Source organism: Streptomyces sp. CNB091 (genome assembly GCF_000377965.1).
The window spans coordinates 228,298-416,004 of record NZ_KB898993.1; the positions used below are offsets into that span (position 1 = coordinate 228,298).

The following is a 187,707-nucleotide window of genomic DNA, read 5'->3' on the forward strand; positions in this document are numbered from 1 at the left end:
ACTGCAGGATGCCGCCGTTGCGGTAGTAGTCCGCCTCGCCGGGGGTGTCGATGCGCACGACACCGTCGAACTCCACACCGGTGTCGGTGGTGACCTTGACCGTGCGCGGGGTGGTGCCGTTGTTCAGCTCGGTGACGCCGGTGAAGGAGAAGGTCTCCTCGCCGGTGAGGCCGAGGGTCTCGGCGGTCTGGCCCTCGGGGAACTGGAGCGGGAGGACGCCCATGCCGATGAGGTTCGAGCGGTGGATGCGCTCGTAGGACTCGGCGATGACCGCCTTGACGCCGAGGAGCGCGGTGCCCTTGGCAGCCCAGTCGCGGGACGAGCCGGAGCCGTACTCCTTGCCCGCGAGGATCGCGAGGGGGGTGCCGGCGGCCTGGTAGTTCTGCGAGGCGTCGTAGATGAACGACACCGGGCCGTCGCCCTGGGTGAAGTCGCGGGTGTAGCCGCCCTCGGTGCCCGGCGCGATCTGGTTGCGCAGGCGGATGTTGGCGAACGTGCCGCGGATCATGACCTCGTGGTTACCGCGGCGCGAGCCGTAGGAGTTGAAGTCACGACGCTCGATGCCGTGCTCGGTGAGGTACTTGCCGGCCGGGGTGTCGGCCTTGATGGCGCCGGCCGGGGAGATGTGGTCGGTGGTGACCGAGTCGCCGAGCTTGGCGAGCACCCGGGCGCCGGTGATGTCCTCGACCGGGGTCGTCTCCATCGTCATGCCCTCGAAGTACGGGGGCTTGCGCACGTAGGTGGACTCGGAGTCCCACTCGAAGGTGTTGCCGGTCGGGATCGACAGCGCCTGCCACTGGGCGTCGCCCGCGAAGACGTCCTGGTAGGACTTGTTGAACATGTCCTCGCCGATGGCGTTCGCCACGACGTCGTTGACCTCGGCCTCGGAGGGCCAGATGTCGGTCAGGTAGACCGGCTTGCCGTCCTGGTCGACGCCGAGGGCGTCCTTGGTGATGTCGACCTTCATCGACCCGGCGATGGCGTACGCGACGACCAGCGGCGGGGACGCCAGGTAGTTCATCTTGACGTCGGGGTTGATCCGGCCCTCGAAGTTACGGTTGCCGGAGAGCACCGAGGTGACCGCGAGGTCGTTCTCGTTGACCGCCTTGGAGACCTCGTCCGGCAGCGGGCCGGAGTTGCCGATGCAGGTGGTGCAGCCGTAGCCGACGAGGTTGAAGCCGACCTTGTCGAGGTACGGGGTCAGACCCGCCTTGTCGAAGTAGTCGGTGACGACCTTCGACCCCGGGGCGAGGGTGGTCTTGACCCACGGCTTGCGGGTCAGGCCCTTCTCGACCGCCTTCTTCGCCACGAGCGCGGCGGCGACCATGACGTAGGGGTTCGAGGTGTTGGTGCAGGAGGTGATCGCGGCGACGGTGACGGCGCCGTGGTCGATCTCGTACGTCGAGCCGTCGGGGGCCGTGACGGTGACCGGCTTCGACGGAACGCCGTTCGGGGTGGTGGACGGGGCGTCGGAGGCCGGGAAGGACTCCTTGCTCGCCTCCATCTCGTCGGCGACGTAGTTGCGGACGTCGCGGGCGAACTGCTCCTTGGCGTTCGCGAGGACGATGCGGTCCTGCGGGCGCTTCGGGCCGGCGATGGAGGGGACGACCGTGGAGAGGTCGAGCTCCAGCTTCTCGGAGAAGTCCGGCTCGGCGGCCGGGTCCAGCCAGAGGCCCTGCTCCTTGGCGTACGCCTCGACGAGGGCGACCTGCTGCTCGTCGCGGCCGGTCAGACGGAGGTACTTCAGCGTCTCGTCGTCGATCGGGAAGATCGCGGCGGTGGAGCCGAACTCCGGCGACATGTTGCCGATGGTGGCGCGGTTGGCGAGCGAGGTGGCGGCGACGCCCTCACCGTAGAACTCGACGAACTTGCCGACGACGCCGTGCTTGCGGAGCATCTCGGTGATGGTCAGCACGAGGTCGGTGGCGGTGGTGCCGGCCGGGAGCTCGCCGGTCAGCTTGAAGCCGACGACGCGCGGGATGAGCATGGAGACCGGCTGGCCGAGCATCGCGGCCTCGGCCTCGATGCCGCCGACGCCCCAGCCCAGCACGCCGAGGCCGTTGACCATGGTGGTGTGCGAGTCGGTGCCGACGAGGGTGTCGGGGTACGCCTGGCCGTTGCGGACCATGACGGTGCGGGCCAGGTGCTCGATGTTCACCTGGTGGACGATGCCGGTGCCCGGGGGAACGACCTTGAACTCGTCGAAGGCGGTCTGGCCCCAGCGCAGGAACTGGTAGCGCTCCTTGTTGCGGCCGTACTCCAGCTCGACGTTCTGGCCGAAGGCTTCCTTGGTGCCGAACTTGTCGGCGATGACGGAGTGGTCGATGACCAGCTCGGCCGGGGCCAGCGGGTTGATCTTCGCCGGGTCCCCGCCGAGCTCCTTGACGGCCTCACGCATGGTGGCGAGGTCCACGACACACGGCACGCCGGTGAAGTCCTGCATGATCACGCGGGCCGGCGTGAACTGGATCTCCTGGCTGGGCTGTGCCTGGGAGTCCCAGCCACCGATGGCCCGGATGTGATCGGCGGTGATGTTCGCGCCGTCCTCGGTACGGAGCAGGTTCTCCAGCAGGACCTTCAGGCTGTACGGGAGGCGCGCGGAGCCCTCTACCTTGTCCAGCTTGAAGATCTCGTACGACTCGTCGCCCACGCGCAGCGTGCTGCGGGCGTCGAAGCTGTTCGCCGACACGACAGTCTCCTTCTTCAATGTGCGCGTATCTCCGCGCCGCGCCTCATTGGCAGTCGGCGCCGCGTTTTGCCGTCTACTGCTCCGACCATCCGCTAAGGTAAGGGTTAGTTAGGTAACCCTTACCGGGCGGCGGCTTCGGTGCGCCCCGGCAGATATCTCGATGTCGAGATAACTCTAGTACATAGCCGCCGCTCGGTCATGCCCAGGTGCCCCCACCGCACCGCCGGACGCCTTCACCGATGCCGTACGCCGCTTCGCGCGGCAGCTCACCGCGACCGGCTGAGCGCCTCGCCCACACCGCGCCCGTGCGGCAGGACAGGGCGCCCGGACCACGCCTGTACGCAGAACGGGGTACTCAGACCACGGCCGTACGCAGAACGCGGTCGAGTGCCGCCCGGCCGGCGGGCCCCCAGGTCGGCTTGCCTCCGGGAAGCCCCCGGTCCCCGTTCCGGCCCATGAGCATGAGGACCAGGCTTTTCATGGCGGCCAGCCCGCGAGCGCGCCGGATCATCGCCTCGTCCGCACGCCCGTACGCGTCGAAGAACCGTGCGGCGGCGCCCGCGGGGAGGACGACCCACGCGGCCGCGAGGTCCCACGCCGGGTCGCCGGCGAACAGGTCACCGAAGTCGATCACGCCCGAGAGCGTCCCGTCCGACACGACGACGTTCGCGGGGTGGAGATCACCGTGCACCCATATCGGCGGCCCCTCCCACCCCGGGGCCGCGACGGCTTCGTCCCAGACGGCCCGGACCTCGTCGGCGATGCCGTCGGGGACGACGGCGTGGAAGAAGTGGTCGAATCCCTCCGTGTGCGCACGGGGATGACCACCGCGGTCCGAACCGGCCGGCGCGTCGACGGGCGCCTCCACGTGAAGGGCCCGGAGGAAGTCCGCCAGAGCACCGGCTGCATGGTCGCCGCGGCTGATCGAGGTGCGGTCCAGCGGCTCACCGGGGACCCACGTCATGACGGTCCAGGGTTTCGGAAAGCGTGCGGACGGTTCGCCCGCCCGCACGGAGTTCGGGACAGGCAGCGGCAGGCGCGGAGCCAGGACCGGCAGCCACCGGCGCTCCTTGAGCTGAAGGTCCGGGGCGCGTTCCGTACGCGGCATGCGGACGGCCAGCTCGTCCCCGAGGCGCCACTGCTGGTTGTCCCATCCGCCCTCGACCTCGCGGACAGCCAGCCGCGCGAGGTCCGGATGCTGCTCCTGGAGCAGGCCGCGGACCAGGTCCGCCGTGATCTCGATCTCGAAGTCGGTCATGCGGAGCCACGGTAGTGCGGCGGGCCCGCCGGACGGGCCGGGCCCCGCGCACAGAGCCTGGGGTTGTCAGTCGAGACAGAACTCGTTGCCCTCGATGTCCTGCATGTTGAGGCAGGACTCGTTCTCCTCGTCGGCGAGCAGCAGCTCTCCGCGCACCGCACCGAGCGGGATCAGCCGCGCGCACTCGGCCTCCAGCGCGGCGAGGCGCTCCTCACCCACGAGCCCGGTGCCGACCCGCACGTCGAGATGCACCCGGTTCTTGACCACCTTGCCTTCGGGAACGCGCTGGAAGTACAGCCGAGGGCCCACACCCGAGGGGTCCTGGCAGGCGAAGCCCGCGTCCCGCTTCTCGGGCGGCAGCGAGAGGTCGTAATCGCCCCACGTGGCGAACCCCTCCGGCGGCGGCGGAACGACGTACCCCAGCACCTCGCACCAGAAATAGGCGACGCGCGAGGGCGACGCGCAGTCGAAGGTGATCTGTACCTGCCTGATCGGAGCCATCGGGCCACCCTAACGGCGCGCCGTTCGCCGAGCCTCCGGTTTTCGTCGCCGCGGGAGTCGCGGGACGAGCTCACCACCGGCGGGTCGCCGAGCCGCTGACGCCCTTCGCCCAGGTGCTGAGCCCAAGTGGGCGGCGCGGGGCCCGCGTTCGAATCGGGAGAATAATGAGGAAGCGGGACGCGGAACACGCTGAAAGGATGGCGTACTCCAGAGCCGACCCCAGCACCAGGAGACGCACCCATCGTGACCCGCACCAGCGCCGTTTCACTGATCCGTTCCCGTTCCCTCTCCGACGTGGCCGAGTACGCCTATGCGGCCACCGCGCCCGCCGAGGCCCGGCTGATCTTCCTCGCCGGTTCGTGTCCGCTCGACGAGCACGGCGTGACCGTGGCCGTGGGCGACTACGCGGGCCAGGCGGCGAAGGCCGTGGAGAACCTGCGGACGGCGCTCGCCGACGCGGGCGCTTCGATCGAGGACGTCATCAGCACGCGGGTCCTCGTGGCGTCGGCCCGGCAGGAGGATCTCGTGGCCGCCTGGGAGGTGGTCCGGGACTCCTTCGGCGACCACGACGTGCCCAGCACCCTGATGGGCGTCACCGTGCTCGGCTACGCGGACCAGCTCGTCGAGATCGAAGCCGTGGCCGCCGTCCTCGACGCCCCGACGCCCGACGGCCCGGCCGGCCCCCCATCGGCGTAACGACGGTGTGAACCGCCGCGTCCCCGCACGCCGAGGCGGGGGCGCGGCGGGGCGCTGGGACGGGCGCGGCCACGCAGCTCGTACGGACGCGTCGGCCGCGCCCTTCACTCCGGCGCGGGCCACCATGGGAGGAGGCCGCCCACGCGGACCCGGTACACACCCGTCACTCGAACGGCACACCCCCACAGCAGCCTCATCTCATATCTGAGATAACCTGCCGTCATGTCAGACGACTACCTCGTACGCATCGGCAAGCTCATCCGTGACGCCCGTCAGCACCGGGGCTGGACACAGACCCAGCTGGCCGAGGCGCTCGCCACCAGCCAGAGCGCCGTCAACCGCATCGAGCGCGGCAACCAGAACATCAGCCTTGAGATGATCGCCCGCATCGGTGAAGCCCTCGACAGCGAGATCGTGTCGCTCGGGTACGCCGGGCCCATGCATCTGCGGGTCGTCGGCGGCCGCCGGCTCTCCGGGGCCATCGACGTCAAGACCAGCAAGAACGCCTGCGTCGCGCTGCTGTGCGCCTCGCTGCTCAACAAGGGGCGCACGGTCCTGCGCCGGGTGGCCCGGATCGAGGAGGTGTTCCGGCTCCTGGAGGTGCTCAACTCCATCGGGGTGCGCACCCGCTGGGTCAACGACGGCGTGGACCTGGAGATCGTGCCGCCGGCGCAGCTGGACCTGGAGGCGATCGACGCCGACGCCGCGCGCCGCACCCGCTCGATCATCATGTTCCTGGGCCCGCTGCTGCACCGGACGGAGCAGTTCACCCTGCCGTACGCGGGCGGCTGCGACCTCGGCACCCGGACCATCGAGCCGCACATGATCGCGCTGCGCCGGTTCGGCCTGGAGATCGCCGCCACGGAGGGCCTGTACCACGCGCAGGTCGACCGGTCCGTCTCCCCGGACCGGCCCATCGTGCTGACCGAGCGCGGCGACACCGTGACCGAGAACGCCCTGCTGGCGGCCGCCCGCCACGACGGCACGACCGTCATCCGCAACGCCTCCTCCAACTACATGGTCCAGGACCTGTGCTTCTTCCTGGAGGCGCTGGGCGTACGGGTCGACGGCGTCGGCACGACGACGCTCACCGTCCACGGGGTCCCGCAGATCGACGTGGACGTGGACTACTCCCCCTCCGAGGACCCGGTCGAGGCGATGAGCCTGCTGGCCGCCGCGGTGGTGACCGAGTCCGAACTCACCATCCGCCGGGTGCCGATCGAGTTCCTGGAGATCGAACTCGCGGTCCTGGAGGAGATGGGCGTCGACTGCGACCGCACCCCGGAGTACGCCGCCGACAACGCGCGCACCCGCCTGGTGGACCTGACGGTCCGGCCCTCCAAGCTGGAGGCCCCGATCGACAAGATCCACCCGATGCCGTTCCCCGGCCTCAACATCGACAACGTCCCGTTCTTCGCGGCGATCGCCGCCGCCGCGCACGGCCAGACCCTGATCCACGACTGGGTCTACGACAACCGCGCGATCTACCTCACCGACCTCAACCGCCTCGGCGGCCGCCTCCAACTCCTCGACCCCCACCGGGTCCTGGTCGAGGGCCCGACCCGCTGGCGCGCCGCCGAGATGATGTGCCCGCCCGCCCTGCGGCCCGCCGTGGTGGTGCTGCTGGCGATGATGGCGGCGGAGGGCACCTCCGTACTCCGCAACGTCTATGTGATCAACCGCGGTTACGAGGAACTGGCTGAGCGGCTCAACTCGGTGGGCGCGCAGATCGAGATCTTCCGGGACATCTGACGGGTGGGGTGTTGTGCCCCTTGGGGGCAAGGGGCACAACACCCCAATGTGCCAGCTGACCTGCGGATATCTACCTTCACCACCCTCCGCCGATCTCTGTTGTCTTTCCGCACCTTGTGCAATGCATGCGCAAGATGATCTTGAATAAATAGCGGTACGCCAGAAATGCCTGTGTACCCGTCAGTCTTTACGGAGGATCGCCGCCGAAGCGACCTCGCAACATCTGATGTCGTTCGTGTCACGCCGACCACGTCTGGTCGACCATCGGCACCACATCAACGGCCCGGCAAGCCGCTGCAAGACTGCGGGCTCAGGCCGAGGTCCTTTTCGGCGAGACGCAGACGCCGCCTCCCGCCGTCCTGCAGCACTTCGTGGAGGTGGTCGCCTCACGGTTGGCAAGCACGGGATCGTAGAGCGCTATCCAGGACAGCTCGGACGCCGTGATCACACCAGACACGGCAAGACCGCCTCTTTCGCCCACCTCGACTTCTTCGGCGCCCGCCGGCCCCTTGAAGCCGTCTGCTGGAGGCAGGACTTCATCAGCAGCAGGCTCATCGCCGAGCGCGTCTACCGGCAACCCGCGCAACCCCGCCCTCAGCGACCACTGGCCAGGACGGCCGCATCAATATCGACGCCCTACGTCACACCGCTCAGGACCGCCGTAGGCCCCTGACCGCCCTCGGCACCACCGGAGCAATCCCGACAGACCTCGATCCCGCTGAGGACCCTGGGCGACGCCTCATCTGCATTACTTACAACAGCTGGCGCTTACCATCGTTTCGCTGATTCGTCAACCCTGCCAGTCGTCCGAAATCCCTCTCGCACGCCAGGTCGACAACCCTACGCAGAGGTGCCATCTGTTGCCTCATTTTTACTAACCTCGGCAATGGGGCGCAACCTCTCCCCCTCCGAGAGGTACAGAAGTTCGACCCTCCACTCAATTTAGTGAATCGATGACATAAGCATGGCGACCCCCTGCTTATCGATGCCAGCATCCTTCTTGTTCCTAACGCACCTACGCGGGGCGAATGTTGGCCGACGGGTCGACGCGCGGCCGCTCCTTCCCGAAGGGTCCAAGCCGTGCCTCCATCTCCAGATGACGCCAATCCTTTCGATGAATCTGCCGAGAAGATCCGGCGCAAGGAGCGGGAGCTGGCCGAAACCGAGGCTAGGTTGGCGCGCCGTGAGCGGATGGCGGACCGGCTACTTATCCTGCGGATCGTCTTCGTCCTGGTCACACTGGTGACCGGAAATCCGGTCTACCGGTGGGCAGACAGGGGCATCGAATGGGTTAGCGAACATCTCCGGGAATCCGAATGATGTGAGGTAGGCATGAGCGAGGGCACCGTCAATGGGCCGTTTCCGATTCCGGTTTCCCGGGAGGATCAAGAGGCTTGGATCGAGGCCGTGCTGGCGACCGAGGGGGTCAATCTACCCCGTGGCGCGCTGGAGAACATCGTCCCCTTCATCGTTGATCCCGATCAAAGTCTGAGCGAGCCCGATGCGCACGGCGTACGTACGCTCAGGGCGAGCGCCGTCCGACGCATCTGTACTGACGCTGGGGACATGGTCATTGCCGTTGTCCGAATGCACGGTGTCGGTGGTGTGTTGTGGGGGCATAACGAGCGGATCAACTCGATCTGGCGCTCCGTCGCGGACCCGACGGTCGACCGAGGCACCGAGCGCACCCTGGCCTCGGTCCGGCCGTGGATGAGCGTCGACGACGATGGACACGAGACCTGTTTCGCGGCGCTGGAAAGCGTCATGACGAACCGACAGACATTGATCATGAACGCTGAGGACGCGGCGGACGAGCTGAAGAGGCGGGACCGCGTCCGCCCATACGATCTTGAGGAAGACCTCGTCCTCAACGGGCAACAGGACCCTGGAATGTACGTTGCCCAGCAAGTGAGGATTGAGGAGAACCCGGAAAGGGACTCCGACGGCAATCTCCGTTACCCGGACGCCTATTGGGGTTGGATGGCAGTTCGAGGAAATAATCGAACTCAGAAACGACAGTCGATCTTTCGTTTGACCTCCAGTGAAGTGCTGTCCGGCGTTCCGGCAGAGAAGCTGGAGCGAGGGGGGGACGAGATCATCTGCGACCCTCGTGACTGGCTCCCTGAATTCTCTGCCGTACTCAACAGGGAGTTCGCGGAGGCGGACGACGGTGAACTGGACCCCACAAGCGGCTCACGGGCGCGACGTGCCGCCGCCATCGCTGCGGTAGATGCTCATCTGGTGATCGGAACCCCCACTCCGGAGCGGCTCTACCGCATCGTGCAGATGAACAACCGGCGCGATCACGTCCACCCGCCGCTGGAGTTCGACGCCCTCGACCGCTCACGCGCGCTGGGGCGGAGCGTTCTCGGGATGTACGTGGCACAACGAGTCATGGACGAGAAAACAGCGGAGGTCCTTTCCGGGCTCGCGCCGATCCGTGAACTCCCCGATGCATCGGCGGACATGGCGGTCTCGGAGTTGCGTGACCTGCGCTCCATGCGGCTGTTGCAGGAACTGTTTCCGGTGGATCCGCACAAGCGTCACCTACTGCGGCGCGCGCTCAGCGAGAACCCACCGTCCCAGCTCAAGTCAGGGGAAATCAACCAGCGGGCGCGTACATGGTCCGCGCTGACCTCCGAGAGCTACCCGGCACCATGGAACCCGCGCGTCGGCCAGGTCTTCTCCACGCGGGCCCGGGAAGGCATCGCCCTTTCCGGGCGCAGACTGCCTGACTTGCTCGCCACCGCGGACACCGATGACGACGCCTTCGACGAACTGGTGTCCTATCGGGCGGCGCACTGGCTTGCCTCCTTCTGCATCATCGAAGCAGATCGGGGATCGCTCGACGGCCAGGAAGTAATCGGCGACGCGGGAGAACGGGTTCGCCGATCCCGCAGGACCGTCATGAACTGCCTGCAGGCTCTTCGGTACGAGAAGAGCCGGATGATGGCGGTTGGCGTACTGAAGTCGCTGGCCGCAGCCATGGACGCCGGGGACCGGCGGCCTTGGCGCGTTAGCGGCTCCGGCAAGGAGATGCCGGGACGGGAGATGACACCGCTCTGGTTCGACAGCGTATTCCCGAAGGACACAGGGACCCGGCCCCGCAAGACCGTGGCATCCGCACCAACGTTGGCAACGACAGTGGCAGTACCTGCCCCCCTTCCTTCGCCTACGCTGCCTGCGCCCTCATCCATGACACCAACGTTCTCACTCGTGACATCAACGCCCGCACGTTCTCCCGCGCCGACGCTCACCGCCGCAGTCCCGGTCCAGTCCACGATGCCGGCCACCAATGAGCCCGACGAGGGCGGCAGTTCAGCCCCCTCCCCCGAGGAACCTCTCACCATCGAGGCTCTGATGGTCCGGGTAGAGGAACAGATCCGTGGCCTCCATGCGGCCTCCGCCGAGATCGGGGAACTCCTCGGACGCCTCGCGGAACAGAGCCGCGCGGCGTCCGTCGACCATCCCATCAGCCGACAGCGGGCCGATGCGACCGTGCGCCTGCTCAACCAAACTCTGTCCAAGCTGCGTAAACTGCCGGAACTCATGGAGGAGATGACGGAGCCCTTCTGACGCGGTTCCTCCCGTAGGACCCAGCGGGCTTGATGCCTCCGCTTGCCCGCTGGGTGCGGACCAGAACCGCGCCTGACGCCCGGCGGTCGCAGCCAACACTGCAGCAATGTCAACCGTCCCAAGAACGTCGATGTCGATGCGCTCTGGGTAGTCGTCGGGCGGCCATAGGCCTCCCGGCATGGAAGCTTCCGCGTGTGGGCGCCGCGGGCACGGGCGAGGTCAGCACCGCCAGTGCCAGCGGTTGCCGGGACTGCAACACGTTCGGTGTAACTCCCGAGCACGGAAGATGCATCGATGACCAGCGACAACGTGACGGAGGGCGAGCCCGGCGCCTACCGTTCCAGCCTCACCCCGCCCCCCGGCCACGGCCCCGCCACGCCTGATCCCGCCCGAGGAGCTGAACACTCCGTGGTACGCCTCAACCAGACCAGCGACCCACGTACATCCGTCGTCCTGTCGGCCGGCGCGGACTGGCGTACGCGCGCCGTCGGGCAGCGCCGGGCCCAGCGGGGCCGAGTTCCCGATGCCCTGGCGGCCGGCGGCGAGGCTCAAGGTATTGCAGCAGGGCCTCGGGGTGATTCGTACGGCGATCAACACCAAGCACTGGGCGCAGGCGCGTCACGGGCTCAGCCGGGCCCGGGCTCTCGTCAACGCCCTGCCCGCCGACGACGCCTGACGCGCACCGCCTCACGTCGCACATCCCCGAGAGAGGACCATCCATGGAACCACGCGGATACCGCATGGTGGTGTCGACCGCAGCGGACTACGTGGACACCTGCGCGATAGCCGAGCGGGAGTTGGTCGAATGGCTCAAGTCCAAGCGGTACGACCCGTCCGGGCTCGACGACGGACGGACCGAGCTCGCCGCCCACGCGACCCTCGACCGCGACTCCGATTCGGGCAGGAACGGCGCGCACAGCCGGTGGCGCATGCGCGAGACGCGCTCCGCCACCTCGGGCACCTGGCAGTCGACGCTCGTCGTGCGCTCCGGGCTTCCTCAGGACAAGGGCCGCACCTGGGTACAGGTCGACATCGAGCACCAGCCCGCCCGGGCCGACGAGTTCCCCACCCGCGCCAACACCCCAGGCATCGCCCGGTCCCTCCTGGACGCGCTGGAAGCCCGTGACGGTCAGGCCGACGTCACCACCGCACCGGCCTTCATCGAGGCCGACGAGGTCGACGATCTGGTCGAAGAGCTCTGCGACGCCAACCGCCGACTGCCGGTGGTCATCGCCACCGTGCCGTACTGCAAGAACCCGGACGACTGGTCGCGCTCGGTCGTCGAACCGCTGTTCCGCAATCTCCATGGACTGGCGGTGCTGTACGTCCTCACACCGGCGGCGCAGACGGCCTTCAACGCCGTGCTGGAGTTCCACCCCGTGTTCGGCGGGGGCGTCCGCACCTACCTGCCGGGCCTCGAGCCGGCCTGGAAGCCGGACTCCCAGCGGCATCCCGTGATGTCCCGCCGGACGATCGACGCCGACGTCCGCCGGGCTGCCTCCGCCCTCGCGGTCCTCCCCCAACGGCTGTCCTCGCGCCATCTGCTGCCCCCCGCCCTGCTGAGCGTCTCGCTCCAGCGGATGCGCCTTCGGCCGAGCCCGGCCGGCGCGGACAGCGCCCAGCTCCGGAGGGAGAACACCGCCTTGGTCTCACTCCTGGGCGAGGCGGAACAGGCGGAGGCAGCCCGCGTCAGTGAGATCAACGATCTGTACGTGGAGCTCGACAACGCGGAGCGGGGAAGCGACGAGCTGCGAGGGGAGAACGAGGAGCTGTACGACAAGTTCCAGGAATCCCAGCGACTCATCCGCTTCCTGCGCGAACGTCTGGAAGAGGCCGGAGAGTTCGCGGCGGCCTACGGCCCGGTCGACACCGCGCCCCGCGTCTATCCGGAGACCTTCCCCGATCTGCTCGACCGGCTGGAAGAGCTTCCCTTCATCGCCTTCACGGGCAACGCCAAGACCACCCGGGGGCTCGACAGCCAGTCCGTGGACAACTGGCTTTCCGTGGCCTGGGACGGGCTCCTGGCACTCAACCACTTCGCCGAGGCCTCGGCCGACGGCAGAGCCGCCGGTGACTTCCTGAGCTGGTGCAAGTCCGAGGCGTCCGGCGACTCCCCGTTCCCGACGGCCAAGGTGGCCATGCGGGAGTCCGACCACGTCGCCAACAACGGCAGACTGCGCAGCGAGCGCATGCTTCCCGTGCCCAGAACGGTCGACCCGAACGGCAAGGTCTTCATGCAGGCCCACGTGAGGATCGGCGGAGGCAACACCGTCGCCCCGCGCCTCCACTTCTACGAGGACGGGCCCCGGTCGGGGAAGGTGTACGTCGGCTACCTGGGCCCACACCTGCGCAACACGCTCACCTGAGGCAGGGACAGTGCGCTGCCGCAGGTACAGCGCCAACAGCGGCCCACCGGTCGGTCAGTCCCCGCGACGAACCGCACGAAGAGTGCCCACTCCGCGCGTCCCACCTCGAAGTCCGGACGGGCCAAGTCCTTCGAGTCCCGTACGTGAACGGCCTGTTTCGGGGATGCTCATCCGCCGCCCCTTTCCTCGTGCCGCGTCCGCGTCGGTCATCGCGTCGCCCGTTGCCACGACTCAGCGTGACGGATCACCTGCCGCACCGCCTACTCCCGTGCCCGAATACTGACTCCGCGTACGGGGCCTCGGTGCTCGCCCACGGTCGGGCCCGGGCTTCACGCTGGTCGCTTGAACCGACCCGTTCCCCAACTGGACCCGTCCGCGTGCGGCTTCAGCCAGCTCCTGTCGTCCACGCGCCGCGGGGCCCGGCTCGCCCGGCTGCTCACCGTCTCGGCGCTGTGCCCCTGGGACGCTCCGCCGGATCTCACGGAGCGTGCCGGGCTGGTCCTGGCGGAGCTGGCCGCCAACGCGGTGGTCCACGGATACGTGCGGGGCCGCGCCTTCCGGCTCGCCTCGACTTCGACCCGGTGGCCTGCGTGCTCCGCACGGAGGTCACCGACGCCCGAGGTGACCGGCTCCCCCTTCCTGCCCCCGCCCTCGGCCCCGGGCGAGGGCGGAGCGCCGTCAGGTCCGCTCCCCACCTCCGGGTACGGGCTCGCGCTCGTCGCCGCGCTCGCCGAGAGCTGGGAGACGGTCCCGTATCCGCCCAGCGGCAAGACCGTCCGGGCCGTGCTGACCTCTTCGGCCCGGAGACACCGTCCGGACCGGCCGAAAGCGTCACCTCAAGGCGACTTCGCGCCAAGATCAATGACCTCATATCAGTCACGTTGACGCCGCCAACACACCTCCGTACGGTGGCCTTCGGTACATGGGGGATCAAGGGGGCGGCAGCGCGTGCTGATGGAGGAGACCGGTGGAGCCGACCGGGCCATCACGGCGGACTCCCTGCTGGATGCCGCCGAGCAGGCGTTCCGGCGCGCCGAGTTCGATGTCGTACGACCGCTTCTGCAGCGGCTCCGCACCGAGTTCGGCGCACCTGACGCCTACCCGGCCTCCGTGCGGTACGACGCTCTCCTCGGCGCGCTGGCCGGACGGGCGGGCAACTGGCCCGAAGCGGTCCGGCGGTGTCCGAACGACCCCGAGGGGGCGGAGACCGGAGTCGTTCACTCGCTCGCCGTCAGCGCACTCCGTGAGCTGGCGCGCGAGGGGCGGCACACCGATACCGGTGTCGCGGCCATCGTGATCGTGCTGTGGGCGTACCTCCTGGACGAGGAGGACATGGGTGGCTTCCACGCGTTGCTCACCGAACGGCGGGGCGCACCCGTGGCCGACGGGCTGTGGGAGCAGGGCAGCGCCCAACTGCGCGGGCGCGTCGCCGACCTGTTGCACGCCTTGGACGTACGGGCCGGGCGGGACACCCTCTCCGCCTGGCGCACGGCCTGGGAGGCCGAGTGCGAGGGTGGTGCGGTCTTCTTCGCCGGCATCCCCACGGACGCCGGACCGCCTGCCCTGATCGCTCTTCAAGAAGCCGCCTGGTATCTCGTCGACCACCGCCGGGGCGCGGACTTGTTGGCCGCCTATGAAGCCCGCCACCCTGAGGCCGACGGGTGGCCGGCCGATCTGCCCGGCCATGACGCGCTCACCGCACCGCTGGCCCGGGCCATCGCGCACCGGGGCCGGGAGCGGGCGCTGGCCCGCGACTGGGGCGAGGCGCTCGCCGACCTCGACGCGGCAGTGTGGCTCGGGCACACGCTCGTGGCAGACGAGCGGGCGGCCGTCCGCGACGCGGGGAAGAACATCGGGCGGAGCCGGACCGGGCACGGCGACTCCCCGGTTGCACGGATCGCCGGGCTCGAACAGGCCCATGCTCTGCTGCCCCGGGACGCCACGCTGGCTGCCGAGCTCACCGCCGAACTCGTGGCGGAGGGCCAAAGGAGAGCCCTCTCCGACCCCGCCCGAAGCCGGAGCCGCTTCGTGCGTGCCCTGGAGGTGACAGCCGGGGACCCGGACGCCCGCGCAGGCCTCGACCGTCACCTGAGAGCGGACTTGGTCAAGGTCCTCGACGGTACGTACACGGGGGGCGAGCTGTCCGTCGATGAGGTCCTGGACCTGCTCGCGCGGGAACCGGACTGCGCGGAGGCTCGGTCGTGGCTGGGCGACCACTACCGGGACCAGGCGGTGGCCGCCGCCGCTCGCGGGTGCACGGACGAGGCGCTGAGCGCCGTACGCGAGAGCCTCCGGTACGGCGAGCCGCCCTGGTCGCACGGCGGGCCGGGGGTGGACGGGCTGCTCTCGGATCTTCTGGTCTCCGCGGCCCGGCGCTCCGACTCCGGCACCCGCGCCGACCTGGAACGCCGCGTCGAGCTGCTGCACACGGCCTCGGAGGTCACGCCCCGGCCCCCGGACCGCTGCGGCGAGGAACTGGAAGCGGCGCTCGTCCACCTCGCCGAGCACCTGGAGGCCACGGGCACCCCGACCGACGTCATCGAGCTGTTCCTCCTGGACCGAATGCGAACCGGGATCAGCGCCCGCTTCGACCAGATCGTGGAAGCCGCCTATCTGAACCGTGCCCGCGCCCGCGAACGGGCGGGCGATCCCGGCGGGGCGCTGCGCGATCACGCCTGCGCTGAGCAGGTCGGCGCGGAGCTGCCTGCCCAGGGCTTCCTCTTCGGCCCCGGCCCCGGCCCCGTTCCCGGCAGACCCCGCCGGGCCCCCGATGAACAGGACTTCCTCTTTTGACCACCGGCACGCCCTCCCCGAAGGCCACGGACAGCATCCTGCCCGCACTCCCCTGGTTCGGTCCCACCCTCCATGAGCTGGTGCCAGGCACGCCGCCTGGAAGCACACCCCTGGTCCTGCGCAAACAGGCCGGCCGCGCTGTGACCTCTGCGGGCCGACAGGACCCGGTGCGGCGTGAACTGATCCGCCGGGCCGATCGGAACTCCCACACCCCCGTGGCAGCGCTCGTCGCCGAGATGCTCACTCCACCCCTGCCCCGTCGCCACACCGAGGAGCGCCCGTGACCGGCCCCGGGCCCACCGCCCCCGCCGACGGCCCGCCGTCCGAGCTCGACAAGCTGCGGCGCAGGGTCGCCGCCCTGTCCGCCAAGCGCGACGAGGCCGAGGCCCGGCTGCACACCCTGCTGGGCTCGCTGCTGCCGCTGGACGACCTGCTGGCCGACACCCGACGGCGGGCCGACGCCCTGCACACGGCACGGACCGCCCGCGAGACGGCGTCGGCCGCCCTGGCGCTGGGGGAACAGGTCGAGGCGGCCCATCTGATGCTGCGCGGCGAGTTCGCGCGCAACGACGTCAGCCCGATGGACGTCGTGGGCAGGCCGGCCGACCCCGCCGAGATGCGGGTCATCGGCACGGAACCGCATCCGACCCGGCCGGACGGAACCGTGCTTCACGAGAGGGTCACCGGCTTTCGGCTCGGCTCCGCCACCCTGCGGCCCGCGCAGGTGGTCGTCTCGGTGCCGGGGCCCGCACCGGACCCCGAACCCACGCCCGTACCGGAACGGGCTTCCGTATCCCCGGTCGGAGGCGGTCGGTCCCAGCCCCGGCGTACCACGCGGTCCCAGCGGCGCCTGCCCCGCAAGCCGTCGGCCCGGCACCGCCGCTCCCGCCGCGGCTGACCCGTAAGCCGTACGCCCTCCCGCCTCCGCCCTCCGCCTGTGCCTCACACGACGATCAGGAAGCACCCAGCATGCACCGGACACTCGGCGTCGACCTCGGCACCACCAACTCCGTCACGGCCTGGATGCGTGACGGAGTGCCGGTCGTCCTGCCCAACCGCGACGGAGGCCGGTCCACTCCGTCGGCCGTCGGGATCGACGCCACCGGCGCTCTCCTCGTCGGGCAGGAGGCCCTCAACTGGCGTTCGGGCGACCCCCGTGCCGTGATCACGGAGGTCAAGCGGCTGATCGGGCGTCGCTGGGACGATGAGCTCGTCAAGCAGGCGCTGGCGTCGCGGCCCCAGGACGCCCCGCCCGTCCGGGAGGGCTCCGACGGTTCGGTGGAGATCCGGCTCGGCGCGCACTACCTCTCCCCCGTCCAGGTCTCCGCGATTCTGCTCCGCCGGCTGAGGAAAGACGCCGAGGACGCGGCTGGAGTGGCGTTCCGGCGCGCGGTGATCACCGTGCCCGCGTACTTCGCCGAGCCGCAGTTCGACGCGGTGCGCGAAGCGGGGCGGCTCGCCGGATTCCACGTGTCGCGGATCGTGCAGGAACCGACCGCAGCCGCACACGCCTTCGGTGTCCGGCCGGGCGAGAACGGCCTCAAGGACTACGCCACCGTGCTCGTCTTCGACCTGGGCGGCGGAACCTTCGACGTGTCGCTCCTGATGCTCGCCCCCGGCTACTTCTCGGTGGCCAGGCTGAGCGGGGACAACCTCCTCGGGGGCGCCGACTTCGACGCGCTGCTCGACGGTCACCTGCGGGATCAGTTGGACGCACGCGATCACGACGGCGAAGGCGACTCCTTCCGTATCCGTAACGCGGCCGAGCGTGCGAAGGTCGAACTGTCCGCGCAGGACGTCTCCGACGTGGTCCTCTCCCCGCTCGGACGCCAGGGCGGCTCCTGGTCCGGAGCGGTGCATCGCGCCGACTTCGAGAAGCTTCTCGCCGGACACCTGGCACGGATGCGGGAGACCGTCGAGACGATGCTGAAGGAGTACAGCGCGACCTCCGAGGACGTCCAACGCGTGCTCCTGGTCGGCGGTTCCACATACATTCCCGCCGTCCGACGCGGCCTCCAGGAGCAGTTCGGCGAGGAGAAGGTGTCGGACGCGGTCGACCCCATGACGGCCGTCGCCCACGGCGCGGCGGTGGAGGCCGGACTCCTCGACACCCTCGACTGCCCGTCTGAGAGCTGTGGCGCCGAGAGCATCCCCGTGGGCTCCGAAGCGTGCCCGGACTGCGCCACCACCCTGCTCGGCCCGGACACGGTCGACTGCCCGGGCTGTCACGTCCCCGCCCCCGAACTCACCTCCGCCTGCCCGGTGTGCGCCACGGACCTGTCCGGGCTGCGCGCGGCCGCCCCGACCGCCGCCCTCGCCGAATGCCGGGAATGCGGGCGGGACGACAATCCGGCCACCGCGGCCGTCTGCCTCGACTGCGACGCCCAGCTCGACACGGGCGGGCTGAAGTGCCCCGGCTGCTCCATGGTCAACGCCCCCGGCCTCAGCGCCTGCTCGTTCTGCGACGGCGACTTCGGCACCGCCCTCCCCCAGCAGATCACGGCCCAGGACATCGGCATCCAACTGGCCGATCGCACCTTGGAGGTCCTCTTCCCCGGAGGCACCCCGTACCCGACGCCCTGGCAGCGGATCGACCACCTCATGATCCGTGGCGGCGCCCACGGCAGCTCCGTGTCGTTCACCCTCTGGGAAGGGCCTCATGTGAGGTCCGCCGAGCGCAACGAGTTCTGCGGGAGCTACCTCGACGAGAACCCGGACGGTCTCCGCGGCGATGTGGCGCTCACCCTGGAAGTGCGGATCGACGCCGACCGGACCATCGGCCTGCGGTACCGCATCGGCTCCGGTGACGTGCGCAGCGCCCGCCTCCAGCGCCATACGGTCTTCGCCGTCGGCCGGCAGGCCGCCGCGCTCCGGAACGACTACGCCGAGTTCCTGAGGAGCTGGGAGCATGAGCTCACCCACGCCGAACGCGACGCGCTCGGCGAGATCGCGGCCGACCTCGCGGCCCTCGGTCGAGGCGAAGGCGTGGGCCGTTCCATCGACGGGCTGCTGGATTCCGCCCGCGGGACCCTGGAGCTGTGCCGGCGGGCTCGCAGCGCCGAAGTCGGCGCCAGGATCTTCTCCGAGGGCGGCCGCGGACTGCTGCCGCCGCCGATCCTGAAGGATCTGCGACGTGGGGCCGAGGCCGTCAGGGACGCACGTGAGGCGATGGACACCGAGGCGATGCTGTCGAGCACGGAAGAGGTGGACGACCTCCTGACGGGGATCGACCCGGCGGTCCGTACCGCGCTGTACACCATCCGCCTCGCCGAACAGGGCGCCTATCCCGCCACTCTGCGCAAGGAGGTCATCGAGGCCCGGGACGGCCTGCGCGGTGCCGTGGGACGCGGCGACCAGGCCGCGCAGGACGCGCGGCTCGTGCTGCTCGGGCGGCTGGGCACGCAGGGCCGGGGGCAGATGGTGGCAGGAGCCGACCCTGGAGCCGAGGCGCTCGTCCTGCCATCCCTGCGGTGAGGCGACGGCCCGGGAACGGTGCCGGTGGCCGGCCCTCAGGCCGTTATGACGCGTACGCCCAACTGCTCCAGGTGGCGGGGCGGCCGATGGCCCCGCCAGCCCAGGACCGCCTCCTCCCGGGCACGGGTGATCATGACGTAGTAGGTCATGCGGAGGGCTGCGGCCGTGGGGGCGCCGGCCGCGTCGGACTCGGCGTCGGAGATGAAGACAGCGTCGGAGTCCAGGCCCTTGACGCTCTCCCGGTGGACCAGGACGACACCGGAGCGGACGAGGTCGAGGTCCCGGTAGCGACCGGCGGCCGCCGCCGAGCTGTACAACTGCGGCTCCTGGGCGAGCCCGGCCCGCTCCAGACGTCTCGTGAGGTCGGGCCCCGGTGCGCGCGGAGGCGACGATCACGCCGATCCGGTGCCCGGCCGCCGGTCCGCGGACAGTCGCATCCTGCTGACCACGTACACGAACTCGCTCGCGGCCGGACTGCGCGACATGCTCGGTCTGCTCCTCGACCAGGACGAGAAGGCGCTCGCGCGCGTGGACGTGACGACGGTCGATGCCTTCACGCACGGCATCCGCCGGGCGGCGTCGGCGACCGCGCCCAGGCCTATCGGGGACCGGGATCAGCGACAGCTGTGGGAGAAGACGGTCAGGCAGCTCGGTCTCCCGTTCACCGCGCGGTTCCTGGATCGGTGTCTGCGCGCTCTTCAACCTCTCCCTGGACACGGCGGAGGAGACCCGGGAAACGGACCCGCTCCACCACGAGACCGATCTGCTCCGGGAACGCTGTCTGCTCTCCGTCGCCCGCACGCGCGCTCGCGAGGCCCTGTCCGTCACGTGGAGCTCGGAGCCGAGCCCCTTACTACCCCCGTCCTCCCCCGTCCCCCTGTCCCGCCTGACCGGCCCCGGAACGGGCCCGGCCGAACACGGGGCTGCCTCGCGCGACGACTCAGTCCTCGGGCACCAGTCCGCCGCCGGCCAGACCGTCCCGTGCGAGATCGGCGAGCTGTCTGCTCAGCTCGCCGATCTCACGCGCGTCCTGCTCGAACGCGGACAGGGAGCGGAAGGCGGAGCCGTAGCGGCGCTGCTCTTCGATGCCCATTCTGGGGAGACGCGCGCCCCGCGTGTCGAGGCGATGGGTCCCGCCGGCGCTCGTGGACCGACGGGTGTTCGCGGAGCTGCGCAGAAACCCCCGCAGGTAGTCCGTGTCGAGCTGGTCACTCGCCGAGACGGGCTCCGAGTCCTCGTAGCCGACCAGCCCGGCCCGGGCGAGATCGGCGATGCTCGTGGTCGCGCCGTCCAGCGATCCCGGCTCACCGCCCCCGGCCAACTCGGGCAGAAGCGCGAGCAGTCGGGTGACTCGTTTCTCCACTTCCTTGCGCAGGGTCGCGTACTCCTCGGGGAAGTCGCGGTGACGGGGCCGCAGATGCATGCCGGGGGTGAGGTCGACGGTGTCGTCGAGAAGTTCGATCAACGGCACTTCCGCGACCTGATCCGGGCCGGGGCCCAGGCCGCCGTCCGGGCCGTTGCCCGTCAGGTCGACCATGCGCACGGACTGACGGGCGTCCCCGTCTCCCTTGCCGAGGGGACGTCTGAGGCACCAGATGTGCACAGGCAGGGAGTGCGCGGTCGCCACTCCCGGTGGCAGGGCGACCACTTGACGCAGAATGCCGCGGCGTACGAGCTCCGCCCGCATGCGACGCCCCGCCTTGCGGTAGGCCACCGAGGCCGGCATGACCATCAGGACGTGGCCGCCCGGCGCGGTATGCGCGTAAGCGTGTTGCAGCCACGCCAGCTCGCCCTCGGCCTTGGACGGCGTGCCCAGCTCCCAGCGGGCGTCGAGCAGCATCTCCTCCCGCCCCCACTCGGTGACGCCGGCCGGCGGGTCGCAGACCACGAGGTCGGCCCTGAGGTCGGGCCACGCGTCGGCGCGCAGGGAATCCCCTTCCACGACGGTGACCCGGCCGGACTCCAGGAGATCGGCACGGAGCTGTGCGAAACGAGCGCTGTCGGCGTCCGATTCCTGACCGCAGCAGCGCGCGTCCGTCCCCGGGGCGACCGCCATGAACAGCAGCCCGATGCCGCAGGCGGGGTCGAAGACCGTCGCGTCCGCGGGGAGTTCGGGGGCGAAGTGGCGCACGGCCCGCACGATGCGTTCAGGGGTCACCTGGTCCGACCCCGCCCGCCGCGCCGAGTCCACGAACCGCTCGGTCAGGCCGTTGACCAGGTCGACCGGCGCCTCACTCCTGGCCAGGCGCCGCACGCGGTCCATCACCTCGTTCGGCAGGCCGGGTGAGGGATTCCCGGCCAGGGCCGCGGCCACCTCCGCCAAGCCCGCGACCAGCTGTTCTCCATAGACGGCCCGCAGCGCCTGCCACAGCTCGACCTCGGGCGAGATCTCCTGGCCCTTGCGCTGCCTGTCCAGCCAGGCCTGAACCTCGACGAGCGAGAAGAGCGGGCTGTTGGCGGCACCTCCCCCCGGCGCGGGGAAGTCGTCATAGCGCCGTCGCCAATTGGAGACTGCCGCCCGGGTGACACCGACCAACCGAGCGATCTCGGCTCCGGTGACCAGGGCGCCGACCGATGCAGCGGCGTTCTCTGTGATCTCCCCAGCGTACACGGGCGCCATTATCACGCAGGAATGAATGTCGTTGACACTGCGCACAGGCATATGTCGGCATTCAGCGATGCACAGACCACCTTGGCCGCGTTCGCGCAGGCACAGTCAAGAACCTTTGTTTTGTGCTTACTTGAGGGCGAAGTCCGAACATCTGCGTGCGCCCGGTGCGCAGAATTTTCGCTGATTCACCCATCCGGCGGCGTGTACTACGGCATAGGATCATGCCGCGCGCCCCGGGGCCTCTCCTGCCCCACCGGCACGCCTCCCCCCCACCGTCATCGTTCCCCTCAGCAGCACGCCCTCACCGACACCCCACCATTCGTCAACAGGTACAGGTATCCGCGTGTCACCGATACTCCAGCCCGGTTCCGGCGACGGAGCCGCGCAGTGAAAATCAATCGTCGCCTCGTACTCCTCGTCACCGCACCGCTCACCGTGGCCGTCGCCTTCTCGGTCCTGGCGCTCGCCCCCGCGACCAACCAGGCGCTCCAGGCCGACCGGCTGGCCTCGATGGTCGAAGTCGCGGACGCAGCAAGCGAGTTGACCAACCGATTACAGCGTGAGCGGGCGGCGGCCACCGCCCTGATCTCCGAACAGGGAGACGCGGAGGCATTCCGGTTACGTACGAACGCGACCGACGAGAGCATCGCCGGATTCCGCAGCCGGACCAAGGGGCTCTCCGCGGTACCCGGCAGCGCGCGGGGCGCCCTGGACCGTATCGAGCGCTTCGTCGAGGAGATGCCCGGCCTCCGCGCACAGGTGCGCTCGGGAAGCAGCACCGTCTCCGCCCTCGCCTTCGGCTATCGGATCGTGATCGCCGACCTCAACAGCTACCGCGACGGCATCGCGCAGGCGGACGGCGTGGACGCCGACATCGCGGACCGGATCCGCGCCGCCGCCGCCCTGTCCGAGGCCGCGGAGCACACGGCCCAGCAGCAGGTCACCGTCGCGAGGGCGCAGGCCGCGGGCGGCTTCACCATCGCCTCGCAGCGGACCTTCGACGCCGGCCGGATGGGTTACACCGAGTCGACCGGCGCCATGTTCGACCTCGGGCCGGGCGAGTGGCGGACCTGGCTGGAGCGCACCCTCTCCGGGGCGAAGGCCCTGGAGGCCCGACGCCTTGAGGACGAGATCGGGCGGACGGGCGCCGGCAAGGACATCACGGTCACCCCGAAGGAATGGCAGAAGGCGGCCAACGACCGCCAGGCGCTGCTGCGTTCGGTGGAGAAGCGGGTCGACGCGGCCGTCCTCGCCCAGGTCCTGGACGTACGCACCACTCTCATCTGGACGGCCGGCGCGGAGGTCGCGCTGGTGGTGCTGACCCTGGTCGGTGTGGTCGTCGTCGCGGTCCGCCTGGGCCGCGTCATGATCCGGAGGCTGCGCGACCTGCGCAACGCCGCGCACGAGGTCGCCCACTCCGGGCTGCCCGCGGTGATGAGCGAGCTGTCCCAGCCCGGCGCACTGCGCGGCGCGACGCCCGAGGAGGTGGCCCGGCGGACCGGTGACCCCGTCAGCACCACGGGCGAGGACGAGATCGGCGAGGTCGGTGAGGCGTTCAACGCCGTCCACCACGAGGCCGTCCGCCTTGCCGCCCAACAGGCGCATGTTCATGAGCAGTTGGCGGAGACGCTGGTCGGTGTCGCACGCCGGGGAGCACGGTTGACCGCCGTCATGGTGTCCGAGCTGGACACCGTGCAGCGCGACGAGGCCGACCCCGTACGGATGAAGGCCCTCTTCGCTCTCGACCACCTCGCCGTCCGCATGGAGCGCAACACCAACAACCTTCTGGTACTGGGTGGTTACGGAAACGCCCGGGTGCGCTCCGCCGATGTGGGCTGCTCCACCGTCATCGTGGCCGCCGCCCAGCAGATCGAGCGGTTCGACCGCGTCTCCCTCGGCGTGATCGAGTCGGGGATCGGGATCACCGCCCGCGCCGTGCACGACGTGGCGCACATCCTGGCGGAGCTCCTCGACAACGCGACCCGCTACTCGCCCCCGGACAAGCAGGTCGGGGTCGCCGTCTGGCGGCTGTGGGACCGGGCCATCGTGCAGATCGTCGACGAGGGCGTGGGCATCCCGGCGGAACGCCGCGCGGTCCACAACACCGCGCTGCTCGAACCTCAGGCGGGCATCGGCGACGTACGGTCCATGGGGCTGCATGTGGTGGCACGGCTCGCCGCGCGCCACGGCATCGTCGTGGAACTGCGCGACTCCTCGGGCCCCGGCACCATCGCCGAGGTCACGCTGCCCGCGAAGGTGTTGGCACTGGACCTGAAGGAAGACCGGGCTCCGACGCCGGGCCCGCTCGGCAGCGATGTCGGCTACGAGGCGCCCCGGCCGATCACACCGCCGGGGCCGGGGGGCCACCGGCAGCCGGCCACCGCGCATGCGCGCCCCGGCCACGACAGCACTCCGGTCGGGGCGGGCGTCGGCGCCGCCGGGGCCGGCGCCCCGGCAGGCGGCGAGCGGAAGACCCCGTCCGGCCACGACGGGCCCCCCGGCTCCATCCGTGAGCGGGACCACGGCACCACGCCCGCGCCGCACCCCGTGCACGACGAGCCGGTGTCGCGCGTCGCCGGCGTCAGCTCCTCGGGGCTGCCCCTGCGGCAACCCAGAGCGCCTCAGCAGTGGCCCGCCGCGGGGAAGCGGACGGGTGCCGAACAGCGCCCCGGGGCCGGCGCGCCGCGGCCGGCGCCCCGCCGCCGGGACTCCCGACAGGTCTCCGACGTGCTGGCGGCGTACGCCCAGGGCATCAACCGGAGCACGAACCACCGGGGGCGTTCCGCCCCGGACGACACCACCGAACGGACCGAGAAATGACCACCTCCTCCGACCTGAGCTGGATCCTGAGCGATTTCGCCGGGCGCCTCCCGGAAGTCACCCAGGCGGTAGCCGTGTCCGTGGACGGACTCGCGCTGGCGTACACCGGTGTGGAACGCGACGACGCCGAGCGGCTGGCCGCCATCGCGTCCGGTGTCGTCAACCTGCTTTCCGCGGCTGCCCAGTTGACCAACACCGACCCCGTGGAGCACAGCCTGACCGCGATGGAGGGCGGCTACATGTTCTCGATGGCCGTCTCCAGCGGTGCCTCGCTCCTCGTCACCACGACCAGGGACGCGGACATCGGCGAGGTCAGCTACATGATGTCCGAACTGATCAACCAGGTCGGCGACTCGCTCTCTCCCCAGCTCCGCGATCCGAGCCTCCCGCCCCTCCGCTGACCGCCGGTACGGGCGTCTCCACCCCCGTACCGCGTACTGCGCGCCGGTCCGGACTCCCACCGGTGGCGGCCATCCGCCGCACCCGTCCTGACCGGCACGCACGAAACCCCTGCCCCCGAGACTGTGATGTGAGCCCCATGTTCCCCTTCGCCCTTTCCCGCCCCCTCCGCCGCAGATTCCGGCCGGCCGGCGCTGCCGCCCTCGCCCTCGGCCTGGCGGCCGTCACCGGTTGCAGCGCCGACAGCGGCGCCGACGACGACACCGTGAAGATCGGCCTGGTGGCCTCCCTGTCGGGCACCTACGAGCCGGTCGGCACGGAGCTGCGGGACGGCTTCAAGCTGTATCTGGAGACCCATGGCAACAAGCTGGGCGGCCGAAAGGTCGAGCTGATCGTGGCGGACGAGGGCGACGGCCCGCCGACCGCCGTGCCGGCGGCCACCAAGCTCGTCAAGAAGGACAGGGTCGACGTGCTGACGGGCCTCGTCGGCGGCGGTTCGGTCAACGCGGTGCTGCCGCTGATCCAGCAGGCCAAGATCCCCTTCCTGGGATCGAACGCCCGGCCTCCGGTCAAGGACATCGAGTACGTCTGGACGACCAGCTTCCTGTCCGACGAGCCGGGCCGGGCCATCGCCCCGTACATCAAGGACAAGGTCGACGGGCCGGTCTACGCGATCGGCCCCGACTACCAGGGCGGTCACGACGAACTGCGCGGTTTCACCGATGAGTTCAAGCGGATCAAGGGGAAGCTCGCCAACCCGGACGGCAAGACCACCTGGACGCCGTTCCCGAAGACGACCAACTTCATGCCGTACTTCGCGGAGATCGCCAAGACGGACGCCGAGGCGGTGTACTGCTTCTACGCCGGCAAGGCCGCGATCGACTTCGCCAAGCAGTACGCCCAGTCGGACATCGCCGATCTGCCGCTGTACACGGCCTTCGTGACCGAGGGCAGCGTGCTCCAGGCGCAGGGCGCGGCGGCGAAGGACATCTACTCGGTCCTGAACTACGCGGCCGACCTCGACAACGAGGCGAACCGCACGTTCGCCGCCGACTGGACGGCGGAGCACGACACGCAGCCCACCACCTACGCGATGGCGTCGTACGACGCGGCCGCCGTACTGGACAAGGCGATCGCCGACGCGGCGAAGGACGGCGACGTCACGTCGAGGACCATCAACAAGGCCATCGCGGGTCTGGGCCAGATCGACAGCCCGCGCGGCGCCTGGGAGTTCGGCGACAAGGCCCACTCGCCGGTGCAGACGTGGTACCTGCGCCAGGTGCGGCCGGACGGGGCCCAGTTGGCCAACGTCATGGTCCAGGACCTGGCGACGCTCGGCAGCTGACGTGGATCTCCTCGATGCCCACCTCATACCGGCGGTGGACGGGGTGGCCTTCGGGCTGCTGCTGTTCGTGGTCGCCGCCGGCCTGAGTCTCGCCTTCGGCACGGCGGGTGTGCTGAATCTGTCGCACGGCACGCTGTACGCGATCGGCGCCTACACGGGGGCCGAGCTGAGCGACGGGACCTGGGGCGGTCTCGCCCTCGGCCTGGCCGCCGGAACCGCGGCGGCGTGCGTCGCCGGGGCGGGGCTGTCCGCCGCGACGGCTCCGCTCGCCCGGCGTGGGCATCTCGCGCAGGCGCTGCTGACGTTCGGGCTCGCCCTGATCGGCGGTGATCTGCTCATCCAGCTCTTCGGTGCGGACGAACTTCCCGTACGCGTGCCCGAGGCGCTCGACTCCTCGGTGACGCTGCTGGGGCACCGCTACCCCGCCTACCGGCTCTGCTTCATCGTGATGGCGGTGCTGCTCGCGGCGTTCGGAACCTGGGTGCTGACCCGGACCCGGATGGGTGCGGCGGTACGGGCCGCCGCCGACGATCCGCAGATGCTCGCGGCCACCGGACGCAACCCCCGGGCGGTGCACACCGGCGTCCTCGCGGCGGCCGGCGCGCTGGCCGGGGCGGCGGGCGTGCTCGGGGCGCCGATCATCGGCCCCGGCCCCGGTACGTCCGAGAACGTGCTGATGCTCTCCCTCGTGGTGGTCGTGCTCGGCGGGCTGCGCTCGCTGTGGGCGACCTTCTTCGCGGCGATCGCGGTGGGCGAGGTGCAGACGCTGGGCGTCTCGCTGGCACCCGATCTGGCGCCGTATCTGCTCTTCGCCGCGATGGCGGCGGTGCTGGTGCTGCGCTCCCGCTTCGCGGAACCGACCGCGGGGCACGGCCCCGAGGACCCCGGACCGGACCCGGTCGCCCGGCTCCGGAACCACCTCGCCGGGCGTCTGCGACGACGACCGCGCGGGACACCGAGGACACCCGGTACGCCAGGTACGCCAGGTACGCCAAGTCCGCCAGGGGCAGCAGGGGCGTCGGGAGCAGGCCGGACCGCGGAGGTGGCCGGGGCGGTCCGGGCCGGCGCGGCGCCCCGCGAGCACGCGAGCCGGGTGCCGGTCCGGATCGGCCGGCTGCCGGGCGGGGCCGCATGGCGCCAGGCGGCTCCGCTGCTCGTCCTGCTCGTGGTGCTGATCTCCCTGCCGGCCCTGCTCGACGCGTACAGCATCTCGCTGGCGGGTTCCGCCCTGGCCCTGGGGCTGCTCGCGGTCAGTGTCACCATCCTGACCGGCTACGCGGGACTGCCCACCCTCGGGCAGACCGCGCCGTTCGCCGTGGGGGCGTACGCCACCGCGAACCTCGCGGAAGCGGGGTGGACGGTGGGGCCCGTGCAGCTCGTCCTCTCGGCGCTCGCCGCCGCCGTCTTCGCCGCGGCGGTGGGGCCGGCGGTGATCCGGGCCCGCGGCACGACCGTCCTGATGATCACGCTCGCCATCGGCGAGCTGACCGGCGCGGTCGTCAACCAGCTCAAGTCCGTGACCGGCGGCGCCGACGGGCTCGTCGGCTTCCCGGCCACCCGGGCGCTGTGGGGCGGGGAGGAGATGCTGGAGGAGAGCCAGCTGTACAACTACGCGCTCGTCGTCGCCGTCGTCGCCGTCTCCGTCACCCTGCTCGTCCTGCGCTCCCCGGCGGGGAAGCTGCTGACCGGCACCCGGGGTGCCGAGGCGCGGATGCGCGCCTCCGGGCACCCCGTGGGGCGCTACCTGTTGGTGGCCCACATCTGCGCGGGCGCGCTGGCCGGGGTGGGCGGTTCCCTGATGGTGACAGTCCAGCAGTATCTCGCCCCCGCCGACGTCGGGTTCGAGATCGCGGCGTTCGCTCTGCTGGCGGTGGTCATCGGCGGTACGACGTCCGTGATCGGCGCCCTGCTGGGCGCCGGGCTCATCGTCGCCACCCGGGACTGGGTCGCCGGTTCCTGGCCCGGCCACGGGCCGCTGCTGCTCGGCGTGCTCTTCGTCGCCACCGTGTACCTGTTGCCGCGCGGCCTCGCGGGGCTGCGCGGTGGGTCCGGCGGCGGGAGCGGGCCGCCGTCCGAGGCTCCCGTGACCGGGGGCCGGCCCCCGTCGCCGCCCGCCCCCCACCCCGCCGGGAAGGTCTCCCCATGACACCAGCACCGACCGCGGCAGCGCCGGAACCCTCCGTACTGGACCTCACCCGGCTCACCCGCCGGTACGGCACCCTCACCGCCGTCGACGACGTCAGCCTGCGGCTCCCGGCGGGCGCCCGGCACGCCGTCATCGGTCCCAACGGCGCCGGCAAGACCACTCTGCTCAATCTCATCGCGGGCACGGACCGGCCCGACCACGGCACGATCGCCCTGGACGGCGCCGACATCACCCGGACGCCGACCGCCAGGCGCAGCCGTCTCGGCATCGCCCGAAGCTTCCAACAGCCTTCGGTGATCGGTGAGTTGTCGGTGCTGGACAACATCGTCCTGGCCGGTTGGCCGCACCACCCGAAGCGCCGTGGGGCCTGGCGCAGCCCGTCCCGCTACCGGCTGCACACCGAGTCCGCTGCCCGAGGTCTGGAGACCGTCGGTCTCGCGGACCTCGCCCACCGGCCGGCGTCCACGCTCTCGCACGGGCAGCGCCGCATGCTCGACCTCGCCGCCGCGCTGGCCGGTGCCCCCCGGCTGCTGCTCCTGGACGAGCCGGCGGCCGGACTGACCGACGACGACATCGGCCGGCTGCTCGCCATCCTGGACGGTCTGCCTCCGGACGTCGCGGTCATCCTGGTCGAGCACCACGTCGAGGTGGTCGCCCAGGTCGCGTCCACCGTCACGGTGCTGGCCGCCGGGAAGCTGCTCGTCACCGGCCCGACCCAGGAGGTTCTGGCGCATCCCGAGGTCCGCGACGCGTACCACGGCACCGGCTCGACGGCGGGCCCGGCCGCCGCACCGGCGAGAGGATGACCGACGCCCGATGCTCGAACTCACCGGCCTGACCGCGGGCTACCACGGCGGCACCGTCCTGCACGGGCTCGACCTGTCGGTCCCCGCCGGCACCGTCCACGCCGTCGTCGGCCACAACGGCGCTGGCAAGACCACCCTCGTCCACACCGTCGCCGGACTGATGCGCCCCAGCGCCGGAACCGTACGCCTCGACGGCCGCGAGGTGACCGGGCAGCCCGCGCACCGGATCGCCCGTGCCGGGATCGGGCTCGTACCGCAGGGCCGCCGGGTGTTCGCCGGGCTCACCGTCGACGAGCACCTGCGGCTGTCGTACCGTCCCCCGCGCCGGGGTGACACGGAGCGGCCCAGCGTGTGGACCCCCGCGCGCGTTACGGAGCTGTTGCCCCGGCTGGGCGAGCGCCGGGGCAACCGGGGTGCGGAGCTGTCCGGCGGCGAGCAGCAGATGCTGGCGCTGGCCCGCGCCCTGCTCGGTTCGCCGCGGCTGCTGCTCCTCGACGAGCCGACCGAGGGGCTCGCCCCGGTGCTCGTCCGGCAGGTCCACGACTTGGTGGCCACGCTGGCGGCCGAGGGCATCGCCGTCCTGCTGGTCTCCCCCAGCCCCTCCCAGGCCGTCGCGTCCGCCGGGGCGCTCACGGTCCTCACCTCGGGGCGGACGACGCTGCGCATGGACGGCGCGGACGCCCGCGCCGACGGCACCGCGCTGCACGCGGCGCTGGAGCTGGCGCCGACGGCGGTCTGATACGCGAGCGGGAAAGAGGCGCGGCGCGGCACAGGGCCGCGCCAGCCGCGCCCCCTTCCCGCCCCCTTTCCCGCGCCCGGGAGGCCTACCCGGCCTTCAGGCGGTGGCCGCCGAAGCCGCTGCGCCGGTCGGAGCCTTGGTTCTGGTCCTGCCACCACGTGTCGAACGCGGTCCGGTCCATGGCGGACCAGTCGGGTGTCCGCTCGACCTGCGCGGCGCCCATCCGGCGGGCGAGCGCGACCATGGCCGACCCGATGGGCCCGCGCCCGGCGTCGTAGCTCTCCAGGATCTCCTTCCAGCTGCGCCCGGCCGTCCAGGCGGCCTCCAGGGCGGTGGCGTCCTGGAGCGCCTTCACGCTGCCGCCGCCGATGTGCGGCCGGGCGACGCTGGCGGCGTCACCGACGAGCACCATCCGTCCCGAGGTGTAGTGCCGCGTCTCCAGGTCGTAGATGGGCTGGATGAAGGTGGTCTCGGCGGGGGTGCGGAGCACCCTGGCCGCCCAGTACGGCGGGAAGTTGTCCGCGACCAGGGCTCTCAGGTGCGCGGTGAGCTCGGAGTCGAGCCGCCCCGGCGGGAGGGAGGTGGGGGCCCGCAGGCCGGGGTGGAGGCCGTCGGCCTCGGGGGGCGCGGTGTAGAGCACCCAGTTGAGCCGGTGTCCGCCGACGCCGTCCGGGATGCGGTAGATCACGCAGTGCCCGCCGGGGAAGACGATGTTGTGCGCGTCGTGGCCGTCCGACGGGAGGCCGGCGACGTCGGGAGACGTGCCGCGCCATCCGATGTATCCGGCGTACGTGGCGTCCGCGCCGGGGAACATGGCCCCGCGGACGACGGAGCGGTATCCGTCCGCCCCGATCACCACGTCGAAGTGCTCCCGGTGGCCGTCCGCGAGGCGCAGCGTCACCCCGTCGGCGTCCGGCTCGACCCCGGTGACCACCGCGCCGGGCCGGTAGGAGACCCCCTCGGGCACCCGGCGGCGCAGTTCGCTCCACAGGGAGCCCCAGTTGTAGGCACGGAAGGGGAACGGCTGCTCGCCGACGACCCGGCCGTGCTCGGCGTCGCCGTCCCGCACGCTCCACACCCGCCGGCTCAGCGGTGCCCAGGGCATCTCCGGGGCGACGTATCCGGCCTCCCTCAACTCCTCGTAGCGGTCGCTGTGGAGGGCGATTCCCACCCCTCGGTCACGGAGCCGGGCATCGGCGCGTTCCAGGACGGTGATCCGCTCAGCTCCGCCGCGCGAGGCGGCCAGGGCCGCGGCACACCCCGCTATGCTGCCGCCGACCACGGCGACGCTGCCTCCACGCACGTCTGGCACTCCACTCACTCGACGTTCCGGCCTTCCGGTCCTGCCCACCCGACCTACCCCACGCGGTGCCCGTTCAGCGCTTCCGGAAGGCCGCGTCCAGGTTGGGGACCTCGACGGAGGCGTGCAGGGTCACGCCGTCGGCCGGCTCGACCCGCGCGGCGATCAGATCCAGTACGGCGTTCGCGAGGCGGATCTTGGTCTCGTCGGTGCGGCCGTGGAGCAGGCGTATCTCGATGTGCAGGACGGCGTGGCCCTCGGTCCGGTCGCCGACGACGAAGTCGTCGACGCGGCGGAAGCGGGTCTTGCAGGCCTCCGGGCGGGCGTCGACGGTGGCGACGACGATCGGGTGCAGGGCGAGCGCGAAGGCCTGTCGGTCGAAGGCCGCAGCGAGCGTGCCGGAGTAGTCGACGGTGATCTGCGGCATGGGGGCAACTCCTCGGAGAACAGCGGGGGATGGGGGCGTCGGCTCGTACGGAGGGAACGGTAGCCGAACACGGCCCCGGTCCACGGTGCGGCTGCGGGCCGGCACTTCCGGGACCAGGCCCCAGGGTGATCCGCGCGGCCGCGGGGCAAGGGGGTGACCGGCGGCAAGTGCGCCGATCCGGTCGAGGAAGGCTGAGCAGGAGCCCCGCCCCCCTCGAACGTTATTCGCACACTTGCTCGAATCGCGTTACGCTCTCCCCATGGCCGTACACCTGCAAAGCTCGCTTTTCGACCAGGGGGCCGAGGTCGAAACCGGCCCCCTGAGCAGACTGCGGCGCACCGACCTGGGGCACGGAGCCTGGATCGACGTGCTGCCGCAGTGGCTCCGGGGCGCGGACACCCTGTTCGAGACACTGGTCCGCGAGGTCGACTGGCGCGCCGAGCAGCGCGTCATGTACGAGCGCGTGGTGGCGGTCCCCCGGCTGCTGGCCTTCTTCGGCCGCCGCGACCCCCTTCCGCACCCGGCCCTGGAAGCCGCCCGCACCGGGCTGGGCGAGCACTACGCGGCCGAGCTGGGCGAACCGTTCACCACGGCGGGGCTGTGCTTCTACCGGGACGGGCGGGACGGGGTGGCCTGGCACGGGGACACCATCGGCCGGGGGAGCACCGAGGACACGATGGTCGCGATCCTCTCGCTGGGAGCCCCCCGGCACCTCGCGCTGCGGCCTCGCCACCCGGGCCCCGCCCCCGTCCGCAGGACGCTCGGGCACGGCGACCTGATCGTCATGGGCGGCAGCTGCCAGCGCACGTGGGAGCACGCGATCCCCAAGACCGCGCGGGCCGTCGGACCGCGCATCAGTGTGCAGTTCCGGCCCGACGGGGTGCGCTGAGCCCGGCGAGCACGGCGGGGGGCACACGCCCCGACCGGGAAGGACCGCTGGACCGAGCAGGCCCTGCCGCCGGCCGGAACCGCACGGAACCGGCCGACCGGAATCACCCGTGGGCACCACCATGCCGCACCGCCCATGAACCGCCATCCGTGAACAGCACCCGCGGGCAGCAGAGTTGTTGACAACCCAACAGACATCGACTTAGGTATGCCTTACCTAAGTCGACTGGGTGTCCGTGGTTCTGGTTACCGATGCCGAGAAAGGTGCTCATCGCATGAGTGCTGTTCCCTCCACCCGTACCGTCGCCCGCACGGGCCTCGCCGCGTTCGCCGCCGCCGCGCTGGCCCTGACCTTCGCCTCCCCCGCCGCCGCCGCGACCGGTACCCGTACGGTCACCGACGGGGGCGCCACCTACAACCTGTCGCTCTCCGGACCGGACACCGCGGCCGCCGCGGGCGCCAACATCACCGTCACCGGCAGCGGTTACAACGCCGGTCAGGGCGTCTACGTGAGCCTGTGCGTGGTGAACGGCGCCCAGGGCGCCAACAAGCCCTCCCCGTGTCTCGGCGGCCAGGACCAGTCCGGCACCACCGGCGCCTCGCACTGGGTGTCCGGCCTGGGCGGCGGCCTGCCCAACACCTCACCGTTCGGCGCGGGCGGCACCTTCAGCGTCCGGATACACGTCAAGGCCGACCTCGGCGGCGGGAACGTCTGCGGCGACACCGTCGAGTGCGCCATCGTGACCCGCGCCGACCACACCGACACCAACGACCGCAAGTACGACGTCCACGCGCCGGTCAGCTTCGTGTAACGCCGACCGGCCGCGAGCAGTACCGCACAGATCCGTGCAGTCCAGCACTGCTCAACTCCCTTGGGCAGCTCAGCCATTCGCCCGGTTCCGGCCGCTCGTGCCGGGACCGGGCTCCCCCGCGTCGTGACGAGGAATGACATGACATCCACTCCGGGCACCGCTCCCGGCACCCCGCCGAGCGGTCGCCGCAGACTCGGACGCCGGGCGGGTACGGCGGCCGTCGCCGCCCTGCTGCTCGCGGCGGTCCCCACGGCCGCGGCCGTCAGCGCCGACTCCGGCACCCCGAAGACGGCCACCGGCCCCCAGGGGCAGAAGCTGACCGTCTCGGCCACCACCGGCCTCGACCCGGCCGGCGAGGAGATCCGGGTCACCGGCGAGGGGTACGGCCTCCGATCCGGCATCTACGTCGCCCTGTGCAAGGACAACGGCGACGACCGGGTGCCCTCCCCCTGCCTGGGCGGCGCGGACATGAGCGGCGGCTCGAAGACCTCGCAGTGGATCGTGCCCCCGGGCGACCCCTACGAGGGCGACCTCGCCCGCGCTTTCGGGCCCGGCGGAACCTTCGACGTGGAGATCGAGATCTCGGCGAAGGGCGACGGCCTCGACTGCGCCGCGGTGGCCTGCTCCCTCGTCACCCGGGCCGACCACCGCGCCGGCGGCGACCGGTCGCAGGACGTCCGCGTACCCGTCGCCTTCGCGGGCCAGGAGCCGGGCGAACCGGGCGAGGGCGTCGACGTGCCCGCGGGGACCGTCTCCTACAAGGCCGCCGCCGACTTCACCTCGGCCGGCAAGCCGCTGGACCTGCTGCTGCACCCCGACTCGGAGAAGCTGTACGTCGGCGCGGACAACCTGCCCGACACCGCGGACGTCGACGAGCGCGGGCTGCATGTGCTGAACCCCGAGGACGGCAAGGCCGAGAGCTGGATCAGCCAGGCCCCCGGACCCACCGGGGAGGTGCGCGCCTCGGCGGCCGCCCGCATCGCGGGACCGCTGCCGGGCGACGGCGTCGTCTACAACTACCCGCTGCGGGGCGTCGGGAGCGCCAAGGCCGGTGACGAGAAGGCCTCGGGCGTCTGGCTCACCGGGTCCACCATCACCGACATCGCCCCGGGTACGACCCCGGCCACGGTGCTGGTCGCCCAGGGCGCGAAGCTCTCCGAGATCGACCGGGCCACCGGAACGGCGACCCGGAGCCTCACCCTCCCCGGCGGCACGCAGTTCGCCGCCGACCCCGCCAGGGGCACGCTCTGGTTCAGCGACTTCGCGGCCGGGCAGCTGCACCGGGTGGACCTCGCGTCGTTCGCGGTCACCGCGTCCTTCGAACTGCCCGGAGCCCAGGGCATGGCCGGATTCACCGAGACGGACCCGGCCACCGGCGCGGTGTGGGTCGGCGTCAACCGGTCCGTGCTGGTCCTCGACGCCGCGGGCAAGCCGCTCAAGACGCTCGTCGGCGAGGACCTGGCCCGCGACGCCGCCTTCGACGCGGTGACGGGCCGGGCCTACGTCGTCTGGCAGGACGGCGGGGACCTCTCCGATCCGGCCAATGACAACAACGGCACGTTGACCGTGTACGACACCGGTGACTTCGCCGTCGCCGCGAAGGACCTGACACTGCCCGGCAACCACTCCCAGTCCGGCGCGGCCTCGCTCGCCGTCGAACCGGGCGGGGCCACCGTCTTCGTGACGAGCCCCGCCGAGGGAAAGATCACCAAGCTGGTCCGGCAGGTCTCGCCGCTGGTGACCCGCGCGCCCGCCGACCTGGCGGCCGAGGACGGCGAGGAAGTCACCCTCGACGCGGCGGCGGAGGGCTCCCCTGAGCCCGCGGTCCGCTGGCAGGTCAGCGCCGACGGCGCGCAGACCTGGAGGGACGTCGAGGGCGCGACCGGGCCGGCCCTCACGTTCACCGCGAGAACGGCGCAGGACGGCTACCGCTACCGCGCCGAGTTCCGCAACGACGTCGGCACCACCCGCACCTCGGCCGCGACGCTCACCGTCACCGCGGCAGCCACCGGTGGCGGGGAGACGGGCGGCGGCGACGGCACGACCGGCGGCGGCAGCACCGGAGGTGACGGTACGACAGGTTCCGGTGCGGCAGACGGCGAGGGCGGTACGCGGTCGGGCGGCGGCTCCACCACCGGGGGCTCCGGCTCCACCGGTACGGCCGACGGCGCCGGCGCGTCCGGTGACTCCGGCGCGTCCGGCGGCACCGGCTCCACGGTCGGCGGCGGCACCGGGGCCGCCACCACGTCCGGCGGCGGCAGCCTGGCCGCCACCGGAATCACGGTGATGTCGGCAACACTCGTGGCAGCGGCACTCGTCGGCACCGGGCTGCTGATCCACCGGCGCACCAGGAGGCGCGCGGACGGCGCGTCCTGACCCCGTAGCAGCGCACCCCACCCCGCGGGGCGGGCGGGCCGATCCGCGAACCCTCTGGCCCGGCACACCGCCGGCCAGGGGGTTCACGCGTTCCCGCCGCGGCGCTCCGGGGCCGGGGGCCCACGGGCCGCGCCCCGGGCACCGCCCGGCACAAGCGCTTGCCGGTCGGCCTCTCCCTCAACATCCTTACCCACAAGGCGACATCGGATGGTTCCGGCCGATCGGCGGCCTCTGGAACGAGCCGTCTGAACTTCACGAGAACTCCAGCGAAATGGCACGTGTGTGGATATCGTGCACCGAGCGAGGGCGCATCCGTCAGTCCATGGGATCGGCGGATGCGCCCCGTTTGTGGGGGTGTGACTGTGACTGGGGGGTTCATGGGGCATGTCGAGATACCTGATACCGACCTGACCGGGCCGGTGGGGCTCCGGGGCGCACCGCGCCCCCGCACCGCCGCGTCCCGGAACCGCACGGCGGCCCTGGAACAACTGTGGAGGGCCCCGACAGCACAGCGCGACCCGGCCGGCCGGGCGCCGGCCCGGCGGAAGCCGGCCCCCGGCCCGGCCCTCGCCGCGCTGACCGACCTGCTGGGCCTGACCGGTCCGGCCTGGCTGCTGCTGCGCGCCGGCGACCAGCCCCGCCCGGTGGCGGCCGCCGTGGTGGCGGGGCTGCTCTGGGCCGGGCTGCGCTGCGTCCGGGGGCGGTACACGGACCGGCCGGGGACCGGGCCCGGCGACGCGCTCGGCCCGGTCGGGGACTGGCTCGTGCTCATCGGCCTGCTGGCCGTCCTGCACACCGCGGCGGGGAGCCCGGTGGACCCGGCCACGGCCGTCGTGGCCGTGACACCGGGGCTGCTCATCGCCACGGCGGTGGCGGGGCTGCGCCGGTGGCAGCGCTCCGGACGACGGGGTAACCGGGTCCGCAGGGTGCTGCTGGTCGGCGAGGCCTCGGGCGTGGGCCGGGCGGCCGAGCTGCTCAACTCCGGTACGGACCACGGCTATCGACTGGTAGCCGCGATACCCGTGGGCACCGCCCGGCTGGAGCTGGACGGGGTGCAGGTGCCGGGGCGCCTCGCGTCCTGCCCGGCCGACGACGACGTGTCGACGGTGCTCGGCGGGGTCTACGCCCACGCGGCGGACCTGGTGCTGGTGGCTCCCGGGCCCCAGCTGACCGGGGACCGGCTGCGCCGGCTCGGCTGGGGGCTGCACGACGGGGGCGTCGCCCTGTCCGTGGTCTCGGAGCTGACCGGGGTGGCGGCCGAGCGGGTGCGTCCCGCCACCGCGGCCGGGCTCACCCTGCTGCACATCGCGCCGCCGCTGCGCGGGGGGCCGCAGGCGGTGCTGAAGGACGTGCTGGACCGCACGGGGGCCCTGTTCGGACTGCTGGCCCTGACGCCCCTGCTCCTGGCGGTGGCGCTCAGCGTCCGGCTGTCCTCGCGGGGGCCCGTCTTCCACCGGCAGGTCCGGCAGGGGCAGCACAACCGGCCGTTCACCATGTGGAAGTTCCGCACGATGGTGGCGGACGCGGAGGACCTCAAGGCGCGGCTGGCCGCGGCCAACGAGGCGGACGGCCCGCTGTTCAAGATGCGCGGCGACCCGCGGGTGACACCGGTCGGGCGGCTGCTGCGGCGGACGTCGATCGATGAACTCCCGCAGCTGGTCAACGTGTTGCTGGGCCAGATGTCGCTGGTGGGCCCGAGGCCGCCGCTGCCGGAGGAGGCCTCGCGCTACGACGAGCGGGAGCACCGCCGGCTCGCCGTGAAACCGGGTCTCACGGGGCTGTGGCAGGTGAGCGGCCGGTCCGATCTGACCTGGCAGGAGACCGTCGCGCTCGATCTCTGGTACGTCGACAACTGGTCGGTCGCCGCCGACATGGGACTCCTCGCCCGCACCGTGCGCGCCGTCACCGACGGCCGCGGGGCCTACTGAGGGCGGGGGCGTGCGGATGCGAGGAACACAGCCGGTTCGCCGCCGCGGGACACCGTTCGGCGGCGGCGAACGGTCACTGTGCGGGCTGGAGTTGGCCGAGCCACCAGGCGTACGTGCGGGCGATGCCGTCGCGCAGCGGGATCCGCGGCGTGAAGCCGAGGGAGGAGAGGCGGGTGACGTCGAGCAGCTTGCGGGGCGTTCCGTCGGGCTTCGACGTGTCCCAGCCGATGCTGCCCCGGTATCCCGTCACCTCCCGGACCGTCTCCGCGAGTTCGCGGATGGTGAGGTCGTCGCCGCAGCCGATGTTGACGGGTTCGTCGCCGTCGTAGGCCTCCAGCAGGGTGACGCAGGCGGCGGCGAGGTCGTCGACATGGAGGAACTCACGGCGCGGGGAGCCGGAGCCCCACAGGGTCACCTCGGGTACCCCGTCCCGCCGCGCCTCGTGGAAGCGGCGGATCAGCGCGGGCAGCACGTGCGAGGTCTCCAGGTCGAAGTTGTCGCCGGGCCCGTAGAGATTGGTGGGCATGGCGCTGACGTAGGAGGCGCCGTACTGCCGCCGGTACGACTGGATCTGGACGATTCCGGCGATCTTGGCGAGGGCGTACGCCTCGTTGGTGGGCTCCAGCTCGCCGGTGAGCAGTGCGTCCTCCCGGATCGGCTGGGGCGCGAGCCGGGGGTAGATGCAGGACGAGCCGAGGAAGAGCAGCCGCTCGACCCCGGCCGCGTGCGCACCGGCGATCACGCTGAGCTGGATGCGCAGGTTGTCCTCCAGGAACTGCACGGGATACGTGCTGTTGGCCATGATCCCGCCGACCTTGGCGGCGGCCAGCACCACGGCGTCCGGGCGCACCTCCTTCAGATACGCCCCGGTCCGCGCGGCGTCACGCAGGTCGAGGAGGTCGCGGCCGCGGGTGAGCACCTCGTGGCCGTCGTCGGCGAGGCGGCGGGCCACCGCCGAGCCGACCAGGCCGCGGTGTCCCGCGACGAATATGCGGGAGCCGGGCCGCAGTAGGGAGCGGTCGGATTCCTGGGAAGGGACGGGAAGTTCGGTCGTCATGGCTCGGATTGTGCCAGCAGAAAGGGACTGCGGTGACACTTCGCCGCAGAACGCCCCAATTCAGATATGTCGGTGAACGTCGCCGCCGAGGCGATCAGCAGAGAAGGGGGAATCGTGGCGAAGACCGCGCTCATCACCGGAGTGACCGGCCAGGACGGTTCGTATCTGGCCGAGTTGTTGCTCGACAAGGGGTACACGGTGCACGGCCTCATACGCCGCTCCTCCAGCTTCAACACCGAGCGGATCGACCACATCTACCAGGGGCCCGAGGAGCCGGAGCGCTCCTTCGTCCTGCACCACGCGGACCTGTCCGACGGGGTGGCCCTGGTGAACCTGTTGCGCGACATCCAGCCCGACGAGGTCTACAACCTGGGCGCGCAGTCGCATGTGCGGGTGTCCTTCGACGCCCCGCTGTACACCGGTGACGTCACGGGCCTCGGCACCATCCGGCTCCTGGAGGCGGTACGGGCCAGCGGCATCGAGACCCGGGTCTACCAGGCCTCGTCCTCCGAGATGTTCGGCGCCAGCCCGCCCCCGCAGAACGAGGACACCTCGTTCCACCCGCGCAGCCCGTACAGCGTGGCGAAGGTCTACGCCTACTGGGCCACGGTCAACTACCGCGAGGCGTACGGCATGTTCGCGGTGAACGGGATCCTCTTCAACCATGAGTCGCCGCGCCGGGGCGAGACCTTCGTGACCCGGAAGATCACCCGGGGCGTCGCCCGGATCAAGGCCGGTCTCCAGGACCGGCTGCACCTGGGCAATCTGGACGCGGTCCGGGACTGGGGGTACGCGCCGGAGTACGTGGACGCCATGTGGCGGATGCTCCAGTGCGACACCCCGGACGACTACGTGGTCGCCACCGGCGAGGGCGTCAGCGTCCGGCAGTTCGTGGAGTTCGCCTTCGAGCACGCCGGGCTGGACTGGCACGAGCACGTGCGGTACGACCCGAAGTACGAACGCCCCAGCGAAGTCGACGCGTTGATCGGAGACGCGTCGAAGGCCGAGCGGCTGCTGGGCTGGAAGCCCGAGGTGAGGTCGCGCGAGCTGGCCCGCATCATGGTCGACGCCGACATCCGCCGACTGGACGACCAGCTGAGCGGCGCCGCCGTCCGGGTGGACAGGTGAACGGGCCGGGCGGCACGTTCCCGCGCGTACGCCCGGCGGACCCGTCCGGCCCCACGGCCGCCTCCACCGACGACGGCCGCGCGATGCCGTTCACCGGCGCTCGGACCGCCTCGTCGGTCGCCCCCAACTCCCGGCCGGCGCCAGCCGCGCCCGCGCTCGGGAAGATCACCGGCACGACCGCCGTCTCCACCGACCCGTCGGTGGAGCTCACCGCGCCGGCACCGGGCGGAGCCCTCGGCTCCGCCTACTCACTCGCCCGACCGGCGGCGGGACGGACAGTCCCGCGCTTCCGGTCGGGCGAGGCAGGATCCGCGGCCTCCAGGCCGCAGCTCGAATCTCACCTTCGGAGCTGAATGATGAACGGAAGTACGGGGCAGAGAACCGGAGGACGCGGCCGTGTACGGGCCGCTTCCGCCGCTCTCGGCCTGCTGGCCGGAGCCCTGACCGCGACCGCGGCCGGGACCTCTCCGGCGGCGGCGCTGACACCACCGGTCGCCATCACCGCGGACGACCTCACCACCTGGCAGACCAACGGCATCGTCTGGTCGATGGCCGCCGGAGACGGCGTCGTCTACGCGGGCGGCACCTTCTCGACCCTGCGGCCCCCCACCGCCGCCCCCGGAACGGACGAACAGCCCGCGGTGAACTTCGCCGCGTTCGACGCGGCGACCGGGGCGCCCACCGGCTGCTCGCTGTCCTTCACCATCTCCTCGGGGACCGCGACCGTCCGGGCCCTGGCGCTGTCCCCGGACGGCGGGACCCTGTACGCGGGCGGCCAGTTCGGGGCGGTGAACGGCGTCGGGGTGAGCAACATCGCGGCGATCGACACCGAGAGCTGCACGGTCAGCAACACCTTCAAGATCGGAGTCTCGGCGACCGTGCGGGGGCTCGCCGTCACCGACGACACGGTCTATCTGGCCGGCGACTTCACCACGGTCGGCGGGCAGACCAGGAACCACTTCGCCGCCGTCACGACCGGAGCCTCGCTGCTGCCCTTCACGGCCAACGCCGACGAGGTCGCCCGGGCGATCGAGGTGACCCCGGACGGGCAACACGTGCTGCTCGGCGGGGACTTCTTCCGGATCAACGGAACGAACACCCACGCCCTGGCCGTGGTCGACGCGACCACCGGTCAACTCACCAAGTCTTACCCGGGATTCATCCACGACAACTCCACCGTCCAGGACATCACCACCGACGCCTCCGGCTTCTACACCGCCAACGAGGGCACCGGCGGCGGAGTGTTCGACGGCCGGATCGCACTGGATCTCGACGACTTCGACCAGCGCTGGCGGGACACCTGCCTCGGCGCGACCCAGGCGGTGCTGGTCCACTCGGGCGTGCTGTACAGCGGCAGCCACGCCCACGACTGCGCCAGCATGGGGTCCTTCCCCGACCAGCCGCGCAAACACCTGCTGGCCCAGTCGGTCGACGACCCCGAGCTGCTCCCCTGGTTCCCGGACACCAACGACGGCATCGGCGAGCCGGTCGGGCCGCGCGTGATGAGCCAGGCGAGCAGCGGAGGCCGCCACTACCTCTGGGTGGGCGGCGAGTTCACCACGGTCAACGGCGACCGGCAGCAGGGTCTGACCCGGTTCGCGGACGGCCCCGACACGGGCGCGCCCTGGGTGCCCAACGTCAGCCTGTCCACGCTGACCCCGGGGCGGATCGACGTGAACTGGCAGACCAGCTTCGACACCGACGACGGTGAACTGACCTACCGGATCTACAAGGACGGCTCGAACACCCCGGTCCACACGACGACCGGATACTCGGTCTTCTGGGACCGGCCCCAGCTGACCTGGACGGACACCGACGTCGCGCCGGGCGCGACCCACTCGTACCGGATCACCGCGAGCGACGGCATCAACACCAGCGCGAAGTCCCCGGCGCAGTCCGCGACCGTGGAGGACGCGACGGAGGCCTATCCGGCCCGGGTCAGGTCCGACGGGGCGGGCCTCTACTGGCGCTACGACGAGGGCACGTCCACCTTCGCCCACGACAGCAGCGGGAATCTGAACAACGGCTTCCTGCGCAACGGCCCCGCCTACCGGCAGACCCCGGCGGCGGTCGCCGGGCCCTCGACGGCGATCGGCTTCAACGGCACCGACGAATACGCGTACAGCAACCGGCTGCACGCCGCGCCGGGCCGGTTCTCGGTGGAGACCTGGATCAGAACCACCACCACCCGGGGCGGCAAGATCATCGGCTTCGGGAACAAGACGCAGCAGAACAGCACCCGTCAGGACAAGAACGTCTACATGCGCGACGACGGGCGGCTCGTGTTCGGCGTCCAGAGCAGTGGGGCACGGACCGTCACCACCCCGGCCGCCTACAACGACGGCCAGTGGCACCACGTCGTCGCCACCCAGGGCCCCTTCGGGCAGGGCATGGCGCTGTACGTCGACGGGCAGCTGCGCGCGTCGAACATCCTGGTCTCCGGCAACGACGGCAACCCCGGCTACTGGCGGGTCGGCGGGGACAACCTGTCCGGCTGGCCGAGCCGCCCGACGAGCAACTTCTTCGCCGGGCAGATCGACGAGACCGCCGTCTACCCGACCACGCTGAGCGCTTCGCAGGTCAGCGCGCACTACGCCCTGAGGAATGGCTGATCCGATGAGGAACCCGTTCCTGGCCGGCGCCGTCGTCGTCATGACGACGGCGACGCTGGCCGCCTGCGGTTCGTCCGCCGGCGGGAACGGTCCGGAGGCCGCGGGCGCCCAGCGCCCCGCGGCCTCCGGGCCCGCCGCCCCCGGCCCGTCCGCCGGCACGCCCACCCCACCCGCCACGCCCACCGCCGGGGAGCCCGAGGCCCCGGAGGCCGTCGGCCCGTCCGCTCCCGCCACGGGCCCGAAGACACCGGCCGACGAGATCACCCCGGCCACCGGGACGTTCACGAAGAAGCAGAAGGAGTATCTGGCGGACCGGGTGCCCCAGGGCATGGACCCTGCCGCCGTGCTCCAGACCGGCCAGGAGGCGTGCGACAAGCTCCGCTATCTGGTCAAGGCCGACCGGGACACCGCCGTCGGCGCCGTCGCGACGGGCGAGATCCCGGACGCGGCGGACGCGGTCGCCGGGCTCTGCCCCCAGCACCAGGACCTGGTGGACGAGGCCGCGTACGCCTACCCGGACGGCACGCACACCGGGAAGAAGCTCCGGCCCGGCGTCTACCGGTCGGCCTCCCCCACCACGGGCTGCTCCTGGCAGATCGCCGGGGCCGGCGGCAAGGAGCTGTCCTCGGGCACGTCCGACACCGGCGTCTCCCGCACGATCACGATCCCGAAGTCCGCCCGCACGTTCACCTCCACAGGCTGCTACGCCTGGCTGCCCGAAGGAGCCGAGGGATGACCGCAGGAAAGCCGAAGCTGCCGATAGCCGTGGCGATCCCCACGAAGAACGAGGGCCTGAACATCGCGGAGGCGGTGAGATCGGTGCTCGGCCACTTCGAGGCGGTCGTGGTGGTGGACTCCCACAGCACCGACGACACCGTCAAGATCGCCGAGGAGTGCGGGGCCGAGGTGATGACGTACACCTGGGACGGGGGCCACCCGCGGAAGAAGCAGTGGTGCCTGGAGAACGTCCGCACCGACCTGGACTGGATCCTGCTCCTGGACGGCGACGAGCGGCTCAGCCCCGGGCTGCTGGCCGAGCTGCGGGCGACCTTCCGGGACCCGGCGGCCCCGAAGCCGGCCGCGTACGACATCCCGCTCGGCTACTGGTTCTCGGGAAAGCGGCTGCGGCACGGATACACCATCCGCAAGCGGTCGTTGACCGACCGGACCCGCTCCCACTACCCGGAGGTCGGGGACCTCGACGCCCCGGGCATCGGTGAGGTGGAGGGCCACTACCAGCCGGTCGCGGCGACGGTGGGGACGCTCACCCACCCGATCGAGCACCAGGACCTCGATCCGGTGACCGCCTGGTTCGAGCGGCACAACCGCTACTCGGACTGGGAGGCATGGCTGGAGCAGCACCCCGAGGTGAAGGAGCAGGTGCGCCAGGTCAAGTCGCGCCAGGGGCAGTTGTTCCACAAGGCGCCGTTCAAGCCCGTGGTGTCCTTCGCCTACATGTATCTCTACAAGCGGGGTTTCCTGGACGGCCGGGCGGGTCTCGACTTCGCGCTGGCGATGAGCTTCTACCGCTGGCAGATCGCCCTCAAGTCGAGGGAGACGCCGACGCGTTGACAAGATCGGCGCTCACCACCCCCGCCTCCGGCGGACCACGTCTTCGTAGGTCCGCCGGAGGGTGGCGGTGACGGCCTCGATGGTGAACCGCTCGTTCACCAGCTCCCAGGCGGCCTTGCCCGCCTGCTCGGCGGCCTCCGGCTCCAGCAGCTCCAGGATCGCGTCGGCGACCTTGCGGGCGTTGGCCGCGTCCTCGCCGACCCGGCTGTCGATGACCCGGCCCGACCCCGCCCCGGCCACATCGGGGGCCTGCCCGCAGGTGCGGGTGATGACGACCGGGGTGCCGACCGACATCGCCTCCAGCACCGAGACCGGGAACGGCTCCTCGATCGCCGGCAGCACATACACATCGGCCTCGCGGTCGGCTGCCAGGACCTGATCGTGCTCCAACGGGCCAACGTGGTCAAGGGAGTCGGCCACACCCAGCTTCCGGGCGAGGGCGAGGGTGCCGGCCAGCGCGCCGGTGTCCGGCCCGGCCAGCACGAACCGGGCGTCCGGGTGGCGGGCGAGGACGTGCGGCATCGCGGCGACGAAGTCCTCGGGCCGCTTGCGCTCCTGGATCCGGGCGAGGAAGAGCACGGTGGGCGGGCGGCCGGGGGCGCGGGCGGGCTTGCGCTCCTGCGGGCGCACCCCGTTGACCAGCCGGACGGTGCGGGTGAGCGGGACGGGGGCGGCGACGGCGTTCACGTCGACCCGCTCCATCTCGGTGAGGTGCAGGACGGCGTCGGCGTCGCGCAGCACCTTGCGGACCCCGAGCAGGTCGGTGAGCTGGGCGACCTTCTTCTCGGTGGGGTCGATCATGCCGTGGGTCTGGACGACCAGGGGCGTCCGGGTCGCGAGCGCGAGGAGCGCCGCGGGCAGGGTCACCAGGTCCCGCATCAGATGGACGTGCACGAGGTCCGCGCCGCGCATCATGCGGCGCGCGGTGTTCAGCAGCGCCGCGGAGGTGATGCCGCTGACCTCGAACATCGGGAGCAGGTGCCGCGCCTGGAAGAGGTGGACCGGAACTCCCTCCACGTGGCGGGGCAGTTCACCGTCGGGGAAGCCGTCGCCGAGGGCCATGACACGGGCGTCGTCCCCGGCCGCCCGCTGGACCCTGGACAGGTTGAACGCCACCCGGGTCGGACCGCCGAAGGCGTGGTCCGGAGTGTGGAGCGTGACAACATGCAGGATTTTCACCGGAGTTCCCCTCGATCACGGCCACTTGTTCACAGAGTAGCCATCGGTCTTCCTCAAGTGGGCGGATTCGTTAGAGTGTCCAGCGGTTCACTGATCCCTGGGGGGCGCATGACGTCGGTGCACACGTCGGCGCGGGGGGAGGTGGACCGCGCGGCCGCTCGTCCGGCGCGGCCGGGAGCTCCGGGCGGCCCCCCGGAGCCGCCCGAGCGGCCGATCGCCTGGTCGATGCTGTCGCGGGCGCTGTCCGTGCCGCTCATCCTGGGGCTGGTCTGCTTCCTGCCCGCGGTGATCGCCGCCCAGCCCGGCACCGGGGTCCGGGACACGGCGTACTGGCTCCAGCTGGTGCTGACCTGCTATGCGGGGGCCCGGCTGGCGACGATGATCCTCTCGACCCGGCGGCGGCTGCTCCAGGGCGTCTTCTGGATGTTCGTGTACATCGCGATGGGCGTGGCGCCGTTCGCCCAGGTGGTGATCGGGCAGACGCCGACGCCGATGGTGGGGCCGCGCCAGGACCTGGTGACCGCGATCGCGATGATCCTGGTGGGGTGTGCGGCCTACGACCTGGGGGCGCTGCTGGCCTCACGGCGTCCACTGCGCCGCCGTACCCCCTCCGCACGGGACTCGGGCGGAGGGCCGGCCCGGGCGCATCCGGTGCGGCTGCGGCTCCTCGTGCTGCTGGCCTTCGCGGCGAGCGCGTTCTACGTGCTGAAGCTGGGCGGGCCCGCGGTCTTCTTCTCCAGCCGGCAGGAGATCAACGAGACCGTCGCGGCGAGCGGGGTGGTGACGGAGGGGTCCAATGTGGGCTCGGCGTTCATCAAGGGCTTCGGCCAGGTCCCGGCGCTGCTGGCGCTGCTGTTCTACACCCGTCGGCTGGCGACGTCCCGGCGCGCCCGGCGCACCCCGTCGACGGTGCTGGTGTGGGTGGCGCTGGCGGCGTTGAACCTCGTGGTGAACAACCCGGTCTCCAACGCCCGTTACTGGTTCTTGACGGTGCTGATGGCGTTCGTGTTCACCGCGTTCCCGAGCAGTGCGGCGTTCTACCGCACGGTGCTGACGACGGGGGTGGTGGGGGCGCTGGTGGTGTTCCCGTACGCGGACAAGTTCCGGTACGAGGAGGGGGGCGAGCGGCCCGTGCAGTCGGCCTCGGTCTTCGATCCGCTGGTGACCAAGGACTACGACCAGATGGTGATGTTCGCCAACACCATCTCGTGGGTGGACACCCGGGGGCACACCTACGGCCGCCAGCTGACGGGCTCGGCGCTGTTCTTCGTGCCGCGTGCGGTGTGGAGCGGGAAGCCGGAGGACACCGGGGTCCGGGTCGGGCAGTGGATGGGGCTGCGGATGACCAACCTCTCGGCGCCGCTGTGGACCGAGTTCTGGGTCGATCTCGGCCCGGCCGGGATGGTCGGCGGGATGGCGCTGATCGGCTACGCGTCGGCCCGTACCGACCGCAGGTACGCGCTCGCGGTCACCCGGGCGGGGCCGGGGCCCGGAAGCGTGCTGGCGATCGCGGCCCCGCTGATCGCCGGGTACACCTTCATCCTGCTGCGCGGGCCGCTGTTGCAGGCGGTGGGGAAGCTGGCCATCGCGGCGCTGTGCCTGATGCTGATCACCACGTTCAGGGAGCAGCGGGCAGCGCGTCGGCGCTGACGGGCCCCTGGGGCGCGGGCCCCCGGCGGCGGAGCCGGGCCACTCTGGTCCAGGTCGCGGCGGCCTTGCAGAGCGAGCCCAGGGCGAGCCCCCAGGCGGCGCCCGGGACGCCCCCGATGACGTAACCGCCCGCCAGGAGCGCCACGGCGGTGAGCGAGAAGACGACCTGGATGGAGAGCGTGGTGCGCGGGTCGAGCATGCGCAGGGCGAGCAGCCCGCAGGTGCCGACGGCCATCGCCGCGTACTGGCTGCCGGTCGCCGGGAGCAGGGCGGCGGCCGTGGGCCAGGTGTCGCCGAGCAGTTCGCGTCCGGCGCGCGCGGGCAGCAGGGCGAGCACGGTGGTCCAGAGCGCGGCGGTCGCCGCGAGGACGGCGGCGAGGGCGGCGGTGGCCCGGACCCGCCGGCGTTCGTCGCCGATGCGGCCGAGCAGCGGGGGGCCGAAGGAGGTGGCCGAGGTATAGAGCACGTTGAGCGGTCCGAACAGGGTGGTCGCCCCGCGCAGCGCACCGACGAGGAGCGGGTTGCCGACCGCGCCGAGGCCGAGGACCGACAGCTGACCGGTCGCGTTGCCGACGCCGAACTCGACGGTGAAGCGCTGTCCGAGATGGCCACGCCGCAGCATCGGGCGCAGTCGGGTCCGGGCCCCGGCGGTGGCCCGGTGGAGGAGGGCGGCGGACAGGAGCAGCGCGGGCAGTGCGGAGAGGCCCCAGGCGGCGATCAGGCGGGCCGGGGACGCCCCGTACTCCTGCGCGGCGAGCGCCCCGAGCACGCAGGCGAGCCGCAACAGGTCGGCGGTCAGGGCGAGATGGGGGCGCTGGAGGGTGGCGAAGGCGTACCGTCCCGCGTCCTGTCCCAGCACCACGGGCAGCACGAGGCCGAGCGTCATCAGCGCGCGGGCGGTGTCGCCGGGGACGAGGACGCAGACCGCCGCGAGCAGCGTGCCGAGGGCGGCCGAGGCGAGGACGGTGAAGGCGAGCGCGGACCGGCAGGCGCCCCGGGTCTCCTCCCCCGCGCCGCGCTTGAGGACCAGCGGCTGCCCGGTGTACGCGCCCGCGACGCCGAGGAGCACCGTGAAGACCAGGTAGACCGCGGAGAAGCGGGCGAAGTCGGCGACGGTGGAGAGCCGGGCGGCGGCGAGGAGCACCAGGATGTTGGTGAGCGCCGCCACACCTTGGTCCGCGACCGAGCAGAGGACGGCGGTACGGGCTCTCACCTGCGCGCGGCCGGCTGGGTGAAGGCGCGCAGGCCGAGGGTCTCGGTGGGATCGCCGGTGGTCTCGGGAGCGTCCGGCCCGGCGGTGGGGGCGGGGCCGCCGCCACCGCCCCGGCGTCGGGACGGCTTCGCCCGTCGCTCCGCGCGCCGCAGCCGCCTGTGGCCGGGGTGGAGCAGCGCGCCGAGGACGGCGCCGCCGGAGGCGCCGATGATCTCGCGGATGCGTTCGAGGTCGCTGCGGTGCACCTCGCGCGGGTCGCAGACGACCATGACGCCCGCCACCCGGTCGACCAGGGCGACCGCGTCCGCGTAGGACAGGACGGGCGGGGCGAGGACGATGACGACGTTGCCGGCCCGGTCCGCCTCGGCGACGATGCGGCCGACGGTTGGGGAGGTCAGGGCGCGCGGGACGTTGTCGACGGTGGTCCCGGGGATCAGGGCGAAGGCCCCGGAGCCGGGCACGTCCACGTTGGTGCGGCCGCCGGCGGGCCAGCCGCCGCCCTCCTCGGCGGCCCAGCGCGGCGGGCGCACCTCGTGGGAGCCGGAGCCGAGGTCGCGGGCGAGCGATGGGGTGCGCAGGTCGGCCTCGACGAGCAGGACGTCGCGGCCCATCTCCGCGAAGGCGGCGGCCAGGTTGGCGGCCGCGGCGGCCGCCGCCGTGTTGTCGCCGCGGGGTGCGGTGACCAGCAGACGGCGGCTCTCGGCGAACGACGGGTCGTAGGCGAGCCGGAAGGCGACGGCGCGGTACTCCTCGGCCAGCCGGGAGGTGCCGCGCCCGATGGCGAGCAGGCTGCCCGCGGCGGCGCGTTCCCGGGGCAGGGTGCCGAGCAGGGGCGCGCCGAGCGAGCGGACCAGTTCCCGGGGGGAGCGTACGGCGGGGTCGAAGACGAGGCGCACCCAGGAGAGCAGCAGTCCCAGGGCGAGGCCGACGACGCCGCCGAGCCCGAGGAGCAGGGGCAGTCCGGGGCCGGTGGGCGACGTGGGGGCGACGGGCTTCTTGTTGAGGTAGCCGGGGGTGGTGTCCAGGGCCTTCAGTTCGGAGATCTTCCGGCTCAGCTCGGAGATGGAGACGATGATGTTGGCGCGGGCGCTGCTGACGTCGTCCTCCGCGCCCGTTCCTGTCTGGTCCTCCAGCAGGTCGCGCTTCTCCTCCAGCGGGCGAAGCTGGGCCCGGTAGCCGTCGGACATGTTCTGGATGCTCTCCAGGGTGCGCGCCTTGCGGTGGGCCAGGTAGGCCCCGGCGAGGGCTTCGGCGCGGGCGCGGGCCTGCTCGGGGGTGGCGGCCGTGTAGGAGAAGCGGAGGGTGAGGGTGTTGGGCGGGTTGGTGACCTGGAGCCCGGTGAGCAGCTTGCGGGCGGTGACGTCGTCGCCCGCCTTGAGGAGGGTCCCGGCGGCGAGGGTGCCCACCGTGTCGCTGACGGCGGTCTGGCGCTCGGAGCCGATGTTGATGCCCTTGTCCGCGGTGGATCCGGCGGCGAAGGGGTCGGAGATCGCGGAGCGGACGAGCACCTCGCCGGTGGCGGTGTAGGTGTCCTCGCCGCCGAGGGCGAGATAGCCGCCGCCGAGCAGGCCGACGACGACTCCGGTGGCCAGCAGGGAGCGGTAGCGCAGGAGTTGGCGGAACTGGTCGCGCAGGAGCGCCGGCTCGTCCTGGTCGTCCGGGGCGCGGTGGTGCGGGGTCATCGGCGGGGGCTCCCTTGTGCGTCCGGCAGGGCCTCGGCGAGCAGGTCGTCGAAGCGGGCGAGGCCCGCCTCCCGGCTCAGGTGGCGGGCGACGTAGTGCGGGCCCCCGGCCCCGAGGGCGTCGGCGGCGGCCGGGTCGGCGACCAGCTTCCGCACCGCTTCGAGCAGGGCGGCCGGGTCCTCGGGGGCGACGAGGACTCCGGCGCCCGAGCGGCGGACCTCGTCGGCGGTGCCGCCCTCGTCGGCGACGGAGGCGATCACGGGGCGTCCGGAGGTGAAGTAGGAGGTGAGTTTGGAGGGGACGCTCATATCGAGGACCGAGGCGCGCTGGGTGACCGCGAGGACGTCGGCGGCGGCGAGGACGTCGGTGAACTCCTCGGCCGCCGCGGGCTCCAGGAAGTCCACGTTGGCCAGTCCCTGGGCGCGGGCGCGCAGGGCGTCGCGCTGGTTGCCGTCGCCCATCAGGACGACGCGGACGTCGGGGGCGAGGCGGGCGGTGTCCACCAGGACGTCCAGCCCCTGCTTGAGCCCCATGTTGCCGGAGTGCAGGAGGACCGGGGCGCCCTCGGGCCAGCCGAGCCGGGCGCGGGTCGCGGCCCGGTCGGCGGTGGGGCCCTGCACATGGGTCCAGTTGGGGACGAGGCGGATACGGCCGGGGTCGACGCCGAGAGCGGTGACGCCGGGGACGAAGCTCTCGTGGATGACGCCGACGAGGGCGGCCCCGCGCAGTGCGTACCGCTCGGCGGCCGCGGCGACGGTGGCGGCCCTGCCGCCGCCCCGGATGCCGCTCTGCGCGGCGGCGGCGCCCATCAGGTCCTGGACGACGGGCAGGTGGGGGACGCGGTGGCGACGGGCGAGGCGGGCTCCGATGACGCCGCCCGCGAGGCTGGGCATCTGCGAGATCACGGCGTCGGGGCGTCCGGGCGGCGGGGCGAACAGCCCGGTCGCGAGGACGCTCGCCTCGAACGCGGCGCGGCGCAGCGCGGTCTGACGGGACGGCACATAGTGCCGGCGCCGGTGCACGCCGACGCCGCCGCGTATCTCCACCGTCCTCCAGACGCCCCGGTATGCCTCCTCCAGCCGCCAGGAGGGGTAGTGGGGCATACCGGTGAGGGCCCGGACCCGGGCCCCGGACGCGGCCCAGTGTTCGGCCAGTTGGGTGGCGTACGGGCCTATGCCCGTGAGCTCCGGCGCGTAGTTGGTCGAAACCACCAGAAGTCGGCGGCCTCGGATCGGACTGGACCTTGACGCTTCGGACATCGGACGATCGCCTTCCCCCCCACGACAGCCGCTGCCCCCACCGGGGAACAGCCCCTGCCGAGCTTATCCGTTCACGGCTTGCACAAGTGTTCTTCACAGTAAGGTCGTTGGAACATCACCGGATCATGTTCACCGTGGGGGGAGAGATACGGATGGTGCAGCACAGGGTGGGTTACGCACCCGGGGTGTACGACCTGTTCCACGTCGGGCACCTCAACATCTTGCGGCATGCCCGCAGTCAGTGCGACTACCTGGTCGCGGGGGTCGTTTCGGACGAGATGGCCGCCCTCGCCAAGGGCCACACGCCGGTGATCCCGCTCCGCGAACGACTGGAGATCGTCCGCAGCGTGCGCTTCGTGGACGCCGCGTTCGTGGAGACCGTGCCGGACAAGGTCGAGACCTGGCAGCAGGTCCGGTTCGACGTGATCTTCAAGGGGGACGACTGGCGGGGCACGGACAAGGGGGAGAAGCTGGAGTGCGACTTCGCCGAAGTGGGCGTGGAGGTCGTCTACTTCCCGTACACCGTGCACACGTCCAGCACCCAGCTGCGCCGGGCGCTGGACGTGCTCGTCAACCGGCCCGGAGCGCTTTCAGCTCCCTGAACCACTTGGCGAGGAAGGCCGCCAGGAACACCGCCTGCACCAGCGCGAGCACGGCGTACCCGGCGCGGAAGGCCCCGGGTGCGCCGAGCAGCAGGAACACCAGGCAGAACACCCCGTAGTCGGCGGGCAGCAGCGCCACGGCCCGCACCCGTGAGACGGGCGCCGCCGCGTCCGGCGCCGCCCAGGACGGACCCCGGGCACTCACCGCCGCCTTGCCGAGCTGTTCGCGCAGCAGTCCCGCGCAGAAGGTCACCACCGCCGCCAGCTGGAAACCCAGCGGGAGCAACAGCCATGCCTCACTGGGCAGTTCGCCGAAGCGGTAGAAGGAGATCAGGACCGCGGCGTGGACGAGCAGCAGCTTCCCGCAGTCCACGACGTGGTCCAGCCACTCCCCGTCGGGCCCTCCCCGGCCGGTGAGCCGGGCGAGCTGCCCGTCGGCGGAGTCGAAGGCGAAGCCGACCGCGAGGCCCGCCCAGACCAGGGCGCCGAGCGCCCAGGACGGCTCGACGAGCGCGACCGACGCCACCGCTCCGTACGTGAAGAGCGCGCTGGTCAGGGTGACGTGATTGGGCGTCATCCCCATGCGATACGCCCCGGCCGCGAGCACCCGCCCGGCGGGCCGGTTCACGTACCGCGAATAGAGCGAGACGCCCTTGGCGCTCTTCTGTGCGCCGCGCAGTTCGCGCAGCACTGTGCCCGTGCTTCCCATACGCCCCCCAGCGTCCGGCATTGCCCGCATCATGGCATGCGGACACCGGCCCGTGGGCGCTTTGGCGGGGACAGGACGGTGTGGGGATCAGACGCGTTCCAGCGGGCGGTGCGGCCCGGCGGGGAGTTCGGCGGCGACCGTGTCTCCGGGACGGACCACACCGCCGCGGCGGACCACGCTCATGACACCCGCCTTGCGCACCACCGCGCCCGTCGCGTCCCGGCCGACGACCTGCTTCAGCAGCCCTTCCCGGAAGGCCTCGATCTGGAGGCAGGGGTTGCGCAGGCCGGTGACCTCGACGACCGCGTCGTCGCCGATCCTCAAGCGCGTGCCGGTGGGGAGGGCGAGCAGGTCGATGCCTCGGGTGGTGATGTTCTCGCCCAGCTCTCCGGGGGCCACGGTGAATCCCGCGTCGGCCAGCTGCGTGAACAGTTCCTCCTGGATCAGGTGGACCTGCCGCAGATTGGGCTGGGTGGGGTCCTGCGCGACCCGGGACCGGTGCTTGACCGTCTCGCCCGCGTGGGCGTCGCCCTCGACGCCGAGTCCGGCGAGCAGCGTCACGCTGTCCCGGCTCTCCTTGCTGAACGTGTGCCCGCCACTGGTGCTGACCGTCGTGACCGTTCCGTACGCCATGGTTCCCCGTCCCCGCTCGTCCTGCGCGCTGCGCGATCTCCTTCGACCCTACGCCCGGCGGCGGAGCCGCACACAAAGCCCCCTTGCCTCCGGGGTGATCGACCGTGCCCGGCCCCCGGGGCCAAGGTGGGGTCACCGCCCCGGAGCGCCGGGGCGACCCGAGGAGAGGGCACGGATCGGTTCGGTGAGCGGATTCCTGGACCGGGTACCAGGAGCGTGAAGCCCGACGCGCGCTCACTTGCCGTCGGTGAGCTGCTCGTCGAGTTCGTCGAAGAGCAGGTCGCCGTGTTCGATCTGCCCGGTGCGGTACGCGGAACGGGCCACCAGGTGCGAGGCGACCGGGCCGGTGAGCATCTGGAAGAAGGCGATGAGGCCGAGGGTGGCGAGTTCCATGCCGCCGCGCAGCCGCAGCGCGACCCCGGCCAGGACCAGGATCATGCCGAGGGTCTGCGGCTTGGTCGCCGCGTGGCTGCGGGAGAGGACGTCCGGGAGCCGGATCATGCCGATCGCCCCGAGCAGACAGATCGCGGCGCCGACGAGGAGCAGTGCGGCGCCGGCCGTGTCGGCGATCTGGTGCCAGAGATTCATCCCGGGCCCTCCTCGGTGTCGTCGGGACGCGGGGAACGGGGCGCCTCGCGGGGCCGGTCGCGTACGGCGATGAAGCGGGCGATGCCCACCGAGCCGGTGAACCCGAGGAACGCCAGCACCAGCATGATCGGGAAGTAGAACGGGTCCCGGGCGAACGCCGACTTGGCGGCGAGGCCGGCGATGATCAGGGCGGCGCACACGTCCAGGGAGATGGCCCGGTCCAGCATGGAGGGGCCCCGCCAGACCCGGGCCAGCAGCAGGGCCCCGGCGAGCAGGATCAGGACGACGGCGGCGGTCAGCAGGACGCGGTCGACCTGCTCGGGCGCGGTCATGGTGCGGGTCTCCCTGCGGCGAGCTGGGGCGGTGGCGGGGGTTCGGCGACCCGGGCGATCTCGTCGGGGGTGCCGAAGGCCCGTACGGTCAGTTCCTCGATCCGCCACACCTGGCGCCGGGCGGCTTCGAGCTCCTCGGGCCGGTCGGCGTCCAGGACGTGCAGGAAGAGGGTGGCGGTGGCCCGGCGCACCTCGATGATGGAGCCGCCGGGGACGTTGGAGACGGCGACGGCGGTGGCCGCGAGCATCAGGTCGCTGCGGCAGCGCAGGGGCACCCCGATCACGGCGGCCCGGTGCGGCAGGCCGGAGAAGATCTGCCGGGTGACCTTCACCCCCGATGTGTACATGTCGTAGAGGAGGTAGCCGACCAGGCGCAGGATGCCCCAGAGGTGGAGCCGCAGTCCGAGGTCGACCCGGGGCAGCGGGAAGGCGAGGCAGACGGCGACCGAGACGACCAGGCCGGTGATGACGTTGGCCCAGGTGAGGGTGGACCAGAGCAGCACCCAGATGACGGTGAGCCAGGCGATCAGCGGCAGGTCCAGCACGCGTCGGCGGGAGCCGAGTTCGCAGCTCAGCGGTGGCAGATCGGCGTTGCGGAACGAGAGGCGCAGGATGCGTTTCACCGGCCCAGCACCTCCTGGACGTAAGGGGTCCGCTGGAGGATCTCGGCGGCCGTGCGGTCGGTGAAGGCGGTGAGCGGGTCGGCGAACACCGTGAAGGCGAGGCCGATCGCGATGGTCGCCGCGGTGGCCGCGATCATCGGGCGGGGCAGCCGGCTGGTGGTGATGACGGCCCGTGCGTGCAGGGTCGCGGCGACGGCCTGCCCCGCCGGGCGGCGGGCCGGGGCGATGCCCTCGTCACCGGTGCCGCGGATCCGGTCGGGGCCCGCGTCCGCGTCGTCGTCGCTGTCGTCGCCGGACTCCAGGACCGTGCCGGCGGCGGCCTGGCCGGGCGGGGCGGCCCGCCAGAAGGCCAGGTTCCAGACCTTGGCGACCACGTACAGCGTCAGCAGGCTGGTGGCCGCCGAGCCCGCGACCAGCAGCCAGGCCCAGCCGCCGCCGTCGGCGACGCCGGCGCGCATCAGCCCGAGCTTGCCGATGAAGCCGGACAGCGGGGGGATTCCGGCGAGGTTCATCGCGGGGACGAAGAACAGCACCGCGAGCATCGGCGCGGCCCTGGCCAGCCCGCCGAGCCGGGTCAGCTCCGTGGTGCCGCCCCGGCGTTCGATGAGACCGGCGACGAGGAACAGGGTCGTCTGGACGGTGATGTGGTGGGCGACGTACACGATGGCCCCGCCGTACGCCTCGCGGGTGGCGAGGCCGATCCCGAAGACCATGTAGCCGATGTGGCTGATCAGGGTGAAGGAGAGCAGCCGCTTCAGGTCGGTCTGGGCGACCGCGCCGAGGATGCCGATGACCATCGAGGCCAGCGCGACGGCCATCAGGAGGTCGCCGAGACGGTTGCCGGGGAAGAGCAGGGTCTCGGTGCGGAGCATGCAGTAGACGCCGACCTTGGTGAGCAGTCCGGCGAAGACGGCGGTCACGGGGGCCGGGGCCGTGGGGTAGGAGTCGGGAAGCCAGGCGGCGAGCGGGAAGACGGCCGCCTTGATCGCGAAGACGGTCAGCAGCAGCGCCTGGATCAGCGTCTGCACGCCGATGGGGAGGTCGGCCAGCCGTCCCGCGAGCTGGCCGAAGTTGGCGGTGCCGGTGGCCGCGTACGTCATGGCGATGGCGGTGAGGAAGAGCATCGAGGAGAACAGCGAGATAATCACGTAGGTGGAGCCCGCCCGCATCCGGGGTCCGGTGCCGCCGAGGGTGAGCAGGACGAAGCTGGCGACCAGCATGATCTCGAAACCGACGTAGAGGTTGACGAGGTCACCGGCGAGGAAGGTGCACGAGACCCCGGCGACGAGGATCAGGTAGGCGGGGTGGAAGACGGCGAGCGGGGTCTCCTTGTCCCGGTCGGTCATGCCCTGGCCGAGGGAGTAGACGAGCACGCAGAGCGTGATGGCCGAGGAGACCGTGAGCATCAGGCCGGACAGCCGGTCGGCGACCAGGGTGATGCCGAGCGGCGGGGCGAAGTCGCCGAGGTGGACGGAGAGCGGGCCCTGCCGGTCGGCGGCGATCATGAGGATCACCGAGAGCGCGAGCACGGCGGTCAGCACGGCGACGCTGATGAAGCGCTGGAAGCGCCCCAGGCGGGTGCCGAAGGCGAGGCTGAGGCCGGTGGCGCACAGCGGCAGCAGCACGGGCAGCGGGACGAGCGCGTTCATCCGTCGGCTCCTCGGTCGCGGGGGTAGCGGTCGTCCGCCTTGGCGTCGCCGTCGCGTGCGTAGTCCTCCGGGTCCGCGCCCAGCACGTCGTTCCACAGGTTGCCGGAGGCGTCGCGGCCCCGGGCCTGGCGGGCGCGGTCGGCGCGGAGCCGGTCGCGGAGCCGGCGGCGCTCCTCCCGATAGCGTTCGCGCTCCTCGGCCGTGGGTTCGGCCCCCGACCGGAACTGTTCGCGCAACTGGGCGCGTTCGCCGAGCACTTCGGCGCGCAGCACGACGCGGCGGTCCTCCAGGTCGTCGTGGACCTCGTCGGTGCCGGTGATCTGGTGGCTGCGGTAGGCCATGGCCAGCAGGAAGGCGGTGGTGGCCAGGGTGATGACGATGGCGGTCAGCGCGATGGCCTGGGGCAGCGGGTCGGTGACCCGGCTCAGGGACACCCCGTAGAGCAGGGGCGCGGCGCCGGCCCGGCCGGTGGAGGAGAGGACCAGCAGGTTGATGCCGTTGCCGAGGATGACGGCGCCTAGCAGGATGCGGGTCAGCGGGCGGGTGAGCATGAGGATGCCGCCGACGGCGCAGAGCACGACGGCGGTGGCGAGGAGCGAGGCGCTGACGATCATCGGGGGGTCCCTCCCGCCTCGGGGCCGCCTTCGGGGGCGAGGACGCCCGCCGCCCGTTCGATCTGCCGGTCGATCTTGGCGCCGAGGGCCCGCACGATGTCCAGGACGACGCCGAGGACCAGCAGGTAGACGCCGAAGTCGAAGAGGACCGAGGTGCTCAGGTGGTAGTCGCCGAAGACCGGCAGGTGTCCGTAGTACGTGAAGGCGTGCAGGACGGTGCCCTCGGCGAGTCCGAGGAGGCCCACGCCGGTGGAGATGAAGAGGCCGAGTCCGGTGAAGAGTCCCGGTTGCAGGGGGGCGGCCTCGGCGAGTTCGAAGCGGCCGCCGGCCAGGTAGCGGGTGATCAGGGCGAGTCCGGCGACGAGCCCGGCGACGAACCCGCCGCCGGGCAGGGACTCGGCGCAGAACAGCAGATAGACCGAGAGCACGAGGATCGGGTGGAACAGCAGCCGGGCCACCACTTCGAAGACGATCGAGCGGTGCTCGGGCGCGAGGGTGGCGCCGGCGGCCAGCCAGCCGCGTTCGGGGGCCGCGTCGTCGCCCTGCGGCAGTCGGGAGGAGTGGTGCGCCGACAGGGACCAGGCGGTACGGCCCCGCAACTCCTCCTGGACCATGGTGCCCTCGCTGCGGCGGTGCAGGTAGATGAGGCTGGTGACGCCGATCGCAGCGGCGGCGAGCACGGCGGACTCCCCCATCGTGTCCCAGGCGCGCAGGTCGACGAGGATGGTGGCCACGACGTCCTTGAGCCCGTGGTCGGCGACCTCCCGGACCATGGCGGCGCCGGCCGGTTCGGCGGTGCGCGCGGCGGCGGCGACCCACATGCCGACGCCGACGGTGGCTGCCGCCGCGAGGGCCGTCGGGATGCGGGCGGCCCGCCGCCAGGTGCTGACGGTCTCGTGGAAGTGGACGGGCATCCGGCGCAGCACCAGCACGAAGACGATCATCGAGACGGTCTCGACGCAGAACTGGGTGAGCGCCAGGTCGGGTGCTCCCTGGACGACGAAGAGCAGGGCGGTGCCGTATCCGGTGAGGCCGGCCAGGACGACGGCCTTCATGCGCCGGCGCACCGTCAGACAGAGCAGGGCGGCGGCGCAGGTCAGGGCGGCGACCGCGCCCTGGAGCGGGTTGTCCCAGAGCCGGGGGCGTACGGCCCCGTTCCAGGGGGTGTCGACCATGAGGACGGTGAGCTGCCCGGCGAGCATGACGAGGAGGGTGGTGGCGAGGTACACGGAGAGGGAGCCGCGCTGGATGAAGCCGGTGACCTGGAGGGCGAGACGTTCCTGCCCGAGCAGCAGATGGCCGAAGACGCTGTCGGCGGTGGGCCAGGCGATCCGGCGGGAGAGCCGGGTGACGTGGGCGCGGCCGAGGAAGAGCACGGCGCCGGCGGCCCAGGCGAGGGCCGACAGGAGCAGCGCGCTGCCGAACCCGTGCCAGAGGACGAGGTGGTACGGCTTCCCCTCGGCCGGGAACGTGTCGGCGTACGCGCCCAGCAGCCGGTCGGTCCAGCCGACACCGGGGCCGAGGACGAGGCCGAGGGCGGCGAGCAGGGCGGGCGGGGCGAGGAAGGCCCACCCGACGCGGTGGACGGGGGTGTCGGGGACGCCGGGCTTGCGGGCGAACGCGCCCCAGACGAACCGCAGGCTGTACGCGGTGGTCAGCGCGGAGCCCGCGACGACGACGGCCAGCGCCCACCGGTCGGCGGCGGAGCCGTGCAGCAGCGCCTCGAACGCGGCCTCCTTCGCCGCGAAGCCGAGCAGCGGCGGGAGGGCGGCCATGGAGGCGGCGGCGAGGGCGGCGACACCGGCGACGTACGGCAGGGAGCGGCCGACCCCGGACAGTTCGCGCAGGTCGCGGGTGCCGGCGGCGTGGTCGACGATGCCGGTGACGAGGAACAGCGGGCCCTTGAAGAGGGCGTGCCCGAGGATCAGGGCGGCGGCGGCGAGCGCGGCGTTCCGGTTGCCGGTTCCGGCGAGCAGGGTGAGGAAGCCGAGCTGGCTGACGGTTCCGTAGGCGAGGACGAGCTTGAGGTCGTTCAGGCGCAGCGCCCGCCAGCCGCCGAGCAGCATGGTCGCGCCGCCGAGGACGAGCACGACGGGTTTCCAGACGGGGACGTCGGCGAAGGCGGGGGCGAGCCGGGCGACCAGGTAGACGCCGGCCTTGACCATCGCGGCGGCGTGGAGATAGGCGCTGACGGGGGTCGGAGCGGCCATGGCGTTCGGCAGCCACATGGAGAACGGCCAGATCGCGGACTTCGACAGGGCCCCGCACAGCACGAGGACGACGGCGACGGACACGGCGAGGGTCGTCTCGGGCGGGTCGGCGACGATCGCGGAGATCCGGTAGGTGCCGGCGGCCTGACCGAGGATCAGGAAGCCGACGAGCATGGCGAGGCCGCCGAACGTGGTGACGACGAGGGCTTGGAGGGCGGAGCGGCGGCTGTGCCGGTGTTCGCTGCCGTGGCCGATCAGCAGGTAGGAGAAGACCGTGGTCAGCTCCCAGAACACGTAGAGCGTGATCAGGTCGTCGGCGAGGACGAGGGCGAGCATCGCGCCCGCGAAGGCGAGCAGGTTCCCGGCGAAGCGGCCCAGCTGCGGGGTGTCGTCCGTGAAGTAGGAGGCGCAGTAGAGCAGGACGAGCGCGCCGACCCCGGCGGCGAGCAGCACCATCAGTTCGGCCAGCGCGTCCAGGCGCAGGTCGAGGGCGACGCCGTAGTCCGGGATCCACTGCCAGGACCAGGTGTCCGCGCCTCCGGACGCGGCGGTGCTCCAGCGGGTGAGGGCCCAGACGGTGGCCGCCGCCGGCGGCAGGGCCAGCACGACGAAGGCCCGGCGGCCGAGCCGGTGCACCAGCGGGCCCGCGCAGGCCGCGAGCGCGAAGTGGGCGACGATGAGCGCGATCACCGAGGGGTGTCCGGTTCGGGCGGCGGGGTATCCGGAATAAAAGGCACTAAATACAGATATATCCCTCAGGCTGATTCACTCGACCGGCGCGCCGCGATGAAACGGTCGGTCACCTCGCTCTCGGCCCGCCACTGCCGCCAGGCGTCCTCCACGGTCGAGGGGTCGGCGATCGCCCCGTTCCAGTCCCCGTCACGGTCTTCAACGGTGCGGTAGATCCCGGGCAAGTCCTCGCCGGCCAGCCGGCGGAAGTGCCTTTCGTCCTCGGCCATGTGCCGCACCAGCCCGAGCAGTACGTAGCGCGGTGTCGCGGGCCTGGGTGCCCTGGAAGTCGAGGGGAACTGCCAGGGCGAGCGCCACGGCGGTGACAGGCGCGAACCCGCTCAAAGACAGCAGACGGCGCCGGAGGCGGTGGTTCAGGGGTGAGCTGAGAACGACAGCCGTCACCTTGGCGAGGGCCGACTGTGTGGGATCGACCTCAATGCGGACCGGCCGTCGCCGAGCGGAGTGGTGCCCTGCTGGACTGGCCGACTCGCAGTGCCGACCAGTCGTGCCGCGTCTCAGTAGCGCTCGGGCAGGTCACGCTCGGCGGGCAGCGGTGCTCGGTCGGGGGAGGCGGAGGGTGCCGTGGAGCGGCCGGTCGGGGCGGGTGTCGGCTGCTTGCCGCAGAAGGCGGCTTCCAGAGTGCCGCCCAGCGCGGTGTTCGCGGCGCCGCGGTTGGAGGTGTTGGCCAAGGCCGAAAGGCTCCGGCGGCCGTCACGGGTGGAGAAGGCGTACGTGTAGAAGCCTTGGACGGTGCCGGTGTGGCCGTAGACCTGGGTGCCGCACGTCAGGTCGTAGCGGCGTAGGCCGAGTCCGTAGAACCGGGTGTTGGTGGTGTCCGTCGGGGTTACGGTCGTCATCGCCTCCAGCATCGCCGAGGACAGCAGCCGACCGCGCATGAGGGCGCTGGTGAAGGTGTTGAGGTCGGCGGGGCTGGAGATGACGGCGCCGGCCGACTGAGCCCAGGAAACGGTCTGCTCCGTTGAATCGACGAGTGGCGCACCAGCCTCGTCGGGGTGCAGGTAGCCGCGCACGTGTGTGCCCTTGATGCGCGTGTCCGGGTGGACGTACGCGGTTTTGCGGAGCCCCAGCGGCTTGATGATGCGCCGCTGGTAGGCGTCGGCCACCGGGCGCTGTGTCAGCTTCTCGATCAGCATGCCGACGACGACGAAGTTGGCGTTCGAGTACTTGTACGCGACCCCGGGCTCGGTGGTCCGGGGCTCGGCGAGGGAGAGGTCCACCAGCTCCTGGTAGCTGAACACCCGGTTTCGTACGGCCTCGAAACCCGGCACGGTCTGGTTGAACATGGCGTTGGTGTAGTCGGCCAGGCCGCTGCGATGGGTGAGGAGGTGACGGACCGTGACCCGGTCGTCAGGCAGAAGGCCTTCGAGGTAGGTGTTGACGGGCGCGTCCAGCTTCAGCCGGCCCTCTTCCACCAACTGCAGCAGTACGACGCTGGAGAACGTCTTGCTGACACTCCCGATCCGGAACCGCGCCTTGGTGTCCATCGCCGCGCCGGACTCCCGGTCGCGGACGCCGACAGCTCCTTCCTCGGCTCCTTCCGGGCCGGAGTAGCGGGCCATCGCGCCCGGCGCCCCGCTGGCCATCGCGGACTCGAGTGCGGCGACGACCTCGGCCATATCCGGTGCGGGCGCCGGGGAAGGGGCGGCGGGCGGGGCTGCGGACGCTGTGGTGGCGGGAGCGAGAGCTCCGGCGAGCGCGGCGATCAACGCGGCACTCACGGTCAGACGTCGGTGTGACGACAAGGGCACGGTCATCCTCGGTTCTTCCTCGGCTGGATCGGTACGGCACCACGACAGTGATCAACCATGGGCACCATGGAGGGGGAGTCCCGGACAGCCGGAACGGTTCCCAACACGAGGAATACAGCATCCGAACGATCCGGCTCCGCCCGGCGACGCACCACGGAAGTCCGCTCCCTGCATCTGCGGGGATGGTCCCGACCTCCACCAGGGCCGGGTGGCTGCTGGCTCTGCTTTCGTCGGGCCGAACGGTGAACCGTCGAGGATGAAGGCGGAGACCTCCGTGGTGTCCATGCACGAGGACGGGCAACGGGGTGGCCTCGGGCAGGTTGGAGAGCCAGAACCGGATCGGCGTCCGGCCTCCTTCGGCCCCGCCCCGCGGCCCTCCCGCCGCTACCCGGACGCCCGGCTCACGGCAGCACCGCGAACCCGTCGATCTCGATCATCGCCTGCTCGTCCCAGAGCCGGGCCACCCCGATGACGGCCATCGCCGGGTAGTCGCGCCCCGCGAGCCCGCGCCAGATCCGGCCCAGTTCGGGGGCGTGGGAGCGGTAGTCGGCGATGTCCGTGGCGTAGACGGTGACCCGGGCGAGGTCGGCGGGGGCGCCGCCGGCCGCGTGGAGAGCGGTGAGCAGATTGCCCAGGGCGACGGCGAACTGGTCGGGCAGGGTGGCCCCGACGACCTTTCCGTCCGGGTCGAGTGCGGTCTGCCCGGCGAGGAAGACCAGGTGCCCGCCGGTGGCGACGACGGCGTGGCTGAAGCCGGTGGGCGGGGAGAGTTCGGCCGGGTTGATCCGGTGGGACGGACTCATGCGGGCGGCTCCTGGGTGAGGCCCGCGGGCTCCACGGGCTCCGGGGCAGCGGGCTGCTGGGCGGCGGGCTGGTCGGCGAGGGACTGCTGATCACGGGGCAGCGCGTCACGGGACAGCTGGTCATGGCGCTGCTCGACGGAGGGCTCGGGCCGCTGGGCGGCGCTCGCGTACAGCTCCTTGGCGATGATGGTGCGCTGCACCTCGCTCGCGCCCTCGTAGATCCGCGGCGCGCGGACCTCGCGGTAGAGGTGTTCCAGCAGATGGCCCCGGCGCAGGGCGCGGGCGCCGTGCAGCTGGACGGCGGCGTCGACGACGTACTGCGCGGTCTCGGTGGCGTACAGCTTGGCCATCGCCGCCCGGCGGGGCACGCCGCTCTCCCCCGCGTCGTACGCCGCGGCCGCCGCGTACACCAGGAGGCGGGCGGCCTCGGTGCGGGTGGCCATCTCCGCGACCTGGTGCGAGACGGCCTGGAGGTCGCTCAGGGGGCCGCCGAACGCGGTGCGGTGGGCCGTGTGCTCCAGGGTCGCGTCCAGGGCGGCGCGGGCCATCCCGACGGCGAAGGCTCCGACGCTGGGCCGGAAGAGGTTGAGGGTGTTCATCGCGACGCGGAAGCCCCGGTCGGGTTCGCCGAGCACGTCGTCGGCGGTGACGGGTACGCCGTCGAACTCCAGGGTGCCGATGGGGTGCGGGGAGAGCATGTCGAGGGCGGAGCCGGTGAGTCCGGGGCGGTCGGACGGGACCAGGAACGCGGTGATGCCGCGGGATCCCGCCCCGGGGGTCGTCCGGGCGAAGACCACGGCGAAGTCGGCCTCGGGGGCGTTGGAGATCCAGCACTTCCCACCGGTGAGCGCCCAGCCGGCCGGGGTGTGCTCGGCGGCCAGGCTCAGGGCCGCCGCGTCGGAACCCGCACCCGGCTCGCTCAGCGCGAACGCGGCGACGGCCCGCCCGGCCCGCACCTCGGGGAGCCAGCGCTCGCGGTGGGCGGCGGTGCCCGCCTGGACGATCGGAGTGGTGCCGAGGCCCTGGAGGGCGAGGGCGGTCTCGGCCTCGGTGCAGCCCCGGGCCAGGGATTCGCGCAGCAGGCACAGGTCCAGCGCCCCGGAGCCCAGCATCCGGCCGAGGAGGCCCAGCTCGCCGAGAGCGGCCAGCAGCGGGCGGTTGACGCGCCCGGGCTCCCCCTTCTCCGCCAGCGGGCGCAGTTCCCGCGCGGCGAGGGTGCGGAGCTCCTCGCACCAGGCGGTTTGTTCCGGTTCGAGGGAGAATGCCGTCATGGCGGCGCCTCTCTTGTCGCGTCGTGTCCCGTCGTGTCCCGTCGTGTCGGGTGCCCTGTCGCGTTACGTGCCCTGTCGCGTCGGCTGCCCTGTCGCGTTGCGTGGCTTCTCGTCGCTTCGTCGCATCGCAGGTCATGTCTTATCGCGGACCGTTGACTACCGTCACCCAAACGATACGCTCCAGAGGCGACAAGGGGGCGATCCTTCATGGAGCCGAATTCCTCGCCGAACACGCCCACAGCCGCCGCCGACGCGTCCGTACGCGTCCCCGGCGCGCATCCCGAGCCGCCCCCGCACGCCGCGGGCGCCCACGCCGACACCTTCACGCGCGACCATCTCCCGCCGCCGGAGCAGTGGCCGGAGCTCCTCCTGGAGGATCCCGCGCCGCGCTACCCCGACCGGCTGAACTGCGGGCACGAACTGCTGGACCGGACCGTCGAGGAACGGGGCGGGGACCGCCCCGCGCTGCTCTCCGGCGACGGGAGCGTCTGGAGCTACGGAGAGCTGCGGGAGACGGTGGACCGCATCGCCCGTGTGCTGACGGACGACCTGGGCGTCGTGCCGGGCAACCGGGTACTGCTGCGCGGGCCGACGACGCCCTGGCTGGCCGCCTGCTGGCTCGCCGTCATGAAGGCGGGCGCGGTCGCCGTCACCGTACTGGCGCAGGCGCGCGCGACGGAGCTGGCCACCATCTGCTCGCTGGCGCGGATCGGCCACGCCCTGTGCGACGCCCGGTCGGCGCGGGACCTGGCGGAGGCGGACGTGGAGGGCCTGCGGATCACCCTGTTCGGCGGGGACGCGGCCGGGGACCTGACCCGGTTGGCCGAGGCCAGGACCGGGCCGTACCGGGCGGTGGACACGGCCGCCGACGAGGTCGCGCTCATCGCGTTCACCTCGGGAACCACCGGGCGCCCCAAGGGCTGTATGCACCTGCACCGGGACCTCCTGGCCATCGCCGACACCTTCTCCCGGCATGTGCTGCGCCCCTCGGCCGACGACGTGTTCGCGGGCAGTCCGCCGCTGGGCTTCACGTTCGGCCTGGGCGGGCTGCTGGTCTTCCCGCTGCGGGCCGGGGCCTCGACGCTGCTGCTGGAGCAGGCGGGCCCGCGGCAGCTGCTGCCCGCCCTGGTCCGGCACCGGGTCTCGGTGCTGTTCACCGCGCCGACGGCCTACCGCACCATGCTCGGGGAGCTGGACGGCCACGACCTCTCGGCGCTGCGGCGCTGCGTGTCGGCCGGGGAGAACCTCCCCGAGGCGACCTGGCGGGCCTGGTACGAGGCGACGGGGCTGCGCATCATCAACGGCATCGGGGCCACCGAACTGCTCCACATCTTCATCTCGGCCGCCGACGACGCGATCCGGCCGGGCACGACCGGGGTGCCCGTGCCGGGGTGGCAGGCCCGGGTGGTGGACGAGCGCGGGGACGAGCTGCCCGACGGCGAGGCGGGACTGCTGGCCGTACGCGGTCCGGTCGGCTGCCGCTATCTCTCCGACCCCCGGCAGACGGAGTACGTCCGGCACGGCTGGAACATGACCGGCGACACCTTCGTCCGCGAACCGGACGGCTACTTCCGCTACGTGGCCCGCGCCGACGACATGATCATCTCCTCCGGCTACAACATCGCGGGCCCGGAGGTGGAGGACGCCCTGCTGCGCCACCCGGAGGTCGCGGAGGCCGCCGTGGTGGGCCGGGCGGACGAGCTGCGGGGCGAGATCGTGGTGGCGCACGTGGTGCTGACGGAGGGCTCGGAGCAGACCGCGGACTCGCTGCGCGCCCATATGAAGGCCAACCTGGCCCCGCACAAATGCCCGCGGGTCTTCGTCTTCCAGGCGTCCCTGCCCCGGACGGCCACCGGAAAACTCCAGCGGTTCCTGCTGCGGGACCAGCACCCTTAGAGCCTCTCGTCCGGATCATGCCGGGCTCGCGACCTGTTCCGAACGAAAGACCCTAGAGTGATCACGTGGCCGAGTTGCGCACCCCCCGTTCCCTGATCGTCACGCTCTACGGCGCCTACGGCCGCCCGCCGGACGGGGCACCGTTCGCGGTGTCGGAGCTGATCCGTCTGCTGCACGCCGTCGGCGTCGACGCCCCTTCCGTACGCTCGTGCGTCTCGCGGCTGAAGCGGCGCGGGCTGCTGGTGGCCGCCCGTGCGGCGGACGGTTCGGCGGGGTACGCGCTGTCGCCGGACGCCCGGCAACTGCTGGACGACGGGGACCGGAGGATCTACGGACGGCCCGGGCCGCGGCTCTCCGACGGCTGGGTGCTCGCGGTGTTCTCCGTGCCCGAGGCGGAGCGCAACAAGCGCCATCTGCTGCGCTCCCGGCTGGCCCGGCTCGGCTTCGGCACGGCCGCCCCCGGGGTGTGGATCGCGCCGGCCGGGCTGTACGAGGAGACCCGGCACACCCTGGAGCGGCTCGGACTCGCCCCGTACGTGGAGCTGTTCCGCGGCGAGCACCTCGGTTTCGCCGCCACCCGCGAGGCGGTGGCCCGCTGGTGGGACCTGCCGGCGGTGGCGCGGCTGCACCACGAGTTCCTGGAGCTGCACGAACCGGTGCTGCGGGACTGGGAGGCGGCCGGGGACACCGACGACGCACCTCGCCCGCAGACCGCCTACCGGGACTATCTGCTGGCCCTGGACTCGTGGCGGCAACTCCCCTACGCGGACCCCGGTCTGCCGTCGGAGCTGCTGCCCGGGGACTGGCCGGGCGGGCGGTCGGCGGAGGTCTTCGGCCGGCTGCACGAGCGGCTGCGGGACGCCGGGGAGCGGTACGTGCGGCCGTGACCCCGCCGGGGTGAAATCCGGGTGCCCCGGGCCCCGGCCCACCGGCAGGATGAGGCATGACCTGGACCTTCACGAACGACGTCGCCACGTTCCTCGCCGCGGCCGGCGCGTCGCTCGCCGCACGGCCCGTCGAGCACACGGTGGCGCTGACCGTCACCGAGCGGCTGAGACGTGCGGGCCCGCACCACTACGGCGGGGGCGATCCGCTGCTCGGCTGGTGGTGCGGGGCGGACGGGGCGGTGGCGGACCGGCTGCTGTTGAGGAGGACCTCGTGAGCGCGGAGCCCGTGTCGGCGCTGTCCGTGAGCGAGGAGCCCGTGGCCGGCCCCATGGCTGAGGAGCCCGCGTCGGCGGAGCCGCTGTGGCTCGTCGCCGCGAACGTGGTCCGGTGGCGGCGATACGGGGACGGTGGACAGGAACTGCGGCCCGGGACCAAGTCGTACCGGGGCGGGTCGAAGGTGCACGTCGTCGGCAGCTACGGAGGCATGGGGCACGAGCAGTTGACCACCGTCGGGCGCGGCCGGCACACCGGGGCGTACATCACCATCGGCATGGCGACCCGCAACCTGCACACCTTCCGGCCCGTCGCGGTGTACAGCCCGGCGGTGCTGCGCCGCGTGGCGGCGGTGGCCGTCGACGGGTCATGGGCCACGCGGGAACACGCCGAGGAGCTGGCCGCCCTGCTGGCCCGCCTGGCCCCGCGGTACCGCGAGGAGCACTGGGGCGGTGTCTCGCACCCCGTCCCGCGCCGGTGCCACGGCTGCCTCAGCCCAGCGTGAGCCGGGGCTTCGGTCCGTCGGTGCGGCCGGTGGGCGGGGGGCGGCTGCCCGCGCCGTACGGAAGGGGCCAGGGAGCGCCGGGGCCGCTGTAGCCCTGTTCGGCCGCCGCGTGGAGGGTCCAGTGCGGGTCGTACAGATGGGGGCGGGCCAGGGCGCAGAGGTCGGCGCGGCCCGCCAGGAGCAGGGAGTTGACGTCGTCCCAGGAGGAGATCGCGCCGACGGCGATGACGGGGACGTCGACGGTGTTGCGGATCCGGTCGGCGTACGGGGTCTGGTAGGAGCGGCCGTACTCGGGGCGCTCATCGGCCACGACCTGGCCGGTGGAGACGTCGATGGCGTCGGCCCCGTGGTCGGCGAAGGCGCGGGCGATCGTGACGGCGTCCTCGGATTCGGTGCCGCCCTCGGCCCAGTCGGTGGCCGAGATCCGCACGGTCATCGGCCTCTCCCGCGGCCAGACTTCGCGGACGGCGTCGAAGACCTCCAGGGGGAAGCGGAGCCGCCCGGCCAGGGCCCCGCCGTGGGCGTCGCTGCGGCGGTTGGTGAGCGGCGAGAGGAAGCCGGAGAGCAGGTAGCCATGGGCGCAGTGGAGTTCGAGGAGGTCGAAGCCGGAGTCGGCGGCGCGCCGGGCGGCCGCCACGAACTGCTCCCGCACGGCGTCCAGTCCGGCCCGGTCCAGCTCCGTGGGGACCTGGCTGACGCCCGGTTCGTACGGGAGCGGGGAGGCGGCCGTCAGCGGCCAGTTGCCGCCCTCCAGGGGCTGGTCGATGCCCTCCCACATCAGCTTCGTGGAGCCCTTGCGGCCGGAGTGGCCGAGCTGCACGCCGATGGCGGCGCCGGGCGCGGAGGTGTGGACGAAGTCCGTGATCCGACGCCAGGCGGCCGCCTGTTCGTCGTTCCACAGACCCGTGCAGCCGGGGGTGATGCGGCCTTCGGGGCTGACGCAGACCATCTCGGTCATGGTGAGTCCCGCGCCGCCGAGCGCCCGGGCCCCGAGGTGGACGAGGTGGAAGTCGGCGGGCAGCCCGTCGGTGGCCGCGTACATGTCCATGGGTGAGACGACGACGCGGTTGCGCAGTTCGAGGCCGCGCAGGCGCAGGGGGGTGAACATCGGCGGGGTGCCCGGCGGGCAGCCGAACTCCTCCTCGACGGCGGCGGTGAACGAGGCGTCGCGCAGCCGGAGGTTGTCGTGCGTGACCCGGCGGCTGCGGGTGAGGAGGTTGAACGCGAAGCGGCGGGGCGGCTGGTCCACGTAGGTGGCCAGCTCCTCGAACCAGCGCAGACTGGCCGCGGCGGCGCGCTGGGTGGAGGCGACGACCGGGCGGCGTTCGGCCTCGTACGCGGCGAGGGCCGTCGGCAGGTCCGGCTGCTCCTCCACGCAGGCGGCCAGCGCGAGGGCGTCCTCGACGGCGAGCTTGGTGCCGGAGCCGATGGAGAAGTGGGCGGTGTGGGCCGCGTCGCCGATGAGCACGGTGTTGCCGTGGGACCAGCGGGAGTTGGCGACCGTGCGGAAGGCGGCCCAGGAGGACCTGTTGCCGCGCAGCGGGCGGCCGTCCAGCGCTTCGGCGAAGAACGTGGCGCAGCGGGCGGTGGATTCGGCCGGGTCGCAGGTGTCGAGCCCGGCGGCGCGCCAGACCTCCTCGCGCATCTCGACGATGACGGTGGAGGCGTCCGCCGCGTACGGGTAGCCGTGCAACTGCATGACGCCGTACGGGGTTTCGGCGATCTCGAAGCGGAAGGCGTCCAGCGCGAAGTCGGCGGCGAGCCAGATGTAGCGGTTGCGGTGCTCGGTGACGCTCGGGCCGAAGGAGTCGGCGTGGGCCGCGCGGGTGGCGCTGTGCACCCCGTCGGCGGCGATGACCAGGTCGTGGCGGGCGGCGAGCTCGGCGGCGGGCGGGGCCGGGGCACGGAAGCGGAGGTCGACGCCGAGGCCGGCACAGCGCTGGTGCAGGATCTCCAGGAGCCGGCGGCGGCCGAGGGCGGCGAAGCCGTGGCCGCCGGAGGTGTGGGTCCGGCCCCGGTGGACGATGTCGATGGTGTCCCAGCGGACGAACTCGGCTCTCAGCGCCCGGTACACCTCGGGGTCGGCGTGTTCGATGCCACCGAGGGTCTCGTCGGAGAGGACGACGCCGAAGCCGAAGGTGTCGTCGGGGGCGTTGCGCTCGAAGACGGTGACGGCGCGGTCCGGGTCGAGCCGCTTGAGGAGGGCCGCGGCGAAGAGCCCGCCGGGGCCGCCGCCGACGACCGCGATCCGGCGCACGGAGGAGGAGCCCCGGCGGGGCCCGGCCCCGGCGTCAGGGCGCCGGGCTGCCTCGGGGGCCGACACGGCTACCTCCCCTGCCATTTCGGCGGCCGCTTCTCGGTGAAGGCGGCGTGGAACTCGGCGTAGTCCTCGCCGTGCATCAGGAGGGCCTGGGTGTTGGCGTCCAGCTCGACGGAGGCGGCGAGCGGCATGTCCAGCTCGGCGGTGAGCAGGGCCTTGGTCTGGGCGAGCGCGAGGGCCGGGCCGTCGGCGAGGCGGCGGGCCAGCTCGGCGGCGCGCTCGTCGGCCTTCCCTTCCTCGGCCAGCTCGCTGATCAGCCCGATGCGCTCCGCCTCCGGGGCGCGGACGGCGTCCCCGAGCATCAGGAGCCGGGTGGCGTGGCCGAGGCCGACGACCCGGGGCAGCAGATAGGCCGCGCCCATGTCGCCGCCGGAGAGGCCGACCCGGGTGAAGAGGAAGGAGAAGCGGGCCGACGGGTCGGCGATCCGGAAGTCCGCCGCCAGGGCCAGCACGGCTCCTGCTCCGGCGGCGGTGCCGTGGACGGCGGCGACGACGGGGAAGGGGCACTCCCGCAGGGCCCGGACGACCTGGCCGGTCATCCGGTTGAAGTCGAGGAGCTGTGCGGTGTCCATGGCCAGGGTGGCGCCGATGATCTCGTCGACGTCGCCGCCGGAGCAGAAGCCGCGCCCCTCACCGGCGAGGACGAGGGCGCGGACGGAACGTTCCCGGGAGAGCTCGGCGAGGAGGTCGCGCAGATCCGCGTAGGCGCCGAAGGTGAGCGCGTTGAGTTTCTCGGGGCGGGCCAGTGTGACGGTGGCCACACCGTCGTCCTGGGTCAGCCGGAGATGACGCCACTCCTCGGCGCTCGGGGCCGAGCTGGGAAACGGGCTCATGGAGGGGTCCCCTTCAGCGATCGGGCTGGCGCCGGCCGTGCGCGGGTCGCGTTCCGCCTCCGAAGTTATCACTCCTATGTGACTGCCGTCACGAGGTCGCAATACAGCATCCATGAGACCGTTGTGGCGAAAGTCCCTTTTGCTCCGACCGACCGCCTCTATGGCCGGCCCGGAGCGGTTCGTAAGGTTGAAACCAGGAAGTCCCGACACGAGTACCGCGTGAACCCCAGAAGTCGAGACCTCCCGCTTCGAGGAAGACCCGCTCCCGAACGGAAACCCCGCCGTGCCGCCCGATGTCCCCGTCCCCGCCTCCTGGCGCATCGCCCTGCCCCACTCCACCGCGGCCGTGCCGATCGCCCGCGCACTCATCCGCACCGCGCTGTCGGACATCGACGCCCCGGCCGACAGCGACACCGCCGAGCTGCTGACCGCCGAGCTGGTGGCCAACGCCGTCGAGCACACCCTGGGCGGTGAGCCCATCGAGCTGGTCGTGGAGTTGCTGCCCACCGGCTGCCAGGTCGAGGTGCACGACCGCGACCCCGCCCCGCCGGGCGACCTGTCCCGGCCGCAGCCGGGCTGTGAGGTCGACCCCTGGCAGGAGCACGGCCGCGGCCTGCTGCTGATCCGGACCCTCAGCTCCGCGTGCGGTCACCGCACCACGGAGCACGGCAAGGCCGTGTGGTTCACCCTTCCGGCGATACCGGCACAGCAGGGTCCGTCCCCGGGGAGCTGACCAGCCGGGAGCGCTTGCGCCCGTAACCGGCGTACAGCAGTGAGCCGACAGCGAGGAAGACCGCGAACTGGATCCAGGTCGTCCAGCCGGTCCCGTACATCAGGTACAGGCAGAACGCGACGCCCAGCACCGGACTGACCGGGTAGAGCGGCACCCGGAAGGTCCGCTTCAGCCCGGGGGCGCTCCGCCGGAGCACCACCACCGCGACATTGACGGCGACCATCGTGGCGAGCGTGCCGATGGTCGTCAGGTTCACGACGACGTCGAGCGGGACGAACGCGGCCGGGACCGCGAAGACGCAGGCCACGATCCAGGTGTTGGCGACCGGGGTGTGGGTCTTGGGCGAGACCCGCTCGAAGACGCGCGGGATGAGCCCGTCGCGGGACATCGACATGAGGATGCGGGTCTGCCCGTACATCACGGCGAGCACCACCGAGGCGATGGCGACGACCGCGCCGAAGGCGATGACGCCGCCGCCGACCGTGGAGTCGGTGACTTGGTTGACGGCGATCGAGAGGGCCGCGCTCCTGTCGGCGACGGCGTCCGAGCCGATCGCGCCGATGGCCGAGAGCGCCACCGCGCAGTAGAGCAGGGTGACGACGCCGATGCAGATCAGGATGGCGATGGGGATGTTCCGCCGGGGGTTCTTGACCTCTTCGCCGGCGGTGGTGATGGCGTCGAAGCCGATGTAGGAGAAGAACGCCAGCGAGGCGCCCGCGGTGATGCCGCCGAGCCCGTGGGTCGCGAACGGCATGAGGTTGTCGTCCTCGAACGCGCTGAACGCCACGGCGCAGAACGCGACCAGGATGCCGATCTTGAGGATCGCCATGGCGGCGGTCGCGGTGGCGCTCTCCCGGACACCGCGCACCAGCAGCGCGGCGGCCATGGCGATCACGACGATCGCGGGCAGGTTGACCACACCGCCTTCGGCGGGACCGGCGGACAGGGCCTCGGGGAGTCGCAGGCCGATCACGCTGTTCAGCAGCTCGTTGACGTACTGGCTCCAGCCCACCGCGACGGCGGAGACCGACACGCCGTACTCGAGCAGCAGGCACCAGCCGACGAGGAAGGCGGTGCGCTCGCCGAGCGCCGCGTACGCGAAGGAGTACGAACTTCCGGACACCGGGATGGCGCTGCCCAGCTCCGCGAAGGAGAGGGCGGTGAAGATGCAGGTGATCGCCGCGAGGACGAACGAGATCACGACGGCGGGGCCGGCCTCGGCCACGCTGTCGGACAGCCCGACGAAGATGCCGGTGCCGACGATCGCGCCGACCCCGAAGCAGACGAGCTGGAAGAGGCCCATCGTGCGCTTGAGGCCGTGCCCCTCCAGGTCGCCGCCGGACTCGGCGATGAGCTGATCGGGGCTCTTGCGGCGCAGGCGCGGCTTCGAGGGGCCGGGGTGCTGCGGGATGCCGGAATGCGGCAGACCGGTGCTCATGCGGGACGTTCTCATCTCTGGTGGTGCCGTGGGGGGACGTCTCCCGGTGCGCACGGCGGCCGTGGGGACCGCGGGCGGCACATGGGAAGGGGGCCCGGGCATCGCGAGCCCGAACCCCACCAAGAGGCGACATGGTAGCCACCACCGCGCATGTTCACCCAATCGGGTGCATGAGCATGCGAACGCGGTTACTTCGCGGCCAGCGTCGCCACCAGCACGGCCTTGATCGTGTGCATCCGGTTCTCCGCCTGGTCGAAGACGACCGAGTGGGCGGACTCGAAGACCTCGTCGCTGACCTCCAGCTCGGTCAGCCCGTACCGGGCGTGGATGTCCCGGCCGACCTGGGTGCCGAGGTCGTGGAAGGCGGGCAGGCAGTGCAGGAACTTCACGTCCGGGTTGCCGGTGGCCCGCAGGACGTCCATCGTCACGGCGTAGGGACCGAGGGCGGCGATGCGCTCGGCCCACACCTCCTTGGGCTCCCCCATGGAGACCCAGACGTCGGTGGCGACGAAGTCGGCGCCCCGGACGCCCTCGGCGACATCGCCGGTGAGGGTGATCGTCGCGCCGCTGACCTCGGCGAGCTCCCGGGCCCGCGCCACGACGGCCTCGGCCGGCCAGTACGCCTCGGGGGCGACGATCCTGACGTCCAGGCCGAGCAGGGCTCCGGTGATCAGGTAGGAGTTGCCCATGTTGAAGCGGGCGTCGCCGAGGTAGGCGAAGGCCGTCCCCGCGACGGGTCCCTCGCGGAACTCGGCCATGGTGAGCACGTCGGCGAGCATCTGGGTGGGGTGCCAGTCGTCCGTGAGCCCGTTGAAGACCGGCACCCCGCCGTAAGCGGCCAGCTCCTCGACGGCCTGCTGGCTGTCGCCCCGGTACTCGATCCCGTCGAACATCCGGCCGAGCACCCGGGCGGTGTCCCTGACGGACTCCTTGTGGCCCATCTGGGAGCCCGACGGGTCGAGGTAGGTGGTGGAGGCGCCCTGGTCGGCTGCGGCGACCTCGAACGCGCAGCGCGTACGGGTCGAGGTCTTCTCGAAGATCAGCGCGATGTTCTTCCCGCGCAGCCGCTGGACCTCGGCCCCGGCCTTCTTGGCCGCCTTGAGCTCGGCGGCCAGGGAGACCAGGCCGAGAAACTCCTCGGAGGTGAAGTCCAGCTCCTTGAGGAAGTGGCGGCCGGTGAGGTCTATGGCCATGATGACTGCTCCTGGGTCGGACGGGGATCGGCAGCACTGCGCACAGGCAGAACTGGAAGTCTATACGATTACCCGCATCTCTATACAGGGCTGGGGCTCGCGGTCCACACGCTTCTCAGGCGACGGGGTCCCGCTCGACCGGACAGCTCATGCAGCGCGGCCCGCCACGTCCCCGGCCCAGCTCGCTGCCCCGGATCTCGATCACCTCGATGCCCTGCTTGCGCAGATAGGTGTTGGTCGTGGCGTTGCGCTCGTACGCGACGACGACCCCGGGCTCGACCGCGAGCACGTTGCACCCGTCGTCCCACTGCTCGCGCTCGGCCGCGTGCACGTCCTGGGTGGCCGTGAGCACCCGGACGGAATCGAGGCCGAGGGCGGCGGCGATGGCCCGGTGCATGTGCTCGGGCGGATGGTCGGTGACCTTCAGCTCGCGGGGGCCGCTGCCGGGCTCGATGGTGTACGAGCGGAGCATGCCGAGACCGGCGTACTGGGTGAACGTGTCGCCGTCGATCATCGTCATCACCGTGTCCAGGTGCATGAACGCCCGGCCCTTGGGCATGTCGAGCGCCACGATCGTGCGCGCCGAGCCGGCGTCGAAGAGGCCCCGGGCCAGCATCTCCACGGCCTGCGGCGTGGTGCGCTCGCTCATCCCGATGAGGACGGCGCCCTCCCCGATGACCAGGACGTCACCGCCCTCGATGGTGGAGGGGTAGTCGTCCTGACCCTCCGACCAGTGGTGGAAGACCCCCGCCTCCGGGCCGGTGAAGAGAGGATGGTGCCGGTAGATCGCCTCGAAGTGGACGGTCTCGCGCTGCCTGGCGGGCCAGCGCATCGCGTTGATGGAGACCCCGTCGTAGATCCACGCCGAGGTGTCCCGGGTGAAGAGGTGGTTCGGCAGCGGGCCGAGCAGGAAGTCGTCCAGGTCCATCACGTGGAAGCGGACGGAGGTCGGCTCGCTGTGCCGCTCCAGGAACTCCCGCTTGGTCATGCCGCCGACCAGCGCCTCCGCCAGCTCGTCCGAGGACAGTTCCTCGAAGACGGCCCGCAGCGGTTCGGTGGCGAGCGGACCGTACTCCTTCTCGTCGAAGACCCGGTCGAGCACGAGCCGCCGGGCGACCGGGATGTCGAGGGACTCCCGCAGGAGGTCGCCGAAGAGATGCACGGCGACCCCCCGGTCGCGCAGCACGTCGGCGAACCCGTCGTGCTCCTCCCGGGCGCGGCGCACCCACAGGACGTCGTCGAACAGGAGCGCGTCCTTGTTCCTGGGGGTGAGCCGCTTCAGCTCCAGATCGGGGCGGTGCAGTATGACGCGGCGCAGCCGCCCGGCTTCGGAGTCGACGTGGAATCCCATGCCTTCATCCTCACCGCGCGGAGCGCCGTTCACCCCGCGAATCGCCCACGGGTTGGACGGCTCTCAGAGCCGGGGGTCCACCGGCTCCGACTCCAGGGCCAGGACGGCGAACACCGCCTCGTGGACCCGCCACAGCGGCTCGCCCTCCGCCAGCCGGTCCAGGGCCTCCAGACCGAGCGCGTACTCCCGCAGCGCCAACGAGCGTTTGTGGCCCAGGAACCGGGAGCGCAGGCGCTCCAGATTCTCCGGACGGGTGTACTCGGGGCCGTAGATGATGCGGAGATACTCCCGGCCGCGCACCTTGATGCCGGGCTGGACGAGCCGGCCCTTGGCGTCCCGGACGAGGGCGCCGAGCGGCTTGACGACCATGCCCTCGCCGCCCCGCCCGGTCATCTCCAGCCACCAGTCCACGCCCGCGCGCACGGAGGCCTCGTCGCCGGTGTCGACGACGAGCCGGCGGGTGACCTGGAGCAGCCCCGTCGGGTCGTGCTCCACGAGCCGGTCCAGCCAGGCGAGCTGCTCGTCGTGCGGTACGGAGGCCAGGGAGCGGCCCTGGACGGCGAGGATCTGGAACGGTGCGAGCCGCACCCCGTCCAGCCCCTCGGTGGGCCAGCAGTAGCGCCGGTAGGCCTCGGTGAACGCGGCCGCGTCCTGCGCGCGGGCACGCTGGTGCCCGGCGAGACCCGCCACCTCGACGCCCCGGGCGACCGCCTGCTCCAGAGCGGCGACGGCCGGCGGGAAGACCGCGCCGGACGCGGCGCCGACGGCGGCGTACTGCGAGCGCAGCAGCCCGCCGGCCTTGAGCGACCACGGCATCAGCTCGGCGTCCAGGAGCACCCAGTCGGTGTGCCACTCCTGCCAGAGCCCGGCGGCGGTGACGGCGGTGCGGAGCCGGTCCAGGACCGCCTCGGTCATCGCCGTGTCGTCCAGGAACGGGCGTCCGGTGCGGGTGTACAGCGCGCCGGTGGGGCCCGCCGTGCCGAAACGCGCGGTGGCGGCTCCGGCGTCCTTGCAGACCAGGGCGACGGCCCGGGAGCCCATGTGCTTCTCCTCGCACACGACCCGCTCGACGCCGTCGCCGGCGTACTGCGCGAAGGCCTCGGCCGGGTGCTCCAGGAAACCGTCCTCGCGGGAGGTGGCGGTGGGTGCCATGGTGGGCGGGAGGTAGGCGAGGAGCTGCGGGTCGACGGCGAACCGGCTCATCACCTCAAGCGCGGCGGCGGCGTTCTCCTCGCGCACGGCGACACGGCCCAGGTGCCGGGTCTCCACGACCCTGCGGCCCTGGACGTCGGCGATGTCCAGGGGGCGGCCCTCCCGGCCCCCGGGCGCCTCGGTGGTCAGCGGTTTGACGGGCTCGTACCAGACCTTCTCGGCGGGTACGTCGACCAGTTCGCGCTCCGGCCAGCGCAGCGCGGTCATCCTCCCGCCGAAGACGGCCCCGGTGTCCAGGCAGATGGTGTTGTTGATCCAGGAGGTGGTGGGCACCGGGGTGTGCCCGTAGACCACGGTGGCGCGGCCCCGGTACTCCTCGGCCCACGGGTAGCGCACGGGCAGGCCGAACTCGTCGGTCTCCCCCGTCGTGTCCCCGTACAGCGCGTGCGAGCGGACCCGGCCCGAGGTGCGGCCGTGGTACTTCTCGGGCAGCCCGGCGTGAGCGACCACCAGCTTGCCGTCGTCCAGGACGTAGTGGCTGACCAGCCCGTCGATGAACTTCCGCACCTGTCCCCGGAACTCGGGGTGTTCGGCGTCCTCGCGCTCCAGCTGCTCGACGGTCTCGGCGAGCCCGTGGGTGAGCTGGACCTTGCGGCCCGCGAGGTAGCGGCCGAGCTTGTTCTCGTGGTTGCCGGGGACGCACAGGGCGGTGCCCGCCGACACCATGGACATGACGCGGCGCAGCACCCCGGGGCTGTCGGGGCCCCGGTCGACGAGGTCGCCGACGAAGACGGCCGTACGTCCTTCGGGGTGGGCGCCGTCCACGTAACCGAGTTTGCCGAGCAGGGTGTCCAGCTCGGAGCGGCAGCCGTGGATGTCCCCGATGATGTCGAACGGGCCGGTGAGGTGGCGCAGGTCGTTGTAGCGGCGCTCCAGGACCACCGTTGCGCTCTCGGCCTCCTCCTCGGTGCGCAGGACGTGCACCTTGCGGAAGCCCTCGCGCTCCAGGCCGCGCAGGGAACGCCGCAGCTCGCGGCGGTGTCGCTGGATGACATGGCGTGGCATGGAGGCGCGGTCCGGGCGGGCCGCGTTGCGGGCGGCGCAGACCTCTTCGGGGAGGTCGAGGACGATGGCGATGGGCAGGACGTCGTACTTCCGGGCCAGCTGGACGAGCTGCTTGCGGCTCTCGGACTGGACGCTGGTGGCATCGATCACGGTGAGCCGCCCGGCCTCCAGGCGCTTGCCGGCGATGTAGTGCAGCACGTCGAAGGCGTCGCGGCTGGCGCTCTGGTCGTTCTCGTCGTCGGCGACCAGCCCCCGGCAGAAGTCCGAGGAGATGATCTCGGTCGGCTTGAAGTGCTTGTGGGCGAAGGTGGACTTGCCCGATCCGCTGGCGCCGATGAGGACGACGAGGGAGAGGTCGGTCACCGGCAGGGCGCGCGCGGCGGTGGCGGTCGTGGCGGTTTCCGCGCCGGTGGTGCTGTGGTCGCTGTTCATGCGGCTTCCGCCTCCTTCTTGCCGGTGTTCCTGTCGGCGGTATCGTCAGTCTTCTTGTCGGGGTTCCTGTCGTCGTTCTTCTCGGTGTTCTTCTCGGTGCTCCTGTCGCGGCTGCCGGTGGTTTCCGTGCTCCGGGTGAACACGGCCATCTGGGTCGGCGGCCCCACCTCGGGGTCGTCCGGCCCGACCGGTACGTACCGGACGGTGTATCCGTGCCGCTCGGCGACCTTCCCGGCCCAGTCCCGGAATTCGGCCCGGGTCCACTCGAAGCGGTGGTCCCCGTGCCGGACGTGCCCGGCCGGGAGGGTCTCCCAGCGGACGTTGTACTCGACGTTCGGCGTGGTCACGAGCGCCGTCGCCGGTCGCGCCGCGCCGAACACCGCGTACTCCAGGGCGGGCAGCCGGTCCAGGTCCAGGTGCTCGATCACTTCACTGAGCACGGCGGCGTCGTATCCCACGAGCCGCTTGTCGGTGTAGGTGAGCGAACCCTGCCGCAGGGTGACCCGGTCCGCCCGGCGCTCTCCCATCCGGTCCAGCTTCAGCCGCCGCGAGGCGATGGTGAGGGCGCGCATCGAGACGTCGACGCCGACGATCTCGGTGAAGCGCACGTCCTTGAGGAGCGCCTGCACCAACTGGCCCTGGCCGCAGCCGAGGTCGAGTACCCGGCTCGCCCCGGCGGCGCGCAGCGCGTCGAGGATCGCGGTGCGCCGCTGTTCGGCGAGCGGGACCGGCTTCTCCTCGGTGTCGGTGCTCTCGTCCACCGCGTTGTCGACGCTGTCGACGTCGAGGTCGTCCGACTCGGCGAGCCGGACCAGCTCCAGGGCCTGGTCGGCCTGGCGCGTGAGCCCCCAGCGGTGGGAGAGATAGCGCCGCGTGATCAGCGGCCGCTCGGGGTGGTCGGCCAGCCAGCCCTCCCCCGCGCGCAGCAGCTTGTCCACCTCGTCGGGCGCGACCCAGTAGTGCTTGGCGTCGTCGAGCACCGGGAGCAGGACATAGAGCTGGCGCAGCGCGTCAGCGAGCCGCAACTCGCCCTCCAGCACCAGGCGTACGTAGCGGGAGTCGCCCCACGCGGGGAACTCCTCGTCCAGCGGTACGGCCGTGACGTCGACCCGCGACCAGCCGAGCGGCGCGAACAGCTTGTGCACCAGCTCGGCGCCGCCCCTGGCGGGCAGGGCCGGCACCTCGATCCGCAGCGGCAACGGGCTCCCGGCCCGCTCGGGCATGGCCCGGCAGACGCCGCCGAGCGCGGACTTGAACACGGCGGCGAGAGCGACCGACAACAGCGAGGACGCCGCGTAGGGGCGGTCGTTGACGTACTGCGCGAGCGCCGCGTCGGGCGCGCCGCCCCGGCCCTTACCCTTGCCGCGCCGCACCAGCGCCACCGGATCCACCTCCAGCAGGAGCGCGGCCGTGCAGCGCTCGGCGGACGCCTCGGGATAGAAGACGTGCGCGGAGCCGTGCGAGGTGGAGAACGCCTGCGCCTTGTCGGGATGCTTGTGCAGCAGAAAGCCCAGGTCCGTGGCGGGACGCTCTTGGGTGCCGGTCGTACCGATTGTCAGGAACACCTGTCCGAGTATGGTCGTCACCCCCCGCTCCCACCAGGCATTTTCACTCCTCCTGCAACGCAGCGATCTCCGGGACGGTCCCGGAAACGCCCGCTACGGCGGGCCTTGACTCTCCAGCCGCCCTTCCAGCTCCGTGATGAGGTCCGGCCCCACCCGGCAGCAGCCTCCGACGAGCCTGGCCCCGGCCCGTGTCCAGGCCCGCACCCGCCCCGGGTCGAAGGTGCCGCGCCCGGTCCACCCTCGCGCTCCGGCGTCCCACCCCTCCCCGCTGTTCGGGTAGACCACGGCGGGCCTGCCCGTGACCGCCACCGCCTGTTCCACCGCTCCCTGTGCCTCCTGCGGATCGCAGCAGTTGACCCCGACCGCGAGGACGGAGTCCCGCCCCGCCGCCACCGCGAACGCCTCCTCCAGCGGCTGGCCGGCCCTGGTCCGGCCGCCCGCCACGCTGTACGAGAGCCAGTACGGCAGTCCGGTCTCCTCGGCCACGTGGACCAGGGCCTCGGCCTCGTCCAGGTCAGGCACCGTCTCCAGCGCCAGCGCGTCGGGCCCGGCAGCGGCCAGCGCCGCCACCCGGGGGCGGTGGAAGCGCTCCAGCTCCCGGACGCTCAGCCCGTAGCGGCCCCGGTACTCGCTGCCGTCCGCGAGCATCGCCCCGTACGGTCCGACCGATGCGGCGACCCAGGTCTCCCGCCCGGGGTCGACCCGGCGCGCCGCGTCGGCGGCGCCCCGGGCCAGCTCCACGCTGCGGGCGAGCAGGGCCCCGGTCCCGGCCCGGTCGATCCCGTACCGCCCGAACCCTTCGAAGGTGGCCTGATAGCTGGCCGTGATGAGCACGCGCGCGCCCGCCCGGAGGTAGGCGAGGTGAGCGGCCTCGATCTGTTCCGGCGCGTCGGCCAGCAACCGGGCAGACCACAGCGCGTCGGACAGATCGCAGCCCTGCGCCTCCAGTTGGCTGGAGAGCCCGCCGTCCAACAGGACGGGCCCGGCCGCCAGCGCGTCGGCGAGCGTGCGCACGGTACGCACAGCCACCTCCTCCTCGTCAGGTCAGGTCAGGTCAGGTCAGGTCAGGTCAGGTCAGGTCAGCTGGGACTGGATCTGCGAGGAGATCAGTTCCAGATGGTCCAGGTCCTCCAGATCGAGGACCTGGAGGTAGATCCTCGACGAGCCGATCGCCTCGAAGCTGCCGATCTTGTCGACCACCTCGGCGGGCGATCCCGCCAGCCCGTTCGCCTTGAGCTCCTCCACGTCCCGGCCGATGGCCGCCGCGCGTCGGGCGACCTCGGCGTCGTCCTTGCCCGTGCAGACGATCAGCGCGTTGGAGTACACGAGGTCGTCCGGGGAGCGCCCGTGCGCCTGCGCGGCGGCCCGGACCCGGCCGAACTGCTTCTCGCTGTCCTCCAGCGAGGCGAACGGGATGTTGAACTCGTCGGCGTACTGCGCGGCTAGGCGCGGGGTGCGCGTCGCACCGTGGCCGCCGATCAGGACGGGCACCTTGGCCTGGGTCGGCTTCGGCAGCGCGGGCGAATCCGTGAGTTGGTAGTAGGTGCCGTCGTAGCTGAAGGTCTCGCTGGCCTCCGTCGCCCACAGGCCCGTGATGATCGCGAGCTGCTCCTCCAGGCGGCCGAACTTCTCCTTCGGGAACGGAATGCCGTAGGCCTTGTGCTCCTCCTCGAACCAACCTGCGCCCAGGCCCAGTTCGACCCGGCCGCCGGACATCTGGTCGACCTGGGCGACCTGGATGGCCAGCACTCCCGGCAGCCGGAACGTGCCGGCGGTCATCAGCGTGCCGAGCCGGATCCGCCGGGTCTCGCGCGCCAGCCCGGCCAGGGTGATCCAGGCGTCCGTCGGTCCGGGCAGACCGTCGCCGGATCCCATGCGGAGATAGTGGTCGGAGCGGTAGAAGGCGTCGAAGCCCAGGTCCTCGGCGGCCTTGGCGACGGTGAGCAAGGTGTCGTAGTCGGCCCCTTGCTGGGGCTCGGTGAAGATGCGAAGATCCATGCTCTCCATCCTGCCTCTCCGGCGCCCGCTCCCGCCCACCAGCCAGGCCGGACCTCCCCCACATCTCCCCCTGCCTCCCCTGCCCCTGCCTCCCCTCGGGCCGTCGTCTCCCCTCGGGCCTCGGCGTCGGCGCCCCCTCCCGGCGCTCCGCCCCCTCCCCCTCAGGGCCCTGCCGCCGATGCCGCAGGACCGCGTATACCGCCGTAGGGGCCGTCGCGCTCCCTCTCCCGCTCCGCCAGCCGCCTCAGCATCCCGTGCACGCGCTCCAGTGATTCGTCCGCCGCGTCCATGGCCTCGATGCACTGCCAGTACAGACCGTCCTCGCCCGTGTCGCAGGCCACCCCGACCAGGGCGATCCCGGCCTCACTGAGCAACAGCGCGAGCCCGGCCAGGGACCGCCGCACATCGGCGATTTCGGACAACTGGGCCGCCCTGGCACCGCCGGAGAGCACCGTCGGATGATCCAGCGCCGAGCATCCGGCGCCGATCTCCCCCAGCGCCCGCGCCTCGCTCCGTAACTCCACCGGGCCGTAGAGCGCCAGCCGACTGCCGACCGCCCGGGCGAGCGCCTGTGCCTGCCAGGCCTCCGCCATGACATCCAGCGCGCCCCGGCTGCCCGCCAGAGCCCGCCGCCCCGCCTCGATGACTCGCTCCGCTTCCATGTCTCTCCCCCGTCCGTACGAAAACCCGCTCACCTCATTCATTACCCACAGTGAGGTAGACAGCACCGTAAGGCCAGAGGAAATCGGAAATCTGTGGACAGGAAGTCGACTGTGGATATCTCACTCACTCCGAAGAGTGACGATCGAGGGGTTCCGGAGCGCTCGGCAGGGGGAAGCGCTTCTCGTTCCGCTCCAACTTGGCGACCAGCGCGGCCGTCGGATCGACGCCCAACACCGTGCAGAACTGCAGGAGATAGGCGAGCACATCCGCCACCTCGTCGGCGACCCGGTGGGCCGATTCAGGATTCTCCATGACCCCCGCCGACTGTTCGGGCGTCAGCCACTGGAAGATCTCCAGCAGTTCGGAGGCCTCGACGCTGAGCGCGGCCGCCAGGTTCTTCGGGGTGTGGTACTGCTCCCAGTCGCGCGCCGCAGCGAACGCGACCAGCCGTCGCTGGAGTTCTGCCACATCGATGTCTGTCACGGCCTCAGGTCTATCACCGGCCACCGACAGTGGCTCCCCGCGCTCCCACCCCGCACGCGAGGCCGGGCGGCCCGGAAAACTGGGGCGACGGTCCGGGGGCGGCGCGGCCGGGGGCGGCGGTCCGGTCCGGCTGCCGCCCCGACTGCCGCTTCCTACGACTGGGCGAGACCCGCGGGCGTGACCCCCTCGACCTCCATGCCGACCGGCGCGAGCAGGAAGACATTGCGGTCGACGCGGTGCATGCCGCTGCCGAGGCCGAAGACCACACCGCTGCTGAAGTCGAGAATCCGCTTCGCCACGTCCGTTTCCGCCGCCGTCAGGTCGAGCAGCACCGGGACCTGGGCCACCAGGTACTCGGCGACCTCGCGAGCGTCCGCGAAGACCTGCACCCGCAGCACCACGAGGCGCCGCTGTTCGGCCGCCCGCTCGTCCGGGACGGTGCGGTGGTCGATCCGGGACGGCCACTCGTCGCGGCCGCGCAGCGGTACGACCTGCGCGAGCCCTTCCCACTGTTCGTCGGTGGCGTCATATCTGTCATACCTGTCGTACCTGCTCACAGGGCCACCCCGTCGTCGAGCCGGTCGGGTTCCCGCCGGCTGCACTCACTGTTCATCGGGCAATCCTCTCGTCCCTCACCCGTTCGGCGTACCAGCGACACGGTGAAGTCTCCGTCCGTGTCGCTTCCGGTACCCGACGGTCACCCGTTCATGACGCCCCATGGCCTCGGGCACGGCGTGCCGCACCGGGCCGAGCCGCACCGCGCGGATCAGACCGTGACGACCTGGACCCCCGCCTCGCCGAACCGGTCCTTCGCCTCCGCGCCGATACGGGAGTCGGTGACCAGGACGTCGACCAGTCCGAGGTCGCAGACCCGGGCGAACGCCCGCTTGCCGATCTTCGACGAGTCGGCCGCCACCACCACCCGCTGGGCCCGCTCCGCGAGCAGCCGGTTGACGCTGGCCTCGCCCTCGTGGTGGACGTACGCACCGCGTTCGATGTCGATGGCGTTGACCCCGAGAACGGCGACGTCCAGGGTGATCTCGTTCATCACTCCGACGGCGAGCGGGCCCGTCAGCTCGTACGACTGGGGCCTCGCGACCCCGCCCGTCACGACCATCTTGATCTGCGGCCGGATCGCCAGCTCGCTGGCGATGTTGAGGGCGTTGGTCACCACGGTCAGCGTCGGCTGCCCACCCGCCGCCGCCGTCTCGCCCACGATGTCGGGACGCACCGCCAGCGCCCTGGCCACTTCGGTCACGGTCGTCCCCCCGGTCAGGCCGACGACCTCCCCGACGGCGACCAGGCCGGACACGGCGCGGCCGATGGCCTGCTTCTCCGGAGCGTGACGGCCCGTCTTGTAGCGGAGCGCCAGTTCGTAGGAGACCCCGTGCGCGACCGCGCCGCCCCTGGTGCGGGTGAGCAGGTGCTGTTCGGCCAGCTGGTCCAGGTCGCGGCGGATGGTGGCGGCCGAGACGTCGAGCGCCGCCGCCGCCTCCTCCACGTCCACCCTGCCGTGCTTGCCGACCAACTCCAGCAGCGCGTCCCACCGGGCGTCCCTGGACAAGAGCGTCTCCTCACCGTCCGGCGCGGGCACCGCGTTTCGCGGGAACGCGGTCGCCGGGGGCCGGACCGCCGCAAGCGTCGCACAGGGCCTCCCGGGAGCCCTTCACCCACCTGCGGCTTGCTTGTTTTTGCTCGATAACTGCATGTAACGTGCAGAATTCTACATCCGGGCTGGCCAGCCCCGCTCAGCCCCGTTCCCGTGGTCCACCTCGTTCCCGTGGAGTGCAGACGTGTCGTATGCCGAGACCGAGACAGCCAGTCAGCCCGCCTGCTGGCGGCGCGCCGCCGCTCTGGCGGGCGGCCCCGAGACCGCCGCCCTGCCCGTCGCGGGCGAGCGGATCGCGGTCGTCGGCTGCGGTACCTCCTTCTACATGGCGCAGGCCTACGCCGGGCTCCGCGAGGGCTCCGGCCAGGGCGAGTCGGACGCCTTCGCCGCCTCCGAGTTCCCCTTCGGGCGCGGCTACGACCGTGTCGTCGCGCTGACCCGCTCGGGGACCACGACCGAGGTGCTGGAACTGCTGAACCGGCTGCGCGGGACCACCCGCACGGTGGCCGTCACGGCGGATCCCAGGACCCCGGTCAGGGCGGCGGCCGACGCTCTCGTCGTCCTGGACTTCGCCGACGAACGGTCCGTCGTCCAGACGCGCTTCGCCACGACCGCCCTCACCCTGCTCCGGGCCCACCTCGGCCTGCACTCCGAGGCCGTCGTCGCGGACGCGGAGACCGCGCTCGCCGCGCCGCTGCCCGACGGGCTGCTGGAGAGCACCCAGTTCTCCTTCCTCGGCCGGGGGTGGACGGTCGGGCTGGCCCACGAGGCGGCGCTGAAGATGAAGGAGGCCTCGCTGTCCTGGACGGAGTCCTATCCCGCGATGGAGTACCGCCACGGCCCCATCAGCATCTCCACCACCTCCACCGCGACCTGGATGTTCGGTGAGGCCCCCGAGGGGCTGCCCGAGCAGGTGCGCGCGACGGGCGCCCAGTGGGTGGACGGCGCCCTCGACCCGCTGGCCGATCTCGTACGCGTACAGCGCCTCGCGCTCGCCCGGGCGGCCGCGCGGGGGCTCGACCCGGACCTGCCGCGCCACCTGAGCCGTTCGGTGGTGCTCGACGGGGCCTGAGAGACCATGGACACATGCACCTGACCCTGTCAGCCGCCCGGGAACCGCTCGCCGCCCCGGATCCGCAGGGGGGCGTCGTCGGCTGGGCCACCGGGCTGGTCGAGACCTTCGGCGGTCCCGGCGCGGGTGCGGCCATCGCGCTGGAGAACCTGTTCCCGCCGCTGCCCAGCGAGGTGATCCTGCCGCTGACCGGGTTCGCCGCCTCGCAGGGGGTGCTCACCATCGCCTCGGCCCTGTTCTGGACGACGCTCGGCTCGGTCGTCGGCGCGGTGGTCCTGTACGGGATCGGAGCCGTGTTCGGCCGGGAGCGGATGCACGCCTGGTGGGCGAAGCTCCCGCTGGTCAAGGCATCCGACCTGGTGCGGACGGAGGAGTGGTTCGCCCGGCACGGCACCAAGGCGGTGCTGCTGGGCCGCATGGTGCCGGTGTTCCGGAGTCTGATCTCGGTGCCCGCGGGCGTGGAGCGCATGCCGCTGCCGGTGTTCGTCGGGTTGACGACGGCGGGCAGTCTGGTGTGGAACACCGTGCTCGTGATGGCCGGATACTGGCTCGGCGACCAGTGGGACGTGGTCGGGGCGTACGTCGGCGTCGTGACCAAGATCGTGCTGGCGCTGGCCGCGGTCGCCCTGGTCGGTTACGTCGCGATGCGCGTCAGGGGCCGCAACCGCGAGCGGCCCTGAGGGCGCCGGCGGGCACGGCAAGGCACGCCGGGCCCGTGAGACACCCCGGCCGGGTGTCTCACGGGAGACGGCTCAGGACTCCTCGAAGTAGGCGTCCAGGACGGTGTCCAGCTCGGCCGGCCAGCCCTTGAGCTCGGCGCGGCTCGCCGCCTCGACCTCGGCGTTGAACCAGCGGCGGCTCGACAGATGGACGGTCACCGTGAACCGGCGGCCGAAGCGCGCCGGGGTGGTCTCCACCGCGCCGATCTCGTCCCAGTGGAAGTCGGCCTCCTGGTCGTCGAGTGTGAAGCGGACACCTTCCCGGGCCACCCGGATCGAACCGCGTCGGTCGCTGACCTCGAAGACGGGGCCGTCCTCGACGGCGTCGCCCTCCTTCTCCGCCTTGTCCTCCGTTGCGGCGTCGCCCGCCGCCGATTCCGGTTCCTGGTCGGTGTCGGTGCCGACGGCGTCCGCGGTCACTTCGTCGTCGCGGTCCGTCTCCGTCTCCGACTCCGGAGCAGCGTCCTCCGGACCGGCCTCCGATTCCGGTTCGGGCTTCCGGGTGACGGCGGGCGCCGCCAGTCCGGGCAAGGGGATGAACGCCGGGTCGGTGCCTGCGGCGAACTCGGGCTTCTTGTTCGAATCTATGCTCTGCTCCACGGCGGGCAGTATGGTCGACGAACCTGTACGTGACCAGTCGTCACCGCCCCGACACCGCTCAGAGCACGCTCAGAGCACGCCCTTGCGCCATTCCCGTACCAGCAGATAGCCGAGGTACGCGCCGCCGATCGCCATCGTGTAGATCCCGACCGGCAGGTCGTCGAAGAGCGCCAGCTGCTGGGAGCAGAGGTCCGCGAGCACCAGCAGCAGGCCGCCGGTGAGGGCGGAGAGCAACAGATGCGGGCCGGAGCCGCGGGTGAGGCGTCTGGCGATCTGGGGCGCGGTCAGGGCGATGAAGGCGATGGGGCCCGAGACGCTGACCGCGGCGGCCGAGAGGGCGATGGCCAGGACCACGGCTAGGGTCTTGGCCTTCTTCGGCTCGGAGCCAAGTCCCTCGGCGATGTCGTCGCCCATCTCGCCGATGTCGAGCCGCCGGGAGATCAGGGCGGTCAGCGGGGCCGCGGCGAGCAGGACCAGCCAGATGGTGGTGGCGTCGGTCCAGGAGCGAGCGGTCAGGCTGCCGTTGACGTAGGCGGTGAGGACGGAGGCCTTGTCGCGTTCCAGGGCGTAGACGACGTACTGGGTGACGGCCGCGCCCATCGCGGCGACGCCGATCCCGGCGATGACGAGCCGGGCGGGGTTACGGAAGCCGGTGCCGGTGGAGACGTACACCAGGGCCATCGCGAGGACCGCGCCGAGCAGCGCCCCGATGGCGACCGGGACCGTGTCGGGGAACATCAGGGCGCAGATCGCGGCGCCCGCGCCGGCCCCGGCGGAGAGCCCGATGACGTCGGGGCTGCCGAGCGGGTTGCGGGTGACGGACTGGAACAGGGCGCCGGAGAGGCCGAGCGCCGCGCCGACCCCGATGGCGACGGTGAGGCGGGGGCCGCGCAGCCGGTTGAAGACGAACCGGTCCTTGCCCTCGGCGTCGCCGACGAGCGCGGCGGGCAGGTCGGCGAGGTCGATGCCGAGGCGCCCCCAGGCCAGCGTCGTGACGGCGGCCGCGAGGAGGAGGACGAAGAGCCCGGCGCCCGCGAACACGGAGGCCCGGCGCATGGGTATCGCCACGGTGCGGCCCACGACCAGATAGCCGCGGGGGGCCTGGGGAGCCTTGCGTGCGGGGGCGGTCTGTTCGGTGACGGTCATGAGGTGCCCCGCATCCTGCGTACGGCGATGAGCAGCGCGGGTGCGCCGATGAAGGCGGTGACGACCCCGACCATGAGTTCGGTGGGGCGCATGACGACCCGGCCCACCACGTCCGCGAGGAGCAGGAGGGTGGGGCCGAGCAGGGCGGAGAAGAGGATCTGGGCGCGGAAGTCGACGCCGACCAGGGCCCGTACGACGTGCGGGACGGCGAGGCCGACGAAGGCGATCGGGCCGACGGCGGCGGTCGCGGCGGCGCTGAGCAGCGTCGCGGCGAGCAGTCCGCCGCCCCGGGTTCGCGTGGGGTGCGAGCCGAGCGCGACGGCGGTCGCGTCGCCCAGGGCCAGGGCGTTGAGGCCGGGGCCGAGGGCGAGGGCGAGCAGGAAACCGACGGCGGCGAAGGGCAGGACGGACCAGAAGACGTCGAAGTCCCGGCCGCCGAGCGCTCCCACGACCCAGTAGCGGTAGCTGTCGAAGACCTGCGGTTTGCTGAGGGTCACCGCCTGGATGAACGCCATCAGCACGGCGGTGAGCACGGCTCCGGCGAGCACCAGGCGCACCACGCTCGTCCCCGTACCGGCGGAGCCGATGACATGGACGAGGACGCCGGCGACCAGCGCTCCGGGCAGCGCCCACCACATGGTGTCGGTGGCGCCGGAGGCCCCGAGCCAGGCGGTCGCGGCGACGATGCTCGCGGAGGCGCCGGCGTTGATGCCGAGGAGGCCCGGTTCGGCCAGCGGATTGCGCGAGACGCCCTGCATGAGGGTGCCCGCGACCGCGAGGCAGAGTCCGGCGAGGACGCCGAGGACGGTGCGCGGGTAGCGGCTCTCGATGATGACGGTGATGTTGGGGTCGGCGGTGCCTCCGAGGACGTCGACGACATCACCGAGCGAGGTGCTGCGACTGCCGAACATGACGCTCGCGCAGAGCGCGAGGGCCAGCGCGGCCAGGCCGAGGAGCAGGAGGAACGCCAGCCGAGCGGCGCCGGTACGGGAGGTACCGGCGCCGCTCGGCGGTGCGACCGTGGTGGTTGCCATGGGAGTGGAGTGTGCCTTGTGGGCTCGGCGGTTCGGCTACCGGTCCGCCTTGTGTGCTCGGCGGTCCGGATCCGGTCCGGAATTACTTGCCGGCGGTCTTGACGGCCTTGTCGATGATCGGCAGGTAGCGCTCGATCGTCCAGGGCACGGTCAGCGGGTTGATGATCGAGGAGGCGGTGACGAAGGAGTTGTCGTTGCTCGCAACGACGGCGCCCTTCTTGATCGCGGGGATCGCGCCGTAGAGCTTCTGGCCCTCGATCTCCTTGCGGTTCTTCTCGTCCGTGTAGAACGTGAAGACGAGGTCGCTGTCCTTGAGCTTCTCGGCGTTCTCCAGGCCGATGAGGGCCGAGTCGGTGCCGGGGGTCTCCTTGAAGCCGTTGACGACCGGGTCGACCTTCAGTCCGAGCGAGGAGACCATCTTGACGCGCTGCTCCTCGGGCTTGAAGACGCCGAGGGTGCCGGGGCCGGAGTTGTAGATGTAGGAGAAGGTGACGTCCTTGTAGTTCGGCCGGGTGGCCGCGGCGTCGGCGAGCTGCTTCTCGATCTTCGTCTTGAGACCGTTCGTGTCCTCGGTCCGGCCGAGCGCCTTGCCGATGATGTCGATCTGCTGGTCCCAGTCGGTGCTCCACGCCTGCTCGGGATAGGCGACCGTGGGGGCGATGTCCTTGAGGACGTCGTACTGCTTCTGCGTGATGCCCGACCAGGGGGCGAGGATGACGTCCGGCTCCAGCTCGGTGATCGCCTCGAAGTCGATCTCCTCGCCGCCCGTGAACTGCTTGGGCAGCTTGTCGCCGGACTTCTTGACGGCCTCGTTGATCCACGGGAGGTAGCCGGACTTGTCGCTGCCCCAGGGGTAGCTCTCGATGCCCACCGGGGTCTGGCCGAGGGCTATCGCGGTCTCGGCGGAGCCCTGGCCGAGGGTGACGATGCGCTCGGGCTTCTCCTCGATCTTCGCGGTCCCGAGCGAGCTCTTGATCGAGACGGGGAAGGCGCCGCCGCCCTTCGCCGAGTCCTTCGCCCCGTCCTTGTCGCCGTCGCCGTCCGAGGAGCAGCCGACGAGGGCGACGGCGAGGGCGACGGTGGTGGCCGTCGCGGCGAGGGTGTGGCGGCGCACGCGGGTGAAGCCGAGCATGGAGGGTCCTCAGGTTGGCCGAGCAAGTGAAGGTTAGGCAAGCCTAAGCCAGAGGTGGCGACGCCTCAACAAGCCCCCCCTCCCGCAACGCCGGTCACAGGGGCCGCACCCGGGAGGCGTCGGGCCTCACGCCTCTCCTCGGCACGCCACCCCGAGCAGGGCGGATCCATGGACTGACCCCGGGGGCAAGGCTGTTGCTCACGGGGACCGTCGGCGGACCTCTCCGCCCGTACGCGCTCCGCCCGTGTGCTGATCGTTATGCGGTCCGCCCGGGACGACACGCCACACTCAGTGTCCGTGCTCGGCGGATTCCTCGTTCTCCGGCACGGGCTCCCCGGCCGCGGCCCCCCCGGCGTGCACGGTGAAGGCGGCCGTACGGACCTTCCCCTCGTGCCGGAAGTCGAGGAAGAGGCGGTAGGCCCCCTTGCTCGGGGCGGTCGCGGTGAAGGAGACCTCCGGCCCCGGCTTCGTCCGCCCGTCGCCCGGTTCGCCGTTCGGGTGCACGTGGAGGTAGGCAAGGTCTCCGGCGCGCAGCGCGACGAGGTGGCCGTACGCGCCGAGGTAGGACTGCAGGTCGGTGACCGGCTTGCCGTCCTTCTCGACCTCCAGCTTCAGTTCGCTGCCCGCACCGGGGCGCAGCGCCCCGTCGAGCGTCACCTCGTACCCGTCGACGGTCACCGCCCGTTCCGCCTTCGGCAGTGCCTCGGGGCGCGCGTCGCCCGACACGGCGAGGTCCGCGCCCAGGGTGACACCCTTGGCGTTCTTCCCGTCCGGGGTGAAGTCGGCGAAGACCCGGTAGCCGCCGGCCTCGGGGAGCTCGACGGGGGTGGACCAGGTGCCGTCGGCGGCCCGCACGGGGTGCAGGTGCCGGTAGGTCGTGAGGTCGCTCGACGCCACGATCAGGTGCAGTTCCTTGCCGTGCTCGCGGCGGAACGCCGTCACCTTGCGGGAGGAGTCCTCGTCCACGACGGCGAAGCGCAGCTCGGCGGGCTCGCCCGCCTCCACGCGCGGGGTGCTGAGATCGAGGGTGTAGCCCCCTTGGGAGATCTGCAGGCCGCCGGGAAGCTCCGGGGCCTCACCCACGCTCGTCTCCGCCGCCCCCTTCTCCGCGACCTCCTTCGCGCCGTGGCCGCCCTGATGGGACGGCGCCTTCTCGGCGACAGCGGGATCCATGGCCCCGCCCACGGCGTACGCCGACCCGAAGGTCGCCGCGAGCGCCGCGGTGAAGGTCGTGATCTTGAGACCGGTCTGCATGGCCCACTCCCTCGTCAAGGTCGCCGGGTCGCGACCACTCACCACCCAAGATACCCCCCAGGGGTATCAAGTCAAACTGGAGGTGACCTTGCGGCCAGGGCATGAGGCAGGAAGAATCCCGCTCACCGGCTGGACCGAAGCGGATGGGAACGGGATTCCATGGGGACGTTCGTCGTGCTGATGGCAGGGCTGGGCGGGGCGGCCGCGTGGTGCGCGGTGGTGCTGGTCCGGCGCGGGCGTCGCGGCCCCACCGAGAACGCGGACGGGTTGCTGATCGAGCAGGCGGCCCGGCTGCGGGCACAGCAGATGAAGACCGACGGGCGCGCCTTCCGGGGCCACCCCCATGGAGGGCCGCGCTCGGGCGGGGGGTCACGCTCAGGGCAGCGGCGTCGCTGACCCTCGGGGGGCCCGGCACCCCGATGACGTCGATGGCCCTCGCTGAAGTGGTTCAGAGAGGGCCATCTCGTACAAGATCCGGATCAGGCGCTCAGCTCGCCGTCCTTCACAGCGGACACGAACGACGACCAGCCGCTGGCCGCGAACGCGAGCACCGGGCCGTGCGGGTTCTTGCTGTCGCGAACCGGAACAACCGGGGCGAAGTCGTCTGCAACCTCCAGGCATTGGCCGCCGTCCTGGTTGCTGTAGCTGCTCTTCCGCCAAGTGGCTGCGTTCAGATCACGGGCTCGCACGTGCTTCCTCCAGGATGCGCAGAATGAACTTCCGCGACTCGGCTGGTGAAAGAGCCAGGTCGCGCACCGAATCGTACGCACGTTGCAGCCGCTCAACCGGTACAGATTCCTCGATGAGTTCGCCCCTGTACCCGTTCTCGGCATACGCCACGGTACGCCCATCGGGCAGGCGGAGGAACATGACATCGGCGTTAGTGAGGCCATGCAGGCCCGCCCTGAACGGTGCCACCTGCAGTGTCACGTCCTCCCGCTCTCCGACCTCCAGCAGATACTCCAGCTGCGCCTCCCACTCCCTCCGGTCTCGCAGTGGGGTCCGCAACACTGCCTCGGACAGGATGGTCCGGAACTGCGGCACGTCCTCACCAGCGAGCAGCTCCCGCCGACCCATCCGAGCCTCGACCTGCTGGTCCAGCGCCTCGCCCCTGAGCCCACCCGACGCCAAGATCTCCCGCGCGTACCCCGGCGTCTGCAACAACCCCGGCAGCACGCTCACCGCGAAGTGCCACATGCTCACGGCCTCGGCCTCCAGCGCCATGTACCGCCGGTAGCGCTCCTTGAACTGGGTCTTGTCACTGACCGCCAACTCCCACAGCGCCAGCAGCAGCCCAGGCGTCCCGTAGTGCGTGTCCAGCGCCTGGACGACCTCCGGGCCGCCGACCGTCTCACCCTTCTCCATCTTGCCGAACAGCGACCAGTCCCAGCCCAGTCGGTCGCCCAGTTGCCGCAGGCTGTGGCCGCGCGCCGTGCGCAGGAGGCGTAACTCCTCCGCGAACCGTGCTCGTGGTTCCCTGCTGCGGCCCGTGACCGCTCGCCTCGTCGGCATCGCGCCCTCCGTGAAACGTGGAACGTGTGGAACTTGCGGATCCGGCCGGGGAAGCTGCCCCGGCTTCGGCAGGACTCCGCCCCTGACCAGGACATTCTCGTAACGAGTCCCTCACGCACGGTAGTTCACGACCTGCGGCCGGGGCACAGGTTCCGCGCGACAACCAGCCGAAAGAAGAGGCCCCATATGTCCTCCAAGCCGCCCCTCCCCCGCCGAACGCCCCAGCACGACTCCGCCTCCGCCACCACCCTCCACGTCCCGGTCCCGCCCGGCGGACTCCCTGGCACGGCCAAGGTCCAAGAAGCCCTGGACGCCCGCGATGCCCTCGCCACCGCCCTGTCCCGGGCCGGCATCCAACTTCCCGCGATGGACGTCCGTACCCCGTGGGCCGACGCGCTCCGCGAAGACGGCACGCCCTCCCCGTACGGCGGCGGCGAGAATGCCGACGACCCCGCGCAGCAGGCAACGGAGCGGTCCGGTGAGATCCGGTACGCCCTCGTCCACCTCGGCGTGTGCTCCGCGCCGGTGGCTCACGCCCTCGCGACGGCGATCAGCAACGGGCTGGCCCGGTGACCGAGGACGGCGTCCCCGGGATCGGGGTGGCCGTCCACGACAGCGGGAGCGGCCGGGTCGGACTGGTGACGGGCCGGAGCAACCCGTACGTGCTGCTCCGGCCTCTCGGCGGGGGCCGGGCGTGGGAAGCCGATCCGGCCCACCTACGACTGCTCAGCCGGGCCGAGTTCCTGAGCGCGCAGCTCGCCGAGGTCAACGCCCGCAGTCGGCACCCGCACCCCTTCTGACCTCGGCAGCCGCCACCGGCGGCACGTCAGCGGACTGAAAGGGCACACCCTCACTCCCCCGCGAAGTCCTCCGGCGCGGACCGGGCGAGGTCGGCGAGGGTCGCGAGGGACCGGGCGAGGGTTTCCCGGGTGGGTGAAGCCAGGCCGAGGCGGATCGCCTGCGGGCCCCGGGGGCGGCCCGCGGCGAACGCCGCGGCCGGGGTCACCGCGATGCCGTGCCGCGCGGCGGCGGCCACGAAGGTGTCGGCGCGCCAGGGGCTGGGCAGCTCCCACCAGCGGTAGTACGAGGAGGGGTCGCTGCGGGTCCGGAAGTCGCCGAGGTGCCGGTGGGCGATCTCCTGACGGGCCCCCGCCTCGCGCCGCTTGGCCCGTACGAGGATGTCGACGGCGCCGTCCGTCTGCCAGCGCGCCATCGCCTCCAGGGGGAACCGCATGGGTGTCCAGCCGCCTGAGCGCAGGGCCCCCGCGACCCGCCCGGCCGTCGCGGCGGGGGCCACGGCGAACCCGAGGGACAGCCCCGGGGACAGGCGCTTGGAGAGGCTGTCGACGAGGACGGTCCGCTCGACGGCCCGCGCGGCGAGGGGCGCCACGTCGTCCCGGAGGAAGGCCCAGACGGCGTCCTCGATCGCGTGGATCCCCGAGGTCAGCAGCACGTCCGCCAGGTGGTCGAGCCGCCGCTCGGGCATGGTGAGGGACAGCGGGTTGTGGAGGACCGGCTGTACGTAGACGGCGTGCAGCGGATCCGCGCGGTGCGCCTCCTCCACCGCCTCCGGGATCAGCCCGTCCCCGTCCATGGCCAGGGGCACGAGGGTGACGCCGAGCCGGGCGGCGATGGCCTTCAGCACCGGATAGGTGAACTCCTCGACGCCCAGCCGGGCGCCCGGCCGGGTCAGCGCGGCGACGGCGGCGGAGACGGCCTGCCGGCCGTTGCCCGCGAACAGGATCCGCTCCGGGTCGGGCCGCCACCGCCCGCGCGCCAGGAGATCGGCGGCGGCCTCGCGGGCGGCGGGGGTACCGGCGGGCCCGACCGGGCGGAGGAACGACTCCAGGCGGTCGGCGCGCACCAGCTTCTCCAGGCCGGCGGCGAGCAGCCCGGCCTGCTCGGGGACGACGGGGTGGTTGAGCTCCAGGTCGACCCGGCTCTCGGCGGGCTCGGAGAGGGCCGGGGCCGGGGCGGGAGCGCCGGGCGTCTCCGTGACGAACGTGCCGCGTCCGACCTGGCCGACGGTGAGGCCCCGGCGGGCCAGCTCCTGGTAGACGCGGGCGGCGGTGGAGTCGGCGATGGCGTGGAGCCGGGCGAACTCCCGCTGCGGAGGCAGTCGTTCCCCACGCTTCAGCCGCCCCGCCGCGATCTCCTCCGCCACCTCGTCGGCGACGGACCGGAAGTCCTTCACGGGCTTCGCCTCCCTGGGGAGTGTTCGGCATCGAATCCCTGGCGAGCGGCAGTCAAGCATGCCATTGCACCGAGTGCAATGGCACCTATTGAACCGAGCAGAACGGCGACCCTAGACTCCGATTGCACCGGTCGCGGGGGGCCGGTGCACAGGGTGCCGGACCCGACCGGCGCCCGACGAACAGAGCGGCGGGCGAGCATGGTTGAGCTGAGCGGGGTGCTGGGGGTCGCGATGGTCGCCCTGGGCATGGTGCTCACCCCGGGCCCCAACATGATCTATCTCGTCTCCCGGAGCATCACGCAGGGGCGACGCGCGGGAGTGGTCTCCCTGGGCGGTGTGGCCGTGGGCTTCCTGGTCTACCTTCTGGCCACGAATCTCGGTCTTTCGGTGGTCTTCCTCGCGGTGCCCGAGCTGTACGTGGCCGTGAAGCTGGCCGGCGCCGCCTACCTGGCCTATCTGGCGTGGAACGCCCTGAGGCCCGGGGGCGTGTCCGTCTTCGCCCCCGAGGAGCTGCCGCACGACTCCCCGCGCAGGCTGTTCACCATGGGCCTGATGACGAATCTGCTCAACCCGAAGATCGCCATCATGTACCTCTCCCTCATCCCGCAGTTCATCAGCCTGGAGGCGGGAAACGTCCTGCTCCAGGGCTTTCTTCTGGGCTCCGTCCAGATCGCGGTGGCCCTCACCGTCAATCTGGGCATCGTCCTGGCTGCGGGAGCCATCGCCGTCTTCCTCGCCCGCCGCCCCACCTGGCTCCGCGTCCAGCGCTACCTCATGGGCGCGGCGTTGGGCCTGCTCGCCGTCTCGGTGGCGACGGACACATCGGCACCGGTCAGAACATGATCAGAGCATGATGAGCAGTCGCGTGTCGGCCTTGAGCTTCCTGTTCACCGAACGGCTCTGCACATAGACCTCCAACTTGGGGTTGTTGCCGGCCTTCACCGAGACGGTCCCCCGGACTCCGGCACCGAACAGGAGGTTGCGCGCCGCCTCACCCGTGTAGGCGCGGTCGGTGTCCTTCTCGACCACGATGACCTCCTTGTCGGGCTGCACCTGGACCCGGGTGCCCAACTGGTAGTAGCAGGAGCCGCGTTCGTAGGTGACGCCGGGATGCGAGTCGACGAAGGCGCGGATCTCCGTCTCCTTGTCGACCTTCAGCAGCCGGTACTTGTCGGCCGCGACGGGTTCGAGGTTTGCCCGCACGTCGTCGACCGATATGTCCTGGCCGACGGCGAACAGGTTCTTCGTGCCACGCACGCCCTGCTCGCGACCGCGCAGGAAGCTGGTGGCGGCTGCGCGCACGGTGCCGATCGCGTCTTCGACGCCCTTCTGGGAGTCCGCGTCCCAGATGGCGATGTTGCCGGCCGGGAAGCCGTAGTTCTGGGCGGTGCGCTTCGCCAGGGAGTTCGGAACGAGGATCGCGGAGGTCCAGTGCCCCGGGAGCCCGTTCATCTTGGCGGTGATCCGGTCGAGCCAGGGGCCGAGGATGGTCATGTCGCCGTCGTGCCGACGGTCGCCGCCGGAGGCGTTCTCCTCGCCGTCCGTCACCACGATCTGGAGGAAGCTGTGCTCGCCGTACTCCTCCCAGATGTGCCCCAGGTCGTCCAGGGACTTCAGCGAGGCCTCGATGAGGGCGGTGGCGCCGTTGTTGACCTTGTACAGCCCCCGCATGGACGGGAGATGCTTCACGTCCATGTCCCAGACCAGGTTCTCCACCCGGTGGTCGAAGGAGTAGAGACTGATCCGCGTCTCATGGCCGAGGGTGTCCGACTCGGCCTTCAGCCCCGCCACGAACTCGTCCACGACTCGGATGAGCTGACTCTGGTGCTGTTTCATGGAACCCGAGGCGTCCACGACCAGAGCGACGTGATTCACCTTGTGCTGGATCCTGTTGGCGGACATGGTTCTGCTCCTTCGTCCGGTACTCCCCGGTGCTCCCCCGAGTGATGCTTCGACTCTATGGGGAGGCACTGACAACCCCGTCGGGCCGACGATCGCCCGCCCCGGCGCCCCGCGGAATGCCCCGGGCCGAGCGCTGCAATGCCCGAGTAACGGCCCCTGTCCAGCGTCCGGACGCGGCCGGGAGCACGGCCGAACCGGGAGCACGGCCGAACCGGGAGCACGGCCGAACCGGGAGCACGGCCGAACCGGGGCCGGCGCCGATGGCGCCGACCCCGGCCGGGGGGGGTGAAGCGGCGGGTCAGTACTCGGTGGTGAGGGTGGCGCCGCTGAAGGCGGCCGCCGCGTGGAGACTGATGTAGTTGGCGCCGGACGGCGGGTTGCTGATGGTCAGGGTGTGGGAGTTGCCGGGGCCGGTGGCGCGGTTGGTGTGCGCGCCGGTGGTGGCCCAGTTGCGGTTGCTGTAGTAGAGGTCGGCGTTGCCGGTGCCGCCGCTGACGGTGATCTTCAGCGTCTTGGTGCCGGCCGGGATGTTCAGGTAGTGGTAGGCGTAGTTGCCGGTGGTGGCGGAGAGGTTGCCGCGACGGCAGTTCTTGCCCAGCAAGCGGGTGTCGGATGCGGTGCACTCGCCGACGGTGGAGCCGCCGGTCACGGTGACCGTCCGGGTGGTGGTGGCCCTGGTGCCCTTGTCGTCGGTCACGGTCAGCCGGACGGTGTAGCTGCCGGCGGCGCTGTAGGTCTTGGCGGGGTTGGTCTGGGTGGAGGTGGTGCCGTCGCCGAAGTCCCAGGCGCGGGAGGCGATGGTGCCGTCGGCGTCGGTGGAGCGGTCGGTGAGCGTGACGGTCAGATCCTTGACCGCGGCGGTGAACTCGGCGGTGGGGGCCTGGTTGCCCGGCTGGCCGCCGCCACCGCAGTCACCTGCGGCGCACGCCGCGAGCCAGGTCTTCCAGTCGCTGTCGTAGCGGGTTCCGACGGTGCTGGTGAGGTAGGTGCGGGCCGCGCTCCACTCGCCGGCGCGGTAGTGGGCGAGCACCTTGTCCAGGTCGGCGGGGCGCTTCTCCAGCATGTACCGCACGGCGAGGTAGCCCCAGCGGTAGACCCGGTTGGTGTCGTGGCTGTAGTCGGTGCTGAAGAGGGTGGACAGGGCGTAGGTGCCCTTGCCCGCCTCGGTCATCGCCGCAGTGTAGGGCTCCTCGCGGTAGTGGTAGGAGATGTACTCCGCGAAGCCCTCGACCCACCAGATGGTGGGGGTGGTCATGTTGTCGGCGAAGTCGCCGTGCATCGTGAAGCGGCCGTCGAGGTAGTGGGTGTACTCGTGGTTGAGGTTCCAGATGTGGAAGTCCGGCCGCAGCCACTCGGCCTCGTAGGCGATGAAGCGGGGCTGGTTGCCCACGACGGAGGGGTCGCCCTCCAGGTACATGCCACCGTTGTTGGTGTCGATCCCGTACATGGCGCCGGCGTAGGTCTGGTAGTCGTCGCTGGAGTCGTAGGCGATCACCTCGATGGCGGTGTTGTTGTCGTCGGCGACCGGGCCGTTGTCCTTGGCGATCCGGTGGAAGTAGGCGTCCTGCTGGATGAGGCTGGTGCAGCTGGCGCTCAGCTCGGCGGACGTCATCTGCTGGGCCAGGATGCGGATGCTGGGGCTACAGGTGTGGCGGACCGGCAGGACCTCGCGCTTGAGGCGCTCCTGGAGGTCGCAGACGCCGTACGTGGCGCAGTTCGCCTTGTCGTAGTAGTCGGCCATCTCCGCTATGCCCACCCAGAGCGGGGCGGTGGGGCCGGTGATGGAGGTGTCCCGGAGCAGGGCGGTGGCCAGCGGCCGGACCTTGCTCCGCAGGCTCGTGTGCTGGAGGAACCGGCCCAGTTCACGTCCGGCGTTGGAGGTCAGGTACGCGTGGTCACCCTCCAGCAGGGAGAGGTGGTCGGCAGCGAAGCGGTGCAGCGAGTCGATGAGGCTCGGGTCCGACTCGACGGCGCTGACGAACGCGGGCACCTGGTGGCCCCGGAAGGTCACCGTGTAGACCTTGTTGAGCGCGGCGAGCATCCGTGAGGACGCGTTCCAGGAGGAGTCGTAGTCGGCCAGCATCCGCTTGACGACGGAGATGTACCGGGCGTTCTCCTGGGCGCTGTCGATCAGGACGACCGCCTCGGAGAGCGTGTCGCCGTTGGCGTCGGTGACGTCGCGCGAGCGGGGGCTGGCGAAGAACGCGTCGAGGCCCGAGCGGATCGCGGTCTGGAGGGTCGGGCCGTACGGTCCGACGACGTCCGGGTTGTACCACTGCACGTAGTACCCGGCGCGGAGGTACAGAACGAGCTGCGGGATGCCGGTGCTCCCGTCACCCGGGTAGGAGGCGGCGTTGTCGCGCAGCGCGTAGGCCACCGAGGTCATCTGAGCTTCGCGGAACGCCAGTTGGGCGTTGCTGCCGGTCAGGCTGAACAGGGTGTTCACGCAGTCCGTGGTGGACGCCTTGATGTGCCGGACCAGTTCGGCGCCGGTGCGGCCGGTGAATTCGGCCGGGTCGCACGCGGCGGCCGCCTCCGCCGAGGACTTCTGGCCCGCGCTCTGCTTCGACGGGGCGTCGTGCTCGCCGTAGGCCTCCTTGAGGGGGGACTTGTCGGCGCTCAGCGGGGGGAGCTGCGACGCCTTCAACCGGTCCTTGGCCTGGTGGCCGGTGTCCGAGGTGGGGGACTGCTGCGCCTGCGGCGCGGGGTCGGCCGACCCGGCGGGGCGGGACGACTGGGACGCGTTCGATGCCGTGGCGGCCGAGGGGGAGTTCGGCTGCGCCTGGGCCGGCTGCGCGAGCAGCGCGACGCTCATCGCCCCGGCCAGAGCCAGGGGCAGAACGGCACCCACACCTCGGCGGACGAGTGTGGTTCTCACGATTTTTCCTCCCATGAGGGATCGGAGGCACGCGCATGCGTGACCGATGGGATGTACAGGGCGTGGGGCAGGGGGTGTTGTCGTGCCGTGCTGTCGGCCGGACGGAATGGGGTCGATGTCCGGAGTTGACATGCCCACGCCCTGTGACATGTACAATGGCACAGGTCACACACCACTGGGAAGACATGTGGCCGAATCCGATACGACTTTCCGGTGAACGCGCCCCGACGGGGAGGGGTGGCCGGGGCGGAGGCGGCCCGGCGGGGAGGGGTGGCCGGCGGGCGCAGGCGGCCCGCCAGGCGTATGGCGGGCCGCCGGGAGCCTCCGGGCCTCTCAGCCCGTTTCGGGGAAGTGGCAGGCCGCCGTACGCGCGCCGGAGCCCACGACCTGGAGCAGCGGCCGCTCAATACGGCACACGGCCTGCGCCTTGTGGCAGCGCGGATGGAAACCGCAGCCGCTGGGCGGCGAGGCCGGGCTCGGCGGGTCGCCGAGCAGGAGGATCCGCTCCCGGCGGCGCTCCGCCGCGGGGTCGGGCAGCGGGACCGCCGAGAGCAGCGCCCGGGTATAGGGGTGCGCCGGCCTGTCGTACAGCTCGCGCTTGTCGCCGGTCTCGACGATGCGCCCCAGGTACATCACCGCCACCCGGTCGCACACCCGCTTCACGACGGACAGGTCGTGGGCGATGAAGAGGAACGACAGGCCCAGTTCCTCACCCAGACGCTCCATCAGATTCACGACCTGGGCCTGTACGGACACGTCGAGCGCGGAGACCGGCTCGTCGGCGACGATCAGGCGGGGGCCGGTCGCCAGGGCGCGGGCGATGCCGATGCGCTGGGCCTGGCCGCCGGAGAACTGGTACGGGTGCCGCTCCAGGTGTTCGGAGCCCAGCCCCACCAGGTCGAGCAGTTCGGCGGCCCGGTCCCGGGCCGCACCGACCGTGGCCCCCTGCACGAGCAGGGGTTCGGAGATGATCCGGGCGACGGTCTGCCGGGGGTTCAGGGAGGCGTGGGGGTCCTGGAAGATGATCTGGAGGTGCTGCCGGACCGGCCGCAGCTCGCGCTGGGACAGATGCGTGATGTCGCGGCCCTCGAACTCGACGCTCCCCGAGGTGGGTTCGAGCAGCCGGACCAGCATCCGGCCCGTGGTGGACTTGCCGCAGCCGGACTCTCCGACCAGCCCCAGGGTCTCCCCCGCGGCGAGCTCCAGATCGACGCCGTCCACCGCGCGGACCGGAGCGGCGGCGCGGCCCAGGACGCGGCGGCCGGGGAACGTCTTGACCAGACCGCGTACGGACAGCAGGGGCGCGGCGCCATCCTCCGTAGAACTCGTTGATTCAAGCGGGGACTTGGGGAGGGCGGGTTTCATCGGGCCTCCTCGGCCGGTACAGGGGCGCCGCCGAGCGGACCGGGGTGCGGGGCGGTCGGGACGGCCGGCAGGGGCAGGTGGCAGGCGACCAGCCGGCCCCCGCCGGGCACGGCCACGGGGCGGGGGCTCTCCCCGGCGCAGCGGGCCCGCTCCGGGGCGGTGGCGGCGGCGGCCCTGGGGCAGCGCGGCTCGAAGGGGCAGCCGGGTCTCGGTTCGGCGGGTGACGGCGGGGAGCCGGGGATCGCGCGAAGCGGTGCGTCGTCCGGGTCGTCCAGTCGGGGCAGGGAGTCCAGGAGGCCCTGGGTGTAGGGGTGCGCGGGGCTGTGGAACAGCTCGTCCACCGGGGCCTGTTCGGCGCCGCGCCCGCCGTACATGACGAGCACCTCGTGGGCGACGCGGGCCACCACGCCCAGGTCGTGGGTGATCATCAGGACGCCGAGCCCGCGTTCCTGCTGGAGCCGGGCGATCAGTTCGAGGATCTGCGCCTGGACGGTGACGTCGAGCGCGGTGGTCGGCTCGTCGGCGACGAGGAGTTCCGGTTCGCAGGCGAGGGCCATGGCGATCATGGCGCGCTGGCGCATGCCGCCGGAGAACTGGTGCGCGTACTCCCCCGCCCGGCGGGCCGGTTCGGGAATGCCGACCTCGCCGAGCATCTCCACGGCACGTCTGCGCGCGACGCGCCGGCCGCTGCCGAAGTGGTGGCGGTGGGCCTCCGCGATCTGCTCGCCGACGGTGTACGCGGGGTGCAGTGCGGAGAGCGGGTCCTGGAAGACCATGGCCATCCGGCGGCCGCGCAGCCGGCCGAAGCGGCGGTCGGTCAGACCGAGGAGTTCCTGTCCGGCGAGGGTGATCGATCCACTCACGTGGGCCCGGCGGTGCAGGCCCATCACGGCGAGGGAGGTGACCGACTTGCCGGAGCCGGACTCGCCGACCAGACCCAGGGTGCGGCCGGCCTCCACGGTGAAGGAGACCCCGTCGACCGCCTGGACGGTTCCGGCGGGGGTGTCGAAGGCGACCCGCAGGTCGTGGACGCGCAGCAGGGGGTGGTCCGGTTCGGTGGTGGGCGGCACGTCAGTTCCTCACCCTCGGGTCGACGACGGCGTACAGGAGGTCGATGACGACGTTGGCCGCCACGATGAAGAAGGCGGCGAGCAGGGTGACGCCGAGCACGACGGGCTGGTCGGAGCGTTGCAGGGCGTCGTAGAAGAGCCTGCCGACGCCGGGGATGCCGAAGATGGACTCGGTGATGACCGCTCCGGCCAGCAGGGCGCCGAGGTCCATGCCGAAGAGCGTGAGGACCGGCATCATCGCGGACCGCAGTCCGTGTTTGACGACGACGGTCCGGGCGGGCAGGCCCTTGGCGCGGGCGGTCCTGATGTACGGCTGCGCCATCGTCTCGATCATCGAACTGCGGCTCTGGCGGGCGTACATGGCGGCGTAGAGCAGGGCCAGGGCGATCCACGGCAGCAGCAGGTTGGCGGCCCAGGCCAGCGGGTCGTCGGTGAGTGGGACGTAGGCGGGGTAGGGCAGCAGACCGGTCAGCCGGACCAGGCCGTACAGGAGCATCACCGCGGTGAAGTAGACGGGCAGGGACGCGGTGGCGACCGCGCCGACCATCAGGGTGCGGTCGAGCAGTCCGCCCTTGCGCAGGGCGGCGGTCACTCCGGCGCTCAGCCCGAGCACCAGCCACAGGCCCGCGGCGCCGAAGGCCAGGGAGACGGAGACGGGCAGGCGGTCCATCAGCAGGTCCCACACCGGCAGGGCGTTCTCGTAGGAGTAGCCGAGGCAGGGGAAGCCGCATTGCAGGGCGTGGGGGCCGCTGCCCAGCTCGCGGCCGGCGAAGATCCCGACGAGGTAGTCGCCGAACTGCCGCCAGACGGGCTGGTCGAGGCCCATGAAGTGGCGTACTTCCGCGAGGCGTTCGGGGCTGCACGTCTTGCCGCAGGCGGCCGAGGCGGGGTCGGCGGGCAGCAGGTAGAAGATGACGAAGGTGACGGCGCAGATGGCGAGCAGGACGCCGGCCACGCCGAGGAGTCTGCGGGCCAGGTAGGCGATCACGGGCGTCCTCCCTGGGGGTCGAGGATGTCGCGCAGCGCGTCGCCGAGGACGGTGAAGGCGAGGACTGCGACGAAGAGGAAGACGCTGGGGACGATGAAGTACATGGGGTCCGTCTCGTAGTAGGCGACGGCCTCGGCGATCATCTGGCCCCAGGAGGGGGTGGGCGGGCGCACGCCCACCCCGAGGAAGCTGAGCGCCGCCTCCGTGCTGATCATTCCGGGGATCAGCAGCGTGGTGTACGCGATGACGGGTCCGGAGATGTTGGGCAGCACCTGTCGGGTGAGGATGCGCCAGGGCCCGCTGCCGCAGGCGCGGGCGGCCTCGACGAACTCGCGGTTGCGCAGGGAGAGCGCCTCGGCGCGCACCACGCGGGCGATGCCGGGCCAGCCGAAGACGCCGATGACGACGGTCATCAGCACGACCCGGTTGACGTCCTGGGCCACGGACATCATCGCGATCATGAAGATGAGCGAGGGGAAGGACATGGTGAGGTCCATCAGCCGGCTCAGTACGGTGTCGACGCGCCCGCCGAAGTACCCGGCGGCGATGCCCGCGGCGGTGCCGGTGACGACGACGATCGCGGTGGCGGCGAAGGCGATCAGCAGGGACACCTGGGCGCCGTGGACGACGCGGGCGAACAGGTCGCGGCCGGTGACCGGTTCGACGCCGAGCCAGTGTTCGGCGCTGATGCCGCCGAGGGCGCCGTGGGGCAGGCCGCCGAGGTAGGGGTCGATGGCGTCGGCGTCGAAGGCGGTGGGCGACCAGCCGCCCATGCGGCTGAGCAGGGGCGCGGTGAGGGCGACCAGGATCAGCAGGGCGGCGGCGATCAGGGCGGTCCGGCTGCCCCGGTCGCCCCACAGGCGGCGCCAGGTGGTCCGCCAGAGGGCGTCGGGCGGGGCGGGTGAGCCGGGTCCGCCGGCTGCCGGGGCGTCACCCGGTCCGGTGGCCGGGGCGGTGACGATGCTCATGGGAATGCGTCCTCGTCCCCTCAGCCCTTGCTTCGGGACGGGTCCTTGAGACCGATCACGGCGAAGTCGAACTGGCCGGTCCAGGAGGGGTGGCCGAAGGCTCCGGCGATGTTGTCGCCGACGAGCAGCGGCTTGCGCTCCCAGAGCAGGGGGACGGCCGGGGAGCTGCGCTGGATCTCCCGGTCGAGTGCGGTCCACGCCTTGTTGGCGGCGGTCGCGTCGGACATCTCGGCGATCTCGTCCATGCGGCGCTCGACGGCCTTGTCGCGGAACTGGGAGACGTTGCCCAGGTTCCCCTTGGGCTTGATGGTGCGGCCGTCGAAGACGAACGGCAGGAAGGTGGCGGCGGACGGGTAGTCCGGGCACCAGCCGCTGATGGCCATGTCGGGGGCGCCCGCGGTATCGCCGATGGTGTCGTAGTAGACCGAGGGGTCGACGGTCTCGATCCGCAGGCGTATGCCGACCCGGGCCAGGCTCTGCTGGAGCGCCTCGGCGCGGGTCTTGTCCCCGGTGGACACGGTGATCGTCGTGTCGAAGCCGTCGGCCTTGCCCGCCTCGGCGAGCAGCTTCTCGGCCTTCTTCACATCACCGGTGGCGGGCCCGCCGTGGACCGGGGCGGCGGGACGGCCGCCCGTGAGGGACGGCGGCAGATAGGCGGTGGCGATGTCGTTGAGGGCGGGGCCGCCGTTGGCGGTCACCTGGGCCTCCTTGTCGACGGCGTACTGCATCGCGATGCGGAGCTTCGGGTCGTCGAACGGCGCCCGGGAGGTGTTCAGGGCGAGCATGTCCGTACAGCCGGTGCGCTCGGCGGAGAGCCGCTGCCGGATCTCCGGCTTCGGCAGGACCTTGGCGACGCTGGAGGGCTGGAGGTCGGACCACTCGACCGCGGAGGCGTCGACGCCCGCGCTCTCGATGATCCGGTCGTCGATCTGGCCACCCTTGAGCCCCTGGATCACGACGATGCGGTCGGGGTAGGCCTTGCGCACCGGGTCGGTCGCCGCGTCCCAGTGGGTGTTGCGGACCAGCACCAGCTTCTTGCCGCGCGCGTAGCTCTCGATGCGGTACGGGCCGGAGGAGAAGGGCCGCAGGTCGTACTGGACGCCCTTCTCGCGGGACGCGGGCACGGGCGAGAAGGTGGGCAGCGTGACCGTGTAGGAGAACTCGGCGACGGGTCTGCGCAGCGAGAAGACGATGGTCCGGTCGTCGGGGGTACGGATCGAGTCGAGGTGCTTGCCGTCCAGCGGGCCGGCGTACCCCTCGGTGTCGGCCAGATAGCGCTGGGCGTAGTCGGGTCCGCCGGCGAGGTCGGGGGCGAAGGACCGCTCGACGTTGTACTTGATGTCGCGGGACCGGATCGGGGTGCCGTCCTCGTAGACGAGGCCGGGCTTGAGGGTGAAGGTCCAGGTGCGGCCGCCGTCGGAGGATCTGCCGAGGTCGGTGGCGAGGTCGGGGACGATCTCGCCGCCCTTCTCACCGGGTTCGGCGCGGAAGGTGGTCAGGGTGCGGTAGATCAGCCGGGTGCCGAAGTCCATGGTCGGCATGACCCAGTTGCGGGCCGGGTCCAGGTGGGCGAAGTCCTGGTTGGACAGCACGGTCAGGGTGCCGCCCCGCTTCGGCGTGCCGCCGATGACGGTGCCGGTCGCCACACCGGGCTGTCGCTTGTCCGGGTCGCGGTCGTCACCTCCCTGGGTGGAGCAGGCGCCCAGCAGGGCCAGGGCGAGCGAGGTGCTCAGGGATGCGGACAGCATCCGGGTGCGACGGGACATGGGTGCACTCCTCGTACGGGGAAGGGTCGTGGCAGAAGCGGGATCGGGCGGGGCCGGAGGACAGAAGGGGGAACGGGCCGGGAGGACGAACGCGGGAACAGGCCGGGAGGAAAGGGGCGACCCGGAGGGGCCCGGTGATCCGGGCGGCCGAGCGGCCCGGCGGGCGACTGCTTGCGGAAAGCGGAGCAAAGCGGAGCGGGCCGGGCCGGGCCGGGAAGGTTGCGCCCGCATCCATGTGGTGTGACCCGTAACATAGTAATGTGAAATTGCACAGCCAAGGATTGCGTCATCCTGTTACCGAAACGTGTCCGCGACACTGTCCGCCCAGCGGCCCGAAAGCGCTGCGGACACCGGGCCGACGCACGCTCACCGCCCGCCGCTACGGCATCCTCCACAACTGCGCGCGGGCCCGCGCGGAGGCCTACCTCGACGGCGTACCGGAGGAGGGTCACGTTCCGGCGCGCTGCCCCGTACGGTCGACGGCGTCGAGGCGTTGACGGCCCGCCTCCTGGACAGCTGACAGCGCTGACCTGTGACCGATGAGGCACCGCGCAACGTGACATTGTATAGTGCGGTGCCACATCATTGAAGGGGAACGCATGAGTGAGCTGAAGTCCCGCAAACTCATCTCGGTGCAGGAGCATCTGCGCGACCAGGTCGCCAACGCGCTGCGTGCCGCGCTGATCGCGGGGGAACTCCAGCCGGGCGTGATCTACTCGGCGCCCACGCTCGCCGCCGAGTACGGCGTCTCCGCCACGCCCGTGCGCGAGGCCATGCTGGATCTGGCCCGCGAGGGCCTGGTCGAGGCGGTGCGCAACAAGGGGTTCCGCGTCACCGAACTCTCCGAGCGCGACCTGGACGAGTACACCGAGATCCGCGCCCTCATCGAGATCCCCACCATCGGCCGCGTGACCCGCACCGCCTCCCGCGAGCAGTTGGAGGCGGTGCGTCCGGTGGCCGAGGAGATCGTGACCGCCGCGCAGGGCGGCGACCTGATCGCCTACCTGGAGTCGGACCGCCGTTTCCACCTCGACCTGCTCGCCCTCGCCGGGAACGCGCGCCTGGTGGAGACCGTGGCCGACCTGCGCAAGCGCTCCCGGCTCTACGGGCTCACCGATCTGTCCCAGGAGGGGTCGCTGGTGGGTTCGGCACGGGAACACACCGCGCTCCTGGACATCATGATCGCGGGGGACGCGGAGGGGGCCGAGGAGCACATGCGCCGCCATCTCGCGCATGTGCGGACCCTGTGGGCGGACCGGAAACGGGAAGCCGAACGCGCCGCGCCGCCGCGCAAACTCGGCGCACGCTGACGCGAAGTGCGGTCGTGGGCCGACGCATGTCGACGCCGAAGTCGGCGCGGAGCGGCGTGCGTTGCGGCGGCAGCCGGGCGCGGGGCGGCGCGTGTTGACGTAGCGGCCGGGCGCGGGCCGGTGTGTCTTGGCACCGAAGACCGCGCGGAACGCAGCGCATATGGACGCCGAAGCCCGCGCGGGGCGGCGTGAGTTGACGCAGCGGCCCCGCGAGGGGCACGGATTCGGGCCGGCGCCGGCGGGACACTCAGCTCCGCTCCCTCGGCATCCCCTCCCCCGCCTCCATCCCCTCCTTCCGCCGGTGGGCCGCGATGGCGACCACCAGGTCCTGCCAGCCCATCCCGCACGTCTTCACGACCAGCGGGCGGCCGGCCGGGGCGTCGCCCCATGAGCCGTTCAGCTCCGCCAGGGTGACGAGGTCGCCCGGGGCGAGCGCGCCCTCGTGGACCGCCATGACGACATCGCCCGCCTCGCGGAGGGCGGTCGCGCGGCTCTCCACCACAACGGTGGCACGCCCCATCAGCACGCTGTCGAGCTCCCGCACGGCCGGTTCGTGCGAGCCGACCGCCAGCACCACCGCGCCGTCGCGCACCAGCCGCCCGTCGACCACCGGTTCGCGCGCGGACGTCGCGGTGACGACGACGTCCGCGCACCGCACCGCGGCCGCCGCTCCCCCGTCGTCCGCCGTCAGACTCCGGTCCGCCCAGCCGGGCACGGGCCCCCCGCGCCGGGTGACGACCGTGACGTCGGCCACCGGAACATGGGCCCGTACGGCGGCGACGTGCCCCTCCCCCTGGGGGCCCGCGCCGAAGACCACCAGGCGCAGCCCCCCGCCCCCGCCGGCGAGCGCGCGCAGCCGGTCCAGACCGGCCGCGACCGTGACGGCGGGGGTGCGCAGGGTCGTCAGCGCCACCCCGTCCAGCTGGGCCACCGGCGTCAGGGTCGCGCTGTCGTGCAGCAGATACGTGGCGTTGATCCGCCGCAGTCCGCGCGCGGCGTTGCCGGGCGCGACGGTGGCGATCTTCACGCCGAACCAGTCGCCGGACTCCGAGGGCATGAGCAGCCCCTGTCCGTGGGCCAGCGGCACGACCGCCCGCGGTACGTCGCCGTCCGGATCGAGCCCCGCGGCCAGCGCCGCCCGGATCGCGGCGACGGCCCCGGCCGGACCGAGCGCGAACACGTCCGCGGCGTCGAGCGTCACCGTCATCGCAGCACGAACCCGGGTACGAGGGTGTCGTCGGGATCGACGGTGAAGCGGCTCGCTCCGGTGGCGTACGCGGTTCCCGTCACGGCCGGGACGACCGCGGGGCGGCCGTGGGCCGTGGTGGACCGCTCGATCCGAGCGCGGAAGACGGAGCCCACCACCGACTCGTGCCTCAGCTCGTCGCCGAGGCGCAGTTCTCCCGCGTCGGCGAGGAGCGCCACCCGGGCCGCGGTGCCCGAGCCGCACGGGGAGCGGTCGACCAGGCCGTCCGCGAACACCGTGACGTTGCGGTGGTGCAGCAGCCAGGTGCCGTCGGGCCGTTCGACCGGGGCCCCTGCCTCCTCGGTGAACACCGTCCCGTAGACGCCGGACAGCCGGTCGTCCGCGGGGTGTTCGGCGGCGTGGGCGGCGTTCAGCGCGTCGCGGATCTCGCGACCGGCCGCGACGAGCGCGGTGACGTCCCGCGGCCGGACCCGCAGGCCGAGCCGGTGGGCCGGGAGCACGGCGTACATGGCGCCGCCGTAGGCGATGTCGACGGTGACGGCGCCCTGCGAGGTGGTCACCTCGACGCCGCGCGCGTGGACATGGCCGGGGACGTTGACGAACGTCACGTCCGCGACCCGGCCGCCGGCCGTGCGCACGCTCGCCGTGACGCGGCCGGAGGGAACGTCGATGACGACGTCCGTCGTGCCGTCGGCCGGCGCCGGGACCAGGCCGGTGGCGACCGCCCAGGCGCCGAGGGCGATCGTGCCGTGCCCGCAGGCCGTGGAGAAGCCGTCCTTGTGCCAGAAGAGGGCGCCGAGGTGGGCGCCGGCGTCGTCGGGCGGCACCAGGAAGGCCCCGTACATGTCGGCGTGGCCGCGCGGTTCGCCGCACAGCAGGGCCCGGGTCCACTGCACTCCGGCGTCGGCCATGGCGGCCGTGCGGCGCTCGGCGACGGTGGGCCCGGGCCCGGAGCCAGAGCCGGACCTGGGCCCGGTCACGGCCGACGGGGGCGTGGGCACGATCCGGAACGGTTCGCCCCCGGTGTGCCAGTCGACCGTGTCGATCGGCCCGGTGTAAGCCGTCCCGGCAGTCCCGGTGTACGCGGTCCCGGCAGTCCCGGTGTACGCGGTCCCGATCGGCCCGGTGTGCGGGTCGGCCGTCATACGGTGAATCCCGTCGGATAGGGGTCCGTGGGGTCGAGCAGGTACTGCGCGGTCCCGGTGATCCAGGCGCGGCCGGTGACGGAGGGCAGTACGGCGGGCCTGCCGCCGACCGTGGTCTCCGCCAGGATCCGGCCCGTGAAGCGGGAGCCGATGAAGGACTCGTTGACGAAGTCCTGTCCGGTCTTCAGCTGTCCCCGCGCGTGCAGTTGGGCCATCCGGGCACTGGTTCCCGTCCCGCAGGGCGAGCGGTCGAACCAGCCGGGGTGGATGGCCATGGCGTGCCGCGAGTGCTCGGCGGTCGAGCCGGGCGCCTCCAGATAGACGTGGTGGCAGACGTCGATCGCGGGGTTCTCCGGATGGACCACCGGGTTCCGCTCGTTGATCGCCCCCATGACGGCCAGACCCGCCTCCAGCAGCCGCCCCTTCTCCGCCCGGTCGTAGGGGATGCCGAGGTCCTCGGTACGCACGATGGCGTAGAAGTTGCCGCCGTACGCCATGTCGTAGCGGACCGGGCCGAACCCCTCGACCTCGACGACCTGGTCCAGCGCGTGGCTGTAGGAGGCGACGTTCTCCAGGGTGACGGACTCGGCGCGGCCGTCGCGCACGGCGACCCGTGCCGTGACGAGGCCCGCGGGGGTGTCGAGGCGGATGAGGGTCTCCGGTTCGACCGCCTCGACCATGCCCGTCTCCACCAGGACCGTGGCCACGCCGATGGTGCCGTGGCCGCACATGGGCAGGCAGCCGGACACCTCGATGAACAGCACGCCGAAGTCGGCGTCCGGCCGGGTCGGGGGCTGGAGGATCGCTCCGGACATGGCCCCGTGCCCGCGCGGCTCGCACATGAGCAGGGTACGCAGTCCGTCGCGCTCCGCCATGAACCGCTGCCGTCGCTCGGCCATCGTCGCGCCCGGCAGGACGCCCACCCCGCCGGTGACGACCCGGGTCGGCATGCCCTCGGTGTGCGAGTCGACCGCGTGGTAACAGACCTTGGAACGCACGTCAGTTCACCCCTGCGTCGATGAGGGCCTGGGTGGCGGCGCGGACGACGGCCTCGGTCTCCGGGTCCAGGGTCTGCCGGGGCGGACGGCAGCCGCCGCCGGTCCGGCCGATCATGTCCTGGCCGAGCTTGATCGCCTGGACGAACTCGGTCCTGCTGTCCCAGCGCAGTACGGAGTGGAGCTGTCGGTAGAGCGGGAGCGCGGTGTCGAGATCGCCGGCCAGCGAGGCGTTGTAGAGGTCGAGGCAGGCGCGCGGGAAGACCTGCGGGTAGCCGGCGACCCAGCCCTTGGCGCCGGCGACGCCGACTTCCAGGAGGGTGTCGTCGGTGCCGACGATCAGGTCGAGTCCGGGGGCGAGTTCGTTGATGGCGTAGCACCGGCGGACGTCGCCGGAGAACTCCTTCACGCCCACGATGAACCCTTCGGCGTGCAGCTTGGCCAGCAGCTCCGGGCGCAGGTCGACCTTGGTGTCGATGGGGTTGTTGTAGGCGGTGACGGGGAGACCGGCGGAGGCGACCATCGCGTAGTGCTCCAGGACGGCGCGGTCGTCGGCCCGGTAGGCGTTGGGCGGCAGGCACATGACGGCCTGGCAGCCGGCGTCCTTGGCGAACCGCGCGTGCCGCCTCGCCTCGATCGCGCCGTACGCTCCGACGCCCGGCATCACGGTGAAGCCCTCGGGGGCGTTGGCGACGGCGGTCTCCACGACGCGGTCGCGCTCCTCGTACGTCAGGGTCTGGTATTCGCCCAGCGAGCCGTTCGGGGCGACGCCGTGCAGGCCCTGTTCGGCGAGCCAGGCGACGTTGTCCCCGTACGCGCCGTGGTCGACGGCGAGGTCCGGGCCGAACGGGAGGCTCGTCGCGACGATGACGCCGTGCCAGGGCATGCGGGAGGGAAGGGAGGTGCGGTCCAGGTCCATGGGAACTCCTCAGATGGGGTCGGAAGTGGGCTCGACGGAATCGGACTCGGCGGAATCGGACTCGGCGGAATCGGACTCGACGGAATCGGCGAGCGCACCGAGGGTGACGGGGGTCGCGATCAGCCGCTCGGCGGGGACGTACGGCTGATCTCGGGCGGAGACGAGGCAGTGGACGGCGGGCCCGCACATGCGGCCCTGGCACCAGCCCATACCGGCTCTGGTCAGCTGTTTGACCTGCCGGTGGTCGGCTGCCGCACCGTCGGCGCGGGCGGACCGGACGGCCCCAGCGGTGACCTCTTCGCACCGGCAGACCGGTGTGTCGTCGGTCAGCCACGCGGGCCAGGCCGGGGGCAGGGGGTGTGCCTGTGCCATCGCCCGTGCGAAGGCGCGGTGCCGGGCCACCGCCCTGCGCTCCGCGGCCGGGCGGCGGGTGCCGGGCCGGCCGGGGGCGGCGAGGTCGGTGAGCACCGAGACGGCGGCGAGGCGGCCCTCGCTCACCGCGAGCGCGGCCCCGCCCACGCCGCAGGTCTCGCCCGCCGTGTACAGCCCGGGCACCGTGGTGCGCTGTCCGTCGTCGACGGCGGCGGCCATGGTGCCGTCGCCCGCGTCGGCGAGGTCGCAGCCGAGCGGGAGGAGCAGGTCGAGCTGGGGGACGAAGCCCCAGCCGACGCCCACGGTGTCGGCCTCGATCCGGCGCCCGGTGCCGGGGAGCGGGCGCCCGTCGGCGTCCAGGGCGGCGGTGCGCACGACGGCGACCCGCCCCTCCCCTTCGGCGCCGACGATCGCGGTGCGGGTGCGGACCGGGACGCGATGCCGGGCGAGGGCCCGCGCGTACCGGGCGCCCTCGGCCCACTTGGCGGGGTTGCGCAGCAGGGGCATGGGGTGGCGCAGCCAGGCCGAGGGCGCCGCCGCCTCGCACACGGCGACGACCTTCGCCCCGCGGGCGGCGAGGGCGGCGGCGACCGGCAGCAGGAAGGGGCCCGTGCCGCCGAGGACCACCCGGCGGCCGGCGACGACTCCCCCGCCCTTGAGCAGCGACTGGAGCCCGCCGGCGGTGAGCACCCCGGGCAGGTCCCAGCCGGGGAAGGGGAGTTGGCGGTCGTAGGCGCCGGTCGCCACCAGCAGGGCCGGTGCGCGCAGCGCGACGGTCCGCTCCTCGGGCGCCCGGCCTCGGTCCACGGCGTGGACGGTGAAGCCGTCCCTGTCGCGGGCCGTGGTCCACACATGGTGGTTCAGCAGCAGGGTGAGCCGTCCGGTGCGCTGGTGGGCCAAGAGGGTGGCGCACAGCGCCCGGTAGGTGCTCAGCCCGTGGTGCAGATCGGCGGTCGGAACGGCTTCCCGCGCGAAGAGCGGGGGATGGCGCCAGAACTGGCCGCCCGGGGCGGCGCCCGAGTCGACGAGAACGACCCGTAGCCCGCCGTCCAGGGCGGTGGCGGCGGCGGCCATGCCGGCCGGGCCCGCGCCCACCACCACGAGGTCACAGGGCTCGCTCGGCGCCACAGGGTCACGGGGCTCGCCCACCACCACGGGGTCACTCGACTCGCTCGGCGCCACGGGGCCACGGGGCTCACTCGTCATCCCGGGGCCACGGGGCTCACTCATCGTCGGCCTCTCCGGTCGTGACGGCCATGCCCGCGCGGGCCTGCACCAGGCAGGCGCGCTGCCCGCCCGCTCCGTCGACGGTCACCAGGCAGTCGTAACAGACGCCGATCCCGCAGAAAATCCCCCGGGGCCGTTGCCCGCCCCGGGTGGTCCGCCAGGCGACCCGGCCCGAGGCGACGAGCGCGGCGGCCAGGGTCTGTCCCGGTACGAACGGCAACGGTTCGCCGTCCACGGTGAACGCGTTCGCTGCGGTCACTTGGGCACACCTCCGGGGTTGAGGAAACGGTCGGGCAGAAGGCCGGTGTGGGCGGCCGGGTCGGCACCGCGCCAAGGGCGGCCGAGGAGCTGGGCGGTGACCAGGGCGCCGGTCCCGGGGGCGAGACCGATCCCGGCGCCCTCGTGGCCGCACGCGTGGACGACGCCGGGGACACGGGGGTCGGGGCCGATGACCGGCAGGTGGTCCGGGCAGTACGGCCGGAAGCCCCGGTAGGCGCGGATCAGGTGGACGCCGCGCAGGAACGGGAAGAGGCGGCATGCCTGGGCGGCGAGTGTGGCCACCACGGCCGGGTTCATCGAGGTGTCGAAGCCGACGCGTTCGCGGCTGGCGCCGATCAGGATCGTGCCCGCGCGGGTGCCCTCGACGACGCACGAGGTCTCCAGACCCTCGTCGCTGGAGGCGACGTTGGCCACGTAGTCGGCGGAGTAGACCTTGTGCCGGATCATCGGCGGCAGCGGCTCGGTGACGAGGACGAAGCCCCGGCGGGGCAGGACCTCGACGGGTGCGCCGAGGCGGCGGCCGACCTCGCCGCCCCAGGTGCCGGCGGCGTTGACCACGGCGTCGGCGGGCAGCACCGTGCCGTCGGCGGTGCGCACTCCGGTGATCCTGCCGTCGGCCCCGGTGACGGCGGCCGCGGCCTCGCCGGTGTGCGTCCGGGCCCCGTGCCGGACCGCGGCGCGCAGCAGTGCGGCCGCCGCGAGAACGGGCTGCACCTGGGCGTCCTGCGGGTAGTGGACACCTCCGGGGAGAGCGGGCGCGCAGTGGGGTTCGAGTTCACCGACGCGTTCGACGGCTTCGGTGCGGACGCCCGCGGCCGCCTGGCGCGCGGCGAACGCGTGCAGGGCGGTGAGGGCGTCGGGTGTGCTCGCGACGACGAGACCGCCCTTGGTCTCGAACTCGACGGCCTCCGCGCCGAGTTCCTCACCGACCTCGTCCCAGAGGTCACGGCTGAGCCGGGCCAGCTCCAGTTCGGGGCCGGGCTCCTTGTCGGAGAGGAGGATGTTGCCCTCCCCCCGGCTGGTCGTGCCCGCGCCGACGGGACCACGGTCGAGGACCGTGACGTCGAGCCCCGCCGCGGCGGCGTGGAACGCGCACGCGGCGCCCACGATGCCAGCTCCGACGACGACGACTTTCATGACTGCCCCCTAGTGCAATGTCACATGCCATTGCCTAGGCTATACATCCGGACGACCCGAGGACAACGCCACCGCCCCGGTGACTTTCACCCGGGCACCCGACGACGGCACGCCGCCCACCGGCGCGCACAGGGAGACGCATCACTGTGAACCCGACCGGAAACCCGCCCCCGCCAGGGGACCGACCCCTGACCGGACCCACTCCCCCGACCGGGCAATCCCCTCTGACCGAGAACGCACCCCCGACCGAGAACGCGATCCTGACCGGGCACTCGCTCCTGGCCGGTCGCGAGGTCCCCGGCGCCGGGGACGCCTGGTACGCGGTCACCGCCGCGACCGGCGAACCGTTCGGCCCCCCGCACCGGGACGCCTCGACGGAGCAGGTGGCCGAGGCGGCCCGGCTCGCCGCGGCGGACGCCCGCGCCTTCCGCGCCCTGCCGCCCGAGCGGCGGGCGGCCTTCCTCGACGCCTGCGCGGAGGAGATCGAGGCCCTCGGCGACGCCCTGCTGGACCTCGCCGCACGGGAGACCGGACTCCCGCCGGCCCGGCTGACCGGTGAACTGGGGCGCACCTGCGGGCAGTTGCGCCTCTTCGCCGACCTCGTCAGGAGCGGGAGCGCCCTCGGCGCCCGGATCGACTCCGGCCCCTCGGGCACGGACGTACGGCTCCGGCGCGTCCCCCTCGGCCCGGTGGCCGTGTTCGGTGCGAGCAACTTCCCGCTGGCCTTCTCGGTCGCGGGCTGCGACACCGCGTCCGCGCTGGCCGCCGGCTGCCCCGTGGTGGTCAAGGCGCACCCGGCACACCCGGGCACCGGGGAGGCGGTGGCCCGCGCCGTCACGGCCGCCGCCGCGCGCACCGGCATGCCGGCCGGCGTCTTCTCCCTGCTGGTGGGCCGGGGGCACGACGTCGGGCTCGCCCTGGTCGGTGATCCGCGGATCGCCGCGGTGGGGTTCACCGGCTCCCGGACCGGCGGGCTGGCGCTGATCGCCGCCGGGCGGTCGCGCCCGGTGCCCATCCCGGTCCACGCCGAGATGTCCGCGGTCAATCCCGTGATCATGCTCGACGGGGCCCTCGCCGAGCCGGAAGCCGTGGCCGGCGCGTACGTGGCGTCGCTGACGGCCGGCGCGGGGCAGTTCTGCACGAACCCCGGCCTCCTGCTGCTGCCTGCCGGACCGGCAGGCGACGCCTTCCTCCTCTCCGCCGCCCGGGCCGTGAAGGCCACGGAGGGACAGGTCATGCTCGCCCCGGACATCGCCCGGGCGTACACCGAGGGCGTACGGCGGTGGGAGGACGTACCGGGCGTACGGGAGGTGGCACGGGGCGCGGCCGGGGCCGGCCCGTACGCACCGGCCCCCGTCGTCCTGGCGTGCGACGCGGCCACGTACACCGCGCACGGGGATCTCTCCGGCGAGGTCTTCGGCGCGGCGGGGCTCGTCGTGCGCTGGTCCGGTACGGACGAACTCCTGCACCTCCTGGAGGAGTTGGAGGGCCAGCTGACGGCCACCCTGCACGCGACGGACGCCGACCGGACGACGGCCCTCGGACTGCTGCCGGTACTGGAGGAGCGGGCCGGCCGCGTTCTGTGGGGCGGCTGGCCCACCGGCGTCGAGGTGTGCCACGCGATGGTGCACGGGGGGCCGTGGCCGGCGACGAGTTCGCCCGGAACGACGAGCGTCGGCACCCTCGCCGTCGAACGCTGGCTGCGCCCGGTCTGCTACCAGTCCTTCCCCGACGCCCTCCTGCCCCCCGAACTCCGCGACGGCAACCCCCTGCGGGTCCCCCGGCAGACCGGGGCGGCGCTCACCCCGGGAGCCTGAACTCCGGCAGCACCAGCGCCTCGTGGGCCGGCCGCCCCTCCGCCGGGGGCGGCATGGAGCCCAGCGAGCGCAGCATGGTGTTGCGCTGCTCCAGCGCCCGGGCGGTGGTCGGGAAGAGGGCGGCCTCGCCCTTGCCAACCTGATCCTGGTTCAGGGTCACGAACGCACGGGTGTCACGCTCGTAGGCGGCGAAGCCCGCGGCGTGATCCCGCTCGGCCGCCAGCGATCCGGCGAGCATGTACGCGCCGACCAGGGCGAGGCTGGAGCCCTGGCCGGTGAGGAAGGAGGGCGCGTACGCGGCGTCGCCCACCAGCGCGACCCTGCCGCTGGACCAGCGGTCCATGCGGATCTGGCTGACCACGTCGAAGAACAGGTCGTCCGCGTCGCGCAGGGCGGCGAGCATGCCCGGGACCTCCCATCCCGCGCCGTCGAAGACCTCGGCGACCAGGTCCCGTTGGGCCTCCGGGTCGCGGAACGCGTCGAACGGCGGTTCCGTGCGGGCGAAGTTGAGGAAGCCGTGCACGTCGCCGTCGTCGTCCCCCACGGCGTACAGCACGGCGGCCCGGCCCGGGGTGTTCCACATCGTGGTCTCACGGACGAGCCCGAAGGTGTTGCGCAGGGTGAACCCGGCGAAGCAGTAACCGAGATAGCGGTGGAACCGCTCCTCGGGTCCGAACAGGAGCGCACGGGTGTGCGAGTGCAGCCCGTCCGCCCCCAGCACCAGGTCGAACGTACGGCCTCCTCCCCCGCGAAAGGTGACGTCGACCCCGTGGCGGTGCTGGCCGAGGGTGTCGATGGAGTCGTCGAACAGGAACTCCACGTCGTCACGGACGGCCTCGTGGAGAGCGCCGGCCAGCGCCCCGCGCCGCACCTCCAGGTCTCGTCCCGCGACCCCGCCGGTGACGGCGTGCGGGTCGACCGAGGCCACCTCGGAGCCGTCCTCGTCGAGGAAGGTCAGCCGGCGCAGATCGATGTGGGCGTCCCGCAGCCGGGGCAGGATCCCCATCCGACGGACGACGTCGAGCGCGGTGCCGCGCACATCGATGGGATAGCCGCCGTCGCGGACCGTGCCCGCCTTCTCGACCACCGTGACCGCGAATCCGTAGCGGTTCAGCCAGTACGCGAGGGCGGGCCCCGCGATGCTGGCCCCGGATATCAGGACCGTACGCCCCCGTGCGGCGGGGCCGTTCACCAACGTGTCGACACGGGTCATTCCTTGACTCCTTTACTCAGGGTACGGACGACGAGCAGGGACAGCGCCGTGACGGCTCCGGCCAGGACGAAGCCGACGACATAGGCCGATTCGGCCGGGAGGTCCGACCCGGCGGGGGTCCCGGCGGTGAGGATCGCGCCGCTGATCTGGACCCCCACGGCGAAGCCGATCACGCGCGTCACCAGGACCAGACCGGTGGCGATGCCGGTCTCACCGCGGTCGACGGAGGTCGCGGTGCTGGTCACCAACGCCGTGACGCAGAGCCCGTTGGCGAGCGCGATGAGCATCTTGCCGACGACGAGGTGCCAGACCTCGGTGTGCACGGCCGCCAGGCCGAGCAGGCCGACGGCCATGACGAGGACCCCGGCGGTGACCACGGCACGCGAACCGAACCGCCGCGTCCCGAACCCGCCGGCCGGCCCGGCCAGCGACGCGGCCACGGCCCCGGGCAGCAGGAAGAGGCCGATCTGCGTCGCGCTCGCCCCGAACCCGTACGCGTCGGCGGGTACCGCGAACAGCGCCGGGACGAGGTAGGCCGCCACCGACGTACCGACGCAGATCATGAACGTCAGCACGCACGCTTTCCACACCTCGGGGCGCCCCACCATGCGCAGATCGACCATCGGCGAGGCCGCGCGCCGTTCGACGGCCGCCCACCCGGTCGCGAAGGCGGCCAGCAGTACGAGGAGAGCGACGAGGACGAGGGGGCGCGCGACGATCTCGGGCGCCAGCGCCAGGACGAGCATGAGGGTGACGAGCGTTCCGCTCAGGAGGACCAGTCCGGGCCAGTCGATCCCGGCGCCGTCCGACCGGCGCGGCGGATCCTGCGGCATCAGCCGGTGCACGAGCACGGTGGCCCCGACGACCGCGAACGTCGGCAGCGCGAACATCCAGTGCCGGGACAGCCCTTCGGCCACGGGTCCGGCCGCCAGCGTCCCCGCCATCGTGCCCCCCACGAACAGCCCGCTGACCACCCCGATGGCCACCTTGGACTCGCCCTCGGGGAGGTGTCCGCGCACCAGGATGAACGACAGGGGCAGCGCGCCCACCATCGCGCCCTGGAGTATCTGACCGAGCAGCAGCACCGGCAGGCTCGGCGCCAGGGCGGACACCAGCCCCCCGGCAGAGACCACCGCCATCAGCCGGACGAGGACCTGCTTTCCGCCGTAGCGGTCGCCTAACTTCCCCGCCACCGGCGTGATCAGCGCGCCGGTGACGAGGAGCACGATGCTGAGCAACGCCCCTTCGGCGTGACTCATGTCCAGTTCACGCCGCAGGAGCGGGAGCGTCGGCGTCACCACCGACTCCAGGGCGCCGGTGGCGAGCGCCAGCACGCCGAGGGAGCGGACGGCGGCTTTCCCGACGCGGATCGGAGGAGCGGAAGTCGTGGTCATGGAGGTCCCTGGCGTGGTCATGGAAGTCCTTTCCGTCGCGGCCCGAAGGCACAGAGCCGACCGCACACGGAGGGACGCGCACGGTACTCACCGAACCAGAGCTACACTACACCGTACAGTGTAGCTCGGTTAGGATGAGCCCATGCCGACCACCAAGACCCTGCGCGAGGGGTCCACGCGGAAGCGGGCCGCCATCCTCTCGGCGGCCCGGGAACTGTTCCTCGCCGACGGCTTCGACCGCTCCAGCGTCGACGCGGTCGCCGCGCGGGCGGAGGTGTCCAAGCGGACGGTCTACGACTACTTCGGCGACAAGCGGACCCTGCTGCGGGCGGTCGTCGACTCGGTCGGCCAGTCGCTGGTCACGACGGTCCGGCGCACCCTCGACGACACCCTCACGGACCTGACCGAGCCCGCCGAACTGGAGGACGGCCTGGTCGCGTTCGCACTGCGCATCGCGACCGACATGCTCGGTTCGGCGGAGTACACGACACTGCAACGCCTGGTCCGGACGGAGTCCGGCCATCTGCCGCAGCAGGACTACAACCCCATGGCGGACACCCCCGACGAGGCGATCGCCGAGCGGTTCGCATCCTTCGCCGAGGCCGGGCTGCTCGACGCCCCCGACGCCCGGCTGGCAGCCGACCAGTTCCTCGCGCTGACCTTCGGCGTCGCACTGGACCGCCTCGGCTCCGCGAATGCGGCGCAGGACCCCCGCGTACGCCCACTCGTCGTCGAGGGAGTACGGACGTTCCTCCGCGCGTACCGGCCCGATCGGGGTGCGGGCGTCACGCCGTGACGTGGGCGGGCGCCACGGTCACGTCACGGAGGACGCCGGTTGAGCCGAACGCGAAGGCGAGCGTGGCAGGGACCGCGGCCGTGCACGCGCCGCGCAGAACTCCGGCCCGAAGCGTGACGAACCGCGACCCGCTTCCTTACGCGACTGTGCCCACCTCGAACGAGGTGGGCACAGTCGGGCAGGCGTGGGACTCAGTGGGCGGCCTTGAGGCCGACCACGCTACCGACGATCAGCACCAGGAAGACGACCTTCAGCGCGCTGACCGACTCGTCGCCGGTGAGCATGGCGTACAGGACGGTGAGCACCGCACCGATCCCCACCCACACCGCATACGCGGTGCCGACGGGCAGATCCCGCATCGCGTAGGCCAGGCCGCCCATACTCGCGGTCAGAGCTACGGCGAAAACCAGGGACGGGGTGAGCCGGCTGAAGCCCTCGGACTTACCCAGGGCCGTAGCCCACACAGCTTCCAGAACGCCCGAGAGAGCAAGAACGATCCATGACATGACAGCCTCCAGTACGGGCCGTCTTGTCGCACACCGGGTACGGCACCCCTCGTCCGGAAGCCCCGTTCTCGGGCTCCGCTCCAACGTCGCACATCCGGTCGTGGTTGGCAACGTCGACCGCTCATCACCGCACGTCACCGGGGCGATCGGGAAGGCGGGGCAGGTCGTGACGCAACCACGGGGCACTCCATGAGTGGCGCGCGGATCCAGGATGACGGCCCACCGGGCTGGCTCAAGCAGACCGAACCACCGCGCCGGCCGGGCGTCAGGACCTCTTGGCCGTCGGCTCCAGAATCGCCACGCACTCCACATGATGCGTCATCGGGAACAGATCGAACGCCCGCAGCGTCCGCACCTTGTACCCCCCGTCCCGGAAGTACGCCAGGTCCCGTGCCAGCGCCGCCGGGTCGCAGGCCACGTAGGCGATCTTGCGGGCGCCCAGCCCCGCCAGGTGCTTGACCACCTGCTTGCCCGCGCCCGCGCGCGGCGGGTCCAGGACGATCAGGTCGCACTCCGTGATGCCGGTGCGGGGCAGGACCTGGTCGACCTTGCCGTGTTCGATACGGACCCGGTCCAGGTCCTTCAGGTTGTGGCGGGCGTCCTCGACCGCGCGCTTGCCGGACTCGATGCCGAGGACCGCGCCCTTCTCGCCGAGGCGCTGGCCGATGGCTCCGGCGAACAGGCCGACGCCGCAGTAGAGGTCGAGGGCGGTGTCGTTCTTGCGGGGCAGCAGGCCCTGCATGACCGCGCGGACCAAGGTGTTGGCCGCCTGCGGGTGCACCTGCCAGAAGCCGCCGGAGCCGACGCGGTAGGTGCGGTCGTCGGCTCGCTCGCGGACGAAGGCACGGCCGTGGACGCGGTGGACGCCGCCGTCCTTCTCGTCGACGCGGAGCACGGAGACCGGCTTGTCGAGTTCGACCAGGGGGAGCCGGCCGCCGGGCTTCGGGGTGAGGATGACCTGGCGGTCGTTGGAGCCGGTGGCGGTGATGGCCTCCACCCCGGCGATCTGGGGCCACTCGCGCTTCTCGACGCCGAGCTCCGAGACACCCGGCGCGGCGATCAGGCAGCGGTCGATCGGCTGGACGTCGTGCGAGCGGTGCTTGCGCAGGCCCGCGCGGCCGTCGGCGTCGACGGCGTACTGGACACGGGTGCGCCAGGCCGGCACCTCGCCCGCGGGGAGCTTGTCGCCCTCGGCCGGCATGACCGTGCCGTCCCAGCCGGCCTCCTCGGGGGTGAGGCCCGCCAGCCGCAGGAGCTGCTCGGCGATGACCTCGCCCTTGAGGCGGCGCTGCGCGCCCGGCTTGGCGTGCTGCCAGTCGCAGCCGCCGCACATGCCGGGGCCGGCGTACGGGCAGGGCGCCTCGACGCGGTCCTTGGACGGCTCGATGATCCGTACCGCGTCGGCCCGCAGGAAGCGGGAGTCGGTGTCGCCGTCGGTGACCTTGGCGATGATCTTCTCGCCGGGGAGCGTGTGGCGTACGAAGAGCACCTGGTTCCCGTCGGTGCGGGCGATGCAGTGACCGCCGTGTGCGACGGGCCCGACCTCGACCTCGTACTCCTCCCCGACCAGCGACGACGTGGGTTCGTTCTGCATGAGGGGAGGCTCCAGGGAGAAAGGGGGCAAACGGTCGGGCCTGCGGCCGGACGACAGCCCACCAGTCTACGTGGGCGCGGCGAGGGTGCCGACCACGCCCGGCCCCCGCCGCCTGGCGCCCTCCGGACGGGGGCCTGGCGTCCGCACGCCATCGGCCGGTCTCGCCCCTCGCGGTCTCACCTCTTGCGGTTCGGCTCCTTGTGCCTCCGCTCCACCGGGCCCCGGCGGACCGAGCCCGGGGCGTTCCAGTCGGCGCGCTTGCGGGCCCGCTTCTTCGCCGCCTCGGAGGACTGGAGCTGGTACGGGACGGAGGTCACCATGACGCCCGGGGTGAAGAGCAGGCGGCCCTTCAGGCGCAGGGCGCTCTGGTTGTGCAGCAGGTGCTCGTACCAGTGGCCGACCACGTACTCGGGGATGTAGACGCTGACCACGTCGCGTGGACTCTGGCGGCGCAGGCCCTTCACGTACTCGATGACCGGGCGGGTCACCTCGCGGTAGGGCGAGTCGAGGATCTTGAGGGGGACGTTGATGGCGCGCCGTTCCCAGTCCTCGCGCAGCGCCTTCGTCTCGTCCGGGTCGACGCTGATGGAGAGCGCCTCCAGGTGGTCGGCGCGGATCAGTTGGGCGTAGGCGAGCGCGCGCAGCGTGGGGCGGTGGAGCTTGGACACGAGGACGATGGCGTGGACGCGGGAGGGGCGCACGCTCTCGTCCGCGGGCGTCTCGTCGGCGGCGATCTCGGCGGCGACCCGGTCGTAGTGCTTCCGGATCGCGGTCATCGTGCCGTAGAAGATGACCATGCCGAGCAGGGCCACCCAGGCGCCGTGGGTGAACTTGGTGGCGAGGACGATCACCAGGACCATGCCGCAGAAGAAGGCGCCGAAGGCGTTGATGGCGCGGGAGCGGACCATGTGGCGGCGTTTGGCCTGATCCCGTTCGTCGGTCAGCAGGCGGTTCCAGTGCCGCACCATGCCGGTCTGGCTGAGGGTGAAGGAGACGAACACCCCGACGATGTAGAGCTGGATCAGCTTCGTGGAGTCGGCTCCGTAGATCCAGACGAGCAGGATCGCCGCGCTGGCCAGCAGCACGATGCCGTTGGAGAAGGCGAGGCGGTCGCCGCGCGTGTGCAGCTGGCGCGGCAGGTAGCGGTCCTGGGCGAGGATCGAGCCGAGCAGCGGGAAGCCGTTGTACGCGGTGTTGGCGGCGAGGAAGAGGACCAGGGCGGTGGCGGCCGCGAGGACGATGAAGAGGAAGGAACCGTGGCCGAAGACCGCCTCGGCGACCTGGGCGATGACCGGGTCCTGGGTGAAGTCCGCGCCGACCGGGACGCCGTCGCGGATCAGGTCGGCCGCCGGGTTCTCGGCCATCTTGACGTCGGTGGCCAGGGCCAGGCCGATGATGCCGCAGAACATGGTGACGGCGAGCAGCCCCATCATGGCGAGCGTGGTCGCGGCGTTCTTGCTCTTCGGCTTCCGGAAGGCGGGCACGCCGTTGCTGATCGCCTCGACCCCGGTGAGGGCGGCGCAGCCGGAGGAGAAGGCCCGCAGGAGGAGGAAGACGAGCGCGAAGCCGGCCAGCCCCTCGTGTTCGGGCTTGATCTCCAGTTCGGAGGTGGGGGCGTGCATCGCGTCGCCGAGGACCACTCCCCGGAAAGCGCCCCAGAGGATCATGAGGAAGACGCCGGCCACGAACAGGTAGGTGGGAATGGCGAAGAGCTTCCCGGACTCCTTGACGCCGCGCAGGTTCATCAGGGTGAGCAGGACGATGGCGCCGATGGCGCAGAGCGTCTTGTGCTCGATGACGAACGGGATCGCGGAGCCGAGGTTCTCGACGCCTGAGGAGATCGACACGGCGACGGTGAGGACGTAGTCGACGAGCAGGGCGCTGGCGACGGTCAGTCCGGACTTGGGGCCGAGGTTGGTGGTCGCGACCTCGTAGTCGCCGCCGCCGCTCGGGTAGGCGCGGACGTTCTGCCGGTAGGAGGCGACGACCGTGAACATGAGGACGACGACCGCGACGGCGATCCAGGGGCTGAAGTGGTACGCCGACACTCCCGCGATGGACAGCACGAGGAGGACTTCTCCCGGTGCGTAGGCCACCGAGGACAACGGGTCGGACGCGAAGACGGGGAGTGCGATGCGCTTGGGGAGGAGGGTCTCCCCGAGCTTGTCGCTGCGCAACGCCCGGCCGATCAGGATCCGTTTGGGCAGGTCGGTCAGTTTGGACACGCTGAGGATCGTAAGCGGAGCCCGTGGCCGAAACGCACGCCCTTTCGACGTGGCCCCGCATTCTCCTGCGGTCGGCGGAGAACGCCCCGTCATTCTTTAACGCAATCCTTGCGTCCGTTCGGCCTATTTTGCTTTCCCTTTGCCGGAGTGCGCGAGGATGCGGACACTCGGATGAGGGATCGGCTTCCCCGGCGCTTAAGCTCGACTCCGGACCGCGCCGCGGGTGTGTGTCCCGTTGGTTGCCCAGCAAGCTGAGAGAGAAGTGTGAGCAGCGTGTTTTCGCAGGTCAGCCGGATGACCAGGACGGCGGGGTAGGCGCACAGTGCACATCGTCATCATGGGCTGCGGGCGCGTCGGAGCCGCTCTCGCACAGACCCTGGAACAGCAGGGGCACACCGTCGCGGTGATCGACCAGGACCCCACCGCGTTCCGTCGCCTCGGGTCCGGATTCGGCGGTCGCCGGGTCACCGGGGTCGGCTTCGACCAGGACACCCTCCGCGAGGCGGGCATCGAGGACGCCGGGGCGTTCGCCGCGGTCAGCAGCGGCGACAACTCGAACATCATCGCGGCCCGGGTGGCCCGGGAGATGTTCTCCATCGAGAACGTCGCCGCGCGGATCTACGACCCCCGCCGCGCCGAGGTCTACCAGCGTCTCGGCATCCCCACCGTGGCGACGGTCCGCTGGACGGCGGACCAGATGCTGCGGCGGCTGCTGCCTTCGGGTGCCGAGCCCCTGTGGCGTGATCCGAGCGGGGGTGTGCAGCTCGCCGAGGTGCACACGACGCCGTCCTGGATCGGCCACAAGATCAGCACGCTCCAGGAGGAGACGGGGGTCCGCGTCGCCTTCCTCACCCGGTTGGGCGAGGCCATACTGCCGAGCTCGCAGACCGTCCTCCAGGAGGGCGACCTGGTCCACGTGATGATGCGTACGGACGAGATCGCCAAGGTCGAAGAGGCCTTCGCCCAGGGTCCCGAGGAGGACGGTCACTGATGCGTGTGTCGATTGCCGGGGCGGGCGCGGTGGGCCGTTCCATCGCCGCCGAGCTGCTGGAGAACGGGCACGAGGTGCTGCTGATCGACAAGGCGCCGACCGCCATCTCGGTGGAGCGGGTCCCGATGGCCGAGTGGCTGCTCGCGGACGCGTGTGAGATCACGTCGCTGGACGAGGCGGCGCTGCAGCGGTGCAACGTGGTGATCGCCGCGACCGGGGACGACAAGGTCAACCTGGTCGTTTCGCTGCTCGCCAAGACCGAGTACGGCGTCCCGCGCGTGGTGGCCCGGGTGAACAACCCGAAGAACGAGTGGCTGTTCAACGAGTCCTGGGGCGTGGACGTCGCGGTCTCGACGCCGCGTCTGATGTCGGCCCTGGTCGAGGAGGCGGTGAGCGTCGGCGATCTGGTCCGGCTGCTGCGCTTCAGCCACGGCGACGCCAACCTGGTGGAGCTGACCCTGCCGCCTGAGTCGGCGCTGGCCGGCACCCGGGTCGGGGACGTCGCCTGGCCCGAGGACACCTCACTGGTGACGATCATCCGGGGTACGCGGGTGCTGACGCCGAGCCCCGAGGAGTCCCTGGAGGCCGGTGACGAGCTGCTGTTCGTGGCCGCCCAGGCGCGCGAGGAGCAGTTGGAGGATCTGTTGTCGGTCCGCCGCGATCCTTCGGAGGAGTGACCGGCAGAACCGGAGGACTGGCCGGCAGAGCGATGGGAAGGGGCCCGGAACCGCTCAGCGGTTCCGGGCCCCTTCCCATGCATGCCGGGTGTACGGGTTCCCCTGGGATGCCAGGTGTACGCGTACGTGTACGGGTCAGGCGTCCGGGTCGCGGAGCGCCGCGGCGGCCTGCGCCTTGCGCTCCTTCTCGGCCTGCTCCTCGGCCTCCATCTCGGCGAATACGTCGATGGGCGCCGGCGCCTTCGCGAGGAAGACCCAGGTCAGATACACCGCCAGCAGGAACGGCGGGATCTTCAGCGCGATGAGGACCCAGCCGAACTCGGTGGTGTCGGCCCACCAGTAGAGCGGGAAGAGGATCGCGCACTTGGCCAGCAGGATGAAGCCCCAGGCGTAACTGGCCTTGGTGTACGCCTTCTTCCGTCCCGGGTTACGGGTCCGCCAGGAGAGGTTCTCCTTGAAGACCGGGCCGAGGATCAGGCCGATCAGCGGCACCCCGGCCACCGCGGTGCCGATGTAGGCGACCGCGAGGCCCAGGGTGTAGAGCATGCCCGGCAGGTAGAAGTCCTTGGCGTCGCCCGTCATCTTGGCGAAGACGACGCCGAAGGCCACCCCGAAGACGCCGCTGAAGGCGTGCTTGACGGTGTCCCGGCGGATCAGCCGGACGGCGACGAGGGCCAGGGAGACCGCCAGGGCCGCGATGGCCGAGGCGTTCAGGTTCTTGTTGATGGTGAAGATCGTGACGAAAAGCAGCCCGGGGAGGACTGTCTCCACCATGCCGCGCACGCCGCCGAAGGCCTCGAAGAGGGCGGCCTCGGTGACGGCCTTCGCCTCGTCGCCCTGCTGGGCGGCGTGCCTCCCGTCGACGTGCTGCGGGGCCGTACGGTGGGGCTTGTCCGTTTCGGACGTCGGCTTGTCGAGAGACGTCACCGGCTACTCCTTGGCGAGCGGTCGGAGTTCGTATGTGGGGTTGAACAGCACCCGGCGGCCATGGCTCATGGCGACCCGCCCCGAGGCGATGATCCTGCGGCCGGGCTCGATGCCGACGATGGAGCGACGGCCGAGCCAGACCACGTCCAGCGGCTCGGTGCCGTCGAAGAGCTCCGCCTCCAGGGCGGGCACTCCGGCCCGGGGACGGAGGGTGACGGTCCGCAACGTACCAGCCACCTTCACGATCTGCCGATCGGAGCACTCGGAGATCCGGGTGCACCCGGTGGCCTGCGCGTCCTCCTGCAGCTCCTGGGACTCCAGGTCCTCCTGGGAGCTGGAAAGCCGGTCGAGCATACGGCGGAAGCGCCCGGAAGGGCGCGCCGCCTTCCCGGCCTTCCCGGCTTTCTCGGATCGGGGAACAGCACTCATACCCGAAGGGTACCGGTCCTGCGGGCGGTACACGGAGGCCCTGGGCGACCACTCGAAAGGATGACCCAGCGCCCGTCAGTCGCGCTCGAAGCGGTAGCCCATGCCCGGTTCGGTGACGAAGTGCCGGGGGTGCGAGGGGTCCGCCTCCAGCTTGCGGCGCAGCTGGGCCATGTAGACCCGCAGGTAGTTGGTCTCGGTGCCGTAGGAGGGGCCCCAGACCTCTTGGAGGAGCTGCTTCTGGCTGACCAGACGGCCGCCGTTGCGGACGAGGACCTCCAGCAGATGCCATTCCGTGGGGGTGAGACGTACGTCGCGCCCGGACCGGTGCACCTTCTTCGCCGCCAGGTCGACGGTGAAGCCCGCCGTCTCGACCAGCGCGATGTCCTCGGCGCCGCCCTCCTGACCGACCGGTTCCGCCCGGCGTACCGAGGCGCGCAGCCGGGCCAGCAGCTCGTCCATGCCGAACGGCTTGGTGACGTAGTCGTCCGCCCCGGCGTCCAGGGCCTCCACCTTCTCGTCGGAGGTGTGGCGCGCGGAGAGTACGAGGATGGGCACCCGGGTCCAGCCGCGCAGGCCCCTGATCACCTCGACCCCGTCCATGTCGGGCAGCCCGAGGTCGAGGAGGACGACGTCGGGGTGGCGGGCGGCGGCGAGCTGGAGGGCGGTCGCCCCGTCGGGCGCGGCGTCGACCTCGTACTGGCGCGCCTTCAGGTTGATCACGAGGGCGCGGACGATCTGCGGCTCGTCGTCGACCACAAGCACCCTGGTCATCGCGGACCTGCCTTTCTGCTGCACGGGGAGGGGGGAAGAACCCTGTTGTTCGGGGAGACGGAGGGACATGCGTGGGGGCGGGCCGTGTGCGCCCCGGGGCGTCCCGGCCCGCGGGGACCTGTCATGAGGTGGCCCGGGCGGGCAGCTCGGCCTCCGTCCGGACGCCGCCCGGCGCCGCGGTGAGGGTCAGGACCATGGTCAGCCCGCCGCCGGGGGTGTCCTCGGCGTCGAGGGTGCCGCCCATGGCCTCGGCGAAGCCCCGGGAGACGGCGAGGCCTAGGCCCACTCCGGCGCCGCGCGGTGCGTCCCCGTACCGCTGGAAGGGCTCGAAGATCCGTTCCTTGGCCTCGTCGGGGACGCCCCGGCCGCGGTCCACGACCCGTAGCTCGACCCGGCCGCCGAGGGCGCTGGCGGCCACGGCGACGGGCTCGTGGCCGGGGTTGTACTTGACGGCGTTCTCCACGATGTTGGCGACGACCCGCTCCAGGAGCCCCGGGTCGACGGCGACCATCGGCAGCGTCTCGGGGATGTCGAGGTCGACGCTGCCCTCCGGGACGCCGCCGAGCGCCATGGGGACCACCTCGTCGAGGTCGATCTCGCGGATCAGCGGGGTCACGGTGCCGGTCTGAAGGCGCGACATGTCCAGCAGGTTGCCGACCAGGTGGTCCAGCCGGTCGGCGCCGTCCTCGATGCCTTCCAGAAGCTCCGCCTCGTCCTCCTCGGACCAGGCCACGTCGTCGGAGCGCAGCGAGCTGACGGCGGCCTTGATGGAGGCCAACGGGGTCCGCAGGTCGTGGCTGACGGCGGCGAGCAGCGCGGTCCTGATCCGGTTGCCCTCGGCGAGCCTGCGGGCCTGCTCGGCCTCCCCGACCAGGCGCTGGCGGTCCAGGACGACGGCGGCCTGGGCGGCGAACGCGCCGAGCACCCGGCGGTCCTCGGCGGGCAGCACCCGGCCGGACAGCGCGAGGGCCATGTTGTCGCCGACCGGCATGTCCACGTCGGCGTCGTCGGGGCGGGTGACCGGGGCCGGCCCGACGAATCCGGCGCAGGTCCACGGTTCGACGTCGCTACTGCGCTCCAGCAGGGCGACGGACTCCATGGCGAAGGTCTCGCGGACCCGTTCCAGCAGGGCGTCCAGAGCGGTCTCGCCGCGCAGCACACTGCCCGCGAGGAAGGAGAGGATCTCCGACTCGGCGCGCAGCCGCGCGGCCTGGTGGGTGCGCCGGGCCGCCAGGTCGACCACGGAGGAGACCGCCACCGCCACCGCGAAGAAGATCACGATGGCGACGAGGTTCTCCGGGTCCTGGACGGTCAGGGTGTGGGTGGGCGGGGTGAACCAGTAGTTCAGCAGCAGGCTTCCGACGGCCGCCGAGGCGAGTGCGGGCCGCAGTCCGCCGAGCAGGGCGGCGGCCACCGTCAGGAAGAGGAAGAGCAGGACGTCGTTGGCGAGGCCGGGGGCGTCCTCCATGCCGCGCAGCACCACCGCGAGCAGGACGGGGCCGACGACGCCGACGAGCCAGCCCCAGATGATCCGGGCGCGGCCGAGCCGGGCGCCGCGGGCCATGGGCAGGCCGCGTCCCTTGGCGACCTCCTCGTGGGTCACGATGTGGACGTCGAGGTCGGGTCCCGACTCGCGGGCGACGGTCGCGCCGACCCCGGGGCCGTAGATGTACTGCCAGGTCTTGCGGCGGCTGGAGCCCAGCACGATCTGGGTGGAGTTGACGCCGCGGGCGAACTCCAGCAGGGCGGCCGGTATGTCGTCGCCGATGACGTGGTGGAAGGTGCCGCCGAGGTCCTCGACCAGGGTGCGCTGGACGGCCAGCTCCTTCGGGGACGCCGAGGTCAGGCCGTCGCTGCGGGCGATGTAGACGGCGAGGATCTCGCTGCCGGAGCCCTTGGCCGCCATCCGGGAGGCGCGGCGGATGAGGGTGCGTCCCTCGGGCCCGCCGGTCAGTCCGACGACGATGCGTTCGCGGGCCTGCCAGGTGGTGCGGATGTTGTGCTCGCCCCGGTACTGCTGGAGGTACTCGTCGACCCGGTCGGCGACCCAGAGCAGGGCCAGCTCGCGCAGGGCGGTGAGGTTGCCGGGGCGGAAGTAGTTCGAGAGGGCCGCGTCCATCTTGTCGGGCCGGTAGATGTTGCCGTGTGCCATCCGGCGGCGCAGCGCCTGGGGCGACATGTCGACCAGCTCGATCTGGTCGGCCCGGCGCACCACCTCGTCGGGGACGGTCTCCCGCTGCCGGACCCCCGTGATCGACTCCACGACGTCGCCCAGCGACTCCAGGTGCTGGATGTTGACCGTGGATATGACGTCGATCCCGGCCTTGAGGAGTTCCTCGACGTCCTGCCAGCGCTTGGCGTTGCGCGAACCGGGCACGTTGGTGTGGGCCAGCTCGTCCACCAGCGCCACCGCCGGGGCCCGCTCCAGGACCGCGTCCACGTTCATCTCGGTGAAGACGGTGCCCCGGTACTCCAGCTCCTGGCGCGCCAGCAGCTCCAGCCCGTGGAGCATGACCTCGGTCCGCGGCCGGTCGTGGTGCTCCACGAACGCCACCACACAGTCGGTCCCGCGCTCGACCCTGCGATGGGCCTCGGAGAGCATCGCGTACGTCTTGCCGACGCCCGGTGCCGCGCCGAGATAGATCCGGAGTGTGCCGCGTCCCATGGCCCCATTGTCTTCTTCCGTCCGGCCCTGTCGTGTGGAGGGCCGGTGGCGCCCGGTGCGGCTGCCGTCCTCGACGCTACTCCGCCGGGGTGCCTGGTTCGGTCCCGGGAGTGCAGGTGGGGGGCGTATTGACGGAACTCTGATGCGCGCCGGGGCGGGGGCGGGGGTGCTGCGGGAAGGTCAGCCGTGTTCGACGATGTGGCCGTCGCTCAGCTCCAGGACCCGGTCGGCGAGGCTCAGCAGCTGGGGGTCGTGGGTGGCGACGAGGGCGGTGACGTTCTCGCTGCGGACGACCGCGCGGAGCAGTTCCATCACGGCGAGCCCGGTCTCGGCGTCGAGCTGTCCGGTGGGCTCGTCGGCGATCAGGAGGGCGGGGCGGTTGGCGAGGGCGCGGGCGATGGCGACGCGCTGCTGCTGGCCGCCGGAGAGCTCTCCGGGGCGCTGTTCGGCGTGGTCGGCGAGGCCGACGAGGGAGAGCAGCAGGGCGACCCGCTCGTCGCGCTCGGCGGGGTCGGCCTTGCGCAGCCGCAGGGGTACGCCGACGTTCTCGGCGGCGGTCAGGATGGGGATGAGGCCGAAGGACTGGAAGATGAAGCCGACCCGGTCCCTGCGCAGCTCCAGGAGCCCCTTCTCGCCGAGCCCCGACAGCTCGGTGCCGTCGACGGTGATCCGGCCGCCGTCCGGGGTGTCCAGGCCGCCGACCAGGTTGAGCAGGGTGGTCTTGCCGGAGCCGGAGCGGCCCTTGAGCGCGACCAGCTCGCCGCGGGGTATCTCGAACGAGACCCCGCGCAGGGCGTGCACGGCCGCCGCTCCGCTGCCGTACGAGCGGTGCAGGTCCTCGACCGCGACCATGACCGTGCGGGCCGGGTCCTCGGCCAGGGCCGTGCCGGACTGCCCGCTGGTGCTCTCGGTCATTCTGCTCCCCCGTACTCACGTGCTCACGTGGTCTGCGTCGTCGCCCGCCAGTATGTGCGTCGGGCGCACGGCCGGGCAATGGCCGGCGGGCCGGACGCACAGAAAACGGCCGGTGGGCCGCACCCGCGAAAGGGTGCGGCCCACCGGCCTGTGCTGCGAAATGCCGCGGCGTACCGCTAGCGGACCTCGGTGATCTCGGGTCCGCGCTGGAGCTGCCCCATGCCGCCGGAGAACTTCGAGCCCTCCTGCTCGTCCTGCTGCACGCCCTCGGGCACCATCTGGGCGTCGTTGGGGAGCTTGAGGACGATCGGGTCGCGGGGGGCCATCGGCCCGTCGCCGCGGACGACCACGGTGTCCCGGAAGATCGTCTCCAGGAGGCCGGCAGCCTCCGGCTGGACGGCGCCCTGGCCGGAGATCACTCCGCGCAGGAACCAGCGCGGCCCGTCGACGCCGACGAAGCGCACGAGCTGCACGCCGCCCGTGCCGTCCGGAAGCTGTACGGGGACCTGCGCGCGCAGCTCCCAGCCCAGCGGGCCCTCGACCTCGTCGATGATGCCGCCCTGCTGGGTGATGCCCGAGGCGATCTCGTCGCGGACCTCGCCCCAGATGCCCTCTTTCTTGGGGGCGGCGAAGGCCTGCAGCTGGACCGCGCTGTCGCGCAGCACCACGGTGGCGGCGACGATCGCGTCCCCGGCCACCTCGACGCGCAGCTCCATGCCCTCGACCCCGGGGACGAAGATGCCGCCCAGGTCGACCCGGCCCTCGCCGGGCTGGGTGACCTCGGTGCTGTCCCAGGGTCCGTCCGGCCTGGGGGCCGGCGGAAGGTTCATCCGACGGGTGCCCTTGGCGGCGCCGTCATCACTGCCCTCGGGCTCGTCGGCGACCTGCTCGGCCTCGCGCACCTCGTCCGCCGCGTCCTCGGCGGAACCACTCTTCTTGCGACGTCCGAACACGTCACTGTCCTTCCCGGTCGGATACGACCGAAGCGTAGCTGTTCCCACCGTGGGTGATCCCGCCCTCGGCGCCGTCCACCGACGCGTGGCCGCCGGTGGACCCGAAGCCCCCTTCGGCCCGCGCCGAGCCGGGAAGCTCCGCCACCTCGTGGAAGCGCACCTTCTCGACCTGCTGGACAACCAATTGGGCAATCCGGTCGAACCGTTCGAATCGCACGCTCTCGCGTGGATCGAGGTTGACCACGATCACCTTGATCTCCCCACGGTACCCGGCATCCACGGTCCCTGGGGCATTCACGAGGGCCACTCCGCAGCGGGCCGCGAGGCCGGAGCGCGGGTGAACGAAGGCGGCGTACCCGTCGGGCAGGGCGATCGACACCCCGGTGGGGAGCACCGCGCGCTCGCCGGGGGCGAGTTCCGCGGCCTCGGTGGTCACCAGGTCGGCCCCGGCGTCGCCCGGGTGTCCGTAGGCCGGCACCGGCACGTCCGGGTCGAGCAGGCGGATCAGTACGTCGACGGGGTTGCGGGTCACGGGTTCACCTCGAAGGCGCGGGCGCGCCTGACCTGGTCGGGGTCGGACATGGCGGCCTGGATCTCGGCGGGCCTGCCGTTGTCGATGAAGTGGTCGACCTTGACCTCGATGAAGAGGGCGTCGGCCCGGACCGCGACGGGCCCGTCGGGGCCGCCGATCCGGCCGGTGGCGGTGGAGTAGATCTTCCGGCCGTGCACGGCGGTGATCCGGGCGTCGAGGTGCAGCACGGTGTCCACGGGGACGGGGCGGACGAAGTCGGTCTCCAGCCGGCCGGTCACCGCGATCGTGCGCAGCAGCCAGTTCAGCGAGCCGAGTGTCTCGTCCAGCGCCGTGGCGAGCACGCCGCCGTGGGCGAGGCCGGGGGCGCCCTGGTGGGCGGGCTGCACGGTGAACTCGGCGGTCACGCTCACGCCCTCACCGGCCCGCGCCATCAGGTGCAGTCCGTGCGGCTGTCCCCCGCCGCAGCCGAAACAGTGTTCGTAGTGCGCTCCGAGGAGCTCGCCGGGGGCGGGCGCGTCGGGGTGCCGGTCCGGCGCGACGGCGTCTGGCGGGGGTGTCAGAGCTGCTGATGTTCCACTCACAGGCGCAGACCTTACCCGCGCGGCAGCACGCCGGTCGCGCCGTGCCAAGCTTGGTTCCATGCAGCCTTCCGCACCGCCCTTCGACGAACGTCTCACCGCGCCCCGCTCCTGGTGGTTCATCGCCTTCGGGGTCGGTGTCGCCTGTGCTCTGATGCTTCTGCCGCTGGGCACTCTGCCGCTGCTCGCCGGGCTGGCCGGCGGCACGGTCGCCGCGGCGCTCCTGGTGAGCAGCTACGGCTCCGCCCGGATCCGGGTGGTGGCGGGGGCGCTCGTGGCCGGCGACGCCCGGATTCCGCTGTCGGCGCTCGGCCGGCCCGAGGTGCTGGACGCCGAGGAAGCGCGGGCCTGGCGCACGCACAAGGCCGACGCCCGTGCGTTCATGCTGCTGCGCGGATATGTGGAGACGGCGGTGCGGGTGGAGGTCACGGACCCGGACGACCCGACTCCGTACGTCTACCTCTCGACCCGGAACCCGCAGGGCCTGGCGGCGGCGCTGAGCACCGTCCCGACCGCCTGAGCGGACGACGCGGGCGGGGGCTGCGGACCCGGTGCGGGTTCAGGGGCCGCTCGTCGCTCAGGGGCCCTCGATCTCCCTGGGCAGCTCGGCCGGGTTCGGGGGCTGTTCCAGCGGGGGCAGCTCGGGCAGCCGGTCCCAGGGGACCGGGTGCTTGCGCAGGTCGTTCCTGATCCGGTCGGCGAGCTTGCGGGTGTCGCGGCGGTTCATCGTGGCGCCGACGGCGGCGCCGATCATGAACGGGATCAGGTTGGGCAGATTGCGCGCCATGCGCTTCATGATCTGCTGACGCAGTTCGCGCTTCATCTGACCGCCCAGCGCGGCGTTGAGCGTGGTGGGGCGGGTGATGTCGATGCCGCGCTCCTCCGTCCACGACGTCAGGTACGCGGTGCTGCGCTGGCCGAGATTGCCGGGGGGTCGGCGGCCGTAGACCTCGTGGAGCTCGGCGACGAGCTTCATCTCGATCGCGGCGACGCCGGTCACCTCGGCCGCCAGCTCGGCGATCATGGCGGGCGGTACGGGCATCATGGCGGCGGCCCCGATGCCTGCGCCGACGGTCGCGGTGGCCCGGCAGGCTCCCGTGACCAGCTTGTCGGCCAGTTCCTCGGGTCCCAGCCCGGGGAACTGCTTCCGCAGGGTCGCGAGGTCGCGCACCGGCACGCGCGGGGCCGTATCGATGATGCGGTCGGCCAGCTGTCCGGCCAGTGCCTTCGCGCCCTCCCGGCCCTTGCGTACACCCCGTTTCACCGCGTGCAGGCGGCCCCCGGTCGTGGGCTCCGCCCGACCCTGCTCTCCTGGCCGGTCCGGCGACGCTGCCGACCCGGCCACTTCGAGCGAGGCCGAACGGCCCCGCTCGTCGTCGAAACCGCCGGAGTGTTCCGGCAGGGCAGCGGACCGCTCGGCAGACGCGTTACCGCCTTCTGCCGGGCCTGTGCCGCCTGTACCGTCCTGGTTCGCCTCCGGGCCGTGCCGGCGCCAGGGGCGCCGCTTCCGGAACGGTGTCTCGCCTCCCACGGCCGACCCGACCTCAGTCGCAGTCGCGGCAGATGGGCTGACCGTTCTTCTCGCGGGCCAGCTGACTGCGGTGGTGCACCAGGAAGCAGCTCATGCAGGTGAACTCATCGGCCTGCTTGGGCAGCACCCGGACGGCCAGCTCCTCGTTGGAGAGGTCCGCGCCGGGCAGCTCGAGTCCCTCGGCCGCGTCGAATTCGTCGACGTCGACGGCGGATGCCGTCTTGTCGCTCCGACGCGCCTTGAGCTCTTCGAGGCTGTCCTGGTCCACGTCGTCGTCGGTCTTGCGTGGGGTGTCGTAATCCGTTGCCATGTCGCTCTCCCCCTCTTGGGTGTCTACGGGTGTCTCAGCGCACGTAACGCGTGAGAGGCCGGACTTGTGCCCGACCTGAGGCGGAGATTTTGCCTCACATCAAGGTCTGTTACTCAATCGACACCCAACCGCGCGCCTCGGCGAGGCTCGGCTTGGGTGGCGATGGGGACCGTACACGGTCCCGACTGCGCAGTTCACGGGTGCCACCCCGTGTACTTCCCGTGATAACGATGCCCGAAAACCTGGACGATTACCGGCTTTCCGGCGGAGTCGCGATCACGGAGAGTAGATGACCCGAAAATCGACTCTGTGATGGATCACACACGACCCGCCCGGGAACGGGTCCCGAAAATTCCGCCCAAAGCGAACATGAAGATTCGGTGCAGAGTCACATCGTGCAGCCTCTCAGACCGGCAGGGTGACGCGCATCACGAGACCACCGCCCTCGCGGGGCTCCGCGATGATACGGCCTCCGTGGGCTCGCGCGACGGACCGGGCGATCGACAGGCCGAGCCCGACTCCCTTGTCGCTGCCCGTGCGCTCCGTACGCAGCCGCCTGAAGGGCTCGAAGAGGTTGTCGATCTCGTAGGCCGGGACCACCGGTCCAGTGTTCGAGACGACAAGCAGGGCCTGCCCGTCCCGGGCCTCGGTGGCGACCTCCACCCAGCCGTCCTCGGGCACGTTGTAGCGCACGGCGTTCTGCACGAGGTTCAGCGCGATCCGCTCCAGCAGGACGCCGTTGCCCTGGACCACCGCCGTGACCCGCTCGCCCCGGACCTCGACCTTCTTCGCCACCGCCTCCGACCGGGCCTGGTCGATGGCGCGCTCGGCCACCTCCGCGAGATCGACCGGCTTGCGCTCGACGATCTGGTTGTCGCTGCGGGCCAGCAGCAGGAGCCCCTCGACCAGCTGCTCGCTGCGCTCGTTGGTGGCCAGGAGGGTCTTGCCCAGTTGCTGGAGCTCCGGAGGAGCCTCCGGGTCGGAGAGATGGACCTCCAGCAGCGTGCGGTTGATCGCCAGCGGGGTGCGCAGTTCGTGCGAGGCGTTGCCGACGAACCGCTGCTGCGCGGTGAAGGCCCGCTCCAGCCGGTCCAGCATGTCGTCGAAGGTGTCCGCCAGCTCCTTCAGCTCGTCGTCCGGGCCGTCCAGCTCGATCCGACGGGTGAGGTCGGTCCCGGCCACCCGGCGCGCGGTCCGGGTGATCCGGCCGAGCGGGGACAGCACACGTCCGGCCATGGCGTAGCCGAAGGCGAAGGCGATGACGCTGAGGCCGACCAGGGCGAGCAGCGAACGGTTGAGCAGGGTTTCCAGCGCCGCCTTGCGCTGGTGGTTGACGCAGGCGTTCATCGCGGCGTTGAAGGCGTCCGGGCTGGCGTTCGGGGGCAGGTCGCAGATCTCGCTGGTGACCTTGCCGCTGACGATCTCGAACGGCAGATCCGTGCCGACGCTCAGCGCCTGCGCCGCCAGCATGTAGATGATCGACAGCAGCACGATGCCCGCGATGAGGAACATCCCGCCGTACAGCAGCGTGAGCCGTATGCGGATGGTCGGGCGCAGCCAGGGGTACGGGGGCTCCTGCTGCTTGGGCTCCCAGGTCGGCTTCGGAGGCGCCGCGGGGGGCCCGGGGGTGGCGGCCATGGTCCTCAGATCCGGTATCCGGAGCCCGGCACGGTGACGATGACGGGCGGTTCGCCGAGCTTGCGGCGGAGCGTCATGACCGTGACCCGCACCACGTTGGTGAAGGGATCGGTGTTCTCGTCCCAGGCCTTCTCCAGCAGCTGTTCCGCCGAGACGACCGCGCCCTCGCTGCGCATGAGGACCTCCAGCACCGCGAACTCCTTCGGGGCGAGCTGGATCTCCACCTCGTCACGGAAGACCTCGCGGCGGTTCGGGTCGAGCTTGATGCCGGCGCGCTCCAGGACGGGCGGCAGCGCCACCGTCGTACGGCGGCCCAGCGCACGCACCCGGGCGGTCAGCTCGCTGAAGGCGAAGGGCTTGGGCAGATAGTCGTCGGCGCCCAGCTCCAGGCCCTCGACCCGGTCGCTGACGTCGCCCGACGCGGTGAGCATGAGCACCCGGGTGGGCATGCCGAGCTCGACGATCCTGCGGCAGACGTCGTCCCCGTGCACGACCGGGAGATCCCGGTCCAGCACGACGACGTCGTAGTCGTTGACCCCGATGCGCTCCAGGGCCGCGGCACCGTCGTAGACGACGTCGACGGCCATGGCCTCCCGGCGCAGTCCGGTGGCCACCGCATCGGCGAGCAGCTGCTCGTCCTCGACGACGAGTACGCGCACGGCGCAGTCCTTCCTTCGGTCCTTCGATGGGTTCACAGAGCCGGGCGGCCCCCGCGGGGCGCGCCCGGACACGGGCAGCAATGGCCGACTGTGCGCCTCCATCCTGCCCGCAACACGCATAAACCGGCGGTAAGGCGGCGGTGGGCCGGGCCTCCCGCCGACTGCCCGCCGGGAAGCGGGCGGATTTCCGGGCCAGTTGAGGTTTCTCCGAACCATGGCGCGGGGAAGAGGGGTTCACACCCGCGATCACGCCTGTCACGTGGCATGCCACTGCTCGCTCCGTTTCCCCGGAGCGGCGGCGCGATCACCCGCTCCTCCGGCCCCTCGGGCCGGGGGGATCCCGGGCACACCCCCGTGCCACCGACCCACGATGAGGGGGCGCATCATGGACGCTTTCACCGCAGGTCTGCTGCAGCGCATCAAGACGACCGAGACCGTCCTCACCCGGGCGCGCGAGGACGGCGACGACTTCCTCGCGGACGTCGAGCAGGGCGAGCTGGACGATCTGCGCCGTCTCGCCGCCGAGCACGGCGTGGAGATCGGCGCCACCAGCGTCTGAGCCGTACGCCACGGGGCCCCGGACACCGTCGTGGTGTTCCGGGGCCCCGTGGCATGTGCGGGGGCCTCAGGCCCCTCGCCAGGGCCTTCTCCGACGGGGCCCCGTCAGTCGTGCCAGGCGCCCAGCTCGTCGAGTGCGGCCTGCAGCGGCTCGAAGACGCCGGGGGTGGCGGCCACCGTCAGGTCCCCGTCGGCGGGCGACCCCGGGCGACCGCCGGTCAGCGCGCCCGCCTCCCGGGCGATGAGGTCGCCCGCCGCCAGGTCCCAGGGGTGCAGCCCACGCTCGTAGTAGCCGTCCAGCCGGCCCGCCGCCACATCGCAGAGGTCGACGGCCGCCGAGCCGCTGCGCCGGATGTCCCGGAGCCGGGGGATCAGCTGCTGGGCGATGTCCGCCTGGTGGGCACGGACGTGTCCGACGTAGTTGAAACCGGTCGAGACAAGCGCCTGGTCCAGTGGCGGGGCGGGGCGGCAGCGCAGGGCCTCGCCGTTCGCGAACGCGCCGCCGCCGAGGACCGCCCGGTAGGTCTCCCGGCGCATCGGGGCCTCGACGACGCCCACGACCCGCTCTCCGTCGCGCTCGGCGGCGATGGAGACCGCCCAGGTGGGCAGGCCGTACAGGTAGTTCACCGTGCCGTCGAGCGGGTCGATGACCCAGCGGATGCCGGTGCTGCCCGGGGAGCTGGCCCCCTCCTCGCCGAGGAAGCCGTCGTCGGGGCGGAAGTCGGAGAGGTAGCCGGTGATCAGCTTCTCGGCGGCGATGTCCATCTCGGTGACCACGTCGATGGGGCTGGACTTGGTCGCGGCCACCCCCAGGTCGGCCGGGCGGCCGTCGCGCAGCAGGGCTCCGGCGCGGCGGGCGGCCTCCAGGGCGAGGTCGAGCAGTTCGGACAGGGCGGGGTCGGTCACGGCGCTCCCAAGGGGTCGGTGCGTAGGGGCAGGCGGTGCTACGGGCTACGCGTACGGGCTGTCGGCCCCGGCGGCGGCGGGTTTCGGGGCCCTGGCGGGGCAGCAGCCGACCGGACAGAGGTCGTGGGAGGGGCCCAGGGCGCCCAGCGCGCAGCGCTCCACCGCCCGGCCGCGCTCGGTCGCGGCGCGCTCCAGGACCAGGTCCCGCACGGCCGCGGCGAAGCGTGGGTCGTCGCCCACCGTGGCGGACCGGCGGACCGGCAGGCCGATCTCGGCCGCCTTCGCGGTGGCCTCGGTGTCGAGGTCGTAGAGCACCTCCATGTGGTCCGAGACGAAGCCGATGGGCGCCATCACGACCGCGGGGACGCCCTCGGCGCTCAGGCTCTCCAGGTGGTCGCAGATGTCGGGCTCCAGCCACGGGATGTGCGGGGCGCCGCTGCGGGACTGGTAGACGAGCTGCCACCGGTACGCGATCCCGGTCTCCTCGCGCACCGCGTCGATGATCAGCCGGGCCACGTCGAGGTGCTCGGCGACGTACGCCCCGCCCTCGCCGTGCGCGTCGGCCGGGCCCGAGGCGTCGGCGGCGGAGGTCGGGATGGAGTGGGTGGTGAACGCGATGTGAGCGCCCGCGCGGACGTCCTCGGGGAGGTCGGCGAGCGAGGCGAGGACACCGTCCACCATGGGCTCGACGAAGCCGGGGTGGTTGAAGTAGTGCCGCAGCTTGTCGACCCGGGGCACGGGCAGCCCCTCGGCCTCCAGGGCGGCCAGCGACTCGGCGAGGTTCTCGCGGTACTGGCGGCAGCCGGAGTAGGAGGCGTAGGCGCTGGTGGCGAGGACGGCGATCCGGCGGTGCCCGTCGGCGGTCATCTCCCGCAGGACGTCGGTCAGATACGGGGCCCAGTTGCGGTTGCCCCAGTAGACGGGGAGATCCAGGCCATGCTCGGCGAAGTCCTCGCGCAGCGCTTCGAGCAGGGCGCGGTTCTGCGCGTTGATCGGGCTGACCCCGCCGAACAGGAAGTAGTGCTTGCCGACCTCCTTGAGGCGTTCCTCGGGGATGCCGCGGCCGCGGGTCACGTTCGCCAGGAACGGGACCACGTCGTCCGGGCCCTCGGGGCCGCCGAAGGAGAGCAGCAGCAGGGCGTCGTAGGGAGCGGGATCGCGCAGATCGGACATGACATCGATCCTGCCACCCGCCTCCGACAGGGCGGCCACCGACATCCGACGTCCCGTCGGAAAGACCGGGAAGGCCGGGGCTCCCGGGGGTCAGGGACCCGGAGGCCGGGTATCCCGGAGGCAAGGTATCCCGGGGGTCGGGCAGCCGCGTCGCTCCCCCGCGCCGCCGCCCGGAATCCAGTGTCCGGGACGTCCGGCCGACCGTAAGCTGTATCGGCCAGCCATACGCCTGACAGGCACGACCGGAGTACCCCTTGCCCAGCCCCTACCGCGCCATCTTCTCCGCCCCCGGTTCGAGGGAGTTCTCCGCCGCGGGCTTCTTCGGCCGGATGCCCTTGTCCATGATGGGCATCGGCGTCGTGACGATGATCTCCCAGCTCACCGGCCGCTACGGGTTGGCCGGGGCGCTCTCCGCGACCCTGGCGATGTCGGCGGCGGTCTGCGGCCCGCAGGTCTCCCGGCTGGTCGACCGCTACGGGCAGCGCCGGGTGCTCCGTCCGGTCACGCTGGTCGCGGTGGCGGCGGTGGCGGGCCTGCTGATCTGCGCCCAGCAGGGGGCGCCGGAGTGGACGCTGTTCGTCTTCTCGGTGGGCGCGGGCTGTGTGCCGAGCGTGGGGTCGATGGTCCGCTCCCGCTGGGCGGCGATCTACCGGGGCTCCAGCCGGGATCTGCACACCGCGTACGCGTGGGAGTCGATCGTCGACGAGGTGTGCTTCATCTTCGGCCCGATCATCTCCATCGGTCTCTCCACCGCCTGGTTCCCGGAGGCGGGGCCGCTGATCGCCGCCGGCTTCCTGCTGGTCGGCGTCTTCTGGCTGACCGCGCAGCGGGCGACCGAGCCGGTGCCGCACCCGAAGTCGCAGCACACCGGGGGCTCGGCGCTGCGCTCGCGGGGACTCCAGGTCCTGGTGGCCACCTTCGTGGCGACGGGAGCGATCTTCGGGGGCGTGGACGTGGTGACCGTGGCCTTCGCCGAGGAGCGCGGCCACAAGGCCGCGGCCTCGCTGGTACTGGCCGTCTACGCGCTCGGCTCGTGTCTCGCGGGGGCCGTGTTCGGACTGCTGCACGTGAAGGGGAACCCCGGGACCAGATGGCTGGCGGGTGTCTGTGCGATGGCCGTGAGTATGATCCCCCTCCTACTGGCCGGGAACCTTCCGTTGCTGGCCGTGGCGCTCTTTGTCGCGGGCCTCGCCATCGCACCGACGATGGTCACCACCATGGCCCTCGTCGAAGCGCACGTACCGCGCACCAAGCTGACCGAGGGCATGACCTGGACCAGTACCGGGCTCGCGGTCGGAGTGGCGCTCGGCTCCTCGGCCGCCGGCTGGGTGGTCGACGCCGCCGGGGCGAAGGCGGGGTACGCGGTGCCCGTCGTGGCGGGAGCGCTCGCGGCGGCGGTGGCGGTCCTGGGATATCGCCGGCTGGCCGGGCCGGCTGCGACGGGAGGGCGCGGGGAAGATGACCGACACCTACGCACGGACGACGACGAGCGCGTGGCGTAACTGGGCGGGCACCGTCACCGCCCGGCCCGCCCGCACCGAGTCCCCCGCGTCCGTGGACGAGCTCGCGGACGTGCTGCGCCGGGCGAGCGCCGAGGGCCTGCGGGTGAAGCCGGTCGGCGCGGGCCACTCCTTCACGGCGGCGGCCGCCACGGACGGAGTGCTGATACGCCCGGACCTGCTGACCGGGATCCGGCACATCGACCGGACGGCGATGACCGTGACGGTGGAGGCGGGCACTCCGCTCAAGCGGCTCAACACCGCACTCGCCCGCGAGGGCCTGTCGCTCACGAACATGGGCGACATAACGGAGCAGACGATCGCCGGGGCGACCTCCACCGGTACGCACGGCACGGGCCGGGACTCGGCGTCGATAGCGGCGCAGATCCGCGCACTGGAGCTGGTCACCGCCGACGGCACGGTCCTTGTCTGCTCCGAGCGGGAGAACCCGGAGATCTTCGCGGTGGCCCGGATCGGGCTCGGCGCCCTCGGGGTGATCAGCGCCGTCACCATCGCCGTGGAGCCGATCTTTCTGCTGACGGCCCGTGAGGAGCCGATGAGCTTCGACCGGGTGACCGCGGACTTCGACTCCCTGGTCGCCGAGAACGAGCACTTCGAGTTCTACTGGTTCCCGCACACCGGCAACTGCACCACGAAGCGCAACAACCGCAGCGCCGGTCCGGCCGCCCCGCCCGGGAGAGTGAGCGGCTGGATCGACGACGAGCTGCTGTCCAACGGAGTCTTCCAGGTCGCCTGTTCGCTCGGCCGCGCGGTCCCGGCGACGATCCCCTCGATCGCCAGGCTCTCCAGTCGGGCGCTGTCGGCGCGTACGTACACCGACATCCCGTACAAGGTGTTCACCAGCCCGCGCCGCGTGCGGTTCGTGGAGATGGAGTACGCCGTTCCGCGCGAGCGGGCGGTGGCGGCGCTGCGGGAGCTGAAGGCCATGGTCGAGCGGTCGCCGCTGAAGATCAGCTTCCCGGTCGAGGTGCGCACCGCTCCGGCCGACGACATGGCGCTGTCGACCGCTTCGGGCCGGGACAGCGTGTACATCGCCGTACATCTCTACAAGGGCACGCCCCACCGGTCGTACTTCACCGCGGTCGAGCGGATCATGACCGCGCACGCCGGCCGGCCGCACTGGGGCAAGATCCACACCCGCGACGCGGCCTACCTGGCGGAGGTCTACCCGCGCTTCGGCGAGTTCACCGCCCTGCGCGACCGGCTGGACCCGGACCGGCTGTTCGGCAACGACTACCTGCGGCGCGTGCTCGGCGACTGAGTTCCCGAGCCCTCCGGTACGCCGTCGGCCCCGGTCCTCTCCCTTGTGGAGGGGGCCGGGGCCGATGTGCTGTGCGCGGTACGCCGGCGGGTCACTCGGCGTCGGCGCCGGGCGGGGCCTGCTCGCCCTGCCCCGGAGCGACGCCGGTACCGGTCGAGGGAGCGCCCGTTCCGGCGTCGCCGGAGGGCGTCGGGGTGGGCGGCGCCGGGTCGGGCGCGGTCCCGCCGCCGGTCTCGGAGGGGGTCGGCGTGGGGGTGGACCCGGTGCCCGGGTTCTCGCCGCCCGTGCCCGTACCGGGATCGGCACTCTCGCTGGTGCCGTCGCCGGGGTCCGTGGCGGGGGCGGAGCCGGTGTCACCGCCGGGGGCCGGCCGCTGCTCGTCTTCCTCCCCGTCCCGGTCGGTGTCCCCGGAGGGCGTGGGGCCGGCGGGTCCGGGGTCCCGGTCGTCGTCGCCGCCGCGCACGACGGAGCTGAGGGTGGTGCCCTGGCCGCCGCTGAGGTCGTTGCCCGAGATCATCTCGAACGCGGTGATCCCGGCCATGGAGACGGCGAAGACCGCGGCGGCCGCGAGCGCGGGGCGCTTCCAGCCGCGCAGCCGGGTTCCGTGGGTGACGCCCTCTCCGAACGCGTCGTCACCGACGGCCGCGCCCGCCGCGGTCCGCGGCAGCATCTGCGTACGGTCGTCGGCCCGCGAAAGCATCTGCGTACGGTCGTCGGCCCGCGGCAGCAACTGCGTACGGTCGGCTCCGGCCTCCGCTCCCGCGCCCGGACCCCGGCCCGGCGGAATCCGGAGCATCCGGGTCCGCGCGTCGCCGAGGTCCAGCAACTGGGTGCGGTCCGTGTCGACAGGCTTCAGCGGCCGCGTGCTCTCCGCGTCCGGGATCACCTCCGGGACCGCGCCCGGGTCGACCGTGGGCACCACCGTGGTGGCGTCCTCGGCCGGCTCCGGCTCGGACCGCCGGGCGGCGCCCCGGTGCCCGGCGGGCGTCGTCTCCTTGGTGTGCACCGTCACCTGGCGGCCCTCCGGGTGGGTCACCTGGACCGTCACCTCGCGGATCTGCTCGCCGGTGCGGCGGAAGAAGTGCTGGAAGACCGAGCCGCCGCAGGTGGCGACGACACTCATCACACCCGCTCCCGCGATCGTGCCGTACACGCCCAGCTGCGAGGCCAGCACGGCCGCCGCGACGGCCGCCACGGCACTCCCGGCGACCTGCGGGAGACTCAGATCTATGCGCCTTTCCTTGGGTTCTGTGTCACTTTCCGGCTTCTGAACCATTACCAGCCCCTGCTTGACATCTCTCCCACCATGCAACAACAAGGGACAAATGAGCGAAGTGGATAGTTCCATTTCCGGAGATTGTGTGAAGCACAACACCCATCAGGGGCATTTCACGGAGAACTGGGTACCTCAACTCCCGCGCCGCACGAGAAGTTCGGCGGCGCGCCGGTCCACCTCGATGGCTCGAATGGAGTACTGTGACGAGCCCTGGGGCGGACTCCGACGTGGGAATCCGCAGCCACCGGAGGGTCCGACGGCACCACTCGAACCGACGGCGTGAAGGCATCACACGGACGCCTGCTGCACAGAGCGGCCAAATCGGTCGCTTTGGGTCGCAATGGGTAACCGTGTCATGGTGGTGCACCAGGACGAGCGCCCGACACGCCGGGCAACTTGGCAAGGTTGTGGCAGGCTGCACCCGGGCAGGTCACACTCGACTAGCGGAAGCAGCGACGCACGTGACGTCGGCAGGCACCACCCGGGAGGTCCCCATGCCCGAACTGCGTGTCGTGGCCGTCTCCAACGACGGCACACGACTGGTGCTCAAGGCTGCGGACAGCACGGAGTACACGCTTCCGATCGATGAGCGGCTGCGCGCCGCCGTGCGCAACGACCGCGCCCGGCTCGGCCAGATCGAGATCGAGGTGGAGAGCCACCTCCGGCCCCGCGACATCCAGGCCCGCATAAGGGCCGGTGCCTCCGCGGAGGAGGTCGCCCAGTTCGCGGGCATCCCCGTCGACCGTGTACGCCGCTTCGAGGGCCCCGTGCTCGCGGAGCGCGCCTTCATGGCCGAGCGGGCCCGGAAGACTCCTGTGCGCCGTCCCGGCGAGAACACCGGCCCTCAACTCGGCGAGGCGGTGCAGGAGCGTCTCCTGCTGCGCGGCGCCGACAAGGAAACCGTCCAGTGGGACTCGTGGCGCCGTGACGACGGCACCTGGGAGGTCCTGCTCGTCTACCGGGTCGCGGGTGAGCCGCACTCGGCGAGCTGGACGTACGACCCGCCCAGGCGGCTGGTCCAGGCCGTGGACGACGAGGCGCGCTCGCTGATCGGCGAGACCGACGACGTCGCCGCGCCCGAGCCCAGCTTCCCGTTCGTGCCCCGGATCGCCCGGCTGCCGCGCGACCGGCCGCTGGACCGGAGCCTGGACCGGCAGATCGACCGCGACCGGCCGCTGGACCGGGCCCTCGACCGGCAGATCGAGCGGCCCGCACCGGCCGCCGCCGAGCCCGAGGAGTACGTGAGCAGTGCCTCGGCCGGAGAGCGCGACTCGCTGACCAGCCTGCTGGAGGCGGTGCCGAGCTTCCGGGGCGACATGGTCGTCCCCGAGCGGCCCACCCAGCCCGAGCCGCCCACGCTCGAACCGGCCGAGGAGACCGAAGCCGACGAGCCGCCGGCCGCCGCATCGGCGGGCGCCGGGTCCGCGTACGCGGATGTGCTCATGCCCCGGGCGGTGGCCGGTCACCGCGACCGGCTGACCGGGACGACCGACCGTCAGGCGGAGGCGGACGGGGTCCGGCCGGGCCGCCGGGCCGCGGTGCCGAGCTGGGACGAGATCGTCTTCGGCACCCGGCGCAAGAAGCAGGACTGACCGGTCATGACCACCGGTGGGAGCGGGGTCCGTACGCGGTCGCGTACGGACCCCGCTCCTTTTCCGCCTCCCCGGCCCCGACCGCACCTTGCGGCCGGGGCCGCGGGACTACTGGGGCTCGGGCCCCGTGGCGACCGGCCGGGAGGGGTCCGAGGACCACTCGGACCAGGAGCCGGGGTACAGGACGCCCGTGAAGCCCGCGATCTCCAGGGCCAGCACCTCGTGCGCGCCCGAGACCCCGGATCCGCAGTAGACGCCCACGCCTTCGGGGCTTCCCCCCGCCCCCAGGCCGGCGAACCGCGCGGCGAGCCGCTCGGCCGGCAGATAGCGCCCGTCCTCGTCGACGTTCTGTGTGGTCGGCGCGGAGACGGCCCCGGGAATGTGGCCGCCGACGCGGTCGATCGGCTCCACGTCGCCCCGGTAGCGCTCCGCCGCGCGCGCGTCCAGCAGCAGACCCGAGCGGGCGAAGGCCGCCGCGCTCTCCGCGTCCAGTGTGGGAAGGGCACCCGGCTTCGGCCGGAAATCGCCCTCGGCGGGGCGCGGGGTCGCGGTGGAGAGGTCGCCCGTCCAGGCGGCGAGGCCGCCGTCCAGGACGCGTACGTCCTCGTGCCCCGTCCAGCGCAGCAGCCACCAGGCTCGCGCCGCGGCCCAGCCCAGGCCACCGTCGTACACCACGACCGGGGTGTCCTGGCCGACTCCGGCCCGGCGCATCGCGGCCCCGAAGGCCTCCGGGTCCGGGAGGGGGTGGCGGCCGCCGTCACCCGGCGGCCCCGCCAACTCCGTATCGAGGTCGACGAAGACCGCGCCGGGCAGGTGACCGGCCTCGTAGTCGGGACGGCCGTGGGGACCGCCGAGCTGCCAGCGGACGTCCAGGAGCACCGGCGGTCGCGACCCGGCCGACTCGCTCGCGCATGCGGATGCGGTGATGATGGGCTTCATGGGTGCCATCCTCGCGCAGCACCACCCGCGCCCGTAACAGCATCGGAAGGGACGGCCGGCGGGAAACCGGCCGTCCTTCGTCGAGAACCCGGACGACGCGGCGCGGCCGGTGCGTCTCCCGCGCCGGGGGGTGCGAGCATCTGCACGGGGCACGCGGACCGCTTCCCGACCCGGGACGGCGTACCTGTCCCGTCCCCCGCACGGCCACCCATACGGTCCGAGGAGAGAAGACGATGACCGAGGCCCACGCCCGGCGCACGCCCGGAACACCTTGCTGGGTGAGTCTGATCGTGCACGGCCTGACCACCACCCAGGAGTTCTACGGGGCCCTGTTCGACTGGGAGTTCCGGCCGGGTCCCGAACAACTGGGCCCCTATGTCCGCGGGCTGCTGCACGGGAAGGAGGTCGCGGGCATCGGCCAGCTGCCGCCCGACCGCCACCTCCCGATCGCCTGGACCACCTACCTCGCCACGGACGACGCCGACGCCACCGCGGAGGCCATCCGCTCCTGCGGCGGGACGGTCGCGGTCGGACCGCTGGACGCGGGCGAGGCGGGACGGCTCGCCATCGCCTCGGACCCGGTCGGGGCGGTCTTCGGCATCTGGCAGGGCTCGGAGCACATCGGCACCATGACGGCCGGCGTGCCCGGCACCCCGGTCTGGAACGAGTTGGTGACCCAGGAGACCTCGATGGTCGCGAAGTTCTACCAGACCGTCTTCGGCTACGAGACGGAGGCGGTCGTCTCGGCCGACTTCGACTACCAGACGCTTCACCTGGACGACGTTCCGGTGGCGGCGCTGCACGGGGTCGGCCACGCGCTGCCGCGCGACCGGGGCCCGCACTGGATGACGTACTTCGAGGTCGCCGACACCGACCGGGCCGCGGCCCGGGTGGTGGAACTGGGCGGGCGCGTCCTCCAGCCGCCGCGCGAGGGGGCGAGCGGCAGGGTGGCCACGGTCGCGGACCCGGAGGGCGCCGTGTTCACGGTCATCCGGACCGCCGCCGGGGGCGGATCAGCGGAAGGCCGGGCGTAGCAGGCGCTCAGGCGTCGGAGGCGACCGGCAGGACGTCCGGGGAGAGAATGCCCGCGCGGGCCGCGGTCGCGGTCGTGCGGCGGCGGTGGTGACGGCGGCACAGCACCTCGTAACCGACCTCGCCCGCCTGCCGGTCGACGTCGCCGACGACGACCTGTGCGCCCTCCACGACCATCTCCCCGTCCACGGTGCGGGCGTTGTGCGTGGCGCGGGCGCCGCACCAGCACAGCGCCTCGACCTGGAGGGCCTCTATCCGGTCGGCCAGCTCGATCAGCCGCTGGGAGCCCGGGAACAGTTTGGTGCGGAAGTCCGTGGTGATACCGAAGGCGAAGACGTCGAGCCCCAGGTCGTCGACGACGCGGGCCAGTTGGTCGATCTGGTCCGGGGCGAGGAACTGCGCCTCGTCCACGATCACGTAGTCGACCCGGCCGCCCCGGCTGACGCGGCCGACGATGTGCGCGTAGAGATCCATGTCCTCCCCGGCCTCGACGGCGTCCGTCACCAGACCGAGCCGGGAGGAGAGCTTCCCCTCCCCCGCGCGGTCGTCCCGGGTGAAGATCACTCCCTGGAGCCCGCGCGCCGAACGGTTGTGACCGATCTGCAGGGCCAGCGTGCTCTTTCCGCAGTCCATGGTTCCGGAGAAGAACACCAGCTCGGGCATGAGGGGTCGAGCACCTTTCGGAGGGGGGTGAGCACTGCGGGAAGGGTTACGAGCGTACTTCGAGGAGGGGGACGAGCTGTTCCACGGGGGTCAGGGAGCCGTGTACGCCGGCCATGGCCGACTCGTGCGGCTCGTTGACGGAGGCCGTGATGATCACGTCGTCGTGGGCGGCGGCGACCACGTCGCCGATCCGGCCGTACACCCGCTCGTCGACCGTCGGCCCGAACCAGCCGGCCGCGATGGCCTCGTCCCGGCTCGCGACCCAGAACTGCTCGCCGAGCACCTCGCGCCAGACGGCCAGGACGTCGGCCTGGGCGCCCGGCACCGCGTATACGTGGCGGGCGCGTCCCTCGCCGCCGAGCAGGGCGACGCCGGCGCGCAGCTCCCAGTCCTCGTCGAAGTCGATCCGGGACTGCTCGTCGAACGGGATGTCGATCATGCCGTGGTCGGCGGTGATGTAGAGCGCCGAGCGCGGCGGGAGCTGCTCGGCGAGGCGTCGGGCGAGCCCGTCGACGTACATCAGCTGGCCGCGCCAGGCGTCCGAGTCGGTGCCGAAGCGGTGACCTTTGCCGTCGACCTCGCTGTAGTACGTGTAGACGAGCGAGCGGTCGCCGGCGGCCAGGCGCTGGGCGGCGACGTCCATCCGGTCCTCGCCGGAGAGCCGGCCGAGGAAGGAACCGCCGCTGAGCGCGACCTTGGTGAGGGGGGTCTGCTCGAACGTCGGCGCGGAGACCTGCGCGGTGTGCACGCCCGCGGCGTCGGCGAGCTGGAAGACCGTCGGGTACGGCTGCCAGACCTTCGGCGCGGTCCACGGCTTCCAGCGGAGCTGGTTCATCAGCTCGCCGGTCTCCGGGTTGCGCGCGGTGTAGCCGGGCAGGCCGTGCTCACCGGGCGGCAGCCCCGTGCCGACCGAGGCGAGCGAGGTGGCGGTGGTGGAGGGGAAGCCCGCGGTGAGGGGGCGGCCGGTGCCTCCGCGCGAGGTGGGGAGGAGGGAGTGCAGGAAGGGGGCCTCGTCCGGGTGGGCCTTGATCTGCTCCCAGCCGAGGCCGTCGATCAGGAAGACGCAGTTGCGGTCGGCCGGGGTCAGCTCGGGGATCGCGGCGGTGAAGCCGGGCACTTCCTGTCCGGCGGCGAGCGTCGGCAGCAGGTCGGCGAGCGAGCCGCTGCCGTACTCCGGCACGGGCGCGGTGTCGAGGGGCAGCGGGACGGGGTCCTGCCAGGCGGGCTGGGCCATCAGCGGCCGGTCGCCGCGGTGGCGGCCGTGGCCTCGGAGAGCGACTGGGCGAAGACGAGGGTCTGGCGCACGGCGTCGGGGCCGTCGCCGGCCTCGCTGACCCGCAGGCTCAGGTCGTCGGCGGTGGAACTGCCGGTGTAGCCGTGGTCGGCCTCGCAGTTGGCGTCGCCGCAGGCGGCGGGCTCCAGGTCGATCCGGGAGACCGCGCCCCAGCCGATGGTCAGGACGACCTCGCGGGGCAGGGTGCCCGGAACGTACTTCTCCGGGTTGGCCACGACGCGGCTGACCACGACGGAGGAGATCCGCTCCAGCTTCACCGACTCGGTGGAGGTGGTGGCGTACGGCGTCGGGGAGCTGGTGTCGGCTGCCTGCTCGTCGGTGTGGCTGACGATGAACCGGTGCTCGGTCAGGACGAGGACCGTCACATGGCGGCGCACCTCGTTGGAGTCGAACGTGGTCTCCTGGTGCACCAGGTACGAAGCGACCGGCTCTCCGCCGACGGCGGCCTCCACCGCCTCGGCCACGAGGGCCGGGTAGTAGCCGCTGCGCTCGATCGCCGCGCGCAGCCCCTGGGTCGTCGTACCGGTCTTTGCCATGAGCACCATCCTACGGCGGACCGGTGGCTGCCGGGGACGCCCCGGTGGGTGGCCGCGGTCGGACCCGCCGGCGATCGCCGGCGGGTCTCAGTAGTTAGGAAGACGGCGGGGACCGAGGTCGCTCCGGGCGGGCGGCGGGGCGAGCCGGACGCTCGCGCCGAGCACGGTCAGTCCGTGCGGGGCGACGACGACCGGTTCGAGGGCGACGGAGACCACCTCGGGATGGTCGTCGACCAGCCGGGACAGCCGCAGCAGCAGCTCTTCGAGCGCGGTCGTGTCGACCGGGGCCGAACCGCGCCAGCCGAACAGCACCGGGGCCGCCCTGATGGACCGGATCAGCTCGGCGGCGTCACGGTCGGTGGCGGGGACCAGCCGGTGCGCGGTGTCGCCGAGCAGTTCGGAGGGCGCGCCCGCGAGGCCGAAGGAGAGGACGGCCCCGGCGGCGGCGTCGATGGAAGCGCGGACGACGGTGTCCACGCCGCGCGGGGCCATCGCCTGGACGACGGGGAGCAGTTCGGCGGGCTTGCCGAGAAGGTCGGTGAGTTCGCTGTACGCGCGGCGCAGCGCCTCCTCGTCGGCGATGTCGAGGCGGACCCCGCCGAGGTCGGCGCGGTGGCGGAGGTGGGGTGCGGTGGTCTTGAGGGCGACCGGGTAGCCGAGCCGGGCCGCCGCGGCGACGGCCGCCCCGGGGTCCGGGGCGGGGAGGGTGGGGCGGACGGCGATGCCGTAGCGGCCCAGCAGTTCGCGGGCCTCGTCGTGGGTGAGCGGGCGGCCGCGTGGGTCGGGGGCGGTGGCGAGCTGTGCCTCGATCAGGGCGGCGGCCCCGGGCTCGTCGATGGTGTCGTCGAGGAACTCGGGGATCCTGCCGGGCACGGCCGCCTGGCGCCGCCACTGGGCGTACTTCACGGCCTCGGCGAGGGCCCGTACGGCGCGTTCGGCAGCGGGGTAGGCGGGGATGCGGCCGGGGCCCTGGCCCGTGGCGGTCTCCGGGGCGGGGCTCGCTTCCGGGGCGGCGGGGGTAGCCGGGCCCCCGCTCGGGGCAGGGGCGGGGCTTGCCTGCGGGGCGGCGGGCGCGCGCAGGGCCGGGACGGGGCTCGCTTCCGGGGGGCCGGGGGTGGCCTGGGCGGGGCTCGGGGCCTGGGCGGGGCTCGCCTGCGGGTCGGCGGGCGCGCCCGGGTCCGTGCTCGGGGCCGGGGCGGTCGAGGAGGAGGTGGCCGCCCGGGTCCGGTCGGCGGCGGGCGTCGCCGTGCGGGGGCGGGGCGCGGCGGTGCTGGACGCGGCGGCCAGCGCCTCGGCGAGGCCGCCGATCTCGACGTGGACGACGGCCACCGGCTTGGCCGCGCCCCCGGCCACGGCCTTGTGGAGGGCGGCGGCCAGCACCTGTCCGTCGCCGGTCTCGGCCTCCCCGTTCTCCCCCACCCACGGGATGGCGGTGACGATCACGGCGTCGCAGGTGCCGTCCGCCAGCGCCTCGGCCAGCGCGTCCCGGAAGTCCTGCGGGGAGGCGGCGGTGGTGAGGTCGATCGGCGGGCGCGGGCGCAGCCCCTCGGCCAGGCAGGCGTCGTACGTCAACAGGCCGAGGGACTCGGAGTTGCCGAGGATGGCGACCCGGGGTCCGGCCGGGAGCGGCTGGCCCGCCAGCAGGAGTCCGGCGTCGACCATCTCGGTCACCGTGTCGACCCGGATGACGCCGGCCTGGCGCATCAGCGCGGAGACCGTGGCGTCGGGGATGCGGCTGACCGGGACGGCGTGACCGGGCGGGGTGGACCCGCTGTGCCGGGCCCCCTTGACCACGACGACGGGCTTCACGGCGGCGGTACGACGGGCGAGGCGGGTGAACTTGCGGGGGTTGCCGAGCGATTCGAGGTAGAGCAGGGCGACGTCGGTGTCCGGATCCTCGAAGGAGTACTGGAGGAAGTCGTTGCCGGAGACGTCGGCCCGGTTGCCCGCCGAGATGAACGAGGACAGGCCCGCGCCGCGCCGGTGGAGGCCGGAGAGCAGGGCGATGCCGATCGCGCCGGACTGGGTGAACAGGCCGATCCGGCCGCGGGCGGGCGACTCGGGGGCGAGCGAGGCGTTCAGGCGGACGGACTCGGCGGTGTTGATGATGCCGAACGCGTTCGGGCCGATGATCCGCATGCCGTACGAGCGTGCCTGGCGGACCAGTTCGCGCTGGAGTTCGCGGCCCTCGGCGCCCCGCTCGGCGTATCCGGCGGAGAGGACGACCAGACCCTGGACTCCGTGCTCCCCGCAGTCGGCGACGGCCTCGGGGACCCGGTGGGCGGGGACGGCGATGACCGCGAGGTCGACCTGCTCGCCGATCTCGCCGAGCGAGCGGTGGGCGGGGACGCCGTCGAGGGTGGTCAGGCCCTCGTCGAAGGCGCGGTTGACCGCGTGCGTGCGGCCGGTGTAACCGGCGGCGAGGAGGTTGCGCAGGACGGTGCGGCCCACGCCGCCGGGGGTGCGGCCGGTACCGATGACCGCGACGGAGCCGGGGGCGAGCAGACGCTGCACCGAGCGGGCCTCGGCGCGCTGTTCGCGGCCGCGCTGGACGGCGAGGGACTTCTCGGTGGGTTCGAGGTCGAGGGTGAGGTGGACGGAGCCGTCCTCGAAGCTGCGGCGCTGGGTGTAGCCGCCGTCCCGGAACACCTTGATCATCTTGTTGTTGGCGGGGAGCACCTCGGCGGCGAAGCGGCGGATCCCGCGCTCCCGGGCGACCGCGGCGATGTGTTCGAGCAGCGCCGAGGCGACGCCCCGGCCCTGGTGGGCGTCCTGGACGAGGAAGGCGACCTCGGCCTCGTCGGCGGGGGCGGAGGCGGGGCGGCCCTGGTCGTTGATGCGGTCGTAGCGGACCGTTCCGATGAACTCGCCGCCGATCGTGACGGCCAGTCCCACCCGGTCGACGTAGTCGTGATGGGTGAAGCGGTGCACGTCCCGGTCGGATAGGCGCGGATACGGGGCGAAGAACCGGTAGTACTTCGACTCGTCGGACACCTGCTCGTAGAAGCTGACCAGTCGCTCGGCGTCGTCCGTGGTGATGGGCCTGATGCGTGCGGTGCCACCGTCGCGGAGCACCACGTCCGCTTCCCAGTGGTCGGGGTACGCGTGATGCGGACTCTGCTCCGGCGTGGGCTCCATGGGCAAAGCCTACGGCGGGGACCCCGGTCGCGGAGAGATCGGTGCCCGGGCAGTCTGAGGGGGCCCGGACCGGGGCCGCCGGAGCACAGGACCGGACAGGAGGCGGGCACAGCACCGGGCGGGAGGCCGGGCACAGCACCACGCACTGCATGAGAGACTGGTCTAGACAACCGTTGATATGTGAAGGGCAGAACCATGGCTGAGCGCCGCGTAAACGTCGGTTGGGCCGAGGGCCTGCACGCCCGCCCCGCTTCCATCTTCGTCCGTGCCGCCACGGCTTCCGGCGTCCCCGTGACGATCGCCAAGTCCGACGGCAACCCGGTGAACGCCGCCTCCATGCTCGCGGTGCTCGGCCTGGGTGCGCAGGGCGGCGAGGAGATCGTGCTCGCGTCCGACGCGGACGACGCCGAGGCCGCTCTGGACCGGCTCGCGAAGCTGGTCGCCGAGGGCTTGGAAGAACTCCCCGAGACCGTCTGACCCACGCGACCCGGCCCGGCCGGATTCGACAGGTGCGAGAGCCGTGACCCCTCTGAGGGATCACGGCTCTTTCGCTTTCGGGAAAGAGCTACGCATCGAAAATTTCGGGCAGCACAAACAATGCCCCGCAATTACTTCTCTTTGTCTACGACTCTTCTGTTAATTGCGCACGCCCGCGATGTTTACGTCATGTTGCGAAGTCCTCACGCGGGGAACGGGCGCGGTGCGCCGCCCGGGCGGTTGCGGGCGGCGCAGCCGGTGGGTCCCCGCGGCGCGTTCCGCGTACTGGGCGGTCAGCGCCCTCGCCCGCTCCGCGTCGCCGCGCGCCACGGCGTCCAGGATCGCGCCGCGCTCGACCCAGGAGTCGACCGGGCGGGCCGGCTGCTCGACCGCGTACATCCAGGCGATCTTGTGCCGGAGCTGGGTGAGCAGGGCGATGAGTCCGGGGCTGCCGGAGGCGTGGGCGAGGGTCTCGTGGAACCAGCCGGCCAGGGAGCGCAGATCCTCGCCCTCGCCACGGCGAGCCCGCTCCTGGCCCAGTCCGACCAGGCCCCGGAGCACCTTCAGGTGGGCTTCCGTGCGGCGCTGCGCGGCGCGGGCCGCACCCAGTGGCTCCAGGAGCATCCGCACCTCCAGGAGGTCGGCCGCCTCCTGCGCCGTGGGCTCGGCGACACAGGCGCCCGCATGTCTGCGGGTGACGACGAAGCCCTCGGACTCCAGTGTGCGCAGGGCCTCGCGGACCGGGACGCGGGAGACCCCGTAGCGGCGGGCCAGCAGCTCCTCGGTGAGGCGGCTGCCCCGCTCGTAGACACCGGAGACGATGTCGTCACGGATTGCCGTGCATACCGAATGCGCGGGAATGCGCATGCCCGAACCTCCGCCTCGTTCCCCGCGAAACGCGGCCGCCCGACGTCTGTTCCGTGACTCTATTGCAATCTGCCACAATTTCCGATGGCAGGCCGGAATCCATGGATATCCACGGGCCGGAATCGCCGAAGGCCCCGGGGGCGCCGGGGCCTTCGGACGGGGTCGCGCGGGGCGGGTCAGACGTTCAGCCCGTGGGAGCGCAGGTAGCCGACGGGGTCCATGTCGGAGCCGTAGTCGGGGCTGGTCCGGGCCTCGAAGTGCAGGTGCGGGCCGGTGGAGTTGCCGGTGGAGCCGGAGAGGCCGATCTGCTGGCCGGAGGAGACGCTCTGGCCGACGGAGACGCCGATCGAGGAGAGGTGGCCGTACTGGGTGTACGTGCCGTCCGTCATCCGGAGCACGACGTTGTTGCCGTACGCGCCGCCCCAGCCGGCCTCGACGACCGTGCCGGCGCCGACGGCGACGACGGAACTGCCGGAGGCGGCCTGGAAGTCCACGCCGGAGTGGCTGCCGGAGGACCAGAGCGAGCCGCCGGCGTTGTAGCCGGTGGTGACGTGGGAGCCGGCGACCGGGAGGTGGAAGGCGTTCAGGCGGGCGCGCTCGGCGGCGCGGGCGGCGCGGGCCTTCTCCTCGCGGACCTCCTTGGCGCGGGCCTCGGCCTTGCGCTCGGCCTCCGCCTTCGCCTTGGCCTTGGCCGCCTTCTCGCGGGCCTCCGCGGCGGCCTTGGCCTTCGCCTTCGCGATCGCGTCGGCCTGCTGCTTCTGGGCGTGGGCCTGGGCGTCTATCTGCTCGGCGAGAGTGGCGTCGAGGGCGACGGCCTGGGTGAGGCCGGTGTCGGCGACCTGGGCGGCCTCGGTGTCCGCGGCGAGGGCCGGGGAGGCCGGCGAGCCGAGGACGCCGACGGTGGCCAGAGCCGCGATGCCGGCGGCCTGGGCGCTCCGGCGCGTGAGGCGGCTCGGGGCACGGTGCTTCCCGGTGGCACGGGTGAACGCCATGGAGGGGCTGATCCTTTCCTTCCTTCTCGCCTACCGGGTTAGCTGACGGGTTCGGAGCAGGAAGGTCTCCTACGGAGCCCCACGCCGGTCTCGCGGCACGGGCCTCCGATTCACCCCAGGGACTGCGTGGGTCCCCGGCTCCCCAGGCTCGCGCCTGACGGGGACTCGGCGATGACTGTCCGGCGCCGCGGCTGCGGCATACGGGTGGCGGACAGCCGAGCCGACGCTAGGCCGGGCGGCTTCCCATCGCCAAACGGACCAGGGGATTTGTCGTACATCCCACAGGGCAGACAGGCAGCCTCTCCCTCAAAGGGGACGGACTGGATTAATCAGCCAAAAAGGGAAGGACCCCGACGAATACGCGTTCGTCGGGGTCCTGTTCGCGGCGGTGTGCCACACATGCGTCAGCCGGTGACGACGGACACCTCTCCGAGGCCGAGGGCCTTCACGGGCTCCTCGATCCGGGCGGCGTCCCCCACGAGGACCGTGACCAGCCGGTCGACCGGGAAGGCGCTGACCACGGCGGCGGTCGCCTCCACGGTGCCCGTCTCGGCGAGCCGGGCGTAGAGGTGGGCCTGGTAGTCGTCGGGGAGGTGCTGCTCGACCTGGTCGGCCAGCGTGCTCGCGACGGAGGCGGCGGTCTCGAACTTCAGCGGGGCGACGCCCACCAGGTTCTGCACGGCCGTCTCGCGCTCGGCGTCGGTCAACCCCTCGGCGGCCAGCGTCCGCAGGACCTTCCAGAGGTCGTCCAGTGCCGGCCCGGTGGACTCCGTGTCCACCGACCCGCTGATCGCGAGCATGGCCGCGCCGCCCGAGTCGGGGCCGCTGGAGCGCAGCACCTGGGCGAAGGCCCGCACCCCGTAGGTGTAGCCCTTCTCCTCGCGCAGCACCCGGTCCAGCCGGGAGGTGAGGGTGCCGCCCAGGCAGTACGTGCCGAGCACCTGGGCGGGCCACACGCGCTCGTGCCGGTCGGCGCCGATGCGGCCGATCAGCAGCTGGGTCTGGACCGCGCCGGGCCGGTCCACGATCACGACGCGGCCGGTGTCGTTCGCGGTGATGGGTGGCACCGGGCGGGCCTGGCCGGCGTTGCCCGACCAGTCGCCGAGGGTCTCCGCCAGCAGCGCGTCCAGGTCGATGCCGGTCAGGTCGCCGACGATCACGGCCGTCGCGGTGGACGGGCGGACATGGGCGTCGAAGAAGGCGCGCACGGCCCTCTCGTCGATCCGCCGGACCGTCTCCTCGGTGCCCAGGCGCGGGCGGGACATCCGGGCGGTGGCCGGGAACAGCTCCTTGGAGAGCTGCTTGGCGGCGCGCCGGGACGGGTTGGCGTGCTCGTGCGGGATCTCGTCGAGGCGGTTGCCGACGAGGCGCTCGATCTCGCTCCCGTCGAAGGCCGGGGCCCGCAGCGCCTCGGCGACCAGCCCGAGGGCCTTGGCCAGGCGGGAGACCGGGACCTCCAGGGAGACCCGGACGCCGGGGTGGTCGGCGTGCGCGTCGAGCGTGGCGCCGCAGCGCTCCAGCTCGGCGGCGAACTCCTCGGCGCTGTGCTTGTCGGTGCCCTCCGAGAGCGCCCGCGACATGATCGTGGCCACGCCGTCCAGGCCCTCGGGCTCGGCCTCCAGCGGCGCGTCCAGGAAGATCTCCACCGCGACGACCTGCTGGCCGGGGCGGTGGCAGCGCAGCACGGTCAGCCCGTTGGGCAGGGCGCCGCGCTCGGGCGCCGGGAAGGCCCAGGGGCGGGCCGTGCCGGGCGTGGGCTGCGGGTGGTACTCCATGGCTACTCCAGTCACGGCGGCGTCGCTCACTTGTCCGCCCCCTCGTGCGCGTCGCTGCCCTCGGTGGCTGCCGCGCCCTCGTCGGACCCGTCGGACTCGTCCGCCGGCTCGATGGGCTCGTACACCAGCACCGCCCGGTTGTCGGGGCGCAGGGCCGCCTCGGCCGCCGCGCGCACCTCCTCCGCGGTGACGTCCAGGACACGGCCCACGGCGCTCAGGGCGAGCTGCGGATCACCGAACAGCACCGCGTAGCGGCACAGTTCGTCGGCGCGGCCGGCGACCGTGCCGAGCCGGTCGAGCCACTCGCGCTCCAACTGCGCCTGGGCCCGCTCCATTTCCTCGGGAGTGGGCCCCTCGGCGGCGAACCGGGCCAGCTCCTCGTCGACCGCGGCCTCGATCGTCTCGACCTCGACGCCGCCGGACGTCTTCACGTCCAGCCAGCCGAGCGAGGGCGCTCCGGCGAGCCGCAGCAGTCCGAAACCGGCCGCCACCGCCGTACGGTCGCGGCGGACCAGACGGTTGTGCAGCCGGGAGGACTCGCCGCCGCCCAGCACGGTGAGCGCCAGGTCGGCGGCGTCACAGGCGCGGGTGCCGTCGTGGGGGAGGCGGTAGGCGGCCATCAGTGCGCGCGCCGGGACCTCCTCGTGGACCACTTCGCGCAGCTGCTCGCCGATGGTCCCGGGCAGCGTCCCGTCGCGCGGCGGCTGCTTGCCGTCGTGGGAGGGGATGGAGCCGAAGTACTTCTCGATCCAGGCGAGCGTCTGCTCGGGGTCGATGTCGCCGACGACCGAGATCACCGCGTTGTTGGGCGCGTAGTACGTACGGAAGAACGCGCGGGCGTCCTCCAGCGTGGCCGCGTCCAGGTCGGCCATGGAGCCGATCGGGGTGTGGTGGTACGGGTGGCCCTCGGGGTAGGAGAGGGCGGTCAGCTTCTCGAACGCGGTGCCGTAGGGCACGTTGTCATAACGCTGGCGGCGTTCGTTCTTGACGACGTCGCGCTGGTTCTCCATGGACTCCTCGTCGAGCGCGGCGAGAAGGGAGCCCATCCGGTCGGCCTCCAGCCAGAGCGCCAGCTCCACCTGGTGGGTGGGCATGGTCTCGAAGTAATTGGTCCGCTCGAAGCTGGTCGTCCCGTTGAGCGAGCCGCCGGCCCCCTGGACGAGCTCGAAGTGACCGTTCCCCTTGACCTGACCCGAGCCCTGGAACATCAGGTGCTCGAAAAGGTGAGCCAGACCGGTGCGTCCCTTGACCTCGTGGCGCGAGCCGACGTCGTACCAGAGGCAGACCGCGGCGACCGGGGTCAGATGGTCCTCGGAGAGCACCACACGCAGGCCGTTGGCCAGGCGGTGCTCGGTCGCTGTCAAGCCGCCGGAGCCGGCCTGTGCGGTGGCCGTGTGACCCATGGGCATGTACGTCCCTTCGATCGCGATACTGGACTTCCTGCCAGACCTGCCACTCTAAGCAAGCGCACCGGCACCTGGCGAAGTTCCCGTTCCTCGGATGTTTCCGTCGATGGTGTCGCGGACGCTGTCCGGGCGGGCCCCTCGGCCCGCTTCGGACGGGTCGAGGTCGGCGTTGTCAGCACGGCGGTCCACAATGGACCGCGTCACTAACTCGTGTCGTACCGAACAAGCTCAGGTTGTCCGAACAGAATCTGTGAAGGAGTCGCAGCCGCGATGGCCCGCCGTAGCACGAAGACCCCGCCGCCGCCGGACGACTTCGAGGAGAAGATCCTCGACATCGACGTCGTCGACGAAATGCAGGGCTCCTTCCTCGAGTACGCGTACTCGGTGATCTACTCCAGGGCCCTGCCCGACGCCCGCGACGGCATGAAGCCGGTGCACCGCCGCATCGTGTCCCAGATGAACGAGATGGGGCTGCGCCCCGACCGCGGCTATGTGAAGTGCGCCCGCGTCGTCGGCGAGGTGATGGGCAAGCTGCACCCGCACGGCGACGCCTCGATCTACGACGCCCTGGTGCGCATGGCGCAGCCGTTCTCGATGCGCCTCCCCCTGGTGGACGGCCACGGCAACTTCGGTTCCCTGGGCAACGACGACCCGCCGGCCGCCATGCGGTACACCGAGTGCCGGATGGCCGACGCCACCTCGCTGATGACCGAGGCGATCGACGAGGACACCGTCGATTTCCAGTCGAACTACGACGGCCAGGAGCGCGAGCCGGTCGTCCTCCCCGCCGCGTATCCCAACCTCCTGGTCAACGGGGTCTCCGGGATCGCCGTGGGCATGGCCACCAACATGCCTCCGCACAACCTGGGCGAGGTCATCGCGGCCGCCCGGCACCTGATCAAGCACCCGGGCGCCGACGTCGAGACGCTGATGCGCTTCGTCCCGGGACCCGACCTGCCCACCGGCGGCCGCATCGTCGGGCTGGGCGGCATCAAGGACGCGTACACGGCGGGCCGCGGCACGTTCAAGATCCGTGCCACCGTCGCCGTGGAGAACGTGACGGCCCGCCGCAAGGGCCTCGTCGTCACCGAACTGCCCTTCGCCGTCGGCCCGGAGAAGGTGATCGCCAAGATCAAGGACCTGGTCTCGGCGAAGAAGCTCCAGGGCATCGCCGACGTCAAGGACCTCACCGACCGGGCGCACGGACTGCGTCTGGTCATCGAGGTGAAGAACGGCTTCGTGCCGGAAGCGGTGCTGGAGCAGCTCTACAAGCTGACGCCGATGGAGGAGTCCTTCGGCATCAACAACGTGGCGCTGGTCGACGGCCAGCCGCTCACCCTGGGCCTCAAGGAGCTGCTGGAGGTCTATCTGGACCACCGCTTCGAGGTGGTGCGCCGGCGCAGCGAGTTCCGCCGCACCAAGCGCCGCGACCGGCTGCACCTGGTCGAGGGCCTGATCGTCGCCCTGCTCGACATCGACGAGGTCATCCGGATCATCCGGGACAGCGACAACTCCTCGCAGGCGAAGGAGCGTCTGATGGCGCACTTCTCGCTGAGCGAGATCCAGACGCAGTACATCCTGGACACCCCGCTGCGCCGGCTCACCCGCTTCGACCGGATCGAGCTGGAGAGCGAGCGGGACCGGCTCACCGGCGAGATCGACGCGCTGACCGCGATCCTGGAGTCGGACGCGGAGCTGCGCAAGCTGGTCTCCTCGGAGCTGGCCGCCGTGGCGAAGAAGTTCGGCACGGACCGGCGCACGGTGCTGCTGGAGTCGGCCGGTGCGCAGATCGCTGCCGTGCCGCTGGAGGTGGCGGACGACCCGTGCCGGGTGCTGCTCTCCTCGACGGGCCTGCTGGCCCGCACGGCGAACGCGGAGCCGGTCGAGATCTCCGAGGACGCCCGGCGGACCAAGCACGACGTGATCGTGTCGGCGGTGGCGGCGACGGCGCGCGGCGACGTCGGGGCGGTGACCTCCACGGGCCGGATGCTGCGGCTCTCGGTAATCGATCTGCCGCAGTTGCCGGACACCCACGCGGAGCCGAACCTCTCCGGCGGGGCGCAGATCTCCGAGTTCCTCAGCCTGGAGGCGGACGAGGAGCTGATCTGCCTGACCACCCTGGACGAGTCCTCGCCGGGCCTCGCGATCGGCACCCTTCAGGGCGTGGTGAAACGCGTCGTGCCGGAGTACCCGCCCAACAAGGACGAATTGGAGGTCATCGCCCTCAAGGACGGTGACCGCGTCGTGGGCGCGACCGAGCTGCGCACGGGCGAGGAGGATCTGGTGTTCATCACCTCCGACGCCCAGTTGCTCCGGTACCCGGCGGCGTCGGTACGTCCGCAGGGGCGGGCCGCCGGGGGGATGGCGGGCGTCAAGCTGACGGCCGGGGCCGAGGTGCTGTCGTTCACGGCGGTGGACCCGGCGGCCGGGGCGATCGTGTTCACGGTGGCCGGCTCGCACGGCACGCTGGACGACTCGGTGCTGACGTCCAAGCTCACCCCGTTCGACCAGTATCCGCGCAAGGGCCGGGCCACCGGTGGGGTGCGCTGCCAACGGTTCCTGAAGGGCGAGGACGTCCTGGTGTTCGCGTGGGCGGGCCCCACCCCGGCACGGGCCGCGCAAAAAAACGGCACCCCGGCGAAGCTGCCGGAGCCGGACCCGAGGCGGGACGGCTCGGGCACTCCGCTGCTGGAGACGGTGGACGTGATCGCGGGACCGCCGCTGTAGGCACCCTCTCCGTACGGCGGGAGCGGCCCGGGGTGTTACGCCTCCACGGCCGCTTCCCGTACGTCCACGGGGTCCGTCTCCTGTTGCACGTAGCGGAGCACACCCCACATGGCGCGCTCCACGTCAGCGGCGTCCGCACGCTCGGGCTCGTCCGCGCGGCAGGCGGCGAGTCCGGCCAGCAGCCCTTCGGCGTCGATGCCCGCGCCGATCATGACAAGCTGGGTGAGCCGCTGTTCGCCGCGCGCCCACGGGCGGGGGACGAAGCGAAGGAAGCGGCCCACCACGTGCAGCGCGTACGTGTGGTCCCGGTCGCCGGCGCCGAAGTCCGCGAACCCCTTGATCCGGTAGAGCCCGTCGGGCCGGGAGTCGAGGAACTCCATGAAGCGGCGTGGGTCCATGGGGGCGTCCGAGGTGAAGTCCACGCTCTCGTAAGCGGCGTGGAGATGCCCCTCGTGCCCCTCGGTCGCCTCTTCCCTGAGCAGGTCCTCGAAGGTGAGCTGGCGGACCGTGTCCTCGTGGTCCGGTCGCAGAGCCGGGTCGAAGAGGAACTCGGGGTCGATCCGGCCGTGCACGGCGGAGATCACGGCGGCGGGTCCGCTCAGCTCCGCGACCGACGCACGCAGCCGCTCCCGGTCGGCCTCCCCCACCCGGTCGGTTTTGTTCAGGACGACGAGGTCGGCGACGGCGAGGTGGCGGTCGAGCTCCGGATGCCGCTGACGGGTGCTGTCGAACTCCGCCGCGTCGACGACCTCGACGAGGCCCCCGTACAGAATGTGCGGGTTGTCGCTGGCCAGGAGCATACGGACGAGCTCCTGGGGTTCGGCAAGACCGCTCGCCTCGATGACGATCACGTCCAGTCGGGCGGACGGCCGGGTCAGCGTCTCCAGGAAGGTGTCGAGTTCGCTCGCGTCGACGGCGCAGCACAGACAGCCGTTACCCAGCGAGACGGTCGAGCCGACCTGCCCGGAGACGGTCATGGCGTCGATCTCGATGGCCCCGAAGTCGTTGACGATCACGCCGATCCGGGTGCCCGCACGATTGCGGAGCAGATGGTTCAGGAGCGTGGTCTTGCCGGAGCCGAGGAAGCCCGCCAGGACGACGACCGGGATCTGTGGAGTGCGGGGCGGGGTCAACGGGGGCCTTCCTGGGGACGGCGTCAGGGTGCCGGGACCGGCTGCGGCGGGGGTGCGCCGACGTAGCGGGCCGCCGGGCGGATGATCTTCGAGTCCTCCGCCTGCTCCAGGATATTGGCGCTCCAGCCGATCACCCGTGCCGCGCAGAAGGTGGGGGTGAACATCGCGCGCGGCAGCCCGCACAGCTCCATGACCACCCCGGCGTAGAACTCCACGTTGGTGTGCAGTTCCCGGCCCGGCTTCAGCTCGGCGAGAATGGCCTCGACCTGGCGCTCCACCTCCACGGCGAAGTCGACGAGCGGCCCGCCGAAGCCCTGCGCGAGGGACTTGAGCATCCGGGAGCGTGGATCCTCGGTGCGGTAGACGGGATGGCCGAAGCCCATGATGCGGCGGCCCGAGAGGACCTGTTCGCGGATCCAGCCGTCGATGCGGTCCGGGGTGCCGATCGCGTCCAGGGTGTCCAGGGCCCGGCTGGGGGCTCCGCCGTGCAGCGGCCCGGAGAGCGCGCCGACCGCCGCGACCAGACAGGCGGCCAGGTCGGCTCCGGTGGAGGCGACGACCCGGGCGGTGAAGGTGGAGGCGTTGAAGCCGTGGTCGACGGTGGAGGTGAGGTACTGCTCGACGGCCCTGGCGTGCTCGGGCTCCGGCTCCGACCCGGTCAGCATGTACAGGTAGTTCGCGGCGTGCGGCAGGTCCTCGCGGGGCTCGACCGGCTGGAGCCCCTGACCCAGGCGGTGGAGGGCGGTGAGGATCGTGGGGACGGCCGCGCAGACGGTGAGCGCGTCCTGGCGCCGCTGCTCGGTCCCGATGTCGTACACGGGGCGGAATCCGGCCGAGGAGCCGAGCAGGGACAGCGCGGTGCGCAGACCGGCGAGGGGGCCGGAGACGGCGCCGACGCGGGCGATGGCGGGCAGCGCGTCGCGCACCTCGGCGGGCAGGGCGCGCAGAGCGGCCGTGCGGGCGGCGAAGTCGGCGGCGGCCGCCCGGTCGGGCAGTTCGCCGTGGACCATCAGGTACCAGACGTCCTCGAAGCCACGGGTCCGCGCGAGCTCGATCGCCGAGTACTGGCGGTAGTGGTAGAAGCCCTCGCGGCCGCGCACGTCGCCGAGGGCGGTGTCGGTGACGATGACGCCGGCGAGACCGCGGGGGACGGCAGGGGTGGTGGTCATGGCTGTTCTCTTTTCGACGCACGGAACATTGATTCGACTGTCTATGCTTGACTCAAATTCTGTCAACGTTGATTGAATCAATATATGAGGTGAATCGCTTGGGCTCCTCCATGGATTCAGGATGGATACGGTGGTCGGCGTGACGGATCAATCAGCGCCCGACAAGCAGGAGCCGCCGCCCCGGCTCACCACCCGGGAGGCCGCCGAACTGCTGGGCGTGAAGCCGGAGACGGTGTACGCGTACGTCAGCCGGGGCCAGTTGAGCAGCGCGCGGGCCGCCGGGGGGCGGGGCAGCACGTTCGACGCCGACGAGGTCCGGGCGCTGGCCCGGCGCTCGGGGCGCAGGGACGCCTCCCCGGCCGGGGGCGACCTGGCCTTCCGCACGGGCATCACGCTCATCGAGGGCGACCGCTGCTTCTTCCGCGGGGTCGACGCGACGGAGCTGGCCGGGCACTACAGCTACGAGGAGGTCGCCGAGTGGCTGTGGACGGGTGAGCCGAGCCCGGGCGCCCGGTTCACCGCGGCAGCCGGGACCCTCGCGGCGGCTCGCCGGGCGGTCGGCGCGCTGCCCGCGCACAGCGGGTCGACGGACCGGCTGCGGGTGGCGGTGACCGCCGCGGCGGCCACGGATCCGCTGCGGTTCGACCTGTCGCCCGAGGCGGTGCTCAGCAGCGCCCGGAGTCTGATCCCGACGCTGGTGGGAGCCCTGCCGGAGCTCGGCGTCCCGGCGGACGAAGAGGATTCCCTGGCGCGGGGGCTGTGGTCACGGCTCACCGCGGAGCCGGCCGACGCCCCGTCCCTCGCCGTGCTGGACGCGGCCCTGACCCTCCTGATCGACCACGATCTGGCCGCCTCCACCCTGGCGGCCCGGGTCGCCGCCTCCGCGCGGGCCCACCCGTACGCCGTGGTCTCGGCGGGCCTCGGCGTGCTGGAGGGGCCGCTGCACGGCGCGGCGAGCGGACTGGCTCACCGGATGCTCCGGGAGGCGGTGGACCGGGGCAGCGCGGTCCCCGTGGTCGCCGATCACCTGCGGACCGGGCGGCGGGTGCCGGGCCTGGGCCACCGGCTCTACCGGGGCGAGGACCCGCGGGCGACGGCCCTGTTCGCGCTGCTGGAGGACGTGCCGCAGGCAGCCGGGGCGCTGGCGGCGGCCCGTGAGGTGGTCGGCACGACGGCGCGGCATGCCCCGCTGCACGCCAACATCGACCTGGCCCTGGCCGTCCTGTCCGTCTCCCGGTCCATGCCGGCGGACGCGGGCGAGACGGTGTTCGCGGTGTCCCGCACCGCGGGCTGGATCGCCCACGCGCTGGAGGAGTACGGAGAGCGCCCGCTCCGCATCCGCCCGAGCGGGCAGTACACGGGCCCCAGGCCGCCCCAGCCGCTGCCCGGACTCCGGACGGCCCCCTGAGCCCTGTCAGCGCAAATTAGCTACGAATCAGAGGGAATTCCCGCGCGGCGGCTGCGCGGTGGATCCGCGCACCACCAGCTCCGGCTCGAAGAGCAGCTCGTCCGAGGGGACGGTCCGCCCGCCGATCTGCACCGAGAGCAGCTCCACGGCCGCGCGCCCCATGGCCTCGATGGGCTGGCGGACCGTGGTCAGGGGCGGCTCGGTGCAGTTCATGAAGGCCGAGTCGTCGTAGCCGACGACCGACACGTCGGCGGGGACCGAGAGCCCGCGACGACGGGCGGCGCGCACGGTGCCCAGCGCGAGCGGGTCGCTCGCGCAGATGATGCCGGTGACGCCCCGGTCCAGCAGCCGCATCGCGGCGGCCTGCCCGCCCTCCAGCGAGAACATCGCGCGGGCCACCCATTCGTCGGGCACGGTCGTGCCCGCTTCCTCGGCCAGCACCCGGGCGGCGGCGAGCTTGCGCTGCGACGGCACGTGGTCGGAGGGGCCGAGGACCAGTCCGATGCGCTCGTGACCGAGCGAGACGAGGTGCCGCCAGGCCTGCTCGACGGCGACGGAATCGTCGCAGGAGACACCCGGGAAGCCGAGGTGGGCGATGGCCGCGTTGATCAGCACGACGGGGATCTTGCGGTCGGCGAGCACCTTGTAGTGGTCGTGCGGGGCGTCGGCCTGGTGGTAGAGGCCGCCCGCGAAGACCACGCCGGAGACCTGCTGCTGGAGGAGCAGCTCGACGTAGTCGGCCTCGGAGACGCCGCCCTTGGTCTGGGTGCAGAGCACCGGCGTCAGCCCCTGCTGGGCGAGCGCGCCGCCGACCACTTCGGCGAACGCCGGGAAGATCGGGTTCTGCAGCTCGGGCAGGACAAGGCCGACCAGCCGGGCCCGTTCGCCGCGCAGCTGGGTCGGGCGCTCGTACCCGAGGACGTCCAGCGCGGAGAGCACGGCCTGCCTGGTGGCGTCGGAAACGCCCGGCTTGCCGTTCAGCACCCGGCTGACCGTCGCCTCGCTGACTCCCACTTTCTGGGCCACTTGAGCAAGTCGTCGCGTCATGTGCGCAAGATTAGCGCAAGAAGTGCAAGTCGATTGCGTTGACGGCGAACTCCTCGGAACCGCTCCAGGAACGCTCACAGAGACAGCGCCGCGAAGCAAGAGGCGCGTACACCGGAGGCCCGGACAGCGGGTCCGGAACGCGGCCGAATTTCCGCCCCGGCGTCCCGCCCCTTACCGTCTCTACGATGAACGCCCCCCCGACCCCCGGCAGGGGACCGCGCCGGTTCGGCTGGCCCCAGCGGGTCTTCTCCCAGGTCCTGCTGATGCAGCTGGCCATCATCACCGGCGTGACCATCCTGGTCACCGGCCTGTTCCTGGCCCCCCTCAGCGACCAGCTGGACGACCAGGCGATGCGCCGCGCCCTCGCCATCGCCCAGAGCACCGCCGCCCAGCCGGGGATCGTGAAGGACCTGACCAGCACGGACCCCTCCGAGCGGGGCCCCGTCCAGTCGGCTGCCGAGCGGATCAGACGGGCGACCGGTGCGGAGTACGTCGTCGTCATGAACCAGCGCGGGGTGCGCTGGTCGCACCCCGACACCCACCGGATCGGCGCGATCGTCTCCACCGACCCCGGCGAGGCGCTGCGCGGCCGCGAGGTGATGGAGATCGACAGCGGCACCCTCGGCCGCTCGGCGCGGGGCAAGGTGCCGTTGTTCGGCCCGTCCGGCGACGTGATCGGCGCGGTGTCGGTGGGCATCTCCTACGACAGCGTCCGCGCCCGGCTCCTCGGGGCGATCCCGGGACTGCTCGCGTACGCGGGCGGGGCCCTGGCCGTGGGTGCGCTCGCCGCGTACCTGATCTCCCGCCGGCTGCAACGGCAGACCCATGACCTGGCGTTCTCCGATATCAACGCGCTGCTGACGGAGCGCGAGGCCATGCTGCACGGCATCCGCGAAGGGGTCGTCGCCCTGGACGGGGCCGGCCGCGTCCGGCTGCTGAACGACGAGGCGCAACGGCTGCTCGGCGTGGGCCCCGAGGCGGCGGGCCGGACGCTGGAGGAGGTGCTGGGCGACGGCAGGACCGCGGACGTCCTGGCGGGACGGGTGGTCGGCGACGACCTGCTGGCGGTACGGGGCAGCCGGGTGCTGCTGGCCAACCGGATGCCCACGGACGACGGCGGGGCCGTGGTGACCCTGCGCGACCGGACCGAGCTGGAGAACCTGGGCCGCGAGCTCGACTCCACCACAGGGCTGATCGACGCCCTGCGCGCCCAGGACCACGAGCACGCCAACCGGCTGCACACCCTGCTCGGGCTGCTGGAGCTGGAGATGCACGAGGACGCGATGGAGTTCGTCACGGAGGTGGTGGGCGTACACCGGGCGACGGCCGAGCAGGTCACCGAGAAGGTCCAGGATCCGCTGCTGGCCGCCCTCCTGGTGGGCAAGGCGACGGTGGCCGCCGAGCGCGGCGTGGCACTGCGGCTGGCCCCCGGCACCCTGTTGCCGGACCGGGTGGTCGATCCCCGGGGCCTGGTCACCGTCATGGGCAACCTGGTCGACAACGCCACGGACGCGGCGGCCGGATCCGAGGGGGCGCGGATCGAGGTCGGGCTGCGCACGGAGGGACGTACGGTGATCCTGGAGGTGCGCGACAGCGGCCCCGGCGTCCCCCCGGAGCAGCACGCGTCGATCTTCACGGAGGGCTGGTCCACCAAGGAGGTCCCGGCACACGGCAAGCGCGGCCTGGGGCTCGCCCTCGTCCGGAGGCTCGCGGAGCGTCAGGGAGGCAGTGTGACGGTGTCAGGGGCGGACGGAGGCGGTGCGGTGTTCACGGTCGTCCTGCCGGATGCGCTGGCCGAGCCCGGGCCGGGGGTGCCCGCCGAGCCCGCCGCCTCCCCCGACGGTCCGCCGTCCGCCACGTGTCCGGCCACCGCGGGAGGGCAGCCGTGATCCAGGTCCTGATCGTGGACGACGACGTCCGGGTGGCGCAGATCAACGCGGCGTACGTCGCCAAGGTCCCCGGCTTCCATGTGGTCGCGCAGGCCCACTCGGCGGCCGCGGCGCTGGAGGCGGTCGAGAAGGTCCCGGTGGACCTGATCCTGCTGGACCACTATCTGCCGGACCGCAACGGCCTCGCCGTCGTACGGGAACTGCGCCGGCTGGGCCGTCAGGTCGACGTGATCATGGTGACGGCCGCCCGGGACGTCGCGACCGTGCAGGACGCGATGCGGCACGGCGCGCTCCAGTACCTGGTGAAGCCGTTCACGTATGCGGGCCTGCGCTCGAAACTGGAGGCGTACGCGGCGCTGCGCCGGGCGCTCGACGGGGGCGGGGAGGCCGAGCAGGCACAGGTGGACCGGCTCTTCGGCGCGCTGTGGGCGGCGGACGAACCGGCCCTCCCCAAGGGCCACTCCCCCACCACGGCCGAGCTCGTCCGAGGGGCCCTGCGCGGAGCCGACGGCCCGCTCTCCGCCCAGGAGATCGCGGACAGCGCGGGGATGAGCCGCCAGACGGCCCAGCGCTATCTGAAGCTGCTGGAACGCACCGGCAAGGTCCGGCTGACGCTGCGCTACGGGGAGACGGGCCGCCCGGAGCACCGGTACGCCTGGTCCGCCGGCTGAGCTGCCCGGGGCACCCTCGCACGCCCTGCACAGGCCCCCTACGCCGCCCCGGCCCCCGTCAGCGCCCGGACCTCGGCCTCGGCGTGCTTGGCCTCGTCGGGCGGCTCGGGCGAGGCGACCGTACCGATCCAGCCGGCCAGGAAGCCGAGCGGGATGGAGACCAGGCCCGGGTTCTCCAGCGGGAAGAGCTGGAAGTCCACGCCGGGGAAGAGGGACGTGGGGCTGCCCGAGACGACGGGTGAGACCAGCACCAGGACGACCGCCGGGACCAGGCCGCCGTACACGGCCCAGACCGCGCCCCTGGTCGTGAAGCCACGCCAGAACAGGGAGTAGAGCAGGGCCGGGAGGTTCGCCGACGCGGCCACCGCGAAGGCCAGGCCCACCAGGAAGGCCACGTTGAGGTCCTGGGCGAGCAGCCCGAGGCCGATCGCGACCACGCCGATTACCGCGGCGGCGACACGTGCCACGGCGACCTCGCCGTATCTCTTGCGCCCGGGGCGGCGGAGCGAGGCGTAGAGGTCGTGGGCGACGGACGCGGACGAGGCGAGCGTGATGCCCGCGACGACGGCCAGGATGGTGGCGAAGGCGATGGCGGCGACCACGGCGAAGAGAATCGTTCCGCCGGTGGACCCCTCACCGCCACCGAGGTGCAGCGCCAGCAGCGGGACCGCGGTGTTGCCCGCCGCGTTCGAGGCGCGGACCTCGGCGGAGCCGACGAGGGCGGCGGCACCGAACCCGAGCACGATCGTCATCAGGTAGAAGCCGCCGATCAGGCCGATGGACCAGACGACGGAGCGGCGCGCGGCGCGGGCGGTGGGCACCGTGTAGAAGCGCGACAGGATGTGCGGCAGCCCCGCCGTGCCGAGAACCAGGGCGACACCCAGGCTGATGAAGTCGAGGCGCGAGGTGAGATCCCCGCCGTAGCGGAGGCCGGGCGCGAGGAAGTCCTCGCCGTGGCCGCTGCGTTCGGCCGCGGTGGTGAGCAGGTTGTCGACGTTCCCGTGGAAGTGGACCAGGACGAGCACTGTGAGCGCGACGGCCCCGGCCATCAGCAGGACGGCCTTGACGATCTGGATCCAGGTGGTGGCGCGCATGCCGCCGAACGACACGTAGATCACCATGAGCGCGCCGACCCCGACCACCGTCCAGGACCGGGCCGCGTCGCTCGTCCCGCCGAGCAGCAAGGCCACGAGGCTGCCCGCGCCGACCATCTGGGCGACCAGATAGAGCACGGAGACCGTGACGGACGAGGTGCCGACGGCGGTACGCACCGGGCGCTCCGCCATCCGCGCCGCGACCACGTCGGCCAGGGTGAACCGGCCGCAGTTCCGGACGAGTTCGGCGACGAACAGCAGGACGACCAGCCACGCGACGAGGAAGCCCACCGAGTAGAGCATGCCGTCGTAGCCGAAGAGGGCGATCAGCCCGGAGATCCCGAGGAAGGAGGCCGCCGACATGTAGTCGCCGGCGAGGGCGAAACCGTTCTCCATGGGCGAGAACAGACGCCCGCCGGCGTAGAACTCCTCGGCGGAGCCCTGCCGGTTGCGGCCGACCCAGGTGGTGATGAAGAGCGTCACCGCGATGAACGCGCTGAACAGCAGCAGGGCGAGAGTCTGGTGGTCGCCCCTCAACGTCCGAGCCCTCTCGCCGTCTCCTGGCCGAGGCCCCGCGTCATCTCCCGGCCGAGGCCCCGGGTCATCTCCTGGGTGTCCCAGCGCAGATCGAGCGCCGCCCGGTCCCTGCGCAGCCGCGAGTGCCGTGCGTACGCCCAGGTGAGCAGGAACGTCGTGAGGAACTGGCCGAGACCCGCCACCATCGCGACGTTGACCGCTCCGGCGACCTGACGGGCCATCAGCTCGGGCGCGGTGGTCGCGGCGACGACGTAGGCGAGATACCAGAGCAGGAAGGCGAGGGCGGCGGGAGCCACGAAGCGGCGGTAGCGGCGGCGCACCTCGCGGAAGGCGGCGCTGCGGTGCACCTCCAGATAGATGTCGGCCGCGCTGGGCCCGGGGCCCGGGTCCGCCGCGGCGGGCGCGTCGAGCTCCGGGACGCCTGCCGTCCCGTCCCGGCCGCACCGGTCAAAGACCGGCGCGTCGTCCCACGGGTCGTCGAGCCGCACCCCCGCGGCCTCCGGCCCTTCGTCCCTCTCCACCGCACAACTCCCCTGATCCACGGACCTTTTCGGCCGCATGGCCAACCATGGGCGGTTCGAGAGGATCCCGGGCGCGCCATTCGCCCGGCTTCACCCCTTCAGGTGACAGAAGTCCCGTACGGCTGCGCGAACGCGGGGACCCGGGCCCGGGACTTCGGAAACGCACGCGGCCCCCGCTCCGGCGGTACGGGAGCGGGGGCCGACGCGGGCGCCAGGGGCCGGGGGTCAGGCGTCGATGCGCGAGCGGTCCAGGGTGGCCGCGGAGCTGGTGATGAACTCCTTGCGGGGCGCGACCTCGTTGCCCATCAGGAGGTCGAAGACCTGCTCGGAGGATTCCAGGTCGCCGATGTTGATGCGCCGCAACGTGCGGTGGCGCGGGTCCATCGTCGTCTCCGCCAGCTGATCGGCGTCCATCTCGCCCAGGCCCTTGTAGCGCTGGATCGATTCCTTGATCCGGACGTTCTTGCGCTGGAACTCCAGGAGGGTCTGGCGCAGCTCGCTGTCGGAGTAGGTGTAGACGTACTTGTCCTGGCCCTTCTTGGGCTGGACCAGCTCGATCCGGTGCAGCGGCGGGACCGCGGCGAAGACCCGCCCCGCCTCGACCATCGGGCGCATGTAGCGCTGGAAGAGGGTCAGCAGCAGGCAGCGGATGTGGGCGCCGTCGACGTCGGCGTCCACCAGCAGGACGATCTTCCCGTACCGCGCGGCGTCGATGTCGAAGGTCCGCCCGGAGCCGGCTCCTATGACCTGGATGATCGCCCCGCACTCGGCGTTCTTCAGCATGTCCGAGACGGACGACTTCTGTACGTTGAGGATTTTTCCGCGGATCGGCAGCAGCGCCTGGAACTCACTGTTCCGGGCCAGTTTGGCGGTGCCGAGCGCCGAGTCCCCCTCGACGATGAACAGTTCGCTGCGCTCGACGTCGTCGCTGCGGCAGTCGGCGAGCTTGGCGGGCAGCGAGGAGGACTCCAGGGCCGTCTTGCGGCGCTGGGCGTCCTTGTGCTGCCGGGCGGCGATCCGGGTGCGGGCGGCGGCGACGGCCTTCTCCAGCACCGCCCTGGCCTGGGCCTTGGCGTCCCGCTTCGTCGAGGTCAGGAAGGCCTTGAGCTCCTTGGCGACCACGCCGGCCACGATCCGGTTGGCCGCGGAGGTGCCGAGCACCTCCTTGGTCTGCCCCTCGAACTGCGGCTCGGCGAGCCGTACGGTGACGACGGCGGTGAGCCCTTCGAGGGCGTCGTCCTTGACGACGTCGTCCTCGGCGACCCGCAGCATCTTGGCGGAGCGCAGCGCCTCGTTCACGGTCTTGGTCAGGGAGCGCTCGAACCCGCTGACGTGGGTGCCGCCCTTGGGGGTGGCGATGATGTTCACGAACGACCGTACGGTCGTGTCGTAGCCGGTGCCCCAGCGCAGCGCGATGTCGACGGCCAGCTCACGGGTGACCTCGGTGGCGGTCATGTGGCCGCGGTCGTCGAGGACGGGCACGGTCTCCTTGAAGGTGCCGGTGCCGCTGAGGCGCTGGACGTCGCAGACGGCCTTGTCCTGGGCCAGGTACTCGCAGAACTCGCTGATGCCGCCGTCGAAGCGGAACGTCTCCTCGGTCTTGCCCTCGCCGTCCAGCCCCCGCTCGTCGCGGACGATGATCGTCAGGCCGGGGACGAGGAAGGCCGTCTGGCGGGCGCGCTGGTAGAGCGTGTCCAGGTTGAGCTTGGCGTCCTTGAGGAAGATCTGGCGGTCCGCCCAGTACCGCACCCGGGTACCGGTACGGGTCTTGGGGACGCGCTTGCCCTTGCGCAGGCCGTTGGCCGGGTCGAACGGGCTGTCCGGCCCCTGTTCGGTGAACATGCCGGGGACACCGCGCCGGAAGCTGATGGAGTGGGTCGCGCTGTTGCGGTCGACCTCGACGTCCAGGCGGGCGGAGAGGGCGTTGACCACGGAGGCGCCGACGCCGTGGAGGCCGCCCGAGGCGGCGTAGGAGCCGCCGCCGAACTTCCCTCCGGCGTGCAGCTTGGTCATGACGACCTCGATGCCGGAGAGACCCGTCTTGGGCTCGACGTCGACCGGGATGCCACGGCCGTTGTCCCGGACCTCGACGGAGGCGTCGTCGTGGAGGATGACCTCGATCTGGTCGCAGTGGCCGCCGAGGGCTTCGTCGACGGAGTTGTCGATGATCTCCCAGAGGCAGTGCATCAGGCCACGGCTGTCGGTGGACCCGATGTACATGCCGGGCCGCTTGCGGACCGCCTCAAGACCTTCGAGGACGAGAAGGTGCCGCGCGGTGTAGTTGGAGCTGTCCCGGTCGCCGCCTGCTCCGGTCAGCATCGCGGTGGACGGCACGGACGTTTCGGCGGTCACGCGGTTCGCTCCTCGCTGAATTTCATCTGGGCCCCCGTGGGTACAGGGTTGGTCTTCGGTTGCCGCTGAGAGCCTACAGAGGCCTGGTAGAGCGGTTGTAACGCCACCCTCGGGGAATCCTCATGCTAGTCGAGCTTCTTCCGGGCTCGCATGGGTGTTCGATCATTCGTTGGAGTGACGTGCACATCACGTTCCCTTCGGCGCATGAACCATTTAGGCTCCGGGCACGTCCTCATGAACAAACCGGCAAGCCGGCCGGCGGGACCGACCCCTAGACAAGCAATGCGAAACCGTAGCGCTCCGCATACGGCACATTCGCCGCCAACCGGCGACAGACAGCCACACCGAGAAGAAGTTTCGAAGAAAAGCCACGAGCGGGAACGTTTTCGGCCTGGTTGGATGTTGACCCTGGTACGACAGCTCGTCGAGCTAGAGAAGAGGCGACGTGACTACTGTTCTGACCCCCGCGAGCCCGCTGACCGCAGCAGACCGCTGTGACCGTTGCGGCGCCCAGGCATATCTGCGTGTCGTCCTGATCAGTGGCGGTGAACTGCTCTTCTGCGCCCACCACGGGCGCAAGTTCGAGCCGGAACTCAAGAAGATCGCCGCGGAAATACAGGATGAAACGGATCGGCTCACCGCCGTGCAGACGGCTGCCGCCGACGAGGAACAACACTGATACCTCGCATCCACGACGAGCCAGGGGCCGGTCCAGGACCGGCCGACGGGCGGCTTCCCCACCGGGGGAGCCGCCCGTTCTCGTCGGCGAGGCCCCGCGCGGACCCAGCGCGGGGAATCACCGCCCGCACTCGGTCCCGGCGCGGATCAGACGCGGCCCTCGGCCCAGTCCAGCGCGGCGGAGACCCGCGTGTACACCCCCGGGCTGCCCGCGCGCCCGCAGCCGCTGCCCCAGGACACCAGCCCGATGAGCCGCCCACGGGCCACCAGCGGCCCGCCGCTGTCGCCCTGGCACGCATCCCTGCCACCCGCCGGATCGCCCGCACAGAGCATCGCCGAGGCCTTGTACGTGCCCTCCTGGCCGCCCGGGTAGGCCCGCGCGCAGTCGCTGTCCGGCAGGACCTGGACCCGCGCGGAGCGCAGCACGGAGGCGTACGCGCCGCTCCCCGTCGTATCGCCCCACCCGTAGACGGCCGCCGCCGTACCGGCCCGGTAGGCGGGGTCCCCGCCCTTGGCCGTCGGGATGACGCCGCCCTTCGGCATCGCGCGGGACAGCGTCAGCACCGCGAGGTCGCCGGCGTTGGAGGCGGGGTCGTACGCCGGGTTCACCCAGATGGACCGGACCGGGATCTCCTGGCCGCCGGAGTCACTCAGCCGCTCCCGGCCGGCGATGACCAGCAGATCCCTCACCCGCTCCGCCGGCCCACCGAGCGCCTCGTCACTCAGACAGTGGGCGGCCGTCAGGATCTTCGTGGGCGCCACGGCGACGCCGCCGCAGAACTGTCCCGAGCGCGCCCCTCCGAACCGGTCCCGGCTCGACAGCGCCACCGCCCAGGGGCTGTCCGCCACCGGAGCGGGCTGTCCGCCGACGATGATGCTGTCCGCGACCGCCGCGGAGGGCTTGGCGAGGGGCGCCACGGTCGCGGCGGCGGTCAGGGCGAGCACCCCGGTCAGGGCACGGACGACGGAACGGGGCATGGAGGCTCCTGACGCTGAGGCGGTAACGGTCCACCCAGCGTGATCCAGCCGGTCACCGTCCGCACCCGAGGACACGCCGGAGGGCCCGGATCCCCTGGGGGTTCCGGGCCCTCGGCCGGTGAATCTTCCGCGATCTAGTCGAGGTAGTCGCGCAGCACCTGCGAGCGGGACGGGTGCCGAAGCTTCGACATCGTCTTCGACTCGATCTGACGGATGCGCTCACGCGTCACGCCGTAGACCTTGCCGATCTCGTCGAGCGTCTTCGGCTGACCGTCGGTGAGACCGAAGCGCATCGAGACCACGCCGGCCTCACGCTCGGAGAGCGTGTCGAGCACGGAGTGGAGCTGCTCCTGGAGAAGCGTGAAGCTGACCGCGTCCGCCGGGACCACGGCCTCGGAGTCCTCGATCAGGTCACCGAACTCGCTGTCGCCGTCCTCACCGAGCGGGGTGTGCAGCGAGATCGGCTCACGACCGTACTTCTGGACCTCGATGACCTTCTCGGGGGTCATGTCGAGTTCCTTGGCCAGCTCCTCCGGGGTGGGCTCGCGGCCCAGGTCCTGGAGCATCTGGCGCTGCACGCGCGCGAGCTTGTTGATGACCTCGACCATGTGCACCGGGATACGGATGGTGCGGGCCTGGTCGGCCATCGCGCGGGTGATCGCCTGACGGATCCACCAGGTGGCGTACGTGGAGAACTTGTAGCCCTTGGTGTAGTCGAACTTCTCGACCGCGCGGATCAGACCGAGGTTGCCCTCCTGGATCAGGTCCAGGAAGAGCATGCCGCGACCGGTGTAGCGCTTGGCCAGGGAGACCACCAGGCGGAGGTTGGCCTCCAGAAGGTGGTTCTTGGCCCGTCGGCCGTCCTCGGCGATGATCTCCAGCTCGCGCTTGAGCTTCGGCGCGAGCTTGTCGGCGTTCGCCAGCTTGTCCTCGGCGAAGAGGCCGGCCTCGATGCGCTTGGCGAGCTCGACCTCCTGCTCGGCGTTGAGGAGGGGAACCTTGCCGATCTGCTTCAGGTAGTCCTTGACCGGGTCGGCGGTGGCGCCGGCGACGGCGACCTGCTGCGCGGGTGCGTCGTCCTCGTCGTCGTCGGAGAGGACGAAGCCCTTGTTCTCGCCCTCGCCCTCCTCTTCCTCGCCCTTGGCGGCCTTGACTTCCTCGGCCGCCTCGTCGCCGTCGAGGATCTCGTCGTCCTGCTTGCCGGACTTCTTCGCCGCTGTCTTCTTCGCGGCGGTCTTCTTCGCGGCGGTCTTCTTGGCAGCCGTCTTCTTGGCAGCCGTCTTCTTGGCGGGAGCGGCCGCGACGGCGTCGTCGGCCACCGCGTCCGCACTCTCGGCCGCCGGGGCGGCCGTGGCCGCGACGGTCCTGGTCACGGTGGTCTTGGCCGCGACAGTCTTGGTGGCGGTGCGCTTGACCGGGCTCTTCGCTGCGACGCTCTTGCGGGCGCGCTTCGGCGACTCCGCGGCACTGACCATCAGCGTCACACCCTCTTCCTCGAGGATCTGGTTGAGGCTGCGCAGAACGTTCTTCCACTGGGTTGGCGGAATCTGGTCAGCCTCGAAGGCCCGACGCACGTCATCGCCGGCGATCTGCCCATCAGCCTTTCCCCGCTCGATGAGCGCCATCACAGATTCGGACTCGGCGATCTCCGGCGGGAGCGTACGGGATGTGCTGGCCGACACGAACAACCTCTCGGAACGATGGAAACGGCTTCCGGCCCGGCCCTGGAGAGGGCTGGAACCGACGACCGTCGACTGGGGATGTCGCCGACGGCGCGGGTTTGGCCTCAGAACTGCACAGCGCACCCGAGGGCTGCTGTATTCCTTCCGCGACGCTCACCTCTTAAGTCATCGCGCTGCTTCGAGGAGTGTTACGGCCGATCCGCGTGGTCCGAGTCACACCCCATACGCGACGAAATGGGCCAAGGGTGCCATCCCCCCACAATTATCCCGCCGGACCCGTGCGGCCGGCGGTGCCGGGCCCACGCCCCCGGCCGCGCTTCGGTCAGTGCTCGCGCGGCGCGGGAACCACACGCTCGACGTCGGGGTGGACGACGAGCAGTTGGCGCATGGCCGTCTCGGCCGCCCCGGAATCACCGGAGGCGAGGGCGTCGGCGATGCGCGCGTGGTGCGCGAGCGAGGTCTCGCCCGGACGGTCACAGCCGGTGACCGGACCGCCGGAGACATGAAGGGCGGCCGAGACGATGCCGGAAAGGTGTTCGAGCATCCGATTGCCCGCCGCCTGGATGAGCAGGGCGTGGAACTCCGCGTCGGCACGGGAGAAGGTGATCGTGTCCCCCTGCCCCATCGCGTGCCCCATGATCTCCACCATGTCGCCGAGCCGCTGCTGAAGGTCGTCCCGGCCGTGCCCGGCCGCGAGGCGGGCGGCGAGCGGTTCGATGGTCCAGCGGAGCTCGGCCAGCTCACGGCGCTGGTCGTCGCGCTGCGGACCGAAGGCCCGCCATTCGATGATGTCGGGATCCAGCAGGTTCCAGTCGCTGACCGGGCGGACCCTCGTACCCACATTGGGGCGCGCGCTGACCAGCCCCTTGGCTTCGAGGACGCGCAGGGATTCGCGTACGACGGTGCGGGACACCTCGAACCGCTGGCCGATCTCCTCGGGAACGAGGGGGCGGTCCGCGCCGAGGTCACCGGAGACGATCATCTGGCCGAGCTGCTGGACGAGTTGGCCGTGGAGACCGCGCCCCCGGCTGGCAGACCCGCGTCGGCTCGCCCGCCCCAGCTCGGAATCGGAACCGCCCCAGGCCCGGGAAGCGGCACGCTCGCCGGCCGGCGCCTCCGTATAGGGGTAGCGGTCGAGTTCGCCCGCGCCGGCCAGGCCGGAATCGGCAGTGCGGGCGGCGGTCATCATGGTGTGCGCAAGGGTACTCACGCATCCTTTGTCGGCGCGGCTCGCCCACCCCTTGAGGTCTTTGGTGAAAAGCACACGAAAGGGTGATCGGCGCTCGCTCCGCAATTGACGCCATATCCCCACAGATCAGTCATTTCTCAGGGAGTTGTGGACCTCTGCCCTCGATGCGGGGCGACGGCGGTCACCAACGCGCCTTTCCCCGAAGGCTGGTGAACAGATACGCGCAGATCAGGGCTGACAACGACAGGGCGAGTGCGGTGCCGACGGGCTGCGCCACCACCCGCGCGACGGCCAGGACCCAGTGGTCCGCCTGCTGCGGCAGCTGCCACCCGGCCAGTTCGCGCAGTCGGCCCGGGAGCCCGGCGACCGAACGCGCGGACGGCGCCGCGAAGAGCTTCTGCACCAGCGGAACGACGAGTACCGGAACGGCCAGCACCGCGGCGATCCCCGCCCCGGCCACCCGGAAGACACCGGCGGCCAACAGCCCCGCCCAGGCGCAGCCGACCGTCAGACCGGCCCAACTCGCGCCGAGCGCGACGGCGTTCGAGGGGATCTCGATCAAGTCCGGCCCGTACACGAGCCGGAGACTCTGCGCTCCGCACACCACGGCGAGGCCCGCGAGCAGCAGAGCGAAGCTCGCGGTCACGGTGAGCTTGGCCAGCAGCAGACCGAGCCGCCGGGGCACGGTGCCGCGCGCGGCGGCGAGTGCCGGATACCGGAACTCGTCCCCGAAGGACAACGCCCCGAGCAGACCCGCGCCGAGCGCGGCGGGAGGGAGCGGCAGCAGAGCGGGCCACGCGGCGAGCACACGGGGCAGCGCGGTGCCGTCCGTGCGGGCGAGCAGGACGGACACCGCGGCCGACACCACCAGAACGGCCGCCATGATCATGGCCGTTGTACGGACGCCCAGGGAGCGTCGCAGTTCGTACCGGAGGGGGTGCAGGGGGCCGCGCGCGGGGCGCACCCGGATCGGGGGCGGCAGCTCGGACAGCGCGACGGTCGAGTCGCCCCGTTCCTCGCTCCCGGCCCCCGCCGGGGTGGCCGGCCCGGTGTCGCCGATCTCGTCGGCGAGCCGGTGCACGGGGACGCCGTGCCGGTACGCGGTGTCGCCGATCTCCGCGCAACTGCTGCCGTACACCGTCAGCCGGCCGCTCGACTCCTCGACCACCTCGACGGAGCGCCGCGCCGCGCGGGCCTCCCGGCTGACCACGGCGGCCAGCCTGGCCGCGTGCGGGGTGCGGACGGCGACCCGGGCCCGGAGCCGGGTGCGGGCGAAGTCGGAGACGTCCTGGTCCGCGACGAGACGCCCGCCGCCGATGGTGACGACGCGGTCGGCCGTGCGGGCCGCCTCCTTGGGGTCGCCGGTGGTGTAGAGGACCGTGCCGCCCTGGTCCGCGTGCGCGCGCAACAGCCCGTACAGCCAACTGTTCTCCCGCGGGGACAGCCCCTCCGCCGGCTCGTCCAGGATCAGGGTGTGGGGGTCCCCGAGCAGCGCGGAGGCGAGGCCGAGCCGCCGGTCCATCCCCACCGAGAGGGCGCCCAGGCGCTGGTCCCCGAGCCCGGCGAGACCGACGACCTCGAGCACCTCGTCGGCCCTGGCCGCGGGCGCGCCCGCGGCCGCGCAGAGCATACGGAGCTGTCCTCGGGCGGTCCGGGCGGGATGACCCGGTACGTCGCCGAGCAGTACGCCCACCTCCCGTGCCGGGTGGGCGATGCGGTGCAGCGGCCTCCCCCGGAAGTAGGCGACGCCTCGCCCCGCGTCCAGTTCGAGCATCAGCCGCAGGGCCGTGGTCCTGCCCGAGCGGGGGGCGCCCAGCAGGGCCGTGACACGGCCGGGGGGAGCCTCGAAGGTCAGATCGTTCACGGCGGGCGGAGCGTCGCGACGTGGGGTGCTGGTGAGTCCGATGGCCTGGAGCATCGCTTCTCTCGCGTCTCTCGCGGAAGGTGAGACCGCTCGGCGGCAGGGGGTACCGCAGCAACATAACGCGACATTTCAGACTTTTGGCGCAGGGGTGGGCCGACAGGCGTTCCGCGAGGCCGTCGCAGCGGAACGCCCGGTGGCTCAGACCTCGGGTCGCAGCATCGGCGGATTGAGCACCGTGGCCGCCCCGGCCCGGAACAACTGCGCGGGCCGACCTCCCTGACGCGTGGTCGTCCCACCGGAAGGCACCAGGAATCCGGGTGTTCCGGTGACCTTGCGGTGGAAGTTACGGGGGTCGAGGACCACACCCCAGACCGCTTCGTACACCCGGCGCAGCTCGCCGACCGTGAATTCCGGCGGACAGAACGCGGTGGCCAGCGAGGAGTACTCGATCTTGGAGCGGGCGCGCTCCACGCCGTCGGCCAGGATCCGCGCATGGTCGAAGGCCAGCGGCGCCGCCTGCTCGCCCTCCCGTCCGGCGGCGGGATGCAGCAGGTCCTCGACCGGCGCCCAGCGCGCGCTGTTGGCATCGCCGCCCGCCCGGGGTGCGGGCAGGTCCGGCGCGAGGGCGAGGTGGGCGACGCTGACCACCCGCATCCGGGGGTCGCGGGCCGGATCCCCGTACGTGGCCAACTGCTCCAGATGGGCCCCGTTGCCCGCGGCCGGTCTCGCCGGGTCGTGCGCGCAGAGGCCGGTTTCCTCGACGAGTTCACGCGCCGCCGCGGACCCCAGGTCCTCGTCCATCCTGACGAAACCACCGGGCAGCGCCCAGCTGCCCTGGAACGGAGTCTCTCCACGGCGGACGACCAACGCGCAGAGCGCGTGACGGCGCACCGTGAGCACGACCAGGTCGACGGTGACAGCGAAGGGCGGGAAGGTCGACGGGTCGTAGGGCGGCATGCCGCGATCATAGTCGTCTTCCTGACGATAAACACTCCCTTCGGCATGCTCGTGATCAGTCGGGGCGTCACGATTTCGGATGCGTGGCGATCAGTCGGGCGGTGGCCCGGACCCCGACGGCCGGCGGACCGGGCCGGACGGCCGGCCCGCAGGCCGGGACGGACTTGCCCCGGCGGTTTCCCGGCTCGCACCCGGGTCACCTCCGCGTCCTGCTGCCGCGTCGCCCGTACTGCCGGGCCTCGTGCGACCGCCGCCCGGCCACCGAGGCCCGGGGACGGGCCGAAGCGGGTGACGGCTTCACCCGCCCCACACCCGGGCGCCGGTGAGGGCGCCCCCGCCGCCGGCCCCCGTCCGGCAGCGGGCGGACCTTGCGGACGCGCAGCGAGGTGGCGCCCCGGTCGGCGGCGGTCTCCATCACCCCCCGCACGGCCCGGGTGTCGGGGCTCGCCCCGTCCGCGGCCTCGCGCAGGCAACGGCGCAGGGCCTCCGGGTCGAGCCCTTCGTTGCAGGCCCGGTGCAGCAGCTGGGCGAACGTGTAGCCGGGATCGGCGCGCAGCGCCAGCGTCAGGGCGACCCGCGCGCCCGGTTCGTCGCCCGTGGACCAGGAGACCCAGCCCGCCAGGGTGAGCGGGGCGGCGGCGTGCTCCCCGTAGGGTCCGACGCAACGCCGTGCCAGCGTCCGCCAGAGCCGCAGGGCCGCTTGCGCTTCCGCCCCCTCCATCCAGGCCGCGGCCTTGTCCCGGGTCTCCCGGTCCTGGAGCCCGAGGATGACGGCCGCGGCCTCGTCGGAGCCGATCAACTGGTCGTCCCCGGCGTCCGAGAGCGCGGGCGGTGCGGGCTGCGTCTCCTCGATGCGGTCCATGAGGGTGCGCGCCAGCCGGAGGGTCTCCGCGGCGACCTCCCCCCGGGCCCGCTCGTCGAGGAGCCGCGGGATCAGCGCGGGCCCCGCCCTGTCCAGGGCCTCCTCCTGCGCGGCCACGGCTGCCGGGGTCCGCCAGGGCCGGAGCCGCGCCTCCATGTCGCGCAGCGTGCCCCGCACATGGACGCCCGCGTAGGCGGCCGCCGCGGCCATCACCGTGGTGCCGGGCATGGCCAGGGGATTTCCCTGGTCGGGACAGCACCGGGGGTCGGGGCAGCAGTAGGACCAGTAGCGGCCGTCGGAGATGCAGAGCGCTTCGAGGACGGGAACGTCGAGTGCTCCGCACGCCGTGCGCAGGCGTTGCGCGAAAGGCCTGAGCCGCTCCATCGTGAGCCTGCCGCCCGACCCGTCCGGAGAGTCCTGGCAGAGGAAGATCACGATCGCGTCGGGTCGTCCTTCGCGGCGCTCGCTCCCCGATACCAGGCAATCCGCCAACTGGTCGGCGACCGGTCCCCATTCGCCGGGCGACTGCGGAATTCCGAGACGGAGCCGGCCGCCGAACCGGCCCTGGCCGCCGTGCAGGGCGACCATCACGACGCTGTCGTTGGGATAGAAGCCCATCAGATACGGGAGGGCGTCGGCGAGCTCGGCGGGGCCGCGCAGGGTGATCTGCTGCTCCGCGGCCGGGCCGGTGGATTCATGGTGCTTGTTCATGCCTTGACGGTCCCTCAGTCCGCCCCGCCCCGCGACCCCTGTGGATAACGTTATCCACAGGGGTCGCTCCCGTTGCTCGGGGCGCACTATCGTGCTGTGCTCGGTCCGGTTCGCGCCTCTCGACCCTGGAGGCGAGCACACCCGGGCCGGATCAACTCGGTTTCGACCTGCCGTAGTTCGCCGCTGCCAGGGACCGCTCGCCGGGGAGGGCGTCGTGCTGCTGCACGCATCGGGATACCGCACTCTGGCACCCGACCAGCGGGGGTACTCGCCCCGGGCCCGGCCGCGCGGCAGGATCTCCTACCGCATGTCCCAGCTCACCGAGGACGTCGTCGCCCTCATCGAGGCAACCGCACCCCGCGGCGGCAAGGCGCACGTCGTCGGGCACGACTGGGGAGCCGCGGTCGCCTGGACGCCGGCCGCGGCCTGGCCGGAGTCGGGCACTGGATTCCGGAGCTGGCCGCTCCAGCAGTGGCAGGACTCCTGCGCGTTCACCTTTCGAGCTCGCTCCGGGGGCCGGCGACGGTAGAGCGACCTGGGCTCGGCTATCCCGCCACGGCCAGGACCAGCGGGAGCACCTGACCGGCACCGGCCTGACGGAGCAGGCGCGCGCCCACGGCGAGGGTCCAGCCGGAGTCCGTGGAGTCGTCGACGAGCAGAACCGGGCCATGGGCTTCGGCCAGCGCGGCGGCGAGTTCGTCGGGCACCGTGAACGAGTCGGCCAGGGCACGCAGCCGCTGGGCGGAATTGCTGCGGTGCGCGGCGTGCTCGTCGGCATGCGGGGTGTAGGCCAGGCTGCCCAGGAACGGGAGCCTCCCGACCCGGGCCACGCCCTCGCCCAGGGACGTGACCAGTTGGGGGCGAGTGCGTGACGGCACGACGACCACCCCCACGGGGCGCGGCACCGCGTCGGGAGATCCGCCCGCCCAGCCGCCCGGCGAGCGGGCCCAGTCCGCCAGCACCGCCACCACGGCGTTCAGTACGTCGTCAGGGACCGGCCCGTCCGCCGCCTGCGCCGACAGGAGCGGGCGCAGCCGGTTGCCCCAGCCGATGTCGGACAGCCTTCCCAGCGCACGTCCCGTCATCGCCTGCTGCCCCGCGGGAATTCGGCCCTTCAGGTCCATGCCTACCGAGGCCAGGCCCGTCGGCCACATCTTGCGGGGCTCGACCTCGACGCCCGGCCGGTCCAGCTCACCGGTCGCCGCCGAGAGGGCCGAGGAGGAGACGGCCGGGTCCAGCCAGGGGCCGGCGCAGTTGTCGCAGCGGCCGCACGGCACCGCCTTCTCGTCGTCGAGCTGCCGCTGCAGGAACTCCATGCGGCACCCCGTGGTCGCCACGTAGTCCCGCATCGCCTGCTGCTCCGCCGCCCGCTGCTTCGCGACCCACGCGTACCGCTCCGCGTCGTACGCCCACGGCTGTCCCGTCGCGGTCCAGCCGCCCTTCACGCGCTTGACCGCACCGTCCACGTCCAGGACCTTCAGCATCGTCTCCAGGCGCGAGCGCCGAAGATCCACCAACGGCTCCAGCGCCGGCAGCGACAACGGACGGCCCGCCTGCCCCAGCACGTCCAGGGTGCGCCGCACCTGCTCCTCGGGCGGGAAGCCCACCGAAGCGAAATACGCCCAGATCGCCTCGTCCTCCCTGCCCGGAAGCAGCAGGACATCGGCATGGTCCACGCCGCGCCCGGCACGCCCCACCTGCTGGTAGTACGCGATCGGCGACGAGGGTGATCCGAGGTGCACCACGAAGCCGAGGTCCGGCTTGTCGAAACCCATCCCCAGTGCGGAGGTCGCCACCAGGGCCTTCACCCGGTTCGCCTGCAGATCCTCCTCCGCCCGCAACCGGTCCGCGTTCTCCGTCTTCCCCGTGTACGAGGCCACCGGATATCCGCGCTGCCGCAGGAACGCGGCGACCTCCTCCGCCGCCGCCACCGTCAGCGTGTAGATGATCCCCGAACCCTGCAGATCCCCCAGCCGCTCCCCCAGCCACGCGAGCCGGTGCGCCGCGTTCGGCAGCTCCAGCACGCCCAGCCGCAGGCTCTCGCGGTCCAGCGGCCCCCGCAGCACCAACGCGTCCCCGCCCCCGGTGCCCAATTGCTCCGCCACGTCCGCGGTCACCCGCGCGTTCGCCGTGGCGGTGGTGGCGAGCACCGGCACTCCCGCCGGCAGCTCCGCGAGCATCGTGCGCAGGCGACGGTAGTCGGGCCGGAAATCATGGCCCCAGTCGGAAATGCAGTGCGCCTCGTCGACCACCAGCAGGCCGGTCGTCGCCGCGAGCCTGGGCAGCACCTGATCACGGAAGTCCACGGAGTTGAGGCGCTCCGGGCTCACCAGGAGCACGTCGGTCTCGCCGCGCTCCACCTCCCCGTAGATCGTCTCCCATTCCTCGGGGTTGGCCGAGTTGATGGTGCGTGCCTGGATGCCTGCCCGCGCCGCCGACTCGACCTGGTTGCGCATCAACGCCAAGAGCGGCGAGATGATCACTGTCGGTCCGGCTCCGCGCCGCCGCAGCAGCGCGGTGGCCACGAAATACACCGCGGACTTGCCCCACCCCGTGCGCTGGACCACCAGCGCGCGACGGCGCTCCTCCACCAGGGCCGCCACCGCCTGCCACTGATCCTCCCGCAGCCGCGCCGACCCTCCGGGCGCACCGACCAGCTCAGCGAGGATGGCGTCGGCTTCGGTGCGGAGCTCCAGGGTGTCCATGCCTCCATGCAACCCGATGGGACTGACAATCAGCGAATCCATCCACCGCGACGACGGTGTTTCTGCTGGTCCTCGCGATTCAGGGGGGACGGAGGGAGTCATCCCGGGCGGGTATGGGCAGGGATATCAGTGTCATTCCGGCTGATTCCCGTCAGCCACAGCAATTGCTCGTTGCCGCCTGCCGGTAGGCCAGGGAGAATTGGAGCCGCCCCCGCACAGTTCCTCATCGGGCCCGGAAGGGCTGTGCCGCGGCGCGCCCTCATTCGACCCTGCCCGCACCGTGGGCGCGTAGCGAAGGGAGGACCGTGACCTTCGGATTCGCCCCGTCCACAGTCACTTCGACAGCGGCGTCCTCGGTTTCCGCAGACTCCGACAACCGCCTTGCCCGGATGCTCGAACCAGCGGAGTGGGCCTCGGCGGGCATACCCCTGCTCCGGAGTCCCCGGGAGGTCGTCAGCGGGCTGCATTCCCGGCACCGGCCGACTCCGGCCACCGCCGTGGTCGCGGTCCTCGATCATGAGGAACGGCTCACGGCGAGCGCCTCGTTCGCCCGCCGGTCGACGGTGGCCGCGGACGGCTGGGAGTTCCGCAACGCCCTGCTGGCACAGCTGCGGCGCGTCATCCCGCACGATCTGCGACGCCGCACTCCGGTCCGTACGGCCGTGCTCCTGTACTGCCGCGACGGCGACGAGCGCTGGACCGAGGAGGACGGTGCGTGGATGTGGGGCCTGCGGGACGCCTGCACCCTGCACGGCCTCCGCTGCGGCGCCTACATCACGCTCACCCGCGGGGGCTGGCAGGTGCTCGGCGAGGGAAGGGGCGGGCGGCGGCCCAGTTCGCTGTCGGAGCCGGCGCTCCTGGCCGACGCCCTCGTCGAGCACCGGACCACGCCGACGCGGTCGGGCGGCGGAGCGGCGGAGGCGCTGCGGCACACCGCCGCCCGCTGAGCGAGCACGGCGCACCTGCCGGGCGGGCACCGGCCGGTGCCCGTGGCCGGGCGACCGGCGGTGGTGCTCCCGCCCGCCCGTGGGGGTGGCCGGGAGCACCGGTGGGTGTGTTCAGACCCCGGCGCCGAGTGCGGAGTTGACCGTCTGCGGGTCTCCGCAGACGATCAGCAGCGCGGCGGCGCGGTCACGCGCGACGGGCAGGGTACGGGCCACGGCCGGGTCCGCGTCGTCGTTGACGGCGACGACGACCACGGGCCGGGACGTGGCCCGGTCCGCCGCGGAGATGTCGGCGAAGAAGACGTCGTCGCCCGCGTCGTGCTGGGCCCAGTACGCGGCTTCGCCGAAGGACAGCTCGTGGGCGGCCCACGGGTGCTGTTCGCCGGTGGTGAGCACCAGGATGTCGCCCGGTGCGCGACCGGACTCCAGCAGCAGGTCGACTGCTTCCTCGGCCGCGTCGAGTGCTCCGGCCGCCGGGGCCGGGATCAGCTGGACCTGCGGCGCGGAACGATTCTCCGTCGGCTCCGGACGGGCGGGGGCCGGCGCCGGAGCGGGGGGTGCCGCGGGGGCGGGCTGGGCGCGCTGCGCCGGGGGCGCGGGGCGCGCGGGGCCGGGACCCGGACGGCCGGGACGCGGGGTGGCCGCGGAACGCGGACCGGGTACGGGACGGGGGGTCGGCGCGGTGCGGCCTGCGGCCGGAGTGACGCGGGGACCCTGGGCGCTCTCGGGAATCTGAGGCTCCTCGGAGATCAGAGGCATGAAGGTGGTCTGTGGCGAACGCCGATGTCGTCGGCGTCGGTGGGAGGGGCGCGTGTGCGCGATCAGAATTCGAAGCCGAGCTGGCCCCCGCTTTCGAGTGCGGCCGCCTCGGCGGAAAAACGGACCTTCTTCAGGTGCTGCCACCGGGGCAGCGCGTCCAGATACGCCCAGGAGAGGCGGTGATGGGCCGTGGGCCCCCGCTCCTCCAGCGCGGCCCGGTGCACGGGCGAGGGATACCCCGCGTTGGCACCGAAGGCGAAGTCGGCGCAGTCCTCGGACGCGGCGCCCAGCTCGGCCATCATCCGGTCACGGTGCACCTTGGCGATCACCGAGGCAGCCGCGACCGCGATACAGGACTGATCGCCCTTGATCACGGTACGGACCTTCCAGGGAACGCCCAGATAGTCGTGCTTGCCGTCGAGTATCACCGCGTCGGGGCGCACCGGCAGCCCCTCCAGGGCGCGCACGGCGGCGAGCCGGAGGGCGGCGGTCATTCCGAGGTCGTCGATCTCCCGCGGCGAGGCGTCGCCCAGCGCGTAGGCGGTGACCCAGCTCCGCAGCACGGGAGCCAGCTCGGCGCGCCGCCGGGGGGTCAACAGCTTGGAATCGGTGAGGCCTTCGGGCGGTCGGCGCAGACCGGTGACCGCCGCGCACACGGTGACGGGGCCGGCCCACGCTCCGCGTCCGACCTCATCGACACCGGCGACGGTCCTGGCACCGGTGGTAGCGCGAAGTGAGCGCTCGACGGTGTGCGTGGGTGCTTCGTACGGCATGGCGCCAGCCAGCGTACGCCGAGAGCCACGGCAACAACACCCCGGGGCGCCGTGCGTCCTGCGAATCAGTCTGCGGAGGCGGATTCGAGGTCCCGCCGCCCCCGTTATGTTTTCTGTGGTTCCGCAACGGAGCCGCTGGCCTCCGGGCTCGGCATGACTGTGTCCCCCTGTCGAAGGAATGACCTGGGGGGTGGTGTCACCGGGCCCGGGGGTGTTCGTCGGAGACGCTGATCAGAGGTCCGGCCACCGTCCGGTCCGGCGCAATGCCGGACAGTTCGCGGGCGGCAGGTCTGCATAACGTGGATGCGCGAGCACGACACCCGAGCCGAGGCCGGCACCGTCAACACCCCTGAAG

At 72.1% G+C, this 187,707-nt stretch carries 158 protein-coding genes, 3 pseudogenes and 2 riboswitches (1 of these 163 only partly in view); of the genes and pseudogenes, 57 read left to right on the forward strand and 104 right to left on the reverse strand.

The features are described 5' to 3' along the window. The 3 genes from acnA to D581_RS0109170 all read right to left on the reverse strand — a co-directional run. A protein-coding gene (gene acnA / locus D581_RS0109160) for an aconitate hydratase AcnA (protein ID WP_018956944.1) crosses the window boundary here: on the reverse strand, positions 1 to 2,689 show its 5' portion. 29 nt of this gene lie to the left of the window's left edge; only the first 2,689 of its 2,718 coding nucleotides appear in the window; it begins with the start codon at positions 2,687 to 2,689; the stop codon falls past the left edge of the window. Positions 2,690 to 3,044: 355 nt separating this feature from the next. Beyond that, positions 3,045 to 3,947 carry an aminoglycoside phosphotransferase family protein gene (locus D581_RS0109165; protein ID WP_018956945.1) on the reverse strand — a complete coding sequence of 301 codons (903 nt, stop codon included), beginning with the start codon at positions 3,945 to 3,947 and terminating at the stop codon, positions 3,045 to 3,047. A gap of 66 nt (positions 3,948 to 4,013) precedes the next feature. Continuing rightward, positions 4,014 to 4,448, reverse strand: coding sequence for a VOC family protein (locus D581_RS0109170; protein ID WP_018956946.1), 435 nt, complete (start codon positions 4,446 to 4,448; stop codon positions 4,014 to 4,016). Between the two features lie 243 nt (positions 4,449 to 4,691). Here D581_RS0109170 and D581_RS0109175 point away from each other — a divergent pair, with 243 nt between their 5' ends. From D581_RS0109175 to D581_RS0109195, 5 genes are all read left to right on the forward strand, one after another. Further along, complete coding sequence (locus D581_RS0109175; RefSeq protein ID WP_018956947.1) at positions 4,692 to 5,144, forward strand: RidA family protein; 453 nt, start codon at positions 4,692 to 4,694, stop codon at positions 5,142 to 5,144. A 222-nt stretch (positions 5,145 to 5,366) separates the two neighbouring features. Continuing rightward, a complete protein-coding gene (locus D581_RS0109180) occupies positions 5,367 to 6,896 on the forward strand; it encodes a helix-turn-helix domain-containing protein (protein WP_018956948.1) in 1,530 nt (509 codons plus the stop codon). Between the two features lie 1,080 nt (positions 6,897 to 7,976). After that, positions 7,977 to 8,216, forward strand: coding sequence for a hypothetical protein (locus D581_RS1000000141250; RefSeq protein ID WP_158688590.1), 240 nt, complete (start codon positions 7,977 to 7,979; stop codon positions 8,214 to 8,216). 12 nt (positions 8,217 to 8,228) lie between these two features. Beyond that, a complete protein-coding gene (locus D581_RS0109185; protein ID WP_018956949.1) occupies positions 8,229 to 10,472 on the forward strand; it encodes a hypothetical protein in 2,244 nt (747 codons plus the stop codon). Between the two features lie 719 nt (positions 10,473 to 11,191). Next, positions 11,192 to 12,838: a hypothetical protein gene (locus D581_RS0109195; protein WP_106434361.1), complete on the forward strand. Its 1,647-nt coding sequence runs from the start codon at positions 11,192 to 11,194 to the stop codon at positions 12,836 to 12,838. On the opposite strand, the pseudogene D581_RS1000000139510 reads toward D581_RS0109195, so the two are convergent. Then, positions 12,802 to 12,984, reverse strand: a pseudogene (locus D581_RS1000000139510) (DUF397 domain-containing protein); the annotation flags it as partial. The gene D581_RS0109195 and the pseudogene D581_RS1000000139510 overlap by 37 nt on opposite strands. Before the next feature lie 196 nt (positions 12,985 to 13,180). Here D581_RS1000000139510 and D581_RS1000000139515 point away from each other — a divergent pair. From D581_RS1000000139515 to D581_RS1000000138940, 5 genes are all read left to right on the forward strand, one after another. Further along, positions 13,181 to 13,723: an ATP-binding protein gene (locus D581_RS1000000139515; RefSeq protein WP_158688591.1), complete on the forward strand. Its 543-nt coding sequence runs from the start codon at positions 13,181 to 13,183 to the stop codon at positions 13,721 to 13,723. Positions 13,724 to 13,786: 63 nt separating this feature from the next. After that, the gene (locus D581_RS0109205) at positions 13,787 to 15,631 is read left to right on the forward strand and encodes a hypothetical protein (protein WP_018956952.1); all 1,845 of its coding nucleotides are present in this window, start codon (positions 13,787 to 13,789) and stop codon (positions 15,629 to 15,631) included. Beyond that, positions 15,628 to 15,915: a hypothetical protein gene (locus tag D581_RS0109210; protein ID WP_018956953.1), complete on the forward strand. Its 288-nt coding sequence runs from the start codon at positions 15,628 to 15,630 to the stop codon at positions 15,913 to 15,915. Before D581_RS0109205 ends, D581_RS0109210 begins: the two co-directional genes overlap by 4 nt. Beyond that, entirely contained in the window at positions 15,912 to 16,529 is a 618-nt protein-coding gene (locus tag D581_RS1000000138935; RefSeq protein ID WP_018956954.1) for a nucleotide exchange factor GrpE, read from the forward strand. The genes D581_RS0109210 and D581_RS1000000138935 overlap by 4 nt, the downstream gene beginning before the upstream one ends. A gap of 71 nt (positions 16,530 to 16,600) precedes the next feature. Continuing rightward, positions 16,601 to 19,105: an Hsp70 family protein gene (locus tag D581_RS1000000138940; RefSeq protein WP_018956955.1), complete on the forward strand. Its 2,505-nt coding sequence runs from the start codon at positions 16,601 to 16,603 to the stop codon at positions 19,103 to 19,105. A 35-nt stretch (positions 19,106 to 19,140) separates the two neighbouring features. On the opposite strand, the gene D581_RS0109225 is transcribed toward D581_RS1000000138940, so the two are convergent. Together D581_RS0109225 and D581_RS0109235 are read right to left on the reverse strand one after the other, a co-directional pair. After that, complete coding sequence (locus D581_RS0109225) at positions 19,141 to 19,422, reverse strand: hypothetical protein (RefSeq protein ID WP_018956956.1); 282 nt, start codon at positions 19,420 to 19,422, stop codon at positions 19,141 to 19,143. A 623-nt stretch (positions 19,423 to 20,045) separates the two neighbouring features. Next, positions 20,046 to 21,725: an N-6 DNA methylase gene (locus D581_RS0109235; RefSeq protein WP_018956958.1), complete on the reverse strand. Its 1,680-nt coding sequence runs from the start codon at positions 21,723 to 21,725 to the stop codon at positions 20,046 to 20,048. Between the two features lie 378 nt (positions 21,726 to 22,103). Between D581_RS0109235 and D581_RS0109240 the strand changes: the two genes are divergently transcribed. From D581_RS0109240 to D581_RS0109265, 6 genes are all read left to right on the forward strand, one after another. Then, a complete protein-coding gene (locus tag D581_RS0109240) occupies positions 22,104 to 24,536 on the forward strand; it encodes a nitrate- and nitrite sensing domain-containing protein (RefSeq protein ID WP_026290356.1) in 2,433 nt (810 codons plus the stop codon). Next, the gene (locus D581_RS0109245) at positions 24,533 to 24,937 is read left to right on the forward strand and encodes a roadblock/LC7 domain-containing protein (RefSeq protein WP_018956959.1); all 405 of its coding nucleotides are present in this window, start codon (positions 24,533 to 24,535) and stop codon (positions 24,935 to 24,937) included. Before D581_RS0109240 ends, D581_RS0109245 begins: the two co-directional genes overlap by 4 nt. A gap of 137 nt (positions 24,938 to 25,074) precedes the next feature. Next, positions 25,075 to 26,280 (forward strand): ABC transporter substrate-binding protein, encoded by a 1,206-nt coding sequence (locus D581_RS0109250; protein ID WP_018956960.1) that lies wholly within the window; start codon positions 25,075 to 25,077, stop codon positions 26,278 to 26,280. Between the two features lies 1 nt (position 26,281). Next, complete coding sequence (locus D581_RS0109255) at positions 26,282 to 28,426, forward strand: branched-chain amino acid ABC transporter permease (protein ID WP_018956961.1); 2,145 nt, start codon at positions 26,282 to 26,284, stop codon at positions 28,424 to 28,426. Then, positions 28,423 to 29,232: an ATP-binding cassette domain-containing protein gene (locus D581_RS0109260; RefSeq protein ID WP_018956962.1), complete on the forward strand. Its 810-nt coding sequence runs from the start codon at positions 28,423 to 28,425 to the stop codon at positions 29,230 to 29,232. The genes D581_RS0109255 and D581_RS0109260 overlap by 4 nt, the downstream gene beginning before the upstream one ends. A gap of 10 nt (positions 29,233 to 29,242) precedes the next feature. Further along, positions 29,243 to 29,971, forward strand: a complete 729-nt coding sequence (locus D581_RS0109265) for an ABC transporter ATP-binding protein (RefSeq protein WP_018956963.1) — start codon at positions 29,243 to 29,245, stop codon at positions 29,969 to 29,971. 85 nt (positions 29,972 to 30,056) lie between these two features. On the opposite strand, the gene D581_RS0109270 is transcribed toward D581_RS0109265, so the two are convergent. Continuing rightward, entirely contained in the window at positions 30,057 to 31,274 is a 1,218-nt protein-coding gene (locus D581_RS0109270; protein WP_018956964.1) for an FAD-dependent monooxygenase, read from the reverse strand. 73 nt (positions 31,275 to 31,347) lie between these two features. After that, positions 31,348 to 31,698, reverse strand: a complete 351-nt coding sequence (locus tag D581_RS0109275; RefSeq protein ID WP_018956965.1) for an isomerase — start codon at positions 31,696 to 31,698, stop codon at positions 31,348 to 31,350. Positions 31,699 to 31,957: 259 nt separating this feature from the next. Between D581_RS0109275 and D581_RS0109280 the strand changes: the two genes are divergently transcribed. The 4 genes from D581_RS0109280 (at position 31,958) to D581_RS0109295 (ending at position 37,702) form a co-directional block, all read left to right on the forward strand. Then, positions 31,958 to 32,587, forward strand: a complete 630-nt coding sequence (locus tag D581_RS0109280) for an alpha-ketoglutarate-dependent dioxygenase AlkB (RefSeq protein WP_026290357.1) — start codon at positions 31,958 to 31,960, stop codon at positions 32,585 to 32,587. Positions 32,588 to 32,861: 274 nt separating this feature from the next. After that, a complete protein-coding gene (locus D581_RS0109285) occupies positions 32,862 to 33,398 on the forward strand; it encodes a hypothetical protein (protein ID WP_018956967.1) in 537 nt (178 codons plus the stop codon). A 138-nt stretch (positions 33,399 to 33,536) separates the two neighbouring features. Further along, positions 33,537 to 35,774: a hypothetical protein gene (locus tag D581_RS0109290; protein WP_018956968.1), complete on the forward strand. Its 2,238-nt coding sequence runs from the start codon at positions 33,537 to 33,539 to the stop codon at positions 35,772 to 35,774. A 377-nt stretch (positions 35,775 to 36,151) separates the two neighbouring features. Continuing rightward, the gene (locus D581_RS0109295) at positions 36,152 to 37,702 is read left to right on the forward strand and encodes a sugar transferase (RefSeq protein WP_199787780.1); all 1,551 of its coding nucleotides are present in this window, start codon (positions 36,152 to 36,154) and stop codon (positions 37,700 to 37,702) included. A gap of 73 nt (positions 37,703 to 37,775) precedes the next feature. On the opposite strand, the gene D581_RS0109300 is transcribed toward D581_RS0109295, so the two are convergent. Continuing rightward, positions 37,776 to 38,759: a GDP-L-fucose synthase family protein gene (locus D581_RS0109300; RefSeq protein WP_018956970.1), complete on the reverse strand. Its 984-nt coding sequence runs from the start codon at positions 38,757 to 38,759 to the stop codon at positions 37,776 to 37,778. A gap of 114 nt (positions 38,760 to 38,873) precedes the next feature. Here D581_RS0109300 and gmd point away from each other — a divergent pair, with 114 nt between their 5' ends. The 5 genes and pseudogenes from gmd to D581_RS0109325 all read left to right on the forward strand — a co-directional run bounded on the left by gmd (position 38,874) and on the right by D581_RS0109325 (position 44,142). Further along, positions 38,874 to 39,887, forward strand: a complete 1,014-nt coding sequence (gmd, locus tag D581_RS0109305) for a GDP-mannose 4,6-dehydratase (RefSeq protein WP_026290358.1) — start codon at positions 38,874 to 38,876, stop codon at positions 39,885 to 39,887. Then, a complete protein-coding gene (locus D581_RS0109310; protein WP_018956972.1) occupies positions 39,884 to 40,240 on the forward strand; it encodes a hypothetical protein in 357 nt (118 codons plus the stop codon). Before gmd ends, D581_RS0109310 begins: the two co-directional genes overlap by 4 nt. Continuing rightward, entirely contained in the window at positions 40,241 to 42,499 is a 2,259-nt protein-coding gene (locus D581_RS0109315) for a LamG domain-containing protein (RefSeq protein ID WP_018956973.1), read from the forward strand. Between the two features lie 4 nt (positions 42,500 to 42,503). Next, complete coding sequence (locus D581_RS0109320; protein WP_018956974.1) at positions 42,504 to 43,235, forward strand: Rv1352/Rv1906c domain-containing protein; 732 nt, start codon at positions 42,504 to 42,506, stop codon at positions 43,233 to 43,235. Beyond that, positions 43,232 to 44,142: pseudogene (locus tag D581_RS0109325) on the forward strand (glycosyltransferase family 2 protein). The gene D581_RS0109320 and the pseudogene D581_RS0109325 overlap by 4 nt, the downstream one beginning before the upstream one ends. Here D581_RS0109325 and D581_RS0109330 read toward each other — a convergent pair. Further along, a complete protein-coding gene (locus D581_RS0109330; RefSeq protein WP_018956976.1) occupies positions 44,084 to 45,250 on the reverse strand; it encodes a glycosyltransferase in 1,167 nt (388 codons plus the stop codon). The pseudogene D581_RS0109325 and the gene D581_RS0109330 overlap by 59 nt on opposite strands. Before the next feature lie 108 nt (positions 45,251 to 45,358). On the opposite strand from D581_RS0109330, the gene D581_RS0109335 reads away from it, so the two are divergent. Further along, a complete protein-coding gene (locus D581_RS0109335) occupies positions 45,359 to 46,900 on the forward strand; it encodes a hypothetical protein (protein ID WP_018956977.1) in 1,542 nt (513 codons plus the stop codon). Here the strand turns inward: D581_RS0109335 and D581_RS0109340 are convergent. Genes D581_RS0109340 through D581_RS0109350 form a run of 3 tightly spaced genes read right to left on the reverse strand, consistent with a single transcriptional unit; the run spans position 46,869 to position 51,054 of the window. After that, positions 46,869 to 48,113, reverse strand: a complete 1,245-nt coding sequence (locus D581_RS0109340; protein ID WP_026290359.1) for a hypothetical protein — start codon at positions 48,111 to 48,113, stop codon at positions 46,869 to 46,871. The two genes, D581_RS0109335 and D581_RS0109340, sit on opposite strands and share 32 nt — an antisense overlap. After that, positions 48,110 to 49,795 (reverse strand): LPS biosynthesis protein, encoded by a 1,686-nt coding sequence (locus D581_RS0109345; RefSeq protein ID WP_018956979.1) that lies wholly within the window; start codon positions 49,793 to 49,795, stop codon positions 48,110 to 48,112. The genes D581_RS0109340 and D581_RS0109345 overlap by 4 nt, the downstream gene beginning before the upstream one ends. Continuing rightward, positions 49,792 to 51,054 carry a glycosyltransferase gene (locus D581_RS0109350; protein WP_026290360.1) on the reverse strand — a complete coding sequence of 421 codons (1,263 nt, stop codon included), beginning with the start codon at positions 51,052 to 51,054 and terminating at the stop codon, positions 49,792 to 49,794. The genes D581_RS0109345 and D581_RS0109350 overlap by 4 nt, the downstream gene beginning before the upstream one ends. Positions 51,055 to 51,206: 152 nt before the next feature. On the opposite strand from D581_RS0109350, the gene D581_RS0109355 reads away from it, so the two are divergent. Continuing rightward, positions 51,207 to 51,656: an adenylyltransferase/cytidyltransferase family protein gene (locus D581_RS0109355; RefSeq protein ID WP_018956981.1), complete on the forward strand. Its 450-nt coding sequence runs from the start codon at positions 51,207 to 51,209 to the stop codon at positions 51,654 to 51,656. Here the strand turns inward: D581_RS0109355 and D581_RS0109360 are convergent. From D581_RS0109360 to D581_RS0109415, 12 genes and pseudogenes are all read right to left on the reverse strand, one after another. Next, the gene (locus D581_RS0109360) at positions 51,625 to 52,365 is read right to left on the reverse strand and encodes a CDP-alcohol phosphatidyltransferase family protein (RefSeq protein WP_018956982.1); all 741 of its coding nucleotides are present in this window, start codon (positions 52,363 to 52,365) and stop codon (positions 51,625 to 51,627) included. The genes D581_RS0109355 and D581_RS0109360 overlap by 32 nt on opposite strands. Positions 52,366 to 52,452: 87 nt before the next feature. After that, positions 52,453 to 52,998: an MOSC domain-containing protein gene (locus D581_RS0109365; RefSeq protein WP_018956983.1), complete on the reverse strand. Its 546-nt coding sequence runs from the start codon at positions 52,996 to 52,998 to the stop codon at positions 52,453 to 52,455. Between the two features lie 234 nt (positions 52,999 to 53,232). Beyond that, positions 53,233 to 53,586, reverse strand: a complete 354-nt coding sequence (mnhG, locus tag D581_RS0109370; RefSeq protein WP_018956984.1) for a monovalent cation/H(+) antiporter subunit G — start codon at positions 53,584 to 53,586, stop codon at positions 53,233 to 53,235. Further along, on the reverse strand, positions 53,583 to 53,918 hold the full coding sequence (locus D581_RS0109375; protein WP_018956985.1) for an MrpF/PhaF family protein: 336 nt from the start codon (positions 53,916 to 53,918) through the stop codon (positions 53,583 to 53,585). The genes mnhG and D581_RS0109375 overlap by 4 nt, the downstream gene beginning before the upstream one ends. After that, a complete protein-coding gene (locus D581_RS0109380; RefSeq protein ID WP_018956986.1) occupies positions 53,915 to 54,541 on the reverse strand; it encodes a Na+/H+ antiporter subunit E in 627 nt (208 codons plus the stop codon). Before D581_RS0109380 ends, D581_RS0109375 begins: the two co-directional genes overlap by 4 nt. Further along, on the reverse strand, positions 54,538 to 56,190 hold the full coding sequence (locus D581_RS0109385) for a Na+/H+ antiporter subunit D (protein WP_018956987.1): 1,653 nt from the start codon (positions 56,188 to 56,190) through the stop codon (positions 54,538 to 54,540). Before D581_RS0109385 ends, D581_RS0109380 begins: the two co-directional genes overlap by 4 nt. Further along, positions 56,187 to 56,804: a Na(+)/H(+) antiporter subunit C gene (locus D581_RS0109390; protein WP_018956988.1), complete on the reverse strand. Its 618-nt coding sequence runs from the start codon at positions 56,802 to 56,804 to the stop codon at positions 56,187 to 56,189. The genes D581_RS0109385 and D581_RS0109390 overlap by 4 nt, the downstream gene beginning before the upstream one ends. Beyond that, positions 56,801 to 59,704 (reverse strand): Na+/H+ antiporter subunit A, encoded by a 2,904-nt coding sequence (locus D581_RS0109395; protein ID WP_018956989.1) that lies wholly within the window; start codon positions 59,702 to 59,704, stop codon positions 56,801 to 56,803. The genes D581_RS0109390 and D581_RS0109395 overlap by 4 nt, the downstream gene beginning before the upstream one ends. Before the next feature lie 92 nt (positions 59,705 to 59,796). After that, positions 59,797 to 59,994 (reverse strand): annotated as a pseudogene (locus D581_RS01000000137055) (mycothiol transferase); the annotation flags it as partial. 267 nt (positions 59,995 to 60,261) lie between these two features. Further along, entirely contained in the window at positions 60,262 to 61,521 is a 1,260-nt protein-coding gene (locus D581_RS0109405; RefSeq protein WP_051114563.1) for a serine hydrolase domain-containing protein, read from the reverse strand. Positions 61,522 to 61,916: 395 nt separating this feature from the next. Then, positions 61,917 to 62,318 carry a RidA family protein gene (locus D581_RS0109410; RefSeq protein WP_018956992.1) on the reverse strand — a complete coding sequence of 134 codons (402 nt, stop codon included), beginning with the start codon at positions 62,316 to 62,318 and terminating at the stop codon, positions 61,917 to 61,919. Beyond that, positions 62,315 to 63,589 carry an acyl-CoA dehydrogenase family protein gene (locus D581_RS0109415; RefSeq protein ID WP_018956993.1) on the reverse strand — a complete coding sequence of 425 codons (1,275 nt, stop codon included), beginning with the start codon at positions 63,587 to 63,589 and terminating at the stop codon, positions 62,315 to 62,317. Before D581_RS0109415 ends, D581_RS0109410 begins: the two co-directional genes overlap by 4 nt. Before the next feature lie 207 nt (positions 63,590 to 63,796). Between D581_RS0109415 and D581_RS0109420 the strand changes: the two genes are divergently transcribed. The 4 genes from D581_RS0109420 to D581_RS0109435 all read left to right on the forward strand — a co-directional run bounded on the left by D581_RS0109420 (position 63,797) and on the right by D581_RS0109435 (position 67,150). Continuing rightward, on the forward strand, positions 63,797 to 65,485 hold the full coding sequence (locus tag D581_RS0109420) for an AMP-binding protein (RefSeq protein WP_018956994.1): 1,689 nt from the start codon (positions 63,797 to 63,799) through the stop codon (positions 65,483 to 65,485). Positions 65,486 to 65,550: 65 nt separating this feature from the next. Beyond that, positions 65,551 to 66,372 (forward strand): PaaX family transcriptional regulator C-terminal domain-containing protein, encoded by an 822-nt coding sequence (locus D581_RS0109425; RefSeq protein WP_018956995.1) that lies wholly within the window; start codon positions 65,551 to 65,553, stop codon positions 66,370 to 66,372. 56 nt (positions 66,373 to 66,428) lie between these two features. Beyond that, positions 66,429 to 66,647 carry a hypothetical protein gene (locus D581_RS0109430; protein ID WP_018956996.1) on the forward strand — a complete coding sequence of 73 codons (219 nt, stop codon included), beginning with the start codon at positions 66,429 to 66,431 and terminating at the stop codon, positions 66,645 to 66,647. Between the two features lie 53 nt (positions 66,648 to 66,700). Then, positions 66,701 to 67,150, forward strand: coding sequence for a hypothetical protein (locus D581_RS0109435; protein WP_026290362.1), 450 nt, complete (start codon positions 66,701 to 66,703; stop codon positions 67,148 to 67,150). Here D581_RS0109435 and D581_RS0109440 read toward each other — a convergent pair. Then, entirely contained in the window at positions 67,137 to 69,491 is a 2,355-nt protein-coding gene (locus tag D581_RS0109440) for a bifunctional salicylyl-CoA 5-hydroxylase/oxidoreductase (RefSeq protein WP_486585823.1), read from the reverse strand. The two genes, D581_RS0109435 and D581_RS0109440, sit on opposite strands and share 14 nt — an antisense overlap. Beyond that, positions 69,476 to 70,303, reverse strand: a complete 828-nt coding sequence (locus tag D581_RS0109445; RefSeq protein WP_018956999.1) for an enoyl-CoA hydratase family protein — start codon at positions 70,301 to 70,303, stop codon at positions 69,476 to 69,478. The genes D581_RS0109440 and D581_RS0109445 overlap by 16 nt, the downstream gene beginning before the upstream one ends. A gap of 283 nt (positions 70,304 to 70,586) precedes the next feature. On the opposite strand from D581_RS0109445, the gene D581_RS0109450 reads away from it, so the two are divergent. Next, complete coding sequence (locus D581_RS0109450; protein ID WP_018957000.1) at positions 70,587 to 71,036, forward strand: ATP-binding protein; 450 nt, start codon at positions 70,587 to 70,589, stop codon at positions 71,034 to 71,036. On the opposite strand, the gene D581_RS0109455 is transcribed toward D581_RS0109450, so the two are convergent. The 11 genes from D581_RS0109455 to D581_RS0109505 form a co-directional block, all read right to left on the reverse strand. Then, positions 70,987 to 72,474 (reverse strand): amino acid permease, encoded by a 1,488-nt coding sequence (locus tag D581_RS0109455; RefSeq protein WP_018957001.1) that lies wholly within the window; start codon positions 72,472 to 72,474, stop codon positions 70,987 to 70,989. The two genes, D581_RS0109450 and D581_RS0109455, sit on opposite strands and share 50 nt — an antisense overlap. 188 nt (positions 72,475 to 72,662) lie before the next feature. Then, entirely contained in the window at positions 72,663 to 73,667 is a 1,005-nt protein-coding gene (gene argF / locus D581_RS0109460; protein WP_018957002.1) for an ornithine carbamoyltransferase, read from the reverse strand. A 115-nt stretch (positions 73,668 to 73,782) separates the two neighbouring features. Further along, positions 73,783 to 75,018, reverse strand: coding sequence for an arginine deiminase (locus D581_RS0109465; RefSeq protein WP_018957003.1), 1,236 nt, complete (start codon positions 75,016 to 75,018; stop codon positions 73,783 to 73,785). Positions 75,019 to 75,081: 63 nt separating this feature from the next. Further along, a complete protein-coding gene (locus tag D581_RS0109470) occupies positions 75,082 to 77,667 on the reverse strand; it encodes a polynucleotide kinase-phosphatase (protein WP_018957004.1) in 2,586 nt (861 codons plus the stop codon). Beyond that, a complete protein-coding gene (locus tag D581_RS0109475; RefSeq protein ID WP_078625736.1) occupies positions 77,664 to 79,232 on the reverse strand; it encodes a 3' terminal RNA ribose 2'-O-methyltransferase Hen1 in 1,569 nt (522 codons plus the stop codon). The genes D581_RS0109470 and D581_RS0109475 overlap by 4 nt, the downstream gene beginning before the upstream one ends. A 93-nt stretch (positions 79,233 to 79,325) precedes the next feature. After that, positions 79,326 to 80,255, reverse strand: a complete 930-nt coding sequence (gene mmuM / locus D581_RS0109480; protein ID WP_018957006.1) for a homocysteine S-methyltransferase — start codon at positions 80,253 to 80,255, stop codon at positions 79,326 to 79,328. A 51-nt stretch (positions 80,256 to 80,306) separates the two neighbouring features. Further along, positions 80,307 to 81,230, reverse strand: a complete 924-nt coding sequence (locus D581_RS0109485) for an LLM class F420-dependent oxidoreductase (protein WP_026290364.1) — start codon at positions 81,228 to 81,230, stop codon at positions 80,307 to 80,309. A gap of 161 nt (positions 81,231 to 81,391) precedes the next feature. Then, positions 81,392 to 81,892, reverse strand: coding sequence for a DUF6099 family protein (locus tag D581_RS0109490; RefSeq protein ID WP_018957008.1), 501 nt, complete (start codon positions 81,890 to 81,892; stop codon positions 81,392 to 81,394). 124 nt (positions 81,893 to 82,016) lie between these two features. Continuing rightward, a complete protein-coding gene (locus D581_RS0109495; protein ID WP_018957009.1) occupies positions 82,017 to 82,376 on the reverse strand; it encodes a nucleotide pyrophosphohydrolase in 360 nt (119 codons plus the stop codon). 152 nt (positions 82,377 to 82,528) lie between these two features. Continuing rightward, a complete protein-coding gene (locus tag D581_RS0109500; RefSeq protein WP_006128240.1) occupies positions 82,529 to 82,933 on the reverse strand; it encodes a cell division protein SepF in 405 nt (134 codons plus the stop codon). 209 nt (positions 82,934 to 83,142) lie between these two features. Next, positions 83,143 to 83,940: a DeoR/GlpR family DNA-binding transcription regulator gene (locus tag D581_RS0109505; protein ID WP_020679187.1), complete on the reverse strand. Its 798-nt coding sequence runs from the start codon at positions 83,938 to 83,940 to the stop codon at positions 83,143 to 83,145. A 229-nt stretch (positions 83,941 to 84,169) separates the two neighbouring features. Here D581_RS0109505 and D581_RS0109510 point away from each other — a divergent pair, with 229 nt between their 5' ends. Together D581_RS0109510 and D581_RS0109515 are read left to right on the forward strand one after the other, a co-directional pair. Next, on the forward strand, positions 84,170 to 85,057 hold the full coding sequence (locus D581_RS0109510; protein ID WP_018957011.1) for a sugar isomerase: 888 nt from the start codon (positions 84,170 to 84,172) through the stop codon (positions 85,055 to 85,057). A gap of 14 nt (positions 85,058 to 85,071) precedes the next feature. After that, positions 85,072 to 85,737 carry a DedA family protein gene (locus tag D581_RS0109515; protein WP_018957012.1) on the forward strand — a complete coding sequence of 222 codons (666 nt, stop codon included), beginning with the start codon at positions 85,072 to 85,074 and terminating at the stop codon, positions 85,735 to 85,737. 72 nt (positions 85,738 to 85,809) lie between these two features. Here D581_RS0109515 and D581_RS0109520 read toward each other — a convergent pair whose 3' ends face one another. From D581_RS0109520 to D581_RS0109540, 5 genes are all read right to left on the reverse strand, one after another. Then, positions 85,810 to 86,376: a hypothetical protein gene (locus tag D581_RS0109520; protein ID WP_018957013.1), complete on the reverse strand. Its 567-nt coding sequence runs from the start codon at positions 86,374 to 86,376 to the stop codon at positions 85,810 to 85,812. A gap of 69 nt (positions 86,377 to 86,445) precedes the next feature. Then, positions 86,446 to 87,522 carry an iron chelate uptake ABC transporter family permease subunit gene (locus tag D581_RS0109525; protein WP_018957014.1) on the reverse strand — a complete coding sequence of 359 codons (1,077 nt, stop codon included), beginning with the start codon at positions 87,520 to 87,522 and terminating at the stop codon, positions 86,446 to 86,448. Beyond that, complete coding sequence (locus tag D581_RS0109530) at positions 87,519 to 88,556, reverse strand: iron ABC transporter permease (protein ID WP_018957015.1); 1,038 nt, start codon at positions 88,554 to 88,556, stop codon at positions 87,519 to 87,521. The genes D581_RS0109525 and D581_RS0109530 overlap by 4 nt, the downstream gene beginning before the upstream one ends. An 82-nt stretch (positions 88,557 to 88,638) precedes the next feature. After that, positions 88,639 to 89,688, reverse strand: coding sequence for an iron-siderophore ABC transporter substrate-binding protein (locus D581_RS0109535; protein WP_018957016.1), 1,050 nt, complete (start codon positions 89,686 to 89,688; stop codon positions 88,639 to 88,641). Positions 89,689 to 89,976: 288 nt separating this feature from the next. Then, complete coding sequence (locus D581_RS0109540; protein WP_018957017.1) at positions 89,977 to 90,942, reverse strand: hypothetical protein; 966 nt, start codon at positions 90,940 to 90,942, stop codon at positions 89,977 to 89,979. A gap of 159 nt (positions 90,943 to 91,101) precedes the next feature. Here D581_RS0109540 and D581_RS0109545 point away from each other — a divergent pair, with 159 nt between their 5' ends. Beyond that, positions 91,102 to 91,338, forward strand: coding sequence for a hypothetical protein (locus D581_RS0109545; RefSeq protein WP_018957018.1), 237 nt, complete (start codon positions 91,102 to 91,104; stop codon positions 91,336 to 91,338). A gap of 83 nt (positions 91,339 to 91,421) precedes the next feature. Here D581_RS0109545 and D581_RS0109550 read toward each other — a convergent pair whose 3' ends face one another. Continuing rightward, positions 91,422 to 91,631 (reverse strand): DUF397 domain-containing protein, encoded by a 210-nt coding sequence (locus D581_RS0109550; RefSeq protein ID WP_018957019.1) that lies wholly within the window; start codon positions 91,629 to 91,631, stop codon positions 91,422 to 91,424. Beyond that, positions 91,618 to 92,454, reverse strand: a complete 837-nt coding sequence (locus D581_RS0109555) for a helix-turn-helix domain-containing protein (protein ID WP_018957020.1) — start codon at positions 92,452 to 92,454, stop codon at positions 91,618 to 91,620. Before D581_RS0109555 ends, D581_RS0109550 begins: the two co-directional genes overlap by 14 nt. Positions 92,455 to 92,640: 186 nt before the next feature. Here D581_RS0109555 and D581_RS0109560 point away from each other — a divergent pair, with 186 nt between their 5' ends. Together D581_RS0109560 and D581_RS0109565 are read left to right on the forward strand one after the other, a co-directional pair. Beyond that, positions 92,641 to 93,027 (forward strand): hypothetical protein, encoded by a 387-nt coding sequence (locus D581_RS0109560; RefSeq protein ID WP_018957021.1) that lies wholly within the window; start codon positions 92,641 to 92,643, stop codon positions 93,025 to 93,027. Next, positions 93,024 to 93,254, forward strand: a complete 231-nt coding sequence (locus D581_RS0109565; protein WP_018957022.1) for a hypothetical protein — start codon at positions 93,024 to 93,026, stop codon at positions 93,252 to 93,254. Before D581_RS0109560 ends, D581_RS0109565 begins: the two co-directional genes overlap by 4 nt. A gap of 50 nt (positions 93,255 to 93,304) precedes the next feature. On the opposite strand, the gene D581_RS0109570 is transcribed toward D581_RS0109565, so the two are convergent. After that, positions 93,305 to 94,648 carry an aminotransferase-like domain-containing protein gene (locus D581_RS0109570; RefSeq protein ID WP_018957023.1) on the reverse strand — a complete coding sequence of 448 codons (1,344 nt, stop codon included), beginning with the start codon at positions 94,646 to 94,648 and terminating at the stop codon, positions 93,305 to 93,307. 198 nt (positions 94,649 to 94,846) lie between these two features. On the opposite strand from D581_RS0109570, the gene D581_RS0109575 reads away from it, so the two are divergent. Next, positions 94,847 to 95,491 (forward strand): LysE family translocator, encoded by a 645-nt coding sequence (locus D581_RS0109575; protein ID WP_018957024.1) that lies wholly within the window; start codon positions 94,847 to 94,849, stop codon positions 95,489 to 95,491. On the opposite strand, the gene D581_RS0109580 is transcribed toward D581_RS0109575, so the two are convergent. From D581_RS0109580 to D581_RS0109610, 7 genes are all read right to left on the reverse strand, one after another. Further along, a complete protein-coding gene (locus D581_RS0109580) occupies positions 95,492 to 96,550 on the reverse strand; it encodes a VWA domain-containing protein (protein WP_018957025.1) in 1,059 nt (352 codons plus the stop codon). 298 nt (positions 96,551 to 96,848) lie between these two features. Beyond that, positions 96,849 to 99,365 carry a collagenase gene (locus D581_RS0109585; protein ID WP_199787783.1) on the reverse strand — a complete coding sequence of 839 codons (2,517 nt, stop codon included), beginning with the start codon at positions 99,363 to 99,365 and terminating at the stop codon, positions 96,849 to 96,851. Positions 99,366 to 99,761: 396 nt separating this feature from the next. After that, positions 99,762 to 100,793, reverse strand: a complete 1,032-nt coding sequence (locus D581_RS0109590) for an ABC transporter ATP-binding protein (protein ID WP_018957027.1) — start codon at positions 100,791 to 100,793, stop codon at positions 99,762 to 99,764. After that, the gene (locus D581_RS0109595; protein WP_018957028.1) at positions 100,790 to 101,863 is read right to left on the reverse strand and encodes an ABC transporter ATP-binding protein; all 1,074 of its coding nucleotides are present in this window, start codon (positions 101,861 to 101,863) and stop codon (positions 100,790 to 100,792) included. Before D581_RS0109595 ends, D581_RS0109590 begins: the two co-directional genes overlap by 4 nt. Before the next feature lies 1 nt (position 101,864). Further along, a complete protein-coding gene (locus tag D581_RS0109600) occupies positions 101,865 to 102,851 on the reverse strand; it encodes an ABC transporter permease (protein ID WP_018957029.1) in 987 nt (328 codons plus the stop codon). Then, positions 102,848 to 103,819, reverse strand: coding sequence for an ABC transporter permease (locus D581_RS0109605; protein ID WP_018957030.1), 972 nt, complete (start codon positions 103,817 to 103,819; stop codon positions 102,848 to 102,850). Before D581_RS0109605 ends, D581_RS0109600 begins: the two co-directional genes overlap by 4 nt. Before the next feature lie 20 nt (positions 103,820 to 103,839). Continuing rightward, the gene (locus D581_RS0109610) at positions 103,840 to 105,585 is read right to left on the reverse strand and encodes an ABC transporter substrate-binding protein (RefSeq protein ID WP_018957031.1); all 1,746 of its coding nucleotides are present in this window, start codon (positions 105,583 to 105,585) and stop codon (positions 103,840 to 103,842) included. Positions 105,586 to 106,184: 599 nt separating this feature from the next. On the opposite strand from D581_RS0109610, the gene D581_RS0109615 reads away from it, so the two are divergent. Then, complete coding sequence (locus D581_RS0109615; RefSeq protein ID WP_018957032.1) at positions 106,185 to 106,895, forward strand: GntR family transcriptional regulator; 711 nt, start codon at positions 106,185 to 106,187, stop codon at positions 106,893 to 106,895. Between the two features lie 247 nt (positions 106,896 to 107,142). Here the strand turns inward: D581_RS0109615 and D581_RS0109620 are convergent, their stop codons facing one another. From D581_RS0109620 to D581_RS0109650, 7 genes are read right to left on the reverse strand one after another with little or no spacing between them, the layout of a single operon-like run. Beyond that, entirely contained in the window at positions 107,143 to 108,102 is a 960-nt protein-coding gene (locus tag D581_RS0109620; protein ID WP_018957033.1) for an ornithine cyclodeaminase, read from the reverse strand. After that, entirely contained in the window at positions 108,099 to 109,247 is a 1,149-nt protein-coding gene (locus tag D581_RS0109625) for a proline racemase family protein (protein WP_018957034.1), read from the reverse strand. Before D581_RS0109625 ends, D581_RS0109620 begins: the two co-directional genes overlap by 4 nt. After that, a complete protein-coding gene (locus D581_RS0109630) occupies positions 109,244 to 110,245 on the reverse strand; it encodes a proline racemase family protein (RefSeq protein WP_018957035.1) in 1,002 nt (333 codons plus the stop codon). The genes D581_RS0109625 and D581_RS0109630 overlap by 4 nt, the downstream gene beginning before the upstream one ends. Before the next feature lies 1 nt (position 110,246). Next, positions 110,247 to 111,161, reverse strand: coding sequence for a dihydrodipicolinate synthase family protein (locus tag D581_RS0109635; protein ID WP_018957036.1), 915 nt, complete (start codon positions 111,159 to 111,161; stop codon positions 110,247 to 110,249). Positions 111,162 to 111,170: 9 nt separating this feature from the next. Beyond that, complete coding sequence (locus D581_RS0109640) at positions 111,171 to 112,763, reverse strand: FAD/NAD(P)-dependent oxidoreductase (protein ID WP_486585824.1); 1,593 nt, start codon at positions 112,761 to 112,763, stop codon at positions 111,171 to 111,173. After that, positions 112,756 to 113,019 (reverse strand): (2Fe-2S)-binding protein, encoded by a 264-nt coding sequence (locus D581_RS0109645; protein ID WP_018957038.1) that lies wholly within the window; start codon positions 113,017 to 113,019, stop codon positions 112,756 to 112,758. Before D581_RS0109645 ends, D581_RS0109640 begins: the two co-directional genes overlap by 8 nt. Continuing rightward, positions 113,016 to 114,176: an FAD-dependent oxidoreductase gene (locus D581_RS0109650; RefSeq protein ID WP_018957039.1), complete on the reverse strand. Its 1,161-nt coding sequence runs from the start codon at positions 114,174 to 114,176 to the stop codon at positions 113,016 to 113,018. Before D581_RS0109650 ends, D581_RS0109645 begins: the two co-directional genes overlap by 4 nt. A 146-nt stretch (positions 114,177 to 114,322) precedes the next feature. On the opposite strand from D581_RS0109650, the gene D581_RS0109655 reads away from it, so the two are divergent. Then, positions 114,323 to 115,993, forward strand: a complete 1,671-nt coding sequence (locus D581_RS0109655) for an aldehyde dehydrogenase (NADP(+)) (protein ID WP_018957040.1) — start codon at positions 114,323 to 114,325, stop codon at positions 115,991 to 115,993. Here the strand turns inward: D581_RS0109655 and D581_RS0109660 are convergent. Together D581_RS0109660 and D581_RS0109665 are read right to left on the reverse strand one after the other, a co-directional pair. After that, the gene (locus D581_RS0109660; RefSeq protein WP_018957041.1) at positions 115,977 to 117,206 is read right to left on the reverse strand and encodes an FAD-dependent monooxygenase; all 1,230 of its coding nucleotides are present in this window, start codon (positions 117,204 to 117,206) and stop codon (positions 115,977 to 115,979) included. The genes D581_RS0109655 and D581_RS0109660 overlap by 17 nt on opposite strands. Beyond that, entirely contained in the window at positions 117,203 to 118,600 is a 1,398-nt protein-coding gene (locus D581_RS0109665; RefSeq protein WP_018957042.1) for an MFS transporter, read from the reverse strand. Before D581_RS0109665 ends, D581_RS0109660 begins: the two co-directional genes overlap by 4 nt. A gap of 142 nt (positions 118,601 to 118,742) precedes the next feature. Between D581_RS0109665 and D581_RS0109670 the strand changes: the two genes are divergently transcribed. Next, positions 118,743 to 119,396, forward strand: a complete 654-nt coding sequence (locus D581_RS0109670; RefSeq protein WP_018957043.1) for a TetR/AcrR family transcriptional regulator — start codon at positions 118,743 to 118,745, stop codon at positions 119,394 to 119,396. Positions 119,397 to 119,587: 191 nt separating this feature from the next. Here D581_RS0109670 and D581_RS0109675 read toward each other — a convergent pair whose 3' ends face one another. From D581_RS0109675 to D581_RS0109685, 3 genes are all read right to left on the reverse strand, one after another. Further along, the gene (locus tag D581_RS0109675) at positions 119,588 to 119,902 is read right to left on the reverse strand and encodes a DMT family transporter (RefSeq protein WP_026290366.1); all 315 of its coding nucleotides are present in this window, start codon (positions 119,900 to 119,902) and stop codon (positions 119,588 to 119,590) included. A 12-nt stretch (positions 119,903 to 119,914) separates the two neighbouring features. Then, a riboswitch (guanidine-III (ykkC-III) riboswitch) is annotated at positions 119,915 to 119,981 on the reverse strand. 186 nt (positions 119,982 to 120,167) lie between these two features. Further along, positions 120,168 to 121,496: a class I SAM-dependent RNA methyltransferase gene (locus D581_RS0109680; RefSeq protein WP_018957045.1), complete on the reverse strand. Its 1,329-nt coding sequence runs from the start codon at positions 121,494 to 121,496 to the stop codon at positions 120,168 to 120,170. Positions 121,497 to 121,672: 176 nt separating this feature from the next. After that, positions 121,673 to 123,721: an APC family permease gene (locus tag D581_RS0109685; RefSeq protein ID WP_018957046.1), complete on the reverse strand. Its 2,049-nt coding sequence runs from the start codon at positions 123,719 to 123,721 to the stop codon at positions 121,673 to 121,675. A 322-nt stretch (positions 123,722 to 124,043) separates the two neighbouring features. Between D581_RS0109685 and D581_RS0109690 the strand changes: the two genes are divergently transcribed. Then, complete coding sequence (locus tag D581_RS0109690) at positions 124,044 to 124,712, forward strand: potassium channel family protein (protein ID WP_007454533.1); 669 nt, start codon at positions 124,044 to 124,046, stop codon at positions 124,710 to 124,712. Further along, positions 124,712 to 125,389 (forward strand): potassium channel family protein, encoded by a 678-nt coding sequence (locus D581_RS0109695; RefSeq protein WP_018957047.1) that lies wholly within the window; start codon positions 124,712 to 124,714, stop codon positions 125,387 to 125,389. The genes D581_RS0109690 and D581_RS0109695 overlap by 1 nt, the downstream gene beginning before the upstream one ends. A gap of 135 nt (positions 125,390 to 125,524) precedes the next feature. Here D581_RS0109695 and D581_RS0109700 read toward each other — a convergent pair whose 3' ends face one another. From D581_RS0109700 to D581_RS0109735, 8 genes are all read right to left on the reverse strand, one after another. Further along, positions 125,525 to 126,316 (reverse strand): DUF3159 domain-containing protein, encoded by a 792-nt coding sequence (locus D581_RS0109700; RefSeq protein WP_018957048.1) that lies wholly within the window; start codon positions 126,314 to 126,316, stop codon positions 125,525 to 125,527. A gap of 3 nt (positions 126,317 to 126,319) precedes the next feature. Further along, positions 126,320 to 126,745 (reverse strand): OB-fold nucleic acid binding domain-containing protein, encoded by a 426-nt coding sequence (locus tag D581_RS0109705; protein ID WP_176739446.1) that lies wholly within the window; start codon positions 126,743 to 126,745, stop codon positions 126,320 to 126,322. A gap of 75 nt (positions 126,746 to 126,820) precedes the next feature. Beyond that, a complete protein-coding gene (locus D581_RS0109710; protein ID WP_026290367.1) occupies positions 126,821 to 127,516 on the reverse strand; it encodes a response regulator in 696 nt (231 codons plus the stop codon). Between the two features lie 121 nt (positions 127,517 to 127,637). Then, positions 127,638 to 130,181: a sensor histidine kinase gene (locus tag D581_RS0109715; protein ID WP_018957051.1), complete on the reverse strand. Its 2,544-nt coding sequence runs from the start codon at positions 130,179 to 130,181 to the stop codon at positions 127,638 to 127,640. A 180-nt stretch (positions 130,182 to 130,361) separates the two neighbouring features. Continuing rightward, positions 130,362 to 131,096 (reverse strand): ABC transporter ATP-binding protein, encoded by a 735-nt coding sequence (locus D581_RS0109720; RefSeq protein WP_018957052.1) that lies wholly within the window; start codon positions 131,094 to 131,096, stop codon positions 130,362 to 130,364. Positions 131,097 to 131,272: 176 nt separating this feature from the next. After that, entirely contained in the window at positions 131,273 to 132,049 is a 777-nt protein-coding gene (locus tag D581_RS0109725) for a DUF3710 domain-containing protein (RefSeq protein WP_018957053.1), read from the reverse strand. A 1-nt stretch (position 132,050) separates the two neighbouring features. Next, positions 132,051 to 132,581 (reverse strand): dUTP diphosphatase, encoded by a 531-nt coding sequence (dut, locus tag D581_RS0109730; protein ID WP_018957054.1) that lies wholly within the window; start codon positions 132,579 to 132,581, stop codon positions 132,051 to 132,053. Continuing rightward, complete coding sequence (locus D581_RS0109735) at positions 132,578 to 133,162, reverse strand: PaaI family thioesterase (RefSeq protein ID WP_026290368.1); 585 nt, start codon at positions 133,160 to 133,162, stop codon at positions 132,578 to 132,580. The genes dut and D581_RS0109735 overlap by 4 nt, the downstream gene beginning before the upstream one ends. Before the next feature lie 58 nt (positions 133,163 to 133,220). On the opposite strand from D581_RS0109735, the gene D581_RS0109740 reads away from it, so the two are divergent. After that, positions 133,221 to 133,679, forward strand: a complete 459-nt coding sequence (locus tag D581_RS0109740; protein WP_018957056.1) for a DUF3093 domain-containing protein — start codon at positions 133,221 to 133,223, stop codon at positions 133,677 to 133,679. Positions 133,680 to 133,736: 57 nt separating this feature from the next. Here the strand turns inward: D581_RS0109740 and D581_RS0109745 are convergent, their stop codons facing one another. The 4 genes from D581_RS0109745 to D581_RS0109760 all read right to left on the reverse strand — a co-directional run bounded on the left by D581_RS0109745 (position 133,737) and on the right by D581_RS0109760 (position 137,297). Beyond that, entirely contained in the window at positions 133,737 to 134,690 is a 954-nt protein-coding gene (locus D581_RS0109745) for a hypothetical protein (protein WP_026290369.1), read from the reverse strand. Between the two features lie 13 nt (positions 134,691 to 134,703). Beyond that, complete coding sequence (locus D581_RS0109750; protein WP_003965732.1) at positions 134,704 to 135,000, reverse strand: DUF4193 domain-containing protein; 297 nt, start codon at positions 134,998 to 135,000, stop codon at positions 134,704 to 134,706. A gap of 405 nt (positions 135,001 to 135,405) precedes the next feature. Further along, complete coding sequence (locus tag D581_RS0109755; RefSeq protein WP_018957058.1) at positions 135,406 to 136,638, reverse strand: sensor histidine kinase; 1,233 nt, start codon at positions 136,636 to 136,638, stop codon at positions 135,406 to 135,408. A 5-nt stretch (positions 136,639 to 136,643) separates the two neighbouring features. Next, the gene (locus D581_RS0109760; RefSeq protein ID WP_003965735.1) at positions 136,644 to 137,297 is read right to left on the reverse strand and encodes a response regulator transcription factor; all 654 of its coding nucleotides are present in this window, start codon (positions 137,295 to 137,297) and stop codon (positions 136,644 to 136,646) included. Between the two features lie 385 nt (positions 137,298 to 137,682). Between D581_RS0109760 and D581_RS1000000141595 the strand changes: the two genes are divergently transcribed. Next, positions 137,683 to 137,856 (forward strand): hypothetical protein, encoded by a 174-nt coding sequence (locus D581_RS1000000141595; RefSeq protein WP_018957059.1) that lies wholly within the window; start codon positions 137,683 to 137,685, stop codon positions 137,854 to 137,856. 104 nt (positions 137,857 to 137,960) lie between these two features. Here the strand turns inward: D581_RS1000000141595 and D581_RS0109770 are convergent, their stop codons facing one another. Next, positions 137,961 to 138,761, reverse strand: a complete 801-nt coding sequence (locus D581_RS0109770) for an inositol monophosphatase family protein (protein WP_018957060.1) — start codon at positions 138,759 to 138,761, stop codon at positions 137,961 to 137,963. Positions 138,762 to 138,806: 45 nt separating this feature from the next. Next, complete coding sequence (locus D581_RS0109775) at positions 138,807 to 139,934, reverse strand: ferrochelatase (RefSeq protein WP_026290370.1); 1,128 nt, start codon at positions 139,932 to 139,934, stop codon at positions 138,807 to 138,809. A 254-nt stretch (positions 139,935 to 140,188) separates the two neighbouring features. Between D581_RS0109775 and D581_RS0109780 the strand changes: the two genes are divergently transcribed. Further along, positions 140,189 to 141,436: an MFS transporter gene (locus tag D581_RS0109780; RefSeq protein ID WP_018957062.1), complete on the forward strand. Its 1,248-nt coding sequence runs from the start codon at positions 140,189 to 140,191 to the stop codon at positions 141,434 to 141,436. Next, on the forward strand, positions 141,393 to 142,715 hold the full coding sequence (locus tag D581_RS0109785) for a D-arabinono-1,4-lactone oxidase (protein ID WP_018957063.1): 1,323 nt from the start codon (positions 141,393 to 141,395) through the stop codon (positions 142,713 to 142,715). The genes D581_RS0109780 and D581_RS0109785 overlap by 44 nt, the downstream gene beginning before the upstream one ends. A 91-nt stretch (positions 142,716 to 142,806) precedes the next feature. Here D581_RS0109785 and D581_RS0109790 read toward each other — a convergent pair whose 3' ends face one another. Further along, positions 142,807 to 143,991: a hypothetical protein gene (locus tag D581_RS0109790; RefSeq protein WP_078625727.1), complete on the reverse strand. Its 1,185-nt coding sequence runs from the start codon at positions 143,989 to 143,991 to the stop codon at positions 142,807 to 142,809. Between the two features lie 494 nt (positions 143,992 to 144,485). Here D581_RS0109790 and sepH point away from each other — a divergent pair, with 494 nt between their 5' ends. Beyond that, positions 144,486 to 145,583: a septation protein SepH gene (gene sepH, locus D581_RS0109795; RefSeq protein ID WP_018957065.1), complete on the forward strand. Its 1,098-nt coding sequence runs from the start codon at positions 144,486 to 144,488 to the stop codon at positions 145,581 to 145,583. A 108-nt stretch (positions 145,584 to 145,691) separates the two neighbouring features. Here sepH and D581_RS0109800 read toward each other — a convergent pair whose 3' ends face one another. Continuing rightward, a complete protein-coding gene (locus D581_RS0109800; RefSeq protein WP_018957066.1) occupies positions 145,692 to 146,522 on the reverse strand; it encodes a sulfurtransferase in 831 nt (276 codons plus the stop codon). Positions 146,523 to 146,755: 233 nt separating this feature from the next. Between D581_RS0109800 and D581_RS0109805 the strand changes: the two genes are divergently transcribed. Further along, positions 146,756 to 147,556, forward strand: coding sequence for a VOC family protein (locus tag D581_RS0109805; protein ID WP_018957067.1), 801 nt, complete (start codon positions 146,756 to 146,758; stop codon positions 147,554 to 147,556). A gap of 7 nt (positions 147,557 to 147,563) precedes the next feature. Here the strand turns inward: D581_RS0109805 and D581_RS0109810 are convergent, their stop codons facing one another. From D581_RS0109810 to D581_RS0109825, 4 genes are all read right to left on the reverse strand, one after another. Further along, a complete protein-coding gene (locus D581_RS0109810; protein ID WP_018957068.1) occupies positions 147,564 to 148,217 on the reverse strand; it encodes a thymidine kinase in 654 nt (217 codons plus the stop codon). A 46-nt stretch (positions 148,218 to 148,263) separates the two neighbouring features. Next, positions 148,264 to 149,451 carry an alkaline phosphatase family protein gene (locus tag D581_RS0109815; RefSeq protein WP_018957069.1) on the reverse strand — a complete coding sequence of 396 codons (1,188 nt, stop codon included), beginning with the start codon at positions 149,449 to 149,451 and terminating at the stop codon, positions 148,264 to 148,266. Beyond that, entirely contained in the window at positions 149,451 to 150,047 is a 597-nt protein-coding gene (locus tag D581_RS0109820; RefSeq protein ID WP_018957070.1) for a DUF5998 family protein, read from the reverse strand. The genes D581_RS0109815 and D581_RS0109820 overlap by 1 nt, the downstream gene beginning before the upstream one ends. A gap of 87 nt (positions 150,048 to 150,134) precedes the next feature. Continuing rightward, complete coding sequence (locus tag D581_RS0109825; protein ID WP_018957071.1) at positions 150,135 to 153,185, reverse strand: GNAT family N-acetyltransferase; 3,051 nt, start codon at positions 153,183 to 153,185, stop codon at positions 150,135 to 150,137. 195 nt (positions 153,186 to 153,380) lie between these two features. Between D581_RS0109825 and D581_RS0109830 the strand changes: the two genes are divergently transcribed. Further along, on the forward strand, positions 153,381 to 153,662 hold the full coding sequence (locus D581_RS0109830; RefSeq protein WP_018957072.1) for an HPr family phosphocarrier protein: 282 nt from the start codon (positions 153,381 to 153,383) through the stop codon (positions 153,660 to 153,662). 159 nt (positions 153,663 to 153,821) lie between these two features. Here D581_RS0109830 and D581_RS0109835 read toward each other — a convergent pair whose 3' ends face one another. The 4 genes from D581_RS0109835 to D581_RS0109850 all read right to left on the reverse strand — a co-directional run bounded on the left by D581_RS0109835 (position 153,822) and on the right by D581_RS0109850 (position 158,705). After that, complete coding sequence (locus tag D581_RS0109835) at positions 153,822 to 154,529, reverse strand: GntR family transcriptional regulator (protein ID WP_018957073.1); 708 nt, start codon at positions 154,527 to 154,529, stop codon at positions 153,822 to 153,824. A 176-nt stretch (positions 154,530 to 154,705) separates the two neighbouring features. Beyond that, a complete protein-coding gene (locus D581_RS0109840) occupies positions 154,706 to 155,521 on the reverse strand; it encodes a M23 family metallopeptidase (protein ID WP_018957074.1) in 816 nt (271 codons plus the stop codon). Between the two features lie 13 nt (positions 155,522 to 155,534). After that, positions 155,535 to 155,702: riboswitch (cyclic di-AMP (ydaO/yuaA leader) on the reverse strand. 223 nt (positions 155,703 to 155,925) lie between these two features. Continuing rightward, the gene (locus tag D581_RS0109845) at positions 155,926 to 157,296 is read right to left on the reverse strand and encodes a M16 family metallopeptidase (protein WP_018957075.1); all 1,371 of its coding nucleotides are present in this window, start codon (positions 157,294 to 157,296) and stop codon (positions 155,926 to 155,928) included. A 26-nt stretch (positions 157,297 to 157,322) separates the two neighbouring features. Then, positions 157,323 to 158,705 carry a M16 family metallopeptidase gene (locus D581_RS0109850; protein WP_026290371.1) on the reverse strand — a complete coding sequence of 461 codons (1,383 nt, stop codon included), beginning with the start codon at positions 158,703 to 158,705 and terminating at the stop codon, positions 157,323 to 157,325. 267 nt (positions 158,706 to 158,972) lie between these two features. Here D581_RS0109850 and D581_RS0109855 point away from each other — a divergent pair, with 267 nt between their 5' ends. After that, positions 158,973 to 161,429 carry a DNA topoisomerase IV subunit A gene (locus D581_RS0109855; protein WP_018957077.1) on the forward strand — a complete coding sequence of 819 codons (2,457 nt, stop codon included), beginning with the start codon at positions 158,973 to 158,975 and terminating at the stop codon, positions 161,427 to 161,429. Between the two features lie 35 nt (positions 161,430 to 161,464). Here the strand turns inward: D581_RS0109855 and D581_RS0109860 are convergent, their stop codons facing one another. Together D581_RS0109860 and D581_RS0109865 are read right to left on the reverse strand one after the other, a co-directional pair. Continuing rightward, the gene (locus tag D581_RS0109860; protein ID WP_018957078.1) at positions 161,465 to 162,562 is read right to left on the reverse strand and encodes a CobW family GTP-binding protein; all 1,098 of its coding nucleotides are present in this window, start codon (positions 162,560 to 162,562) and stop codon (positions 161,465 to 161,467) included. 23 nt (positions 162,563 to 162,585) lie between these two features. Further along, positions 162,586 to 163,731 (reverse strand): citrate synthase/methylcitrate synthase, encoded by a 1,146-nt coding sequence (locus tag D581_RS0109865; protein WP_018957079.1) that lies wholly within the window; start codon positions 163,729 to 163,731, stop codon positions 162,586 to 162,588. 121 nt (positions 163,732 to 163,852) lie between these two features. Here D581_RS0109865 and D581_RS0109870 point away from each other — a divergent pair, with 121 nt between their 5' ends. Next, positions 163,853 to 165,139, forward strand: a complete 1,287-nt coding sequence (locus tag D581_RS0109870) for a citrate synthase (RefSeq protein ID WP_199787781.1) — start codon at positions 163,853 to 163,855, stop codon at positions 165,137 to 165,139. A gap of 27 nt (positions 165,140 to 165,166) precedes the next feature. Here the strand turns inward: D581_RS0109870 and D581_RS0109875 are convergent, their stop codons facing one another. Next, positions 165,167 to 166,186, reverse strand: a complete 1,020-nt coding sequence (locus D581_RS0109875) for a LacI family DNA-binding transcriptional regulator (protein ID WP_032752628.1) — start codon at positions 166,184 to 166,186, stop codon at positions 165,167 to 165,169. A 185-nt stretch (positions 166,187 to 166,371) separates the two neighbouring features. Between D581_RS0109875 and D581_RS0109880 the strand changes: the two genes are divergently transcribed. Then, positions 166,372 to 168,075, forward strand: a complete 1,704-nt coding sequence (locus D581_RS0109880; protein ID WP_018957082.1) for a sensor histidine kinase — start codon at positions 166,372 to 166,374, stop codon at positions 168,073 to 168,075. Continuing rightward, the gene (locus tag D581_RS0109885) at positions 168,072 to 168,746 is read left to right on the forward strand and encodes a response regulator (protein ID WP_018957083.1); all 675 of its coding nucleotides are present in this window, start codon (positions 168,072 to 168,074) and stop codon (positions 168,744 to 168,746) included. Before D581_RS0109880 ends, D581_RS0109885 begins: the two co-directional genes overlap by 4 nt. Positions 168,747 to 168,784: 38 nt before the next feature. Here the strand turns inward: D581_RS0109885 and D581_RS0109890 are convergent, their stop codons facing one another. The 3 genes from D581_RS0109890 to D581_RS0109900 all read right to left on the reverse strand — a co-directional run bounded on the left by D581_RS0109890 (position 168,785) and on the right by D581_RS0109900 (position 173,250). Continuing rightward, a complete protein-coding gene (locus tag D581_RS0109890) occupies positions 168,785 to 170,377 on the reverse strand; it encodes a sodium/solute symporter (protein ID WP_018957084.1) in 1,593 nt (530 codons plus the stop codon). Beyond that, positions 170,374 to 170,865 carry a DUF485 domain-containing protein gene (locus D581_RS01000000137060; RefSeq protein ID WP_051114568.1) on the reverse strand — a complete coding sequence of 164 codons (492 nt, stop codon included), beginning with the start codon at positions 170,863 to 170,865 and terminating at the stop codon, positions 170,374 to 170,376. The genes D581_RS0109890 and D581_RS01000000137060 overlap by 4 nt, the downstream gene beginning before the upstream one ends. 258 nt (positions 170,866 to 171,123) lie before the next feature. Then, entirely contained in the window at positions 171,124 to 173,250 is a 2,127-nt protein-coding gene (locus D581_RS0109900; RefSeq protein ID WP_018957086.1) for a DNA gyrase/topoisomerase IV subunit B, read from the reverse strand. 445 nt (positions 173,251 to 173,695) lie between these two features. On the opposite strand from D581_RS0109900, the gene D581_RS0109905 reads away from it, so the two are divergent. Then, the gene (locus D581_RS0109905) at positions 173,696 to 173,929 is read left to right on the forward strand and encodes a DUF7455 domain-containing protein (protein WP_018957087.1); all 234 of its coding nucleotides are present in this window, start codon (positions 173,696 to 173,698) and stop codon (positions 173,927 to 173,929) included. Positions 173,930 to 174,075: 146 nt separating this feature from the next. Here D581_RS0109905 and D581_RS0109910 read toward each other — a convergent pair whose 3' ends face one another. The 6 genes from D581_RS0109910 to D581_RS0109935 form a co-directional block, all read right to left on the reverse strand. Beyond that, a complete protein-coding gene (locus D581_RS0109910) occupies positions 174,076 to 174,906 on the reverse strand; it encodes a serine protease (RefSeq protein ID WP_018957088.1) in 831 nt (276 codons plus the stop codon). 134 nt (positions 174,907 to 175,040) lie between these two features. Next, complete coding sequence (locus D581_RS0109915; RefSeq protein WP_018957089.1) at positions 175,041 to 176,588, reverse strand: RNA polymerase sigma factor; 1,548 nt, start codon at positions 176,586 to 176,588, stop codon at positions 175,041 to 175,043. A gap of 322 nt (positions 176,589 to 176,910) precedes the next feature. Further along, positions 176,911 to 177,777: a FadR/GntR family transcriptional regulator gene (locus tag D581_RS0109920; protein ID WP_018957090.1), complete on the reverse strand. Its 867-nt coding sequence runs from the start codon at positions 177,775 to 177,777 to the stop codon at positions 176,911 to 176,913. A 181-nt stretch (positions 177,778 to 177,958) separates the two neighbouring features. Beyond that, complete coding sequence (locus tag D581_RS0109925; protein WP_018957091.1) at positions 177,959 to 179,695, reverse strand: ATP-binding cassette domain-containing protein; 1,737 nt, start codon at positions 179,693 to 179,695, stop codon at positions 177,959 to 177,961. A gap of 144 nt (positions 179,696 to 179,839) precedes the next feature. Further along, positions 179,840 to 180,598, reverse strand: a complete 759-nt coding sequence (locus D581_RS0109930; RefSeq protein ID WP_018957092.1) for an NUDIX hydrolase — start codon at positions 180,596 to 180,598, stop codon at positions 179,840 to 179,842. 196 nt (positions 180,599 to 180,794) lie between these two features. Further along, positions 180,795 to 182,171 (reverse strand): DUF4192 domain-containing protein, encoded by a 1,377-nt coding sequence (locus D581_RS0109935; protein ID WP_018957093.1) that lies wholly within the window; start codon positions 182,169 to 182,171, stop codon positions 180,795 to 180,797. Between the two features lie 214 nt (positions 182,172 to 182,385). Between D581_RS0109935 and D581_RS0109940 the strand changes: the two genes are divergently transcribed. Beyond that, positions 182,386 to 182,700, forward strand: a complete 315-nt coding sequence (locus D581_RS0109940) for an alpha/beta fold hydrolase (RefSeq protein ID WP_018957094.1) — start codon at positions 182,386 to 182,388, stop codon at positions 182,698 to 182,700. 16 nt (positions 182,701 to 182,716) lie between these two features. Here D581_RS0109940 and D581_RS0109945 read toward each other — a convergent pair whose 3' ends face one another. Beyond that, positions 182,717 to 184,876, reverse strand: a complete 2,160-nt coding sequence (locus D581_RS0109945; RefSeq protein ID WP_018957095.1) for a RecQ family ATP-dependent DNA helicase — start codon at positions 184,874 to 184,876, stop codon at positions 182,717 to 182,719. 305 nt (positions 184,877 to 185,181) lie between these two features. On the opposite strand from D581_RS0109945, the gene D581_RS0109950 reads away from it, so the two are divergent. Beyond that, positions 185,182 to 185,823 carry a hypothetical protein gene (locus D581_RS0109950; protein WP_026290374.1) on the forward strand — a complete coding sequence of 214 codons (642 nt, stop codon included), beginning with the start codon at positions 185,182 to 185,184 and terminating at the stop codon, positions 185,821 to 185,823. A 111-nt stretch (positions 185,824 to 185,934) separates the two neighbouring features. On the opposite strand, the gene D581_RS0109955 is transcribed toward D581_RS0109950, so the two are convergent. Further along, on the reverse strand, positions 185,935 to 186,579 hold the full coding sequence (locus tag D581_RS0109955; RefSeq protein ID WP_018957097.1) for a hypothetical protein: 645 nt from the start codon (positions 186,577 to 186,579) through the stop codon (positions 185,935 to 185,937). 62 nt (positions 186,580 to 186,641) lie between these two features. After that, positions 186,642 to 187,352, reverse strand: a complete 711-nt coding sequence (locus tag D581_RS0109960; protein ID WP_020679190.1) for a ribonuclease HII — start codon at positions 187,350 to 187,352, stop codon at positions 186,642 to 186,644. Between the last annotated feature and the right edge of the window lie 355 nt (positions 187,353 to 187,707).

Excerpts from the sequence above, each read along its gene's own strand:
- D581_RS0109615 (WP_018957032.1), top strand. The coding sequence starts at position 106,185 with ATGAGTGAGCTGAAGTCCCGCAAACTCATCTCGGTGCAGGAGCATCTG.
- D581_RS1000000141595 (WP_018957059.1), top strand. The coding sequence starts at position 137,683 with ATGGACGCTTTCACCGCAGGTCTGCTGCAGCGCATCAAGACGACCGAG.
- D581_RS0109470 (WP_018957004.1), bottom strand. The coding sequence starts at position 77,667 with ATGAACAGCGACCACAGCACCACCGGCGCGGAAACCGCCACGACCGCC.
- D581_RS0109755 (WP_018957058.1), bottom strand. The coding sequence starts at position 136,638 with ATGGCCGCCACCCCCGGGCCCCCCGCGGCGCCTCCGAAGCCGACCTGG.
- D581_RS0109445 (WP_018956999.1), bottom strand. The coding sequence starts at position 70,303 with ATGAGCCCGTTTCCCAGCTCGGCCCCGAGCGCCGAGGAGTGGCGTCAT.
- D581_RS0109660 (WP_018957041.1), bottom strand. The coding sequence starts at position 117,206 with ATGACCCGTGTCGACACGTTGGTGAACGGCCCCGCCGCACGGGGGCGT.
- D581_RS0109515 (WP_018957012.1), top strand. The coding sequence starts at position 85,072 with ATGCACCTGACCCTGTCAGCCGCCCGGGAACCGCTCGCCGCCCCGGAT.
- D581_RS0109575 (WP_018957024.1), top strand. The coding sequence starts at position 94,847 with ATGGTTGAGCTGAGCGGGGTGCTGGGGGTCGCGATGGTCGCCCTGGGC.
- D581_RS0109250 (WP_018956960.1), top strand. The coding sequence starts at position 25,075 with ATGTTCCCCTTCGCCCTTTCCCGCCCCCTCCGCCGCAGATTCCGGCCG.
- D581_RS0109165 (WP_018956945.1), bottom strand. The coding sequence starts at position 3,947 with ATGACCGACTTCGAGATCGAGATCACGGCGGACCTGGTCCGCGGCCTG.
- D581_RS0109440 (WP_486585823.1), bottom strand. The coding sequence starts at position 69,491 with ATGGCAGGGGAGGTAGCCGTGTCGGCCCCCGAGGCAGCCCGGCGCCCT.
- D581_RS0109490 (WP_018957008.1), bottom strand. The coding sequence starts at position 81,892 with ATGGAAGCGGAGCGAGTCATCGAGGCGGGGCGGCGGGCTCTGGCGGGC.
- D581_RS0109835 (WP_018957073.1), bottom strand. The coding sequence starts at position 154,529 with ATGCGCATTCCCGCGCATTCGGTATGCACGGCAATCCGTGACGACATC.
- D581_RS0109955 (WP_018957097.1), bottom strand. The coding sequence starts at position 186,579 with ATGCCTCTGATCTCCGAGGAGCCTCAGATTCCCGAGAGCGCCCAGGGT.
- D581_RS0109845 (WP_018957075.1), bottom strand. The coding sequence starts at position 157,296 with ATGGAGTACCACCCGCAGCCCACGCCCGGCACGGCCCGCCCCTGGGCC.
- D581_RS0109545 (WP_018957018.1), top strand. The coding sequence starts at position 91,102 with ATGGGGACGTTCGTCGTGCTGATGGCAGGGCTGGGCGGGGCGGCCGCG.
- D581_RS0109365 (WP_018956983.1), bottom strand. The coding sequence starts at position 52,998 with ATGGCGTACGGAACGGTCACGACGGTCAGCACCAGTGGCGGGCACACG.
- D581_RS0109300 (WP_018956970.1), bottom strand. The coding sequence starts at position 38,759 with ATGACGACCGAACTTCCCGTCCCTTCCCAGGAATCCGACCGCTCCCTA.
- D581_RS0109825 (WP_018957071.1), bottom strand. The coding sequence starts at position 153,185 with ATGGAGCCCACGCCGGAGCAGAGTCCGCATCACGCGTACCCCGACCAC.
- D581_RS0109875 (WP_032752628.1), bottom strand. The coding sequence starts at position 166,186 with ATGACGCGACGACTTGCTCAAGTGGCCCAGAAAGTGGGAGTCAGCGAG.
- D581_RS0109360 (WP_018956982.1), bottom strand. The coding sequence starts at position 52,365 with ATGGGAAGCACGGGCACAGTGCTGCGCGAACTGCGCGGCGCACAGAAG.
- D581_RS0109170 (WP_018956946.1), bottom strand. The coding sequence starts at position 4,448 with ATGGCTCCGATCAGGCAGGTACAGATCACCTTCGACTGCGCGTCGCCC.
- D581_RS0109610 (WP_018957031.1), bottom strand. The coding sequence starts at position 105,585 with ATGTCCCGTCGCACCCGGATGCTGTCCGCATCCCTGAGCACCTCGCTC.
- D581_RS0109740 (WP_018957056.1), top strand. The coding sequence starts at position 133,221 with ATGCAGCCTTCCGCACCGCCCTTCGACGAACGTCTCACCGCGCCCCGC.
- D581_RS0109355 (WP_018956981.1), top strand. The coding sequence starts at position 51,207 with ATGGTGCAGCACAGGGTGGGTTACGCACCCGGGGTGTACGACCTGTTC.
- D581_RS0109785 (WP_018957063.1), top strand. The coding sequence starts at position 141,393 with ATGACCGACACCTACGCACGGACGACGACGAGCGCGTGGCGTAACTGG.
- D581_RS0109920 (WP_018957090.1), bottom strand. The coding sequence starts at position 177,777 with ATGATGACCGCCGCCCGCACTGCCGATTCCGGCCTGGCCGGCGCGGGC.
- D581_RS0109420 (WP_018956994.1), top strand. The coding sequence starts at position 63,797 with ATGGAGCCGAATTCCTCGCCGAACACGCCCACAGCCGCCGCCGACGCG.
- D581_RS0109525 (WP_018957014.1), bottom strand. The coding sequence starts at position 87,522 with ATGACCGTCACCGAACAGACCGCCCCCGCACGCAAGGCTCCCCAGGCC.
- D581_RS0109235 (WP_018956958.1), bottom strand. The coding sequence starts at position 21,725 with ATGGCGCCCGTGTACGCTGGGGAGATCACAGAGAACGCCGCTGCATCG.
- D581_RS0109635 (WP_018957036.1), bottom strand. The coding sequence starts at position 111,161 with ATGGACCTGGACCGCACCTCCCTTCCCTCCCGCATGCCCTGGCACGGC.
- D581_RS0109245 (WP_018956959.1), top strand. The coding sequence starts at position 24,533 with ATGACCACCTCCTCCGACCTGAGCTGGATCCTGAGCGATTTCGCCGGG.
- D581_RS0109375 (WP_018956985.1), bottom strand. The coding sequence starts at position 53,918 with ATGACCGCGCCCGAGCAGGTCGACCGCGTCCTGCTGACCGCCGCCGTC.
- D581_RS0109335 (WP_018956977.1), top strand. The coding sequence starts at position 45,359 with ATGACGTCGGTGCACACGTCGGCGCGGGGGGAGGTGGACCGCGCGGCC.
- D581_RS0109290 (WP_018956968.1), top strand. The coding sequence starts at position 33,537 with ATGACATCCACTCCGGGCACCGCTCCCGGCACCCCGCCGAGCGGTCGC.
- D581_RS0109815 (WP_018957069.1), bottom strand. The coding sequence starts at position 149,451 with ATGGCCCAGCCCGCCTGGCAGGACCCCGTCCCGCTGCCCCTCGACACC.
- D581_RS0109285 (WP_018956967.1), top strand. The coding sequence starts at position 32,862 with ATGAGTGCTGTTCCCTCCACCCGTACCGTCGCCCGCACGGGCCTCGCC.
- D581_RS0109405 (WP_051114563.1), bottom strand. The coding sequence starts at position 61,521 with ATGACCGTGCCCTTGTCGTCACACCGACGTCTGACCGTGAGTGCCGCG.
- D581_RS0109925 (WP_018957091.1), bottom strand. The coding sequence starts at position 179,695 with ATGCTCCAGGCCATCGGACTCACCAGCACCCCACGTCGCGACGCTCCG.
- D581_RS0109315 (WP_018956973.1), top strand. The coding sequence starts at position 40,241 with ATGATGAACGGAAGTACGGGGCAGAGAACCGGAGGACGCGGCCGTGTA.
- D581_RS0109665 (WP_018957042.1), bottom strand. The coding sequence starts at position 118,600 with ATGACCACGACTTCCGCTCCTCCGATCCGCGTCGGGAAAGCCGCCGTC.
- D581_RS0109540 (WP_018957017.1), bottom strand. The coding sequence starts at position 90,942 with ATGCAGACCGGTCTCAAGATCACGACCTTCACCGCGGCGCTCGCGGCG.
- D581_RS0109620 (WP_018957033.1), bottom strand. The coding sequence starts at position 108,102 with ATGACGGTGACGCTCGACGCCGCGGACGTGTTCGCGCTCGGTCCGGCC.
- D581_RS0109275 (WP_018956965.1), bottom strand. The coding sequence starts at position 31,698 with ATGCCGCAGATCACCGTCGACTACTCCGGCACGCTCGCTGCGGCCTTC.
- D581_RS0109775 (WP_026290370.1), bottom strand. The coding sequence starts at position 139,934 with ATGTCCGATCTGCGCGATCCCGCTCCCTACGACGCCCTGCTGCTGCTC.
- D581_RS0109415 (WP_018956993.1), bottom strand. The coding sequence starts at position 63,589 with ATGACGGCATTCTCCCTCGAACCGGAACAAACCGCCTGGTGCGAGGAG.
- D581_RS0109410 (WP_018956992.1), bottom strand. The coding sequence starts at position 62,318 with ATGAGTCCGTCCCACCGGATCAACCCGGCCGAACTCTCCCCGCCCACC.
- D581_RS0109605 (WP_018957030.1), bottom strand. The coding sequence starts at position 103,819 with ATGAGCATCGTCACCGCCCCGGCCACCGGACCGGGTGACGCCCCGGCA.
- D581_RS0109855 (WP_018957077.1), top strand. The coding sequence starts at position 158,973 with ATGGCCCGCCGTAGCACGAAGACCCCGCCGCCGCCGGACGACTTCGAG.
- D581_RS0109650 (WP_018957039.1), bottom strand. The coding sequence starts at position 114,176 with ATGAAAGTCGTCGTCGTCGGAGCTGGCATCGTGGGCGCCGCGTGCGCG.
- D581_RS0109385 (WP_018956987.1), bottom strand. The coding sequence starts at position 56,190 with ATGAACGCGCTCGTCCCGCTGCCCGTGCTGCTGCCGCTGTGCGCCACC.
- D581_RS0109430 (WP_018956996.1), top strand. The coding sequence starts at position 66,429 with ATGACCTGGACCTTCACGAACGACGTCGCCACGTTCCTCGCCGCGGCC.
- D581_RS0109350 (WP_026290360.1), bottom strand. The coding sequence starts at position 51,054 with ATGTCCGAAGCGTCAAGGTCCAGTCCGATCCGAGGCCGCCGACTTCTG.
- D581_RS0109750 (WP_003965732.1), bottom strand. The coding sequence starts at position 135,000 with ATGGCAACGGATTACGACACCCCACGCAAGACCGACGACGACGTGGAC.
- D581_RS1000000138940 (WP_018956955.1), top strand. The coding sequence starts at position 16,601 with ATGCACCGGACACTCGGCGTCGACCTCGGCACCACCAACTCCGTCACG.
- D581_RS0109790 (WP_078625727.1), bottom strand. The coding sequence starts at position 143,991 with ATGGTTCAGAAGCCGGAAAGTGACACAGAACCCAAGGAAAGGCGCATA.
- D581_RS0109840 (WP_018957074.1), bottom strand. The coding sequence starts at position 155,521 with ATGGCGTTCACCCGTGCCACCGGGAAGCACCGTGCCCCGAGCCGCCTC.
- D581_RS0109465 (WP_018957003.1), bottom strand. The coding sequence starts at position 75,018 with ATGGGATTCCACGTCGACTCCGAAGCCGGGCGGCTGCGCCGCGTCATA.
- D581_RS0109590 (WP_018957027.1), bottom strand. The coding sequence starts at position 100,793 with ATGAAACCCGCCCTCCCCAAGTCCCCGCTTGAATCAACGAGTTCTACG.
- D581_RS0109535 (WP_018957016.1), bottom strand. The coding sequence starts at position 89,688 with ATGCTCGGCTTCACCCGCGTGCGCCGCCACACCCTCGCCGCGACGGCC.
- D581_RS0109830 (WP_018957072.1), top strand. The coding sequence starts at position 153,381 with ATGGCTGAGCGCCGCGTAAACGTCGGTTGGGCCGAGGGCCTGCACGCC.
- D581_RS0109320 (WP_018956974.1), top strand. The coding sequence starts at position 42,504 with ATGAGGAACCCGTTCCTGGCCGGCGCCGTCGTCGTCATGACGACGGCG.
- D581_RS0109720 (WP_018957052.1), bottom strand. The coding sequence starts at position 131,096 with ATGACCGAGAGCACCAGCGGGCAGTCCGGCACGGCCCTGGCCGAGGAC.
- D581_RS0109810 (WP_018957068.1), bottom strand. The coding sequence starts at position 148,217 with ATGCCCGAGCTGGTGTTCTTCTCCGGAACCATGGACTGCGGAAAGAGC.
- D581_RS0109710 (WP_026290367.1), bottom strand. The coding sequence starts at position 127,516 with ATGACCAGGGTGCTTGTGGTCGACGACGAGCCGCAGATCGTCCGCGCC.
- D581_RS0109195 (WP_106434361.1), top strand. The coding sequence starts at position 11,192 with ATGGAACCACGCGGATACCGCATGGTGGTGTCGACCGCAGCGGACTAC.
- D581_RS0109180 (WP_018956948.1), top strand. The coding sequence starts at position 5,367 with ATGTCAGACGACTACCTCGTACGCATCGGCAAGCTCATCCGTGACGCC.
- D581_RS0109935 (WP_018957093.1), bottom strand. The coding sequence starts at position 182,171 with ATGAACAAGCACCATGAATCCACCGGCCCGGCCGCGGAGCAGCAGATC.
- D581_RS0109805 (WP_018957067.1), top strand. The coding sequence starts at position 146,756 with ATGACCGAGGCCCACGCCCGGCGCACGCCCGGAACACCTTGCTGGGTG.
- D581_RS0109705 (WP_176739446.1), bottom strand. The coding sequence starts at position 126,745 with ATGAGTGCTGTTCCCCGATCCGAGAAAGCCGGGAAGGCCGGGAAGGCG.
- D581_RS0109455 (WP_018957001.1), bottom strand. The coding sequence starts at position 72,474 with ATGAGCACCGGTCTGCCGCATTCCGGCATCCCGCAGCACCCCGGCCCC.
- D581_RS0109185 (WP_018956949.1), top strand. The coding sequence starts at position 8,229 with ATGAGCGAGGGCACCGTCAATGGGCCGTTTCCGATTCCGGTTTCCCGG.
- D581_RS0109640 (WP_486585824.1), bottom strand. The coding sequence starts at position 112,763 with ATGAGTGAGCCCCGTGGCCCCGGGATGACGAGTGAGCCCCGTGGCCCC.
- D581_RS0109580 (WP_018957025.1), bottom strand. The coding sequence starts at position 96,550 with ATGTCCGCCAACAGGATCCAGCACAAGGTGAATCACGTCGCTCTGGTC.
- D581_RS0109715 (WP_018957051.1), bottom strand. The coding sequence starts at position 130,181 with ATGGGACGCGGCACACTCCGGATCTATCTCGGCGCGGCACCGGGCGTC.
- D581_RS0109485 (WP_026290364.1), bottom strand. The coding sequence starts at position 81,230 with ATGGATCTTCGCATCTTCACCGAGCCCCAGCAAGGGGCCGACTACGAC.
- D581_RS0109870 (WP_199787781.1), top strand. The coding sequence starts at position 163,853 with ATGGATACGGTGGTCGGCGTGACGGATCAATCAGCGCCCGACAAGCAG.
- D581_RS0109930 (WP_018957092.1), bottom strand. The coding sequence starts at position 180,598 with ATGCCGCCCTACGACCCGTCGACCTTCCCGCCCTTCGCTGTCACCGTC.
- D581_RS0109585 (WP_199787783.1), bottom strand. The coding sequence starts at position 99,365 with ATGAGCGTCGCGCTGCTCGCGCAGCCGGCCCAGGCGCAGCCGAACTCC.
- D581_RS0109910 (WP_018957088.1), bottom strand. The coding sequence starts at position 174,906 with ATGCCCCGTTCCGTCGTCCGTGCCCTGACCGGGGTGCTCGCCCTGACC.
- D581_RS0109850 (WP_026290371.1), bottom strand. The coding sequence starts at position 158,705 with ATGCCCATGGGTCACACGGCCACCGCACAGGCCGGCTCCGGCGGCTTG.
- D581_RS0109435 (WP_026290362.1), top strand. The coding sequence starts at position 66,701 with ATGGCTGAGGAGCCCGCGTCGGCGGAGCCGCTGTGGCTCGTCGCCGCG.
- D581_RS0109675 (WP_026290366.1), bottom strand. The coding sequence starts at position 119,902 with ATGTCATGGATCGTTCTTGCTCTCTCGGGCGTTCTGGAAGCTGTGTGG.
- D581_RS0109880 (WP_018957082.1), top strand. The coding sequence starts at position 166,372 with ATGAACGCCCCCCCGACCCCCGGCAGGGGACCGCGCCGGTTCGGCTGG.
- sepH (WP_018957065.1), top strand. The coding sequence starts at position 144,486 with ATGCCCGAACTGCGTGTCGTGGCCGTCTCCAACGACGGCACACGACTG.
- D581_RS0109625 (WP_018957034.1), bottom strand. The coding sequence starts at position 109,247 with ATGACGGCCGACCCGCACACCGGGCCGATCGGGACCGCGTACACCGGG.
- D581_RS0109680 (WP_018957045.1), bottom strand. The coding sequence starts at position 121,496 with ATGCAGAACGAACCCACGTCGTCGCTGGTCGGGGAGGAGTACGAGGTC.
- D581_RS0109555 (WP_018957020.1), bottom strand. The coding sequence starts at position 92,454 with ATGCCGACGAGGCGAGCGGTCACGGGCCGCAGCAGGGAACCACGAGCA.
- D581_RS0109295 (WP_199787780.1), top strand. The coding sequence starts at position 36,152 with ATGGGGCATGTCGAGATACCTGATACCGACCTGACCGGGCCGGTGGGG.
- D581_RS0109560 (WP_018957021.1), top strand. The coding sequence starts at position 92,641 with ATGTCCTCCAAGCCGCCCCTCCCCCGCCGAACGCCCCAGCACGACTCC.
- D581_RS0109345 (WP_018956979.1), bottom strand. The coding sequence starts at position 49,795 with ATGACCCCGCACCACCGCGCCCCGGACGACCAGGACGAGCCGGCGCTC.
- D581_RS0109960 (WP_020679190.1), bottom strand. The coding sequence starts at position 187,352 with ATGCCGTACGAAGCACCCACGCACACCGTCGAGCGCTCACTTCGCGCT.
- mnhG (WP_018956984.1), bottom strand. The coding sequence starts at position 53,586 with ATGAATCTCTGGCACCAGATCGCCGACACGGCCGGCGCCGCACTGCTC.
- D581_RS0109265 (WP_018956963.1), top strand. The coding sequence starts at position 29,243 with ATGCTCGAACTCACCGGCCTGACCGCGGGCTACCACGGCGGCACCGTC.
- D581_RS0109945 (WP_018957095.1), bottom strand. The coding sequence starts at position 184,876 with ATGGACACCCTGGAGCTCCGCACCGAAGCCGACGCCATCCTCGCTGAG.
- D581_RS0109260 (WP_018956962.1), top strand. The coding sequence starts at position 28,423 with ATGACACCAGCACCGACCGCGGCAGCGCCGGAACCCTCCGTACTGGAC.
- D581_RS0109390 (WP_018956988.1), bottom strand. The coding sequence starts at position 56,804 with ATGATCGTCAGCGCCTCGCTCCTCGCCACCGCCGTCGTGCTCTGCGCC.
- D581_RS0109530 (WP_018957015.1), bottom strand. The coding sequence starts at position 88,556 with ATGGCAACCACCACGGTCGCACCGCCGAGCGGCGCCGGTACCTCCCGT.
- argF (WP_018957002.1), bottom strand. The coding sequence starts at position 73,667 with ATGGCCATAGACCTCACCGGCCGCCACTTCCTCAAGGAGCTGGACTTC.
- D581_RS0109865 (WP_018957079.1), bottom strand. The coding sequence starts at position 163,731 with ATGACCACCACCCCTGCCGTCCCCCGCGGTCTCGCCGGCGTCATCGTC.
- D581_RS0109800 (WP_018957066.1), bottom strand. The coding sequence starts at position 146,522 with ATGAAGCCCATCATCACCGCATCCGCATGCGCGAGCGAGTCGGCCGGG.
- D581_RS0109280 (WP_026290357.1), top strand. The coding sequence starts at position 31,958 with ATGGCCGTACACCTGCAAAGCTCGCTTTTCGACCAGGGGGCCGAGGTC.
- D581_RS0109670 (WP_018957043.1), top strand. The coding sequence starts at position 118,743 with ATGCCGACCACCAAGACCCTGCGCGAGGGGTCCACGCGGAAGCGGGCC.
- D581_RS0109820 (WP_018957070.1), bottom strand. The coding sequence starts at position 150,047 with ATGGCAAAGACCGGTACGACGACCCAGGGGCTGCGCGCGGCGATCGAG.
- D581_RS0109695 (WP_018957047.1), top strand. The coding sequence starts at position 124,712 with ATGCGTGTGTCGATTGCCGGGGCGGGCGCGGTGGGCCGTTCCATCGCC.